General features: G+C 64.0%; 209 protein-coding genes and 2 pseudogenes (2 of these 211 running past the window's edge). 102 read left to right on the plus strand and 109 right to left on the minus strand.

Translation table 11 applies throughout. The features are described from left to right. The 4 genes in view from FAZ95_RS11890 to FAZ95_RS11905 are tightly spaced (at most 54 nt apart) and all read right to left on the minus strand, a layout consistent with a single transcriptional unit that may run on beyond the window. Positions 1-132: the 5' portion of a phage tail protein gene (locus FAZ95_RS11890; protein WP_137332638.1), read on the minus strand. It extends 315 nt beyond the left edge of the window; only the first 132 of its 447 coding nucleotides appear in the window; its start codon is at positions 130-132; its stop codon lies beyond the left edge, outside the window. Between the two features lie 12 nt (positions 133-144). After that, positions 145-1,413 carry a phage tail sheath family protein gene (locus FAZ95_RS11895; protein WP_137332639.1) on the minus strand — a complete coding sequence of 423 codons (1,269 nt, stop codon included), beginning with the start codon at positions 1,411-1,413 and terminating at the stop codon, positions 145-147. Positions 1,414-1,438: 25 nt separating this feature from the next. Next, positions 1,439-3,337, minus strand: a complete 1,899-nt coding sequence (locus FAZ95_RS39750) for a phage tail sheath C-terminal domain-containing protein (protein ID WP_217497393.1) — start codon at positions 3,335-3,337, stop codon at positions 1,439-1,441. Positions 3,338-3,391: 54 nt separating this feature from the next. Then, positions 3,392-3,997: a Pvc16 family protein gene (locus tag FAZ95_RS11905; RefSeq protein WP_137332640.1), complete on the minus strand. Its 606-nt coding sequence runs from the start codon at positions 3,995-3,997 to the stop codon at positions 3,392-3,394. 559 nt (positions 3,998-4,556) lie between these two features. Between FAZ95_RS11905 and FAZ95_RS11910 the strand changes: the two genes are divergently transcribed. The 9 genes from FAZ95_RS11910 to FAZ95_RS11950 are packed head-to-tail and all read left to right on the plus strand — an operon-like array spanning position 4,557 to position 13,286. Then, positions 4,557-6,188 (plus strand): FHA domain-containing protein, encoded by a 1,632-nt coding sequence (locus tag FAZ95_RS11910; protein ID WP_137332641.1) that lies wholly within the window; start codon positions 4,557-4,559, stop codon positions 6,186-6,188. 37 nt (positions 6,189-6,225) lie between these two features. Then, on the plus strand, positions 6,226-7,527 hold the full coding sequence (locus FAZ95_RS11915; RefSeq protein ID WP_175425574.1) for a PP2C family protein-serine/threonine phosphatase: 1,302 nt from the start codon (positions 6,226-6,228) through the stop codon (positions 7,525-7,527). Positions 7,528-7,530: 3 nt separating this feature from the next. Further along, complete coding sequence (locus FAZ95_RS11920; RefSeq protein ID WP_137332643.1) at positions 7,531-8,289, plus strand: FHA domain-containing protein; 759 nt, start codon at positions 7,531-7,533, stop codon at positions 8,287-8,289. Positions 8,290-8,295: 6 nt separating this feature from the next. Continuing rightward, a complete protein-coding gene (locus tag FAZ95_RS11925) occupies positions 8,296-9,240 on the plus strand; it encodes a serine/threonine-protein kinase (protein ID WP_137332644.1) in 945 nt (314 codons plus the stop codon). A gap of 40 nt (positions 9,241-9,280) precedes the next feature. Beyond that, positions 9,281-9,898: a hypothetical protein gene (locus tag FAZ95_RS11930; RefSeq protein ID WP_137332645.1), complete on the plus strand. Its 618-nt coding sequence runs from the start codon at positions 9,281-9,283 to the stop codon at positions 9,896-9,898. Between the two features lie 32 nt (positions 9,899-9,930). After that, the gene (locus FAZ95_RS11935) at positions 9,931-10,383 is read left to right on the plus strand and encodes a hypothetical protein (protein WP_137332646.1); all 453 of its coding nucleotides are present in this window, start codon (positions 9,931-9,933) and stop codon (positions 10,381-10,383) included. Between the two features lie 18 nt (positions 10,384-10,401). Next, positions 10,402-11,532, plus strand: a complete 1,131-nt coding sequence (locus tag FAZ95_RS11940; RefSeq protein WP_137332647.1) for a S41 family peptidase — start codon at positions 10,402-10,404, stop codon at positions 11,530-11,532. A 3-nt stretch (positions 11,533-11,535) separates the two neighbouring features. Then, entirely contained in the window at positions 11,536-12,852 is a 1,317-nt protein-coding gene (locus FAZ95_RS11945) for a serine/threonine protein kinase (RefSeq protein ID WP_137332648.1), read from the plus strand. A 44-nt stretch (positions 12,853-12,896) separates the two neighbouring features. Then, positions 12,897-13,286, plus strand: coding sequence for a DUF4280 domain-containing protein (locus tag FAZ95_RS11950; protein WP_137332649.1), 390 nt, complete (start codon positions 12,897-12,899; stop codon positions 13,284-13,286). Positions 13,287-13,308: 22 nt separating this feature from the next. Here the strand turns inward: FAZ95_RS11950 and FAZ95_RS11955 are convergent, their stop codons facing one another. Beyond that, entirely contained in the window at positions 13,309-13,905 is a 597-nt protein-coding gene (locus tag FAZ95_RS11955; protein ID WP_137332650.1) for a hypothetical protein, read from the minus strand. Next, complete coding sequence (locus FAZ95_RS11960) at positions 13,880-15,094, minus strand: PASTA domain-containing protein (protein ID WP_137332651.1); 1,215 nt, start codon at positions 15,092-15,094, stop codon at positions 13,880-13,882. The genes FAZ95_RS11955 and FAZ95_RS11960 overlap by 26 nt, the downstream gene beginning before the upstream one ends. Before the next feature lie 705 nt (positions 15,095-15,799). On the opposite strand from FAZ95_RS11960, the gene FAZ95_RS11965 reads away from it, so the two are divergent. Then, positions 15,800-17,134: an eCIS core domain-containing protein gene (locus tag FAZ95_RS11965; RefSeq protein WP_217497394.1), complete on the plus strand. Its 1,335-nt coding sequence runs from the start codon at positions 15,800-15,802 to the stop codon at positions 17,132-17,134. A gap of 676 nt (positions 17,135-17,810) precedes the next feature. Here the strand turns inward: FAZ95_RS11965 and FAZ95_RS11970 are convergent. Beyond that, positions 17,811-19,058, minus strand: coding sequence for a type II toxin-antitoxin system HipA family toxin (locus FAZ95_RS11970; RefSeq protein ID WP_137332652.1), 1,248 nt, complete (start codon positions 19,056-19,058; stop codon positions 17,811-17,813). Then, a complete protein-coding gene (locus FAZ95_RS11975) occupies positions 19,051-19,389 on the minus strand; it encodes a helix-turn-helix domain-containing protein (RefSeq protein ID WP_137332653.1) in 339 nt (112 codons plus the stop codon). Before FAZ95_RS11975 ends, FAZ95_RS11970 begins: the two co-directional genes overlap by 8 nt. Before the next feature lie 537 nt (positions 19,390-19,926). Between FAZ95_RS11975 and frmR the strand changes: the two genes are divergently transcribed. Continuing rightward, on the plus strand, positions 19,927-20,202 hold the full coding sequence (gene frmR / locus FAZ95_RS11980) for a formaldehyde-responsive transcriptional repressor FrmR (RefSeq protein WP_137332654.1): 276 nt from the start codon (positions 19,927-19,929) through the stop codon (positions 20,200-20,202). 65 nt (positions 20,203-20,267) lie between these two features. After that, complete coding sequence (locus FAZ95_RS11985; protein WP_137332655.1) at positions 20,268-21,377, plus strand: S-(hydroxymethyl)glutathione dehydrogenase/class III alcohol dehydrogenase; 1,110 nt, start codon at positions 20,268-20,270, stop codon at positions 21,375-21,377. Between the two features lie 44 nt (positions 21,378-21,421). Here the strand turns inward: FAZ95_RS11985 and FAZ95_RS39755 are convergent, their stop codons facing one another. From FAZ95_RS39755 to FAZ95_RS12000, 3 genes are all read right to left on the minus strand, one after another. Further along, positions 21,422-21,601 carry a hypothetical protein gene (locus FAZ95_RS39755; protein ID WP_217497395.1) on the minus strand — a complete coding sequence of 60 codons (180 nt, stop codon included), beginning with the start codon at positions 21,599-21,601 and terminating at the stop codon, positions 21,422-21,424. A gap of 145 nt (positions 21,602-21,746) precedes the next feature. After that, entirely contained in the window at positions 21,747-22,544 is a 798-nt protein-coding gene (locus FAZ95_RS11995; RefSeq protein ID WP_175425577.1) for a FadR/GntR family transcriptional regulator, read from the minus strand. Positions 22,545-22,723: 179 nt separating this feature from the next. Continuing rightward, a complete protein-coding gene (locus FAZ95_RS12000) occupies positions 22,724-23,653 on the minus strand; it encodes a LysR family transcriptional regulator (RefSeq protein WP_137334524.1) in 930 nt (309 codons plus the stop codon). Positions 23,654-23,768: 115 nt separating this feature from the next. On the opposite strand from FAZ95_RS12000, the gene FAZ95_RS12005 reads away from it, so the two are divergent. Both FAZ95_RS12005 and FAZ95_RS12010 read left to right on the plus strand, forming a co-directional pair. Continuing rightward, positions 23,769-24,818, plus strand: a complete 1,050-nt coding sequence (locus tag FAZ95_RS12005; RefSeq protein ID WP_137332657.1) for an aromatic ring-hydroxylating dioxygenase subunit alpha — start codon at positions 23,769-23,771, stop codon at positions 24,816-24,818. A gap of 1 nt (position 24,819) precedes the next feature. Continuing rightward, the gene (locus FAZ95_RS12010) at positions 24,820-25,776 is read left to right on the plus strand and encodes a PDR/VanB family oxidoreductase (RefSeq protein ID WP_137332658.1); all 957 of its coding nucleotides are present in this window, start codon (positions 24,820-24,822) and stop codon (positions 25,774-25,776) included. Between the two features lie 34 nt (positions 25,777-25,810). Here the strand turns inward: FAZ95_RS12010 and FAZ95_RS12015 are convergent, their stop codons facing one another. Then, entirely contained in the window at positions 25,811-26,767 is a 957-nt protein-coding gene (locus tag FAZ95_RS12015; protein WP_137332659.1) for a LysR family transcriptional regulator, read from the minus strand. Positions 26,768-26,943: 176 nt separating this feature from the next. On the opposite strand from FAZ95_RS12015, the gene FAZ95_RS12020 reads away from it, so the two are divergent. The 3 genes from FAZ95_RS12020 to FAZ95_RS12030 all read left to right on the plus strand — a co-directional run bounded on the left by FAZ95_RS12020 (position 26,944) and on the right by FAZ95_RS12030 (position 28,836). Continuing rightward, positions 26,944-27,498, plus strand: coding sequence for a flavodoxin family protein (locus tag FAZ95_RS12020; RefSeq protein ID WP_137332660.1), 555 nt, complete (start codon positions 26,944-26,946; stop codon positions 27,496-27,498). A gap of 113 nt (positions 27,499-27,611) precedes the next feature. After that, complete coding sequence (locus tag FAZ95_RS12025) at positions 27,612-27,911, plus strand: superoxide dismutase (protein WP_137334525.1); 300 nt, start codon at positions 27,612-27,614, stop codon at positions 27,909-27,911. 10 nt (positions 27,912-27,921) lie between these two features. Beyond that, positions 27,922-28,836: an aldo/keto reductase gene (locus FAZ95_RS12030; RefSeq protein WP_137332661.1), complete on the plus strand. Its 915-nt coding sequence runs from the start codon at positions 27,922-27,924 to the stop codon at positions 28,834-28,836. A gap of 23 nt (positions 28,837-28,859) precedes the next feature. Here FAZ95_RS12030 and FAZ95_RS12035 read toward each other — a convergent pair whose 3' ends face one another. Together FAZ95_RS12035 and FAZ95_RS12040 are read right to left on the minus strand one after the other, a co-directional pair. Then, positions 28,860-29,090, minus strand: coding sequence for a tautomerase family protein (locus FAZ95_RS12035; protein WP_137332662.1), 231 nt, complete (start codon positions 29,088-29,090; stop codon positions 28,860-28,862). Positions 29,091-29,136: 46 nt separating this feature from the next. Beyond that, positions 29,137-29,463 (minus strand): carboxymuconolactone decarboxylase family protein, encoded by a 327-nt coding sequence (locus tag FAZ95_RS12040; protein WP_137332663.1) that lies wholly within the window; start codon positions 29,461-29,463, stop codon positions 29,137-29,139. Positions 29,464-29,574: 111 nt separating this feature from the next. Here FAZ95_RS12040 and FAZ95_RS12045 point away from each other — a divergent pair. Beyond that, a pseudogene (locus FAZ95_RS12045) lies at positions 29,575-29,670 on the plus strand (helix-turn-helix domain-containing protein); the annotation flags it as partial. Between the two features lie 42 nt (positions 29,671-29,712). Here FAZ95_RS12045 and FAZ95_RS12050 read toward each other — a convergent pair. The 12 genes from FAZ95_RS12050 to FAZ95_RS12105 form a co-directional block, all read right to left on the minus strand. Beyond that, the gene (locus tag FAZ95_RS12050) at positions 29,713-30,204 is read right to left on the minus strand and encodes an aromatic-ring-hydroxylating dioxygenase subunit beta (protein ID WP_137332664.1); all 492 of its coding nucleotides are present in this window, start codon (positions 30,202-30,204) and stop codon (positions 29,713-29,715) included. A gap of 101 nt (positions 30,205-30,305) precedes the next feature. Then, on the minus strand, positions 30,306-31,295 hold the full coding sequence (locus FAZ95_RS12055; protein WP_137332665.1) for a PDR/VanB family oxidoreductase: 990 nt from the start codon (positions 31,293-31,295) through the stop codon (positions 30,306-30,308). Continuing rightward, positions 31,282-32,664: an aromatic ring-hydroxylating oxygenase subunit alpha gene (locus FAZ95_RS12060; RefSeq protein ID WP_137332666.1), complete on the minus strand. Its 1,383-nt coding sequence runs from the start codon at positions 32,662-32,664 to the stop codon at positions 31,282-31,284. The genes FAZ95_RS12055 and FAZ95_RS12060 overlap by 14 nt, the downstream gene beginning before the upstream one ends. Further along, positions 32,664-33,161 (minus strand): V4R domain-containing protein, encoded by a 498-nt coding sequence (locus FAZ95_RS12065; protein ID WP_137332667.1) that lies wholly within the window; start codon positions 33,159-33,161, stop codon positions 32,664-32,666. Before FAZ95_RS12065 ends, FAZ95_RS12060 begins: the two co-directional genes overlap by 1 nt. Beyond that, positions 33,158-34,492 (minus strand): MFS transporter, encoded by a 1,335-nt coding sequence (locus FAZ95_RS12070; RefSeq protein ID WP_137332668.1) that lies wholly within the window; start codon positions 34,490-34,492, stop codon positions 33,158-33,160. Before FAZ95_RS12070 ends, FAZ95_RS12065 begins: the two co-directional genes overlap by 4 nt. 161 nt (positions 34,493-34,653) lie before the next feature. After that, entirely contained in the window at positions 34,654-35,562 is a 909-nt protein-coding gene (locus FAZ95_RS12075) for a fumarylacetoacetate hydrolase family protein (RefSeq protein ID WP_137332669.1), read from the minus strand. A 66-nt stretch (positions 35,563-35,628) separates the two neighbouring features. After that, entirely contained in the window at positions 35,629-36,729 is a 1,101-nt protein-coding gene (locus tag FAZ95_RS12080; protein ID WP_137332670.1) for a cupin domain-containing protein, read from the minus strand. Positions 36,730-36,746: 17 nt separating this feature from the next. Next, positions 36,747-37,796 (minus strand): carbon-nitrogen hydrolase family protein, encoded by a 1,050-nt coding sequence (locus tag FAZ95_RS12085; protein WP_137332671.1) that lies wholly within the window; start codon positions 37,794-37,796, stop codon positions 36,747-36,749. 103 nt (positions 37,797-37,899) lie between these two features. Further along, positions 37,900-38,196 (minus strand): PhlB family protein, encoded by a 297-nt coding sequence (locus tag FAZ95_RS12090; RefSeq protein WP_137332672.1) that lies wholly within the window; start codon positions 38,194-38,196, stop codon positions 37,900-37,902. Beyond that, positions 38,196-39,353, minus strand: coding sequence for a thiolase family protein (locus FAZ95_RS12095; RefSeq protein WP_137332673.1), 1,158 nt, complete (start codon positions 39,351-39,353; stop codon positions 38,196-38,198). The genes FAZ95_RS12090 and FAZ95_RS12095 overlap by 1 nt, the downstream gene beginning before the upstream one ends. 34 nt (positions 39,354-39,387) lie before the next feature. Further along, positions 39,388-40,908: an ATP-dependent acyl-CoA ligase gene (locus tag FAZ95_RS12100; RefSeq protein ID WP_254699907.1), complete on the minus strand. Its 1,521-nt coding sequence runs from the start codon at positions 40,906-40,908 to the stop codon at positions 39,388-39,390. A gap of 166 nt (positions 40,909-41,074) precedes the next feature. After that, complete coding sequence (locus tag FAZ95_RS12105; protein ID WP_137332675.1) at positions 41,075-42,313, minus strand: dienelactone hydrolase family protein; 1,239 nt, start codon at positions 42,311-42,313, stop codon at positions 41,075-41,077. Between the two features lie 335 nt (positions 42,314-42,648). On the opposite strand from FAZ95_RS12105, the gene FAZ95_RS12110 reads away from it, so the two are divergent. Together FAZ95_RS12110 and FAZ95_RS12115 are read left to right on the plus strand one after the other, a co-directional pair. Then, complete coding sequence (locus tag FAZ95_RS12110; RefSeq protein WP_254699680.1) at positions 42,649-43,335, plus strand: GntR family transcriptional regulator; 687 nt, start codon at positions 42,649-42,651, stop codon at positions 43,333-43,335. Positions 43,336-43,704: 369 nt separating this feature from the next. Then, positions 43,705-44,331 (plus strand): SDR family NAD(P)-dependent oxidoreductase, encoded by a 627-nt coding sequence (locus tag FAZ95_RS12115; RefSeq protein WP_175425578.1) that lies wholly within the window; start codon positions 43,705-43,707, stop codon positions 44,329-44,331. A 148-nt stretch (positions 44,332-44,479) separates the two neighbouring features. On the opposite strand, the gene FAZ95_RS12120 is transcribed toward FAZ95_RS12115, so the two are convergent. Continuing rightward, the gene (locus FAZ95_RS12120; RefSeq protein WP_137332677.1) at positions 44,480-44,965 is read right to left on the minus strand and encodes a LysR family transcriptional regulator; all 486 of its coding nucleotides are present in this window, start codon (positions 44,963-44,965) and stop codon (positions 44,480-44,482) included. A 167-nt stretch (positions 44,966-45,132) separates the two neighbouring features. On the opposite strand from FAZ95_RS12120, the gene FAZ95_RS12125 reads away from it, so the two are divergent. Both FAZ95_RS12125 and FAZ95_RS12130 read left to right on the plus strand, forming a co-directional pair. Then, entirely contained in the window at positions 45,133-46,944 is a 1,812-nt protein-coding gene (locus FAZ95_RS12125; protein ID WP_137332678.1) for an ABC transporter transmembrane domain-containing protein, read from the plus strand. Between the two features lie 117 nt (positions 46,945-47,061). Beyond that, positions 47,062-49,044, plus strand: coding sequence for a sigma-54-dependent Fis family transcriptional regulator (locus FAZ95_RS12130; protein ID WP_137332679.1), 1,983 nt, complete (start codon positions 47,062-47,064; stop codon positions 49,042-49,044). Positions 49,045-49,208: 164 nt separating this feature from the next. On the opposite strand, the gene FAZ95_RS12135 is transcribed toward FAZ95_RS12130, so the two are convergent. From FAZ95_RS12135 to FAZ95_RS40495, 3 genes are all read right to left on the minus strand, one after another. Further along, positions 49,209-51,395: a TonB-dependent receptor gene (locus FAZ95_RS12135; RefSeq protein ID WP_254699681.1), complete on the minus strand. Its 2,187-nt coding sequence runs from the start codon at positions 51,393-51,395 to the stop codon at positions 49,209-49,211. 631 nt (positions 51,396-52,026) lie between these two features. Next, positions 52,027-53,430: a methyl-accepting chemotaxis protein gene (locus tag FAZ95_RS12145; protein WP_137332681.1), complete on the minus strand. Its 1,404-nt coding sequence runs from the start codon at positions 53,428-53,430 to the stop codon at positions 52,027-52,029. Between the two features lie 761 nt (positions 53,431-54,191). Beyond that, positions 54,192-54,320: a hypothetical protein gene (locus FAZ95_RS40495; RefSeq protein ID WP_302674732.1), complete on the minus strand. Its 129-nt coding sequence runs from the start codon at positions 54,318-54,320 to the stop codon at positions 54,192-54,194. Between the two features lie 138 nt (positions 54,321-54,458). On the opposite strand from FAZ95_RS40495, the gene FAZ95_RS40040 reads away from it, so the two are divergent. From FAZ95_RS40040 to pqqE, 7 genes are all read left to right on the plus strand, one after another. After that, positions 54,459-55,214 carry a sigma-70 family RNA polymerase sigma factor gene (locus FAZ95_RS40040; protein ID WP_254699682.1) on the plus strand — a complete coding sequence of 252 codons (756 nt, stop codon included), beginning with the start codon at positions 54,459-54,461 and terminating at the stop codon, positions 55,212-55,214. 202 nt (positions 55,215-55,416) lie between these two features. After that, positions 55,417-57,381 (plus strand): sigma-54-dependent Fis family transcriptional regulator, encoded by a 1,965-nt coding sequence (locus FAZ95_RS12155; RefSeq protein ID WP_137332683.1) that lies wholly within the window; start codon positions 55,417-55,419, stop codon positions 57,379-57,381. Positions 57,382-57,652: 271 nt separating this feature from the next. Further along, on the plus strand, positions 57,653-57,727 hold the full coding sequence (gene pqqA, locus FAZ95_RS12160) for a pyrroloquinoline quinone precursor peptide PqqA (protein WP_136896550.1): 75 nt from the start codon (positions 57,653-57,655) through the stop codon (positions 57,725-57,727). A 66-nt stretch (positions 57,728-57,793) separates the two neighbouring features. Further along, complete coding sequence (pqqB, locus tag FAZ95_RS12165; protein ID WP_137332684.1) at positions 57,794-58,717, plus strand: pyrroloquinoline quinone biosynthesis protein PqqB; 924 nt, start codon at positions 57,794-57,796, stop codon at positions 58,715-58,717. Between the two features lie 2 nt (positions 58,718-58,719). Beyond that, positions 58,720-59,439 (plus strand): pyrroloquinoline-quinone synthase PqqC, encoded by a 720-nt coding sequence (gene pqqC / locus FAZ95_RS12170; protein ID WP_137332685.1) that lies wholly within the window; start codon positions 58,720-58,722, stop codon positions 59,437-59,439. Then, positions 59,436-59,717, plus strand: coding sequence for a pyrroloquinoline quinone biosynthesis peptide chaperone PqqD (gene pqqD, locus FAZ95_RS12175; RefSeq protein ID WP_137332686.1), 282 nt, complete (start codon positions 59,436-59,438; stop codon positions 59,715-59,717). The genes pqqC and pqqD overlap by 4 nt, the downstream gene beginning before the upstream one ends. A gap of 1 nt (position 59,718) precedes the next feature. Then, positions 59,719-60,855 (plus strand): pyrroloquinoline quinone biosynthesis protein PqqE, encoded by a 1,137-nt coding sequence (gene pqqE, locus FAZ95_RS12180; RefSeq protein WP_137332687.1) that lies wholly within the window; start codon positions 59,719-59,721, stop codon positions 60,853-60,855. 102 nt (positions 60,856-60,957) lie between these two features. On the opposite strand, the gene FAZ95_RS12185 is transcribed toward pqqE, so the two are convergent. The 3 genes from FAZ95_RS12185 to FAZ95_RS12195 form a co-directional block, all read right to left on the minus strand. Further along, positions 60,958-61,269 (minus strand): high-potential iron-sulfur protein, encoded by a 312-nt coding sequence (locus tag FAZ95_RS12185; protein WP_137332688.1) that lies wholly within the window; start codon positions 61,267-61,269, stop codon positions 60,958-60,960. A 102-nt stretch (positions 61,270-61,371) separates the two neighbouring features. Further along, positions 61,372-62,604 carry a c-type cytochrome gene (locus FAZ95_RS12190; protein WP_137332689.1) on the minus strand — a complete coding sequence of 411 codons (1,233 nt, stop codon included), beginning with the start codon at positions 62,602-62,604 and terminating at the stop codon, positions 61,372-61,374. A gap of 80 nt (positions 62,605-62,684) precedes the next feature. Then, positions 62,685-64,367 (minus strand): methanol/ethanol family PQQ-dependent dehydrogenase, encoded by a 1,683-nt coding sequence (locus FAZ95_RS12195; RefSeq protein WP_437437740.1) that lies wholly within the window; start codon positions 64,365-64,367, stop codon positions 62,685-62,687. Positions 64,368-64,870: 503 nt separating this feature from the next. Between FAZ95_RS12195 and adh the strand changes: the two genes are divergently transcribed. From adh to FAZ95_RS12215, 4 genes are all read left to right on the plus strand, one after another. Next, positions 64,871-66,391 carry an aldehyde dehydrogenase gene (gene adh, locus FAZ95_RS12200; protein ID WP_137332691.1) on the plus strand — a complete coding sequence of 507 codons (1,521 nt, stop codon included), beginning with the start codon at positions 64,871-64,873 and terminating at the stop codon, positions 66,389-66,391. Between the two features lie 87 nt (positions 66,392-66,478). Then, the gene (locus FAZ95_RS12205) at positions 66,479-67,396 is read left to right on the plus strand and encodes an energy transducer TonB (protein ID WP_137332692.1); all 918 of its coding nucleotides are present in this window, start codon (positions 66,479-66,481) and stop codon (positions 67,394-67,396) included. 10 nt (positions 67,397-67,406) lie between these two features. Further along, positions 67,407-68,144, plus strand: a complete 738-nt coding sequence (locus FAZ95_RS12210; RefSeq protein ID WP_137332693.1) for a MotA/TolQ/ExbB proton channel family protein — start codon at positions 67,407-67,409, stop codon at positions 68,142-68,144. Next, entirely contained in the window at positions 68,141-68,572 is a 432-nt protein-coding gene (locus tag FAZ95_RS12215; protein ID WP_137332694.1) for an ExbD/TolR family protein, read from the plus strand. Before FAZ95_RS12210 ends, FAZ95_RS12215 begins: the two co-directional genes overlap by 4 nt. Positions 68,573-68,620: 48 nt before the next feature. Here FAZ95_RS12215 and FAZ95_RS12220 read toward each other — a convergent pair whose 3' ends face one another. Together FAZ95_RS12220 and FAZ95_RS12225 are read right to left on the minus strand one after the other, a co-directional pair. Continuing rightward, entirely contained in the window at positions 68,621-69,202 is a 582-nt protein-coding gene (locus tag FAZ95_RS12220) for a hemerythrin domain-containing protein (protein WP_137332695.1), read from the minus strand. 143 nt (positions 69,203-69,345) lie between these two features. Further along, positions 69,346-71,253 carry a bifunctional acetate--CoA ligase family protein/GNAT family N-acetyltransferase gene (locus FAZ95_RS12225; RefSeq protein WP_175425579.1) on the minus strand — a complete coding sequence of 636 codons (1,908 nt, stop codon included), beginning with the start codon at positions 71,251-71,253 and terminating at the stop codon, positions 69,346-69,348. A 153-nt stretch (positions 71,254-71,406) separates the two neighbouring features. Between FAZ95_RS12225 and adhP the strand changes: the two genes are divergently transcribed. The 4 genes from adhP (at position 71,407) to FAZ95_RS12245 (ending at position 76,523) form a co-directional block, all read left to right on the plus strand. Beyond that, entirely contained in the window at positions 71,407-72,432 is a 1,026-nt protein-coding gene (gene adhP / locus FAZ95_RS12230; RefSeq protein ID WP_137332697.1) for an alcohol dehydrogenase AdhP, read from the plus strand. Positions 72,433-72,508: 76 nt separating this feature from the next. Continuing rightward, on the plus strand, positions 72,509-73,525 hold the full coding sequence (locus FAZ95_RS12235; RefSeq protein WP_137332698.1) for a CorA family divalent cation transporter: 1,017 nt from the start codon (positions 72,509-72,511) through the stop codon (positions 73,523-73,525). A gap of 63 nt (positions 73,526-73,588) precedes the next feature. After that, the gene (locus FAZ95_RS12240; RefSeq protein WP_137332699.1) at positions 73,589-75,880 is read left to right on the plus strand and encodes a heavy metal translocating P-type ATPase; all 2,292 of its coding nucleotides are present in this window, start codon (positions 73,589-73,591) and stop codon (positions 75,878-75,880) included. A 103-nt stretch (positions 75,881-75,983) separates the two neighbouring features. Next, a complete protein-coding gene (locus FAZ95_RS12245) occupies positions 75,984-76,523 on the plus strand; it encodes a cytochrome b (RefSeq protein ID WP_137332700.1) in 540 nt (179 codons plus the stop codon). Between the two features lie 28 nt (positions 76,524-76,551). On the opposite strand, the gene FAZ95_RS12250 is transcribed toward FAZ95_RS12245, so the two are convergent. Both FAZ95_RS12250 and FAZ95_RS12255 read right to left on the minus strand, forming a co-directional pair. Continuing rightward, entirely contained in the window at positions 76,552-78,027 is a 1,476-nt protein-coding gene (locus FAZ95_RS12250; protein WP_254699683.1) for a DUF2252 domain-containing protein, read from the minus strand. Between the two features lie 22 nt (positions 78,028-78,049). After that, a complete protein-coding gene (locus FAZ95_RS12255; protein WP_137332701.1) occupies positions 78,050-79,777 on the minus strand; it encodes a SulP family inorganic anion transporter in 1,728 nt (575 codons plus the stop codon). Positions 79,778-80,427: 650 nt separating this feature from the next. On the opposite strand from FAZ95_RS12255, the gene ydiK reads away from it, so the two are divergent. The 3 genes from ydiK to FAZ95_RS12270 all read left to right on the plus strand — a co-directional run bounded on the left by ydiK (position 80,428) and on the right by FAZ95_RS12270 (position 83,041). Then, positions 80,428-81,597: an AI-2E family transporter YdiK gene (gene ydiK, locus FAZ95_RS12260; protein WP_254699684.1), complete on the plus strand. Its 1,170-nt coding sequence runs from the start codon at positions 80,428-80,430 to the stop codon at positions 81,595-81,597. 44 nt (positions 81,598-81,641) lie between these two features. Beyond that, positions 81,642-82,463, plus strand: coding sequence for a polyphosphate kinase 2 (gene ppk2, locus FAZ95_RS12265; protein WP_137332703.1), 822 nt, complete (start codon positions 81,642-81,644; stop codon positions 82,461-82,463). Positions 82,464-82,624: 161 nt separating this feature from the next. Beyond that, positions 82,625-83,041: a response regulator gene (locus FAZ95_RS12270; protein WP_137332704.1), complete on the plus strand. Its 417-nt coding sequence runs from the start codon at positions 82,625-82,627 to the stop codon at positions 83,039-83,041. A 71-nt stretch (positions 83,042-83,112) separates the two neighbouring features. Here the strand turns inward: FAZ95_RS12270 and FAZ95_RS12275 are convergent, their stop codons facing one another. Both FAZ95_RS12275 and FAZ95_RS12280 read right to left on the minus strand, forming a co-directional pair. Continuing rightward, positions 83,113-83,802 carry a CBS domain-containing protein gene (locus FAZ95_RS12275; RefSeq protein WP_137332705.1) on the minus strand — a complete coding sequence of 230 codons (690 nt, stop codon included), beginning with the start codon at positions 83,800-83,802 and terminating at the stop codon, positions 83,113-83,115. A 111-nt stretch (positions 83,803-83,913) separates the two neighbouring features. Continuing rightward, the gene (locus FAZ95_RS12280; protein WP_175425580.1) at positions 83,914-84,231 is read right to left on the minus strand and encodes a carboxymuconolactone decarboxylase family protein; all 318 of its coding nucleotides are present in this window, start codon (positions 84,229-84,231) and stop codon (positions 83,914-83,916) included. A 496-nt stretch (positions 84,232-84,727) separates the two neighbouring features. Between FAZ95_RS12280 and phaZ the strand changes: the two genes are divergently transcribed. Then, positions 84,728-85,981, plus strand: a complete 1,254-nt coding sequence (gene phaZ / locus FAZ95_RS12285; RefSeq protein ID WP_137332707.1) for a polyhydroxyalkanoate depolymerase — start codon at positions 84,728-84,730, stop codon at positions 85,979-85,981. 185 nt (positions 85,982-86,166) lie between these two features. Then, complete coding sequence (locus FAZ95_RS12290) at positions 86,167-87,600, plus strand: MBL fold metallo-hydrolase RNA specificity domain-containing protein (protein ID WP_137332708.1); 1,434 nt, start codon at positions 86,167-86,169, stop codon at positions 87,598-87,600. 52 nt (positions 87,601-87,652) lie between these two features. Here FAZ95_RS12290 and FAZ95_RS12295 read toward each other — a convergent pair whose 3' ends face one another. Together FAZ95_RS12295 and FAZ95_RS12300 are read right to left on the minus strand one after the other, a co-directional pair. Next, positions 87,653-87,889: a UDP-glucose 4-epimerase gene (locus tag FAZ95_RS12295; RefSeq protein ID WP_137332709.1), complete on the minus strand. Its 237-nt coding sequence runs from the start codon at positions 87,887-87,889 to the stop codon at positions 87,653-87,655. A gap of 141 nt (positions 87,890-88,030) precedes the next feature. Further along, positions 88,031-88,777 carry a beta-ketoacyl-ACP reductase gene (locus FAZ95_RS12300; RefSeq protein ID WP_137332710.1) on the minus strand — a complete coding sequence of 249 codons (747 nt, stop codon included), beginning with the start codon at positions 88,775-88,777 and terminating at the stop codon, positions 88,031-88,033. Between the two features lie 207 nt (positions 88,778-88,984). Between FAZ95_RS12300 and FAZ95_RS12305 the strand changes: the two genes are divergently transcribed. The 7 genes from FAZ95_RS12305 to fnr all read left to right on the plus strand — a co-directional run bounded on the left by FAZ95_RS12305 (position 88,985) and on the right by fnr (position 96,732). Then, the gene (locus FAZ95_RS12305) at positions 88,985-89,824 is read left to right on the plus strand and encodes a universal stress protein (protein ID WP_137332711.1); all 840 of its coding nucleotides are present in this window, start codon (positions 88,985-88,987) and stop codon (positions 89,822-89,824) included. 53 nt (positions 89,825-89,877) lie between these two features. Next, positions 89,878-90,399: a universal stress protein gene (locus FAZ95_RS12310; protein WP_137332712.1), complete on the plus strand. Its 522-nt coding sequence runs from the start codon at positions 89,878-89,880 to the stop codon at positions 90,397-90,399. After that, positions 90,396-91,223, plus strand: a complete 828-nt coding sequence (locus FAZ95_RS12315; RefSeq protein WP_137332713.1) for a universal stress protein — start codon at positions 90,396-90,398, stop codon at positions 91,221-91,223. Before FAZ95_RS12310 ends, FAZ95_RS12315 begins: the two co-directional genes overlap by 4 nt. A gap of 12 nt (positions 91,224-91,235) precedes the next feature. Next, positions 91,236-92,561 (plus strand): oxygen-independent coproporphyrinogen III oxidase, encoded by a 1,326-nt coding sequence (locus FAZ95_RS12320; RefSeq protein ID WP_137332714.1) that lies wholly within the window; start codon positions 91,236-91,238, stop codon positions 92,559-92,561. A 259-nt stretch (positions 92,562-92,820) separates the two neighbouring features. Beyond that, complete coding sequence (locus FAZ95_RS12325) at positions 92,821-94,905, plus strand: PAS domain S-box protein (protein ID WP_254699685.1); 2,085 nt, start codon at positions 92,821-92,823, stop codon at positions 94,903-94,905. Further along, complete coding sequence (locus tag FAZ95_RS12330) at positions 94,902-95,549, plus strand: response regulator (RefSeq protein ID WP_137332716.1); 648 nt, start codon at positions 94,902-94,904, stop codon at positions 95,547-95,549. The genes FAZ95_RS12325 and FAZ95_RS12330 overlap by 4 nt, the downstream gene beginning before the upstream one ends. A gap of 406 nt (positions 95,550-95,955) precedes the next feature. Beyond that, on the plus strand, positions 95,956-96,732 hold the full coding sequence (gene fnr / locus FAZ95_RS12335) for a fumarate/nitrate reduction transcriptional regulator Fnr (protein ID WP_137332717.1): 777 nt from the start codon (positions 95,956-95,958) through the stop codon (positions 96,730-96,732). A gap of 66 nt (positions 96,733-96,798) precedes the next feature. On the opposite strand, the gene FAZ95_RS12340 is transcribed toward fnr, so the two are convergent. Next, complete coding sequence (locus tag FAZ95_RS12340) at positions 96,799-97,077, minus strand: DUF1488 family protein (RefSeq protein ID WP_137332718.1); 279 nt, start codon at positions 97,075-97,077, stop codon at positions 96,799-96,801. Positions 97,078-97,210: 133 nt separating this feature from the next. On the opposite strand from FAZ95_RS12340, the gene FAZ95_RS12345 reads away from it, so the two are divergent. Beyond that, positions 97,211-97,555 carry a c-type cytochrome gene (locus FAZ95_RS12345; protein ID WP_137332719.1) on the plus strand — a complete coding sequence of 115 codons (345 nt, stop codon included), beginning with the start codon at positions 97,211-97,213 and terminating at the stop codon, positions 97,553-97,555. 52 nt (positions 97,556-97,607) lie between these two features. Beyond that, entirely contained in the window at positions 97,608-97,982 is a 375-nt protein-coding gene (locus FAZ95_RS12350) for a DUF3564 family protein (RefSeq protein ID WP_137332720.1), read from the plus strand. Positions 97,983-98,044: 62 nt separating this feature from the next. Here the strand turns inward: FAZ95_RS12350 and FAZ95_RS12355 are convergent, their stop codons facing one another. The 3 genes from FAZ95_RS12355 to FAZ95_RS12360 all read right to left on the minus strand — a co-directional run bounded on the left by FAZ95_RS12355 (position 98,045) and on the right by FAZ95_RS12360 (position 99,048). Then, positions 98,045-98,353 (minus strand): hypothetical protein, encoded by a 309-nt coding sequence (locus FAZ95_RS12355; protein ID WP_137332721.1) that lies wholly within the window; start codon positions 98,351-98,353, stop codon positions 98,045-98,047. Positions 98,354-98,440: 87 nt separating this feature from the next. Beyond that, on the minus strand, positions 98,441-98,605 hold the full coding sequence (locus FAZ95_RS39280; protein WP_175425581.1) for a hypothetical protein: 165 nt from the start codon (positions 98,603-98,605) through the stop codon (positions 98,441-98,443). Next, positions 98,602-99,048 carry a hypothetical protein gene (locus FAZ95_RS12360; RefSeq protein WP_137332722.1) on the minus strand — a complete coding sequence of 149 codons (447 nt, stop codon included), beginning with the start codon at positions 99,046-99,048 and terminating at the stop codon, positions 98,602-98,604. The genes FAZ95_RS39280 and FAZ95_RS12360 overlap by 4 nt, the downstream gene beginning before the upstream one ends. Before the next feature lie 434 nt (positions 99,049-99,482). On the opposite strand from FAZ95_RS12360, the gene FAZ95_RS12365 reads away from it, so the two are divergent. The 6 genes from FAZ95_RS12365 (at position 99,483) to FAZ95_RS12390 (ending at position 107,598) form a co-directional block, all read left to right on the plus strand. Beyond that, on the plus strand, positions 99,483-101,276 hold the full coding sequence (locus tag FAZ95_RS12365) for a PHA/PHB synthase family protein (RefSeq protein WP_137332723.1): 1,794 nt from the start codon (positions 99,483-99,485) through the stop codon (positions 101,274-101,276). A 7-nt stretch (positions 101,277-101,283) separates the two neighbouring features. After that, positions 101,284-102,687 (plus strand): bifunctional enoyl-CoA hydratase/phosphate acetyltransferase, encoded by a 1,404-nt coding sequence (locus FAZ95_RS12370; protein WP_137332724.1) that lies wholly within the window; start codon positions 101,284-101,286, stop codon positions 102,685-102,687. Next, positions 102,684-103,886, plus strand: a complete 1,203-nt coding sequence (locus FAZ95_RS12375; RefSeq protein ID WP_137332725.1) for an acetate/propionate family kinase — start codon at positions 102,684-102,686, stop codon at positions 103,884-103,886. The genes FAZ95_RS12370 and FAZ95_RS12375 overlap by 4 nt, the downstream gene beginning before the upstream one ends. A gap of 8 nt (positions 103,887-103,894) precedes the next feature. Continuing rightward, positions 103,895-104,656 carry an enoyl-ACP reductase FabI gene (fabI, locus tag FAZ95_RS12380; protein WP_217497443.1) on the plus strand — a complete coding sequence of 254 codons (762 nt, stop codon included), beginning with the start codon at positions 103,895-103,897 and terminating at the stop codon, positions 104,654-104,656. Between the two features lie 171 nt (positions 104,657-104,827). After that, positions 104,828-106,495 carry a hydroxylamine reductase gene (hcp, locus tag FAZ95_RS12385; RefSeq protein ID WP_137332727.1) on the plus strand — a complete coding sequence of 556 codons (1,668 nt, stop codon included), beginning with the start codon at positions 104,828-104,830 and terminating at the stop codon, positions 106,493-106,495. A gap of 62 nt (positions 106,496-106,557) precedes the next feature. After that, complete coding sequence (locus FAZ95_RS12390; protein ID WP_137332728.1) at positions 106,558-107,598, plus strand: 2Fe-2S iron-sulfur cluster-binding protein; 1,041 nt, start codon at positions 106,558-106,560, stop codon at positions 107,596-107,598. A gap of 79 nt (positions 107,599-107,677) precedes the next feature. Here the strand turns inward: FAZ95_RS12390 and FAZ95_RS12395 are convergent, their stop codons facing one another. The 4 genes from FAZ95_RS12395 to FAZ95_RS12410 all read right to left on the minus strand — a co-directional run bounded on the left by FAZ95_RS12395 (position 107,678) and on the right by FAZ95_RS12410 (position 115,074). Then, positions 107,678-109,948 (minus strand): sensor histidine kinase, encoded by a 2,271-nt coding sequence (locus FAZ95_RS12395; RefSeq protein ID WP_254699686.1) that lies wholly within the window; start codon positions 109,946-109,948, stop codon positions 107,678-107,680. A gap of 206 nt (positions 109,949-110,154) precedes the next feature. Beyond that, the gene (locus tag FAZ95_RS12400) at positions 110,155-110,469 is read right to left on the minus strand and encodes a flagellar transcriptional regulator FlhD (RefSeq protein ID WP_137332730.1); all 315 of its coding nucleotides are present in this window, start codon (positions 110,467-110,469) and stop codon (positions 110,155-110,157) included. A 291-nt stretch (positions 110,470-110,760) separates the two neighbouring features. Further along, the gene (locus tag FAZ95_RS12405; RefSeq protein WP_137332731.1) at positions 110,761-112,161 is read right to left on the minus strand and encodes a putative bifunctional diguanylate cyclase/phosphodiesterase; all 1,401 of its coding nucleotides are present in this window, start codon (positions 112,159-112,161) and stop codon (positions 110,761-110,763) included. Positions 112,162-112,443: 282 nt separating this feature from the next. Beyond that, the gene (locus FAZ95_RS12410) at positions 112,444-115,074 is read right to left on the minus strand and encodes an EAL domain-containing protein (protein WP_217497396.1); all 2,631 of its coding nucleotides are present in this window, start codon (positions 115,072-115,074) and stop codon (positions 112,444-112,446) included. 427 nt (positions 115,075-115,501) lie between these two features. On the opposite strand from FAZ95_RS12410, the gene FAZ95_RS12415 reads away from it, so the two are divergent. Continuing rightward, positions 115,502-115,750: an AbrB/MazE/SpoVT family DNA-binding domain-containing protein gene (locus FAZ95_RS12415; RefSeq protein ID WP_137332733.1), complete on the plus strand. Its 249-nt coding sequence runs from the start codon at positions 115,502-115,504 to the stop codon at positions 115,748-115,750. Beyond that, positions 115,744-116,064 (plus strand): type II toxin-antitoxin system PemK/MazF family toxin, encoded by a 321-nt coding sequence (locus tag FAZ95_RS12420; RefSeq protein WP_137332734.1) that lies wholly within the window; start codon positions 115,744-115,746, stop codon positions 116,062-116,064. The genes FAZ95_RS12415 and FAZ95_RS12420 overlap by 7 nt, the downstream gene beginning before the upstream one ends. 24 nt (positions 116,065-116,088) lie before the next feature. On the opposite strand, the gene FAZ95_RS12425 is transcribed toward FAZ95_RS12420, so the two are convergent. Further along, a complete protein-coding gene (locus FAZ95_RS12425) occupies positions 116,089-116,670 on the minus strand; it encodes a phosphatase PAP2 family protein (RefSeq protein WP_254699687.1) in 582 nt (193 codons plus the stop codon). Positions 116,671-116,974: 304 nt separating this feature from the next. Here FAZ95_RS12425 and FAZ95_RS12430 point away from each other — a divergent pair, with 304 nt between their 5' ends. Continuing rightward, positions 116,975-117,796: an AraC family transcriptional regulator gene (locus FAZ95_RS12430; RefSeq protein ID WP_254699688.1), complete on the plus strand. Its 822-nt coding sequence runs from the start codon at positions 116,975-116,977 to the stop codon at positions 117,794-117,796. Positions 117,797-117,877: 81 nt separating this feature from the next. Beyond that, on the plus strand, positions 117,878-118,777 hold the full coding sequence (locus FAZ95_RS12435) for a DMT family transporter (protein WP_137332736.1): 900 nt from the start codon (positions 117,878-117,880) through the stop codon (positions 118,775-118,777). 44 nt (positions 118,778-118,821) lie between these two features. On the opposite strand, the gene FAZ95_RS12440 is transcribed toward FAZ95_RS12435, so the two are convergent. Then, entirely contained in the window at positions 118,822-120,930 is a 2,109-nt protein-coding gene (locus FAZ95_RS12440; protein ID WP_137332737.1) for a serine/threonine-protein kinase, read from the minus strand. Positions 120,931-121,420: 490 nt separating this feature from the next. Here FAZ95_RS12440 and FAZ95_RS12445 point away from each other — a divergent pair, with 490 nt between their 5' ends. From FAZ95_RS12445 to FAZ95_RS12460, 4 genes are all read left to right on the plus strand, one after another. Continuing rightward, positions 121,421-121,696 (plus strand): hypothetical protein, encoded by a 276-nt coding sequence (locus tag FAZ95_RS12445; RefSeq protein WP_254699689.1) that lies wholly within the window; start codon positions 121,421-121,423, stop codon positions 121,694-121,696. A gap of 88 nt (positions 121,697-121,784) precedes the next feature. Continuing rightward, positions 121,785-122,066: a hypothetical protein gene (locus FAZ95_RS12450; RefSeq protein ID WP_137332738.1), complete on the plus strand. Its 282-nt coding sequence runs from the start codon at positions 121,785-121,787 to the stop codon at positions 122,064-122,066. A 285-nt stretch (positions 122,067-122,351) separates the two neighbouring features. Next, complete coding sequence (locus FAZ95_RS12455) at positions 122,352-122,636, plus strand: DUF3303 domain-containing protein (RefSeq protein ID WP_137332739.1); 285 nt, start codon at positions 122,352-122,354, stop codon at positions 122,634-122,636. A 191-nt stretch (positions 122,637-122,827) separates the two neighbouring features. Further along, positions 122,828-124,456, plus strand: a complete 1,629-nt coding sequence (locus FAZ95_RS12460) for an ABC transporter substrate-binding protein (protein WP_137332740.1) — start codon at positions 122,828-122,830, stop codon at positions 124,454-124,456. A 48-nt stretch (positions 124,457-124,504) separates the two neighbouring features. Here the strand turns inward: FAZ95_RS12460 and FAZ95_RS12465 are convergent, their stop codons facing one another. Beyond that, positions 124,505-124,735: a hypothetical protein gene (locus FAZ95_RS12465; RefSeq protein ID WP_254699690.1), complete on the minus strand. Its 231-nt coding sequence runs from the start codon at positions 124,733-124,735 to the stop codon at positions 124,505-124,507. Between the two features lie 391 nt (positions 124,736-125,126). Here FAZ95_RS12465 and FAZ95_RS12470 point away from each other — a divergent pair, with 391 nt between their 5' ends. Next, on the plus strand, positions 125,127-125,360 hold the full coding sequence (locus FAZ95_RS12470) for a hypothetical protein (RefSeq protein WP_137332741.1): 234 nt from the start codon (positions 125,127-125,129) through the stop codon (positions 125,358-125,360). A 56-nt stretch (positions 125,361-125,416) separates the two neighbouring features. Here the strand turns inward: FAZ95_RS12470 and FAZ95_RS12475 are convergent, their stop codons facing one another. Further along, the gene (locus FAZ95_RS12475; protein WP_137332742.1) at positions 125,417-125,680 is read right to left on the minus strand and encodes a hypothetical protein; all 264 of its coding nucleotides are present in this window, start codon (positions 125,678-125,680) and stop codon (positions 125,417-125,419) included. Between the two features lie 34 nt (positions 125,681-125,714). Continuing rightward, positions 125,715-126,236 carry a lecithin retinol acyltransferase family protein gene (locus FAZ95_RS12480; RefSeq protein ID WP_137332743.1) on the minus strand — a complete coding sequence of 174 codons (522 nt, stop codon included), beginning with the start codon at positions 126,234-126,236 and terminating at the stop codon, positions 125,715-125,717. Between the two features lie 521 nt (positions 126,237-126,757). Between FAZ95_RS12480 and FAZ95_RS12485 the strand changes: the two genes are divergently transcribed. Beyond that, a complete protein-coding gene (locus tag FAZ95_RS12485) occupies positions 126,758-127,042 on the plus strand; it encodes a hypothetical protein (protein ID WP_137332744.1) in 285 nt (94 codons plus the stop codon). Positions 127,043-127,085: 43 nt separating this feature from the next. Next, a complete protein-coding gene (locus FAZ95_RS12490) occupies positions 127,086-127,853 on the plus strand; it encodes a PP2C family protein-serine/threonine phosphatase (protein ID WP_137332745.1) in 768 nt (255 codons plus the stop codon). Positions 127,854-127,870: 17 nt separating this feature from the next. Here the strand turns inward: FAZ95_RS12490 and FAZ95_RS12495 are convergent, their stop codons facing one another. The 9 genes from FAZ95_RS12495 to FAZ95_RS12535 all read right to left on the minus strand — a co-directional run bounded on the left by FAZ95_RS12495 (position 127,871) and on the right by FAZ95_RS12535 (position 139,806). Then, positions 127,871-129,199 carry a sigma-54 interaction domain-containing protein gene (locus tag FAZ95_RS12495; RefSeq protein WP_137332746.1) on the minus strand — a complete coding sequence of 443 codons (1,329 nt, stop codon included), beginning with the start codon at positions 129,197-129,199 and terminating at the stop codon, positions 127,871-127,873. Further along, positions 129,196-132,288: a peptidase domain-containing ABC transporter gene (locus FAZ95_RS12500; RefSeq protein WP_137332747.1), complete on the minus strand. Its 3,093-nt coding sequence runs from the start codon at positions 132,286-132,288 to the stop codon at positions 129,196-129,198. The genes FAZ95_RS12495 and FAZ95_RS12500 overlap by 4 nt, the downstream gene beginning before the upstream one ends. 18 nt (positions 132,289-132,306) lie before the next feature. Beyond that, positions 132,307-133,059, minus strand: coding sequence for a peptidylprolyl isomerase (locus tag FAZ95_RS12505; RefSeq protein ID WP_137332748.1), 753 nt, complete (start codon positions 133,057-133,059; stop codon positions 132,307-132,309). A gap of 14 nt (positions 133,060-133,073) precedes the next feature. Next, on the minus strand, positions 133,074-134,468 hold the full coding sequence (locus FAZ95_RS12510; protein WP_137334532.1) for an HlyD family secretion protein: 1,395 nt from the start codon (positions 134,466-134,468) through the stop codon (positions 133,074-133,076). A 16-nt stretch (positions 134,469-134,484) separates the two neighbouring features. Next, positions 134,485-136,476 (minus strand): FHA domain-containing protein, encoded by a 1,992-nt coding sequence (locus FAZ95_RS12515; protein ID WP_137332749.1) that lies wholly within the window; start codon positions 136,474-136,476, stop codon positions 134,485-134,487. Positions 136,477-136,622: 146 nt separating this feature from the next. Next, on the minus strand, positions 136,623-138,095 hold the full coding sequence (locus tag FAZ95_RS12520; protein WP_137332750.1) for an efflux transporter outer membrane subunit: 1,473 nt from the start codon (positions 138,093-138,095) through the stop codon (positions 136,623-136,625). Positions 138,096-138,267: 172 nt separating this feature from the next. Beyond that, complete coding sequence (locus tag FAZ95_RS12525) at positions 138,268-138,543, minus strand: hypothetical protein (RefSeq protein WP_137332751.1); 276 nt, start codon at positions 138,541-138,543, stop codon at positions 138,268-138,270. A 284-nt stretch (positions 138,544-138,827) separates the two neighbouring features. Then, a complete protein-coding gene (locus FAZ95_RS12530; RefSeq protein WP_137332752.1) occupies positions 138,828-139,277 on the minus strand; it encodes a DUF4399 domain-containing protein in 450 nt (149 codons plus the stop codon). A gap of 82 nt (positions 139,278-139,359) precedes the next feature. Further along, on the minus strand, positions 139,360-139,806 hold the full coding sequence (locus FAZ95_RS12535; RefSeq protein WP_137332753.1) for a DUF4399 domain-containing protein: 447 nt from the start codon (positions 139,804-139,806) through the stop codon (positions 139,360-139,362). Positions 139,807-140,064: 258 nt separating this feature from the next. Between FAZ95_RS12535 and FAZ95_RS12540 the strand changes: the two genes are divergently transcribed. Then, complete coding sequence (locus FAZ95_RS12540; protein ID WP_137332754.1) at positions 140,065-141,204, plus strand: formylglycine-generating enzyme family protein; 1,140 nt, start codon at positions 140,065-140,067, stop codon at positions 141,202-141,204. Positions 141,205-141,328: 124 nt separating this feature from the next. Further along, complete coding sequence (locus FAZ95_RS12545) at positions 141,329-141,751, plus strand: HIT family protein (protein WP_137332755.1); 423 nt, start codon at positions 141,329-141,331, stop codon at positions 141,749-141,751. Positions 141,752-141,803: 52 nt separating this feature from the next. On the opposite strand, the gene FAZ95_RS12550 is transcribed toward FAZ95_RS12545, so the two are convergent. The 3 genes from FAZ95_RS12550 to FAZ95_RS12560 form a co-directional block, all read right to left on the minus strand. Further along, a complete protein-coding gene (locus FAZ95_RS12550; protein ID WP_137332756.1) occupies positions 141,804-142,181 on the minus strand; it encodes a DUF190 domain-containing protein in 378 nt (125 codons plus the stop codon). 33 nt (positions 142,182-142,214) lie between these two features. Then, entirely contained in the window at positions 142,215-142,568 is a 354-nt protein-coding gene (locus FAZ95_RS12555) for a hypothetical protein (RefSeq protein WP_137332757.1), read from the minus strand. A 69-nt stretch (positions 142,569-142,637) separates the two neighbouring features. Continuing rightward, positions 142,638-142,955 carry a DUF190 domain-containing protein gene (locus FAZ95_RS12560; RefSeq protein WP_137332758.1) on the minus strand — a complete coding sequence of 106 codons (318 nt, stop codon included), beginning with the start codon at positions 142,953-142,955 and terminating at the stop codon, positions 142,638-142,640. 218 nt (positions 142,956-143,173) lie between these two features. Here FAZ95_RS12560 and crcB point away from each other — a divergent pair, with 218 nt between their 5' ends. Further along, positions 143,174-143,554 (plus strand): fluoride efflux transporter CrcB, encoded by a 381-nt coding sequence (gene crcB, locus FAZ95_RS12565; RefSeq protein WP_137332759.1) that lies wholly within the window; start codon positions 143,174-143,176, stop codon positions 143,552-143,554. On the opposite strand, the gene FAZ95_RS12570 is transcribed toward crcB, so the two are convergent. Continuing rightward, positions 143,551-144,111 carry a GNAT family N-acetyltransferase gene (locus FAZ95_RS12570; protein ID WP_137332760.1) on the minus strand — a complete coding sequence of 187 codons (561 nt, stop codon included), beginning with the start codon at positions 144,109-144,111 and terminating at the stop codon, positions 143,551-143,553. The genes crcB and FAZ95_RS12570 overlap by 4 nt on opposite strands. Positions 144,112-144,463: 352 nt before the next feature. On the opposite strand from FAZ95_RS12570, the gene FAZ95_RS12575 reads away from it, so the two are divergent. From FAZ95_RS12575 to FAZ95_RS12610, 8 genes are all read left to right on the plus strand, one after another. Continuing rightward, positions 144,464-145,684, plus strand: coding sequence for an MFS transporter (locus FAZ95_RS12575; RefSeq protein WP_137332761.1), 1,221 nt, complete (start codon positions 144,464-144,466; stop codon positions 145,682-145,684). A 249-nt stretch (positions 145,685-145,933) separates the two neighbouring features. After that, a complete protein-coding gene (locus FAZ95_RS12580; RefSeq protein WP_137332762.1) occupies positions 145,934-146,830 on the plus strand; it encodes a TetR/AcrR family transcriptional regulator in 897 nt (298 codons plus the stop codon). A gap of 96 nt (positions 146,831-146,926) precedes the next feature. Then, positions 146,927-149,425 carry an acyl-CoA dehydrogenase gene (locus FAZ95_RS12585; RefSeq protein WP_137332763.1) on the plus strand — a complete coding sequence of 833 codons (2,499 nt, stop codon included), beginning with the start codon at positions 146,927-146,929 and terminating at the stop codon, positions 149,423-149,425. A gap of 147 nt (positions 149,426-149,572) precedes the next feature. Then, positions 149,573-150,991: a 3-oxoacyl-ACP reductase gene (locus tag FAZ95_RS12590; protein ID WP_137332764.1), complete on the plus strand. Its 1,419-nt coding sequence runs from the start codon at positions 149,573-149,575 to the stop codon at positions 150,989-150,991. Positions 150,992-151,005: 14 nt separating this feature from the next. After that, a complete protein-coding gene (locus tag FAZ95_RS12595; RefSeq protein WP_137332765.1) occupies positions 151,006-151,929 on the plus strand; it encodes a MaoC family dehydratase in 924 nt (307 codons plus the stop codon). 76 nt (positions 151,930-152,005) lie between these two features. Continuing rightward, complete coding sequence (locus tag FAZ95_RS12600; protein ID WP_137332766.1) at positions 152,006-153,319, plus strand: acetyl-CoA C-acetyltransferase; 1,314 nt, start codon at positions 152,006-152,008, stop codon at positions 153,317-153,319. A 26-nt stretch (positions 153,320-153,345) separates the two neighbouring features. Further along, positions 153,346-155,127 carry an AMP-binding protein gene (locus FAZ95_RS12605; RefSeq protein ID WP_137332767.1) on the plus strand — a complete coding sequence of 594 codons (1,782 nt, stop codon included), beginning with the start codon at positions 153,346-153,348 and terminating at the stop codon, positions 155,125-155,127. A 54-nt stretch (positions 155,128-155,181) separates the two neighbouring features. Next, a complete protein-coding gene (locus tag FAZ95_RS12610; protein WP_137332768.1) occupies positions 155,182-156,204 on the plus strand; it encodes a DUF1571 domain-containing protein in 1,023 nt (340 codons plus the stop codon). 22 nt (positions 156,205-156,226) lie between these two features. Here FAZ95_RS12610 and FAZ95_RS12615 read toward each other — a convergent pair whose 3' ends face one another. Further along, positions 156,227-156,634 (minus strand): hypothetical protein, encoded by a 408-nt coding sequence (locus FAZ95_RS12615; RefSeq protein WP_137332769.1) that lies wholly within the window; start codon positions 156,632-156,634, stop codon positions 156,227-156,229. 298 nt (positions 156,635-156,932) lie between these two features. Between FAZ95_RS12615 and FAZ95_RS12620 the strand changes: the two genes are divergently transcribed. Continuing rightward, positions 156,933-158,888, plus strand: coding sequence for an acyltransferase family protein (locus tag FAZ95_RS12620; protein ID WP_137332770.1), 1,956 nt, complete (start codon positions 156,933-156,935; stop codon positions 158,886-158,888). Between the two features lie 65 nt (positions 158,889-158,953). Here the strand turns inward: FAZ95_RS12620 and FAZ95_RS12625 are convergent, their stop codons facing one another. The 7 genes from FAZ95_RS12625 to FAZ95_RS39285 all read right to left on the minus strand — a co-directional run bounded on the left by FAZ95_RS12625 (position 158,954) and on the right by FAZ95_RS39285 (position 165,160). Further along, complete coding sequence (locus FAZ95_RS12625; RefSeq protein WP_137332771.1) at positions 158,954-159,562, minus strand: DUF2239 family protein; 609 nt, start codon at positions 159,560-159,562, stop codon at positions 158,954-158,956. 144 nt (positions 159,563-159,706) lie between these two features. Then, positions 159,707-161,173, minus strand: coding sequence for a tetratricopeptide repeat protein (locus FAZ95_RS12630; protein ID WP_137332772.1), 1,467 nt, complete (start codon positions 161,171-161,173; stop codon positions 159,707-159,709). Positions 161,174-161,289: 116 nt separating this feature from the next. Next, positions 161,290-162,873 (minus strand): FAD-binding oxidoreductase, encoded by a 1,584-nt coding sequence (locus FAZ95_RS12635; RefSeq protein WP_137332773.1) that lies wholly within the window; start codon positions 162,871-162,873, stop codon positions 161,290-161,292. A gap of 98 nt (positions 162,874-162,971) precedes the next feature. After that, positions 162,972-163,502 (minus strand): hypothetical protein, encoded by a 531-nt coding sequence (locus FAZ95_RS12640; protein WP_137332774.1) that lies wholly within the window; start codon positions 163,500-163,502, stop codon positions 162,972-162,974. A gap of 153 nt (positions 163,503-163,655) precedes the next feature. Further along, positions 163,656-164,471 carry an anti-sigma factor family protein gene (locus FAZ95_RS12645; protein ID WP_137332775.1) on the minus strand — a complete coding sequence of 272 codons (816 nt, stop codon included), beginning with the start codon at positions 164,469-164,471 and terminating at the stop codon, positions 163,656-163,658. Next, positions 164,468-164,989: a sigma-70 family RNA polymerase sigma factor gene (locus tag FAZ95_RS12650; protein ID WP_137332776.1), complete on the minus strand. Its 522-nt coding sequence runs from the start codon at positions 164,987-164,989 to the stop codon at positions 164,468-164,470. The genes FAZ95_RS12645 and FAZ95_RS12650 overlap by 4 nt, the downstream gene beginning before the upstream one ends. A 27-nt stretch (positions 164,990-165,016) precedes the next feature. Continuing rightward, positions 165,017-165,160, minus strand: a complete 144-nt coding sequence (locus FAZ95_RS39285; RefSeq protein ID WP_175425582.1) for a hypothetical protein — start codon at positions 165,158-165,160, stop codon at positions 165,017-165,019. A 361-nt stretch (positions 165,161-165,521) separates the two neighbouring features. On the opposite strand from FAZ95_RS39285, the gene hfq reads away from it, so the two are divergent. Next, positions 165,522-165,998, plus strand: coding sequence for an RNA chaperone Hfq (gene hfq, locus FAZ95_RS12655; protein ID WP_137332777.1), 477 nt, complete (start codon positions 165,522-165,524; stop codon positions 165,996-165,998). A gap of 7 nt (positions 165,999-166,005) precedes the next feature. Here the strand turns inward: hfq and FAZ95_RS12660 are convergent, their stop codons facing one another. Beyond that, positions 166,006-166,185 (minus strand): hypothetical protein, encoded by a 180-nt coding sequence (locus FAZ95_RS12660; RefSeq protein ID WP_367871118.1) that lies wholly within the window; start codon positions 166,183-166,185, stop codon positions 166,006-166,008. 274 nt (positions 166,186-166,459) lie between these two features. Between FAZ95_RS12660 and FAZ95_RS39290 the strand changes: the two genes are divergently transcribed. Further along, complete coding sequence (locus FAZ95_RS39290) at positions 166,460-166,618, plus strand: hypothetical protein (RefSeq protein WP_175425583.1); 159 nt, start codon at positions 166,460-166,462, stop codon at positions 166,616-166,618. 27 nt (positions 166,619-166,645) lie between these two features. Continuing rightward, positions 166,646-167,836 carry a low temperature requirement protein A gene (locus FAZ95_RS12665; RefSeq protein ID WP_137332779.1) on the plus strand — a complete coding sequence of 397 codons (1,191 nt, stop codon included), beginning with the start codon at positions 166,646-166,648 and terminating at the stop codon, positions 167,834-167,836. Between the two features lie 154 nt (positions 167,837-167,990). On the opposite strand, the gene FAZ95_RS12670 is transcribed toward FAZ95_RS12665, so the two are convergent. Both FAZ95_RS12670 and FAZ95_RS40500 read right to left on the minus strand, forming a co-directional pair. Further along, positions 167,991-168,746, minus strand: coding sequence for a DUF2968 domain-containing protein (locus tag FAZ95_RS12670; protein WP_137332780.1), 756 nt, complete (start codon positions 168,744-168,746; stop codon positions 167,991-167,993). Between the two features lie 80 nt (positions 168,747-168,826). Then, positions 168,827-168,958 (minus strand): annotated as a pseudogene (locus FAZ95_RS40500) (helix-turn-helix domain-containing protein); the annotation flags it as partial. Between the two features lie 238 nt (positions 168,959-169,196). Between FAZ95_RS40500 and FAZ95_RS12680 the strand changes: the two are divergent. Continuing rightward, on the plus strand, positions 169,197-169,685 hold the full coding sequence (locus tag FAZ95_RS12680; RefSeq protein WP_137332782.1) for a DUF2147 domain-containing protein: 489 nt from the start codon (positions 169,197-169,199) through the stop codon (positions 169,683-169,685). Between the two features lie 150 nt (positions 169,686-169,835). Here FAZ95_RS12680 and FAZ95_RS12685 read toward each other — a convergent pair whose 3' ends face one another. From FAZ95_RS12685 to typA, 6 genes are all read right to left on the minus strand, one after another. Continuing rightward, entirely contained in the window at positions 169,836-170,288 is a 453-nt protein-coding gene (locus tag FAZ95_RS12685) for a transposase (protein WP_175425584.1), read from the minus strand. Positions 170,289-170,430: 142 nt separating this feature from the next. Then, positions 170,431-171,528, minus strand: coding sequence for a cell division protein ZapE (gene zapE / locus FAZ95_RS12690; protein WP_137332784.1), 1,098 nt, complete (start codon positions 171,526-171,528; stop codon positions 170,431-170,433). A gap of 105 nt (positions 171,529-171,633) precedes the next feature. Then, entirely contained in the window at positions 171,634-173,064 is a 1,431-nt protein-coding gene (gene lpdA / locus FAZ95_RS12695) for a dihydrolipoyl dehydrogenase (protein ID WP_137332785.1), read from the minus strand. A 122-nt stretch (positions 173,065-173,186) separates the two neighbouring features. Next, positions 173,187-174,479 carry a 2-oxoglutarate dehydrogenase complex dihydrolipoyllysine-residue succinyltransferase gene (gene odhB / locus FAZ95_RS12700; RefSeq protein ID WP_137332786.1) on the minus strand — a complete coding sequence of 431 codons (1,293 nt, stop codon included), beginning with the start codon at positions 174,477-174,479 and terminating at the stop codon, positions 173,187-173,189. Between the two features lie 140 nt (positions 174,480-174,619). Further along, entirely contained in the window at positions 174,620-177,481 is a 2,862-nt protein-coding gene (locus FAZ95_RS12705) for a 2-oxoglutarate dehydrogenase E1 component (RefSeq protein WP_137332787.1), read from the minus strand. A gap of 255 nt (positions 177,482-177,736) precedes the next feature. Beyond that, positions 177,737-179,563: a translational GTPase TypA gene (gene typA / locus FAZ95_RS12710; RefSeq protein WP_137332788.1), complete on the minus strand. Its 1,827-nt coding sequence runs from the start codon at positions 179,561-179,563 to the stop codon at positions 177,737-177,739. Positions 179,564-179,912: 349 nt separating this feature from the next. Between typA and FAZ95_RS12715 the strand changes: the two genes are divergently transcribed. The 4 genes from FAZ95_RS12715 to FAZ95_RS12730 all read left to right on the plus strand — a co-directional run bounded on the left by FAZ95_RS12715 (position 179,913) and on the right by FAZ95_RS12730 (position 184,872). Continuing rightward, on the plus strand, positions 179,913-180,389 hold the full coding sequence (locus FAZ95_RS12715) for a MarR family winged helix-turn-helix transcriptional regulator (protein ID WP_137332789.1): 477 nt from the start codon (positions 179,913-179,915) through the stop codon (positions 180,387-180,389). A 101-nt stretch (positions 180,390-180,490) separates the two neighbouring features. Next, complete coding sequence (locus tag FAZ95_RS12720; protein ID WP_137332790.1) at positions 180,491-181,984, plus strand: efflux transporter outer membrane subunit; 1,494 nt, start codon at positions 180,491-180,493, stop codon at positions 181,982-181,984. Between the two features lie 57 nt (positions 181,985-182,041). Continuing rightward, positions 182,042-183,274 (plus strand): HlyD family secretion protein, encoded by a 1,233-nt coding sequence (locus FAZ95_RS12725; RefSeq protein WP_137332791.1) that lies wholly within the window; start codon positions 182,042-182,044, stop codon positions 183,272-183,274. 38 nt (positions 183,275-183,312) lie between these two features. Beyond that, positions 183,313-184,872 carry a DHA2 family efflux MFS transporter permease subunit gene (locus FAZ95_RS12730; protein ID WP_137332792.1) on the plus strand — a complete coding sequence of 520 codons (1,560 nt, stop codon included), beginning with the start codon at positions 183,313-183,315 and terminating at the stop codon, positions 184,870-184,872. Here FAZ95_RS12730 and truB read toward each other — a convergent pair. The 9 genes from truB to FAZ95_RS12775 all read right to left on the minus strand — a co-directional run bounded on the left by truB (position 184,869) and on the right by FAZ95_RS12775 (position 196,995). Further along, entirely contained in the window at positions 184,869-185,804 is a 936-nt protein-coding gene (gene truB, locus FAZ95_RS12735; protein WP_137332793.1) for a tRNA pseudouridine(55) synthase TruB, read from the minus strand. The genes FAZ95_RS12730 and truB overlap by 4 nt on opposite strands. Positions 185,805-185,854: 50 nt before the next feature. Next, positions 185,855-186,223, minus strand: a complete 369-nt coding sequence (gene rbfA / locus FAZ95_RS12740; RefSeq protein WP_137332794.1) for a 30S ribosome-binding factor RbfA — start codon at positions 186,221-186,223, stop codon at positions 185,855-185,857. Between the two features lie 84 nt (positions 186,224-186,307). Next, positions 186,308-189,214, minus strand: coding sequence for a translation initiation factor IF-2 (infB, locus tag FAZ95_RS12745; protein ID WP_137332795.1), 2,907 nt, complete (start codon positions 189,212-189,214; stop codon positions 186,308-186,310). A 131-nt stretch (positions 189,215-189,345) separates the two neighbouring features. Further along, positions 189,346-190,821: a transcription termination factor NusA gene (gene nusA / locus FAZ95_RS12750; RefSeq protein ID WP_137332796.1), complete on the minus strand. Its 1,476-nt coding sequence runs from the start codon at positions 190,819-190,821 to the stop codon at positions 189,346-189,348. Continuing rightward, positions 190,818-191,276 carry a ribosome maturation factor RimP gene (gene rimP / locus FAZ95_RS12755; RefSeq protein WP_137332797.1) on the minus strand — a complete coding sequence of 153 codons (459 nt, stop codon included), beginning with the start codon at positions 191,274-191,276 and terminating at the stop codon, positions 190,818-190,820. Before rimP ends, nusA begins: the two co-directional genes overlap by 4 nt. Before the next feature lie 410 nt (positions 191,277-191,686). Then, the gene (gene rluB / locus FAZ95_RS12760; protein WP_137332798.1) at positions 191,687-193,450 is read right to left on the minus strand and encodes a 23S rRNA pseudouridine(2605) synthase RluB; all 1,764 of its coding nucleotides are present in this window, start codon (positions 193,448-193,450) and stop codon (positions 191,687-191,689) included. A 60-nt stretch (positions 193,451-193,510) separates the two neighbouring features. Next, positions 193,511-194,530, minus strand: a complete 1,020-nt coding sequence (gene scpB, locus FAZ95_RS12765) for an SMC-Scp complex subunit ScpB (RefSeq protein WP_137332799.1) — start codon at positions 194,528-194,530, stop codon at positions 193,511-193,513. Positions 194,531-194,769: 239 nt separating this feature from the next. Then, positions 194,770-195,987 carry a pyridoxal phosphate-dependent aminotransferase gene (locus FAZ95_RS12770; protein ID WP_137332800.1) on the minus strand — a complete coding sequence of 406 codons (1,218 nt, stop codon included), beginning with the start codon at positions 195,985-195,987 and terminating at the stop codon, positions 194,770-194,772. A gap of 105 nt (positions 195,988-196,092) precedes the next feature. Next, a complete protein-coding gene (locus FAZ95_RS12775; protein WP_137332801.1) occupies positions 196,093-196,995 on the minus strand; it encodes a LysR family transcriptional regulator in 903 nt (300 codons plus the stop codon). Between the two features lie 403 nt (positions 196,996-197,398). On the opposite strand from FAZ95_RS12775, the gene FAZ95_RS12780 reads away from it, so the two are divergent. Further along, the gene (locus FAZ95_RS12780) at positions 197,399-197,800 is read left to right on the plus strand and encodes a transposase (RefSeq protein WP_136898231.1); all 402 of its coding nucleotides are present in this window, start codon (positions 197,399-197,401) and stop codon (positions 197,798-197,800) included. A gap of 904 nt (positions 197,801-198,704) precedes the next feature. Here FAZ95_RS12780 and FAZ95_RS12790 read toward each other — a convergent pair. After that, positions 198,705-199,022, minus strand: a complete 318-nt coding sequence (locus FAZ95_RS12790) for a hypothetical protein (RefSeq protein ID WP_137332803.1) — start codon at positions 199,020-199,022, stop codon at positions 198,705-198,707. A gap of 266 nt (positions 199,023-199,288) precedes the next feature. Between FAZ95_RS12790 and FAZ95_RS12795 the strand changes: the two genes are divergently transcribed. The 3 genes from FAZ95_RS12795 (at position 199,289) to FAZ95_RS12805 (ending at position 200,939) form a co-directional block, all read left to right on the plus strand. Then, a complete protein-coding gene (locus FAZ95_RS12795; protein ID WP_137332804.1) occupies positions 199,289-200,008 on the plus strand; it encodes a YdcF family protein in 720 nt (239 codons plus the stop codon). A gap of 302 nt (positions 200,009-200,310) precedes the next feature. Further along, complete coding sequence (locus tag FAZ95_RS12800) at positions 200,311-200,544, plus strand: hypothetical protein (RefSeq protein ID WP_137332805.1); 234 nt, start codon at positions 200,311-200,313, stop codon at positions 200,542-200,544. 137 nt (positions 200,545-200,681) lie between these two features. Further along, positions 200,682-200,939: a DNA-binding protein gene (locus FAZ95_RS12805; protein WP_137332806.1), complete on the plus strand. Its 258-nt coding sequence runs from the start codon at positions 200,682-200,684 to the stop codon at positions 200,937-200,939. Between the two features lie 447 nt (positions 200,940-201,386). Here FAZ95_RS12805 and bamC read toward each other — a convergent pair whose 3' ends face one another. Then, the gene (bamC, locus tag FAZ95_RS12810; RefSeq protein WP_137332807.1) at positions 201,387-202,625 is read right to left on the minus strand and encodes an NlpB/DapX family lipoprotein; all 1,239 of its coding nucleotides are present in this window, start codon (positions 202,623-202,625) and stop codon (positions 201,387-201,389) included. Between the two features lie 349 nt (positions 202,626-202,974). Here bamC and FAZ95_RS12815 point away from each other — a divergent pair, with 349 nt between their 5' ends. After that, entirely contained in the window at positions 202,975-203,436 is a 462-nt protein-coding gene (locus FAZ95_RS12815) for a DUF2844 domain-containing protein (RefSeq protein ID WP_137332808.1), read from the plus strand. Between the two features lie 11 nt (positions 203,437-203,447). Then, a complete protein-coding gene (locus tag FAZ95_RS12820) occupies positions 203,448-204,713 on the plus strand; it encodes a DUF3443 domain-containing protein (RefSeq protein ID WP_137332809.1) in 1,266 nt (421 codons plus the stop codon). A 4-nt stretch (positions 204,714-204,717) separates the two neighbouring features. On the opposite strand, the gene FAZ95_RS12825 is transcribed toward FAZ95_RS12820, so the two are convergent. After that, positions 204,718-205,263 (minus strand): TetR/AcrR family transcriptional regulator, encoded by a 546-nt coding sequence (locus FAZ95_RS12825; protein ID WP_254699691.1) that lies wholly within the window; start codon positions 205,261-205,263, stop codon positions 204,718-204,720. A 121-nt stretch (positions 205,264-205,384) separates the two neighbouring features. On the opposite strand from FAZ95_RS12825, the gene FAZ95_RS12830 reads away from it, so the two are divergent. Continuing rightward, positions 205,385-205,957, plus strand: coding sequence for an isochorismatase family protein (locus FAZ95_RS12830; protein ID WP_137332811.1), 573 nt, complete (start codon positions 205,385-205,387; stop codon positions 205,955-205,957). 38 nt (positions 205,958-205,995) lie between these two features. Here FAZ95_RS12830 and FAZ95_RS12835 read toward each other — a convergent pair whose 3' ends face one another. The 7 genes from FAZ95_RS12835 to FAZ95_RS12865 all read right to left on the minus strand — a co-directional run bounded on the left by FAZ95_RS12835 (position 205,996) and on the right by FAZ95_RS12865 (position 214,245). Then, positions 205,996-206,232, minus strand: coding sequence for a hypothetical protein (locus tag FAZ95_RS12835; protein WP_137332812.1), 237 nt, complete (start codon positions 206,230-206,232; stop codon positions 205,996-205,998). A gap of 134 nt (positions 206,233-206,366) precedes the next feature. Next, complete coding sequence (locus FAZ95_RS12840) at positions 206,367-206,867, minus strand: hypothetical protein (RefSeq protein ID WP_137332813.1); 501 nt, start codon at positions 206,865-206,867, stop codon at positions 206,367-206,369. Between the two features lie 133 nt (positions 206,868-207,000). Further along, a complete protein-coding gene (gene hydA / locus FAZ95_RS12845) occupies positions 207,001-208,452 on the minus strand; it encodes a dihydropyrimidinase (protein ID WP_137332814.1) in 1,452 nt (483 codons plus the stop codon). 61 nt (positions 208,453-208,513) lie between these two features. Beyond that, on the minus strand, positions 208,514-210,025 hold the full coding sequence (locus FAZ95_RS12850) for an NCS1 family nucleobase:cation symporter-1 (protein WP_137332815.1): 1,512 nt from the start codon (positions 210,023-210,025) through the stop codon (positions 208,514-208,516). Positions 210,026-210,052: 27 nt separating this feature from the next. Continuing rightward, positions 210,053-211,351 carry an NAD-dependent dihydropyrimidine dehydrogenase subunit PreA gene (gene preA, locus FAZ95_RS12855; RefSeq protein WP_137332816.1) on the minus strand — a complete coding sequence of 433 codons (1,299 nt, stop codon included), beginning with the start codon at positions 211,349-211,351 and terminating at the stop codon, positions 210,053-210,055. A gap of 89 nt (positions 211,352-211,440) precedes the next feature. Then, the gene (locus tag FAZ95_RS12860; protein WP_137332817.1) at positions 211,441-212,805 is read right to left on the minus strand and encodes an NAD(P)-dependent oxidoreductase; all 1,365 of its coding nucleotides are present in this window, start codon (positions 212,803-212,805) and stop codon (positions 211,441-211,443) included. A gap of 171 nt (positions 212,806-212,976) precedes the next feature. Next, entirely contained in the window at positions 212,977-214,245 is a 1,269-nt protein-coding gene (locus tag FAZ95_RS12865; protein WP_137332818.1) for a Zn-dependent hydrolase, read from the minus strand. 288 nt (positions 214,246-214,533) lie between these two features. On the opposite strand from FAZ95_RS12865, the gene FAZ95_RS12870 reads away from it, so the two are divergent. Then, complete coding sequence (locus FAZ95_RS12870) at positions 214,534-215,262, plus strand: TetR/AcrR family transcriptional regulator (protein ID WP_137332819.1); 729 nt, start codon at positions 214,534-214,536, stop codon at positions 215,260-215,262. Here the strand turns inward: FAZ95_RS12870 and FAZ95_RS12875 are convergent, their stop codons facing one another. Beyond that, a complete protein-coding gene (locus FAZ95_RS12875) occupies positions 215,263-216,153 on the minus strand; it encodes a LysR family transcriptional regulator (protein ID WP_137332820.1) in 891 nt (296 codons plus the stop codon). It abuts the gene before it with no gap. A gap of 143 nt (positions 216,154-216,296) precedes the next feature. Between FAZ95_RS12875 and FAZ95_RS12880 the strand changes: the two genes are divergently transcribed. Then, complete coding sequence (locus FAZ95_RS12880; protein WP_137332821.1) at positions 216,297-217,022, plus strand: pirin family protein; 726 nt, start codon at positions 216,297-216,299, stop codon at positions 217,020-217,022. 76 nt (positions 217,023-217,098) lie between these two features. Next, complete coding sequence (locus tag FAZ95_RS12885) at positions 217,099-217,512, plus strand: DoxX family protein (protein ID WP_137332822.1); 414 nt, start codon at positions 217,099-217,101, stop codon at positions 217,510-217,512. Positions 217,513-217,567: 55 nt separating this feature from the next. Here the strand turns inward: FAZ95_RS12885 and FAZ95_RS12890 are convergent, their stop codons facing one another. The 3 genes from FAZ95_RS12890 to FAZ95_RS12900 form a co-directional block, all read right to left on the minus strand. After that, complete coding sequence (locus FAZ95_RS12890; RefSeq protein WP_254699692.1) at positions 217,568-218,842, minus strand: FUSC family protein; 1,275 nt, start codon at positions 218,840-218,842, stop codon at positions 217,568-217,570. Further along, positions 218,839-220,020 carry a patatin-like phospholipase family protein gene (locus FAZ95_RS12895; RefSeq protein ID WP_137332823.1) on the minus strand — a complete coding sequence of 394 codons (1,182 nt, stop codon included), beginning with the start codon at positions 220,018-220,020 and terminating at the stop codon, positions 218,839-218,841. The genes FAZ95_RS12890 and FAZ95_RS12895 overlap by 4 nt, the downstream gene beginning before the upstream one ends. Before the next feature lie 143 nt (positions 220,021-220,163). Then, on the minus strand, positions 220,164-220,484 hold the full coding sequence (locus FAZ95_RS12900) for a hypothetical protein (RefSeq protein WP_137332824.1): 321 nt from the start codon (positions 220,482-220,484) through the stop codon (positions 220,164-220,166). A gap of 265 nt (positions 220,485-220,749) precedes the next feature. Between FAZ95_RS12900 and phaP the strand changes: the two genes are divergently transcribed. Continuing rightward, entirely contained in the window at positions 220,750-221,175 is a 426-nt protein-coding gene (gene phaP, locus FAZ95_RS12905; RefSeq protein WP_137332825.1) for a TIGR01841 family phasin, read from the plus strand. Positions 221,176-221,690: 515 nt separating this feature from the next. Here phaP and FAZ95_RS12910 read toward each other — a convergent pair. Then, positions 221,691-222,071 carry a phage protein NinX family protein gene (locus tag FAZ95_RS12910; protein WP_137332826.1) on the minus strand — a complete coding sequence of 127 codons (381 nt, stop codon included), beginning with the start codon at positions 222,069-222,071 and terminating at the stop codon, positions 221,691-221,693. A 373-nt stretch (positions 222,072-222,444) separates the two neighbouring features. Between FAZ95_RS12910 and FAZ95_RS12915 the strand changes: the two genes are divergently transcribed. The 3 genes from FAZ95_RS12915 to fusA all read left to right on the plus strand — a co-directional run bounded on the left by FAZ95_RS12915 (position 222,445) and on the right by fusA (position 226,461). After that, positions 222,445-223,737 carry a D-amino acid dehydrogenase gene (locus tag FAZ95_RS12915; RefSeq protein ID WP_137332827.1) on the plus strand — a complete coding sequence of 431 codons (1,293 nt, stop codon included), beginning with the start codon at positions 222,445-222,447 and terminating at the stop codon, positions 223,735-223,737. Between the two features lie 68 nt (positions 223,738-223,805). After that, positions 223,806-224,294, plus strand: a complete 489-nt coding sequence (locus FAZ95_RS12920) for a universal stress protein (RefSeq protein ID WP_137332828.1) — start codon at positions 223,806-223,808, stop codon at positions 224,292-224,294. Positions 224,295-224,409: 115 nt separating this feature from the next. After that, positions 224,410-226,461, plus strand: coding sequence for an elongation factor G (gene fusA / locus FAZ95_RS12925; protein ID WP_137332829.1), 2,052 nt, complete (start codon positions 224,410-224,412; stop codon positions 226,459-226,461). 4 nt (positions 226,462-226,465) lie between these two features. Here the strand turns inward: fusA and FAZ95_RS12930 are convergent, their stop codons facing one another. Beyond that, positions 226,466-227,258: the 3' portion of a glycosyltransferase gene (locus FAZ95_RS12930; protein ID WP_254699693.1), read on the minus strand. 395 nt of this gene lie beyond the right edge of the window; the window shows 793 of its 1,188 coding nt (coding positions 396-1,188); its start codon lies off the right edge, out of view — the gene reads right to left on this strand; its stop codon occupies positions 226,466-226,468.

The raw sequence follows: 227,258 nt of genomic DNA on the forward strand, positions 1-227,258 counted from the left end.
TTCGCGATAGTCGACCGGATCGGTCGACGCATCGAGCCCTGACACTTCACGAAAACCCGCCCGTTGGATGCCGCCGATCGACACCCTGAACTTGAATCCGCGAAACGGGTCTGTGCGTTTTCCGGTTGCCATGATTGCTTCTCCTTATTGCCAGGCTGTCGGTACCGTGATGTTCACGCCGCTGGCGCTCTGTGTGATCCTGACGATGACGAATTCGCTCGGCGCCGCGGGCGCGAGCCCTACCTCGGCCACCACGATGCCGCTGTCGCGGCTGAACTGCGCGTTGGTTTCGGCGTCGCACTTCACGAAGTAGGCGTCGGCCTCGCTGTCGCCCTTCAAGGCGCCGCGCCGGAACAGTTCGCTGCAGTAGCGCTTCAGGCGCTCTGCGGTCAATGTCCAGAGCGGAACGCCGTTCGGTTCGAATACCAGATCGCGCATGTTGTATTCGAGCCAGCGCGTGAGCGCGAGCATCACGCGCGTCACATTCACGTACCGCCATGCGGGTCGGTCGCTCAGCGTGCGCGCGCCCCATACGCGTATGCCCCAGCCGCGCGATTCACGCAGACAGTTGACGCCCGCGTCGTTGAGCAGCGCCTGTTCGCTGTCCCCTATCACGTAGCCGAGGTCGAGCGCGCCCTCCAGCACCTCGTTCGCGGGCGGCTTGTGCACGCCGTCGCGGCGGTCGCTGCGCGCATAGACGCCTGCGACGTGACCGCACGGCGGCACGAGCAGGCCGGACGAAGTACGACTGCTCGCGCGATGATCCACCACGCGGATCCATGGAAAGTAGATCGCGCCGTAGTTGGGCGGCAGCGTCTGCCATTGGCCGATCGAGTCGATGAGCATCGCATCGGCCCCGTGCTCGGTTACGTTGGCCGGGTTGCCCGCGTACGCGTCCAGAATCGCGAAGCGCTCACCCATGCGTGCGCAGTATTCGACCACCCGCGCCTGCAGATCGAACACGCGCGCGGACGACTGCGCGATCTCCGGCCTCATGATGTCGGGCACGCAGACGAGATCGATGTCCTCGAGGTCGTCGAGCATCCCGCGAGGTTCGAACGGCGCGGCGATCGCGTCGGCCAACTTCTGTCCGTCGGGCGTCGCGGGCGCGTCGGCATCCGCCGGCTTCAAGTAGCACAGCCGCCCGCCGTTCTCGAAGAAGCCGCGTACCGCGCACGCCAGCAGGGCGCTCACGCCGTCGGCCGCAAAAGCCTGTTCGAACTGCTGCCAGCGCGTGAAGCGGTAAAGCGCGGGACCCTCCGCCCGCACATTGCCGCCCCCAGTCAGCCCCACGAACAGCGGCACGCCGCTGCTCGCCGCCGGGGGCACCTCTACCTCGCCTGCGCGCCAGTCGAAGTAGAGACCCGGCGTCCGGTAGGCGCCGGTTCCGTGCGGGGGCTGTCGCGTCTTCATCGCTTGCCGGTTCGCTCAGGCACGCTCAAGTGCGCGGGGCCCCGGTGGATTGCGTGATCCGGAAGATCACGAACTCGGCCGGCCGCACGATCGCGACGCCGATCTCCGTGATCACCTGGCCCAGATCGCGCACTTCCGGCGGATTGAGTTCCGCGTCGCATTTCACATAGAACGCCTCTTCCGGCGTCGCGCCGAAGAGCGCGCCGCTGCGCCACACGTTGGTCAGGAACGCGGAAACATTCAGGCGGATCTTGCCCCACAGCGCTTCGTCGTTCGGCTCGAAGACGATCCACTGCGTGCCCTCTTCGATCGACTTCTGCAGAAACAGAAAGAGCCGGCGTACGCTCACATACTTCCACTCGCTGTTCGCGTCGCCGCCGATCGTGCGCGCGCCCCAAACCGTCACCGCGTTGTTCATGATCCGGATCGCGTTGACGCCCTGCGGGTTAAGCAGTTCCTGCACCGGCTTGCTGACGTAGTACTTGACCTCGATCGCGCCGCGTATCACGCAATTGGCCGGCGCCTTGTGCACGCCGCGCTCGGTGTCGGTGCGCGCATAGATGCCGGCGAGGTGTCCGCTCGGCGCCACATAGGTTCGGCCTCGATATTTCGGATTCACCTTGCGCGCCACGTCGCCGTCCTGCAGCAGCTTCGCCGGGTCGATGACCTCGATGTGCGGAAAATAGAATGCCGCGTTCTTGCACGGACGCGGCAGTGCGGCATTCTCGCCGGCGCTCGTGTAGTTCAGCTGCTGCACGTCCAGGTCGTTGTCGTCGCCGTCGTTCACGACCTGCTGGCTGTCGAGTATCGCGAAGCAGTTCTCGCGATTCTCGACGTGCGTCATCAACGCCTCCCAGTTGTCCGCCGACTTCGGCAAACCCGGTATCGCGATGATCGCGAGTTCGTCGATCGACTTGAAGTTCTCGAGAGCGTCTTCGAGCTGTTCCTCTCTGTCGATGCGGCAGACAAAGGCCTTCGTTCCGCCGTTCTTGAAGAAGCCGTTGACCGCGTGCGTCAATGCGTGATGCCCCGGGTGCATTGGGCTGAAGGTCCAGAGGTCGGGATTGTCGTACGGCAAGTCCGGCGTGTCCTTGTATGCGGAGAAGGTGCCGAAGCGCTGCGCGTACTCGGTGAAGTTGGTGCACAGCTTCGTATCGAGGCTCTCCACCTTCAGCGTGAACTCCTGCAGGATGAACGGCCTCAGGATCGAGCGCGCGAGCAGCGTATCGTCTTGCTTGATGTCCTCGTACGTGTCGTCCTCTTGCTCGACGAGCTTGGCCGGCGCGGCGTCCGGCGCAGGGGCGGGTGCGGCGCCGCCGGCCGGCGGCGTCGTTCCGGCGATGCTCGCCCTGAGACTGGTCAGCTCGGCCGCTTTCGCGTTCACCGCGGCGTCGAGCCGATTGAACTTCTGTACCGCCTGCGTCTGCGCCCTCTGCGCCCTTTGCTGCTTGGCGCTTGCATCTTCGAGCGCCTGCTGCAGTTCCGCCCGGTTCGCGTCCGTCGCCGCTTCGAACGCGGTGGTCGCGTTCTGCTCCGCCGTATTCGCTGCATCCAGTGCGCTTTGCGCGGAATTGACCGCCGTCTGCGCTGCGTCAAGCTGCGTCTTCAGATCCGTCAACTCGCGGTTTAGGCTGTCCTCGGTGTTGCGCAAAACCGCGAGGTTGGCCGCCGCCGCTTCCGCGGCGCGCGCCCTCGCTGCGGCATCGCCGGGCTGTCCCGGGCCCGCCGCTCGCAGCTCGGCCAGTTCCGCTGCCGCGCGCGCGGCGACGGGATCGTAGTCCGGATTCGGCACGGGAACATAGATCTTCGGCGGCACGATGCCGATGAACCCGACGACGTTCGTTCCCACTCCCGCGATCGGCTGTTGTGCGGACGGGACTTCTTCCACATACACGCCAGGGGCAAGATAAGTAGCGCTTGACATAGAGACGTCCCCTTTCTGTCATATCCGCTAAAACGGTTGTTCAATCCGACGTTTTCAACCCGCCACACGTCTGCCCAGCACGGACTCGAAATGAAAGATTCTTTCCGTGACGAGCCGCACCTCCTCGGGCACGGCGACATCGACGGAAAGCGTGACGGTGTAGTTGATCGCGGCCTTCGGCTTACCGCCCATCGCCTGCCAGAACTCGCCGAGGCTTTGCAGGCGTCCGGGCTGCAATGCGCTGACGGGCAGCGGCAGATCGCTCGCGACAAGACTGCCGCGCAGCAAGTCCTGCGGAATCGTTCGATACCTCAGCAATGCGCGCATCACTTCACCGAGCAGGCGATGTTCGTCTTCGGCGGGATTCGCGAGCCCTTCGCGCGGCCATGCCGTGATCAGGTACGACGCGTCGACGCGAACCGGCATCCGGCGGCGCTGCGCGGTGCCGTCCGCATGATGGTCGAGCATCACGTCGTTGCTGCGCAGCTCGAGATTTTCGCGAACGTCGTAGAGAAACAGATCGATAGCGGGCGTAGTGACGGACTGAGGAGGAAAGCGATCGTCCGGAGCCTCGAAGCTGACCTGGATCTGCTCGGAAAGGCCTGGCGCCAACTCCCGTCTGAGCAAGGCCGCGAGTGTCTTGTCGAGGTCGTCAATCATGAGCCATGTACCTCGTGGCTTTCCTCGCCACCTCAGTTCCTGCGGACACGGACCGCGCAAGATCGCAAGCGGCCGATTCGATTAACGAATTACCACAGGCTGATTCAGAGGGGAACAAAAGATGTATTAAGGGATTTTTCGCCGTTACGCCGTTAATTTCCGCCGTTAATTTCCGACGTTGAATGCAGACTTCATGGCCTTTTATGGATAGAGCATGCGATCCTCGATGTCAAGGACGCCGATGTATTCCCGGTGCTCGTCCGACTCCCGCAGGTAGGACGCTTGACGCGATATTCGCCCCCAATTTCCATTTGAATTCCAGACACCCATGCGCTCGCATGCGTCATCTCCTCCACGCAGCGCCTATCGAATTCATGTAGTCCGCTTGACAAACACAAAGCCCGTGTCTAAACCTATTTCAGAAATGCGGAATGTGTTTCGTTTTATAGACAATGACGTTACGTAGCACACACTCAATAAACACCTCTGCCGCCGGCACTGAATGCGATGCCGGAGTGCCGGGCGCTCTCCGTTGAGTGGTGACAGGAAAGGGTTGGCAATGTCCGTCGAACCCAATGCACACACCGCATGCGGGGCGGCTGCATGGTTGCGCCACATTCGCGCAGCCGTTGCCGGGGCGCTCTTCGTTGCTGGCTGCAGCGCATTCGCAGCCAGTCTGCAGATCGTGTCGCTGGCTGAGGTGAAACCGGGCTCCGTAATCGCGACGGTTCGCACCGCCGACAATCAGCCGCCCACCACCGCGTTCCATCTTCTGTTCCCGACCGCCGCGCCCGGTGCGCAGGACTTCACCGCGAAGGAAGTCACGCCCGTCACCGACGCGTCCGCGGACCTCGCAACGACCACGATCCTCTGCGTCGACCGCAGCGGCTCGATGAGGCTCGTGGTGCCGTCGATGAAGGCTGCGCTGCGGGACGCGTTTGCCTCGCCGCGGCCCGATCTGCGTGCGTCGCTGCTGTCGTTCGGCACGACGGTATCGAAGCAGTTGCAGCCTCTGTCGAACGACCCGGCGCAAGTGAAGCGTGCGCTTGACGGGATCCAGGCCGAACACGGTCCGGACGGCAAGACGCTGCTTTACGACGCGATCATCCTCGCGATCAACCGGTTGAAGGACGATCCCGGCGTGCACGCGGGAAGCCTGCTCGTCATATCGGACGGCAAGGACGAAGGCAGCTCGATCGCGCTCGACAATCTCGTCAACGATGCGAAAATGCGCGGCTATCCCATTGATTCGATCGGCTACGGCAAGCTGGCTCCGGCGTCGTCGGGTTCGCTCGCAGCGTTGTCGCGCGCGACGGGTGGCAAGTTCGTGCTCGCGCAGACAGACGCGCAACTGTCCGATGCGATCAGAGACGACCTCGGCACGAAGCCGCTGCCGGCCTTCAGATTGCGGTTCGACTATCCGGCGTCGAGCGCCAAGACACCGGCCGGCGCCGCGATGCTGCAATACGCAGTCGCAGGGGCGAGCACAGCAAGCGTGCCGGTGACGGTGCCGCTTGCCGCACCCGAGGCTAACGCAATCCGTCCCGCTAGCACACAGGCCGCAGCTGCGGCACCCGCGGAGAACGAGTCGTGGCTCGACGCATTGAAAAAGCGTCTTGCCGGTTCGTCTGCGCTGATCAGCATCCGCTTCACCACGCTGACGGCCGCACTGCTCGCACTTTTAGCCGCGCTCGCGTGGATCTTCCTGCTTCGCCGGACGAAGAAACCACCGCCCGAGAAGATCGTCGACGAGTCGATCGACGCGCCCCCCGCCAGCACGCGCCCGGTGCGCGCGCAGACGCAGATCAGCCCGGACTTTCCTGCGCCGCGGCAAGGCGAGCCGGCGGCCTGGCTGATCGGCCGCTCGGGTCACTGGCGCGGCAAGCGGTATCCGATCGAGCGCGCCATGATCCACGTCGGCTCCGACGAAAAGTGCGAACTGGCTGTCACCGGCGACGACTACGTGTCGCGCCGGCACGCAACGATCCGCTACGAAGCAGGCGGGCTCTATCTGGCCGACCTGTCGTCGACGAACGGCACGTTCCTGAACGGCACGCGCGTGTCGCAGACCCCGAGCATGCTGGTCGCCGGCGACGACATCCGGTTTGGCCATACCTCATTCGAACTGCGCGATGCGAACGAAGACGCTCCGGCGCCCCGTCGCAACGGCGACAGACACAGGGTGCCGTAGCACGGCACGCACGCGGTCGACACGCAGCGGCGACGGTATGACGGCAACCCGCGGGACGAATCGATGGTCGGTGGGACAGCGCTCGGAGACCGGCTACGTGCGAACCGAAAACCAGGATCGCATGAGCTGGGTGCGCACGCCGGTGGCGGACGTGTTCATCGTGCTCGACGGCATGGGCGGCCACGCCGGTGGCGGTATCGCCGCCGAGCTGGCGGTGCAGGTGCTGCAGCGGCATTTCGAAACGCTCACGTCGCTTGCGTCGGTGGAAGCGGTGCTGAGAAGCGCATTTGCCGACGCGAACGCGGCGGTGTATGCGCGCAGTCACTCGGGAGACCCGGCGACGCGCGGCATGGGCACGACGGCGGTGGTCATGCTCATCGCGGGCTGGCGCTTGATGCTCGCGCATGTGGGCGACAGCCGCGCCTATCTGCTCACCCGTAGCGGCGCATTGCAGCGTTTGACGAAAGATCACAGCCGAATCCAGAGGTTGGTCGATACGGGCTTGCTGACGGACGCACAGGCCGCGACCCATCCGGATGCGGGCATTCTGGAGCGAGCCATCGGGCACGCTCCGCAGGTGGAGGTGGAAGTCGGCCAGTGGTTGCGCGTGCGCGCGGGCGAAACGTGCCTGCTCTGCTCCGACGGCTTGTGCGGCTATATCGGCGATGCGGACATCGCCGCGATCATGCGCAGCGATCGCACGCCGCAGGAGCTTGCCGACGAACTCGTCAGGCTCGCGCTCGAGCGCGGCGGCGCGGACAACGTTACGGTTCAAGTGGTCCGGCGCGACCGCGTCCATGTGCTTGCGCCGTGGCGGCGGTTGCGCGCACGGTTCACGCCGGGCGCCGCTGCGATTGCCGCGCCCGCTGCGCTCGTTGGGGTACTGGGCGCGGGATGGCTAGCGTCGCTGCCGACACAGCTCGAGTCCGAGCGCGAGACCGCGGCGAACACGGTCGCACTCAGAAGCGAAGTGCAGCAAGACCGGAAGGTTGCCGATGAGCGTTACGAATCGACGAAGCAGGAACTCGCGGCTATCCGCACGAGACTCGACCAGCTCGGCGGGAGCGGTTCCCGCGCGAATGCTTCCAGTCCACCGGTGACGCCGCACGCGCAAAAGCCGCCCTCGGCAACCGGCAAGAAGGAAGGCGCCGCGCCGTTGGCAGGGCGTCGCCACGTAGGCGGCCCATCGCATACCGCGCGTGCGCAACGCGAGGCGGCCGTGGCGGACGCCGCATCCGCGGCCGGCACGCAACCGGCATCACAGCCGGCACCGCAGCCTGGACCGGAGTCCGCGCCGCATCCGCCGGTCGCGGACGGTCCCGATCCAGCAGGGAGTTGATTCATGAGCGACAAGTCAATCTGGTCTTCCATCGCGCGGCGCTTCGGCGGCGGACGTCACACCGCGGCCGGAACAAGCGGCAACGGGCACACCTGTCCGAAAGGACACCCGATGGACCCGAGCTGGACCAGCTGCCCGCGCTGCGAGGCCGAAAGCCGTCAGCAGGAACGCAGCGCGGCGGATGCCATGTCGCAGTCCTTCAGTGAAAACATCGAGAGGAGTCCCACCATGCCGCGCGACACCATGATTTCGTCCAACGACGAACCGCGATCCGGCCATCCCGGCACCCGGGTCGACACCGGCGAAGACAGCGAGCCGCCCGTCACGCAGCGCGCCGCGCCGCGCCGCAGGATCACCGGCGTGCTCGTCACGTTCACGTGGAACGGCCAGGGCGATCTTTTCGTGCTCTTCGAGGGCCGCAATGTGATCGGCAAGGGCTATGTCGAAAGCGAGGGCGGCAGACCGTGCGACGTGCTGCTGCATGCGGACAGCACGATGTCCAACGAACACGCGGTGATTCTCTGCCGCGCCGGGCGCTACGAGCTGTTCGACCGGCAGAGCACGAACGGCACGTTCGTCGACGAACGGTTCGTCGAGAGTCACGGCGTCGAGTTGAAGGACGGCGCGAAGATCAGGACCGGTGCGACCATCTGGCTGCTCAGAAAGATCGAAGCGGACGCAAGCGGCGCAGCAGCGGGACCCGCGCGGCACGACGAGCCCTACGACGAGCCGAGCGGACGCGACCCGTCGAGGGTCCGCTAGACACGTATGAGCTTGCGTCCCGGACAGCGCGTCGGGCCGTATGTCGTCGACGATCTGCTTGGCGCCGGCGGCATGGCCAGCGTCTGGCGCGCGCGGGACGACAGGAACGGACAACAGGTCGCGATCAAGGTCATGGTCGAAATGTTCGCCGACGATGAGCAGATCACCGCGCGCTTCATCGACGAGGTGAAGCGCCATGCGCAACTGCGTCACCCGAATATCGTCGCGGTGCGGGATGTGTTCAGCGTGGGCGGCATGCCATGCATGGTGATGGACCTCGTGCCCGGCGGATCGCTCGCGACGGCGCTCGATGCGAGCCCGGGCCGCCGGCTGCCGATGAGCGCCGCGCTGCCGCTCGTCAAGGACGTGCTCGCCGCGCTCGACTATGCACATCGCAAGGGCATCGTGCATCGCGACGTCAAGCCGTCGAACATCCTCCTCGACGAGCGGCATCAGCATGCCTGGCTGTCCGATTTCGGCATCGCGCTCGGCATCGGCGAAAAGCGCCGCACACGCGCGGGCGTGTCGGTCGGCACCAATGCGTACATGAGCCCGGAGCAGATCCGCGCGGAGGCGATCGACTTTCGGTCGGATGTCTACAGCATGGGCTGCGTGCTCTACGAAACGCTGACCGGCCAGCCGCCCTTCGTCGCACCGGAGGCTGGCCCGGACTCGGCGCGCACCGCCGTGCTCGCCGCGCACCTGCGCGACGAGCCGATGCCGCCGCGGCGGCGCGAAGCATCGATTCCCGCTCCGGTGAGCGCGCTCATCATGCAGGCACTGGCGAAAGATCCGGCCCTGCGCGTGGCCGGCTGCGCGGAATTTTCGCGGCTGCTCGACGCCTCGGCCACCGCTGCGAACCGGCCGCGCTCACGGTGGTGGTTGGCCGCGTCGATCGCGCTGATCGCCGCGGTCGCGATTGCGCTGATCGCGCTGATGGCGCTCGGATAGCCCGCGCCGTGACAAGAACTGAGGACGAGGAGAACACGTGATGAACAAATGGCTCATGGTGACGGCGCTGACGCTGCTGACCTCGGCGTGCGCCACCCAGCAACAGACCGCCTCGCTCGAGTGCGGCGCGGCCGGCGCCGGCATCGGGTTCGTCGCCTGCAAGCTCGCGGGCGGCAGCGACGCAACCTGCGCCGCGGTCGGCGGCGTGGCCGCCTTGGGTGGCGGCGTGCTGTGCTATAGCCTGTCCGCGAATCTCGACAAGCGTCGCAAGGAGCTGGCGGGCCACGAAAACGACCTCGACGCGCGGCTTCGCTACATCAAGGGGGTGAATGCGGACGCTGCCGCATACAACGAGGGCATGAAGAAGGATCTCGTGACGATCACCCAGCACACGGACACCGTCGTCACGCAGATCCAGCAGAAGACGATCGACGAACAGGCTCTTGCGAAGGAGCGTTCGGATCTCGACAAGAAGTTGAAGAATGCGCACGACTCGATCACCGCGCAGCAGGATTCGATCGACCTGATGCGCAAGCTCCAGGCACAGAAGAATTTTCAGGATCAGCAGCTCACGCAGGAGCTGCAGCGTCAGCAGGTCCTGCTCGCCGAGACGAAGCAGCAGACCGCCGTGCTTGCAAGCCAGCGTGCGCGGATCTGACGCCGTTCGCCCACTCACTGAAAGGTGCCGCAATGCACAGCCATCCCGTCCCGCGCGCTCTCGTGACCGCTGCCGCGTTATGCGGCGCCGGCTGCACGGTGATCAGCCAGTACCAAGACGTGCAGTCCACGCAGCAGCGAGTGAACGCGAAGGAAGCCGAGCTCGCCGACGAAGAACGGCTGCAGGCGGACCTGCACAACCAGATGAAGCAATTGAGCGCCGACCTTGCGAACCAGAAGATGACGAGCGACGAGCTGGACCGCCGGCTCGCAGCGCTGCAAAAGCGCAACGACCAGCTCGCGGCGACCAATGCGCAGGAGCGGCAGAAGACCGCGCAGGCGCGCGCCGAGCTCGCGCAATACCGCGCGCAACTGGATGCGCTCAAGCGCAACAAGAGTCCCGACGACGATCAAACGCGCGCGCAGATCAACGCGCTGAAGGATGAGATCCGCAAGCGGCTCGACAATCTCGCCAACGCCGAATGAGCGCCGCGTCGCCGCGCAATGAATGACATGAACAAGGCCGTGCTGCTCGCGATGCTCATCACTCCACTCGTCCATTCATCAGCGCCGGCCGAGATGCCGGCGTCGTGTCCGGTCGACTGCGCGAAGGATGGGCAGTGTGACGCGGCGTTGCGACTCTACGCGCAAGCGTTGGCGCAGATCGGCGCGCGCGCCGCCTTCGACACCGGCGACGAGAGCGCGATCGCCGAACAGTCGCTAGCCGCGTATCTGGCCGCCCGCGATCCCTACTCAGGTTTTTTGACGCGCGACGAATACGCGGCCTACCAGGCCGCGCAACAGCCCGCCTATACGGGTGTCGGCGCCGAGCTGGAGCGCCGGCGCGACGGCGGCACCCTGCTCTATCCATTTCCGGACGGGCCCGCCGCGCGCGCCGGCATCAAGGCCGGTGAGCGCCTGGTGTCGATCGGCGGCGTGCCGGTCAGTGGCAGGCCACTCGCCGTGCTCGTCGCCCGTGTCGCAGGGCCGCCCGGCACGCAGGTGATGCTGGAGGTCGCCGGCGAAAACGGCGCCGTGCGCCGCGTCGGCGTTACGCGAGAAGCCGTCGCGCAGCCGCCGCTATCCGAGTCGAGAGCGGGCCGCGCGCGTGTCATCAGTCTGTCGAGCTTCACGGCCTCGACCCGCGGCGCGATCGAATCGATGCTCGCGCGCGGCATTCCGGCGCCTGTCGTGATCGACCTGCGCGGCTGCGGCGGCGGCGACTTCTATGCGGCCATCGACACCGCGATGCTGTTTCTGAGCAAGGGCCAGACTATCGTCACCGTCAGCCGGCGCGACGGCGCGCAACGGTATGCGAGCACCATCGACGGACTGCGGCTCGCTCAGCCCGTTTTCCTGTGGCAGGACGAACACACGGCGAGCGCCGCGGAACTGTTCATCGGCGCGCTGACCGACAACGCGCGCGCGACGTCGATCGGCCGCACGAGCGCCGGCAAAGGCAGCCGCCAGGACATCCTGCCGCTTGCCGACGGCTCCGCGCTGATCTTGACCACGGGCTACCTGAGCACGCCGCGCGGCGTGCGCTTCGACGGGCGCGGCCTCGCGCCGCAACGCCCGGTGGCGGAAGGCGCGGGCACCGCCGTCTATCTGAATGCAAGCGGCCTGAAGGAGTGAGCGATGCGCGACGACGGCCTGATCGGCCAGACCATCCACGGCAACCTGTTGATCAACGCGCTGCTCGGCGAGGGCGCAATGGGGCGCGTGTATCTCGCGACGAACGCCGAAATCCGGGAGAAGCGCTACGCGGTCAAAGTCCTGAAGCGCGGGTTCACGCATGACGCGAGCTTCCGCCAGCACTTCTATGACGAAGCACGGCAGCAGGCCCAGCTCGATCACGCGCATATCGTACAGATGATCGACTACTTCCACATCGACGAAGACTATTTCCTCGTCCTCGAATACGTCGACGGCAAACCGCTCAGCGAGCTGATCGACAAGACCGGCGGGAAGGGACTGCCTGAAAAGCAGGCGTTGCCGATCGTGAAGGGCATGCTGGCCGGACTCGATTGCGCGCACCGCCTCGCGATCCTGCATCGCGACGTCAAGCCGTCCAACGTGCTCGTCGACCGCTCCGGCCGCGCGCGGCTCACCGACTTCGGCATCGCGATGCAGGCGGGCGGCACCGCGTGGGGGCAAGATCGGCACGTCGTCGGCACACCGGCTTACATGAGCCCGGAACAGCTCAGGAACAGCGCGTCCATCGATCACCGCTCCGACGTCTATTCAGCCGGTGTCGTGCTGTTCGAGGCGCTGACCGGCCGCCTGCCGTTCCCGGGCGATTCGTTCGAGACCGTCGAGGCGCAGCAGCTCGCGCGGCCCGCTCCGGATCCGCGCGAGTTCAATCCGAAACTCCGCAAGGGTGTCGCCGACGCCGTGCGACGCGCGCTTCGCGCCGACCCCGCCGAACGCTTTCAGGGTTGCGCACAGTTTCGAAAAACGCTCGACGACCTGGACAGGGACACGTGGAAGTACGTGCTCTTGTCCGCATGCGTGCTGCTCGCGGTGAGCCTCTATCTGATCAAGGCGATGGTCATCGACCAGCAGGCGATTCAGAACCTCGTGATCGGCGCCACCCGCGGCTACAACGTGCTGTGCAAGGAAAACCTGATCCGCAACAAGAACGCGAGCACGCGGGAAGTGGCCGCGCAGGAAGGGTTTTCCGATCAGGTCGACATGTTCGACGCGCGCATTTCGAAGAACGAACGCAACATGGCGACCCTCGCGGCCGACTACGGACAGACGCTTGGCCGGCTCGCGGGATTCAATCAGTGGGCGGTGCGGCAGGTGTTCGCCAAGCCGGACCCCGATCCGCACACCGCCCCGATGCGGCCACAGATGCGCGCGGATTACGAGCGTTATCTGCAGGCCGGCACCACGCCGACACCGCCCGAAATGCGGAGCCGCTGCGACAAGCTCGGCTGGCCCGACCAATGACGCGCACATCGATCGCGCGACGCTAACTGGAGGCAAGGACTGCGATGGCACAACAGGTTACCAGCGGCGCACTGCTCCAATGCAGCTTCGGCGTCGCGCCGGCGACCCTGACGGTTCTGCCGGTCAACCGCGTGATGGCCGAAGGGCCGCCCGCGGCGACGATCCAAGACCATATTCCGCTCGTCAACATCGGCTCGTTCGGCATGTGCACGTCGATTGCCAATCCGGCCGTCGCGTCCGCGACTGCCGCTGCGCTCGGCGTGCTGACGCCGATGCCGTGCGTGCCCGCCACCGTGAGTCCGTGGGTAGCCGGCGCGCCGACCGTGCTGATCGGCGGCATGCCGGCGCTCGACAACCTGTCTCAGTGCCTGTGCATGTGGGCCGGCGTGGTCACCATCTCCAATCCCGCAACCGAGCGCACAGACGTGCCCTAGCCTCTCGCCCGATGCTGCCGCGTCAATGCCGACGCACCGGATCGCGCGCGTACTGGCCTATCGGCATGCCCTCGCCCGCGAAGCGGATATGGCCGGGAAAGCGCGCCGAGCCGAGCTCGTAGCGATGCAGCGTATGGCCGCCCAACGACAGCGTCGCTTCGCCGCGGCATTCGCCGAGCCTGATCTCGCGGATCCGCGCGTTGCGGATGCCGAGTATCGCGCCAGTGATCTTCAGCGCGAGCTTCACTTCGAACACGACATCGAAGCTGCGCAACCCTTCGATGGTGATCTCGAGCTTCGGATGATGCACTGACTCGATCGAGTGCTCGACGAGCGGCACCGAGCGCGTCGTGTCGGGCGGCGTGCGCCGCGGGTCCGCTGCTTCGCGGATCGCGGCGAGGTCGGACCACGAGCGCACGAGGATCGCGCCGAGACTCGTATCGAATCCCGTCGCGACCTGATCCTCGACGGCCTGCGCGAGCTCCCGCCACTGCAGCGTCGGCAGCTTCGCGATGTCGACCGGCGCATGCTGCTTCACCGCATCGATGAGCGCGTTCGCGCCCGCGCTGGACGAGCCGTTCCAAAGCAGCGTATTAAGCGTGACGGGGGCGTCGGACATGATCCCTCTCCCTGTGCGAGGGCCGGGAGGCATCGACGACATGCGCTTCCCATGGTTGCGACGCGAGCCTCACGTCGACCGATGGGAGATGGGCATGCCGGCTCGACATGCGGCACGATTGCTGGCCCACGTCCGCGCGCATGCTGATGCGGCAGACGAGATGCGGCCTGAGCCACCACTTGCGCACCGCGTACGCCGCGGCGCCGGCGAGCGCGAGGAGCGCCGCAACAAGCGTAACGTCCGGCCAGTCGGCGGGTTGGTCAGGTTCGACACCAACCGGGGGTTTGTCAGGAGGCTGGGAAGCAACTTCCGACGACCCTGCACGCCCGGGGCTCACTTCCCGCGACGCAGGCCCGCTGGCTACTGGCAACGCTGGAAGCTCGGGTTGCGCTGTCGGCGGCACGTTCCGTCCTGGCTGCGTTGGACCTTGGGTGTGATGCGCAACGGGCGGCTTGGGCTTGGGCGCCGGCGCAGCACCGAGCGTCACCGTCACCGCGGTGCCGGGCGGCACGTGCTCTCCCGGCATGATGCTCTGCGTGGCGACATGCCTTCCGCTCGCTCCCGGATCCTTATCGTCGACGCCGATGACGAGGCCATTCTGTTCTAGCGCTTTAAGGGCCGCCGAGACAGTCAACCCGAGCAGATTCGGCACGATGCTCAAGCGTTCGGGCGCGCTTGCCGCAATGGGAACCGACGCGACTTCCAACGGCGGAGGTGCCGAGCCCTCGCCTACTGGACTTGTCACAGGACCCGTCGCGCCTGACTGCGACGCCCCATCCGCGCTCGGCGTGCTGGCAGGGTTCGAGCGCGAAATGATCGCCGCTGCGAGGCCGCCAAGCAGCACCGCCCCAGCGGCGATCGCGGCGGCGGTGCCTGCCCCGCTGCCGCCTCCGGAGGACGGATTCGAGTTGTACGAGGGTCCCGTCGAATGCACGCCGCCGGAGGACGGATTCGAGTTGTACGAGGGTCCCGTCGAATGCCCGCCGCCGGCCGTCCCCGACTGTGTGGCGACAGGGGGGCTCGAAGTCTGCGGTGGCGGAGAAGGCTGAGAAGGTGGAGACGGCGAAGAAGGCGCGGACGCCGCGCAACCGGTTCCGGGCTTTCCGCCAGAACACAGGGTAGCCGCGTGAGCGTCGCAACCCATCACGGACATCACGCAGGACATGAACAGGCAGACGGCGCGTCGCATGATGACACCCCTCTCACACCCGGATTGGCAACGGGCCACATGAAATAAGACGAAGCGGGAGCGAACGCTTTGGAAATGACCGAATCGGCGCTTGTGCGTGAATTCATTCTTGATGTTAGGCGATCAACGCTCCAATCGCGAGCCCCGTGGGACGCTTTTACCGCCAATTGGGCCGCACCAAATGCCGCACGTCAAACCCGGGTTCGAGATGGTGCAAGCCGCTATTTCGGACTCACTACGCTCGATAAAAATCGATTCAAAAACCGCGAAGCAGGTGCGCGGAAAACATGCGATTTCATTGCCGCGGTTTCCGCCTCGGACGTCGTGCCAGTCCACTTTTAAATAGTTCTATAAGTTAATTACCGGCCCGAAGGTCTGTGCCGCGTATTTGAGCAGTTCGTCCTGATACACCTCGATCCAATATGACGCCAAGCGGCTCATGCTTACTGTCTTGTGCCAAATGCCATGTCCGCCCTTTCTGATGCACGTCCTTCAAATACCGGCAGGAACGTTAATTAATTGGGGGACGTGCGTCTCATCGCTCAGGATAGGAAAGATTTCAAGGAAGACTGAGTCGGTGTCTATACTGTACTGATCGTAGAGGTCTAATGGGATTTCTATTCCGTCCGGACGCGTGACGCACGAGAGCGGAGTCGCACAGACTACGGCGTCCCGGCGGCGATGGACTCGGAAGGGAGCCAGACGATGAAAGAGCATCAATCGGAAAACATCTCCGCCTCGAAGCCTTTTCAGATTCAGCCGATCACTACCCCGCACGAGAATCAGACGTTGGTTGCCGGAGGTAACCAACTGAACCCGCCTCTCGGCCAGGTTAGAGGCGCGAAGGCTCAGGCCTCGAATGTGAAGCGTATGACAGCTTCGCCCGGACAGGCTTCCCAGACCGGACACTATCTGCTCGCGTTACAGCGGCAGTACGGAAACCGTTATGTGCAGCGGCTGGTGTCTAAGGCCAGTCAGGAGGACGACAAGGGCCATGTCGCTCCGGCGGTGGAAACGGCGATCGAGAACGCACGCGGCGGCGGGCAGCCGATGGAAGCCGGGACTCGCCTTCAGATGGAGTCAGCCATCGGCGCCGATTTCGGCGGTGTTCGCATCCACACGGACAGCCGTGCTCACTCGCTGAATGAGGCGGTGAACGCGGTCGCGTTCACCACTGGCCAGGATATCTTCTTCCGTGATAGCAAGTACGACCCCGGCAGCCGCGAAGGCCGCCGACTTCTGGCACACGAGTTGACTCATGTGGTCCAGCAGAGTGGCGACTCGATCCTTCCTGCCGGGAGAGGCAATGTCCAGCGTATGTGTTCAGAGTGCGAGAAGGAGCGGAAGAAAAGCCTGCAATCCGAACTCGTGATCGGAGGGTCGAACGACCCGTACGAGCAGGAGGCGGACCGGGTGGCGGAGCAGGTAGTGAACGACACGGAAGAAACGGACAGCGTAAGGAAAAGTTCCCAAAGTCAAAGGCCGCTGTCAGGACCATCAGCACTCGACTTGATCCCCGAGCGCCCATTTTCCGAAAGCCGGTCCGATCAGGCTTCCGCCACCCAGCATTCCGGTCTTGAGATTGTCCGAATCAAGGAGGCAGTGATCAGCCGAAACGGGGTTCATCGGCGCATTTCCCTCGCCAATCGCCCCGGCAATTGGATCGCGCGGAAGATGAATTGGTTAGACAGTGCTTGCAAGGCAGCCTGTTGGGCGGCAGGAGGCGCGCTCGCGGTTCTGATCGGTTCGGCCTGCGCAGCCGGTACTGTCTTCACCTTGGGAGGTGTTGCCATTCCTTGCGCGGTCGCGCTCGGCGTCATCGGCGCCGCGGTGGGTGGAGCGGGCGCCTCGATTTGCAGCGACCTTTGCGACAACGCGTATGCCGCTTCCTCAAACGCAAGTGCGCAAACCGGCGGTGAGCCAACATCGGACAACGCCGTGGCCACTGCTGACGGAACTCCGGTTCCCGTCCCCGAGGGGGCGGATGAGAACGCTCCGCTTCCTCCGGGCAGTGAGGAACCCGAAGAGCAGAACGCTTGATCCGGTCACGATTTCAACGAATCGAGTCCTGCGACTGGCTGCTGTATCGCAGTAACCGAGGCGGGTCCGCTGGCGGCTGGCTCACTGGAACTATGCTCGACATCACGAAAACTGTTTCGAGGCAATGAGAGAGGTCCGATGCGCTCTTTGATGGGATTCATCGCACTTCTGATTGTTGTTCTCGCGTTGACGAAACTCCCTCAACACCGGAAGCCCGTCGCTTTCGCGGCATTCGCCGTGCTAGTAGTGGCGATGGGCATAATTGTTTGGTTACTCCGATGAAACGATCTTCGCTTCCCTATTTGATCGCATTTGTGGTCATCGTTGGCGCGGTGCTTGCCCTCCTCCAACTGCCACAGTATCGCAATCCGATCGTATACATTGCGTTAGCCGTGCTGGTCATCAGCGTGAGCGTGGTCGTGTGGACCATACGAATCGCCCGTAAACAACGAAGGAAGTGAGAGGCGGAATCGGGCCGGGCGCATCCGGTGCAGGCGGGCCGAGGCCGACATCCCAAGCCAGTCCACACTCAGTAACGCATTCAGGTCACTTGTAGTTGAATATCCTTGGATTTTTTTACCGCCTACTCCCACTCGGTTGTCAATCCGGTGGCCGGAGCCTTGTAGAGACGGCGCTTCCGCGTGATCATGCGGCGCCGATACCGTCAGCGATACCGTCACAACCGCGATGCTGCACTAAGATCGTCGTGCTCGAAGGCACTTGCCATGCGGGCGATCTCTGCGCGCCTGCAACCGACTTCCTGAGCAACCGCCTGCCATGTCCGGGTCACGTTGGCCACCTCCCTGATCGTGGCCCGAGCCTGTTTCAGCGACAGGCCAAAAAACTCCGCCGCATTTTCAAGGAGGTCAACCGAACACGTTCCCTCGTCGAGATCGATGTTAGTCGTCAGGATGCGCGCCTTGACGTCGGTTGGCGTGGGATTGAGGTCATAGGCCGGTGACAACACCCAGCCATCGCGGCCGGCCCAGAGGAAACCGTGATTGCGCAGATGGTCATCGACGTTGGAGACCAGTACATTGAAGGTCACGCGTCGATACAACTGTGCCGCATCGGCTCGCGCCTTCGCCCCGTGTTGCGTCAGTGCGTCAACCAGTTCGGGATAGCTGCCTCGTTGGCCGTCCCGTGATCCTGTCATCGACATGGCCGAGAGAAAGGGAATGCGAATACTCCCAGCGCGATCGAAGCGACGCGACAACAGCACAGGCTTGCCCGCTACCTGAAGCAGTTCGTGATGCGGGGTGGAAATGCCGGCGCGTTCAGCCAGGCGCAGGGCCACTTCCTCCCACGCCTCGATGCTGTATTCATCGGTCTCCTTCGGAAATTTTGCAATCGACAAATGGCCGTACTGGTCGATGACCGATGCCTTTGGACGCGCACCACCGAGTGACGACCCCGGCGCGAAGATCAGTTGCAGATCTTCATCGGTTTCCTCGTCCCGCAGGATGCGCTCGGTGATTTGAAGCAGCCGCCCCAATTCGATCAGCGCGGGGACACCGGCGGGCACGGGCGCCTGAAATTCATCTTCTCCGTTCCAGCGAAATCGCAACGCGCCCAGGCGCGTTTCATCCGCGACGCCCAGCAGATAATCCAGTTCACCGAGCGTACGGACACGCCGTCCTTCCCGTTCGGCGTGTCGACGCTCCGCGCGCTGCATGAGGCGGCGCCCCCACGTATCGGGCGCTGAATCGCCGATCGAACCGAAGACGGATTGATCTTGCGGCGATGGGAAAACGCCGCGCGTCAATGCCAGCGCCGGCTCAATCGAAAAGCGCTCGTCGTCGGCCAGCCAGGTCTCGTCATATTCGAACGTGACCGTTTCTTCCCGACGCGACGCATGCCGCCTGAGCAGCCCTACCGGGCGCGGCGAGCCGTCGAGATCGATATATACCTCGACATCAACCATGGTCACCCTTCCCTCCGCCGCCGCGGGGCATCCGGACACGCTGAGGCAATGCGGCGGTTGCCAGCGACTGCCCCACTGTATCCCGGGCGGCGTCGGCAACCTCCTGTAGTCCATTCAGAAGCCCAAGCGCCTGTAGCACGGCCGCGTAGATGCCGATGCTCACGCCCGGATCACCGGCTTCGACGCGCTGCAAAGTCGCTCTCGACGTGAAAGCACGTTCGGCAATCACAGCCATGGTCAACCGGCGGCGGCGGCGTGCGTCGTGGATATCGGCGCCCAATTTGCGCAGCGCCCGCCGGACGCCGGCTGAAGGAGCGTGGGGGGTCGGCATTTTGCTATCTTCACAAGTCTTTATACACCGTTAATGTATCACGAAGGTAGCATTTTTCCCAACCCGCCTGAATTGACTGGACAGCTTGACGTCGTACGGACATGGAACGCGCTCACCGCGAGCGAGTTTACGACCATGACCTACGTGCAACGGGCCGCCGGGCCGTAGTTGCCCCGGTCCTCACGAAGCCGCAGGCATGTCCGCCGATGCTTCGTCGGCCGCGTTTGCGCCGCATTACACACCTTGTCACCTGGTTTCTTTGTCACAAAATCATACTGCACCTCGAAGGAAAGCAAGTTGTGGATATCCCTACGAACCGTCGTTGGTTCGATACGCATCTTTGTTTGACTCCCGATGCTTGCCAACGCAGCCGACATCCGCGGACGCTGTGCCTGCCGCTAATGTCTGCCGCTACTTCGGACTAAATGCCAAGACGCGCGTGAGAACAGCGATCTTCAAGATCAGGTGAGCTGCTACGTATACTCCCCACCAGTATGTGGTATATACTCCCACCCAGTTCCCCAACAAATGGATGCCATGCCGCATACGCTCGAGGAAAAGAAGCGCGTTCTGGCGCGTGTACGCCGCGTCAGAGGCCAGATCGATGCGCTTGAGCGCGCCTTGGACGAAGGCGCCGAATGCGGACCTATTCTTCAGCAGATCGCCGCGGTCCGCGGCGCGGTCAACGGCTTGATGGCCGGCGTCCTCGAAAGCCATCTGCGAGAGGAGTTTTCACATGTCGCGGAAGCAACCGAAAGCTCGCAAAAATCGATTGACGAAGTTGTCTCCCTGGTGCGCTCCTACCTCCGTTGAATACCTTGGCGGCGGCCCGATTGGCCGACTGCCGAACCCTCCACTTTCTCGTCTAAAGGATCGATATGAAATCGCGTGCTGCCGTTGCGTTTGCGCCTGGCGAACCCCTGAAAGTTGTCGAGATCGACGTCGAACCTCCCCGCGCCGGTGAGGTGCTGGTGAAAATCACCCACACCGGCGTATGCCACACGGATGCCTTCACGCTCTCGGGCGACGATCCGGAGGGTCTGTTCCCGGTCGTTCTAGGCCACGAAGGCGCCGGCATCGTCGTTGAAGTTGGCGAAGGCGTGACCAGCGTCAAACCGGGCGACCACGTGATTCCGCTCTATACCGCCGAATGTGGCGAATGCCTGTTCTGCAAAAGCGGTAAAACCAATCTGTGCGTGGCCGTACGCGCCACCCAGGGTAAAGGCTTGATGCCAGACGGCACGACCCGCTTCAGCTACGAAGGCAAGCCGATCTACCACTACATGGGTTGCTCGACGTTCAGCGAGTACACCGTCGTGGCCGAGGTATCGCTGGCAAAAATCAATCCGTCGGCGGATCACGAACAGGTCTGCCTGCTTGGTTGCGGCGTGACGACAGGACTCGGCGCGGTAAAAAACACGGCGAAGGTGCAGGAAGGCGACACGGTGGCCGTGTTCGGCCTCGGCGGAATCGGTCTCGCGGTCATCCAGGGCGCGAAACTCGCCAAGGCCAGCCGCATCATCGCGATCGACACGAACCCCGGCAAGTTCGATCTGGCGCGGGCCTTCGGCGCCACCGACTGCGTGAACCCCAAGGATTTCGATAAGCCGATCCAGCAGATCATCGTGGAAATGACGGACTGGGGGGTGGACCACAGCTTCGAATGCATTGGCAATGTCAACGTCATGCGCGCGGCGCTCGAATGTGCTCATCGCGGCTGGGGCCAATCGGTGGTCATCGGCGTCGCCGGTGCCGGCCAGGAAATCTCCACGCGCCCGTTTCAGTTGGTCACCGGGCGGCGCTGGCTCGGCACGGCATTCGGCGGTGTCAAGGGCCGATCGCAGTTGCCAGGCATGGTCGAAGACGCGATGAACGGGAAGATTCAGCTCGCGCCGTTCGTCACCCACACGAAATCGCTTTCGGAGATCAACCAGGCATTCGATCTGATGCACGAGGGCAAGTCGATCAGAACCGTCGTCCACTATTGAAGTGTCGGGAAGGGTCCCGTTCTATATTGGCTCTCCGGCCTGACCTACACTGAGCAGAACTCCCCGGCTACCACCACAACGACTACTTCATCGCCGCTTTCATCGGCGAACATCTCGACCATCACGCGAAGGCACTTCGCGTGATGAACGTTCACGAGTTCGTTGCCATCCGCTCCCTGCTGACGCAATTTCGCCAGGTCGCCACGACGACCCGCGCTGGTCACGGCATTGCCACGCAGTCCCCGGCTCGAGTACTTGGTCGTCTCCGCATCCCCTCTCTGTGTCCAGCCCACATACCACTGTCGACACTCGGGTAAACCGGCACCAGGAATTCCGTGATTCTTCTTGCTACCGGCCAGCCCACCCTCGTTACCTTTGCTGGAGCAGGGATGCCAGGATTGCCAGTTCCCTCGAGGGCTCAAATGCCGCCTCTGCATTGGGCAATGCCAAGATCGTCTTGAGTGCTCGTTCGTGATACGTGCGCGCCGCCGATCGCGCGGCCTCCGGATCGCGCGTAGCAATCGCGTCAACCACGGCCTGCCGATCCTTGGCCAGCTTTCCCGCCGCCTTTCGCAGCGGCGCAAACGAAGTGCCCAACAGTTGTGTGGCAAGGCCGATCTGAACACCGAACAGGAAGCGGCAAAGGGCAGCAACCAACGGATTGCCCGACGCATTTCCCAATGCCTCGACAAACTGCATCAGGCTTACGGATATCTGAGAAGCCTCCTTGGCTTGCGCAATGCTTTCGAGAATTTCCTGCATTGCATTGATGTCTTCCTCGGACGCCTGCTTGGCCGCGAGACCCGCGGCATGCTCGACCAGCGCACCGAGCACGTCGAGCACCTGGCGAATGCCGACGCGCTCCATCTGAATCATCGAGCGCAGCGAAACGGCGATCAACTGATCCACCTCGGCAGTCACATACGCACCGCTACCGTGCCGCACCTCCACAAGGCACGCCGTGGTCAGCCCGCGAATGGCCTCTCTGATGGTCGGACCGCTCACGCCGTACGCCTGGGCGAGCTGCTTTTCGGTCGGAAGCTTGGCGCCGCGCGCCAGTTGGCCGCTAAGAATCTGCTCCCGCAAGTCTTCGAGAATCTGCTCCGCAGCATTCCCTCGATCGAGGCGCTTCGATGGTTGCCATGCGGCGAAGGGAGATTCCGGCATGATGGGGCTTCCAGGTGATAACCCCCCAAATATACTCGAAAAGCAGTCGCTTGGTGACCAGAAACCAGTAACGTTGAACGGGAATCGACCTCGTGGACCGACACGTCCCACCCATTGCTCTAGCCGGCCGGGTACGGCGGCATCGCCCCGAACGCGTCGCTCAACCATCCAACAGTCGCTCACTCGCCTTCCACGACGTCCGGATAGCGCTCGAAGGTCTCCTTGATGAGATGGCGCAGCCATACGCTAGCCGGATCCGCGTTGAAGCGGGCATGCCAGTGCTGACGCAGCGCGAACGGTGGGAGCGCGACAGGCGGCGGCACCATCCTGACGGTGCCGAGCCTCGAAAAGACCGTTCCGAGTTCCAGCGGGACGGTCGCGATCAGGTCGGGCTGCGCGTCGATCAGATGCGGCACCGCGAGAAAGTGCGGCGTGGTGAGATAGATGTTTCGCTTGATTCCGTAAGCGTCGAATGCACTGTCGTAGGCCGCGCTTGCTCGACCTGTCAATGAAACGACGATCTGCGGCATCGTCTCGAATTGCGCACGGGTCAGCGTCTTACCGATCTTCCGATTGCGTGTACTGACCAGCGTAACAAACGAATGCATGAACAATTGCTGCTGGAAGAGCCCTTCGGGTGCCGCATGAATCGACCCGAGTGCGAGATCGGCTTCCCCCGACGACAGCATGCCTTCGATCTGCTCCAGCGGAACCTGCACAGAGCGCAGCGTGCAATGAGGTGCCAGCTTTCGCATTCTCCGAATCAGAGGCGGAAGAAAGACCAGTTCACCCATATCGGTCATGCATAGAACGAAAGTGCGTTGCGCAGTCGATGGATCGAAATGCGCCTCCGCCACGACGTTCTGCCGGATCGCCACCACGATTTCCGAAATCGTTGCGCCCAGTTGCGCGCCCTTCTCGGTCGGCAACATGCCGTTGGACGTCTTCACAAAAAGCGGGTCGTCAAAGAACGCGCGGAGGCGATTGAGCGCATGGCTCATGGCGCCCTGTGTCAGTCCAATGTCCTGGGCAGCGCGGGTCACGCTTCGCTCGCGAAGCAAGGCATCAAAGACCACGAGAAGGTTGAGATCCAAATCACGTATATGCATAAGGTGCATTCCATGTATTAACGCCATTATCTTGACGCATGGATACGACAAACCTATCGTGCAGTCAAGCGCCTCGACGAACACGCGCTCACATGACAATTCAAGGAGACAAACCATGTTCGTGAAGAACACGTGGTATGTGGCCGCCTGGTCGCATGAGGTCGGGCCCGATGCGCTGTTTTCCCGTGTCGTCACGGGCAGCCCCGTGGTGATGTATCGCAAGGAAGACGGGACCATCGTTGCGCTCGAGGATCGCTGCTGCCATCGCGGCGCGCCGCTCTCCGTCGGGCGTCGCGAGGGTGACTGCGTGCGGTGCATGTATCACGGGCTCAAGTTCGACAGCGCGGGGGCGTGCGTCGAAGCCCCGGCGCAACAGCGGATTCCGGAACGGGCAAAGATCAAGCGCTACCCCGTCGTCGAGCGCCATCGGTGGATCTGGATCTGGATGGGCGATCCCGCGCTAGCGAATCCGGACGCGATTCCCGATACGCACTGGCTCGACGACCCGGCCTGGCGCTGTCTGCCAGGCTACATCCACTATCACGTGAACTACCTGCTCATCTGCGACAACCTGCTTGACTTTTCGCATCTACCGTTCGTCCATCCGACTTCGCTCGGCGGCTCTGAGGACTACGCAAAGGTTCAACCCAAGGTCGAGCGCATTGAGAACGGCGTGCGGATCACGCGGTGGGTCCTGAATACCGATGTGCCGCCGTTTGCTGCGGCCGTGAAAGACTGGCCCGGCAAGGTCGACCGATGGAACATCTACGACTTCACGCTGCCCGGCATTCTTCTCATGGACTCCGGTGTCGCACCGGCAGCCAACGGCGCGCGCGAAGGCACGCGAGTGGACGCGGCGGAATTCCGCGGATGTCAGGCCCTGACGCCCGAAACGGAAACCTCGACTCACTACTTTTTCGCCCATCCTCACAACTTCGCGCTCGATCGGCCCGAAGTGACGCGCTCAGTTCATCAGTCCGTCGTCGCTGCATTCGACGAGGATCGAGACATCATCACGGCGCAGCAACGGAATCTCTCACTCGACCCGGATTTCGAGATGATGCCGTTCGGCATCGACTCCGCACTTTCGCAGTTCCGCTGGGTGGTGAATCAACGGCTCGAAGAGGAAAACCAGGCGCGGCAGCCGTCGGCCAAGGAAAGCTGACATGATCGAGGTCAAAGTCGTTACGCTCAGGCTCGAGGCGGAAGGCATCGTCGGCATCGAACTCCGGGCTGCGGACAGCTCGCCGCTCCCACCGTTCGAACCCGGTGCGCACATCGATGTCCATTTGCCCGGCGAGAAAACGCGCCAATACTCGCTGTGCAACGACGCGTCAGATACGTCGCTGTACCGTCTCGGTGTCGGTCGCTCCGCCACTTCTCGTGGCGGGTCGGCCTATATCCACGAGAACCTGCGCTTAGGAGACCGGTTGACGATCAGTGAGCCACGCACGCTGTTCAGGCTGTCACCCGAAGCCGACCGTCATCGATTCATCGCAGGCGGCATCGGCATTACGCCGATTCTAGCCATGATCCGATGGTGCGTTCACCACGAACGCCCTTGGGAACTGCACTACTGTGTTCGATCACGTTCGCATGCAGCCTACGTCGACGAACTTCGTTCGTTCGGAGGATCCGTCCATCTTTATGTGGATGACGAGGAGCAGGCGCGCATTCCGCGCGACGTGGGCATGATGATGCGCAACATGGATGCCGGGGAGCACGTCTACTGTTGCGGTCCTGGCGGCCTGATGGATGCCGTGGCGGCACATGGCGAACAGGCCGGGCTGCCACCTGAGCGAATCCATTTCGAACGATTCGCGGCCCCTCCGGCAGAGACTCGCGTGCATGAGAACGGGTCGTTCTCCATCGTACTCGCGAGGAGCGGGCTGCGCTGCGTCGTCAAACCTGAGGAATCGATCCTCGAATGCCTCGAACGGCATGGCGTGCAAGCGGTCTCGTCATGTCGGGAAGGTTTGTGTCGAAGCTGCGAGGTCGCGCTGCTGTCGGGCGAAGCGGATCATCGCGACTACGTTCTCGGCGCCGACGAACAAGAGGCCAACAAATCGCTGATGATCTGCGTCTCGAGAGCCCGATCGAGCGAACTGGTCATCGACCTGTAGGGACCGATCGGAAAAACGTCCGGATGAACCCACCTCACGCGACATAAGCGTCCAATGCATCTCGCGGCACGTGCAACCTCTTGTCTTCCGAAAACGCTTCCTGAAGATAATCCAGCGTGGCTTGTACCCGTGGCGCCAACAATGCCCTGTGCGGATATTGCATGACCATCTCATAGTTTCCAGGCTGGTGATAGCGATGGAGCACGATTTTCAGTTCTCCGGAACGAAGATGTTCCCAAGCGAGATGAACGCCGACTTGAGCAATGCCCACGCTATCGCATGCGGCGCGAACGACCGCTTCCGGTGCCGACAACGTCAACACAGCAGCTTCCGCCGGATCGAACATGACAATGCTGCCGTCTTCCGCCCCGAAACTCCACGGCGAAATCCGACCATTCAGAAAACGTCGTGCAATGAGCCTGTGTGCTCGCAACTGATGGGGCGCTTGTGGTACGCCGTGGCTCGCCAGATATGCGGGAGACGCGACCAACACCAGGTTCAAGTGAAAGATCGGGCGCGATACCAGGGTGGAATCCGGAATGTTCCCGCCTCTGATCGCGAAATCGTAGCCTTCGCGAACGAGGTCGACGACGCGGTCTTCGAAATCGACTTCAACGGACAACGCCGGATAACGAGACAGCAGCCCGGGCAGTACGGGCATCAATTGCTCGCGTCCGAACGCCCAGCTTGTCGAAATGCGAACTCGTCCGCTGGGTGAGACGCGCTGTGCCGCGATGGTATCGATCGCTGCGTCGAGCGCTTCGAGGGCGACACGGGCCTGCCGGAGAAACGCGCCCCCCTCGTCCGTGAGTTTGAGCGATCTCGTCGTGCGGTTCATAAGCCGTACGCCCAATGCCTTCTCAAGGCTGGCGACGTTCTTGCTGACTGCCGCCGAAGTAATGCCAAGCACACGCCCCGCCGCCGCAAAACTGCCTGCATCCGCCGCCTGGACGAAGGAAAGAATCGCGCGGACGCGCTGCGATGAGTCCAAGCTGTTCTCCATCGATTAGCACCCCGGCATGCGGGCCATCCGCGAGCCGGCGCGAAAAAGCGTCATTATCAACCTTGGGTTGAGAGCGGTTCAACCCGCTCGTCACTTCTGGCTCAAGCCAACGCCGAGCAGAATGCTGCATATCAACCACGACGCAGCACAAAGGACGGAAATCGATGTTGGCAACCATCATCTATGACAGTGGCTACGGCCACACGGAAAAGCAGGCGCGAGCTGTCGCAGAAGGGGTTCGTCGCGTACCGGGGGCCGAAGTGCGCCTGGTCGGGGTGACGGATGGCGAAATCCCTTGGGAGACGCTGGCCGCAAGTGACGCCATCATTTTTGGTTCGCCCACGTACAACGGCACGATTAGTGCCCGTCTGAAGAAGTTCATGGAGGACTCGACGCGTCCGGCGTGGATACCGCAAACCTGGCGCAATAAGATCGCTGCGGGCTTTACCAACTCCGGAGCCCAGCATGGCGACAAACTCAACTCGCTGGTCACCATGGCGTTGTTCGCCGCCCAGCACGGCATGATCTGGGTTGGGCTCGACCTGTTTGCGGGACGTGGAGAGGGCGAGCCCAATCGCATCGGCGGCTGGCTCGGCGCAATGGCCCAATCCGACGACGTATCTCCCGACCTCTCACCCATCGCCAGCGACCTGCAAACCGCCGCTCACCTGGGCCAACGCGTGGCCGAAATAGCGAGCCAATTCAAGGTCGCGGCTTAACGGCACACGCGATTGATATCGCGTTGGATGTCCAATGATCTCGATGGACGGCGCGCTTGGAAACCAAGCGCCGCCGCCGAGATGATCGATGCATTTTCCCCAGGAACTTCATGATGAAACTGCTGTGCCTCGACATCCCCTTGCCTGGTGCAAGCCCGGAGAGTTATCACCCTCATCTGCAGGACGAAGCGCGTCACGGCTGGCAGCTCTACAAGCGGGGCATCGTGCGTGACATTTATTTCCGCCGGGACCGGCCCGGCGTCGCCATCATCGCCGAGTGCGATTCGGTGGAAGCTGCCAGGCAGGCGCTGCGCAAGTTTCCGCTCGCCAAGGTCGGGCTCATTGACTGGGAAATCATTCCACTCGGCCCCTGCCTGAGCTGGGAAATGCTCTTTGCTCCGGGCAACGCCTGAAGGACGCGGCATGACCCCTATTGCGCGAACATTTCCGATCAACGCGGATACGCAAATTCCCGTAGTTGGATTCGGCACTTACTTGATATTACCGGGCGACACAGCCGCAGCAGTCAGTGCCGCAATCGAGAGCGGTTACCGCCATATCGACACGGCGGCTGTCTACGACAACGAAGAAGGTGTCGGCGAGGGCATCCGTGCTGGCTTCGAAGCGACACGACTTGCGCGTGAAGATCTCTTCGTGACCGCCAAGCTATGGCCCGGCAGCCGTGCCTGGGGAGAACAGCCGAAGTCCGAAAGCGAGACAATCGCTGAATTTCATGCGAGCTTGGTTCGATTGGGCCTCGACTATGTCGATCTGTACCTGATCCATTCTCCGCACGGTGGTAACCAGCGCATCGCGCAATGGCAGGCACTTCTGCAACTGAAACAGGCCGGAAAAACCCGCAGCATCGGCGTAAGCAACTTCAATCAGAAGCATTTGGAAGAGCTCAGGCTGGCGGGATTGCCGATGCCGGAAGCCAATCAGATCGAGCTACATCCTTGGTCGCAAAAAACGGAATTGCTCGCCTATATGCGAGAGAACGCTATTGCACCGATCGCATACAGCAGTCTCGCGCCGCTCTCCACTTGGCGAGTCGAAGCCGGGCAAGAAAGCGCCAAAACCGACACGATGAAGGCCGAGAACGGCATTTTCGCGGAAATGGCCGCAAAGTATGGCGTATCGGAAGCTCAGCTTCTCTTGCGCTGGGGTGTCCAAAATGGCTATGCCGTGCTACCGAAGAGCCTGAACCGGGAGCGGATGCGCCAGAACCTAGATGTCTTCGGGTTCTCGATCGATGACGAAGATATGGCCCTGATCAAGACCATGGACCGGGGCGGCGGTATTGCCTGGTCCTTGGGCGATCCCAATTCGATCGACTAAGCAATCGTTCGCCGAGGCACTTCTCAGAACGGATCGTACCCAGGCTTCTTATACAAGCGGGCCATGTTCGGCGCTATCTCGGGCCGATACACGTTCTCCATCCATTCGCCCGGGCTGACCTCCTCGATGGCGACCGAGACCGAGCTTTCGCTCGAATGCAGCGTGTCCACGAAACTCCTGACAATCGCCTCCGCGAGCCGCGCTTTCTGATCCTCGCTGGGACCAGGCCATAACTTTACGACGACGTGGGGCATGACCACCTCTCAGAATTGCTGTTCAGTTCCATTGTGTTCCTCTCGGTCACTTGTTCTCGGCCGCAAACAGCTCCCTAAACTTCGACACGGCCGACATCGCGTTGGGCCACCCCCCGTAGAACGCGAGATGGGTGATGAGCTCGATGAGTTCGTCCTGCGTGACGCCGTTCTCGACCGCACGCGGAAAGTGGAAATTCATCTGCTCGGTCTTGCCCAGCGCGATCAGCGCTGCGCACGTCACTAGACTGCGATCCCGCTTCGACAATTGGGGGCGTTCCCACACGTCGCCGAACAGCACCTCGTCGCTCAACTCGGCCAGCTTCGGTGCCAGGTTGCCAAACGACTGGCGCGCGGCGGTAGGTTTCTTGGACATGCACTTCTCCTTGCTTCGGAATGGCGAATGACACGACGAAAAATTGTGCGGCCGACGGGGGCGAGCGACTAGCCGGTAAATTGCGCTAAGACTCATGAGGGGAGTTCATCAATGCTGCGCGAAAACATCGCTGACTTGCCGGCCTTCATCGCGGTGGCGCGCGAAGGCAGCTTCACTCGCGCCGCGGCCAAGCTCGGAGTCTCGCAGAGAATGTTCAGATCAAGAACTGGAATGCAGATGCGCCACGGCTCACAGAAATAACTGAATGGCAGGCAGAGGAGCGTCACAATTGAGCAGATCGACGCGCTTCATCAGGATCCTGAGGCCCGCGCTTTCCAGAACCAGATCATGATTCGCAACCGCCGCGTATATCGACTGCTCGCTGCCCCGTGTTTCGATGTAGATCATCGGGGTGCGTGCCCGAAAGATGGCTTCGGCGCCCTCGTCCGGAACGGTAACGCAGGGACGCTGCAGGACATGCAGGCACCGGCTCTCCGGTTGCTGTGAATGAACGCGAGGCTGCCTCAGCCGATCGATGCGGAGCCTCAGCATCACCAGGTCCTCATACATGAGCGAGGCGTGGTTCACACCGTCGGCTTGCCCTGGAACCATCGGCATCCAGTACAGACCCGCGTCGGCGAACAGTGCATACCATTCATCAAGGCGCTTCTCATCCAGCAGCCGCGCTTCTTCGTAGATGAATTCGACCGCCGCATCATGCAACGAATCAGTACGTTTCATTGCTCTTTCCCTCTCTAATGCATTGAACCAGCACTTGCGCCCAATACGCGCCTGCACAGCACTGCGCATTTCGTGTGCCGTCGGCGCCGCATCGCGCGACGCTACATGTCAAGTACCAACTTGCCTTTGCGCGCCCTCGAAACACAGATCTGCATGACCCGGCCCGAACGCCTTTCCGCTTCGCTCAGGCAGTAATCCCGATGATCGACCTCGCCCTCGATCACCGCGGTCTGACAGACGCCGCACTCGCCTCGCCTGCAGTCATAGAGAGGATCGAGGCCCGCGTCGAGCAGCGCGTCCAAAATCGTCTGATCGTGCCGAACCTGCATCACCATGCCGGTTTGACGCAGCTCCAGCTCGAATCCCGTGTCGCTCGCACCCGGCCCGGCCTCCGAAAACAGCTCGACATGGATCCGATCGCGCGGCCAGCCACGATCAAGCGCGTGGTTGACGACGGCATCGATCATTCCCTTCGGGCCACAGACATAAAGCGGTTGAGCCGCGCTCACGCTGTCCAATAGTCTGGCGACGTCCAGGCAAGCGTCCGGCTGATCGTCGCAATAGAGCACGAGCCGATTGCCGGCCAATGCCGACAGTTCCTCGATGAAAGACAGGTTCGACCGGCTACGGCCGCTGTAGTGCAGCTGATAGTCCCGCCCCGCTCCGACCAGTTCGGCAACCATCGCCGTGACGGGCGTGATGCCGATTCCCCCTGCGATCAGGACAGCGCCCCCTTCCTTCTCGAGGCCAAACGCATTCACCGGCGGCCGGACGACCAGCCTGTCGCCCGCCCGGACATCCTCATGCATCCATCGGGATCCTCCTCGGCCGCCGTCTTCCCGTTTCACCGCGATGCAATAGCTCGACGGGTTCAGCGTCGCCGCCGGGCCGGTATCGAAGTTCACGAGCGAATAGTGCCGCCACTGTGACGAACCCTCCGGACCGACACGCACCTGGATGTGCGCTCCTGCTACAAAGGGCGGAAGCGTGGTCCGGTCCGGCTTCACCAGGCGATAAGACCTGATCTCCGGCGTCAAGGAAGCCATCTCATCTACAACCAGTTCAAGCGTGGTCTCGTCAGGCGAGTTCATTGCAATGCTCCCGTGCGCGTTCGCTGCTTCCATCAGGCCGTCGCTGCATCAACTCGACCCAGGAGCGAAACAGGTTGCGCATCAGAATCTCGTTGTTGCCGCTCACGTCGACGGGTGCGTCCTGCTTCTCATCGGATCGATGTTCCCGGTGCAGACTGACCCACGGGTTGCCTCGTGCCGCCAACGCCGCTTGCATCGTTTCGAAAACCTGAATGTCGTCGTGCGCCACGACGGACATCGGCGAAAAGACAAGCCGGTTGTACGACAAGGTGCGCTGCAGCATCTCAGCCGGCGCGCCGATCGGCTCCAGCGCAAAGATCTCGACGAGCGTGCGGTTCACTGCGAGCGGGCGGATCACCCGCATGGTCTGGGGTGTGCTCTTGATCGCGAGCGTCGGGAACAACATGGAATTCTGAGGCGCAAATGCGAGAATCTCCGCCGCCCTCGATTCGCCGTGTGCCGCCGCCAGGGCCTCTCGATAGCCTGGCGGCAGGCCCTGCCCAGTATGGATGCTCGATTGCGTGCCGAGGATGCAGTGGCCGTGCGCAAAGACCCGCGCACCCGCCTGCTGGTAGAAGTCGTAGCTGGATCCGAACGGCAGCAATTGCTCCAGCGCCACGGGCTTCGGCTCGTCGTGCTCCCACGTCTGCGACATGTCGCGCGCGGTCTGCCAGGCGGACTCATGCGTCGATATGGGATGCACGGCGTCGACCACGTTTTCGACGTACATCTTCCAGTTGCAGTTCATCACGCTGCGAAACACGCCTCCTGCAACCCGAAGTTCGCCAGCGGGCGATCGATCCGCGAGATTGTCGAGCACCTTCAGCACGTCGCCGAAGTACGCTTCGAACGCCACGCCGTCGCGAGCCAGACGTGCAAATACAAAGCCTCGATACGTCGAAGTGGACACGCTTTCCAGGCCGCGGGAGGATTCGCACGCCTCGAGCCGCGTTCCTTCATAGCCTGCGCGCAATGGGACTGCCAGTGGCTTGCCGTCCGTTCGGTATGTCCATGCGTGATACGGACATCTAAAGAACTTCCCGACGTTTCCGGACGGCGCGGATACCAGCATTGCGCCTTTGTGTGCGCAGCGGTTGAGCAATACGCGGACCGAGCCATCGGCCTGCCTGACCATCACCAGCGGCTGCCCGGCGATCGAGGTGGTGATGAAATCCCCAGATTTGGGAACTTGGCTCTCGTGCCCCACGTAGACCCAACTGCGTGCGAACAGGCGTTCGCATTCAAGCTCGAAGAGCGCCTCGTCGAGATAGACGTCGCGATGCACGCGATCGTCGTCGAACAGAGCTCGGATGGCTCCCGGATCATCACGATAGGGGGACGATGATCTCACTTCAGATTGCTCTCGCATTACGGCACCTCCCGGTACGCTACAAATTTGCAGTCCTGCCCCGAGGACATAGCGCCGCATTCCACTTCCGCAGCCACAGCGGGTGCGCCGAGCCACTCGGTCGCCACCGACCTGAAAATGCCGGCGACAGGCGCGCACACCGGACACGACGAAACGCCGTATCCCCACGCAAAGGGGCTGTTTCGAACCGTCAGCCGGAGCCTGTCTCCTTCGACTTCGAACTGCCACCTTCCCCATCCCAGACCCGCCGATGTCTCGCTCACCACGTCGAGCAGGTCCTGCCCGGTGGCGTCCTTCGCGTAGGCTCGAATACTGTCGCCGCCCTGTTCGCAGGCGGATCCGGCAAAGGCGCTCAATGCCCGTACCCGCGCCGTGTCATCCAAGCGTTGCAACATGCCCATCAATACGTCCGGTCGCATCAGCAGGTAGCGACGGCTTCCGTCCAGGATTTCGCCCCGCTCCTTGTCGTGCACGAGACGCGAAACGATGCCGCTCATGTCCGGACTCCCGTGGCGCGCAAGTGACGAGGCAAGGTTTCCGGCGTGAATCTCAACGCGATGACGATGCTGAGACCCAGCAAGAACAGATACACGGCCACCGGCCACGGGCTCCGATAGTGAACCAGCAGTCCCGTCGACAACATCGGCGCGAGGCCGCCCCCCAGCACCGACGCGATTTCACGCCCCACCCCCAGTCCCGAGTAGCGGACATCGGCCGCAAACAGTTCCGACATGTACGCAGGCTGAGCGCCTTCGAGCGCGCCGATCGCGATACTCGTCGACAGCACATACGCCGCCAGGATCATCCACGGGTTCCCGGACTGCAGCATGAGGAAGAACGGAAACGCGACGGCCATGATGCCGAGCGCCCCCGCGAGATAAATCGGGCGCCGGCCGAACCGGTCCGACAGATGACCGAACCACAGCGAAAACGGAACCATCAGCACCATCGAGACGGTCAACGCGCCCAGCAACAGGCTGCCCGACAGACCGATGAACTTCCCGTAGGCCAACGAAAACGCAAACAGCACGTAAGAAGCGCCGCCTTCGCCGAAGCGCAAGCCGAACACCATCAACAGCTCTTTCGGATGGCGCCGCAACACTTCGAGAACAGGCATCCGGACACGAGCGTTCGAGCTCTCGACCTTGACGAACTCCGCGCTCTCCGGGATGCGCCGGCGAACGTAGTACCCGAGCGCGACAATCACGACACTGCCGAGAAACGGCAAGCGCCAGCCCCACTGCACGAATTCGTCATGCGGCAGCATCTTGGCCAGCAGGAACGCCGCCGACGACATCACGAACCCAGTCGTCGCGCCGCCTGGGCTCCATGCGGAGAGAAAGCCGCGCCGCGAAGCCGGAACGTTCTCGCTGATGATGAGGATGCTCCCGCTCCACTCGCCGCCGGCTGCAAGGCCCTGGACGATGCGCAATGCCAGCAGCAGGACAGGCGCCCAGATGCCGATGCTGTCGAAGGTCGGCAAGAGGCCCATCAGGAACGTCGCCGCGCCCATCATCAGCAGCGTCAGGATCAGAACCCGCTTGCGGCCGATCCTGTCGCCCAGGTGCCCACAGACGATCCCGCCGATCGGCCTCGCCATGAATCCGACGAGGAAGCCGCCGAACGACAGCATCGTGCCGATGAGCGGGTCCTTGCCGACCGGAAAGAAAAACTCTCCGAACACCAGTGCCGACGCGGTGCCATAGAGGAAGAAGTCGTACCACTCCAGCGCCTGTCCGACGACAGACGTGATGACCGTGCGCCGCACGGTTGCTTCGGAGACGCCGGAAGCGCTGCCTGCAACCGAAATGGATGAACTCGTGTTCAAGATTGTCTCCTCGATAAGGAAGACGAGGTGGTTGGGTGCGAGCGTCGATTAGCATACCTACGCATTCGCTTTTCGAAGCACGCTGCGTATTGCCCGCTGCATACCGTCAATAGTCTCCAGACAGGCGTTCACCCGCGCCGGAGACTTTCGTATCGAGCCTCTCAGATCGCAACCACCGGGTTGCGCAACGTGCCGATTCCCTCGACACCCAGCTCCACCACATCGCCAGGCTTCAGCCACTCCTGAGGCGTTCTGCCCGCGCCCACGCCGGACGGGGTTCCCGTCGCAATGATGTCGCCGGGTTCGAGCGTGATGCCGGCACTGATATCCGCGATCAGCGCAGGAATCTTGAACAGCATGTAGCGCGTGTTGGAGCGCTGTTTTTCGACGCCGTTGACGGTCAGCCAGATATCCAGGTTGTGAGGATCGGCGATTTCATCGGCCGTGACGATGCACGGCCCCATCGGCGCATAGGTATCCTGACCTTTCGAGAAGATCCATTGCCCCGCTCGGCGACAGTCCCGCGCGCTGATGTCATTCAGCACGCAGTACCCGAACACGTGGGACATGGCGTCTTTCTCGTCGATGCGCGTCGCGGTCGTGCCGATGACGACGGCCAGCTCCGCCTCCCAGTCGAGCTGGTTGGTCAGCCTGCTGTTGTGCTGGATCGCATCGCCGTCCCCGATGACCGTGGTCGGCGGCTTCGAAAAGACGACCGGCTGTTTCGGCAGGTCGGCCGACGTGTCCAGCGAGCGCGACGACTCCGCGACGTGCTCCACGTAGTTGAGCCCGATCCCGAAGATGTTCTTCCGCGGACGCGGAATGGGCGCCAGCACTTTGACATTCGCCAGCGGCGTCGCCACGCCCACTGGCCACGCGTCGCCGATTTCGGCGATCCATGCGGTGCATTGCTTCAACGCCGCAGGCGAGGCATCGATAAACGCCAGCATCGAGCCCGGTATCGCCAGGCCGTGGGCCTCGCCCAGCTTCGCGAGATCGATGACCAGGTTTCCGACAATCGCCCCGAGACGGGTGTCGAGTTGCCGATTGCGATAGGTGATCAACTTCACAGGTACCTCCAATAGGGGTTGCGTGGCTCGCAGCGAGCCGTGTCTCCGGCCGGCACGCCGGTCCGTTCAGGTCGTGATCTGATGGCCGCCGTTCTCGGTCCATGCCTCTTCGCGATACAGCCCCAGCGAATGCATGACCGGGAAGTCGTTGAACGAAAAGAGACACGCGTCGTCCGAATCCGACGCGTTCGCATGCTCGTGCAACGCCCAGGACGGCACGCAGAAGATGTCGCGCTCCTCCCAATCGAAACGGCGTCCGGCGATGATCGAATAGCCCCGCCCTTTCGCGACCTGATACATCACGCTGCCCGTGTGCCGGTGTGCGAGGGTTCGCTCTCCAGGACGCAACCTCTGCATCGCGGCGCCGATCGTCGGCATCACGTCCTTGCCGGTGACCGGATTCACGAACTGCAGGAGGGTGCCGTCATACGGCGACCCTTCACTGACGCTCGCGTAGCGCTGCAACGCCTCGTAGGTGGCGTCCCATTGGTACTTGAACAGCGGCGAGTAAGGCTTGGTCCACACCGGGTTCACCGGCAGAACGCCCGGTCCGCCATAGGTCTTGACCGAGTCGTCGATGGGTTTCGTCACCGGTTGATAGAGCTGCGGATGGACCTCATAGAAGTTCGCCTCGAGTGCATTGACGAGCGGGATATCGAGCCCGTCCTGCCAGATGCACCACCCGCCGTCCGCCTCCACGCCATGCTGGTGCCACGTGCCGTTCGGCGTCAGCACGAAATCCCGCGCGCCGAGCGGCATCTTGTGGCCGTCGACGACGGTATAGGCGCCGCTGCCTTCCATGATGAAGCGCAGCGCGGAAGCCGAGTGACGGTGCGCGGTCGCCTCCTCTCCCGGGCGCATCACTTGCAGGCCCGAATACAGCCAGCCGACGCATGCGCTCACGTCCTTGCGGTTCGGGTTGGTCAGCATCACGACCCGGCGTCCCGCTTGTTCCGGCGTCACCAGATCCACCGAACGCATCACGAGCTCGCGCAGATCCCGGTAGCGCCACAGCGTCGGCACGGACAACGAGCGCGGCTCCCAGGGCTCGATGTCGTTGGCCACCGTCCACAGCGCGCCGGCGTCGTAGCGCGCCAGCTCCGCGTAGTACGCCTTCAATTCGGGCGTGTCCCGTACGTTCGCCCGACCCAATACGTCGTCTCGCATGAAGGTCTCCCCGACGCTCAAAAGGATTGATCCGCGCGGTTCCAGCCAGCGGCCGCCGCGTCTTCGGTGTTCGGGAGGGGCCGGCCGCCTCGCGCCTCCGGCGACGGCGTTCTGATCTGCAGCGGCGCTTGCGCACCGGTGTTGACGCGCAGATCGAAAATGTCGAAGCGGTTGTAGTGGCCGACGATGTCGTGCATCTGCTTCGGCTGAATGCAGCGCGCCAAGTCCACCTCGGCGTAGACGATGCCCTCCTCGTCGATCAACGGCGCGCCGACGATCCGCCCGTCCGGCCCGATCACCCCGGAAAACGCGCTATTGCGGCGCGTCAGCAACGACCGGGCGTCGTCGCATTCGGCTGCCATCGCCTCGACGATCTCCTCCGACACCGTCGAGCACGCGACGATCGTGAAGACCTTGCCTTCGAAGCTGTGCGCCATCGCCCGGACCTTGATCGCCTCGGCCATGTCGTAGTCCGGCGGCGCAACCGGCAGCGCGATATAGCTCGCCACGTGAATCAACTCGCCTTGGGCCAGCAGGCTGAAACGGGCGAGCGTATTCGTGTTCTCGCCGCAGGCAAGCGAACCGAGCGGCCCGATCTCCGTTTGATGAACCGTCAGACCGCTCGCATCGCCGTTGCCCCACGTCAGCTTCTCGGCCCACGTCGGGACGAGTTTCCGGTGCCGCCCGAGGAGCGTGCCGTCCGAACCGATGGTCAATATCGTGTTGTACAGTGTGCCGACGCTGTGCGACGGCCGCTCGTTGACGCCGATCACGACATACGCGTTCGCTTGCCGCGCCGCCTCGCACAGCCTGTCGACTTCCGGCCCCGGCACCGTAATCGACTGCCGCACCAGCCGCTCGAACCACGCGCTGCCCATCACCGGAGACATCATCCAGCTCCAGTACGGGTAGCCCGGCACGAACACCTCCGGAAAGGCAACGAGGCGCGCACCGTTGGCGGCCGCCTCATGGATGAGTCTGACCGCCTTGTCGATCGTCGCCTGCGTGTTCAGGAACACCGGTGCCGCCTGAACCGCCGCGGCGGTAAATGATGGAGTACTAAGCATGAAACGATCCTCAATAGATTCGAACGATCCACTGCCCCGGCGGCAACGACCGCATTCCGGCTTCGCGATCCGCGCACATTGCCCGGCCTCGCGGATTGGCGGCTCAAGCCCGCGACGCCACCACCTTCCCCTCGCCGACCACCTGCAACCGGACCCGCTGCCCCGGCGTCATTGCCGCTTCCAGCTGCGCGATGACGAATGCCTCAGGTTCGGTACGTATGGTGGCCAGCAAGACCGGCTCGCTGCCCGGCGTCCTGTCGACGAGCCGCGTCAGCTGCTCGACGATGCCGGCGCTCGCTTCAACCTGTCGCCAGTGGCCGCCGCCGCAGCGCGGGCACAAGTAGCGCTCGGGAAACAGCGTCGCTTCGCAACCGGTACATTGAAAAACGTGGAAGGCCATTAGATGCGCTCCATGACCACGGCATTCGCACACATGCCGTAGCGATACTCGACCATGCCATAGCCGCTCACCACGGCCGTCCGCGCGCCTTCGATCTGGCGCCCCGCGGCCTCGCCGCGCAGCTGCCGGATCGCCTCCACCAAACCGTGCATGCCGCCGGCCGCCCCCGCCTGTCCGGCGGAGAGCTGACCACCCGACGTATTCACGGCCAGTTGTCGCGCCGCAATCCGCTCGATCAAGCCGCGTACCTCGCCCGATGGCGCGAATCCGAGGTCTGCCAGCTGGATGAGGACCATCGCCGGGTAGTCGTCGTAGACGGACACGACATCGACTTCGTCCGGCGCCAGGCCGGCCGTCGACCACAGGCGTCCGGCCAGGCGGGCGAGGCCCGTCGCGAGCCCATCCGCCTGCTGATGGTCGGGGTTGTGCCGGGCTTCGAGCGCACGCACACGGATCGTGGCCGACGGGTTTCTCCGGTCGTCCGATGCCGTGACGACTATCGCGTTCGCTCCGGACACCACCGGAACGCAGTCGAACCGGCACAGCGGCTCGGCGACGAGCGGCGCGCCAAGATAGTCGTCGATGGTGAGCGGCGCGCGATACACCGCATCGGGATTCTCCGACGCCCAGGCGCGCTGCGTCACCGCGATCGCACCATAGTCACTGCGCGAAAGGCCGTGCTGCTGCATGTGGCGCGCCGTCAGCATCGCAAAGACCGCGTTGGGGCCTGAGAAATTCAGCGGGCGCAGATGCTGCCGCGTCGTCGCGTTGTAGTTCTCCGCCAGCTTGGCGAAGTCGCCGGGGCCGAAATGGTCGCCCGACACCAGCACGACGACGGAGGCATCGCCACCTTGCACGGCGCGCAGCGCGTGCTGCAGCAGATTGATTCCGCTCGCGCCGCCATGACAGTCGTCCATGGTCCAGCGCGGACTGATGCCCAGGCGCCATGCGAGGTCGATTGCGTGATCGGGCGCCAGCGTGAACGACGCGACGCCGAGCCCATCGACGTCGGATGGCCGAAGGTCGAGCTGCGCCAGCGCCTTGGCGACAGCCTGAGCGAGCAGCCCGCCGGTCGTGACCCCTTCGGCATGCCGCCGATAAGGGACCTCGACGCCCGCCGAGATCACTGCCCCATCGAAGTCTTTCACGTTGCCCATTGCACGCTTCCGACGCCAGCCCGAGCGCACCCGCTCAGGCCCGCTTCAAGTGATAGCCCGCGGCCTCACGGTCCCATGTGCCGCTGACGATCCCGCGCTCGCGCAGCTTGTATTTCTGGATCTTGCCGTTCTCCGTCTTCGGCAAATCGCGCATGAATTCGATGAAGCGCGGGATCGCGAAATACGCAAGACGAGGTTCGCAATACGCGACGAGCGCCGCCGGTGTGAGCGTCGAACCGGCTTTCAATACGACCGCCGCCATCACCTCGTCTTCGGCCAGCTCCGAGCGCACGGCATACACGGCGGCGGTTTCGATATCCGGATGGCTGAGCAAGGTCTGCTCGACCTCGTAGGACGAGATGTTTTCGCCGCGGCGCCGGATCGCGTCCTTCAGGCGATCCACGAACTTGTAGTAGCCGTCGGCATCGCGCACCACCCGGTCACCCGTGTGAAACCAGAGGTTTCGCCACGCCTCGACCGTCTTCTCGGGCATGCCAAAGTAACCGGTCGCGAACGCGAAAGGCTCGGTGGCGCGCAACAGCAGCTCGCCCGTTTGCCCGTCCGGAACCGGCTCATCGTGTTCGTCGACCACGCGCGCTTCGAAGCCCGCTGCGACGCGCCCCATCCATCCCGGACGCTGATCCGAAAAGCCGCGCCCGAGCACGCAGTTGGTCTCGGTGGAGCCGAATCCATCGAGCAGCCGGATTGAGCAGCGCTCGGTAAATGGGTCATGGAACTGCTCGGGCACACCGGGCGCCAATGCGATCCTGACCTGATGGGCACGCTCGGCGTCGGTCGACGGCTTCGACAGCAGGATCGGAACCATCGCACCGAGCAGAAAGGTCACCGTCGCGCGCGTTTCGATCAGCGCGGCGAAGAAGCGGCTCGCCGAGAACCGCGTGTCGACGATCAGCGACGCACCCGAAATCAGCGCCTGAAAAAAGCTGTTCAGCGCGTTGGTGTGGAACAGCGGAAGAACCGTGTACAGAATGTCTTCGCGCGTCATGCCGATATGCGACGCCACGTAGACACCCCACCAGTAAAACTGCGCATGAGGGCAAACGACGCCCTTCGACAGGCCGGACGTCCCCGAGGTGTAAAGAATGGCGAGCGTGTCGCCTGGTCCGACGTTGGACGCATCGACCGCCTCGCCGAGCGGCGGAATGGGTTCGCACGCGAGCGGCAGCGATGCTTCAGCGTTGCCGTCGTCAATGAGCCACACGCGCTCCAAGGCGAGCGTCGACAGTTCCAGGCCGGCAATGGCGCTGGTGAGCGACGACTCGGCGACCAGCAGCCGTGCTCCCGAGTTGGCAAGCATGTGCTGTAGCGGCATGCCGCGCGACGCCGTATTGATCGGCACGACGACGGCGCCGAGCCACCCGCAGCCAAGCACGATTTCCATGAATTCCACGCGGTTCGAGCACATCAGCGCGACGCGATCGCCCGGCGCGATTCCGGCTGCCTTCAACGCGCCTGCTCTGCGCGATGCCGCTGCGAGCGCGTCGGAGCCGGTCCAGCTCGTGCTCCGGTCGGAAAACAGCGGCGCATCGCCCATGGCCGAAGCACGCGCTTTCAGCAACGCAGGCAGGGTGCGCTGCGAAGCCGGCAGCGTGTGTCCGGGGCCGGCGCCCGCGAGGCCAGTCAGTGATAATTCGGTTGGCACTTTCATCTGCATCACTAATTAATCAGATAAATTCAATGTGAATGTGGTCACTGCAAACTTATCGCCCGAGCCGCTCGCTCTCGGACCACCGTTTCATCAACGTATTGCTGGGCAACGTTTCGTCCATCACCTTGCGCGCCGCTTCAATGCCCGCCACGGGAAAACGAGCGGCATCGATCAGCCCGATTTGCACCAGCACGCTCGCCTGATCCCAGTAGATGTGTTCGTGGCAAAGCTTGTCGCCGCGGAACTTCACGATACCCACGAGCGGAATCTCGACGGGGCGGCCTGTCGGCGGGATGCCGGGCAGCAGCCAGTCGATTTCGCTCGTGTGCGTAAAGCAGAAGAGGATCTCATCGACGATCTGCGTCGCGCCGACCGTACGGGAAATCGAAACCTGCCGTGTATCGGGAGGGTTGGCGTGGATGAAGTGATACTGATAGAAACGCCTGAGCGACGCATAGCCAACGCCACCCGTCATGGTCGGAATATGGTTGACATACGGTTCGGCGACCATGGTCTGCATCGTCGCGTCGGCGTCGCGGGTTTCGAACTCGAGTTGCAGATGTCTTTCCCACAGCGCTTCGAGGTCGTAGTGCGGTCCCAGCGCGCGCCGCAACGCACCGATGGTGCGGTCATGCGCGAGCACGCTGGCCGATTTGTCGAAATGGGGGCTGCCGAATCGTGCGAATGCGTGGTCGACGCCGCGATAGACGTACAGGCTGACGCCGTCGCGCTGCCCGAGCGCCGCGAAGATTTTCGCGCGGGCGGGTTCGTCGCAGTGCGCATCGTTCCCGGCGAAATGGAGCACGAGCTTGCTGCGCAAGGTATCCGCGCGATCAACGAGATGCTCGATGCCGACACCGTAGTAGCCGACGCAAACCGCGGCATCCGTGTGCGCCGCAGCCAGGTAGGCGAGCTTGCCGCCGAGGCAATATCCAATGACACCGCAGCCGCCGGTGACTTCGGGCCGTTCACGCAACAGCGCCAAGGCAGCCTGCAGATCCTCGACGGCCTCGTCGTCGCGGAAGGCTTCGAGCAGCGTCAGCGCCGCTTGCATGCCCTGCTCGTCAGGCTCCAGTTCGCAGCCCTGCACCTGCCGCCAGAAGAAGTCGGGGGCCAGCACGACGTAGCCCTCTTCCGCATACCGGTCCGCCACTTCGCGGATGTGCGCATTCACGCCGAAGATCTCCTGACACAGAATCAGACCCGGACCGCTGCCTGCCGGCGGCAGCGCCAGGTACCCGTTGAAGATTCTGTCGCCGCTTCCAGAAATTCGAATCGTCGTACCACCCATCGCTTGCTCCTCCAGGTGCGCCGCTTTTCGACGCCGTGCGCATTGCATTTCAGGGCTGCAGTGCTTGTTCAAAACAGTATATTGTTTTGCGTCAAATGATCAAGAAATTTTCATAAAAAGTATATTTATCGTTATTTTTCATAGACTTAACTATGAAATAAACAGCATACTGTTTGTGGGAAAGCCATGATAGAATCCCCAAACACCGGCCGCCTCCGAAACAACCGGGGCGCCCAGCAACGACCACCGCATCCGTGACCATGGCAACCAGACCTTCCGTCGACTCCGAGAATCAGGAACCCAAACAGAGCATCCGCGAACGCGTCTATCGATATGTGCGCGACAAGATCCGGAAGGGAGAGATCACGTTCGAGCACAAGCTCGTGGACCATGAGATTGCGGCTCAGCTGAACGTGTCCCGCATGCCTGTGCGAGAAGCGCTGCTGCAGCTGAAAAGCGAGGGCGTGCTCGAGGGAACGGCGCGCGGCTTCGTGTTGAGGCGCTTCACACCGACCGACATCGCGAACATATTCGAAACCCGTCTTCTGCTCGAGCCCACGGCCGCCAGCGAAGCCTGCAGGCACACCACGGTCGAAGGGCTCGGCCGGATGCGGTCCGCGATCGCCGCGGCCGAGCACGCGTACGCGGCCGAAGACGCGGCCAGCTTCATCGAAGCGTCGGAGGCGTTTCGCGCCGCGTGGATGAGCATGGTGCCGAACCCGCACCTCGTGCAGACCATCGACAGGCTTCGCGACCACGTCGAAGCCGTCCGGCTGGCGACGCTGCGCGAGCGGGATGTTCAGAGCGCGGCCCTGGGAAGCAACCGCGCGATCCTGGACGCATTCATGCAGGGCGATGCCGATGCGGTGAAAGCGAAAACCACCGTCAGCCTGCGCCTGGCAGCGACGTTCTACTACACCACGCAGGAAGCCATCACCGGCGCAGGTCCAGAGGGCACGCAGGGCCAGCCGCTCGCCCGCTCGAGCGCGACCAGAAAAGACGCGCGTTCGGTAAAGGGCTAGCGGATTGCCGGCCACCTAGGGCCTGTTCACGCTAATAACAGGCTTGCGCTGGCCGCCAGAAGGGCCGAGCGCGAGGATTGCGACGAAGCGAATACTCGACGTATTCGCGAGGAGCATGACGCGGCGATCGGCCCTTCTGGCGGCCAGCCCCTGGAATGCATTTTTTTAAACACGGGAACGTACCTTGCCGGCCGCATTGCGGCGTCGGTCGTCGCTTGTTTAGCGAGGCTAAACGGCGCTCCTCCCTCCTTGCACTGCAGCCGGCAAGGTACGTTCGCAAGCCTGTTATTAGCGTGAACAGGCCCTAGGATCGTCAAAGGACATTCGATGGACTCACGAGATACATATGGCTTCGAAGGCCGAACGGCTTTGGTCACCGGGGCCACCGGCGGACTGGGATCGCGGCTGGTTCGCACGCTCTCCGAGCTCGGCTGCACCGTCTATGCCGCAGCCCGCACGCCGGAACGTCTCCCCGCGGATTGCCGGTCTCCCGCCATCGTCCCGATAGCGATCGATCTCGCCGATCCGGCGAGCATCGACGCGTCGATACCGCAACTGCGGGACGTCAGCATCGTGATCAACAATGCGGGCATCAACCGCGCGGACAGCGTCCTGTTTTGCCGCGACGATCATTCCGCGCGGGAGGAAATGGAAGTCAACTACTTCGGCCCGCTGCGCCTCGCGCGAGCGCTTGCGCCCTTCATGGCGGAACGACGGGACGGCGTGTTCGTCAACATCCTCAGCGTGCTGTCGATCGACCATCTCGTGGCATGCGGCTCCTACTCGGTGTCCAAGGCAGCGGCCCACTCGCTCACGCAGGGCATGCGCGCAGAGCTGAAGACGTCGAACGTCCGGGTGATCGGTGTCTATCCCGGCCCCATGGACACGCCGATGAGCGCGGCGCTTCCCATGGCCAAGATTGCGCCGGACGACGTGGCCGCGATGATCATCGATGCCATCCGGTCCGGCGGCGACGAGATATTTCCGGGGCCGTAGCTGGCCTTTTTCATTTCGGGCCCAGGAAGCAAATCAAGGCCTTATAGACGGCTCACCCTTTTCCAGCGCCTCAAGATGCCTTCTGGCGTCCGTCGCACTCTCGAAGATATGCGGCGCCACGCCACGGTCGAGCAGCGCATTGCCGAGCTTAGCCCGCAAGAATGCGCTCGTCGTGTAGCTCCGGCAGCGGCGTGGAATGTGCGCGCAGACACAAGTCGAAACCCTCCTGGACCGGGTCGACGTGCCGGTTTGCCGCGTGCTGAACGATGCGTACGCGCGGATATTCGGCCATGAATTTGGGGATCAACTCCGCCAGCGCCAGTTGCGCAAAAGCGACCGAGCAGGAGAGCCGGATCGTCCCGCTCGGCTCCGACGTGCGTTGACGAACGACGCTCTCGGCCGCTTCGGCTTCGACCAGCATCGCAACCGCATGCTTATAGAACGCCTCGCCGACATCAGTCACGACAAAGCGCCGCGACGTGCGCTGGATAAGCCGTGCGTCAAGCGCTGCCTCGAGTTCGAGAATGCGCCGGCTCAGGCTCGACTTGGGCAGGTTGAGGACGCGTGCTGCCGCGGTGATGCCTTTGTTTTCCACCACCTGCACAAAGTAGTAGACGTCATTCAGATCGAGCATGATCACCCCTTGTCCACTCGAAGTCCCGCAAGCGGGATGATAGGTCCAAGAGTCGGTGATTGTTTAGCGTTTGTCCCATCGATATCGACATGCCAGACCATGCAGGCAGGCGGCCTTCGAATCACGGGACTGGCACAATCAAAGCATTTCGATCCACGGGAATCCCCATGCCGGATGCCGCACCTCCCTCGACACGTATCGGCCCCCTCTTCGCCCTGCTCCCGTTCCTGCGCCCTTATGCGCGACGCTGGGCGTTCGCGTTCCTGGCGCTCGTGACCTCGGCGGGCGCGACACTGGCGTTGCCGGTGGCGTTCAAATACCTGATTGACCGCGGCTTCGCCGGCGGTGACCGGACGCACATCGACCGCTATTTCCTAATGCTGTTCGTCGTTTCGCTGGTTTTGGCCAGCGCCACCGCGCTTCGCTTCTACCTGGTTTCGTGGCTGGGCGAGCGGGTGACCGCCGATTTGCGGCGTGCGGTCTACGATCACGTGATGCGGATGAGTCCGCAGTTCTTCGAGACCACGCAGACCGGAGAGGTGCTGTCGCGGCTCACCACGGACACCACGTTGATCCAGACAGTGGTAGGCACCAGCCTGTCGCTGGGAATGCGCAATTTCTTCCTGCTGGTCGGCGGCGTGGCGATGCTGGTGGTGACCAGTCCCGTCCTGTCCGGCTACATCATCGCGACGCTGATTGTGGTGGTCGCGCCAATCGTCATCTTCGGACGGCGCGTGCGGCGGCTCTCGCGTGCCAGCCAGGACAAGGTAGCCAACGCGAGCGCGCTGGCGGGCGAGGTGCTCAATGCCATGCCGACCGTGCAGTCGTACAGGCAGGAATCGTTCGAGGCACGACGTTTTGGGGGCGCCGTGGAAGCCGCCTTCGAAACAGCGCTCACGCGAATCCGGGCACGTGCGTGGTTGACCGCCGTGGTCATCGTGCTGGTGTTTTCCGCCATCGTGTTCGTACTCTGGATCGGAGCGCAGGCGGTGCTGGCCGGGCGCATGACGGCTGGCCAGTTGTCCCAGTTCATCCTCTACGCGGTGTTCACTGCAGGCGCCGTGGGGGCGGTTGCCGAGGTGTGGGGCGATCTGCAGCGGGCCGCCGGCGCCACCGAGCGACTCCTGCAACTGCTGGGGGCGCGCTCGCCGGTGGTGGAAGCCGAGACCACCGTGCCGTTGCCGGCTCGCGGCGACGGCGTCCGCTTCGACAACGTCAGCTTCTCCTATCCGTCCCGGCCCGGCATCGACGCGCTCTCCGGCCTCTCGCTCGACGTGCGCGAGGGGGAGCATGTCGCGCTGGTTGGACCTTCCGGTGCCGGCAAGACCACGGTGTTTCAACTGCTACTGCGCTTTTACGACCCGCATGCCGGCAGCATCCTGATCAATGACGTCCCGACGCGGCAGGTGCCACTCGCCGAGTTGCGCAAAGCAATCGGGGTGGTGCTGCAGGAATCCGTGATCTTCTCGGGGAGCGTCCTCGACAACATCCGCTACGGCGCACCCGACGCCACGCTTGCGCAAGTGCAACGCGCCGCCGCGATGGCCGCTGCTGCCGGCTTTATCGAAGACCTGCCGCAAGGCTACGACACGTTTCTGGGCGAGCGCGGCGTACGGCTGTCAGGCGGACAGCGTCAGCGCATCGCGATTGCTCGCGCGATCCTCATGAATCCGCCCATCCTGCTGCTCGACGAGGCCACCAGCTCGCTCGATGCGGCCAGCGAACGGCTGGTACAGACGGCGCTGGACAACGCCGCGCAGAACCGCACCACGCTGGTCATCGCACACCGTCTTGCCACCGTGCAACAGGCCGACCGCATCGTCGTGCTGGAACAAGGCCGCATCGTCGCGCAGGGCCGGCACGCCGACCTTCTGCAGAGTTCACCGCTCTATGCCCAGCTTGCGGCACTGCAGTTCGGCGAGCCGCCAAGGCAGGCAATGGAGCGCGACACTGGGCGCAATCACGTCGACTCCGTGTAATGACGCGATCCACGCTCAGTGAGGCGCTATTGAGCCCAGCTTACATTTGGCCCGGAACTTGCTCTTCCCCCCGACTAGATTCTGGCGATGCGACCAGAACGGTAACTGGAGGAGACGATGCGCGAACCCATCCATCAAAACGCTGCCTCATCGCGATGCCCCGAAGCCGGCTGGCTCGTGCCATCGATTCAAAAGGCGCACGAGCGCTCGCAGACCTTCGGGCTCGACACGTCGATGCGGCCGGATTACGACGTGCTTTCCACCGCGGACCTTGCACTCAAGCTCGAACAAAGCCGCGTGCTGTGCACGCACGCCCTGCCCGTCATGGAAACCCTCCGCGAGCAGATCGTCAACACGCATAGCATGATCGTGCTGACCAACGCCGCGGGGCTGATTCTCCATTCGATCGGCGATGACGACTTCCTGCAGCGGGCCGAGAAAGTCGCGTTGCGTGCCGGTGCGAACTGGGCGGAACAGCAGCAAGGGACGAATGCGATCGGCACGGCGATCGCCGAGCTTAGCCCGACCGTGGTCCATGGCGAGCAGCACTATCTGGCCGCAAATCGGTTTCTGACCTGCTCCAGTGTTCCGATCCTCGATCCGTATGGAGAATTGATCGGGGTGCTGGACGTGACGGGCGACCATCGCAGCTACCATCAGCACACGATGGCGCTCGCGAAAATGTCGGTGCAGATGATCGAGAATCATCTGTTTTCCAACGCGTTTCGCGGCACCCTGCAAATTGCCTTTCATGGCCGGCCTGAATTCCTCGGCACACTGATGGAAGGGATCGCTGCCTTCACCTGTGACGGACGCTTCCTCTCGGCGAACCGCAGCGCCCAATTTCAGTTGGGCATGCCGCTCGCCGCATTGCGCGCTCACACGCTGTCTTCGCTCTTCGGCCTGACCAGCCCGCAGTTGATCGATCGTCTGCGGAGAAACCCCGAGCGGCACCTTTCGCTGGAATTGAGCAACGGCACCGTGGTCTGCGCAAACATCGAATTCAGGCGGCCCGCGTTGGGCGAAGAGGCTTGGCCGCCGGTGACGCGAGCCGAGGACATTCCGGCGCAGCGCAACGACGGCGCGCCGCCTGCACCGGTTGCGAAAGCGATGTCGAGATTGAGCTACCTCGACACCGGCGACCCGCAAGTCGCGGCCGTCATCGGCAAGGTTCGCAAAGTGCTCGGCAAGGACATCCCCATCCTCATCACCGGCGAAACCGGCACCGGCAAAGAATTGCTGGCCCAAGCCATTCACAACGATTCACCGCACCGGTCGGGCCCGTTCGTCGCGGTGAACTGCGCATCGATTCCGGAGACATTGATCGAATCGGAATTGTTCGGTTATGAGGAAGGCGCGTTTACCGGCGCGAAGCGCAAGGGCGCCATCGGCAAGTTGCTGCAGGCAAACGGCGGGACGCTGTTTCTCGATGAGATCGGTGATATGCCCTACCCGCTGCAGGTTCGGCTGCTTCGTGTCCTGCAGGAACGCCAGGTCAACCCGCTTGGATCGACGAAATCGATTCCGATCGACGTCGCGATTATCTGCGCAACTCACCGCGATCTGCGTGACATGATGTCCCAGAACCGCTTCCGCGAAGACTTGTACTACCGGCTGAACGGCCTGGTGGTGAAATTGCCGCCGCTGCGCGAGCGGACCGATCTTGCGGCGGTCGTCCCGAAGCTGCTGCAAAGCGAGTCCGCCGAGCACGGAGCCGGCCAGCGGTTGCGCGTGGCCGACGACGTCATGGCGCTGTTCGAGCGATGCACATGGCCGGGCAACTTCCGCCAGCTCGGCAATCTCTTGCGGACCGCAGCGGCGATGGTCGACTCGGACGGCGAGATACTGCGCGAGCATTTACCCGACGATTTCTTCGACGATTTGCGCGAGCCGGGTGTCGCGCCCATCGCTGTGGCCTCGCTGCCGTCACTTCAAGGCACGCGGCTGCAGGACGTTGCCGCCTCCGCGATCGCCTCTGCGATTGCGCAACACGGCGGCAATGTCTCAGCGGCGGCGCGCGCACTGGGCGTATCGCGCAATACGATCTACCGAAAAATGCAGTGCACGCCTCGCGAAGACACGCTTCAGGAGGGACGCTAGTTGCGGCGAATCGGGTGCTCCACAGGTGTTGCAAAATGCAACACCTGTGTACCTGAATTGAACAGTGAACAGATCATCCGCGCTCTTAGCTGAACACCTCTGGCGTGCAGCTAAAGAGTCCTCAGACGATTGAACTGGGTATCCTAGCCTTCTTCCGCGGACGCTCACCGCCACGCATACCGCATCCCCACCCACACGCCTCTGGGCGCACCCGGCCCGACGAACTGTTCATTGACCGGCGCAAACCCGTCGAACATGTGGTTCGGTCCGTTGAAGAAGTTTTGCCCGAGCACGCCGAAGCTCGCGTAACGCTTGTTCAGCAGATTCGACACGGTCCCGAACACCTGCAATTGCTTCGTGATCTGGTACGTCGTATCGAGATCGATCAGGAAGTAGCCGGCGATCTTGCCGTTCACGTCCTCGTTGTCTTCATCGCCGCGCTCGTAGATGCTGCCGCGGTAGGTCAGGTTCGTGCCGATGTCCCACTTCGGCGTCGCCGCGTAATCGAGCCTGAGTTTGACGGTGTTCGCCGGAATGCCGGGGATGTGGTTGCCCGGTTTGACGGTGATGTTGCCGTTGGCATCCGCGCTTGAATTGCTCGGGCTGCTTTCGACCCAGGTCGAGCGGTACGTGGCGTCGACATAGCTGTAGTTCGCGGTGACGCCGAGCGGGCCGAACTGTGTGTGCCCCGCAAGCTCGATCCCTTGCCGCCGCGTATTGCCGACGTTCTGAAAGAAGCCCTGCGTGGTGGTCGCGGAGCTGATGAACTCGATGTCGTTGTGCAGCGTCGTGCTGTAGACGGCCGCACTCCACGTCGTCGCGCTGCCGATCTTGCCGCGCGCGCCGACTTCGAACGTCTTCGAGACGACCGGCTGGAGCGCCGGGTCGGCCAGGAAATCGTTCGGCAGCGAGCATGGCGCGGCCGGGTCGGCGCAGGTCAATTCGATCGCGGTCGGCGAACGCATGCCCTCGTTGTACGTCGCGTAGGCGGTGAAGCCGGGCGTGGGGTTCCAGTTCAGGCCGATCGCCGGATTGAAGCGCGAGAATACGTGGCTGCCGTTCAGAAGCGGCTGCAGGCCGCTTTCGTCGCCGATGTCGGCCTTCGCCCAGTCGTAGCGACCGGCGAGCGTCAGCGTCCATTGCTTCGTCAGCGACAGCGTGTCTTGCAGATAGAACCCGAGGTTGGCGTCGCGCGTTTTCGCATCGACTTGCTGCGTGAAGTCGCCGATGCCGATCGTCGCGCGCGATGCGGTGAAGGTCGCGTCCTGCGTCGATTGCGTGTAGTGCGAGTTCGCGAAATCGGCGGCCATGCCCGCGACGAACTGATTCTCCATGCCGCCGAGCTTGCCGAGCAGCGTCAGCTGCAGGCTCGCGCCGTAGCTGTCGGTATCGATCGACGATTGGATGTTGGTGCCTTCGAGCATGTCGATCGAACCGTCGGGCAAGACCTGCCCGAAATGGGTGTTGTTGTTGCTGCTGGTGTTCGTGTTGACGAAGCGCCGGAAGTAGACGTTGCCGCTCAATTCGACGTGGTCGTTGAAGGAGTGGTCGCCGGAAAGCGTCACGTAGCCGACGCTATTCTGGTTCTGGTCGGGAAACGTGTACGCCTGCCTGAAGTTGTCGAGGAACGAGCGCGGGATCGTCTGCGTGCCATGCAAGTCGTTGTCGGCGCCGCCTGCGGAGAGCGAGTAAGTCGAGTCGGCGTCGGTGTAGCGCAGCTTGCCGAAGCCCTGGCGCACGCGGCTCGAATTGTGGTCGGCCCAGCCGTCGTCGTTGGCGGCGTCGCCGGTGACGTAGTAGTCGAGGTTCGGGCCGATCGTGCCGCCTTGCTCGAGTTGCGCGGTTTTGCGGCCCCATGAACCGCCCGTGACTTCGGCCTCGCCACCCGGGTCTGCTTTGCCGTTCTTGGTCGAGATCGCGATGGCGCCGCCGAGCGTGTTCAGGCCGAACGTCGGGTTCGAGCCGGGGATCAATTGAATCGTCTCGATCGCTTGCTGCGGGATCAGGTCCCAGTTCACCACGTCGCCGAACGGTTCGTTGATCCGCACGCCGTCCATGAACACCGACAGGCCTTGCGGCGTGCCCACGAGCGGCGAGGCGGTGAAGCCGCGGTAGTTGATGTCGACCTGATACGGATTGCCTTGCGCCTCGTTGATGTCGACGCTTGGGAGGTTCTTTTCGAAGAACTCGGTGAGCGTGCTGCGGTGCTGGTGTTCGAGGTCCTGCGCGTGGACGGTCTGCACGTTCGCGGGCACGAGCGAGAGCGGCGTGCCGATGCCGAGCAGCGGTGTCGTGCCGATCACGATGACGGGGGCGAGCGTCGATGCATTGGCGGACGCGGCCGAAGCCATGCTCGAAGATGACGATGTGGGGGCCGGCCATCCGGCGGCCGGCGATCCGGGGGCCGGCGCTCCGGCAACCGCCGGCTCGGCTTGTGCCCAAGCTGTCACACAGACGCTGCCAAGCACACACCCAAAACACAAGGCGATGCTCACGCCGCGCTGACTTCCGCACCAGCGGCGCAGTCCGAAGGCTGCCGTCACAATTCGTCTCCTCACTTTTTTATAGGGTCCAAGCGTGTCCACTGCACAACTTAGCGAGCGACGGTCCCTATTCTGCCGCTTTCCCGACGCCCATCGAAATGCGTTCACGCTGCTGAGGAAACACATGCCATGTGCCGTCATCGTGCCGGAAGAACAAGATCACGACGGCTCCTTCCGGCCGCAAGACTTCGATTCGAACGTGACGTCTCTGGCCCGAGCCTACGTCGCCGAACCTGCTGATACGCACCGGTGCAGCGTGAATGGGCGCGAGCCACCGTTCCACCAAACTCCGCAAGCGGCTCATAAGCACGTCCTTTAACGTCGTCCAGCCGGGTTTCGCCCGCAACATCGCGCTCTCCAGCAACACACGCCAATCCCGTCAGATATCCCGATGTCTCAAAGCCCCGAGCGATACGCGGCATCTCACGCATGAGGCTCATCAAACTCGGTATCCAATACGAAATCCGCCCCAGTGCCTGCCCTCGACAAAAATCGGCGCGGACGCATCCTTCATCAGCGCAAACTCGCCGCCGCCCATGTCGCGCCGATAGGTCTGCAACAGAAAGCGTTTGACGTTGGTTGCCGCGGCGAGGCCGGTGCGGTCGTCGAATAGCCTTCGGTTCCGGGAATTCGCCGCATTCCAGACCGGGTCGCCGCACTGCGGACGGGAGAACTTCGCGTTGTGCGTCGGCAAATAGCCGCGCGCGTCGACTGCGGCGCAAAACGCAACGCGCGTATCGAGCTCCAGCAAGGGTTCCTGAATAGCCGGCAACACGCGATCGGTAAAGCCCGTAAATCGCGTCATGAACTGGGGAGGATTGCTCCCGGAAACCAGCACATAAGCGTCGTCGAACAATTCATCGAGCTTCAGTTCGCCCCGCGCGAGCGCGGCTTCGAATAGCTTGCCGATCTTGACGGCGGCCAGCTCGGCTGCCTCGATAAACGGCGTATCGGCCGTTTCAGCGCCAGTCGCCGAGGTCAATTCGATCAGCGTCTCGGACACGCGCAGCAAGTTGTTCAAGCGATCCGTCGCTTGCGCGAAATTCTCGCTGGAGTCCTCGACGCCGTTCGCCATCTCGAGAACCTGCGCCTCCAGCCCGATGCATTCGCTCTCGATCTCGCTCGTCAGAACCGCAATTCGGCCGGTGTCGTCGTTGAGCTGCGTGATCGCATCGCCGGTTGTCCGCACCACTTCTCTCAGACTCCGGGTGCCCTCTCCTACTCGATTGGCGCGGGCCGTATTGAATGCGCCTTCGGAGATCAATCGTTCGGTCTGCTCGGTGAGCTGAGCAAGCGTGATTTCGATTTGCCCCGTCGCCTGTGCGGTTTTCGCCGCCAGATTCTTCACTTCCGCGGCCACGACTGCGAAACTCCTTCCCGTTTCCCCCGCGCGTGCCGCCTCGATTGCGGCATTGAGCGCAAGCAATTGCGTCTGCCGCGCGATCTGCGAAATCTCTTCGGAGACACGGCTGACATCCGCGAGCGCCACGCGCACGGTATCGATCTGACTCTCCACCACCGCCACACCTTCGATCAGATCCTGAATATCGGCCAGCGATGCCGCCAATGTGTGCTGCGATTGCTCGACGCCTATCGCGGTTTGTTCGGTGACCGCGCGCATCTGCCGGGCGGCCTCGGCGATCCGGTGATTGCCGTGCATCGTCATCGATGCGGAGCGGCGCAGTGCCTTGCACAACTCCGCCTGGCGCCGGACCCGCTGCGCAACTTCCTCGACATGTCCCGATACGTCGCAGATCTCGATCCCCAGTTCTCCCGCTTGCACGGCTATATCGCCTACCACCGATTGCGAACGGTTGTCGCGACGAAAACTGAAGCGGGTCATGGGCGTCTCCTCGATGGTTTGCGTAGCGAAGTCACTCAGCGGGCGGCAAACCAGCGAGAACCGTGCCACGACTCGGCATGCGCGCCGCTGCGATCCGCGTTCGGGCTCATCACGCCGCGATCCAGGTAACGAAGCCAAAGGGTGCCTGTCGCAACGATTTCGCACCTGTCATCTTTGGCAACACGTCAGGTGGGCACTGTTTCACCCTGCAACAGTGTGCATATGCAATAGCGATCCGGCGCGTTCGACGATCCCTGTCGCGGCAATGGCATGCGACTTGCGTCAGCGGGTGCGCAGTCGACCCAGCGCGACCGCCGGCGGGGTCGCGCCATTCAGTCAATCGGAGACACGGATAAGGACGTGAGCTTGTGAGCGAAATCAGCAGCAGCGGTATCGAAGATCTCCGGGTCGGCATCAATGCATTGACAAGCGCTCAACGTCGCCTGCAAAGCTCGGTCGGCCGAACCGCGGACCCCGTCGCGCTCTATATGCGAGACATGAGCGCAACGCCCTTGCTTACCCGTAGCGAAGAGCTCGCCCTCGCCAGAGAGATCGAAGTTAGACGCGCGGCCTGCATTCAAGAGTTGAGCATTTGCCCTGCCGTGCAGGACGAGCTGGCGCAGTTGATGACCGAAATCATCGATGCCAAGGCACCGGCCAACCTTTACATCCTCGGGTTCGAGCAGGACCCAGCATCGGCCGCCTCGACATCGCTCATTGCCGCGGAAACGACACCGGATCAGGGTGACATCGACTTGCCGCTAGACGAAAGCGCCGTGTCCGAAGTCGGTGACGAACCGTCGTGCGCAGCGCTCGCGCAAGCGCTGGCCCAACGCTTGCGGCAGATAGTCGAGTTGACGTTCTCCGCGCGTGAAGTGTTGCTCGCTCACGGCGATGACTCGGTCAGCTATCGTTCGCGTTGCCGTGACCTCACCGACGCCTTGAGTTCGATCCGGTTTACCGCTCGGGCGGCAGACCGATTGAGCGGCGTCCTCCGCCTTCACGCGACGAATCAAGCGCACGAACGCGTGGCCCGCCTCGAACACGCTCTGCAGAACGCAAAGACGAGGCTGCTCAAGGCGAATCTCCGTCTGGTCGTATCGGTCGCGAAGAAGTATCTCAACCGCGGACCGCAACTGCTCGATTTGATTCAGGAGGGCAACCTCGGCCTCATTAAAGCCGTGGATCGCTACGACTACCGCCGCGGCTTCAAATTCTCGACCTACGCGACCTGGTGGATCCGGCAGTCCATCCTCTACGCCATTGCCGACCAGGGCCGCACCATCCGCGTTCCCGTGCATACCGTCGACGCTTTGAACAAGCTCGCGAGCATCAGGCACGAGTCTGCGCACCGCTCCGGAGACCGGCCCGGCATTGCCGAGCTCGCAGAAAGAATGAGCGTGTCTGAAGAAAGGATTTGCGACCTCCTGTCCATCGTCCAAGAGCCCGTTTCGACGAACGCTCCGGTAACGCAAGATGGCGGCGGCACGCTTGAAGACGCAATCGCAGATCCCGGCGCCCAGCTGCCCGAAGACGCCCTGATCGCATCGCGTATGCGCAGCGCCGTGCTCGCAGCCGTCGATCAACTTCCCGCGCGCGAATCGACAGTCTTGAGACTGCGCTTCGGCATCGGCGTGCCGGACGCATACTCGCTGCGCGAAATCGGCCGGCAGCTCAACTTGTCCGCCGAGCGAGTGCGCCAGATCGAGGCAAAGGCCATTGAGCGCCTGCGGGGCTCGCCGCAGTCCGAGCCATTGCGAACTTTCACGAACGTTCGCCACTGAACATCTAAACGGTCACAGCGGGCCGCGCACAGTACATGCTTAATTATCGCGGCCATTGATCTATATCAACCGCGACTCCGCTCGCCGCGTCACCATGCGTCAAGGCACCCTGAAGCCCCACGCGGCGATTCGGCGGTGCCCCCAATACCGTTTGGCTCGCGAGGCGTCGGCACACTGACCGGACCCGCGGGAGGAGGAGACAATGCGCGACGACCCCGATCGCGGCGACATCGAACCGGCTTGCAACGAGCCGGGGTGGCTCGCGCCATCGATACAGCGATCTCATGAGCGCTCGGAAACCTACGGGCTGAGCACGTCGATGCGCCCGGACTACGACGTTCTTTCCGCAGCCGATCTCGCATTGAAGCGCGAACAGAGCCGCATCCTGTGCGCACACGCGGCCCCCGTCATGGAGACGCTCCGCGAGCAGATTGCCAACACCCAAAGCATGATCGTGTTGACGGATGCCGAGGGCCTCATCCTGCATTCGATCGGCGATGCCGAGTTTCTCAAGCGCGCCGAAAAAGTTGCGTTAAGCCCGGGCGCGAACTGGGCCGAAGCTCGCCAGGGCACCAATGCGATCGGCACCGCCATCGCCGAACTTCGTCCCACGGTGGTTCACGGCGATCAGCACTATCTCGCCGCAAACCGGTTTCTCACCTGCTCCAGCGTGCCGATATTCGATCCGTACGGCGAGTTGAGCGGCGTGCTCGACGTCACCGGCGATCATCACAGCTACCACCAGCACACCATGGCGCTCGCAAAGATGTCTGTTCAACTCATCGAAAACCATCTGTTTGCGACGACTTTTCGGACCACCTTGCAAATCTCGTTTCATGAACGCCCAGAGTTTCTCGGCACGCTGATGGAAGGGATAGCGGCATTCACCTCCGACGGGCGCTTCCTGTCGGCGAATCGCAGCGCCCAATTTCAGCTCGGCCTGACGCTCGCGGGGCTGCGTGCGCATACGCTCTCGTCGCTGTTCGGTCTCACGAGCGCCCAATTGATCGATAACGTGCGCGCGAGCTTGGGGCGGCATCTTTCGCTTTCGCTGCGAAACGGCCATAGCGTCTGCGCCAACGTGGCGTTCAGGCATCCCCCGTCCATGATCAGCGATAGTTCCGTTACGCAGCCGGGCACAACAGTGGCAAGGCCCCGGCCAATCTGCGAGGAACGCGCGGCACGGCCCCGTCTCGGCCATCTCGAGACCGGCGATCCGCAAGTCGCAGCGGTCATCGCCAAAGTCCGCAAAGTCATCGGCAAGGACATCCCCCTTCTCATTACCGGCGAAACCGGTACCGGCAAGGAACGCCTCGCTCAAGCGATCCACAACGACTCGCCGCGCCACGCCGCGCCATTCGTTGCGGTCAACTGTGCGTCGATACCCGAGAGCCTCATCGAGTCCGAGCTGTTCGGCTATGAAGAAGGCGCATTTACCGGCGCCAAGCGCAAAGGGGCAATCGGCAAGATTCTGCAGGCCCATGGCGGCACGCTCTTTCTCGACGAGATCGGCGATATGCCGTCTCCGCTCCAGGTTCGGCTGCTGCGCGTGCTGCAGGAGAGGGTCGTGAATCCGCTCGGATCGGCGAAGTCGATTCCCGTGGACGTCGCGATCATCTGCGCCACCCACCGGGACTTGCGCGACATGATCGCGCAAGGAAGCTTCCGCGAAGACCTCTACTACCGCCTGAACGGACTGGTCGTGAAACTGCCGCCCTTGCGCGACAGAACCGACCTTCGAACAGTCGTCGAGACACTGCTGAGAGAGGAGTCGCTCAGCCGACCAAGCACCCCTGCGCTCTCCGTATCGAGCGACGTGATGGCCCTCTTCGAACGATGCCGGTGGCCCGGCAACTTTCGGCAGCTCGGCAATCTCATGCGCACCGCTGCGGCAATGGTCGACGAAGACGGCGAAATTCGCATCGAGCATCTGCCCGACGACTTTCTCGAGGACGTGCAGGCGGCGGCACCCGCCGCCGGCCCCAATTCGACGCCGCTACCCGGCGCGCGGCTGCAGGAGGTTGCCGCGCTCGCGATCGCCGCAGCGGTGGCCAAGCACGGTGGCAACGTGTCTGCCGCGGCGCGGGCACTGGGGGTCTCTCGCAACACGATCTATCGAAAGATGCTGTCGGCGCCGGATTCGGACGCCAGCGATGGCGACGCGTGATCGACCGCGCGGGTGTCCTCTTTTGCAACAACCGGTGTCCCACCCTGCAACAGCCTGTGCGCGAGCCATGAGCCGCCTCGCAAGGCGCGACCCGGCTCTCTCTGCCGCAACGCACGTCGTACCCAACCTCCACAAGAAGTACCGGCATTTGCCGCGCCGGCCCGGATCGCCAAGCGAGTCATACACGCCTCGGCATGGAGCTTGCGTGATCGACGCGGACCGCCTCTCCAACGCGGTTCTTCACTTAGACGTTCCATTCAAGGAGACAACCATGCAGTGGACTACCCCCGGCTATACCGACCTTCGCTTCGGCTTTGAAATCACGATGTATATCGCCAACCGCTAATGCAACGCTAAAGCCGACCGCGCGCGGCAACGACGGCGGCGCGCGGCGGCGCCAGGACCCACGCTCATGAAGATCAAGATTCTCGGCTCGGGCGCAGGCGGCGGACTGCCGCAATGGAACTGCAACTGCGCGAACTGCACGAGCGCACGCCACGGGGACGGCGACGTCAGACCGCGCACGCAATCGTCGATTGCGGTGAGCGAGAACGGCGTCGACTGGATTCTGATCAACGCCTCCCCCGATCTGCTGGCGCAGCTGCGGGCGAACCCCGAACTGCAGCCGGCCCGTTCGATACGCGACAGCGGCATTGCGGCCGTGCTGTTGATCGACGCGCAAATCGATCACGTCACCGGACTGCTGATGTTGCGGGAGCGCTCGGCACCCTTGCCGCTGTATGCGTGCAGCCCCGTTTTCGACGATCTGTCGAGCGGCTTTCCGATCGTCCCTCTGCTCGGCCACTACTGCGGCGTGGAGCGGCACGAGATCACGCTCGACGAGCCCTTTTCGATTCCCCCGGCAAGCGGTATCCGCTTCACGGCGATGTCCATCGAAAGCAAAGCGCCACCCTATTCCCCGCGCCGCAACGCGTCGGCACCGGGCGACAACATCGGCTTGCTGATCGAGAACATCGCGAGCGGCACGCGCGTGTTCTACGCGCCTGGACTCGGCTCGGCTTCGGCCGCCGTTCGTCAAGCGATGGAATCGGCGCAACTGGTTTTGGTCGACGGCACCTTCTGGCGCTCGACCGAAATGATCGACTTGGGCTTGTCCGACAAGCATGCGGGCGATATGGGCCACCTCGCCCAATGCGGACACAACGGCACGCCGGGCATGGTCCAGCTGCTGGACGCGTTGCCTAGCGCAACCCGCAAGGTGCTGATTCACATCAACAATACGAATCCGATTCTCAACCCTCATTCCGCCGAATACGCCGTCGTGCGCGCACGCGGCATCGAAGTCGCACACGACGGAATGCATTTTCAGGTCTAGCCATGAATGCACCGCTGCCCTCCACGATTCCCGACTCGACGCCCTGGACGGCGGACGAGTTCGAAACACGCTTGCGCGCACTCGGGACGCGCTACCACATTCACCATCCGTTCAATCTGCGCATGAACGCCGGGCAATGCTCCCCCGAGCAGATTCGCGGATGGGTGGCCAATCGCTTCTATTACCAGATCAACATTCCGCTGAAGGACGCGGCCATTCTGTCGAATTGCCCGGACCGCGAGACGCGGCGGATCTGGATCGAGCGTATCCATGACCACGACGGTCACGGCGCCGACGCCGGGGGCATCGAGGCATGGGCACGGCTTGCCGATGCGGTCGGAATCGAGCGCAACGCGCTCTGGTCGCTAGAGCACGTCTTGCCGGGCGTGCGCTTCGCCGTCGACGCCTACGTGAATTTCGCGCGGCGCGCGCCGTGGCAGGAAGCCGTTTGCTCGTCGCTCACGGAGATGTTCGCCCCGCAGATCCACCGCGAACGCCTGGCCGGCTGGCCCACCCTCTATCCGTGGGTCGAGCCGCAAGGGCTGCAGTACTTTCGCAGCCGCATTCCGCTCGCCCAGCGCGACGTCGAACACGGGCTCGCAGTGACCCTCGCGTACTTCACCACGCGCGAAGCGCAACAACGCGCGCTTGCCATTCTGGGATTCAAGCTCGACATCTTGTGGTCGATGCTCGATGCCATCGAAAAGGCGTATCCAATATGAACCTCGCTGAATCCGAAAACCGTGCCTGCCCCTGCCCTCGCCTGAAGAAGATGTTCAGGCTCCAGTGGGAAGAAACGCAAAGCGCCTACGTGCTGCTGTATCCCGAAGGCATGGTCAAGCTCAATCCGAGCGCCGGCGAGATCCTCGCGCGATGCGACGGCACGCGCGAACTCGACGAGATCATCGGTGAGCTGGAGACGCTCTTCAACGCCTCCGATCTCGCCGTCGACGTCTATCGCTTCATCGATCACGCACGGCAGCGCGGCTGGCTCGACTGACATGGACGCGCACTCGACTTCCACCCCCGCGCCGCTTTGGCTGCTTGCTGAGCTGACCTATCGGTGCCCGCTGCATTGCGCGTTTTGCTACAACCCCGTCGACTTCGCGCAACACGACGCCGAACTCGATACCGAGACGTGGCTTCGCGTCATTGGCGAGGCGCGCAAGATGGGGGCCGCGCAGATCGGCTTTTCCGGCGGCGAACCGCTCTTGCGCGACGACCTGGAAACGCTGGTGGCACACGCCCGCGGGCTCGGTTTTTATACGAACCTCATTACTTCCGGCATCGGTTTGAACGAGACGCGCATCGCCGATTTGAAGCGCGCCGGGCTCGACCATATTCAGCTGTCGTTTCAGGATTCGACGCGCGAACTCAACGACTTTCTGACCAGCACTCGAACCTTCGAGCGCAAGCAGCGGGTCGCCAGCCTGATCAAGGCGCACGACTACCCGATGGTGCTCAACTGCGTCCTGCACCGCTACAACCTTCCGCACGTCGCGCAGATCATCGAGATGGCGTTGGAGATGGGCGCCGAGTATCTGGAGCTCGCCAACACCCAGTACTACGGCTGGGCAATGTTGAATCGCGCCCAGTTGATGCCCACGGCCGAGCAGCTCCGTGAGGCCGAAGACATCGTCAACCAATACCGCGCACGCATCGGCGACCGTTGCCGGATTCTGTTCGTGGTTCCCGACTACTTCGAGACACGGCCGAAAGCCTGCATGAATGGATGGGGCTCGGTGTTCCTCGCGGTCTCGCCGGATGGCACCGCATTGCCCTGTCATGCTGCGCGGTCGCTGCCGGGTCTCGCGTTCCCCAACGTGCGCGATACGTCGCTATCGGATATCTGGTATGCCAGCTCCGGTTTCAACGCCTATCGCGGCGACGCCTGGATGCGCGAACCGTGCCGCACCTGCGATGAACGCGAAACCGACCACGGCGGATGCCGATGCCAAGCCTACCTGCTGACCGGCGACGCGGCCGCAGCCGATCCCGTCTGCGCGAAGTCCGCCGATCACGGGAAGATCGAACAGGCGGTGAAGTTTGCGCGCGCATCGGCAAGCAACACGGCAAACAAAACCGAAGAGCAGCCGCTGATCTTCCGAAGCCGAGAGAACTCAGTGCGCTTCGGGTAGCCGCTTCGGGTAGCGTTTGCGGAAACCCGGCGGGAACCCGGACAAGCACAACCACCCGCCGGACCGCAAACGCCCTACCCCAGCCTCACTTCATGCGTGCGCTTACGCGCGCTTTGCGTAAGCATTGCACCAGCCGCTCGCGGCGACATCCTTGGCTCCGAACATCGGGCAGCCGCCGAACGCGTCGCCGGCTTTACCGTGATAGAACTGGCAATTCGAGCAGGTTTCGCCAGGCTGATACTTCGCGAACTTCGCCTTGTCCACTTTCGTCGCATCAGCCCGGTAGCCCAGCGCCTGCGCCGCGGGGTCACTCTCGGACAGATGTGTTGGGTCCGCGTGCGATTCGCGGGTAAAGGCAAGCGCCGCGCACAAGCCAAGCGTGTTGGCGAGAAAGATTCGGCGGGTCGAACTCATGAACTACGCTCCTGAGAAAAAGTGTGCGCGCCTGTCTCACGCCGCCGATCGAGCGGCGCGCGACATGCAACGCACTGGCAAAGTGAAAAGAAGGCGCGAACGTTATTGCGGCGTCTTGCCGTTGAGCGGCGTCTTGGACGCCTTCGCGCTATCCGCCGTCAGCTTGGCCGAACCGGCGGTATAGCCGTTCGAGGACAGCAAGAACGCCATGATGTCGGCATAGTCCTGATCCTTCAGCTTTCCGGGGCGGTCTGCCGGCATGTTGGTCGCCATGTAGCCGAACACGCCGCCGATCGTCAGATGTGAATTCGCCGCCGGCGCAAATGCGGGTCCGCTCAGCGCGGGCGCATTGAGGCCCTTCAGATCCGCGCCGTGACACTTCGCGCATGAGCTCGAGTAGAGGCTCTTGCCATGCTTGACCTGTGACTTGTCGAACGATGGCGCGTCGTCGCCGGTGCTCGCATCGACCTTGATGAAACCGCCTTGAACCTGCGTGCCGGCGCGAGTCAGTTCCGCCGTCGAAACAGCGGCGAGACGAATCGGGCCGTCGCGGTAGGCAAACGTCGCCTTAGGCGGCAGCGCGGCTTGTGCGCCCTCCGGAAGCGACCATTGCCGGGTCAACGCAGTCAAGCGGCCATCCGTCTTCATCTTGATCAGCGCCGCATCGATCCGCCGTTGCAGCACCGCGTCTTTCTGCCCAAAAGCAAAGACCAGGTGCCAGTCGGCGTACGGCGAGGTCGTGCCTGAAATCGCGAAGCGCTGTTGCGGATGCTCGCTCGCATAGGCCACCACAGCCGGATACCAGACGATCGCACGTTGAGCACGTCCCGCCGCCACCGCGGCGATGGTCAGCTCGGGCGTGTTCTCCAGATCCAGCTTGACGTTCTGCTGCTGAACCGCGATCAACTGAGCCGGCGTCGCGTAGGTCGCGGCGACGACGTCCGCCCCTAAGCGCTGCGCGCTCGCATCGCTCGCCGCCACGCTGACGTAGCCGGAACGCAGGTAGCCGCGCGAAAACCGCAGTTTGCTGTCGGACGCATCGGCCACCGACGAACGCGGAAAGCCCGCAATCACGTCGCAGTTTTTGACGAGCGCCCGATGGAGCTCCTTCAACGAGACGCCGTCATCGTCGCTGCCGTCGAAGGCGCCGGCCGTCACCGTAGCGGGGACCCCCGCCGTCCTGAAGGTTTCGAGCGCGACCGCCCGATCGAGCGTCGCTGAGGGGCTGCCTGGAAACGTACACACGCGCACGTGCGCGCTTGCGAGGCTGGGCGAAAGCGCCGCGCCGGCCAACAGCAAGCTGGCGACGGCGAACGAATTGAGTCGAGTCTTCATGATCTTGCTTCCGATAAATGCCATTCGGACACGGCGAATGCGCGAGCTGCGCGCGCATCGCCGCGCCTCTATCGTGAGAGTCAACCGTGGCTGAGTGCGAACACGTAGAGCGTTCCCCCAACCGGCACCTTCTCGGCCGCCTTCGCCATCGGGCCGCCCCAGATCGGGTTCGCGCCGCCGTAGCCCGTCAGGATCGCGACGTACTCCTTGCCGTCGACCTCGAATACCGAAGGCTGCGCGACGATGCCGCTCGCGAGCTTGGGGCTTTGCCAGACGATCTTGCCCGTCGCTTCGTCGAACGCGTACAGATGCCCGTCGAGCCCGCCGCTGAACACGAGGCCGCCTGCCGTCGTCGTGACGCCGCCATTCCACGGCAGCTTGCTCCAATGGCTCCAGACCTTCTTGCCGGTGTTGACGTCGATCGCCTGCAGCTCGCCGTAGCCCTTGCTGCCCGGCTCCGGCTTGATCTCGAAGCCCTCGCCGAGATACGGCAGACCCTCCATGAAGTTGACCGACTTGCCGGTCAAGGACATGCAGGCGTGCAGCGCGGGAACGATCGCCAGATGCGTGTCGGGATCATACGAAAGCGTCCACCAGTTCTTGCCGCCGAGGAAGCTCGGGCACGTCTCGATCGTCGTGCCTGCCTTCGGATATTTCGTCGGGTCCTGAATCGGAGAGCCGTCGGCGTTGTAGCCCGTCACCGACTTCGTCACGACGAACGGCTTCGCGTAGATCAGCTTGCCGGTGGTGCGGTCGATCGCGTGGAAAAAGCCGTTGCGATCCGCGTGGATGATGGCGTCGTAGTCCTTGCCTTCATAGGTGATCTTGGCGAGCACGGCGGCGTTCACGCCGTCATAGTCCCAGGTGTCGTGCTTGGTGTATTGGTAGTGCCATTTGAGGTCGCCGTTCTTCGGGTCGAGCGCGAGCAGCGAATCGGAGTAGAGATTGTCGCCGGGGCGCAAGTCCGCGAGCCACGGTCCCGGATTGCCGGCGCCCCAGTAGAGGGTCTTCGTCGCCGCGTCGTAGGTACCCGTCATCCACGCCGGGGCGCCGCCGTGGTCCTGCATGCCGTCGGGCCAGGTCTTGCCGTCCTTGTCTCCGGCATTCGGAATCGTGAAGCGCTTCCAGAGCACCGAGCCGTCGTCCGCATTCAACGCCGCGATGAAGCCGCGCGCGCCGTATTCGCCGCCCGAGTTGCCGACGATGATCGCTCCATTCAAGGCAAGCGGAGCCAGCGAGAATGCGTAGCCGACGCCGGGATCGAACATCTGCTTCTTCCAGACGACCGCGCCGGATTGCGCATCGAGCGCGACAACCTCGCCGCTCAGCATCGCGATGTAGACGTTCTTGCCGTACAGCGCCACGCCACGGTTGATCACATCGCAACACGCGGTCTTGAACGATTCGGGGCCGAGATTCGGCTCGTATTTCCAGAGCTGCTTGCCTGACACAGCGTCGAAAGCGTAGACGTTGTCCTTTGGCGTGCTCACGAACAGGTAGCGCCCGTTGATGATCGGCGTCGCCTCGAAACCCTGCTTCAACTCGGCGGGGAACTTGTAGCTCCACACCTCTTTGAGACCTTTGACGTTCGAAGCGTCGATCTGCTTGAGCGGCGAATGAGCCTGCCCGTTGTAGGTGCGGTAGTAGGTCAGCCAGCCGGGATCGTCCTGCGCCGAGGTCAATCGTTCCGAGGTCACCGCCGGGTATTCGTCGGCGGTGGCCGCCGACCCCATCCCCATGGCGACGACCGTCGCGACTGCCATCGCCAGCAGTGTGGGCCGCGCCGCGGTTGCGAAGCGAGGTTTCATCCTTGTCTCCTTGAGTGTCGACGCCATGCCATGCGGCCCGCGCCATCATCGGTTGAATGCAGTCTGGCTGCGCGGCGTTTTACGCAAGTCGTATGCCATTCGCTTCAACCTTGGCAGCGGGCCGTCACGTGGGCATGAATCGCATGCCGACACCACGTGTCCATTCGCCGCAAGCGTTGTGGCGCTGTTGCAGCGTGGTACAGCTCACGCACGATGTGTTGCTAAACAGGACAGTTCAAAGCGCACGCAATCGTGTTGGCGCGCCGCTGCATGGATCGTTTTCCAAGGAATACGTATCGCCCTCGCATGAAGCGTTGGCGCTCGGATCGTTGCGCGCCAATGGCATGGTTCTCGCTCACTGCACTTCGCACGATGAAAAAGCATGGACGCCGTGACGACCTTCACGCCATCCCTCTTATCTCCATCGCGGCGGCCCTATCACTTCTGGAGGAGTCAGCATGAATCACGCAGAGATGCAGTTTCTCGACATCGAATTTCCGTACAAAAAGCAGTACGGCAATTTCATCGGCGGCGAATGGGTGCAGCCGGTCGGCAACGAGTACTTCGATAACCTCTCGCCGATCACGGGCGAGCCGTTCACGTCGATCCCGCGCTCGCGCGAAGCCGATGTCGAACTGGCGCTCGACGCCGCCCATCGCGCACGCAAGGCATGGGGCGAAACCGCGCCCGCGACGCGCGCCATGATCCTCAACCGCATCGCAGACCGTCTCGAGCAGAACCTCACGCGCCTCGCGGTCGCCGAGTCGATCGACAACGGCAAGCCGCTGCGCGAAACGATGGCCGCCGACATCCCGCTCGCGATCGACCACTTCCGCTACTTCGCGGGCTGCATCCGCGCGCAGGAAGGCTCGATCGGCGAGATCGACGGCGACACGATCGCCTATCACTTCCACGAACCGCTCGGTGTCGTCGGCCAGATCATCCCTTGGAACTTCCCGATCCTGATGGCCGCGTGGAAAGTGGCACCCGCGCTCGCCGCGGGGAATTGCATTGTGCTCAAGCCCGCTGAACAAACGCCCGCGTCGATTCTCGTGCTGGCGGAACTGATTCAAGACTTGCTGCCGCCGGGCGTATTGAACGTCGTCAACGGGTTCGGTCTCGAAGCGGGCAAGCCGCTCGCGACGAGCAAGCGCATCGCGAAGATCGCGTTCACGGGCGAGACCACGACGGGCCGCCTCATCATGCAGTACGCGAGCCAGAACATCATTCCGGTCACGCTGGAGCTCGGCGGCAAGAGCCCGAACATCTTCTTCGCAGACGTCATGGACGGCGACGACAGTTATTTCGACAAAGCGCTCGAAGGCTTCACGATGTTCGCGCTGAATCAAGGCGAGGTGTGCACGTGCCCGTCGCGCGTGCTCGTCGAGGAGAAAATCTACGACCGCTTCATGGAGCGTGCGCTCAAACGTGTCGCGGCCGTGACGCAAGGTCATCCGCTCGACCCGAAGACGATGATCGGCGCGCAGGCGTCGGAAGAGCAGCTCGAAAAGATCCTGTCCTACGTCGAGCTCGGCAAGCAGGAAGGCGCGCAATGCCTGATCGGCGGCGAGCGCAATTCGCTCGGCGGCGAACTCACGAACGGCTATTACGTGAAGCCGACCGTGTTTCGCGGACACAACAAGATGCGCATCTTCCAGGAAGAGATCTTCGGGCCGGTGGTGTCGGTCACGACGTTCAAGACCGAGGAAGAAGCGCTCGAAATCGCGAACGATACGCTCTACGGTCTCGGCGCAGGCGTGTGGACGCGCGACGGCAATCGCGCCTATCGCTTCGGCCGCAACATCCAGGCGGGCCGCGTGTGGACCAATTGCTATCACGCGTACCCGGCGCATGCGGCGTTCGGCGGCTACAAGCAATCCGGCATCGGCCGCGAGACGCACAAGATGATGCTCGACCACTATCAGCAGACGAAGAACCTGCTCGTCAGCTATAGCGAAAAGCCGTTAGGTTTCTTCTGAGTCGGGCGGCCCATGCGCGAATGACCGTAGCAGTCAGGTGATCGCGCATTGGGCCGTCTCTTGGAGTCTGGATCAGGAACTGAAACCATGATCGCTTCAGCACGGCGCTATTCGAGTTTCGCGCGCTACCGGCTCGCCGCGTCGTGCAGCGTGGCTGCCGTTCCGGCGACTGGTGACGCGGCTTGCCGGATTTCGGCGCCCATAGCGGTTCATCGCGAAGGCATCGAGAGAAAACAGCTTTGCGCAATCGCGCTTGCCGTGCTCGGGCTCCACGGGCTGCTCGCGATCGAAGCATTTCGCGCGTTCGAATCGAAGACAACCGCGAGCGAGCCCTCGGCGCTCGACGTTCGGTTGAACGTCTTGGCGCCTCCGCGTGCTCCCGCGTTGGCCGCGCCGGCGCTTTCTCCGTCGCCTGGCCGGAATGCGTCAAAGGCGACGCAAACACCGCCCTCTCCCTCTACGCCGCCGCATGCTCGTCGCTCGACGGCTGCGCTCATCCGGCCTGCCCCCTCGCCCGCTGCCACGCGGACTTCACAGGCTGCGCACGATCCCGCGAATCCGCCGTCAAGCCTCGCCGCTCCTAGCGGCGCACCGCCGGCGACCCAAACGACGCCCCAAACGACGCCCCAAACAGCGCCCCAGCATGACGCCGGCGCCGCCCCTCCGAGCGCAAAGCCGTCGGCGAGCGGATCGGAGTCGGAAAACGCCGCCGCGCAACCGGCTACCGCGCCGAGCTTCAATGCCGCTTATCTGCACAATCCGCCGCCGGCCTATCCCGCGATGGCGCAGCGGCGCGCGTGGGAAGGCACCGTGTTGCTGAAGGTTCACGTGCTCGCCAACGGCAAGCCGGACCACATCGAAGTCGTGTCGTCGAGCGGCCATCCGCCCCTCGACGAGGCCGCGCAAGAGGCGGTGAACGACTGGCGTTTCATACCGGCCAAGCGCGCAGCGCAGGCCGTCGACGGATGGGTCCAGGTGCCCATCGAATTCAAACTCGGAACCTGAGGTCCCAACCATGTCCGACATCGTCACGCGTTATATCGTCGACTTCGCGCTTGGCCTGCTCGCCACGCTCTCCGCGCTCAGTTGGGTGCTGATATTGAGCAAGGCCATCACGCACTGGCGCGTCGCGGCACACAACCGCCGGTTCACCGAAGCCTTCTGGCGCACCGCCCAGCAAGATCCTGCCCGTGCGTTCGGCACGCCCCCGCAGGCCGGCGCATGTGCCAAGGGACGCCTCGCGCGCATCGCCGCCGACGCGCTAAGCACCGACGCACCCGCCGGGTCCGGCCAGCAGGCGGAGATCGCTCGATGGGACAGGCATGAGGTTCTGGAACGTTCGCTCAACCAGCAGATCCAGCGCGAGCGCAGAACGCTCGAACAAGGCTTGACGCTGCTCGCGTCGATCGCCAACGTCGCGCCGTTCGTCGGGCTCTTCGGGACGGTCTTCGGCATCATCCATGCCTTGCACTCGGTCGCGAGCGGGTCGTCCACCGGCATCGCGGGCATTGCGGAGCCGGTCGGGCAAGCCCTCGTGGCCACGGGCGTCGGGATTGCCGTGGCGATTCCGGCGGTGCTCGCGTACAACCTTTATCTTCGGCGCGTTCGCGTGAGCGCAGCCGATCTCGAAGACTATGCGACCGACCTCGTCAATCTCGCGCAGCGGCTCGGCTTCAGGCTCGGGCATTCGCCAACCGCGACAACCGCCGGCGCGTCGACGCCGGCGCAACACCCGGACGAGGTGCAGGCATGATTTCGCGTTCGACTGAAAAAGACGACGAGCCGCTCGCGGCGATCAACATCACGCCGCTCGTCGACGTGATGCTGGTGCTCCTTGCGATCTTCCTCGTGGTCGCGCCGCTGCTGACCCGCGCGATACGCGTCGATCTTCCGCAAGCCGCGGCCGGCGCGGCCGAGCCGCGCGAGCATGCGGTGACGCTTACGCTCGATGAGCGAGGCAAGGTGTTTATCGACGGACACGAGACAGCCGTCGAGAAGCTCGGGCCCGTGCTTGCTGGTCTTGCGTCGCGGGATTCGCGCTTGAGCGTGAATCTTCAATCGGATCGACGCGAGCCGTTCGGCGAGGTGGCGAAGGTGATGGGCATCGTCGGGCGAGCCGGGATCGTGCACGTGGCGATCGCCACGGCCGATAACGCCGACCTTCGGGGCAAGGCGCCCTGACTCCGCAATCCGCCACCTGGCGACGCGCAAGCGCGTCGCGTGCGCTCGTCATCGCGTCGTGTCCGACACCATATTCAAGATCGATGTGAACAGCCGATCGAGATCTTCCTCCAGCTTGACGCCTTCGAACGGGTCGTGATTTCCGACGAATGCGGCATCGATATCGGCCCAGTCCTCCGAAGTCAGGTAGCGCTGCGCGGCGGGCAAGATGACCTCTTCCTCGAGGCGGCGATGCTTCCTGTAGAACTCGGCGTAGTCGTCGACCAATTTGCGCAGCTCCGGCAAAGCGGATTTGCCGACCAGTTCATACCGTGTCAGCGCGTGCTCCATATTGCGCACTTTCAATTCGCCTTGAGCATGCTGCGACTCGAGCTCGTCGATGACGTCGTCGAGTTCGTCCGTGCGTTTGCGCAATCGAGCGAAGAGATGAAGATCCTCCTTCGGGTGATGGATCTGCTCCGGATACTCGCGGATGTAATAGAGCATGGCCCGGAACACCATCGCCGGCGGAACGTCGCCCCCTGCTTCGAGACGGCGCACGAAGCGCAGCATGCCCGCGATGACCGCCGACAACTGCTGGTGCTCCTTGACGATGACGTGAATCGCATCATGCTGGAAAAGGGTTCGCATATCAGACCTCCCAGGCCGTTGCGCCGGCACAAGCCGCTCGACACGAATAAAACGAGGGACCCGCAACGCCTTCGTCCCTCTTCACTATCCACCCGCGCAACGATGGCTCAGTTGACGTGGATCAGCGATTCGCCGGGCATTCGTCAGGCATGTTCAAGCGTCAGGCGAATCGCCATCACATCCGGATCTTCCGTGGCATCGATCACGAATCCGCAATCTCGCGCCAGCGCCAGCATGCGATCGTTTTCACGCAGCACGTGACCGAATAGCCTGTGTGTGCCACGAGAACGGCAGTAGCGGATGATGCGATCCACTAGCGCGCGCCCGAGGTGCCCGCCTTTCTCGTCGGAGCGGACCGTCACGGCAAACTCGGCAGCTTCGTTATCCGGGTCCGTCAAGGCACGAACGACGCCGTGAACCACAGTGCCGCCTACGCCATCCTTCGTGCATGCGATCAGCGCCATTTCACGCTCATAGTCGATCTGCACATACCGCGCCACTTGCGAATGATTCACCGCGTGCACGAAGTGAAAAAACCGCAGACGAACGTCTTCCGGCGTGAGCGCCACAAAGAACTCGGTGTGCGCCGCCTCGTCTTCGGGCCGGATCGGTCGAATCGTGAGCGTGTGCCCCCGCCATTCCAGCGTTTCCTCGAGTTCGACCGGATACGGACGGATTGCCGGCGCCCGGCGTGTGCCTGCAGCGCCGATGCGAATCGACGTGCGCGCGAAAAATACGCCATGAGGCTCGACGCGTACCTGCGCCTCGAAGGACACAATGCGCGGTATTCCGCACAACATCTGCGACAGCGATGCCAACGCGCCCGCCAGCCGTGCGACGTCAAGCGTCCTCCAGTCGCAGGCCGACGCCAGTTGGCCCAAAGCATCGTGCGCAAGCCCGGCGTGCAGCGGCAACAGCAGGCTGACGACTTCGGTGCCGGCCGCAAGCGTCAAGTGCGGCCCGAACGTTCGATCGTCGCGCATCCGAATCGCGAGACTCGGGCGATCGTCGCTATCGAGCGGCGCATCGTGTGCTTGCGAATCGTCACTGTCCTCGCACGGAAGATCGAAGTACGCAAGCAAACGTTCCGCTTCGGTGGCCGGCATGACGGCGACGGCATTCGCATGAACGCCGCCGAGTGATTCCACATAAGCGCGTGCTTCAGCCAACTCGGCTCGATGCGCGGGTAGCGCCAGTGGAGTCTGCGCAAGCCGCTCGCACGCGGCACGATACGCGGCAATCGGCGCGCTCGACGACACGCTGCCGGATTGCAATGTCGCAAACGCGTCAAGCAGCTCGTCGACGCTGGCGACGCGCACCCATCCCGCTCGTTCGATAGCCGCATCGTAGGCGCGCGGATCTTCATCTGCCGTCGGCTCGCACCAGACGACGACGGGCTTGTTTTTCACGCACGCCTGGGCGGCCGACATGAATTTGCGCGCCTCCTTCACATGATCGATCGCGATCACGACGGCCGATGTATACGCATCGTCAGCGAGGTAGTCGAGCACGTCGGCACAATCGACATCGGCCTCGTCGCCAAGCGCAACCGCAACCGACACGCCGAGCTGCCGCGCCTTGGCAAACCGCAGCATCCGGCAGGCAAGATCGCCCGATTGCGACACCCAAGCGACCCTCCCATGGACGATCGCCCCATTTTCCGGCTTCGCGAATGTGACCGCATCCAAGCATCCGGCCAGCACGCCCGCTCGCGGCACCGCGAGTCCTGCATCGCCCGGGCCCAGCACGCGCAATCCGAATGACCGCGCAACTTCGAGGGTTCCATCGAGCGCCGGCTCGACTGCGCCGCCATCCGCGGCCGCATGCTCCAGCAGCACCGCACGCACGCCAGCCGCACCGGCACGCGCGATAGCCTCATCCCAATCGCCGGGCGGCGTCCGAACGATTCCCAGCGCCGGAAAGGACGTAGTTTGAAGCGCTTGCCCGCCGCCTCGCAGCTCGCCTGACGCGTCCGAAGCACTAGCCGGCGACGCGCCGAGGCGAATCACCGACATCGGTGCGAACAACGCATCGAGATTACGCACTGTCATGCATGCCTCCTTCCACGACAACGTCACGGCCTGAAAAGGCTGCGCTAAGCACATCCTCACCGCCTGCGATCGTCATGGAATTGATGCGCGTCAAATAGTTTTCGTTGCGCGATGCCAATACTGACTGAACCCGTCCTCCACCGGAGAATTCGTATGGTTCAGTTGATGAAAGCGGCCGTGGTCCACGCATTCGGCGAGCCGCTCAAAATCGAGGAAGTCCCGGTTCCCACGCCCGGCCCCGGCCAGATCCTCGTCAATATTAAAGCGTCGGGCGTCTGTCACACCGACCTGCACGCGGCAGACGGCGACTGGCCCGTCAAGCCGAAGCTACCGTTCATTCCCGGCCATGAAGGCGTGGGTTTCGTCGCGGCCGTCGGCGACGGCGTGAAGCACGTCAAGGAAGGCGATCGCGTCGGCGTGCCGTGGCTCTATACCGCGTGCGGACATTGCGAGCATTGCTTGAGCGGCTGGGAAACGCTTTGCCACGAGCAGCAGAACACCGGCTATTCCGTCAACGGCAGCTACGCGGAGTACGTGCTGGCCGACCCGAACTACGTCGGCCATCTTCCGCGAGAGGTCGAATTCGACGAAATCGCGCCGATTCTCTGCGCGGGCGTGACGGTCTACAAGGGCATCCGCATGACCGATACGCGCCCTGGACAATGGATCGCGATCTCCGGCATCGGCGGACTCGGGCACGTCGCCGTGCAGTATGCGGTCGCCATGGGGCTGCACGTGGTTGCCGTCGATGTGACCGAGGACAAGCTCGAGCTTGCCCGGCGGCTTGGCGCCAAGCTGATGGTCAACGCGTTCGAGATGGACCCCGAGCGCGTCATTCAAGAAGCGGTGGGCGGCGTGCATGGCGTGCTCGTCACCGCGGTTTCGCGTACCGCCTTCACTCAAGCGCTCGGCATGGTGCGGCGCGGCGGCACCGTGACGCTCTGCGGGCTCCCGCCGGGCGACTTCCCGATGCCGATTTTCTCGACCGTGCTCAACGGCATTACCGTGCGCGGCTCCATCGTGGGCACCCGGCGCGATTTGCAGGAGTCGCTCGATTTCGCCGCCAATGGCAGCGTGCGCGCGCATATCCATCGGGACCGGCTGGAAAACATCAATTCGGTGTTCTCCAAGCTGAGACACGGAAAGATCGACGGGCGGGTGGTGCTGGAGTTCGATTGATCGGCACGTTCAGCTAAGCGGACGGCCCCTTCTCCGAAATCCGAAATGCTCAGGCAATGAACGGAAGAGACGCCAAATGGCCACGGAACTGCAAGCAGCGCACACAAGCGATCACATTCCGCTGAAGTATGGGTATCTGTTCTCCGAAAACGGCGTCGGCCGGGAAATCGACGCCGCGACCGCGACGGAGTGGCTGAGCCGTCCGAATGCCGCGCGCGGCGAATTCGTCTGGCTGCACTTCCACGACATCCCGAGCATGCTCACGCAGTGGCCGCCGCAGCTCGCCGCCGCACCCGCCGCGTTCGGCGATGCGCTCAGAAAAGGCTACCGCACGTCACGTCTCATGCGAACGCATCAGAACCTCATCGCCGTGCTGAACGACGTCGACTACGACTCCGGGCGCGAACGGTCTCTCGAGATCGCCACGCTTTGGCTGAACGTCGACGCACGTTGTCTGCTGAGCGTGCGCAACCTGCCCTTGCGCTCCGTCGAGCGCCTGCGCCACGACGTGGTGGCGCGGCAGCCGTTTCACAGTCCGATGGCGCTGCTCAACCGTCTGCTGCATGAACAGGCCGATGTACTGTCCGGCATCGCGCGCGATGCCCTCCGCATCACCAACGAGGTGGAGCGCGCGCTTGGCGCAGGCAAGCTGCCGAAGCGCTCGAGCCTCGGCAAGATACGCCGCGACCTGGTGCAATTGCGCCGCCTGCTCGCCCCCGAACCGGCGATGCTTTTCAGGCTCGCCAATCGGGCGCCCGAATGGATGCGGGAGGAAGACGCACAGTCGCTGCTCCAGTGCGCGGAGCAATTCGCGCTCGTGCTGCGCGACACCGCGGCGTTGGAGGAGCGCATCAGGCTTCTGCAGGAAGAGATTGCCAGCAGAGTGGGCGAACACACCAACCGGAGCATCTTGATCCTGACGTCGGCCACCGTGATCGCGCTGCCCATCACGTTGATATCGGGCCTGCTCGGCATGAATATCGGCGGCCTGCCTTTCAAGGAATACGGCGGGGGCTTCTGGGTGGTCCTCGTGATCACCGTGCTCCTTACCGGCCTGGCAGCGTGGCTCACGTCCCGCTTGATGCGGGACTGAAACACGGAATGTCACTGGCACGCGAAGCCATCCTAGTTGACGCAAGTCAAGTCATCGCCCTTCATGCCACGCCTGCTCCGTTTCGTCGATTTCGCCTTGCTGTTCGCCTCGGCCGCAAGCCTGATAACGGGACTTGTGTTTGCCGCGTTGGGCAAAAGCACCGTTTCGCAAGCGCTATGGCTTGCCGGGACGGTGCCGGTCCTGCTCGCCCTGTCAGTGTCCATCATCCAGGCGCTGCGACGGCGCGAAGCCGGCGTCGATGTTCTCGCTCTGCTCGCCATCGCGTTCGCGCTGACACTGGGCGAGTTTCTCACCGCCGCTGTGATTGCCTTGATGCTGGCGAGCGGACGCGCGCTGGAAAACTATGCGCAGGAGCGTGCGCGGCGCGAAATGACGGCGCTCCTGAGCCACGCACCGCGTCACGCCAACCGCTTCGAGGCAGGCGAGTGGCGCCGCGTGGAACTGGACGTCGTCAGCCCCGGCGACCGTCTGCTCGTGCGCAGCGGCGAGTTCGTGCCGGTGGACGGCACCCTTGCCGGTCTCGCCGAGCTCGACGAATCCTCGCTGACCGGCGAGTCGAATCCGCAGCAGCGATCGCCGGGTGCGGCCGTGCGCAGCGGCGTGATCAATGTCGGCGCGGCGTTCGAAATGGTGGCCTCGGCAAGCGCCCATGACAGCACGTTTGCCGGCATCGTCCGGATGGTGCAAGCCGCGCAGCAGGAGCGCAGTCCCGCTGCCCGTCTTGCCGATCGCTATGCGCTGCTTTTCGTGCCCGCCGCGCTGGTTCTTGCGGGCGGAAGCTGGCTCGTCACGGGCGACGCGGTGCGTGCTCTGGCGGTGCTGGTGGTGGCAACGCCGTGTCCCCTGCTCCTTGCTGTTCCGGTGGCCATCGCCTCCGGCATGTCGGTCTGCGCCAAACGCGGCGTGCTGGTCAAAGGGGGTGGCGCGCTGGAACGGCTCGCGCAGGCTACCGCACTATTTTTCGACAAGACCGGAACGCTCACGAGTGGGCAGGCGCGGCTCGTGGAAGTCGAAAGCGCTCCGGGCATGTCATCGGACGCGGTGTTGCAGTTCGCCGGGTCGCTCGCACAAGCCTCGGCTCACGTCATTTCGGAAGGGGTGACCACCGCCGCACGCGAGCGCAATCTTGCGCTTCGCGCACCTTCGCACGTTGTCGAGCAGCCCGGCGCAGGCGTGGCGGGCAACGTGGACGGGCGAGAGGTCGCGATTGGCTCGTTCGCGTACGTGTCCTCCGTGGCAACGCCAGCGCCGTGGACCACGACGTTTCTTCAGCGGGTCGCATACGAGGGCGCCTCGGCCGTATTCGTCAGCGTGGACAGCAAAATGGTGGGCGCGATCCGGATGGCCGACCAAATCCGGCTGGAAACGCCCCGTGCTTTGCGGTTGCTGCGGCAGGAAGGCATCCGCCGGCTCGTCATGCTCACCGGCGACAGGCGTGACGTGGCCGAAACCGTGGGTGCGGCGCTCGGCGTGACGGAAGTGCGGCCCGAGCAGACGCCTGAGGACAAGCTGGCCGCCATTCAGGCGGCGCGCCGTGAAGGCACGGTCATCATGGTCGGCGACGGCGTCAACGACGCGCCTGCGCTCGCGTCAGCCGACGTCGGCGTTGCGATGGGCGCGCGCGGCGCGGCGGCCTCCTCCGAAGCAGCCGATGTCGTGCTGCTGGTCGACCGTCTGGACCGCCTCGTGGAAGCATTGCGGGTAGCCCGCCGCACGCGGCGGATCGCGGTCCAGAGCGTCGTCGCCGGCATGGCGCTTTCGTTCGCGGCAATGGCCGTCGCGGCGTTCGGCTACCTGCCGCCCTTGCTGGGTGCGATGCTGCAGGAGCTCATCGACGTGGCGGCCATCGCGAGTGCGTTAAGGGCATTGCGAATTCGCTCGACTGCCGTCACCGGTGTTCTTGCCCACGGCGACGTCGATCGCCTGAAAGCCGCTCACGTCGAACTCGGTCCTGTCATGGAGCAGATCAGGGGCCTGGCCGATGAACTGCCCCGCTTGCCGAAGGCATCGGTAGCCGGCGCGCTCGCCAGCATGAACGAGTCGCTGGCACGGCAGCTCGTGCCGCACGAACAGCACGACGACACCGAGGTGTATCCCGATCTGGCGCGTCTCGTAGGCGGAGAAGATCCGATGGCGGCGATGAGCGGCATGCACCGCGAGATATTTCGTATCGCCCGCTTGCTCAGGCAGATGACCGCGGACGTGCCGCCCGAGGGGCCTGATGCGCAGAGCGTGCGTGAATTCCAGCGCCTGTTGTACGGGCTCGATGCGATCGTACGATTGCATTGCGCTCAGGAAGATGAATTGTTCCATGCACTCGGGGAAAGCCCATAGGCTCCCCCGCCCCGCGGCCATCGGGGCGAGGTGCCTTTCCCTTAAGCTTCCGATAAGACTGGCGTGGCAACATACCGCCGTTGGCATTCAGGGAGCACACAAGATGGCAGTTTCTCGACAGTCCGACGCGCCGGCCTATGACGGCGTCGCTCGCCTGCTTCATTGGCTCGTGGTCGCTTTGGTCGCCGCTCAGTTCGTGATCGGCTGGACCATGCCGGATATTCATCGCGACACGCAGCCAGTCGGCCTGATTGCATGGCATTTGGGCGTCGGAGCCGCGTTGATTGCAACGATGGCGGCACGGGTCGTGTGGCGATTGGCGCATCGTCCGCCGCCGTCAACGCTATCGCCGGCGCTGAGGGCAGTCTCAGGAGCCACACACTTTCTTCTTTACGCGGTACTGCTTGTTGTCCCGCTATTGGGCTGGGCGAACGCCTCTTCGCGCGGGTGGGCGGTGAAACTGCTGGGGACGCTGAATTTGCCCGCTCTCGCGCCGACCGGATCCAGCGTCGGGCACGCGATGGGCGATATTCACGGGGTACTGGCATGGGTGCTCTTCGCCCTAATCAGTCTCCATGTCGGGGCCGCATTGTTTCATCGTTTCGTCGTCAAGGATCGCGTGCTGCAAAGGATGCTGCCGTAGTGCCGGATATCGGCACCGGAAGCGCCCCTTACTCTCTCATCACTGGAACCCTCCCAGCCTTGACCGCCTTCTTCAACACGTCCCAATCGGCCTCATTGCGCTCCGCATAGGCTTCCGCAAACTTGACGATGGCGTCATCGAATGCCTCGGACTTCCCGACATACCCGTAAATCAACGCGGGGTCTCCCGCTTTTGCCATTGAGTGGGCCAGCGCATGCGCACAAGACACCGCATATTCGCTGAGATCCGCGACATCGAAGGTCGTGAAATCAAATGCCCCCTTCATATCCCGCAACTGACGGACATAAAAATCGCTATTCGTAATGTGGGCCCTGGACCAACCCAGAAACAGATCGCTGGACGATTGCAGCAGCCTCTGCCCGTTCACGACACGCTCTCCATGATTCCCAAACCTGCTGCTCGACACATACTCTTCGAGCACGGAAGCCCGTGCCTCCTTGACCTGCAGGAAAAGCGGACTCTGTCCGTCCGCCATGAACAGCGCTTCGAAGCAACGCGTCCCGACGGACCCCACCCCGACGACGCGCACAGCCATATCGACAAGCTCATACCGATCAAACAGCGCACGTCGATCATCAGGCAACGTCATTCGATACTCGGCGAAGAAATGCCGAACGATCGCATCGAACTGTTTCGCCCGTTGCGGATTGCCTTTGGGAAAGTGATAAACAAGCGGTGGCTGGTCCCTGATCTGCAACTTGCCGTTGACTAACTCTGTGGCGTGGCTCATCACGCTGCGCGACGACTGCCCCCGCGCCTTGCTGATCACGGCCAATTCCTTTTTCCTTTCGAGTTCGGTGTCGGCGAGGGCCAGCATGTTCTCCGCCCCGAAGTGGTAGTACCAGACGTCGAGCGTATCCATCGCGCTGAAGTCGCCAATCAGTTCCCGAAAAGTCGCGCAAAGCCGCCGCACGATGCCGCGCTGGTCGCTCTGTTTGAAGCCGCGCTCACGCGCGGCGATGACGAACGATGCGGCAAGCCTGCGCACATCCCAATCGAAGGGCCCCGGCAACGTTTCATCGAAATCGTTGGGTCCGAACAAAATGCGCCGCTCGGGGCTCGCGAACAGGCCGAAGTTGGCGAGATGCGCGTCGCCGCCCAGTTGCACGATGATATCGGTGCGCGGCAATTTCGAGAGGTCGAAGGCCATCAGCGGCGCCGCTCCGCGATAGAACGCGAACGGATTCGCGACCATCCTCCCATACCGGATCGGTATCAGGTTCGGCAGCCGGCCCACGTTGGACTTTTCGAGCAGCGCAATCGGATCGCGCTCGACGAGTGTGCAGGTTGCGAGTTGCGCGCGGGGCGCGCGTTGGCGGGCAGCCTTCCCGGCCTCGATGCGCGACGAGCGTGAGCCTCGCCCTCCGAACATCTTCGACGTGTCTTCCTGCGCCAGCGAGGCTTGCGCAGCCGCGCTCAGCTCAGGCGCTTCGTCACGCTTGGTTTCCGCAGACTTCGGCAGCATGGCGGCTTCCTCCTGCAATCATGTGGGCATCAACGATCCGTCACGGCGTCGTATCGCCGCGCGCGGCTATCGGCTGCGCCGCGTTGCCCAACGCCTGGATCGCTTCGTCCACGGTCGAAAAGACCTCGTGAGTCGGAGCCTTGGCGCCCAGTACGTGATATCGCCTCATCTCGCGGAGAACGCCCGCCGGCACCGCGACCGACGCCAGGCCCACGCCCCGCCGATCAAGCTCCGCCCGTAACTGAACGAGTGTCTTGCCGGCCGTGTAGTCGATGTTGTTGATCTGAGTCGCGTCGACCACCACCCATTGCAACGGCGGACCTGCCTGCTCGACGAGCCGCAAAATTTCCTCCATGAAGCGCCCCGCGTTGGCGTAAAAGAGGTCGGCCTCGAACCGGTACACGACGATACCGGGCGCCGCGAGGAGATCGGGCGCAACCTCGTGGGGCACCCAATGCCCACTCGCCGCGCGCGTGAGCACGCGCGTGCGCAACTGATAGCTGTACCGCGTGTGGGCGATCAGCGAGAGGAGGACGGCGACGATGATCCCATGCATCACGTCGACGAACACGACGACACCCGCCGTGATCAACGCGACGAGGAATTCGTCGCGTTGCACGCGATAGAGTTCGACCATGCCTTTCACGTCGACCAGCTTCACGCCGATCATGAAGACGATGGAGGACAGCACGGCAGACGGGAGGAAGCTGAGCGGGCGCGTCAAAAAGAGCAGCACGAGCAGCACGATCACGGCGGTCGTGAGGTGCGCGACCTGGGTACGTCCGCCGGCGTCGTCAACCATTTCCGTCTTGGTCGGGCTGCCGTTCACGACGAACGTGCTCGAAAATGCCGCCGCCGCGTTTGCCGCAGCGAGGCCGACGATGTCGAGGTTGTCGTCGGCGCGCTCGTTGTAGCGGTTTGCATAGGCACGCGCGGTGGCCGCGCTCTGCGCAATGATGACGATGAAGCATGAGGCCGCCGTGGCCAGCACGTGGTTCATGTGCGAAAGCCCAAGCGACGGCAGCGCAAACGACGGCAATCCGCCCGGCACCGCGCCGATCACCACGATGCCGTGCCGGGCGAAATCGAACGCCGCGCTCGCGGCAATCGCGCCCACCACGGCGATCAGCGCGCCCGGCGCGCGCGGCGTCAGCCGCTTGCACCCGATGATCACAGCCAGAACGGCCACCGAAAGCGCCGTCGTGCCGACGCTCGCGCCACCGAGCCGCTGGAACACCGACACGATCTGAAACAGCGGCCCATGTCCCTGCTTCTCCAGCCCGATGAGTCCGGCGAGTTCGCCGGCGGCGACCTGAATGCCCACGCCGGTCAGGAAGCCGATCAACGCACTGCGCGACAGGAAGTCGGCGAGGAAGCCGAGCCGGAATACACGCGCGAGCACGAGCATGATCGCGACGACGAGCGCCACGGTACTGGTCAGCGCAACATAGTCGTTGCTGCCGAGGGCGGCCACGGTGACGAGCGTGCTAGCGAGGATGGCGGCGGTGGCGGAGTCCCCTGCAACGACGAGATGGCGCGACGCGCCGAACAGCGCGAACGCAACGAGCGGCAACAGCATCGTGTAAAGGCCCGTGACGGTCGGCGTGCCCGAGATCTTCGTGTACCCCATCACTTCTGGAATGCCGAGGGCGGCGAGCGTGATGCCGGCGACGATGTCGTGCGGCAACTGCGAGCGGTCGAACGGCAACAGCCCGCGCAGCAGGGGCAGACGGTGGACGGCCGCGCTGGCCGGGACAGGTGTCTTCATGGCGTCACCTTCGAGTTGGGCGTGAGCTTGCCGACCATCGCGCCCGCCAGCAGCTCATATCTCTCCCCCGACGGGTCTGTGAGGAAGAACCAACCGAACCGTGAACCTCCTCCTTTCACCAATATGTCACATTCACCGCCGGTGGCAATAGGACTTTGATGCCATGCCGCCCCGGCCGCATAGGATTCGGTGACTGCTGAATTCCACTGGGTGATGCGGATTGCGTCCGTCCGTCGACGCCTCCCCGGATGGCGATCATGTCAGCCTGACCGGTCGTCCGCGGGCTTCCAGGCGCAGTGCAAGTCGCATCAATAATAAGCATTGCAAAACGTTCAACCCTGTTGAGATTGCGTAGCGGTGCGATGCAGCCCGCCAGTTCCGGAGCATGTCGGTATCTTCGGATGTGGGCATAGCGGAGACCTCGCCGCAGCCGAAAGCGTGCGTGACTTGCGACGAGCGCGAAGCCGATCATGGCGGACAGCGATCCGTAACGCGCAATCCGTTTTTCAAACCGCCGCATAGGACCAAAGTCCGATGGTGCAGCGATTTCACCGTGATAGCCTGGAAACGCGGCTCGCCAACGCCCGGCGCTGTTTCGTCATTTTCGTCGTCATTTCGTCATGTCGCCGCAGGCGCACGGAGGCGCGCACGTGAAAGAGAATCGCACAGGCGCGAACGTTTCCCCGCTGGAAAAAGCCGGCGGGCGCCCCACCCTCGACCTTCCCCGCATCGTGCTGGGCACCGGGATGTTGTTGCTGCTTATCGGCGGCAGCCTCTATGTCCTGCGTCCATTCGTGCCGGCGTTCATCTGGGGCACCATGATCGTCGTCGCCACCTGGCCCGCGCTCGTCGGCCTGCAACGCCGCCTGAACGGAAAGCGCGTACCCGCGGTTCTGATCATGCTGCTGGTTCAGATCGTCGTGATCGTGGTGCCGTTTTATGCTGCCGTCTCCACGCTCGTCAGACACACCGACGACATCACGACGTTCATCAAAGGCCTGCCGACCTATGCGCTGCCGTCACCGCCGCGCTGGATCGCCGGCGTGCCGCTGGTAGGCGCTCGCCTCTCCAGCGAATGGCAAACCCTCTCGGATGCCGGGCCCGGTGGCGTGCTGGCCCAAGTTGAACCGTACGCCACCATCGCTGCCAAGTGGCTGCTTGCGCGCGGAAGCCAACTGGGCCTTTTCGTGATTTACCTGCTGCTCATGGTGATTGTGTGCGGTCTGCTGTACGCAAAGGGCGAAGTGGCGGCGCGACTGGCAACACGCTTTGCCGAGCGGGTGGCCCCCGACTACGGCGCCAAGATCGTCCATCTCGCCGCGCAGTCGGTTCGCGCGATTGCGCTCGGCGTGGTCGTGACAGCCCTCGTTCAGGCCTCTCTCGGTGCGCTCGGCATCTGGGTGGCCGGCGTGCCGTTTGCCGGGATTCTGGCCGCCCTGCTGCTGCTCGTCTGCCTCGTTCAAATCGGGCCGCTGCTGCCGTTGCTCGGTTGCGTGGCGTGGCTGTTCTACAGCGGTTCCCGGATCACGGCAATCCTGCTGCTCATCTGGTCCATCGGCGTCGCCATGCTCGACAACATCTTGCGGCCAATACTGATCCGCCGGGCGGTCGAACTGCCCATGGTCCTCATCCTCTTTGGCGTGCTGGGCGGACTGCTTTCCCTGGGTGTCGTCGGGCTCTTCATCGGCCCGGTCCTGCTCGCCGTCACCTATCACCTGCTGCTGGCCTGGATCGAGACTCCCGGACCGTCCACGCCGATAGCCGATGCCGCCGCGAGCAGCAGCGACACCTCGACGGCCAACAGCAAGGCAAACGAATAATTCGCGCTATCGGATCAGGCTCGGCGCGAATCTGGGAGCAAGACATGTCTGAAACACGGAAAGGAAAGAACAGCGGCAAGGCGAAGGCCAACGGCAAGCTCGGCAACAAGGAATATTTGGAAGCGCTGCGTAGGCTGCATGCCGAACTGGTCAAGATGCAAGAATGGGTCGTGCACAGCGGTGCGAAGATCTGTGTCGTGTTCGAGGGGCGAGACGGCGCCGGCAAAGGCGGCACGATCAAGGCGATCACCGAGCGCGTGAGCCCGCGCATCTTCCGGGTGGTCGCACTGCCCGCGCCGACCGAGCGCGAAAAGAGCCAGATGTATATTCAGCGCTATCTTCCGCACATGCCTGCGGCCGGTGAGGTCGTGATTTTCGATCGCAGCTGGTACAACCGAGCCGGTGTGGAGCGCGTGATGGGGTTCTGCACCGAGGGGCAGGCGCAGGAATTCCTGATGGCGGTGCCGCTCGTGGAGCGGGCCGTCATTCATTCGGGCATCGTTCTCATCAAGTACTGGCTCGAGGTGAGCCCCGAGGAGCAGACTCGGCGGCTCGAAAACCGTATCGACGACGAGCGCAAAATCTGGAAGCTCTCGCAGATGGATCTCGAGTCCTATCGTCGCTGGCACGACTACTCGCGTGCACGCGACGAAATGTTCGCGAAGACCGACACCGACTTCGCGCCGTGGTTTGTCGTGCGTTCCGACGACAAGAAGCGCGCGCGTCTGAACGCCATCAGTCATCTGCTCAGCAAGGTGCCGTACGAGAGCGTACCGCGCGCCAAGGTGAAATTGCCGGAGCGGCTGAAGGCCGGCGGCTATCGCGAGCCCGACTATCCATACCAGTTCGTGCCGGAACGATATTGACCCTGATCCGCTCGGGTTTTCTGGACAGGCGGCAACCGATACCCCTCGAGGAGCAAGGAAGTGATTCGTGTAGGACACGCCCTACACACCTTCCCGCTCGCCTACACGAGGATCGCTCGCCGCCGACTTCCTATTTCTGGGGAAAACCCGATACTCGAAGCATGAATGACATCCCTTCCCCCGCAGCGCTGAAAGTGTTCCTGGTCGACGATTCACCGCTGGTCCGCGAGCGCCTCGCGGCACTCATCGCCGCGATTTCCGGCGTCGAAATCGTCGGCGAGGCGGGCGACTCCGACATGGCCGTGAGCGGTCTCGCGACGTGCGACGCCGACGTGGCCGTCGTGGATCTGCAATTGGGCGAAACGAGCGGCATGGACGTGCTCGCCGCGCTGACGCGGCTGGATCGCCGGGTGGTTTCGATCGTGCTCACGAACCATTCGACGAAATCCGTGCGCGACGCCTGCCTCGGCCTAGGGGCCGATTACTTTTTCGACAAGACCGGCGAATTCCATCTGGCGCTCGACGCAATCGAGCAACTCGCCCTCAGCCGCGCTTCCAGCCCTTCGATCAGCCGCTGACGATCTCACGATAAAGCCGCTCGATATCGTCTTTTTTGCAAAGTCCGGTGCCCGCGTGCATGAGCGCCGCATTACATCGTCGGCGTGACGATCGGATACGTGAGGTGGCTCACCACGCCCTTCACGCCCGGCACGCTTTCCGCGGCGACGCGGATGGCCCGGCCCTCTTCGTCCGACTCGATGACGCCCCACAGATGCGCGACGCCTTCCTTGACGAGCACGCTGTGCTTCGGCAGCGCCCAGCGGTGCCCGCTCAGCTCGCGCACGATCGCGTCACGCAGGCTTTCGTCGCCGGCCGACACACCCGCCTCGTCCGGCGCGAGGCTCGCGAGCGCGCGGATCAGGTTCGCGCGGCTCACGATCCCGATCAGCTTGCCGTCCTTCAGCACGGGCACGCGCTTGATCCGGTTGCGTTCGAGAACGTCGGCGACGACTTTGAGCGACATGTCTTCCGTGATGGAAATCACGCGGTCGGTCATCACGTCGCCGACCGTGTGCGCATGCTCCTTGATGTACGTCGCGGCCAGCTTCCGGGTACCCGCCACGAACTCGAGCCACCACGAGCGCCGCTCGACGCCGGTGCCAGTCTCCACGCGGCGCAGCAAATCGCCTTCGCTGAGAATGCCGATGACCTGCCCGCTCGCGTCGACGACCGGCATGCCGCTGATATGGTTGTCCGCGAGCAGTTTCGCCGCGGTGTAAATCGTCATCTCCGGCGAAGCGGTGATGACGGGGAAAGTCATGACATCGAATGCGCGCATGGCGGCTCCTTGGAATGCGCACTGCCGGTCCTCATCGGTCGCACCGGCAGCAAAAAATTTCGGCGTCCGCACCGGCGGCATGCCGCCCGATGCCGAGGCGCCTGAACCTAGTCATCGTCGAACGGCGGCGGCCTCGTGCCACGCCGGTGCCATCGTCTGCGGCACGCCGCCCGTCGTATCGAGCACTTCGAGCGCCTGATTCAAGCGGCGCTCGTAGGCCCACGGCAGCCCGCCGCCGATCGCCAGCGCGACGCTCACCGCGCCGCGCAGCTCGTCGCGTGTCGCGCCCGCCTCCAAGGCGTCCCGCACATGGCCCGCCAGGCAGTCGTCGCCGCGCAGCGAGATCGCGACACCAAGTGCGACCAGCTTCTGCTCCTTCGAGGACGCCGTTCCCGACGAAAACGCCTGTTCCAGACTGTCGATATTCATCTCGCTCGCCCCTGCCAGTTCTCGCCAAGCCGCGTCAAACATGCAGCGGCGCTTGCACACACCCGCTGCTCTCGCGGTTCTGCTCGCAGCGGAAACGCCTCTGCCATCCCAGAATAGAGTCCGCCTGCTCCGCGGCTTTGAGGTACATCAATCAATTGGCGCGCCCTTGCACTTCAGCCGCCGCCACGCGCCGCTTGACCGCGATGAAGCTGATGGAAGTCGACGTCGACGCCGCCTCGCGCGGGCACCGTCACCCAGCGGGCGAGCATGCCGTCGTCCGGCATGGGGAACCTCTTGTAGACTGGACACCTCATGCAGGCAGAGTCGAGGTGCGCTCCGACAGCCGATTGATTGAGATCAATCGAGGGCCGCCGCGGGCCGCTATCGTCAAACTGCACAATGCGGCCGACGTGGGACGCGTCTTCGTCGCATCCGTCGCAGGAACCAGGGTCCGAAATTCGGCCGACAACGACAACCGAGACCGGCAGGAGTCGCCATGTGGTACACGTGGATCGAAGCGCAGCGCAACCTCGTGCGTACTGCAAGGGCGCTGGGCTGGCCCGCGCTTGCGGGCTATGACGGCGCATCGCAACTGCTTCAGCCGCTGCCGCCCGTTCCCGGCTTCGATATTGCGGCGGTGACGATCGGCGGGAATCCAGTGCCGGTCACTGAGGAAATCGTCGACAGCACGCCCTTTTGCGCACTGCGGCGCTTCTCGCGCGAGCGCGACGCGCTGCCGAGCGCGCGCCGCGCCGACCCCGCGATCCTGCTGTGCGCGCCGCTCGCCGGTCACCACGCGGTGATGCTGCGCGACATGGTCGAAACGCTGCTCGAGGACGGCGACGTCTACCTGACCGATTGGACCGATGCGCGCGACGTGCCGCTCGCCGAAGGCGATTTCGGCCTCGACGATTGCGTGCTTGCCGTCGAGCGGTTCATGCACAAGATCGGCGGCGAGCGCATGCACGTGGTTGCCGTGTGCCAGGCCTGCGTGCCCGCGCTGGCCGCCCTCGCGCTCGTCGCGAACTCAGGCGCGGTGCCCGCCGCGTCGCTCGCGTTGATGGGCGGGCCCATCGATACGCGCATCCATCCCAGCTCGCTCGCGCGATTTGCGCAATCGCACAGCGTCGACTGGTTCTGCCGCACGCTGATCGACTCCGTCCCCCAACCCTATGCGGGGGCCGGCCGACGCGTGTATCCGGGCTTCTATCAGCAGATCGCCATGTTCACGTCCTTCCCGCAGCACAAATGGGCGCTCGAGGCCGGCTACTGGTCCTGCCGGCTCGCCGGGAACGAGGCTGGAATCGCCCGCAGCCTGCGGGACCTCGGCGAATACGCAGCGGTGCTCGACATGGACGAGCATTATTTTCTCGACACGATTCGTGTGATCTTTCAGGAACAGCGGCTTGCGCGCGGCACGTGGCGAATCGGCGGGCGGCTCGTGCGCCCGCGCGCGCTGTCGTCGCTCGCGCTGTGCACCGTCGAGGGCGGGCGCGACAACGTCACCGGTGCCGGCCAAACACACGCCGCTCACGCGCTGTGCGGCGCGATTCCCGAGTCCTTCCGGCAGCAGCTGACGATCGCCGGCTGCGACCACTACGGGCTCTTCAGCGGCGAGCGGTGGCGCGACGCCATCCATCCGGCGCTCGTTCGGTTCTGGCGCTCGCTGCCCGCGCGCGTCGCACCGAATTCGGCAACGAACCCGACAGAACGGCAACCGAGCACCGAAGTCTGCGACCGTCCCGGCTAGCCATCTACCTTACGTCACCCCGAAAAAGCGTTTCGATCTCACTCGTCGACGACGGTGTGACTCGTTGACGTGGATCAGCAGACGGCATCGCAGAGACCGCATCATGAAGCGACGCCCGACAGCGTCCGACCCGCACGCCGGACCTTTGCTTCAGGCTCCATGACTTCGCGATCCGGAGGCCACGCATGAAACTGACTTTCCTAGGCGCCACCGAGACCGTTACCGGCTCGAAATACCTCCTCGAAGGCGCGGGTCTGCGCCTCCTGATCGATTGCGGTCTGTTCCAAGGCACCAAAAATCTGCGGCTCCGCAACTGGGCGCCGCTGCCGGTGCCCGTCGATACGCTCGATGCCGTGATCCTCACGCATGCCCACCTCGATCACTCCGGGTACCTGCCCGTGCTCGCGCGCATGGGTTACCGCGGGCCCGTCTACGCCACCTCGGGCACCGTCGACCTGTGCGGCGTGATGCTGAGAGACAGCGCGAAGCTGCAGGAGGAAGAGGCCGACTTCGCGAATCGCCATGGCTTCTCGAAGCATCACCCGGCGCTGCCGCTCTATACGATGGAGGACACCGAACGCGTGCTCAGGCAGCTCGTGCCGTGCGATTTCGACAACCCCGTCATGCTGAAGAACGGCGTGTCGTTTCGCTTGCTTCCGGCCGGTCACATCCTTGGCGCCGCAAGCCTCGTCGTGCACATCGGCGGCAAGCTGATCGCGTTTTCAGGCGATCTGGGCCGCCCCGTCGATCCGATCATGCGCACCCCGATGCCGCTCGCGCACGCCGACTACCTCGTCGTCGAATCGACCTACGGCGACCGCCTCCATCCCGAGAGCGATCCCGCCGCCGAACTCGAGGCGATCTTCGCGCGCACGTTCAAGCACGGCGGCGTCGTCGTGATCCCATCGTTTGCCGTGGGCCGCACGCAGTCGATCCTGCGCTACATCGCGCTGCTGAAGGAAACGGGCCGGATGGCGAACGTGCCCGTCTATCTCGACAGTCCGATGGCCATCAGCGTCACCGAGCTCTACCGGCGCCATCTGCGCGAACACCGGCTCACGACATCGCAAGCGGACTCGATCAGCAAGGCCGCGACGATGGTGCGCACCGTCGACGAATCGAAGGAGGTGACGGGCCGGCGCGGCCCGATGGTCGTGATCGCGGGCAGCGGCATGGCGACCGGCGGCCGCGTGCTGCATCACCTGAAGGCGTTCGCGCCCGATTCGCGCAACACGATCGCGCTCGTCGGCTATCAGGCGGCGGGCACGCGCGGCGCGGCGCTCGAAGCGCACGCGCTCACGCTCAAGATTCATGGCGAGTACGTGCCGGTGCGAGCGGCGATCGAATCGATTTCGTCGCTGTCGGCGCATGCCGACTATCGCGAGACACTCGCGTGGCTTGCGTCGCTGTCGACGCCGCCCGAGCGCACCTTCATCACGCACGGCGAACCGGCGGCAGCCGATGCGCTGAGACGCCGGATCGAGGAAACGCTGCATTGGCGGTGCGAGGTGCCGACCTACCTCGAATCGGTCGACCTGCCGGAGGCGCCGCGCGACGAGCAGGCGCAGGCCAGTTCCATGCCGACGAGCGACGAGCGCACCGGTCATTGCCGCTTCTGAGGCCCTCGAAGGAGATCCCGTATCCAAAACGGCGGACCTGATCCCCGTTTCTCTACAGATGGATCGAGTGCGCCCGTTTCTGCTCGATCCAGACCATCCCTTCGCGCAATCCTTCGAGCACCGCGTCGCGTTCGGTTGCAAATACGGTGTGATGCTTGAACTGATGTTCGAATTTGCCTTTTGGATCGTCGTGATCGACATGGACCGTGCAAACGAACCCGCCCGCAACAGGCTTGACCTCGGCCGAAACGGACCAGTCACCCTCACCGACTTTGCCTGACATCGTCATGATGAATACCTCGACTCGCAAAAATTCCAGCGTGACGCTGCATCGCCTTGCTGATCTTCTCCGCGATTGCGTCAACTCGCCGCCACCTCCGGCCGATGACGCCATCGACGGCCCCGCATCTGTCGAAAAGCCCTTCGCGGCCTATTGCATGTGCATGCCGCCGTTGACCGCGATATCCGCGCCGGTCACAAAAGCCGCATCGTCCGAACAAAGGAACGCAATCAGCGCAGCGACTTCGTCGGGGCGCCCGAGCCGGCCGACCGGAATCTGCGGCAGGATGCGTTTTTGCATGACGTCCTCCGGCACCGAGGCGACCATGGGCGTATCGAGGTAGCCGGGCGACACGGTATTGACCGTCACGCCATGCTTGGCAACTTCGAGGGCCAGCGCCTTCGTGAAGCCGTGCACGCCTGCCTTCGCTGCCGAATAATTCGTCTGCCCGAACGCGCCGCGCGAACCGTTCACCGACCCGATGTTCACCACGCGCCCGAAGCCGCGCTCCACCATCCCGCCGATAATCGGCTTCGTCACGTTGAACAGCGCGTCGAGGTCCGTGCGCATCACCGCGTCCCAATCAAGCTTCGTCATCTTCGCGAACGAGGCGTCGCGCGTGATGCCCGCGTTGTTGATCAGCACGTCGACCGTGCCGTGCTCCTCGAGCACGCGCTTCGCGCATTGCTCGCACGAGTTGAATTCGGCGACATCCATCTCGTACGCATAGAACTTGCGCCCCGCATCGCGCTCGTGCATGAGCCACGTCGACACATGATCGTTGCGCTCCGAATGCGACATCGCCACCGTCATCCCCATGGCGAAAAGACGCCGGCTGATTGCCGCGCCCAGGCCACCCATGCCTCCGGTTACGAAGGCAACGCGTTTAGCGGACATGCTGTTCTCCTGGAGAAAGGAACGCGCTCGGATCCCGGCGCGGTGCATCGGAAAGCGCCGAAAGCGGCGCGGAAAATCCGTCTGGCGAGATCACTTTACGCGGCCCGGCCCGAGTTCGATTGATCTGCATCAATCTGCAAAAAAACGTCCCTCCTAGACTCGGAATCACGCTCAGGCACTTCTTTTCCTTTCTCGGGAGCTACTGCAATGAGTTACAAAAGCATCCTCGTTCACCTCGATACGAGCGAAGCCGTAAACGCACGGTTCGAACTCGCGCTGCGGCTTGCCAAGCAATACGACGCGCATCTGACTGGCCTGTTCTCGGTCTTCGAGCCGGACCCGAAGTCCTTCAACGTGATGGCGGGCACCACCGAGTACTACGCCGGCCACGAAAGAATCCGCGCCGAGCAACGGGGTGCGATCGAACGCCTGTTCCACGCGGAGCTCGCACGCGCGAAAGTCACCGGTGAATGGAAGCTGGCGGCCCGCTACGCCAACCAAGCGGTCCCCGAAGCGGCGCGGCTGGCGGACCTGACCATCGTCGGCCAGGAAAACCCGAACGACCCCGAATCGTTCGTCGCCGACCAGTTCGTCGAGAACCTCGTCTTGACCGCCGGACGCCCAGTGCTCGTCGTGCCGTACGCCGGACAGTTTCCGAAGGTGGGCAGCAACGTGCTCTTCGCGTGGGACGGCAGCCGCGAGGCCACCCGCGCGCTGCACGACGCCCTGCCGTTCCTGGCGCACGCGAAGCGGATCACGGTGTTCACCGTGAACGCGCTGGAAGGCGAGCCGCCCGGGAACCGCATTCCCGGCGTGGACATCGCCGCCATCATCGCGCGCCACGGCGCGAACGTCATGACCGAGGCGACCGAGGGTGTGCGCGGCGTGCCCGTGGGAGAGATGCTGCTGTCGCGCGCCTCCGACCTCGGCGCGGACTTGATCGTGATGGGCTGCTACGGCCACTCGCGCTGGCGCGAGCTGGTGCTCGGCGGCGCCACGCGCTCGATTTTGAAATCGATGACCGTGCCGGTGCTGATGTCGCATTGACGCGGCATCGAGCCAGCAGGGCAATCTTAGTGACTGAACGACGAGGCTTCATCATGTACAAACGCATCCTCGCGCCGATCGACGGCAGCGACACCGCGAAGCGCGCATTCGATATCGCGCTCGAGACCGCGCGCGAAAACCACGCGGAGCTCATCCCCCTCTTTATCGTCGACGTGCCGATGGTGGCCTACCAGGCACCCGGCTGCGACCCCTCGATCGTGCGCGACGCCTTGCTGCAGGAAGGCGAAAACCTCAAGACCGAAGCGCTCGCCGCCATGCAGCGCGAAAACGTCAAGGGCACGCCGCGCGTGGTCGAAGCCGAGGTGCCCGGAAGCGACGTCGCGCAGTGCATCCTGGACGAGGCGCACAAGACGCAAGCGGATCTGGTCGTGATGGGCACGCACGGCCGGCGCGGCGTTCGCCGGCTCATGCTCGGCAGCGTCGCCGAGCGTTTCGCGCGCATGTCCTCCTGTCCGGTGCTGCTGATTCCCGGCAGCGCCGCAAGCGCCTCGCCGGCACACGCGGCAACGGCATCCGCAGCGGCGGCCGCCCAATCCGAAAAGGAACCGTCATGAGCTACCAGACTTTGCTCGTCCATCTCGACGACAGCCGCCGCAGCGACGCGCGCGTGGACTTTGCGCTCGATCTCGCGCGCAGGCACAACGCCCATCTGATCGGCCTTTACGTGGTCTGCCAGGAAATGTTCCGGCCCTTGCTCAAGCGCGACGACAGCTTGAATCTGGGCAAGCTGGAAGCACAGGGCGTCGAGCGCAAGAACCGCGCGCACGAGCGTTTTGTCGCGGCCGCCGAGCGTGCCGGATGCCGCTTCGAATGGCAAGCGCCCGCGGGCCCCGCGCTCGAGGCTGCGGCCTTGTACGCCCGCCACGCCGATCTCGTGATCGTGGGCCAGGAAGACCCCGACGATCAGGCTTCCTATATCGCACGCGATTTCGTCGAGGACCTCGTCATGACGGCTGGGCGGCCCGTGATCGTTCTGCCTTACGCGGGCCGCGTCGCGACGTTCGGCGAAAACGTCGTCGTGGCGTGGGACGACAGCCGCGAAGCCGCGCGTGCGCTCGCCGACGCGCTGCCGATTCTCAAGCGCGCCCGCTTCGTGACGGTGACGACCGTGGAAAAGCATCCCGACCGCGACGAGCCGGCGGGTTTCGACGTCTCCGGCTATCTGGAGCGGCACGGCGTGCGCGCGGGGTTTGCCTCGATTCCGCGCGCGTCCGGCGTGAGCACCGGCGCCACGCTCTTGAATCAACTGAGCGACGTGCACGCCGACCTGCTCGTGATGGGTGCCTATGCACACGCGCGAGCGAGGGAACGGCTGCTGGGCGGCGTCACGCACACCTTGCTCGAGACGATGACGGTCCCCGTGCTGATGTCCCACTGACTACGGAACACCATGCACCCAGGAACCGAGATCCCGTTTGCCGCCACCGGTACGCCGCCCGCTTACTCGACCTACCCCAAGCCCGACTGGTTTGTCGAAGCGTTCGACGCGAGCGTGCTCAATGCATGGCTCGCGGCGCCCCGCGCGCCGCATGCGCACGGGGCGATCGCCATCGAGTTGAGGCTGCCCGCCTCCAGCGCAGACGGTTGTCTTTGCGGCCGCGGCGACTGCGTCAGCGACGACGCCTGCTTCGACCGGCTCGACCACGAGATGGCGCTCTACCGGGCAGCGCTCGGCGACGCCCCCGAGGTGTGCGATCTGCGCTGGTCGAACGGCTGCGCGACGCTGCCGCGCAAAGCCATGCGGCGCCTTTATCGCGCCGTGGCCGGTCACTTCGGCATCCCCTCCGGCGCGGGTTTCGGCGCGCGTCTCGACCCTCACGCCCATCACCGGGATGCGCTGGTCACGCTTCGCAAGCTCGGCGCACATTCGATCCAAATCGGGGCGGAGCCGGTGGACAGGCATATCAAGCCCGATTCGACACGCTCCAGCGAGCGGGCGTCCGCATTGATCGCGTCCGCGCGTGACGGCGGCTTTACCGGTATCGAGGCAGAATACCGGATCGATGCGCCCGAGCGGCTTGGCGCATCGCCCAGAGCCTCCCTCGACACGCTGATCGCCGCCGGTCCCACGCGACTCGTCCTCTCGGATGCAACGCCCCTGAACGGCAGCCTCGTGGCCCACCCGCCCCAACTCGGCGCGCCGGCCGCGTTCGTCAACGCGGCGGCGCGTCTCGCGCACGCGGGCTACGTATGCATCGGAGAAAACCTGTTCGCGCTCGCCTCCGACCCCTACGCCGTCGCTCACCGGCAAGGCCGTCTGATGTGCCGCGCCGGCGGTTTTGCCACGCACCCCGCCGGCACGGTGCTGGGGCTCGGGCCTGGCGCCATTGGCCAGGTGGGTCCGTTCTATTACCAGAATCATCGGGCGCCGGCGCGCTACTTCGCGGCGCTCGATGCCGGCCATCTTCCGATCGAGCGGGGGCTGCATCTGTCGCACGACGACCTCGTCAGACGCTCGGTCATTTCAAGCCTCGCCACGAATTTGTTCGTCGACGTCCCGGCCATCGAGGCCGCGTATGGAATCGATTTCGGACAGGTCTTCGCTACCGAGTGGCGGCAGTTGCGCGCTTACGCGGAGGGGGGTCTGCTGACGATGGACCACAACGGCATCACCCTCACGCAACCGGGCCGCCTCGCGTGCAGCTCGATCTGCCAAGTGTTCGATGCGCACGCGCGCCGGAGAATCGAACGAATGCCGCAGACTTCGCTTTTGTAGCCCTTCGGGGTCGCACCATGTGGGAGGTGAGTCTGCATTGGCAATGAGCAGCCAATCTAGGACAATTTGCCTGATAGACCGGTATCGTCCCCCTACGCCTGGCCACCCGCCAAGCGCCCTTTGCCCCTCGGACCAACGACGCAACGTCGATCAAGGCACCGCTCACATGACCGTCCACGGTACGCCACCCACGCCTGTGGCACCGCGACCGCGCCCGCGCGGCTTTGCATTCCTGCGGCAGCCCGCGGCGGCGGCGCTCATGTCGTTCGTCGCCGTGCTGGCGGTTGCAGCGGCATCGTCGACGCTGGTCCGAGACCATCTGATTCACTCGGCGCAGGCCCGCTTCGACACGCGCGCCGCACACGTCACGGCGGACTTGCGCCGCGACCTGGCGGCCTATTCGCAAGCCGTCTATGCAGCCAATGGATTTCTCGCCGCGGCAATGGCCGGCGGCGCCAAGCCCGAACCGGACGCGTGGCGGCGCTATGTGAGCCGTCTCGATCTTGAAGAGATGCTGCCCGCGATGCGAGCGCTCGGCTACGCGGACGCGCCGGGCATCGAACAGACGACGACCCCCGCGAGCGCGTCCGATGCTGCCCCGCTCCCCCCCGGCACAGCGAGTACGCCGCCCACTGCCCCCTTTGCGCCCGTCGTGCTCGCATGGCCCGACACGGCCGACGCAGGACAAGGCACGCGCGACCTGGGTTCGGACGCGGTCCGACGCGCCGCGTTATTGCGCGCCGCCGACGGCGCACGGATCGTGCTCGACATTCATCCCGCGCCACTCGAAAGCTCAGGCGCAAACCCAGCGAGCGCCGGCCTCTACCTGCCTGCGTACCGCGAGGCGGCGAACGGCGCCCCTGCTTCCCGGCGCGCGGCGTTAGCAGGCTTCGTGTTCGCACAAGTCGATTTGACGTACCTCATCGCGAGCGTCGCCGCGCAGGAGCCTCACATCGACATGCGCATCACGGCCGGCAGCTCGGGCGTCACGCTGTATCCGGCGAACGGAGCCCCCGCCGAACAGGCCGACGAGCCGCCCGTTTTCCGCCATACCGACACCCTGCGAATCGGCGGCGAATCGCTCACGCTCGACTATGCGACGAGCACCCCGTCGCTCGTGGCCGGCGCCAACGACACCGCCAACGCCATCCTCGGCGCCGGCGCACTCGCGGCGCTGATGGCTGCGATCGCCGTCTTCGCGCTGCTGCGCAAGCAAAACGCGAAGACGGCGGACGCCGGGTTCGCGCATTCCCAATCGACGCTCAACGAGGCGCGGATGATGGCGATCATCCGCTCGTCGATGGAGGCGATCATCACGGTCGACGAGGCCCAGCGCATCGTGATCTTCAACCCGATGGCCGAGCGCGTGTTCGGCTGCTCGGCCATGGACGCGATCGGGGCGCCGCTCGAACGCTTCATCCCCGACCGCTTTCGCGCCGCCCACAAGAAGCATGTCGAGCAATTCGGCGTGACCGGCGTGTCGGAGCGGCAAATGGGCCGGCAGCGCGTGCTGTTCGGTCTGCGCGCGAACGGCGAGGAATTCCCGATCGAAGCGTCGATTTCGCAGATACGCGACGCCACCGGCAAGCTCTATACCGTGATGCTGCGCGACGTCACCGAACGCGTGCGGGCCGAAAACGAGCTGAAAACCTCGCGCGAGGAGTTGCGCGAGCTGTCCGCGAACCTGCAGAACGTGCGCGAAGAAGAAAAGACGCGCATCGCCCGCGAACTGCACGACGACCTCGGCCAGCAGCTCACCGCATTGAAGATGGACTTGTCGGCCGTCGAGCAGACGCTCGGCAAAGCGCCGCCTGCGCCGCCCGCGGTCACCACGCGGCTAGCCAGCATGCGCCGCTTGATCGACGCCACCGTCGCCTCGGCGCGGCGCATCGCGGCCGACCTGCGGCCCGTGATGCTCGACGATCTCGGCCTCGTGCCCGCGATCGAGTGGCTCGCCAACGATTTCGCGAACCGCTACGGCATCGAAGTCGAGCGCCGGATCGAACCTGGCGATACCGTCTTCACACGCAATAGCGCGACGACGATTTTCCGCATCGTGCAGGAAGCATTGACCAACGTCGCACGCCATGCGGAGGCGACGCGGGTTTCGATCGCGCTCGCCATCGAAGGGGATCAATGCATGCTGCGCATTGTCGACAATGGGCTCGGAGCCGCCGAGAGCCACGCACGCACCGGCAACAAGTCGTTCGGCCTCTTGGGCATACGCGAACGGGCGCATATGCTTGGCGGAACGGTCGCGGTGGAAACCTCCGAGCGGCACGGGTTCGCGATTACCGTGCTGCTCCCGCTCGCCGCCGTACAACCGGAAGAAACGCAGCCATGACCAAAGTCCTGCTGGCCGACGACCACGCGCTCGTTCGCGACGGTCTTCGCCACATCCTTCAGAACACGAGCGGCTTCGAAGTCGCGGGCGAGGCCGCCGACGGCGCGGCCACCATCGCGCTGGTGCGCTCGACACCCGCCGACGTGCTCGTGCTCGATCTCTCGATGCCGGGGCGCAACGGGGTCGAGCTCGTCAAGCAGATCAAGGATGAAATGCCGGCGCTGCGTATTCTCGTGCTGACGATGCACGCCGAGCAGCAATACGCCGTGCGCGCGTTCAAGGCAGGCGCGTCGGGCTATCTGACGAAGGACAGCGCGAGCGCCGAGCTCGTCGCGGCGGTCACCAAAGTGGCCGGCGGCGGCGTCTATGTGAGCATCACGATGGCCGAACATTTGGCGCAAAGCCTGAATGAACCCGTCGAGGCACTTCCCCACCATCGCCTCTCCGATCGGGAGTTCGACGTCTACCGGCGCATCGCCTCTGGTCAGACGATTACGGAAATCGCACAGGAACTGTGCGTGAGCACGAAGACGGTCAGCACGTACAAGACGCGCATTCTCGAGAAAATGCAGATGCCGCACGAGGCCGCGCTGTTGCGCTATGCGATCCGCCACAAGCTCTTCGACGAAAACGAAGACTTGTGACGCCATCCGGCCGCCGGCTGTGGGCACAGCCGCATGCCATTCCCCTGCCCGTCAGCCATTGACACATGTCAGGAAACGCCTACTTCCTGACTGCAGATCCTACGTGCCTCTCACCGCCCGCTGATTTCGGACAGCGCTTGCGCCGCCCATGCTCAAGCTCGGAGCGCCTGCGTGACAACAGGGGATGCTCGAGACATCTGTAGGAATCGCCCTACACGCCTTCTCCAAAACCTACCGCAACTTCGTACACCGCCGATTTATTTTTGCGATAGGTCAAACGATACTGCAAGCCATGCATACCGCCACTCGTTCATCACGTAAAGTTTTCCTGGCCGAGGGTTCCGCGATTGCGCGCGTTGCTCGCGCACGCACAGCTAGTTTCATTGATTGACCCAAGGAGGTCGTCATGTTTAACGAAGTGGGACATGCCGGCGATGTTGCTGCTGCCGCCCGTCCGCCGCTCACCACGTTCGCCGCCGCCGAGGCGCAGGCAAAACGCGCGTCGGCACGCTGTTCGGGCTGCGCCATGCGGGCCGTGTGCATGCCGACCGATTTGTCCGCACCCGAATTGGCCAAGCTCGACTCCCTGATCTACTCGACGCGATCGGTCAAGCGCGGAGACGCGCTGTATCGCGCCAACGACGACTTCCAAAGCATCTACGCCGTGCGCACAGGGTCGTTCAAGACCGTCGTCATGCATCGCGACGGACGCGAGCAAGTGACCGGCTTTCATTTGATCGGCGAGACGCTCGGCCTCGACGGCGTCTGCAATGAGCGTCACAGCTGCGACGCCATCGCGCTCGAAGACAGCAGCGTGTGCATCATTCCGTTCCGCCAGCTCGAAGGCATGTGCCGCGAGATCCGCACCATGCAGCACCACGTGCACCGGATGATGAGCAGCGAGATCGTGCGCGAATCGGGAATCATGATGCTGCTCGGCACGATGAGCGCCGAGCAACGCCTGGCGGCTTTTCTGCTCAATCTCTCGCAGCGCATGAAGGCGCGCGGCTACTCGGCATCCGAGTTCCACCTGCGGATGACGCGTGAGGAGATGGGCAGCTACCTCGGCATGAAGCTCGAAACCGTGAGCCGCATGTTCTCGAAGTTCCAGAAGGAAGGGATCGTCGATACGCGCGGCAAGCAGATCCGTATCGTGGATTTCGAACGGCTCGCGCAGGTCTGATGCGCGGGAAACGCTTTTAGGCAAACGCTTGTGGGTAGGTCTTGACGGCGCAATCGCGCCGTTTTTTTATCCCTCGCAAAAGCGGAAATAGCCGCTGTGCAGTATCACGGGCTTCATGCCTACCTCGTACAGCAGCCTGCAAGCCGCATGGTGGATCTTATGCCGATGGCACTCGAAAGCGCGCAGCACATCGTCCTCGCGTGACGACTGGGCGCCGAAATGGTCCTCGAGGGCTTCGGCGGTAATCGAACAATTGATGCGCCTGCCGTCGACGAGCGCGGGAAACGTGAGCACGAGGTCCGGTCCACGGTACTGCGGCGCCTCGTCGGGAAACTGGATCTGCATGGCTGTCACCTTCCGCGGATATCGCTTGTACATAGTGTGATTCGTAAGCGAGAACCGTACTTGACGTGCGTCAATTGAAAGCCTCGCTGCGTCTCTACACTCAATCCAAGAGTTCCCCTTCTGGAGAGACGCAATGCATGCGCGGCAAAAACAACTAGCGATCGGCACGGCCTGGCTATTGGCTGCGGGGCTCGCCTCGCCGGCGTTCGCACAACCGCCGGAGCCCACCGACCTCATCGATCAACAGCACTGCATGTTCTGCCACACGATTGACGCGCCATTTCTCGCGCCATCGTTCCGCCAGATCGCGGACCGCTACCGTGAAAAACCGAATGCGAGCGAGATGCTCGAACAGAAGCTGCGTCTTGGCGGAAAGGCGCATTGGGGCGACATGCCGATGCCGCTGCCGGCCGATCGCGGCGGCCCGCTGTCGCCCGAGGACGCGCACACGCTCATCGATTGGGTTCTGACCCAATGACGCCAGGGGCGCCGCCACTGTCCTGCACCATCATCAGTCTTCGGAGGAAGCGATGCGAATCACCGTTCACCTCGATACGTTCGATCGAATCAACCCTTGTGCGTATGCGATTCTCTGGCTCGACGACGCGTCGCTGAAATGGTCGCGCGAGGCCCACCTGGGCCTTGCGCTGCCGGAGTGGGGGCTGTTGCGCATGGAGGCGAATCGCACGCTGGTGTGCGGGCCATTCGGCGGAAAGCCGCTGTGCGTGCTCGAAGGACTGGCGCTTCGCAAGCAGGGCGGTCCGTTCGAGGGCGAAACCGGCCGCGCGCACTGGAGCACCCTCGATGCAGCCAGTGGCGAGCCCGGCCATTGGCATGTGCAATGTATCGACGAGCAAAGTACAAAACCCGAATTCGGCATCTTTGCGGACGACGAAGCGGCATGACCCGCAAATGCGTGGGAAGCGGCGCCACGCTCGATCGATGAGCGGCGTCCCAGCCGCCCTCGTCAGTTTCTCGACCCGGCCGCCCGGCGTTCCATCTCCCGTTCCGCGGCATCGAATACCGCCCGCACCGCGGCTTCCGGATCCTCGCTCATGAAATGCGGCAGCGGAACCAGCTCGCCTGGACGCGTGATCAGATCGAGCCGCGCGTCGTAAGTGACGCCGCCCGCGCCGCGCATCGCTTCGATGGCCAGGTGGCAATCACTGAGGCGCCGGGAAAACCGCTCGAGGCGCACGAGTTGCGCACCGGCCTCGGCTTCGATGCGTGCCGCCCCCGCAAACCCGAGGTATACGATTTGCATGCCCACCCCCATACACCACCTCCACAAACGTATCGTCTCGATGGCGCGAGAACATCGATGGACAGTGTCGACACTTCGCACTGCCCTTCCGTTGCGTGCCTAAGGATGAACATCGCTCGAATCCGAGACTTCATGTTCCTCGGTCGCGCGATTTGGCGTTTGATATGGGTCAATCGAGCGCAAGGCGACGCCGGTGCGCAGCGTGGAGGCCACGCGAATGCGCGGCGTCGAGCACGATTTTTCCGCACCGCCGCCGGACTTCATTGGGCCTCGTCAATGAAGCCGCGAAACTGCATTTCGGCTTCACGAATCTGTTCGGCACACGACGCGTACATCCATCCGGGTCCGCCATCGCTGCTGTACATGCCGCGGCACATGCCTCTCAGATGGATGATCGATACGCCGTCCCCGGCCTCCTTCTCGGCCCGGAAGTAGGCCACGCCGAACGTATGCGGTGCCGCCGCCTCGATGACGCTGTCGTCGGCGCGGCGGATTCCCGTCGCCGAGCGCGCTTCCACGTAGTGTCGCGCGAGCATCCAGACACGCGAGCATTGCGGTTCCGTCGAACACTCGACAAACGCTTGCTGCCGCGCTTCTTGAAGCGCGATTTCGGATTGCCGAAACGCGTCGAGCTGAGCTTGCGTCGCGCAGCCCGCAAGCACTGAGAGCGAAACGAACGCGATCGTCGCTGGCAGGAAGAGCTTCATGTCTTGTCGTGTTCCGGGGACTGCCGAAAGTGCGGCGCCGGAAAGAGGCGCTGCTTATGCACGATGTTGGCAAGCGATGCGCACGACGAATTGACGAGCGTCAATCGTCCGCGCTTTCGTTGCTGGCTCGCGCAGTTTGCTTGCGCATTGGCATGTCGCGCATCGGTCCGACGGGTTCGGCGACGGCAAGCGCAACCGGAAATTTGACGATTTGATGAAACGCCTAGCCATTAATTACCTACCGCAATTGACGCAAATCAGAATCACTGGCTGATGCGTGTGTAGAGTGCTTTCGAGGTCCGGCGCATTGCGAATCAGTCGCGGCGCGACACGCCTGGAGCCCGTCCATGCCGATGCCGCTTCACAGCGAGACGATCCGCATTCGTCGTTAGCGCGGTCATCGATCTAGCCCAATTCGATTCGAAGGAAGTCAGATGGATACTCGCCTGAAACCCGAGCCCGCCGACGATCGTGCGACCGCCGAGCCGATGCCGGGACGCCTGCCCGCCAGTCCGTTCCGTTCGCTCGATCATGCGAAAGAGGCATGGATCGCGCGGGCGACCGGCGGGCTTTCGCCCGCCGCGCTCTCGCTTGCGTTTGCCGATTGGTTCCTTCATTTGCTTGCCGCTCCCGGCAAGCAAATGGAACTCGCGGCGCTTGCCACGCGCAACGCCGGGCAGTTGTTCGAGTACGGGCAAGGTGCGCTGCTTGGCGCCGGCGTGCCGCCGGTCACGCAGGCGCTGCCCGGCGACGACCGTTTCCGCGCGGCTGCCTGGCAAATCGAGCCCTTTCAGTTGTGGCAGCAAGCGTTCCTGCTGACCGAGCAATGGTGGAGTGCCGCGACGCACGGGATGCCGGGCACGACCCGCCATCATGAAGACGTGGTGTCCTTCGGCGCGCGGCAATGGCTCGACGTCTTTGCGCCCACCAACTTCGCGCTGACCAACCCCGAGGTCTTGCAACGCACGGTGGCCACGGCCGGCATCAATCTCGCGCAAGGCGCCCAGCACGCGCTCGAAGACGCCTCGCGCATCGCGGCCGGCAAGCCGCCCGTCGGCACCGAGCGCTTTCGAGTCGGCGTCGACCTCGCCGCCACGCCGGGCAGCGTCGTGTTCCGCAATCACCTGATCGAACTGATCCAATATCGGCCCACGACCGAGAAAGTCGCGGCCGAGCCCGTGCTCATCGTGCCCGCGTGGATCATGAAGTACTACATCCTCGATCTGTCGCCGCACAATTCGCTGATCCGCTATCTGGTCGATCAAGGCCATACCGTCTTTTGCATCTCGTGGCGCAACGTCGACGAAGACGACCGCGATCTCGGCTTCGACGACTATCGCAACCTCGGCGTCATGGCTGCGCTCGATGCGATCTCGCGCATCGTGCCCAACCAGAAGATTCACGCGACCGGTTACTGTCTCGGCGGCACGCTACTCGCCGTGGCCGCGGCCGCGATGGCGAACGCCAAGGACGAGCGGCTCGCCTCGGTGACGCTCTTCGCCGCGCAAACGGATTTCACCGAGCCGGGCGAATTGCAGTTGTTCATCGACGACAGCCAGGTCTATTTTCTCGAGAGCATGATGTGGGAGCGCGGCTATCTCGGCGCGAACCAGATGGCGGGCTCGTTTCAGCTGCTGCAATCGAACGACTTGATCTGGTCTCGCGTCGTGCACGACTACTTGCTCGGCGAACGCTCGCCGATGATCGACCTGATGGCGTGGAACGCCGATCCGACGCGCATGCCCTACCGGATGCACTCGGAGTATCTGCGCAAGCTCTTTCTCGACAACGACCTCGCGTGCGCGCGGTATGAGGTCGACGGCCACCCGATCTCGCTGCGCAATATCCGGGCTCCGATGTTCGTCGTCGGCACGGAACGCGACCACATCGCGCCGTGGCGCTCGGTCTACAAGATCCACTACCTCTCCGATACCGACGTCACCTTCGTGCTGACGAGCGGCGGCCACAACGCGGGCATCGTGAGCGAACCCGGGCATCCGCATCGCCAATTCCGGATCAAGACCACTGCGGCGGCCGACATGAGCATCGGTCCCGACGAGTGGGTCGCGGCCGCCGAGCAGCGGGACGGGTCCTGGTGGCCCGCATGGAGCGAATGGCTCCATGCGCGTGGCGCGGCAAAGCGAGTCGCGCCGCCGCACATCGGCCTGCCCGAGGCGGACACGCCGATCCTCGCCGACGCGCCGGGCACCTATGTCTTCCAAAAGTGACGAAATCATGAACGACACCCTTCTGCACAACCGCCCGTTCGACGAACTGACGATCGGCGAATCGGCTTCGCTCGTGCGCACCGCGGGGCGGGACGACATCGATCTGTTTGCCGCCGTATCCGGCGATGTCAATCCGGCCCACCTCGACGCCGCGTTCGCCGCGCAGGACATGTTCGGGCACATCATCGTGCACGGCATGTGGACCGGCGCGCTGATCTCCGCGGTGCTCGGCACCCAGCTGCCCGGCCCCGGCACGATCTATCTCGATCAGACCCTGGCGTTCCGGCGCCCCGTCGCGCCGGGCGACACGATTACCGCGACCGTAACCGTCAAGGAAAAGCAGCCGCAAAAACGCATCGTGCTGCTCGATACCTGCTGCACGAATCAAAAAGGCGAGACCGTGCTGTGCGGAACCGCAACGGTGATCGCCCCCGCGAGCCCGATCGTCTGGCCGCGCATGCCGAAGCCGGAAGTCGCGGTACGGCATCACGATCGCTACGAGGCGTTCATCCGCGACGCACGCATCCAGCCCGCCCTGCGCACGGCGATCGTGCATCCGTGTTCACCCGAGGCGATCCAGGCTGCCATTGAAGCGCGTGACGAGAACCTCCTCGACCCGCTGCTGATCGGGCCCGAAGCGAAGATTCGCGCGGCTGCCGAAGCCGCCGGAGTCAGCCTCGACGGCATCGCGATCGAAGCGGTCGAACACAGTCATGCGGCTGCCGCACGCGCGGTCGAGCTCGGTGCGGCTGGCAAAGTCGCCGCGCTCATGAAAGGCAGCTTGCATACCGACGAATTGCTCGCCGCCGTGGTCGCTCCGGCATCGGGGTTGCGTACCGCGCGCCGCATCAGCCACGTCTATGCGATGGACATCCCCGCCTATTCGAAGCCGCTCGTCGTCACCGATGCCGCGATCAACATCGCGCCGACGCTCGAACACAAGCGCGACATCTGCCAGAACGCGATCGATTTCCTGCGCGTGATGGGCGTCGACGAACCGCACGTCGCTGCGCTCGCCGCCGTGGAAACCGTCAACGCCAACATGCCGTCGACGCTCGATGCGGCGGCGCTCACCGTGATGGCCGCGCGCGGACAAATCACGGGCGGCCTCGTCGACGGTCCGCTCGCCTTCGACAACGCCGTGAGCCTCGCTGCGGCGAAGACCAAAGGCATCGTCTCGCCGGTCGCGGGCCAGGCGGACATCCTGCTCGTGCCCGATCTCGAAGCGGGCAACATGCTCGCCAAGCAGTTGATGCTCTTCGCGGGCGCAGACGCCGCCGGGCTCGTGCTCGGCGCCCGCCTGCCGATCATTCTGACGAGCCGCGCCGATTCGCTGCGCGTGCGGCTCGCATCCGCCGCGCTCGCGAAGCTGGTCGCCGAACGCACCAGTCAAGGCGCTTTCCGATCATGAGCGATCCGCTGCTGCTGACTCTCAATCCGGGCTCTTCGACGATCAAGTTCGGTTTGTTCCGCGTGACGGGGCAAGAACCTGTGCGCATCGGGACCGGCAAGATCGATTTTCGCCTCAATCCGCTCGCGCTCGACCTTTCCAACGGCGGCGAGACGGTCAGGGTTCCGCTCAACGCGCCCGTCACCGAAGATCTGCACGAGGTGATCGACGAAACCCTCAACTGGTTCGCCGCGCATTTTTCGTTGAAGGACTTCGTATCGGTCGGACATCGCGTGGTGCATGGCGGCGACCGATTCGCGGGGCCCGTCGCCATCGACGATCAAGCCATCGCGGCCATCGATGCGCTCGTTCCGCTAGCCCCGCTGCACCAGCCGCAAAGCCTGCGGCTCATTCGCGCGATTCGCGCGCTGCGGCCACATTTGCTGCAGTCGGCGTCGTTCGATACCGCGTTTCATCGCAGCCAGGCCGATGTCGTCCAGCGCTTCGCGATTCCCAGCCGCTTTTTTGACGAGGGCATCAAGCGCTACGGCTTTCACGGCCTGTCCTATCAGTTCATTGCTTCGCAGCTTGCCCAGCTGTTCCCCACGCTCGCAAAAGGCAAGGCCGTCGTCGCGCACCTCGGCAGCGGCGCGAGCCTGTGCGCGCTCGATGCGGGCGTCAGCCGCGACAGCAGCATGGGGTTCTCGACGCTCGACGGCATCCCCATGGCAACGCGATGCGGCGCGCTCGATGCGGGCGTCGTGCTGCACCTTCTCGAACAGCGAGGACGCAGCCTCTCGGAGGTCGAGGACATCCTGTATCACCAATCCGGTTTGCTGGGCGTCTCGGGCCTCAGCGCGGACAGCCGGGAATTGCTGGCAAGTCCGCTGCCGCAAGCACGCGAAGCGCTCGACCTGTTCGCCTTTCGCATCGCAGGCGAAGTCGCCCGGCTGGCGACGACGCTCGGCGGGCTCGACGCGCTGGTCTTTACGGCCGGCATCGGCGAACACCAGCCTGAAATCCGCGCGGCGGTCTGCGAGCGCCTCGCGTGGCTGGGTATCGAACTCGATGCGCAATCGAACGCCGGCAACGCGCGCGTGATCAGCAGCGCCGCGAGCCGCGCGACCGTTCTCGTCCTTCCCACCGACGAAGAGCAAGTGATCGCGCGCGAGGCCCTCTCCACTTTTCGCACCCTGCATCGCGAGGAACACTCCACATGAACGCAGTCATCGATCTCGCAGGCAAACGCGGCCTGGTCATCGGCATCGCCAATCAGGACAGCATCGCCACCGGTTGCGCACGGCACTTTCGCGACGCCGGCGCCGAGCTTGCCGTCACCTACCTGAACGAGCGCGCGGAACCGTTCGTGCGGCCGGTCGCCGAGGCGCTCGAAGCGCCCATCGTGCTGCCTTGCGACGTCACCCGCCCCGGCGAGCTCGAAGCCGTATTCGCGCGCATCGCTGAAGATTGGGGGCGCCTCGACTTCCTTCTCCACTCGATCGCCTTCGCGCCCCGCGAGGATTTGCATGCGAGTCTCGTCGACTGTTCGGCAGACGGGTTTTCACTGGCGATGAACGTGTCGTGCCATTCGTTCATCCGCATGGCGAAGCTCGCGCTGCCGCTAATGAGCGCGGGCGGCAGCCTGATGACGGTGAGCTTTTACGGGGCCGAGCGCGTCGTGTCGAATTACAACGTGATGGGTCCCGTCAAGGCCGCACTCGAATCGAGCGTGCGATATCTGGCCGCCGATCTCGCCGCACGCAACATTCACGTTCACGCGATCTCGACGGGTCCCGTCAAGACACGCGCGGCCTCGGGCATCGAGCATTTCGACGCGTTGCTCGACGACGTGCGCGAACGCACGCCGGCGCATCACCTCGTCACGATCGATGAGATCGGACGTGTCGCCGCACTGCTTGCCAGCGATGCCGGGCGCACGCTCACCGGCTCGACGGTCTATGCCGACGCGGGATTTCACGCCGTCGCATGACTGTTGATCTAAATCACTGCGCATCGTCGCCACACAGGCATCCTATAAACATTCTCTTCGCATGCATCTTAAAGCCGAAGCGGATGCCATCCACAGCGCCCGTGCACCCCACCCGCCTCATTGGCCGGCATTGGCGCGCCACCAACGACCGTTCGAGAAAGGGAACAATTCGTGTTTTGCTACCAATGTGAACAAACCGATCGGACCGGCGTACAGCCGGGCTGCGCCTCCGCAAAAGGCAATTGCGGCAAGGACGCGACAACGGCCGATCTTCAGGATTTGCTTGTCTATGCACTCAAGGGCGTCGCTCAATACAATCGGCTCGCGCGTGACTTGAATACGGCAAGCCGCGAAGCCGAAAGATTCATTCTCTACGGCATGTTCACGACGCTGACCAATGTGAACTTCAACGCCGGCCGTTTCGTTCCCCTGTTGCAGGAAGCCGCCAACATTCGCGACCAAGTCCGCGAGGCTTGTGAACACGCCTCCGGCGGTCAGGGCAAGGTCGCCTGCGTCTTGGACGGACCCGCGGCATGGCAGCCCGCATCCGACCTCAACGGGCTGCTGGCACAAGCGCGTGAGGTCGGCATCAAGGCGGGCATCGAAAACGTGGGCGAGGACATCATTGGCTTGCGCGCGCTGATCATCTACGGCTTGAAAGGCGTTTGCGCCTACGCCCACCATGCGCGGATGCTGGGCAAAGAGCGCGACGACGTCTATGCCGGTATCGAGCAGGCGTTGGATTTTCTCGCGACGGACCCGGTCGATGTCGAAGCCCTGCTCGCACAGGCACTGAATCTCGGCTCCCTCAATCTCCAAGTCATGGAGATGCTCGACGACGCCAATACCGGCAGATTCGGCGCTCAGCAACCCACACCGGTGCGCGTCAGCCCGGTCAAGGGCAAAGCGATTCTGGTTTCGGGCCACGATCTGGGCGACCTGCAGGCGCTGCTCGAACAAACCGCCGGCACGGGCATCCAGATCTATACGCACGGAGAAATGTTGCCGGCGCATGCTTATCCGGTGCTCAAGGCCTATCCGCACCTCGCCGGCAATTACGGCGGCGCATGGCAGGATCAGCAAACTGACTTTGCGAATTTCCCCGGCCCTATCCTGATGACGTCCAATTGCATCATCGAGCCGAGGCCGCAATATCGCCAACGCATCTTCACGACCGGGCCGGTCGGCTGGCCAGGCGTGCGTCACTTGGAAAACCATGATTTCTCGATCCTGATTCAGGCGGCACAGGCGCTGCCTGGATTCAAGGAAGACGCCCCGGAGAAAACGATCACAATCGGATTCGGCCGCCATGCCGTCCTTGGCGTCGCCGACCAAGTCATCGACGCGGTCAAGTCCGGCGCGATCCGCCATTTCTTCCTGATCGGCGGCTGCGACGGCGCGGCGCCGGGCCGCAACTACTACACCGAATTCGCCGAAAAGGCCCCGCAAGATACGGTGGTCATGACGTTGGGCTGCAACAAGTACCGGTTCAATCAGCATGAATTCGGCGACATCGGCGGCATCCCGCGCCTGCTCGATCTCGGACAATGCAACGACGCGTATTCCGCCATCCGGATCGCCACCGCGCTCGCGCAAGCGTTCGAGTGCGGGGTGAACGACTTGCCGCTTTCCCTCGTGATTTCCTGGTTCGAGCAAAAGGCTGCGGCGGTGCTCCTGACTCTGCTCGCCTTGAATATCAAGAACATCCGCCTGGGTCCGACACTGCCGGCATTCCTGACGCCTAACCTGCTCAACGTGCTCGTCGAGAAATTCGGCATTCAGCCCATCGGTGACGCGCAAGCGGATCTCGACGCGGCGCTGTCGAGAAAGGTCGCCTGACCTGCCTACCTTCAACGCAACGCCGGGAGCCTGTACGGTCCCGGCTTTACAGGCTCGAGGCCATGACCTTTCGTATCCAACTCACCACGCGGGACAGTCAGCATTTGAGCTTCGACTGCGCACCCGATCAAGACCTCCTTACCGCCGCCGCTGAGGCCGACATCACACTCCCCTCGCAATGCCGGCAAGGCAGTTGCGGTGCCTGTCATGCAAGCGTGTCCAGCGGCGACTATACGGTGGGCCGGCACAATCCCGACGCGCTGCCGGCCCACTCGCCCAACGGCATTCTGATGTGCCGGACCACCCCGTGCAGCGACCTCGGCATCGACCTGCCCTACGATCACGCAAAGATCCTTTTTCATCCCGTGCCTCGCCGCGTTGCCGAGATCGTCGCACTCGAACCCCTCGCCGAGAACACCGTCAGACTCGAACTCCGACTGGAAGCCGACGCCGACAACGGTAACGCTGCGGAATTCGAACCGGGCCAATTCATGGAATTGGAAGTGCCCGGCAGCGAGGCGCGCAGAGCCTATTCGTTGGCCAATACAAGCAATTGGGAAGGCAAGCTCGAATTCTTGATTCGTCTCCAGCCGAACGGCGTTTTTTCGACTTTCCTGCGCGAGCGCGCTACGCCGGGCGGCCGGCTCATGGTGCGCGGCGCGATGGGCGGATTCGGCATCCAGGAAGGCAGTTTGCGTCCTCGCTGGTTCGTGGCCGGCGGCACGGGCGTCTCGCCGATGCTGTCGATGCTGCGCCGGATGGCCGAATATCAGGAGTTGCAGGAGGCGCGCCTTTTTTTCGGCGTCAATCGGGAAAGCGAGCTTTTCGCACTGGATGACATCGAGCAAATCAAACGCGAGCTGCCGCAACTGGAGGTCGAGCTGTGCGTTTGGCGGCCGGAAGCGACATGGAACGGGTTCACCGGCACGCCGGCCGATGCTTTGCGTCATGCGTTGGCTGAGGCGCCTGTTCAACCCGATCTCTATGTCTGCGGGCCTCCGATGCTGATTCGAGCCTGCGAAGACGCGGCAACAGAAGCTGGCCTGCCCTCCGAGCAGTTCGTTTCCGAACGGTTTCTTCCTCCGGGCCAAACCGAAACCTGACACGACCGTGGCGAATCGATGTCCATGCTTGGCTTGAACGACACGGCATAAACGCCAAGCGAGATGGCCGCGCCCGCCCTCAAAGCGGCACGGCCACCGGCACCCGCACGTTGATCGCCGTGCCCCGATTCGGCGAACTGACGACCGCGATCTCCCCGCCGAGCATCAGCACCCGCTCCTTCATGCCGGCGAGCCCGAACGACTTTCGATGGGTCGCGTCAGGATCGAAGCCGCGGCCGTCGTCGCGCACTTCGAGGAAGCAGTCGCCGCCTCTGCGTTCGAGCGTGATGCAAACCTCGGTCGCGTCGGCGTGCCTCGCGACGTTGGTCAGCGCCTCTTGCACGATGCGAAAGAGCGCCGTGGCGCGCTCCTCCGAAAGCACGACGCCTGTCTGCGGCGCGCACAAGCGGCACGGCATGCGCGCATTGCGCGAAAACTCCGCGGCGAGCCATTCGAGCGCCGCCCCGATGCCCGCGTCGAGCACGGCGGGACGCAGCGACGCGACCACGTCGCGCACGACCTGCATGGTTTCGTCAGTCAGCGCGAGCATCGTCTGCATATGTTCGGCCAGCGCCGGATTGTCGTGGCCGAACTGCATGCGCACGGCCGACGCTCCCAAGCGCAGCGCGGTCAAATGCTGGCCCAGTTCGTCATGCAGCTCCCGCGCGATGCGCTTTCTCTCCTCCTCACGCGCCGTTTCGCGACGCGACGCCAATTCCCGCAGCAACTCATACGACTCGCGCAGGCGCTGCTCGCCCTCCTTGCGCTCGGTGATATCGCGCCACACGGTCAGCACGCTCTGAATCCCGCCGTCGGCGCCGTACTCGGGAACCGCGTGCACGGACCAGCACTGCGGCTGCCCATCGCGCGCCCAAACGACCTCGAGCTTCGCCGCGACCCCGGTATCGAAAATGTCCCTCACCTGTGCCCGAAAGCCCTCCACCACCACGGCCGGCGCGCCCGGCACCTGGTGACCGGCCTGCTCGCCGAGCAAGTCGCCGGCGCGCATTCCGGTTACGCGCTCGAACTCCGGATTCACGTAGGTGCGCCGGCAGTCGCGGTCGTAGCGAATGATCGGGTCCGGCGCGTTCTCGGCGAGCGTGCGGAACGCGCGCTCGCTGTCGCGCGCCTCCTGCTCGATCGCACGCAAGCGCGTGATGTCGCGCGCGACGCCCAGCACGCTCACGACCTTGCCCTCGGCATCTTGTTCCGGAATATGGCGGATCTCGAAGATGCGCAAGCCGTGCACCGTTTGCCAGCGCGCTTCGTCCTCGTTCCATCGCCCTTCGGCGAACGCGCGCCGGATGCCCGCTTCGAGACGCTCGTTTTGCCCTTGCACGGTCGCCGGCGCGACCTCGCTTGGCCGCTTGCCGACGAACGCCTCCTGCGGCACGCCGAACGCACGAGCGACAGCGGGATTGGCGTAGATGTGCCGGCACTCGCTGTCAAAGCGCGCGATGACGTCCGGGAAGTTCTCCGCGAGCGTGCGAAACAGTTGCTCGCTGCGCTTCAACTCGTCAATGTCGCGGCTGATCGCGAGTATGCCGGCGACGCTGCCGTCCGGCGCGAACTCGGGAACGATCCGCATGTGTCCCCAGCGGATCTGGCCCGACGCATCGCGCAAGCGCACTTCGTCGGTGACTTCTCGACCGGTTTCGGCCACCTGGCGCAGCCACGCGAGGTATTGCTCCGCATCGACGAACGACGACAGCTCCAAAGGCGTGGTGCCGAGCACTTCGCTCGACGGCAACTGCATCAGCGCGAGCAGCGCTGGATTGACGTAGACGCGGCGGAACCCGAGGTCGTAGCGGGCGATGTAGTCGGGGGCATGCTCGACGACCGCGCGAAACGCCTGTTCGCTCGCGTGCAGGCGGTCCTGCGCATCGCGGCGCTCCGTGACGTCGGAGACGAGCGCGAGATCGTATCGCTTGTCGCGGTATTCGAAGTAGTTGGCGCGGATTTCAACGGGAAACGTGCTGCCGTCCTTGCGGCGATGCGTGCTCTCGATGACATGCGGGCCCGGGCCGCGCAGCTCGCGCCAGGATTCGTCCCATCGTTGCTTGTCCCAGCCAGGGTCGATATCCATGACGGTCATCTGCAGCAGCTCGTCGAGGCTGTAGCCGAGCGCGCGGCACGCTTCCTCGTTCACGTAGACGAAGCGCGCGTCCTCGGCGATCAGGTAGACGGCCTCGCGTACCTGGCTGAGCGCGAAGCTCATCAGGCTCAGGTTTTCCGTGCGCTGCGCGACGAGCCGCTGGAGCTGCTCGCGGTCTTCCCGCAGCGCAGCATTCTGGCGCTCCAGCTCGTCCTGGATAGCGTGCGCTATCGATGTCTTCGGGACTTCGTTCATCGGCTGCTCACTCGCGCGCCCGCTCCGCCACCCGCGGCGAACGGCGCGAACCATGCTTCATGAAGCATACGCGCTTAGGACCTCTTCACGCTAAAAACAGGCCCTAAATGCCGCTGCGAGTGAACGCAAAACGGAGAAGGTTACGCCCGCCAATAAAAAGCCGTGTGACACGGGGGAAAACTCGCGGCGGGAAGCTCGATGAAAGGTCAGGATGCGACGGGCAGCGGTACGTTCGCCGCCACTTCCGCTGGCCCGCTGATATCGCGAGCGTTGCGGCCATCATGCGCGAGCATCGCGAGGATCGCGCAACTGCGCTGCCCGAAAGCGCAAAGGATCTGCGACGAAGCCGAGAGCCGCGTGAGCTGGGCCAGCGTCAGCGCGCCGATCACGTCCGCTGCCTCCGGCGATAGCCCGAAGCACGCGATTCCCGCTGCCCTGTCCGCTTGCAGCAGCCGCTGCGCCACCGACAAGTACAAGAAATTGATCTCGCGAATCGAATCAAGCGTATCGCCGAAGTTCATTTAGCGCTCCTTGCCGCCGGGGCGAATTCGAACGAGAAAGCGAGGGGAAAGACGAAAATCGGGAATCGCTGCAAGCGTGCCCGCTTGACGATTGCATCTTAGCCGCGCAATGGGCGCCGCAAAGTCAGGAACGCCGGAAAATGCCCCGGCGCTTGACTGAACCTCGTATCAGGAAACCCTGACATCGCATTCGGATAGCGGGGCGCCGCGACACATACGCTCTCGTCGACGCGCGACAACGCGAAGCCCCGGAGCGACCCGGATGGCCGCAGATGGTTGCGCACGCAACCATCAATGCAGCGCCATCTCCAAGCGCTGATCGAAGCTCGCAGCCGGCATCGGCCGGCCGAACCAGTAGCCTTGCGCCTTGCCGCAACCGAGAGCCGCGAGCGCATCGGCCTGCGCCTTCGTCTCGATCCCTTCCGCGACGACGTCGAGCGACAGCGCCCCCGCCACCGAAATGATCGCCTTGACGAGCGCGAGCATCTTCGCATCGGCTTCGAGATCGCGCACGAATGATCGGTCGATCTTCAGGATGTCGATCGGAAACTTGCCGAGGTAGCTCATCGCCGAATAGCCCGTGCCGAAATCGTCGATCGCGATCGCCACGCCCAAGCGGCTCAAGTCCTCGAGCGTGCGGCGGACCTGGAAGTTGTCTTCGAGCAGCAGGCTTTCGGTAATTTCGACCGTGAGCCACTGCGGCGCGCAGCCGGTCGACGTCAGCGCCACGCGCACCGTCTGCGCGAATTCGTTCATGACGAACTGACGTGCCGACACGTTCACCGACACGCGCAACGCCGCTGTCGAGCGCGCGTTCCAGCGCACCGCATACTCGCATGCCGCTACGAGCACCCACTCGCCGATCTCGACGATGGTGCCGTTCGCCTCGGCCACGCCGATGAACTGATCGGGCGCGAGCCGGCCGCGCGTCGGATGATCCCAGCGCAGCAGCGCCTCCGCGCCGAGCAAGCGCCCATCCGGCAAACCGACAACCGGTTGGAACAAGAGCGCCAGTTCCCCCTGCTCGCGCGCCGCGCGCAGCGCATGGCCCAGTTCCATGCGTTCGGCTGCCGCGCGCGCCGCTTGTACGTCATGAAAGCAGAAGCGATTGCCGCCGCGCTTTTTTGCCGACAGCATCGCCGCGTCGGCAAAGCGCAGCAATTCGGACGCTTCGCGCGCGTCCTTGGGGTAGCGCGCCACGCCGATGCTCGCGGTGACGAAGACCTCTCGCCTGTCGATGACGATCGGCCCCGAGAGCGCGACGAGAAAGCGGCTCGCAACGAACGCCAGGTCGAAGTCCTCGTCCGCGAACGAAACGACGATCGCAAATTCGTCGGCCGCCAGGCGCGCGACCGTGTCGCCCGGCGACATGCCGCGCACGAGGCGCTTCGCCACGACGGCGAGCAGGCGGTCGCCGCACGCGTGGCCAAGCACGTCGTTGACGTCGCGAAAGCCGTCGAGACCGAGCTGGATCAGCCCGACCTGGCGCTCGTCTCGCGCGGCGCTCGCCAAGGCTGCCTCGAGCCGCTCGCGCAGCAGCGTGCGATTAGGCAAGCCGGTCAGCGGATCGAACCGCAGCAGCTCGCTCACTTTCTCGCGGTAGCGGGCCGCGCGTTTCACGTCGCGGCCGATCGCAACGCAGGCACAAAGCGCGAGCGCAACTGCGGGCGTCAAGCTCACGATTTCGGTCATACGCGAAGCGCGTCCTTTATGGTGACTTTGTGGTGGCGGACATCAAACCGGGGCGGGTCAGATGCGCCCGAGAAAAGGCGCGATCGACGTCCCTATGCCTTGTATACGGCACGGCTTCGGCGCTTCAAGAGGGCCCCGAGGGGCCATCGAATCCTGAAAATTTCGTAGGGGATTCCTGATTCGGAAGCGCGCCGCGTGTCGGCGTGCGCCCGTTGGCGCACCGGGGCATTCGCAACCGCAAGCCCGCCAAGCGCTGACGCCCGAACAGCCGCGCACAGCCGATCAGCCTGCCTGATCGAGATCCGTCTGGGCCGCCCAATCGAAGTCGCCAAGGCCGCGGTTGCGGCATGCGGCCTCTCGAGCACGGCTCTGCATCCACGCCGTCAACGCGGCAGCGGGCATCGGTCGCGCAAAGAAATAGCCTTGCGCGACCTGACAGCCTTGCGCTTGGAGAATGCGCCTCTGCTCGTCGTTTTCCACGCCTTCGGCCACGATCGTCAAGCGCAGGCTCGTGCCGATTCCCGTCACCGCACTGGCCAGCGCCCGCGCGCCCTCGTCCGATTCGAGCTCGCGCACGAAGCTCTTGTCGAGCTTCAGTTCGTCGACGGGCAAGCGGTGCAGATAGCTCAAGCTCGAATAGCCGGTGCCGAAGTCGTCGATCGACAGACCGACGCCAAGCTCGTGCACACGCTTGAGCGTCGCGAGCCCGCCCGAGGCGTTGTCGAGTACGACGTTCTCGGTCACCTCGAGCACCAGATCGCGGGGCAACAGCCCGCAAGCCGCGAGCGTCTTGGCGATGAGCGCGGGAAGGCGGCGGTCGCAAAAGGTCGTCGGCGACACGTTGACCGACACGTGCGGGATGACGATGTTTGCAGCGCGCCACTCCGACAATTGGCGGCACGCCTTCTGCAAGATCCCGTGGTCGAGCTCGGTGATGAAGCCGCATTCCTCGGCGAGCGGCACGAAACGGTCGGGCGGCACGACGCCGAACTCCGGGTGATGCCAGCGCGCCAGCGCCTCGACGCCGTAGATGCCGCCGTCGCTCAAGCGCACTTGCGGCTGATAGTGCAGTTGCAATTGATCGGCTTGCAGCGCGGCACGCAGCGCCATCTCGAACTTCAAGCGGTCCTGCGCGACGCGGTTCAGCTCGGGCGTGAAAACCGAAAACCGATGACGCCCCGCCGACTTCGCCTGATACATCGCCATGTCGGCGTGCAGCAGCAGCGTGTTCATGTCATGGCCGTGCTGCGGGAAGATCGCGATGCCGACGCTCGCGGTCGGCCGCAGCGTCGTGCTGCCGACCGTCACCGGCTCCTGCAGCTCGGCCATGATCCGCTCGCACAGCGCGGTCGCCTCTCCCGCATCGCAGGGCGAGAGCACGACGACGAACTCGTCGCCCGACAGGCGCCCGACAAAATCCAGCGCGCGCAGGCAGCCTTTCAGCCGTTGCGCGACTTCGCAGAGCAAGACATCCCCCGCCGTGTGTCCGAGCGAATCGTTGACGTGCTTGAAGCGGTCGAGATCGAGAAACAGCACCGCGAGCGTGTTGTTCGTGCGCGCCGCGTTCGCGAGAAGCGACTCCGTATGCGCGATCAGGAAGCCGCGGTTCGGCAATCCCGTCAAGCTGTCGTAGAACGCGAGGCGCCGGATGTTCTCCTTGCTCGCTTCGCGCTCGAGCGCCAGCGCGCAAAGATTCAAGCTGACGTCGATGAGCCGGCGATGCAGCGTGCCGGGCTCGCGCGTCTCGCGGTAATAGAAGGCGAGCTTGCCGAGCACGCGGCCGTCGCTCGAACGGATCGCGTGCGACCAGGCCTGCGCGAGACCGCAGGCTCGTGCCGGCTCCTTGAATTTCGCCCAGCACGAATCCTCGGGTGCGTCCGCGAACACCATGAGCTTGCCGCCGGAATGGCCGACACCGCACGCTTGCATATCGGGGCCGGCGTCGAGCCCGTCGACGGCCTTCGTGTACTCGGGCGGCAAGCCCGGCGCCGCAAGCGTCCAGAGCCGCCCGTCTTGGTCGACGCTGCAGATCGACGCGATGATCTCCGGCGCGATGCGCTCGACTTCGAGGCAGATCAGCAGCATGACGTTGAGGATCGGCGCCTCACGCGCCATCGCATTCAGCGCTTTCTGCTGCAGGACCTCGTGCATCTTGGTGTTCGTGATGTCGGTCCACACGCCCACCATGTTCCTGCACGTGCCGTACTCGTCGTTCACGATGTTGACGACGGCCTGGATCCACAACGGCTTGCCGCTGCGGTCGTAAATCAGGATCTCGACGCGAAAGCTCTCGCGCGCGGCGAGCCGTTCGCCGATGTACTCGAGCGTTTTCTCGTCGGTGTAGCGCCCGCTCACGACACGGCTCGGAACCTTGCCGTACATGTCGTCGAGCTGATAGCCGAGCATGCGCGTGAAGCCGTCGTTGATGTAGATGGTGCGGCCGTCGGGGCCCACGACGATGATCGCGCTGTCAGTCTCGTTGACCGCAAGCGAGAGGAGCCGACGCTCTTCGCGCCGCTTGACCTCGTTGGTCACGTCGCGGATGAACGCGGTGTAGAGAACGCCCGCCGCCGTAAAGACCTTCGAGATCGACATCGATCCCCACCGCACCGTGCCGTCGATGCGCTCGATCACGACTTCGCGGCTCGTTCCGACGATGCGGTTCGTGCCCGTATCGCGGTTCGCGCCGACGTATTGGTCGTGCTGCGCACGGATGCCGCGCGGCACGAGCATGCTGACGTTGCGTCCGAGCACGTCCGCGCGCGGATAGCCCCATAGCGCTTCGGCGGAAGCGTTGAATAGCGTGACGCAATTGTTCGCGTCGATCACGACGACGGCATCGGCGGCCTGCTCCAAGGTCTGGATCAGGGTCTCGCGCGCCTGGCTTTCGGTGAGCGGGTGATTCGACGGCAAGGTGGATTCGTCTGCCGAATTCTGTGCAGAGAGGCAAGCAGCAACGGCGGCTGAGGGCTGGGTCATGGCGCAAGCATGCGTTCAAAACAGGTCGATGCGTGCGCCGGCAGCGAGCGTGGGAACTCGGCGTGTGCGAAACCGCTGCATCGTGCGTGCGATCGATCATCCCACGCGGTCGGCGTCGGTTGGACAACACGGGTTTAGCGAATGGAAACAAGCACTCGTCACCGGCGCAGACGTACTAACGACTGCGTCAGGAAAATCTGAAGGGTGGCGGCAGTGTTAAGTAATGTCAGATGAATGCGGTGAATTGTCTGCGGAAAGAGAGAGCTCACGAGATTCGGCCGATGACACACGGCAATCAATGTAATAACATTGTGCCTACTCTCGCCACACAGTGGCATAACATTGTACCTACGGTGAAAACATGAAAACGACGATTCGCAGAATGGGAAACTCGCAAGGCGTGCTGATTCCGAAGCCCTTCCTCGCGCAATTGGGATTGGAGGACGAAGTGGAAATGGAAGTCGAAAACGATGCGATCGTATTGCGGCGCCCTCGCCACAAAGCCCGTGAGGGATGGGCGGAAGCGAGCAAGGCGATCGCGGAGAGCGGCGACGACACGTTGGTGATGGGCGAATTCGGAAACGCCGACGATGCGGAGCTCTCATGGTAGTGCGCGGCGAAGTCTGGCTGGTTTCGCTCGACCCGACGTTGGGAAGCGAGATTCAAAAGACGCGGCCCTGCGTCGTGGTGTCTCCACCTGAAATGCACGATCATTTGCGCACGGTCATCGTCGCCCCCATGACCTCGAAGGGCCGTCCCGCGCCGTTTCGAATTCCGGTTACGTTCAAGCGGAAACGAGGTTTGATCCTGCTGGATCAGCTTCGCGCAGTCGACAAACTGCGGCTGATGAAGAAAGAAGGCGCCGTCAGCGATAAAACGTTGCTGGACACGCTGCGGACCCTGCAGGAAGTGTTCGCGGAATAAGCAAGACCGCGAGTGCGCGTCGTTCTAGAAGCGCTTCGAAATCCCCACCGTGAACCCATGCGGCAGGATCTGCACGAAGAGCGGCGTTTGGTACAGCGTGGTCACATACCCGACCGCCGTGCCCAATGCCCAGCCGCCGAGCACGTCGGTCTGCCAGTGCGCCTGGCTTTTCATGCGCGCCACCGAATCGTAGGCAGGCAGAAGTTCGAGCCCCCATATCCAAGGATCGCGCCCCGCGTAGTTGACGATGAACGGCGTGACGAAGCTCGCCTGCAGCGTGACTTCGCCGCTCGGGAAGCTGTGGCCGCCGCTGAACCATTGATTCGGACCTTGCTGGGCGCTCGGACGCTGGCGCCCGAACGCGGCCTGCATTGCGTGCGCGGCAAGCGCGGAAATCGCCGACGAATCGAGCGTCTGCCAGAAGGTGTGACCGAGTTCGTCGTCGTTGCCGAGCCAGAACGCCCCGCCCAACTCGGTCGCAATCACGCTGTACTCCAACGCAAGCTGGACGTTGCGATTCCAGATGCCGCTCTCGTCCTTGCCGATTTCGTGATCGATGCCGAGCGGGCCGCCGCCGGCGTGCGCAACCGCCACGCACGATCCCAAGACGACTCCGGCGCCGCACCGCTTGAGCCGGCGACACAGTCGAGACGTCTTCCGATCCATAGAGACCTCGCCGGACAAGCATTCGGTGGCGATGTCATGCGTCTGCCGCGCGGCAGCCCGCACCTGGCAAACGATCGGGCAATCCACTCCCTCCCCGACCGTCGAGGCGAGTCTACGCCGCGATCCTGAAGAAAAACTGATGCAGCCGGGCGCCGCTTGCGGCGGCGCACGGCGAGCGCAACCTCGGCGCCAGCGGGCTACACTAGGCGGCATTCCGGGCCTGCCCCCGGAGAGGAAAACGTCGATGATCCACTCCATCCAGTATCAGAAGACTTGCCTCGCCGGACTCGACGCGATGCGCGCCGAAAGCGCGCAGAGCTACCCGCGCCACACGCACGATCAATACGGCATCGGCGTCATGGACCGCGGCGTGCACGCGTCGGCGAGCGACGGCAAAGAAGTGAAAGCCGGTCCGGGCAACCTGATCTTCGTGAATCCCGGCGAAGTGCACGACGGACGCGCGAGCGGCGGCACGTCGCGCATGTGGCGCATGCTCTATTTCGATCCGGCGCTGATGCTCGACGCGCAAAGCGACGTGCTCGAAGGCGTGGAGCGCCCGTTCGACTTCCCCGCAGCCGTTGCGATCGATCCTGTTTTGCAGGGCCTGTTCAACGCGCTCTTTGTGCACGCGACCCGTGACAGCGAGGGTGACGGCACGCCGCTCGACGCGATGGCTTGCGAAGCGGTGCTCCTGCAACTCGCCGCTCACCTGCGCCAACGCCTCGTCCCGTCGCAGCGCATCGCGCCTTCTGGTCAATCGATCCGCCGCGCGAAGGAGCGCATCGATACCGATCCGGCCGCTGCTCTCACGCTCGCCGCACTCGCCGACGATGCGGGTGTGAGCCGCTATCAGCTCCATCGCAACTTCATCCGCGAACTGGGCTTCGCGCCGCATGCGTACATCCTGCAGCAGCGCATCGCCCTCGCCCGCCGGCTGATCCGCAGCGGGACGCCGCTGGCCGACGCGGCTCTCGCCGCGGGCTTCTACGACCAGAGTCACCTCAATCGCTGGTTCTTGCGCGTCTTCGGCGTGTCGCCCGGCACGTATGCGCTATCGATGGGTTAAGCGCTCGCACCGCTCGCACATCCGTCCAAGATCGCCGTCACGCCCCTTGGCAGACTGGGCTCCCTTTCATGGAGCCCGGACATGTCACACAGGTATCGCGCCTATCTTTGCCTCGCGCTGGCGATGACCACCGTCGGCAGCACGGTGGTGGCCAGCAAAGTCATCGGCACCGGCTTTTCGCCCTTTGCGGCGACCGCATTGCGCTTCGCCATCGCCTTGCCGGTGTTTGCCGCGTTGATGGTGGCGACGCGCACCGCCTGGCCGAAGCCCGATCGGCACGACCGCCTCTTGCTGCTCGCGCAGGCTGCGGCGGGCAGCGTCGGCTACACGGTGTTTCTGATCGCGGGCACGAAGCTCACCTCCGCCGCCGACGCCGGCATCATGGTCGGCACCCTGCCCGCCGTCGCCGCCATTGCGGCGGCTGTGTTGCTGCGCGAGCCGCTGGCGCCGAAGATGCTGCTGTCGATCGGCCTCGCGACCGCAGGCGTGCTCGTCGTCGCCACCGATCGCGGCGGCCCTGCCGGCGCCCATTCGCTCGCGGGAGACGGTCTGATTCTCATGGCCGTGTTCTGCGAAAGCGTGTTCATCCTGCTCAACAAGCGCCTGCGCGTGCCGCTCTCGCCGCTCGCGCTGTCGACGACGATGGCCGCTCTCGGGCTCGCGACGTCGCTGCCGTTCGCGCTGTGGGATGTCGTGCACGGCCGCGTCGCGCTCGACGCAGCCGCGTTCCTCGGCGTCGCGTACTACGCGCTGGTGCCGACCGTGCTCGGCTTCTGGCTCTGGTATGCAGGCTCCGCGCGCGTATCCGGCGCCGAGGCGTCGCTCTTCACCGCGGTCGCGCCGGTAGCAGCGGTCGTCCTCTCGTCAGCATGGCTCGGCGAGCGCGTGGGCATGCCGGTCGTCGCCGGATTGATGCTCGTGATCGCCGCAGTGGCGCTGACTGCGTTGCCCGAGCTAAGACGGCGCGTGAGCGGACCGTGATGAGCGAATCCCGGCAACGCTGCGCAACAATAGACAAGCGCCGCTCAGTGCTTCCCGGCGTGCGTCGTGATCTGAACGAAATCGACCACGACATGCGCCACGCCGTATTTCGCGCTGAGTTGCTTCAAGCGCTGATCGACCGCCGACAGATAGTCGGCACGCGGCTCGACATCGGGGCGCAGCGTATCGAAGAGCGGCACGGGCGTGACGAGCAGCACGATCATCTCGGTGCCGAACGGCTTGCCGATGACCCAATCGCCCGCGCTGCCGACCGTCGCCGAATAGTTCGGCGGCGCCTGATTGTCCTTTTCGCGGCTGCTCGGCACGAGATGCGCGACGCTGCCGTCGAGCACGTAATAGTCGACGTAGACGTAGGAATCGAAGCTCGGGGTCGTGAGATCGACGACGAGCGCATCGCCTTCGTTCAATTGCCCGTTCGGCGCGCGCGTCCGGATGGTCGCCGCGCTCGCGGACGCGGCGGGCGCGGCGTCTGCCACAGGATGATTGGCGCTCCAGTACGGCGAGAACGCCTTGACGATGCCGCAGTTGTTCGCACCGACAGGCCGCAAGTCGAGATTCAGCGTGGCGAGGCCCGGCACGCCGTTCAACGCATCGCGCACTTGCGCTCGCCCGACGCGCGCCTCGACGAAGCCGTGCACGTTCAGCGTATGGCCGTCGACCGACGCGTTCAGCGCGGAACACGGCAGGCCGTCGAGCACAGGCGTCACAGCGGCGAGCGAGAGCGTTTGAGATTCGGTATTGCCAGGTGCCTGCGCGATCGCGCCCGACGACTGCTGCTGCTGCGGCTGGCCGCTCGTCCCTGCGAATTGCCGATACCCGAACCAAAGCGCCGCGAGCACCACCACCGCCCCGCCGCCGATCGCGAGAGGCTTGCGCGGAATCCGCTGCGGACTCCGCTTCGGCATCGAGGGCGCCGCAGACGCTACCGGCGCCGCATGCTTTTCCGTCCCCATGCCTTCGAGAAAACGCGCGACGCTCGGCGTGCGCGACGCGCGATCGAACGACAGCGCCTCGCTAAGCGTCTTCCATTGCCGCCGGTCGAGGTTCTTGGGACGCTCGGGCTGCCGCTTCTCGCTCCTCGCCTGCGTCGCGGACAGGCGATCGAACGGGTGATGCCCTGTCAGCAGCTCATACGTCACGCACGCGAGCGCATACACGTCGTCGCGCGGATCGGGCTCGCGGTGCTCAAACATCTCGGGGCTCGCGTAAGCGGGCGTGATGCCGCCGAGGCTGGCCGGATCGAAGATCGTGACGTCGGTGTCTTCGTCCGGACGCTGAAACACGCGCGCGATGCCGAAGTCGATCACCTTCACTTCGCCGCCGTCGGTGATGAACACGTTCGCCGGCTTGAAGTCGCAATGCACGAAGCCGCGTTCGTGCGCGTAGGCGAGCGCGCGGCCCATGCCGTTGATGATCGGCGACGCCTTCTCGTAGGGCATGCCGGTGAAATCGGGCGCGCGCAGCGTCTTCGAGAGCGGCTTGCCGGACAGGTACTCCATCGTCAGATAGACCATCGGCCCGTCGCGGTCGAAGTCGTACACGGTGACGATGTTGCGATGCGCGAGCGTCTGCGCCTTGCGCGCTTCGCGCTGCAACGCGATCAGCGAAGTGGGCTGACCGCGGAACTGAACGTTCAGCACCTTGATCGCGATGTAGGGCATGCGGTCCGATGCTTCGAGCTTGCGCAGATCGAGCGCCTTGTAGACGGTGCCCATGCCGCCCACGCCCAGGCACTCTTCGAGCACGAAGCGCCCGTTCAGCGTGTCGCCGATGCCCTTCACCGAGTCGGGATCGGCATTGGGCAAGCTGCTTGGAAAGGTGTGCGCTCCGGCGGACGGCGCACCCGGGCGCGAGTTCAGCGGCGCAGCGGGCGCGACGACCCGCGTTTCATCGCTTGCGCGATCGGCAAGCGCCGCATCGCTTCCGGTCGAGAACTGCTCGATATGGCGCACGACTTCCGCGTAGACCTCGCCGGGCAGCGGTTTTTTCGTCTGCGTCTCGTCGAGCACTTCGCGCAGCCGCACACCGTTCGCGTGGTCGGCCGCAAGCGCGCGATCGATTTCGTCGAAGAACGCGTCGTGCGACAGAGCCCCGCTCTGGAAGGTTTGGATTAGCTGCGCAAGGCTTGTCATTCGAACGCCTTCCACTCAGCCTCAGTTGCGCTTCCGTTGCGCATCCCATGCGCCGATGCGCGACGTACTGGAAACGCGGTTCAGGACGAAAGTAGCCACACTCTCTTAGACGAAACCGGCCGCGTTTCTTTAAGGATCGGTCTACTTTCCGATCGATACTAGTCTGCGCCAACGCCTTGCGCAATCGGTGCCCGAACTACCCGCGCCGTGCCAAGGCAAACCACGCCGCGTGAATGGCGCATGTCGCAAGACGGCCAACACGCCGCCTCGATTGTGTTGGATCGCCAGCGTCATCCGCGGGTTCGAAAACCGGCGTTCAGGGTCGGCCTCGCTCCCCGGGAAGTCACGAAACCCCCTTGTTTCAAGGCTCCGCAACGTTTCTTGGCCGTTTCGCTCACGACTGGCACACCCTATGCAGTATAGGAGCCGAGCCCGCAATACTTGCAGCTCAATCACTCGAAGCCCTACTGACTGCCTTTGGAGAACTGCCATGAAGACCTTGATGATCGAAGACCTCGCCGTCGCTAAAGAACTCGACGCCCGTGAAATGTCCGCCGTGCGCGGCGGCTACCTGCCCGGCCTGTATCCGTTTCCGTCGTACTACCCGTCCGTGCATGTCGACACGACGAACTTCAGCGCCGCGCAATCGATCGGCCAAAGCAACCTCATCGAGAACAACGTCGGCAACGACGCCGCGTTCGTGTCGAACATCAAAGGCACGGTCAACCCGTCGCAGACCGCCAAAAACACGATCGATTTCCACTAATCGCGCGTGGTCGTGCACCTTGAAGGCCGCGAGGCCCTCGAGGTGCACCATGCTCCCGCAACCGATTCGACCTACTCGGAGAAACGTCATGTCATCCCTCGTGATTCACGAACTCGCGCCCGGCCCGGACCTCGACCGCAAGGCCATGGCCTCGATTCGCGGCGGCGTCGCCAACCTGGGCCCCGGTAGCCCCGGCGGCCTGGGCAGCCCGAATATCAACGTCAATGTCGGCGTGTCGCAGAACATCAACCAAGTCCAGAACATCGAAGTCGCGGCGCTGAACAACATCGGCGTGCTCGGCGCCGATCTCGGTCCGATCCGGTTCAACGTCAGTCCCTCGCAAACCGCAAGTACCGGCTTCGGATTCTGAGCGCCGTTCGAACTCAGACCGAACTCAGGCGATCGGGGCCTCGCGGCCTCTATCGCCTGTTTTTGCGCTGGTTTTGTGCTTTTTTGCGTTTAGGGCCAACTTTCTCGTCAAGTGCTTGGTTATGGCCACCAAATACTGCATTTAGATCGGTACCCCATGGGCACTCGCCTATCATGAGTTAGCACGCTCTGTGACTGTGAATGGGTTCTCGCAGATGACGCGAGCCGGTTCTGACAGAGTGGTCGCGCCACCAGCCCTGTAGTCAACTCCAAAGGAGGGTTTCCCATGAAGTTCATCGTTCAATGGAAGGGTCAACCCGGCGTGCAGCAGTCCGCGATCAACCGATTCCTGGAAACAGGTGGCCGTCCGCCTGAAAACGTCACGCTCGTGGGGCGATGGCATGTGGTCGGTGAGTTGGCCGGCGTTGCGATTGTCGAAGCGACCGACACGAGCGGACTCGCGGCGATGATGCTTCAATGGGGTGACTTGTTGTCGTTCACTTCCGCTCCTGCGCTGACCGACGAGGAACTAGGCGCTGCCTTGACCGCCCTCAAGGCGGCCTCGAATTGATTCTGCAGGCCGCGAAGCCGGCTAAATCAGCGCTGGAATGCTTCAGGCACCGTGACATGTAGACGTGTGCATGACGCGTTCGGCGCTCGCTATCCCCGGACACCGCCGCGACTTGGGCTATTCACTCAGTTAGTGTTTCTGAACACAGCAGTCGCGCACCGCTTGAATTCAATATGTGAGGGAGAGCGCCCATGTCACCCGGCCGCAGAGTGCGTCTTTGTTCATTGGGATCGCTGTTGCTCGGTATAGTCGGAACAATATCGAGCGTGGCATTCGCTGCCGCGGAACTGCCTGACACAACCATCGTGTTTTGCTCGGAAGGCAGCCCAGCGGGCTTTGACTCCGCGCAATACACGACCAGCGTCGAATTCTCAGCCGCGTCGTACACCGTCTACAACCGGCTTGTCGAATTCGAGCATGGCGGTACGAAAATCGAGCCGGGTCTTGCCGAGTCGTGGGAAATCTCGCCGGATGGCCTGACGTATACGTTCCACCTGCGCCATGGCGTCAAGTTTCATACGACGTCATTCTTCAAGCCCACACGCGAATTCAATGCTGACGACGTCATGCTGACGTTTCAGCGGATGTTCGACCCGGACAACGCGTTTCGCAAGGCATACCCTGTCCAGTTCCCGTATTTCGCCGACATGGGGCTCGACAAGAGCATCGAGAAAATCGAAAAACTCGATCCCTATACCGTACGCTTTACCTTGAAGACGGTGAACGCGCCTTTCCTCTCGGAGCTGGCGATGCCCTTCGCGTCGATCATCTCGGCGGAATACGCAGATCAGTTGATGAAGACCGGCAAAGCGTCCGACATCAACCTTTTTCCCGTTGGCACCGGTCCGTTTATTTTTCGCAGCTATACGAAGGACGCGACCATTCGATTCGATGGCAACCCTGACTACTGGAAACCAGGTGTTGTTCAGGTCGGCAAGCTCATCTTTTCAATCACCACGGATGCCGCCGTGCGTGAGCAGAAGTTGAAGCAGAACGAATGTCAGGTCATGAGCTATCCGCGTCCGCAAGACATCGCGTCTCTTCAGAGCGATCCGCAGCTCCAGCTACCGCACCAGGTCGGCTTCAATCTGGGCTACCTCGCGTACAACACGACGCACAAGCCGCTCGATCAGGCAGAGGTCCGGCAGGCGCTCGACATGGCGATCAACAAGAAAGCGATTATCGCTTCGGTGTATCAAGGCGCCGGGCAGTTGGCCACGAATCCGATGCCGCCGACTCAATGGTCATACGACAAGGAACTCAAGGATGCGCCCTACGACCCTGGCAAGGCGAAGGACTTGCTCGCAAAAGCCGGGTACCCGAACGGCTTCGACATCACGTTGTGGGCGATGCCTGTGCAACGCCCGTACAACCCAAACGCCCGGCTGATGGCGGAAATGATCCAGGCAGATTGGGAAAAGATCGGTGTGCACGCCAGGATCGTGACCTATGAATGGGGCGAATACATCAAGCGCGGGCATGCTGGCGAACACGACACCATGTTGATCGGCTGGACAGGAGATAACGGCGATCCGGACAATTGGCTGGGCGTGCTGCTGGGTTGTTCAGCAGTGAATGGCAGCAACCTGGCGAAGTGGTGCTATCAGCCGTTCGAGGACTTGATTCAAAAAGGCCGTACAACAACGGACACAGCAAGCCGCACCAAATACTATACGCAGGCGCAGAAGCTCTTTAAGGAGCAGGTGCCATTTACACCCATCGCGCATTCGACCGTTTACCAGCCGTTGCGCAAGAATGTAACGGGCTTCAAGATCGATCCGTTTGGTCCGACACAGTTCTGGGGCGTTGGAATGCAATGACCCGCGCATCATGCAAAAGGGTGAACGCCTATTCACCCTTTTGCCAATTCATTGACCATTGTTGTTCGGTTCTTTCGATACCGATTGACCTGACTGCGAGATTCCATTACCGCTATTACCGTAAGCCGAATCAGATTGCGCCTGCAATGGTTTCGTCTGCGGCGAATCCGCTTGCTTCATCATCTGCTCAGTGAGCGCTCGGTCCTCCGCATCACCCTGCTCGGCATGTGCTACCGGCACCAGTGCAACCATGGCAATCATCAACGCAAGCGCCTTCATGGTGGTTCTCCAATATGTAATTTGGTATTACTAACTTCTTTCTTCTTGGCGTAAGAGTAAGTCCACTATAGTTTGTTGCGTCGGCAACTCAAGACAATCGTTTCGTCGTTTCTTACCCACTGCCTCGATCCGTCACGCGAGACAGTTGTTGGTCCGTATATGACCGTATTTTTCGCTTGCGAATGCAAATAGGCGAACGCTCGCTGCTCGCACGTTGTGAATGTACAAGTGGTAATGACGTGTGCGGCGCCGTTTCGCTCGATAGCTTGGCGTTGCCGCGCGTGGCGAGCGCCTATACTAAATTGAAGCTTCAGCCAACCTTAAGGCGCGCGGCAGCATGCTCGAACGCGATGCCGCTTCCCGATTCCCCTTCCGATTCGCGGAGTCCACCATGGGCACTCTTCTAATCAACGATCTCCCCGAAAGCGTCGATTTGGACAGACAGGCGATGGCCGCCATCACCGGCGGCTCGATGGTGCAGGCGCATCAGACGATGCTGGCGCCGCAGTTGTTCACCGGGCTGCGGATCGCCGCGGGCTTAGGCGAGTTCGCAGGGGAGTTCGCCGGCCGCTCGCCGATTGCGGAAGCGCTCGTGCAACGCACGCGCACTACGCTGCTGCGATAGCGAAAGACGCGGAAAGCGCCGCGACTGTGCCGCATTCCACCGCTTGAACGAAGCGCTTACGAAGCAAGCCGCAACATCGCCGGCCGCTCGGCTGCGGGTGGAAACACGCACCACGACCCGTCGTCGTGTCGAAAGAAGAAGATCGACAGCGTGCCGCTCGAATGCGAGGTCTCGATGCAGACGTAGCGCCGCCGATGCATGGGCATGCGGCTGAAACGGATCACGCGAGCGGGCGCGGCAGGCGTCGGTGCGAGCCACTTGTCGACGAGGCGGCGCAAGGTGGATTGGGTGGTACGGCCGGCTTCGGCTAGGGTGTCCATTTGCGTCTCCTTAAGGCGCTCGGTTGGTGTGCAATCAAGCGGCTTGCAGGACGCAAGCGGCACATTGAACGTATTGGCGGCGCGCGGCGCGGCGAGCAGCGATCAGCGCGTGGCACATTCCGGTCACGGCGCGGGCAGCCGTTGCGGGATGCAGGACGCAGGCGCGGACTTGTTCGCTGCGGCCCTTGCCGCACACGCACCACGTGCAGAAGTGTTCGCAGTTGTTCGTCAGCAGCCGGTAGTCGTTTTCGCCGAGACGGGAGCGCGCGCGTTCGACTGCTTCGACGCCCGAGTAACGCGTTTGACGGTCGTGCACGATGACGATTTGATGGCCTGCCGCGAAACGTTCGAGCGTGACTTCCTCGACCGGACCGCGATGCAGCGACGTGCAAAGACCGGAGTAGTGAATGACCTTGCCGTTGCCTACGTAGATGCCGTGATGGCTGTAGCCGGCGCGCTGCGTGACGAGATGGGCGCCGAGTGCGAGTTCAGCTGGCGCGGCGTGGCGAACCGCTTGGGCGGTGTCGGCATCGGCGAGTTGAAGATCGAGGCTCATGGCGGTGTCCATCTGCGTTTCGGTTGGCAACCCGTACGGCTCGTGGGTTTGCTGGTTGCCAACTACTCTGCATCAGGCATGCCAAAAGGCTTCGGCCTTGGTTTGACAAGGGTTTGCTATGGGATGGGTGAAACACGCGCCGCTTTCTGTTGTTGGCGGCCCAACGATTATCAAAGCGTTGTGTTGGGCCGAACGCGCCATTTGGCGTGCGTGGCGGGCGGCGGCCAAGACCTTCACCGAGTGAGGCGCCGCATCAGGTGCGGTGTTGGATTGCCGCGCACAGCGAATCGCTGCCGTGTTGGCCGGGAAACAACCATCGCGCCGCACGGCAAGCGGCCGATCACTCGCGGCCAACCACGCGGTACGCCGCCGCGCCTTGTGCGGCGCGGCCCGCGGCGAACGGCCAAGCGGCGGCGTTCAATCGCCACGACCCGCGCGTCGCATGGTACGGCACTTGCAAGGTATGGCGGGCACGCGGCTTGGCCGCATCTCGATCGCCACTCGCCATCCGGAGACTCATCATGGCCGCCATCACGATCAACGACCTTCACACGAAGCGCGAACTGGACCGCAAGGCCATGTCGCTGATATGCGGCGCGGGCGCGCCGTGGGTCTTCGGCTGGATTCAACCGTTTACGCCGCCGGTGGCGAGCGTCGGCCCGGTCGTCAACTTCTATCAGACCAACATCTTCGCGAACCAGCTCGTCAATCAGGTCGAGAATATCAACGTCAACAACGCCGCGCCCAATTCGAACGTCGCTGTGAGCGCCGGCGAAAACGGGAAAAACAACAGCCTCCTCACATGAACCGACGCACGAACCGAGTCATGACCCGATCCAGGCGGCAGCCATGCTGACTCAGTTCAATTGGACGTCGGCCTCGCGCACCGATGTGGGCCTCGTGCGCGCGATCAACGAGGACGCCTGCCTCGATCTGCCCGCGCACGGCATCTGGGCCGTCGCCGACGGCATGGGCGGCCATTCGGCCGGCGACGTCGCGAGCCGGATGATCGTCGATGCGCTCGCGGCGATAGTCGTGCCCCCAAACCTCGCGGACTTCGTCGCCTCCGCGCGCGCCGAACTGCAGCGTGTGAACCGCACGCTGCGCGACGAAGCCGCCGCGAGGCGCGTGCGCACGATCGGCAGCACCGTGGCCGCGCTTATAGCCAGCGGCAGTCAGTGCGGGCTGCTGTGGGCCGGAGACAGCCGCATCTACCTCTACCGGCGCGCGCAGTTACGGCAGCTCTCGCGCGATCACAGCCAGGTGGAGGAATTGAAGGCGCAGGGCTATCTGACCGCCGAAGAGGCCGTCGATCATCCGGCGCATCACTTGATCACGCGCGCCGTCGGCGCGGCCGATTGGCTCGAGCTCGACGAGCAGCGCGTCGAAATCAACGACGGCGATATGTTCCTGCTGTGCAGCGATGGTCTTTCGAATGAAGTCGACGAAACCGGCATCGTGAGCGCGCTGGCCGGCGGCGATTGCCGGCAAGCGACGGAAGCGCTCGTCGAGATGGCGCTGCAGGAAGGCGGACGCGACAACATCTCGGCTATCGTGATCCGCGCCGACGATCCGTATGCGGCGGATAAAACACTCGTGAATCCGGCGTTGCCCTGAACCGCGCGACCCCGCGTTTAGCGAGGTTTCCCCGCGGCCTCTTGATGCCGAAAGTCCTTCGAGCGGATGCCGTGCTTCTTCAGCAGCATTTGCAGATGTGAGCGGTTCATCTCGCAGCGCCGCGCGAGCTCCGCGACGGTGCCGCCCGTCTCCTGCAACCCGCGTTCGAGAAACGCGCGTTCGGCTTCGTCGCTCGCCGCGCGCTTCGCTTCAGCCAGCGACGCGGGCGCGAATGCGGGCACTCCCGCGGGCATTGCCGAGCCATCGACACCCACCGCCTCGGCGTGAGTCCCCACCGCGCCGGCAGCCTTGGGCTGAATATCTTCGGGAAGATGCCCGATATCCGCCATGTCGCCCGCGAGGCACGACACGCGATAAATCAAATTGCGCAGCTCGCGGATATTGCCGGGGTACGCGTAGTTGAGCAGGAAGTCGCGCAGCTTGGGCGTCATCTTGATCGGCCGGCGCTTGAGCGCTTCCGCGGCTTCGTCGCCGAAGTAAGCGAACAGCAAGGGGATTTCGTCGCGCCGCTCGCGCAAGGCGGGCAGCGTCAAGTGAATCACGCTCAAGCGATAGAACAAGTCCTCCCGAAAGAGGCCCTCCTCGCTCATCTGCCGCAGGTTACGATTGGTGGCGGCGACGATCCGAGTGTCGACCGCAATCGCCTGGTCCGATCCCACCCGCTGAATCTCGTGCGCTTCGAGCACGCGCAGCAGCTTCACCTGCCCGCTCAACGGCAATTCGCCGATCTCGTCGAGAAAGATCGTACCCGTATGCGCGCTTTCGAATTTGCCTTTGCGATCGTTCGACGCGCCGGTAAACGCCCCCTTCTTATGGCCGAACAACTCCGATTCGAGCAGGTTGTCGGGAATGGCGCCGCAGTTGACCGAGATATACGGCCGATCCGCGCGAGACCCGTTCGCGTGAATGACCTTCGCCATCAGTTCCTTCCCGGTTCCGCTCTCCCCGTCTATCAACACGGGCAGATCGGTCGGCGCCGCTTTTTCCGCGATCTCCAGCGCCGCGAGCAGCTTCGGGTTGTCGCCGAACGTCCCTTCGAAGACGAAGCTGCGATCGAGCAACGCCTGGCGGCGCTGATGCGCGCTCAAGTCCGCCGCGCGCAGCGCTTCGGGCTCGCGTTCGGCCGCTTCCACGAAGCGCTCCTTGCGCGACAGTTGCAAGACTTCGTCGCGCAGCGTGTTCGACTGATTCAGCAGCTTCTCGATCTCGGCGCGTTCGAGCCTTGGCGCCCAGCGCAGCGTCGAGCGCAGGATCTCGATCTTCTCGAGCAGCCCCGCGTAGGAGACCGCCGAGCTGCCCAAGCCATGTGGGTCGAAGAGTTTCATGCGGCGCTCAATTGCTTCTGGACCAATTGGTAATACATGCCCTGGCGCGCGACGAGTTCATCGTGCCGGCCTTGTTCGGCGATCGCGCCTTCGTACAGGACGAGGATCTTGTCCGCACGCATGATCGTGGAGAGCCGGTGCGCAATGATGACCGCCGTGCGTCCCTTGAGAATGTCCTGCATGTTCGCGAGGATGTTGCTCTCCGATTGCGTATCGAGCGACGACGTCGCCTCGTCGAACACGAGCAGCCGCGGGTCGTGATACAGCGCGCGCGCAATGCACAGGCGCTGAATCTGCCCGCCCGAGAGCCCCATGCCGCGCTCGCCGACGACTTGCTCGTAGCCGAGCGGCATCTTCGCGATGAACGCATGGGCGTCGGCCATCTTCGCGACCTCCTCGATGCGCCGGCGGTCCGGGCTGGCATCGCCGCACGCGATGTTTTCAGCGATCGTTCCGGAGAACACGAGGTTCGTCTGCATCACGTAGCCGATTTGCGCGCGATAGAACGCCTGATCGATCACGTTCAGGTCGTAGCCGTCGACGACGATCTTGCCCTCGGTCGGCGTATAGAAGCCGACCAGCAGTTTCGCAAGCGTCGTCTTGCCGGAACCGCTGCGGCCGACGATCGCGATCATCTCGCCCTGCTTGATATCGAGGCTGATGTTTTCGAGCACATAGGGCGTTTCGCCGCCGCCATAGCGAAAATACACGCCATCGAGACTGATGTCGCCCTGCAGATCCGGCAGCAGCACGCGCGAGGCGAAGTCCGACGGCTTCTGTTCCGGCTCGATATCGAGCACGTCGCCGAGGCGCTCCATCGCCACCGCTGCGTCGTTCATCAGGCTCCACAGGCCGACGAGCCCCATCAGCGGTGCGAGCACGCTGCCCATGAACGCGTTGAACGCAATGAGCTGGCCGATGGACATTTCCTGCGCGAGCACGAGACTGGCGCCGACCCACAGGATCACGATGGTCGTCGCCGCGTTCAGCAATTGACTGCCGAGCCCGACGAGGATGTTGAAGGCCTGTGCGCGATACTGGATTTCCAGCGCCTTCGCGTATTTGCGCTCCCACTTGAGCCGCACCGGCCGCTCGATCCCCATGCCCTTCACCGTCTCGATGCCGCCCAGCGTTTCCATCAGCAGCGACTTCGCCTCGGTCGACGCCGAGAACACCTCGCGCGCATAGCGCTTGATGCGAGGCGTCGCGAGCGCGGTGAGCGCCATGATCGGAATCACGAAGGCGATCAGGAGCAGCGTCATCTTCACGTTGTAGAGAAACATGATCGTGAAGTAGATGAAGATCATCAGCAGATTGAGCGCCGTGGTGACGGTCGATTCGGTCAGGAACGCGCGGATGGTCTGGTTCTCCTGGAAGCGCGCGAACACGTCGCCGGTCTTGCGCTTGGCAAAGAACGAGAACGGCAGCGACATCGTGTGCTTGAAGAACTGCGACATCATCGAGAAGTCGAGATTGCGCACCATGAAGTTCGACAGATGCGCGCGAATCGTGATCATGAGCTGCGTGAACAGATTCGAAATCACGAGGCCGAGGATGAGCAGATTCAACAGGCCCACGTTCTGGTGGACCACGACACCGTCGAGGATGTTCTGAATGATGAGCGGCGGCACCACGCCGAGCAGCTGAATCACGAACGTCGCGAGGAAAAGGTGCGCGAGGATCTTCTTGTACGGCGCGAGGTAGCCGATGAAGCGCACCCACGGCGAGCGCGACGCGGCTTGCTCAGTCGTCGTCTCGCTCGCGGTAAATAGCAGGCAGGTGCCGCCCCAGCCGCGCTCGAATTCCTCGACGGAGAGCTTGCGGAAACCGAGCGCCGGGTCCGCCACCCGCACCCAGCGTTTGCTCATGCCGTAGACGATGATGTAGTGGTAGCCCTCCCAGTGCGCGATAAACGGCAGCTCGAAGCCGAGCATCGCATCGAATGTGCATTGCACCCCGCGTGTCGTGAAGCCGAGCGATTCGCCCGTGCGCGCGAGGCTTTCGAGCGTCGCGCCTTGCGTCGTCACGTTGGCGAGCTCGCGCAGCTTGCCGAGCGTCATCGGTATGCCGTAGTGACGGCAGACCATCGCGAGGCACGCGGCGCCGCAATCCATCTCCTCGGCCTGCTCGACGAGCGCGAAGCGCTTGATGACTTTCTCGCCGAATTCAGGCTCCGTCGCGAGATCGAGAATCGCCGGGCGCTTGCGGCGTGCCGCGAGCTTTTTCTGCCGCTGCAGTTCGCGATCCACGAAACGGATGCGCTCCTCGAGCACCTCGCGCAGCTTCGGGTTGCGCTCGAGGATGAAGTGAACCGTCTTCTCGGGAATCACGAGGAGCCGCGTATCGGCGCTGGCGGTCACGCTCGCCTGCTGCTCCTGGCGCAGCACGCAGGCCCGCTCGCCGAAAATCTCCCCTGCGCCGAGCGTGGCGAGCGGATAGTCGACGCCGTCCTCGCTGCGCACGATGCGCACTTCGCCTTGGCGCACGACGTACAGGCGCAGGTCTTCGCGCGAGCCCTGCTTGATGATTTCCTTGCCGGCCGCGACGCGCTTCACGCCGACGCTCGACACATACTCTTCGAGTTCGCTCTTGTTGAGCTTGCCGCGCAGATCGAAGAGCCGAGCGACGAAGCCTCCCGCCGAGCTGATCGCGACATAGCTGGTCACGAACGAAAGCGCCGCCGGATTCTCTGCGATCAGTGGCGCGAACGCGCTACGTGCGATGAACAGCAGTTCGACCTTCGACGACGCCCGCACCGACGCTTCGTGCCAATACTCGCGCAATACAGCGATCTCGGCGAACACCTCGCCCGCTTTGCGCACTCCTAGGCTCGTCTCCTTGCCATGCTCCTCGGTGAAGAGACGCACCGACCCCGTGCGGACGATGAAGAGCCCGTCCGCGCTTTCGCCGCGAAGACAGATCGTGTCGCCGAACGCGAACGTGCGCGTTTGCATCTCGCTCGCGAGACGCTCGAGCTCTTCGCGCGAAAACGGCGACAGCAGCTCGACCGACGAGAGGAAGTCCGCCAGCGATTGAGCGGTTGAGCCGGCAGTCGAGGCTGCGCTCGGGGCCGGTGCTTGTGCGTCCATGGAAATCGATCCTCGCCGTCAACGCGCCTCTATGATGTGTTCCTGCGCCCGCGCGGCGAGCCAGTCCTCGCGCAACAGGCGCCGCACTTCGGAGGCGACGTCCTGATCGAGCGTGGCCGGATACTTGGCCCTGACCGAGAAGATCTCGAAGAACGCGCCGTCCGGCGCCTCGAACGGCCCCAGCAGATCGCCGGCTTGCGCATTGAACACCTTGGCTTCGATGCCGGTCTTCAGCGATCCGCGCAACACTTTGCCGATGACGCCGCCGCGCTCGCGCGTATCGGCGATCGAATGCTCGCGCGCCATCTCTTCGAAGCTGTCCGGGTCGTCGCTGAGGATCGACATCATCTCCTTGGCCTGCCCCTCGGATTCCAGCACGATATGGCTCACTTCGATCGCGTCGAACTTCGGCGAGTTGAGCTTGAAATACGCTTCCACCGCGCCGTCGTTGCACACCTTGTCGAGCATTTTTTCCTGGTACAAGGTGTCGGTGATGAACGTCTCGAACTCGTCGAGGCTGATGCCGAACACGTCGAGATAGCGATTCATGTCGGCGGCGCGATGCAGATTGCGCACGCGGCGGAACTGGTCGGCGCGTTCCTGGATCTCTTCGGGCGTGACGCGAATGCCGAGCTTCTTCGCCGCGTGGACCGTGAGCCGCTCGCGGACCTGCTGCTCGACGAGGCCCTCGAATTGCCCGGTCAGCTTCAGCATGCGAACGAAATCGTCGGTTCCGATCACCTCGTCATCGATGCGCACAATGGCCGTCATGTCACTTCTCCTTCTTATCCTGCGATCTGCCTGAACGGATCGAGCGCGAAATCGATCAGGCGGCGTTCGCGAACCACGATCTCGGCGGTGGCCGTCATCCCGTATCGCAACGGGTACTTCGTGCCGGCGACCGAGTAGTAATCGCGATCGAGCGTGACGCGGCCTTCGTAGACCGGCAGCTTCGTCGCGACGGAAGGCTTCGTCGCCGGCGAAATGTATTCGAGCGTGCCGCTCACGACGCCATAGCGCTGATACGGAAACGCGTTGAACTTCAGCTTGACGGGCAGCCCCTCGTGAAGAAACGCGCGGTCCTGCTCCGAGATCTCCACCTTGACCACCGACCGCGCATTCGCGGGCGCGATGCCGCCGAGCGGCGTATTCGCCTGAATCTTGTCGCCGGGCTGCGTGGTCGTGACGTCGGTGATCACGCCCGAGACGGGGGCCAGCACGAGCAGGAAGTTGTCTTTGTCGATGTTCTCGAAGCGGATGCGCGCGGCCGCGTCGGCGGCAAGGCGCGCGGTCTGCACTTGCAGGCGCAGCTTGTCCTCGGTGTTCGCGATCTCGCGCACCGTCGCGTCATACTCGATGCGCAGGTTCGTGAGCGTCTCGCTGCTGCCTTCGAGCTGCGCCTTCGCCTGTGAAAAATCGTGGCTCTGCTGCGCTTCCAATTGCGCGAGCCGCGCCTGCGCAATCCGCAGGTTGTTCTCGGCTTGGAGAGACGCGCTCTTCTTTTCTTCGACTTGCGTCTGCGACACGCCTCCGCCGCCCGGCGTCGAAAACAAGCGCTGGAATTTGTCCTGCTCCTCTTTCGCCAGATCGCGCGCGTGCTGTGCGTTGTCGATGTTGCTGCGCGCTTCGTCGAGCTGCGCCTTTTGCGATTGCGCGAGCTTGCTCGTGCCCTCGGCGATGCGGTTTTCGTGCAGATGCGTTTCCACGTCGATCTGCTGCTTGAGCGCGTCGGCCTTGCGCTCCATCAGTTGCTTCTTCGCCGGGAACTGCTGCCATTCGCGTTCGGCGTCGTCGAGCTTGAGACGCGCGTCGAGCGCATTGGTCGCCGCTTCGATCGCGCCGCGCGCGTTGATGCGGCCGATCACGTCGTCCTTCTTCACGGGCTGGCCTTCGGCGATATAGATGTCCGCGAGTTCGCCGTCGACGGGCGCATAGATGCGGCGCACTTCCGATTCGGGCGCGAGCGCGCCCGGCGCCGAGACGATCACGTCCGCGCGCCCGATGCACGACCACACGAGCGCCGACAAGACGAGCGCCACCATCACGATGACGGTGGCCTCGATGAGCCGCAGCGGCTGCGAGGTCAGGATCGCGATGCCTTCCGCGCTGTGGTCTTCGAGCGCTTCGCTCAGCGGCTTTAACGGCTTGAGCGGTTTCGGCGGTTTCAGCGGCTTGGGCATCTTGAGATTGAAACGCTTAGGGGGACGGTCTGGCGTCATGGCCGTCTCCTGTCTCATGCGAAGCAGTGTCTGCCGAACTTGACGCTTCGGCGCTAGCTCCGGCCCCATGCGAAGCTGAGGAGCTTGTCGCGAGCTTTTCGAGCTTCGCCACGCGTGCTTGGAACGGCGGCGTCGCGAAACGGAGCTGCTTCAATTCAGCGGCGACGGCCTGCGTATTGCCGGCGCGCGCATCGCTCTCAATTTGCTGGTATTGGCGCAGATCGCTGCGCACGCTATCGAATCCCGTCAGCCGCGGATAGCGTTCGCTGTAATCGTCGAGCAGCGCGGGCAGCGACTCGAGACGATCGTCGCTAAGGGCCTTGTCGATCGCGGTCTTCAACCGCTCGGCCGCCGCCCCATACACCGAGTCGTCGCTTTCCAGCTTGCGCAGATGACTCAGCGTATCGCCGTACGACGCCGCGAATTCGGGCACGAACGAAGCGATCCGATCGAGCGCGTGCTGGTTCGGGTCGGGGTCGTCGTTCCAGCGCTCGACGAGCGAACTGATCACGGGTTCGTCCTTGAAGAGGCGGATCGGCGCTTCGGCCCCGCCGCGGGCGGCCCAATACGCTTCGAGGTCGCCCATCCAGCCGATCTCAGCGACGAGCGGCTGGGCATCGGCGTTGTGCTGCGCGAGCGTTTTCATGCCGGCGACGATCGAGTGCGCGCGGTCGAACTCCTGCGCTTTCACCGCCGCGAGCCACTCGGGCACCATCGCCTTCATCAACGCCTCCGTGCCCGCCGCCTGAAACGCCGCATCGCCGGGATGCCTTGCGAGATAGCGGTCCGCCGTTTCCGTCGCCGAGGCGTAGCGCCCCGCGTCGAGCAGCGCGTGGATATCGCGCTGCGGCGCGTTGCGCACGTACAGCGCCATGACGAGCACGCCGAGCGCCGCGAGCGCCGCGCCGCCCCATCGGCCCCAACGCCGCAAATCGAGTTCGCCGCTGCCGCCAAGCGCCTCGCTCAGCTCGGAGACGAAACGCGTGAAGCGATCGCCCGTCCGGCGATGGCGCGGCTTCGCTTCGTGCTTGAGCGCCTGCGCCTGCGAGGCGTCCGGATTCACTTCGTCTTCCTGCTTCAACGCCGGGTCGACACAGAAGATGTCGAGAAACGAGTGCGCGGTCCCGACGAACGTCGTGCGCTCCGGATCGATCGCGGGCTGTGCGGGCTGCGCGGACGGTTCGGCTTTTGCTTCGGCCGAACGTTCGGTGCTCTCGCCCCCCGCCTTCATCTTCGTCACGGTCGGATCGGCAACGGGTCCGCGACGGACCTCTGCACGATAGACGAAATGGTTGCCGCCAAATGCAAGCGTCTCGCCGTCGCGAAGCGCCAGCGCGCTTTCGTCGAGGCGCTTTCCGCCGACGAATGTGCCGTTCGTGCTGCCGAGATCCTCGACGAAGACGTCGCCGTCGCGCAGAAAGATGTGTGCGTGACGGCGCGACACATAGTTCACTTGATGCGGATACGTGCCCTTGTAGCGCGCGAACGTGTCGTCGGCCTTGCTGATCAGAAACGGAAAGCCGGTGATGACGATCGGCTGCAGGTCGAGGTCGTCGCGCTCGGGCGTCAATGTGACGACGATGGATTGCGGTGCCGGCGGCGCCACGCACGGCATCAGCTCGACGCGATAGGCGAGGACGCTCGCGAAGCGGATCTCGTCGCCGTTGTGCAGCGGATGCGGTTTTTGACGCACCTCGACGCCGTTCACCGTCGTCCCGTTCTTGCTGTCGAGATCCGCGATATAGGCGACGCCGTGCTCAAAGAAAATTCGCGCATGCCGCCTCGACAACTCCGCGACGACCTCGGCGCGCGCCGACGCGAACGGCGTCTCCGCGCGCCCCACCGCGAACAAGTCGCTCTCGATGCGGATTTCGCCGAACTCGGGATGCGATATCGGCCTGAGCACGATATCGACACGCCTCGCGAGCGGCGTCTGCATTTCGGCAATCGGAACGTCGTCAGGAGACATGGCTCGACACAACGATCAGCGTTTATCCGCCAGCCCGCCGTCTCGATCGGACGGGTGGCGCAACGACGGATAAACCACGTTGACACTCAATGCCGGAGCGGCCGTGCGGGGAGTGTTAGAAAAGTGTAGGCGACGCGTCACGGTAGTCAATTGGCGCTGTCGTTGCTGCCGTTGCTCGCGTTCTGCACGACCACGTCGGTCCAGCCGCCACCGATCGCCTTGTAGAGCGTCACGGTGTCGGTGAGGATCTGCTGCTGGTTCTGCAGCAGCGAGAGTTCGGCCGATGCGAGCGTGCGCTCCGACTCGAGCACTTCGAGCTGGGACACGACGCCCTCCTTCAACTGCGCCTCGATCTGCGTCGCGACCACCCGCAGATGCGCGTTCTGCTGCGTCAGCTCGATGCGCTGCTTCTTGTGCGCGTCGAGATTCACTAGCGCGTTCTCGACTTCCTCGAACGCGGCGAACACCGTCTGCCGGTATTGCTGCTCGGCAACCTGGCTCTGCGCCTCGGTTGTCTTGATGTGCGCCTTCACCTCCGGGTCGAGCATCGGCAGATCGATGCTGGGCAGGAAGCTGAACGTGAATGCCTTGAACAGATCGGAGAGCTTGAACGCCGCCGTGCCGCCCCGGCCCGTCAGGCTGATGGTCGGCAACTGGGCGAGCTTGGCGGCGCCGATCTGATCGTACGATTCGAGGATGCGGTACTGCGCGGCGACGACATCGGGCCGCCGCGACAATAATTGCGCGGGCAAGCCCATCGGCACGTCCGGTACCTTGACGCGATCCTGCAGGTGGCCGGCGGGCACCTTGAATTCGCCGGCAGGCACGCCGACGAGCGTCGCAAGCGCGTTCTCGGCGAGATCGCGCGAACGCTGCAGGTCGATCAGCTCGCTCGCGATGCCGTTGACTTCCGCCTTCTGGCGCAGCACTTCGGTCTGCGGCACGACACCGTTCGCGTACATCGTTTGATCGATCGCGAGAATCTGCTGGTTCTTGTCGAGCGTCTTCTTCTCCTGCGCGATCTGGTCGTCGAATTGGAGAAGCAGGAAGTAGGTGCTCGACACGCCGGCGACGAGCGTCAGATAGCCCGCGCGCCAGTCGGCTTCCGACGCGTGATATTCGGCCTTCTGCGCCTGCACGCTTTTTTCGACCTTGCCCCAGATGTCGATGTCCCAATTGACCTGCGAGCCCAGGTTGATCGTCTTCGTGAGCGGCGCGCCCGTGGTTTTTTCGAAGTCGACGCCCGCGCCGAGATCGGCCGAAGGCAGGGCGCCCGCGCGCGCTTCGCCGATTTGCGCCCCGGCTACCTGAATGCGGGCCGCAAGAATCTTGATATCGACGTTGCCGTCGATCGCTTTTTTCACCAGCGCGTCGAGATACGGATCGTTGAATGCCTTCCACCATTCCGGGTTGACCGTATCCGCCGCCGACACCGGGCGCTGCGTATGCGCCCACGAATCCTTGGCGGGCATGTCGGGCCGCTTGTAGTCGGGGATGCTCAGATCCATGCAGCCGCACAACACCGTTGCGCAAACGCCGGCGGCTAGTGCGTGCTTGAGGAACGCATGTGCTAGGCCGATATGGATTTGGGCGCGGGCGGAGGCGGTTGAGGGGTTCATGGTCTGCTCCGGGGGGTGTTGGGGTGCTGCGGGGAGAAGGTGGAAGTGCTAAGAAACTTGCTTGTGTGTCGGCCCCTAGCGAGCCGTTTAGGTTGCGGTGCAACCTAAACGGCTTTGCCCGGGACAGGAGAAAGTGCTAAAGCACTACCTCCTGTCGCGACGCCCGTCGACATTAGTGGAAATCGATCGTGTTTTTAGCGGTCTGCGACGGGTTGACCGTCCCTTTGATGTCCGAGGCGAACGCCACGTCGTTGCCAACGTTGTTCGAGATCAGGTTGCTTTGGCCGATCGATTGCGCGGCGCTGAAGTTCGTCGTGTCGACATGCACGGACGGGTAGTACGACGGAAACGGATACAGGCCGGGCAGGTAGCCGCCGCGCACGGCGGACATTTCACGGGCGTCGAGTTCTTTAGCGACGGCGAGGTCTTCGATCATCAAGGTCTTCATGACAGTTCTCCAAATGTGAGAGAGAGGCTTCGGTGGATTGAGCTGCAAGTGTTGCGGGCTCGAGCCTTATACTGCATAGGGTGTGCCAAGCATGCGCACGCGTTCGCGCGAAAACGCGCAAACGCCCGTCAATGCTGGGCTTGGCAGGCTAGGAGAACGAATCGGAAGGACGGATGTGAACAGCGCGACATCGACGATGTGACAGTGCGGGACCAACATGCAACGCGAGAGGTGTTGCTGTCGCGGCAACACCTCTCGCGCCAATGCACTCGTGTCACTTCATGTCACTTCACGTAGATCGTGATCTTCTTCGAATAGACCGGCGGATTGTGCGGCACGTGGTCGAAGTCGCCCATCAGCAGCTGCAGCGTGTGCTTGCCGGGCGGCAGCTCGAGCGTGGTCTCGGTCTGGCCCGCGCCGAAGTGCAGATGATTTCTGTCGGATGGAATCTGCTGATCCATCGGCGGCAGATCGGTATCGACTAGCAAGTGATGGTGGCCCGTGTTCGGAAACTGCACGCCCACCGGCGCCACCCCCATGTAGCGCAGGCCGAACCAGACACGAAACGGCTTGCCTGCGGGCAGCACCTGCCCGTCGTTGGGCCAGCCGATATAGACGACGGCGTGCGGATCGGCCTTCGTGGGGCCGGCATATGCCAGGTTAGCCACGCTACCTACGTTGGCAACGCTAAGCGAGATCAGCAAGGCGGCGGCGAACGCAATTCCCTTCTTCATGGCGTTGACTCCCGGTTCTTGATTCAAGACGAGTCCGACCCGAGGCCGCGCCCGCTCGGCGCGCCCGGCCAGGCGCCCCCCGCTACTTGACGGTGATCGTGATCTTCTGCGAATACACCGGCGGGTTGTGCGGCACGTGATTGAAGTCCCCCATCAGGAGCTGCAGCGTGTGCTTGCCGGGAGGCAACTCGATGCGCGCCTCGGTCTCGCCGGCGCCGAAATGCAGGTGATTCCGGTCGGATGGAATCGGCTGATCCATCGGCGGCAGATCAGTGTCGATCAGCAAATGGTGATGCCCCGTGTTGGGCCGATCGACGCCCTTCGGACAGATACCCATGTTGCGCAGCCCCATGCGCACCCAGAACTTGCCGCCGGTAATCACCGAGCCGTCATACGGCCAGATGATGTACACCTCGGCGCCGGTCGGCGACGGGGTCGGCCCGGCCAACGCCGGGCGCGGCAGGAGCATCGCGCCGGTGGCCCAGGGAAGCGTGGCGGCGATAGCCACGAGCATCGTTCTTCTGTGCATGACCGTGCCTCCCTTTCCGACTTTTGCTTCGCGTACTTCACTGCTTCGTGCCGCCCCGGGTTTGCCCTCGGGTCGCGATTAATAGCTTAGGACGTAACGCGCGCGAACCCTACCTCGCGATGCTGGCAACAACCCTATTCTCGCTAATACCCATGCATGACGCGCCTTCAAGCGCGGACTATTCGCTCGTCTTTATTCGAAATCTGCTGCTATCGTTGTTGATGGGGATGCGAGATGCCGAATACAAGGAGACTGAATATGTGGCGAAAACTCTTGCCGGTATGCCTGTTCGCATCGCTCCTCGTCGCGTGGCCAGGGAGTCCGCACGCCGGCGTGCTGCCCAAAGACAGCTCGGAACAATACGAAATCACCTTCTGGGATTCGATCAAGAACAGCACGTACCCGGGCGATTACGAGGCGTATCTGAAGGCGTATCCGAACGGCCGCTTCGTGCCGCTCGCGCAAGCGCGCCTCGAACGGTTGCGCGCGGCGGCATCCGCGGCATCCACGGGACAAGCGGCACATCCGCCTGCCGCACAAACTCAAGCGGCACCGCCCGCACCTGCCCCCACACCCGCCCCCGCACCGGCCCCTGTTCCTGCGCCTGCGAAGAATGCGCAAGCGCCCTACGGCACGGCACCCACAGCAGCTGCAACGCCCGCCAAACCCGCCGCCGCCGGCGTGCAGGAAATCAAGGACTGCCCAGCGTGCCCTGCGCTGATCGCGCTCAATCCCGGCGCGTTCACGATGGGCAACAACACCGATGACCCATCGGAAAAGCCCGCGCATCACGTGACGATCGGCCACCCGTTCGCGCTCGCGAAATACGCGGTCACGGTCACGCAATGGAGAGCCTGCGTGAGTGCGGGAGCCTGTCCGCAGCTGTCCAACGAAAACAACTCGGGCCCGAATACGCCGGTACGCGACGTGAGCTGGGACGACGCGCAGCAATATCTGAAGTGGCTGACGAAAATCAGCGGCAAGTCCTATCGCTTGCCGACCGAGGCGGAATGGGAATACGCGGCGCGCGGCGGCACGGCAACGCGCTACTGGTGGGGCGACACGATGAAGAAGGGCAATGCGAACTGCAAGGACTGCGGCGACCCTTGGCATCCGGACGCGCCGGCCGACGTCGGCACCTTCGCGGCCAACCCCTACGGGTTCTACGACATGAACGGCGGCGTGTGGGAATGGGTCAGCGATTGCTGGCACAGCTCGTTCAAAAACGCACCGGCCGACGGCCGCTCATGGGACGAACCGATGTGCGAAGCGCGCGTAATTCGAGGCGGCTCATGGAAGGACGACGCGAGCTACATGCTCTCGTCGACACGCTTTAAATACGACGGCAGCGTGCGCTACTCGGAGAACGGATTTCGCGTGGCGCGGGATATGAAGTGACGCTCGCATGCGGGCGCTGTGTGCGCTGTGTGCGCTGTGTGCGCTGTGTGCGCTGTGTGCGGTACGGGCCCGAGCTGCTCCATAATGTCCCGCACCGCCACTCCTGGTCCGCCCCGCACTCACCATGACCTACGACCCCAACAACCCCTTTGCCAAAATCCTTCGCGGCGACGCCCCTTGCGTGAAGGTCTGCGAAACCGGCGACGTGATGGCCTTCATGGATTTGATGCCGCAATCGGACGGCCACGTGCTGGTCGTGCCGAAGGAACCCGCCGCCACGCTTTTCGATTTGTCGGATGCGGGCGCTGAGGCGAGCATCCGCGTGGTGCGGCGCGTCGCGCTGGCCGTGCGCGCGGCGCTTGCGCCCGATGGCGTCTTCGTCGGGCAGTTCAATGGACGCGCCGCCGGCCAAACCGTGGAGCACGTGCACTTCCATGTGATCCCGCGCTGGGCCGATCAGCCGCTGCGGATGCACGCGCGCGTGGTCGCCGATGCCGCCGAATTGGAAGCGCTGGCCGAGCGCATTCGCGCGCATCTGCGCGACTGAATGCGAGACTGAGTGCACGACCCAGCGCTCGACTCAACGCTCGACTCAGCGCCTACGATCGTCCGATCAGCGAAAACGTTTTGTGCGCTTTGTGCGGCTGCGCTTCGTCGCTGTCGTCATCGCCGATCACGCCGAACTCGATCGGAAAGCGCGTGTAGAAAACGTGCACGTTCTCCGCTCGAACGATGGCCAGCATGCGCTCGGCCTCATCGCCGGTCACAGCGAGGATGATCTGCAGCGGCTGGTCAGCCAGCTTGAGCACGTGCGGCGCGTGATGGGCGCCGGCGTGCCCGACGCCCTCAGCGGCACTGATGACCGTCGCGCCGCGAATACCGAGCCGGCGCGCCTCGTGCAGCAGCCATTCGCAGACGGTCTGATGTCCGTGCTTGCGATTTTGCTCGGTGTAGAACGTCAGTTGATAGCCGTTCACGACCCCCTCCCGCACGCCACGCGTGTTCGGCGGCTAAGCGCCGCTTTGATCGCGCTGCGCAAAGCGAATCGCCTCGGCCAGCACCGGCGCGATCTCGTCGACGCGGTCGCGCTCGATCCGCAGCTCGACCCACTCGTTCATCGCCGAGCGGCCATACGGCTGAAACGCGAACGCGCGGCCGCTTTGCACGAGCGCTGCCGCGCGTTCGGCAGGCAGCTTGATGCCGAGGCCGCTACCGTACACGCAGAACGCGATATGGCGCCCGACGAAGGCCGCCGGACAGCCGAACATCGCCCCCTCGTGCACGGGCGCGTCAATGTCGCGCACTTCGTTGAATGCAGCGTCGAATAGAAACCGGTCATGCAAGAGCCTGGGTGTCGAGTTCATGCTCTTCTCCTTGTCCCATGCAGTGCGGTGCTTGCACGCGCTTGGCGAAATTCGCCTGCGCGACAGCCCCTACGCCCCGAGCACCTCGTATTCGATCGAGTACCGCGTATAGAAGAGGCGGACGCCGCCGTGCCGCAAGATGTCGAGCAGCAAGTCGATCTTGCTGTCTTCGGCCGCGACCGTCACCGCGACCGGCTGATCGGCCAATTCGAAAAAGCGCGCCGCGTGGAGCTTGCCGTGCGTGCCGTATCCTTCGGTCACTTCGATGACCGTTGCGCCCTGAATGCCCGCTTTCGTGGTTTCGTCGAGAATCCAGCCGACCACGGTCTTATGGTTCTTGCGGTGGCTCTGGTTCGCCGCGTACATCGTCAACTGGCTGCCTTTCATGGCGCACTCCGATGGATCGGCGTGAACGAACGCAGCGCGCGATCCTGCAGGCACATTCGCGAGGTGGGGGTCGATCGAGTGTAGCACCCGCTCCTGGCCGCCGCCATTCGCGTATCCGGCAATGCTAGACTCCCGGCCAGCCCGCCCAGGAGCCGCGCCGCGACACGCGACTCGCACGCACCGCGCTCCCGGCTGCTCAACCTTGTCTGGAATCTCACATGTATTGGTCCATCCTCGCCGTCGGCATCGGCGGCGCGCTCGGCTCGCTCGCCCGCTGGGTGCTCGGCCTCCGCCTCAACAGCCTGTTCCCCGCGTTGCCGCTGGGCACGCTCGCTTCGAACCTGATCGCCGGCTACGTGATCGGGGTTGCCGTCGCCTGGTTCGCCAAGCTGCCGAACATTGCGCCCGAGTGGCGGCTCTTCGTAACAACCGGCTTGATGGGCGGGCTCTCCACGTTCTCGACGTTCTCCGCGGAAGTCGTCGCGCAGCTGCAGCAAGGCCGGCTCGGCTGGGCCGGCATGGAAGTCGCGATCCACTTGTGCGGCTCGCTCATCATGACGGCGCTCGGCATCGCAACCGTGGCGCTCATCGTCCGCTAACCCAAATCCTCCCGCACTAAGCGATAGCGCACATAACGCTTGCCGTCGCTATCGACTTCCCCCACGCGCCGCATGCCGAGCTTCTCGGCAACCCGGCGCGAGGCGGCATTCTCCGCCGCGATATCGGCGACGATGCGCGGCAGCCTCACCGTCTCGAACGCGTGCCGCATGAGGGTGCGCGCCGCTTCGCTCGCGATCCCCCTTCCCCACGCATCGCGCACGAGCCGCCAGCCGATCTCGACTTCGGGCCCCGCCCCGTGATCGGGAATCAGGAGCACCCAGCCGATGAAGCGCTCGGGCGTGGCCGCTTCGAAAATCGACCAATAACCGAGCCCGCGCGGGTACGCGCGCGTCATCCGGTACTCGACGAACGCCCTGTGCTTGACGGGGTCGTCCCATGGACCGGCGATATGACGCGTCACCTCCGGATCGCGGTCCATCGCCAGGCAGGCTTCGAGATCCGCCATCGTGCGTGGGCGCAGCCACAGACGGCCGGTGTCGAACACCGGTAAAAGGTCGTCAGCGGGCGTGGCTGACGTTGGCGAAAACGATGTCATTGCATGAATCGGAAAAGAGAACGGTTAAGCGAACCGCTAAAACTCCGTGCGCAAGCGCATAGCTTTGCATTGCGCCAACAGCGCACGCTTGCAATTGGCGCATGCCGTGCTTTAGCCATTAGCAACCTACATGCTTGGCTCGGCTTTAAAAATTACGTTTAGCCAACAACGCTTGCGGCTTTCTTTGTCATTGTGAAACACGGCTAGGGATTATTACTAAGAAATCACTGATGAACCATGCAACCGCTTAAGCAGCGGCGTACACTCGCTCGTGCCCAATTGCGGGGGCGTGCCGGGGGATGGCGCTGCCCCACCCAGCCCGGGCCACATGGAGACTCTGGAGAACAATGATATGAGCTGGACGCGCGAACAAAGAAACGTAACAATCGCGGCCTATCTAGGCTGGACCCTGGACGCCTTCGATTTCTTCCTCATGGTGTTCGTATTCAAGGACATCGCCGCCGAATTCAATACCAAGATCACCGACGTCACGATTGCGCTGACACTCACGCTCGCCGCGCGCCCAATCGGCGCGCTGATCTTCGGACGGCTCGCCGACAAGTTCGGCCGGCGTCCGACATTGATGCTCAACATCGCCTGCTACTCGCTCATTGAATTGCTCTCCGGCTTCTCGCCGAACCTGACGACCTTGCTCGTGCTGCGCTTTCTGTTCGGCATCGCGATGGGCGGCGAATGGGGCGTCGGCTCGGCGCTCACGATGGAAACCGTGCCCACGCATTCGCGCGGTTTCGTCTCCGGTCTGCTGCAAGCGGGCTACCCGAGCGGCTATCTGCTCGCCTCGGTCGTGTACGGCATCCTTTACCAATACATCGGCTGGCGCGGCATGTTCTTCGTCGGCGTCGCGCCGGCGCTGCTCGTGATGTACATCCGCACGAGCGTGCCCGAGTCGCCCGTATGGAAGACGATGGAAAAGCGCGCGCGTCCGGGCCTCGTCGAGACGCTCAAGCAAAACTGGAAGCTGTCCATCTACGCAATCGTGCTGATGACCTGCTTCAACTTCTTCTCGCACGGCACGCAAGACCTCTATCCGACCTTCCTGCAAAAGCAGCATCATTTCGATCCGCACACGGTGTCGCTGATCGCGATCACGCTGAATATCGGCGCGATCGTCGGCGGCCTGTTCTTCGGCTCGCTCTCGGAGAAGATCGGCCGGCGCCGCGCGATTTTCATCGCCGCATTGATCGCGCTGCCGGTGCTGCCGGTCTGGGCCTTCTCGACGACGGCCGTCACGCTTGCGATCGGCGCGTTCCTGATGCAGATCTCGGTGCAAGGCGCATGGGGCGTGATTCCCGTCCACTTGAACGAGATCTCGCCGGATGAAATCCGCGCGACGTTCCCCGGTTTCGTGTATCAGCTCGGCAACCTGCTCGCGTCCGGCAATGCTCCGATGCAGTCCGCGTTCGCCGAGAGTCACGACAACAACTATGCGCTGGCGCTCGCGACCACTTGCGGCATCGTGGCGGTCATCATCGCGGTGCTGATTTTGTTCAGCCGCGAGCGGCGCGGCATCGATATGCAGCTATCGGCAGAGCACGTCAAATCGACAGCTTGACGTGTCGTTTGAAAGCAAAAAGCGCTTTGCCATAGCGCCTTTTGCTATGGCAAGCATGAAGCGATGCGTGCACGTTCGGGCAAGCGGTTTCTTGACTCTTTGCTTGAGCGGTCTAGAGGACTCTGTCGATAAACAAGCCTTGCCGTAATCACGCATCGATCCGTATCTTATAAAAAACAGGTGTTTGAATTAGATCGTTAAACAGTTGAATGCTTGTACGCGGCCGGGCAACCGGCATGGGAGGCGCACATGGCAGTTCGCACACCGAGCCGGCTCGCCGGCGACACGAAGGCGCGCATCTTGGATGCCGCCGAAGATCTCTTCATCGAATGCGGCTACGAGGCGATGTCGCTGCGGCACATCACGTCGCGCGCCGAAGTCAATCTCGCCGCCGTCAACTATCACTTCGGCAGCAAGGAAGCGTTGATCCACGCGATGCTCTCGCGCCGGCTCGACAAGCTGAACGAAGAGCGACTGAAGCTGCTCGACCGCTTCGACACGCTGCTCGGCTCGCACCTGACGTGCGAGCACGTGCTCGGCGCGATGTTCATTCCGGCGCTGCATCTTTCTCGCGAGCCGCGCACGGGCGGACGCGCGTTCCTGCGGCTCTTGGGGCGCGCGTACACCGATCCGTCCTCGTTCATCCGCGACTTTCTGAGCCGGCATTACGCGTCGGTATCGGAGCGCTTCTTCGATGCGTTCCAGCGCGCGTTGCCGCATCTGCCGCGCGGAGAACTCGGCTGGCGGCTGCACTTCGCGATCGGCGCGCTTTCGGGGATGCTCGCGGGCGGCGACACCGACGGCCTCATCGTCGAGTTCTCGCAGGGCAAGTCGATGAACGACCTGCAGTTGATCGCGCGCCTCGCTTCGCTGATCGTCGCGGCGCTCAAGGCGCCTCAGCCCGACGCGGCGCAGTTGGCCGCGTTCGCCGCAGTGCTCGGCGACGCGGGCGATAACGTCGAGAACTGCCTGGCGAGCAACGGCGGCAACGCGAGCGCTTTCGCGCCAAGCGCCGAGACGCCGGGAACGGAAGATGCTGCACCGCAGGCAGAGGCCGCCTCGATGCCCCCATCGCTGCCCCCCAGCGACGAACCGCTTGCGCCGCCGCCCGGCTCGACGATGCCGGCTTCCCGTCCAGCCGCCTGAGTTCGCTTCAGGTCCGAACCCGGGTCCGAGCATCGAGCCTGCGGGGCGCGCGCCAAGCCCGCCCCGCCCGCTTGCTCTTCGCAGGGAGACACGCTCATGGCATGGCTCTTCGCGGCGCTAGCCGTCGCGAGCGCCGCACTCGTCTACTTTCGCGCTCGCGCGACGTGGTGGCTGGCGGCGACGGCCGTGTGGGTCAGCGTCGTCCACCTGAGCGGCGCGGCGGGCCGTGGCGCCGCGCTCGTGCTGGCGGCGGTCTTCGCGCTGCCCGCAGTCGTGCTCGCCGCGAAGCCCCTGCGCCGCGCGTGGCTCTCCGAGCGCGCCCTCAAAGCGTATCGCCGTCTCTTACCTGAGATGTCGGCTACCGAGCGCGACGCGATCGAAGCCGGCACCGTGTGGTGGGACGCCGAGCTTTTCTCCGGCCGCCCGCGTTGGGAAGCCCTGCTCGCGTACGGTCCCGCGACGCTATCCCCGGAAGAACAAGCCTTCATCGACAACGAATGCACGCGTTTGTGCGATCTCGCGAACGACTGGGACAGCACCGCGATCTGGCAAGACCTCTCCCCAGAAGCGTGGCGCTACCTCAAAAGCCAAGGCTTTCTCGGCATGATCATTCCGCAGCGTTATGGCGGCAAAGGATTCTCCGCCTACGCGCACTCGCAGGTCGTCATGAAGCTCGCGTCGCGCTCGTCGGCGGCGGCCGTCTCGGTGATGGTGCCGAACTCGCTCGGTCCCGCCGAACTGCTGATGCACTACGGCACCGAGGAACAGAAGAATCACTACCTGCCGCGACTCGCGCGCGGCGACGAGATCCCCTGCTTCGCGCTGACGAACCCCTACGCGGGCTCGGATGCCGCCGCGATTCCCGATGTCGGCATCGTCTGCCGCGGCACCTTCGAAGGCCGCGAGACACTCGGCTTTCGCATCACCTGGGAGAAGCGCTACATCACGCTCGGACCGATCGCGACGGTGCTCGGGCTCGCGTTTCGCGCGCTCGATCCGGACCATCTGCTCGGCCCCGGCGACGAACCCGGCATCACCTGTGCCCTGATTCCGGCGACGCATCCCGGCGTCGTGATCGGGCGCCGCCATTGGCCGCTCAACGCGGTGTTTCAGAACGGCCCGAACTCGGGCAACGACGTCTTCATTCCGATCGATTGGGTGATCGGAGGACGCGCGCAAGTCGGCAACGGCTTGCGCATGCTCATGGAGTGTCTCGCGGCGGGCCGCGCGATCTCGCTGCCGTCGTCGAACGTCGGCATGGCGAAGCTCGCGGTGCGCGGCACCGGCGCGTACGCCGCCGCGCGCCGGCAGTTCAGGACGCCGATCGGCAAGTTCGAAGGCATCCACGAAGCGCTCGGCCGCATGGGCGGCAATCTGTATCTGATGGACGCCGCGCGGCGCTTGTGCGCGCAAGCGGTCGATCTCGGCGAGAAGCCGTCGGTCCTGTCGGCGATCGCGAAGTACCACATCACCGAGCGCACGCGCCAAGTGATCAACGACGGCATGGACGTGATCGGCGGCAAAGGCATCTGCATGGGGCCGTCGAATTTTCTGGCGCGCCCCTATCAGCAGATGCCGATTTCGATCACCGTCGAAGGCGCGAACATCCTCACACGCAGCCTCATCATCTTTGGGCAGGGGGCGATCCGCTGCCATCCGTATGTGCTCATGGAAATGACCGCGGCGCGCGAGCCTGATCGCGAGAAAGCGCTGCGGGATTTCGACGATGCGCTCTTCGGGCACGCGAATTTTCTTGCGTCGAATGCGTTGCGCGCGTTCGTCTACGGCATCACGGCGGGTATGGCGATCTCGGCGCCCGCCGAGGCATACGCGCCGCTCGCCGCGTATTACCGCTCGGCCACACGGCTTTCGATGGCGTTCGCACTGGTCGCCGATGTCACCATGCTCGCGCTCGGCGCCGATCTCAAACGCCGCGAGCGGATCTCCGCGCGGCTCGGCGACGTGCTCTCGCAACTGTTCCTGATCTCGGCGACGCTCAAACGCTTCGAGGACGAAGGACGCCAGCAAGCCGACTTGCCGCTCGTGCGCTGGGCCGTCGAGGACGCACTGTACGCCGCGCAGCAGGCGCTCGACGGCGTCCTCGCCAACTTTCCGAAACGGCGCCTGGCGATACTGCTGCGCGCCTGCGTGTTTCCGCTCGGCATGCCGTTGCGTCCGCCTCGAGACGCGCTCGCGAGCGAAGTCGCCGAACTCGTGCAGACGCCTTGCGACGCACGCGAGCGGCTGGTCGCCGATTCGTACGTGCCCGACGCCGCCGTCGATCCGCTCGGCTACGGCGAGCGGCTGTTTCATCTGACGCCGCGCGTGGCGGCCATCGAGCACCGCTTGCGCGACGCGGTAAAGCGCCGCCAGCTCGCGCCGATGCCCCAGAGTTTCAAGGAATGGAAGGCATGGGCCGATGCGGCGCAGCAACAGGGACTCATCGACGCCGACGAACGCCAAGCGCTCGACGACTACGCGCGCTACGGCGAACTCGTCGTCAAGGTCGACGATTTCGGCCCGGAATTCGACCTTCTCGAAGCGCTGCAAAAGCGTCACGAAGCGCTTGCGAAGTCGGGCGAGCTGATCGCATGAAACGCTCGCGCACACACGCCGCGATTCCGCCGCGACGCGGTGGACTGGCGCAACCGCAAGCAACTCGCCGACAATAGACGCCGACCTGGCGCCGACCCAACGCCAAGCCGCCACCCGCGCCCCAAAAGAAGACGACACGACGACGCCATGAACGACACCTACCGCAACTTCGTGAACTCGCCGCTCGGCGCACGCGTCGTGCGCTCGCTCGGCCTGCCCCAGCCCGAAGTGCTGCGCCGCTACCGGATCGGGCAGCGCGAAGCGGAATTCGGCGGCATCGCGGCGATCGGCGCGGGGCCGGCGCCGAGTCTGTTCGAGGTGCTGGCCGGCGTGCTCGAGCGCATCGGCATGACGAGCGTGGCGCATGAGCAAGCGCTGGCGTGGCTCGCGATTGCGCAGCGCCGTCAGTCGATGAGCGGGCGCTTTGCCCCGGTCGCGCCCAACGCGAGCGCGCAGGAACGCGTCGCCGCCTTGATCTTCGATGCGACCGGGATCGCCGACAGCCTGCAACTCGACGCCGCGTATGCGTTCTTCCACGACACCCTGCGCTCGCTCGGGGCATGCGGCCGGATCGTCGTGCTCGGCCGGCCGCCCGAGCGCTGCGCCCATCCGCGCCAATGGACCGCGCAGCGCGCGCTCGAAGGCTTCGTGCGCTCGCTCGGCAAGGAAGCGCGGCACGGCATCACGGCGAATCTGATTTACGTCGGCGATGGCGCGGAAGACGGCATCGAAGCGACGCTGCGCTTTTTTCTGTCGCCGCGCTCGGCGTTCGTATCGGGTCAGGCGGTGCGGATCGAAGCCGCCACGATCGACGCCATCGACGACTGGACCCGACCCCTCGCCGGCCGGCGCGCGCTCGTCACGGGCGCGGCGCGCGGCATCGGCGCCGCGATCGCGCAGGCGCTCGCGGATCTTGGCGCGCGCGTCGCCGGCCTCGATATCGAGGCGCTGCACGACACGCTCTCGGTGACGATGCACGGCATCGACGGCGCCGCGATCGATTGCGACATCGCCGCGCCCGAAGCGCCGCAGCAGATCGCGGATGCGCTCGACGCGATGGGCGGCGTCGACATCGTCGTCCACAACGCGGGCATCACGCAGGACAAGACCATCGCGAAGATGACCGCCGACGCTTGGCGGAACGTCATCGCCGTCAACCTCGCCGCGCAGGAGCGCATCGACGAGGAACTGCTCTCGCGCGGCACCTTGCGCGACGGCGGGCGCATCGTCGCCGTCTCGTCGATCGGCGGCATTGCGGGCAACGTCGGGCAGACCAACTACGCGGCGTCGAAAGCGGGCGTGATCGGCCGCGTGCAGTGCCTGGCGGGCGGGCTGCGCGAGCGGCGCATCGCGATCAACGCGGTCGCGCCCGGCTTCATCGAAACGCACATGACCGCGAAGATGCCGTTCGCGCTGCGCGAAGCGGGCCGTCGCATGAATTCGCTGAGCCAAGGCGGCGAGCCCGGCGACGTCGCGCAGACGATCGCGTGGCTCGCGCATCCGGGCGCGGCGGGCATCACGGGCCAGGTCGTGCGCGTATGCGGCCAGAGCCTGTTCGGCGCGTGAGAGGGCCGAGCGACATGAGCGAATGGCTCAAGCCCGCCGGAACCGGTCACCCTGGCGAGGCGCCGCGCCGCGTGAAGACGGTCGTCGTCGAGAAAGCGCCGGCGCCGCACGTGCTGTACGCGCGCGTGATCGCGGGCCTCATCAAGCGCAACCGCGCAGCGCAATTGCCCGCGACGCGCCTCGTGATACCGGCCGCGAAGCTCGACCCCGCGGCGATGGAACGCTATGCGCGCGTCTGCGGCTTCATTCCCGAGCACGGCGTGCCGCTCACCTACCCGCATCTGCTCGCGTTCCCGCTGCATCTGATGCTGCTCACCGAGCCCGCGTTTGCCTGGCCCGCGCTCGGTCTCGTGCATCTCGCCAACAGCGTGCGCCTGCGCCGCCCGCTCGAGCTCGACGACACGCTGCGCGTCGAAGTCGAGTGCGGGCCGCTCATCCAGCACGAGCGCGGCCAGGCGTTCTTGATGTCGGCGCGGATCTACCGGCGCGGCGAAGCGGTATGGGACAGCGACAGCCTCTATCTGAAGCGCAACGTTCCCGCGCAAGGCGCGCGCTTCACGCCGCTCGCGATCGAGCGCGCCGCGCTCGCGCGTGAGACGCGCTGGCAGCTCGCCGCGCAATTGGGGCGCGACTACGCGCAGGTATCGGGCGATTTCAATCCGATCCATCTGAGCCTGCTCTCGGCGAAGGTCTTCGGCTTTTCGCGCGCGATCGCGCACGGCATGTGGACGCTCGCGCGCACCGCCGCCCTGTTCCAGCCGCCCAAACCGCTCGCGTCGGCCGAGCTCGACGGCGAGTTCAAGCGGCCGATGTACCTGCCGGGCGAGGCGTCGTTATGGAGCGCGTCGCGCGGCCCGGGCGAGCGCGAATTCGAAGTGCGCGACGTCGCCGGCGACAAACCGCATCTGTGCGGACGCTTCCGCTGGGAGACTCAATGAAGCACGCGCTGGAATCTAAAGTCGATTCGAATCGTTATGTCGATGTGAGCCCATCCCCACCATGGAGGAGCCCCGCATGCCCCGCCCGCTTCCCGCTGTCAGTCCCGCTGTGAGGCGCGTCGCCATCGTCGGCGGCAACCGGATTCCGTTTGCGCGCTCGAACACGGCGTACGCACGCGCCTCGAACCAGGAGATGCTGACGTTCACGCTGCAAGGGCTCGTCGACCGCTTCGATCTGCACGGCGCGCGGCTCGGCGAAGTCGCGGCGGGCGCCGTCATCAAGCATTCGCGCGACTTCAATCTCACGCGCGAAGCGGTCATGTCGACCACGCTCGCGAAGGAAACCCCCGCCTACGACGTGCAGCAGGCATGCGGAACGAGCCTGGAAGCGGCGATCCTCGTCGCCAACAAGATCGCGCTCGGCCAGATCGACGCGGGCATCGCGGGCGGCGCCGACACGACCTCGGACGCGCCGATCGGCGTCAACGAACAGATGCGCGAGATTCTGCTCGAAGCGAACCGCAGCCGCTCGGCGGGCGAGCGCCTCGGCGCGCTCGCGAAGCTGCGGCCCGGCATGTTCGTGAGCCCGCAACTGCCGCGCAACGTCGAGCCGCGCACGGGGCTCTCGATGGGCGCGCATTGCGAGCTGATGGCCAAGCGCTGGGGCATCGCGCGCGAGGCTCAAGACGCGTTCGCGCTCGAAAGCCACCAGAAGCTCGCTGCCGCCTACGAGCGCGGCTTCATGAACGACCTGATGACGCCCTACAAAGGGCTCACGCGCGACAACACGCTGCGCGCCGACGCCACGCTCGACACCCTCGCGCAATTGAAGCCCGCCTTCGACCGCGACGCGGGCACGCTGACCGCCGGCAACTCGACGCCGCTGACCGACGGCGCCGCCGCCGTGCTGCTCGCGAGCGAAGAGTGGGCCGCGCAGCGCGGGCTGCCGGTGCTCGCCTATCTCTCGGTCTCGGAAACGGCGGCCGTCGATTTCGTCGACAAGAAAGAAGGCTTGCTGATGGCGCCCGCCTACGCGGTGCCGCGCCTGCTCGCGCGCGCCGGACTCACGCTGCAGGACTTCGATCTCTACGAGATTCACGAAGCGTTTGCCGCACAGGTGCTGTGCACGCTCACCGCCTGGCAGGACGACGAATACTGCCGCACGCAGCTGGGCCTGCCCGGCCCGCTCGGCGAGATCGACCGCGCCAAGCTCAACGTCGACGGCGGGTCGCTCGCCACGGGCCATCCGTTCGCGGCCACCGGCGCGCGCATCGTCGCGGGCCTCGCGAAGCGTCTCGCGCAACTCGGCAAGCCCGCGGGCACGGCGCGCGGGTTGATTTCGATCTGCGCGGCGGGCGGCCAGGGCGTGGTCGCCATCGTCGAAAATTGAACACGAGAACCCATCGAGAGACAGAGATGACCGAACCCACCGCCACATCGTCGACACCCGCGTCGACACCCGCATCCGCGTCGTCAGCGAAGGCGCCCAATACCGACGGCATCTGGTACGCCTCGTACCCGCCCGAGGTGCCGCACGAGATCGACGTCAACCGCTATCAATCGGTTGCGCAGTTCTTCGACGATTGCACCGCGCAGTACCGCGAGCGCGTCGCGTTCGTGAGCGTGGGCGAAAACCTCACGTATGGCGAGCTCGCACGCAAGGCCACAGCATTCGCCGCGTATCTGCAGAGCGTGGGCGTCAAGCCAGGCGACCGCGTCGCGATCATGCTGCCGAACACGTTCCAATACCCCGTCACGCTGTTCGGGGCGTTGAAGGCGGGCACGATCGTCGTCAACGTGAATCCGCTCTACACCGTGCGCGAACTCGCCCATCAGCTGAAGGACAGCGGCGCGCAGACCATCGTCGTGTTCGAGAACTTCGCGAAGACGCTCGAAGACGCGCTGCCGGGCACCCAGATCAAGCGCGTCATCGTCACTGCGCTCGGCGACCTGCTCGCCGACGGCTTGAACCTCAAGGGGCGTTTCCTGAACTTCGTGCTCAAGCACGTGAAGAAGCTCGTGCCCGCGTATGGCTTGCCGCAGGCGGTGCGTCTGAAGCAGGCGCTCGCGCTCGGCGCCAAGCGGCCGTTCGCGCCCGTGCGACTCACGCACGCCGATCTCGCGTTCCTGCAATACACAGGCGGCACGACCGGTGTCGCGAAAGGCGCGATGCTCACGCATCGCAACATCATTGCGAACCTGCTGCAAGCGAAGGTGTGGGCCGAGAGCGAACTCTCCGGCGATGTCGAAACGGTGCTCACGCCGCTGCCGCTCTATCACATCTATTCGTTGACCGTGAACGGCCTCATCTTTCTCGGCCTCGGCGGACGCAACATCCTCATCGCGAATCCGCGCGATACCGTGCGCGTGATGAAAATCCTGCGTCACGAGACGTTCACCGGCATCACGGCCGTCAACACGCTCTATAACGCGTTTCTGGAGAACGCGGAGTTCCGCCAACGCGACTTCTCGAAGCTCAAGCTCGCGATGGCGGGCGGCATGGCGATGCAGCGCGCTGTCGCCGAGCGCTTCAAGGCCGTGACGGGCAAGCCGATCGTCGAAGGCTACGGGCTCACCGAATGCTCGCCGATCGTCACGATGACGCCTGTCAGCGTGAAGGCGCAGCGCGAGTTCGACGGCTCGGTCGGGCTGCCCGCGCCGTCCACGCAGGTGCGCTTCAAGAAGGTCGACGGCACCTGGGCCGACATCGGCGAACCGGGCGAGCTGTGCGTGAAGGGGCCGCAAGTCATGAAGGGCTATTGGAACCGCCCCGACGAAACCGCGAAGACGTTCGACGCCGACGGGTGGCTAGCAACCGGCGACATCGGCGTGATGGACGAGCACGGCTACGTGCGCCTGATCGACCGCAAGAAGGACATGATCCTCGTGTCGGGCTTCAACGTGTATCCGAACGAGATCGAAGACGTGCTCGCGATGCACCCGGCCGTGCGCGAAGCGGCGGCGATCGGCATTCCCGACGACGTGCAGGGCGAGCGCATCAAGGTGTTCATCGTCGCGCGCAGCCCGATGACGGCCGACGACGTGATCCAGCACTGCCGCAAGCATCTGACGGGCTATAAGGTGCCGAAGCTCGTCGAGTTTCGCGATTCGCTGCCGCAGACCAACGTCGGCAAGATCCTGCGGCGCACGCTGCGCGACGAGGAGATCGCGAAGCTCGGTCAGGCGCGCGGCGGCTGAGGGTCGATGATGGCGGCGCGGCGCAAGCGCCGATGGACGTAAAGGGAGAGCGTCATGCAACGTTTCAAGTCGGGTCCCGTATTGCGCTTGCCGTGCTCGCTGAGCTTGCGATGCGCGGCACGTGCCGCGCGGGTGGCGGCCATCGGCACGCCGCGAACGCTGGCACTATCCGCCGCGGCCGCCGCACTGCTGTTCTCCGGCTCGCAGGCCGCCTATGCGCAAAGCGGCACGGCGAGCGCAGCCGCTGCGCAAGCGGACCCGGCCGCGCTCGCCGAGGCCGCCGTGAAGCCGCCCACGGTGCCGGCCGCGCAGGCCGGCAAGCTGCCGCTCGGCGCGCAGGTGCTGTGGCTGCGGCGCGCCGCCCAAAGCGGCATGCTGGAGGCGCTCGACGACGACGCGCTCGTCGCCCTCTTCACCTCGCTCGATCCGCGCACGCTGTCGCGCTACATCGCGGCGGGGCCGAACGGCTACCCATCTTACGAATTCACGATGCTGCGCCAGGAGCGCCTTCGCGGCGTGTTTCCCGACAAGCCCGATCACATGCTCGTGCGTCTCACGCGCGATCCGCTGCGCATCTACGTGAAGTGGCTGCCCGACGGCGCGCACGCGGGGCAGGAATTGATCTACGACTCGACGCTGCGCTCCGACGAAATGTACGGGCACTTGGGCGGCATCCTCAGCGTGATGCCGCTGTGGACGTCGCTGAACGGCGCGCTCGCGCGGGCGCAGTCGAATCACAACGTGCGAGAGCTCGGCACCGAATTCATCGCGCAGCAGTTCCTCGCCGACAGCAAGAAGTTCGAGACCGCCGGTGTCGAGCGCTCGCAGAAGATCGAAGTGAAGACGCTCGCGGGTGTGCGCGTCGTCGCGTTTACGTTCGAATCGCCGACGGGCCGGCCCGAGTTCTACGCGAAGAAGGAAACGCTCGGGCTCGATTTGCGGCATCCGTACTTCCGCTCGGTCGAGTCCTACGACAACGACGGCCGGATCTTCGAGCGCATCGTGTTCGACAGCATCACGCCGAAAGCCCTGCCCGACGATACGTTCGATCCGAAGAATCCGGCTTATAAGTTCTGACGGACGGTTCGCGGTTCGTCGTCTAGGCGGGTTTGCGGTCGATGAGGAGTGTGACGGTCGCAGGCAAACGAGGCGCGGCATCGATCGCATCCGGCATGGCGATGTTCCGCACGCGCCAGTTCGCACTTGCCGCGAGTTGCCGCAGCACGAAGCCATCCGATGCGCGCAGCACGCCGATTGCCAACGCGTTCGCTTGCGCGAGATGGGGCGCGAGCGTCGCGTGCCAAAACATCCCTGCGTCGCCGCCGATCTCCATGAACGGCATCGCGCGCCGCGCCGCCGTGGCGGCGGCAAACGCGCGGCTCGCGGGAAGCGAAGTGTCGACGAGCACGATCGTCCCCGCCCGCTCGAGCGCTGCGGCGACGCGCGGCGGCACGCACGCTGCCGCGCTCATCCATGTGCTTGCCTTCACGAAAGTCCGTCGATCCATCGCTCTTCCTTTACGCGCGTCCGGCGCTGTCAGACACCGTTCCGGCAGCCAACGCTACGACCAGCATAGATCGCCGCCAACGCCAATGCGAGCCGACGGCGCGCATCAGCAGCACACGCCGAACTCCCGGCCCGCCCAGCGCCAGTCGCTCATCGACAACAGTCTGTCTCTAATTAATCGAATTCGCATAGAATGGCGCGCGCGGTAAGTTTCAGTAACAAATTATTACAAATCAGCAACAAATTATTACAGCCACGCGCGCCCCATGACCAGGGCAACGCCTGAAACGCCTCGAACCATGCCTGCGGATTTATCTTCATCAGCGACGCCGTCGTCGAACGGCGCGCACGTTGCCTATCGTCCCGATATTGACGGCCTTCGCGCGATCGCCGTCTCGTCCGTGGTGATCTTCCATGCCTTTCCGGCGCTATTGCGAGGCGGCTTTGTCGGCGTCGATGTCTTTTTCATCATCTCCGGCTATTTGATCGGCACGATCATCCTCGGCGGATTGGCTGCGGGAACGTTTCGCTTCTCGACCTTCTACGCGAGACGAGTCAAGCGGATTTTTCCGGCGCTGCTCCTGGTGCTGATCGCGTGCTATGGGTTCGGCTGGTTTGAACTGTTAGCCGAGGAGTTCAAGGAACTCGGCAAGCAGATCGCCGCCGGCGCCGGTTTCGTGTCGAACCTGGCGTTATGGCAAGAAGCCGGCTACTTCGACACCGCGGCGGAAACCAAGCCGCTGTTGCATTTGTGGTCCCTCGGCGTCGAGGAGCAGTTCTATATTTTCTGGCCGATCGCGCTATGGCTCACAAGACGAAATCGACGGGCCCAAGGCTGGCTGATCGTCATCGTCGGCATCGCCTCTTTCGCGCTGAATGTCTTCACCGTAGGCAGCCATTCGGTCGCGGCTTTCTATTCGCCCTTCTCCCGTTTCTGGGAGCTGTTGATGGGCTGCTCATTGGCCTTTCTGACGCTCGAGCGAACCGCGGCGGCAGCCAAGTCCGGCAACTTCATGTCGATAACGGGCGCGTTGCTGATTGCCGCGTCATTTGCCCTGGTGAACAGCAAGCGCGTCTTTCCCGGCTGGTGGGCGCTGCTGCCGACGATCGGGGCCACGCTTCTGATCGCCGCCGGGCCCAACGCATGGGTGAATCGAAATGTGCTTTCGCGCAAACCCTTGGTGTGGATCGGCTTGATCAGTTTCCCGCTCTATCTTTGGCACTGGCCATTGCTGGTGTTTGCTCGACTGATCGAGGGCGAACTTCCGGCATGGCCGATCCGCGCCGAAGCGGTCGCTCTGAGCCTCGTCCTCGCCACGGCCACCTACCTGTTGATCGAGACGCCGATTCGCTTCGGTCAGCGCATCCCTGGACGCGTAGCCGCGCTTTGCATACTGATGCTCGGCGTCGGGTATGCGGGCGTGAACGCCTACCAGCGCGACGGCTTGAGTTTCCGAATCACGTCGATGGCCAGCCGGTTCACGACGACCCGATTCGACACGACGAAAAGCTGGCGCGAGCACGTCTGCTTCCTGGAGTCGAGCGATCGTGCCGAATTTGGCTCGGCATGCGTGGATTCCGGGCACGGTCCGCTGGTGTTCTTGTGGGGGGATTCGTTTGCCGCTGCGATTTCCCCTGGGCTTCGCGACCTGCAGTCCCACTACGATTTCCGGCTCGCGCAATACACCGCTTCCGGGTGCCCCCCGCTTTTGCCGGCCGACGCCCGTGATCCGCGCTGCGCGCGCGTTCACCAGCAGTCGCTGGCAGCGCTGCGCGAGACGCACCCCGATCTGGTGATACTCGACGCAAACTGGATCTCGAGCGATCTCGCGAGCATCAAGGACTCCATCGCGGAAATCCGCGCGGACGGCGTCAAGAACATCGTCCTCGTGGGGCCCGTGCCGCAATGGAACGATGCGCTGCCCAACGTCTACTGGCTTTACTGGCGAAAGAACCATCATCAGATCCTGCCGCCCCGCTCCTCGTTCGGCTTGGTCGCGGGGATTCCCGAGCTCGACGGCGAAGCAAGGAACGCAGCTGCAGCGGCCGGGGTTCGCTATGTGTCGGCGCTCGGAGTCTTGTGCGATTCCGACGGGTGCTTAACGCGCACGGGAGCCGGCAAGGGTGAACTCACCGTGTTCGACCGAGCGCATCTCACGCCTGCTGGCGCGAAGCTGCTCGTCGATTCATCGGTGGATCAATTGCTGATTCCGTCGGTGGCGCCGCCGCGGCAAACGTCTTCCGGTGCAATGTGATGCTTGTTCGCGCCGGCGTTCATACCTAGCGCTTGTCGAGTTGTGGAACGTGAAAGCCGGTGCCGCTAAGCCGTGTTGGCTAGCTGCGCCGCGTAGTCGCGCACATCCACCGGCCACCCGGCGATGAGTTCGTTAAAGCGCAGCTCGTCGTTCGCAAACAACGCACGGGACGCTTCCTCGAAACCCGGAAAATCGCCGGCCATCGCCGACATGAAGTGATACGCGCGCTCCTGCGCTTTTCGCACGCGGTCGCGGTCGCCGTGCGTGCGCCGCGCTTCGTCGACGAGCTTGCGCAACACCACGGACGCCCCGCCCGGCTGCGCCGCGAGCCACTCCCAATGCCTCGGCAGCAGTGTCACTTCGCGCGCGACGACGCCGAGCTTCGGGCGTCCCCGTCCCCGCGGCTCTTCGGGCTGAGCGTCCTCGGAGACGGTTTGCGCTTCGACCTCCGCCTCGGCCTGCGCCGCGAAACGCGCTTCCAACTCGGCGTCCGTGCCTCTCGTATCGATATCGATCGAGCGGCCCGTGCTGTCGTCGAAGATCAGCACGGGGCCGGCCGCACCGTCGTCGAGCGCGCGCCTGACCGCGCGCGCGACCGTCAAAAGCGAACCGCTGGCCACGCGGCTGTGGCCGTCGAAACTGGTGTAGGAATGGGATTGCGATGGGTTGGCCACGGCGGGCTCCGGTCATAGGATTGACCGAATAATACCCGGGTATAAATCAAGTTGCAATATTACCCGGGTAAATCAGATGGGACGCTCAAGTTGCCCGCTTCACTCGGAATTCCGCCGCCGCGATGGGACGGCGGCGGCACCCGCTCATTGAAGCACTCGCTTTCCGTAGATCCATTCGATGCTTCCGTACGGCGCGACTTGATCGAGATCGGCAAGCATCGCTTTGGCGCCCGCGTCATTGCCCTTCACGAACTTCGCGTACGCGCCGCCGTAGAAGAGCGACTCACCGAACGCTTCTTGTTGATCCGCTCCCGACATGGCGCCAATGATCTTCGCGGTTTCCTTCACCGTGTCCTCACCCTGCCACATGCGCAGCAAGGCGCCATAGTGACCCTTGTCGTTCACCGTGTAATAGGCGGCCCTCTTTTCAAGCTCGGAATCGGCCAGCGACGGATCATGCGCTCTCGCCATGATGTAGCGGTAAAGCAAGCTCTTGTACGCCGAGAAGCTCGGCCCCTCGAGCAAGGACTCGGTGTCCGCCAGCGTCTTGATCGCGTTGCCCCATTGCTCCAACTGCATGTAGCAGAAGGTCGCGGTGACGAAACCCTCGGTGTACGTGCTCAGGGCCGACGCGCGCGCATTGGACGCTTGTCCATCAGCAAATTTCCGCGTCGCTTCGAGTTGCGGCGCGAGGATGTCGAGCGCGGCTTGCGGCTGATTTAGATTGAACAAGATGCCAGCTTTGGTCGCGACCACGTCTTTGGACTTCGACGGGTCCAGCATGCGCAATGCCCGATCGACGACAGCGAGCGCTTCATCCGATTGGCCGAGCGAATCGAGCTCGGCCGCCTCGTCCTGCATCGCAAACGCCTTGTCCGATGCCAAAGTGGCGGCGCCTTCCTTTTTCCGCGCTTGCGCGAGGCGCTGCTCGTGGTCCGCCTTCAGGTAGTTGACGTGCACGGTTCCACCGGTCGCGTCCGCGGAGTCGATTCCGCATGCGGGCGCCTGCGGCTCCACGGGAACGGGGTGCGCTGCGTCGGTAATATCCGTCACGTGCTGCGAGCAGCTTTGCATGCCCTGAAAGTCGAACTCGACGAGATACGCGTGGGCTTTCTCCGGGTTGAACGAGGTGACGATCGGCCCGCACGAGTACGTTTGTACCGGCGACATTGATGTCGGCTGATCCACCGACTTGGTCAGCGCTTTCACTTGGACCGGCGTTCCCGGCTCGACATACTGCACGCGCGACGTTTCCACCTTCCGCAGCGGCCTGTTGAGTTTTTCTGTCAAATTCGCGATCCAGGGCAGCAACACGCCCCGGCCGCTATCGAACACCGCGCCGACCGGCTGAAAATCGCCGCATGCCTGCGCCGACGTGCTCTGCCAGAACATGACGCTCATCGGCATGCCCTTCGATCGAAACACCAGCTTGGCCTTGTCGGCCTGGCTGGCGGGAATGGCTTCGTCTGCCAGCATTGTCCGCGGCGCCTTGGCGGCATGGGCAATGGCGCCAGGCTGGCTCGTGCCGTCATGGTGGTGCGCGCAGCCGCCAGTCAGCAAGGCGGTCCCCATCAGGCAAGCCGTAAAGAAGCGAGAACGTTGGTCTGTCATCGAGAATACGTTTTTGTTCGTGGTCGAGTCCTGAATGTCGGCGGCACGAAAACAATCTTTAGTAATTAACCGCTTATATTTGTCACTTGACTTTGCGGCTCGAACATCGCCACGAATTACGTATAACCGCGCTTGCCCCGCCACGCTCGCGGCCAGATCCCCTGCTTGCCCGGCGACAAAATGCCTTCGGGATCGAGCGCATCCTTGATCGTCTCCGACAGCCGCAATAGCGCTCCGCCGTTAAAACCGTATTGCGCGGCGGCGAAGTCCATGTACGCAAGGTGCGCGCGATATTCGCCGTAGCCCGCCGCATGCGCGTCGCTCATCAACGAGCGCAGGGCGTCGCCGGCGGCGTCGGTCTGCCGCGCGTCGTTGCGATCGAAAATCACGGCGGCGATGTGATGCAGATGCCGCTCGCCCGCCGTGAAGCCCCCGTAGTAATCGAAGCCGTATTCGGCCATGCGCGCCTTCGCGAGCGTGTATTGGCGCATGGCGTCGCGCCCCGTGAACGGGCAGATGGGCGAAAAGTCGACGTGCGCGCCCGCGCCGCCGCGCCAGTCGAGCATGCGAAACGCGCTCATCGATGGAATGCCCGCGAGATTGCGATTGGCGCCGCCGCCAGGCTCGGCGTCGCCCGCGTACTTCGCCGCCGTGATCCGCGCGCCGCGAATCCGCGCGAACGCACGCTGAACCATCGCGTAACGCACGTCGAGCAGCTCCGGCGCGCCGTAAAGCGCGAAATGCAGATTCCAGCGGCCGACGCCAAGCTTGTCGAGCATCGCCGCCACCGCGCTTTCGGGCATCGCGCCCGCGCCGTCGTACCACTGCGAGCGCGGCGACACGCTGGCCGCGCGCCGGATTCCCCCTTCGATCACGGCGTGATGGCGAATCGTCTCGTCAAGACGCAGCGGCCGCAGCGTTTCGACGATCGCTTCGAGATCGGCCTCGTCGCGGCATTGAATCTCGCCGAGCAGATACGCGCTCGGCTGCGGCATGAGCCAGATGCCGAGCTTGGTGACGATGCCGAAATTCGACTGCATGAACATCGCGTCGTACGACGGCCCGAATCCCGGCCGGTACACCTGCCACGACGTGCCCGGATCGATGCCGCCCATGCCCGTGCGCAGCACGTCGCCGTTCGCGAGCACGACCTCCATGCCGCACTGCATTGCCGCGTGATCGCCGTAGGGCGTGTAGCCGAAACCGCGCTCGAGCGTGTTGCCGACGATGCTCCCCCAGCCCGCCGCCGGCGCATCGACCCATAGGCGCAGGCCGTGCTCGCGCAGATACGCGTAGAGATCGAAATACGTGACGCCGGGCTCGACGAGCGCAAACGCGAGCGTCTCGTCGACTTCGAGAATGCGGTTCATGCGCTTCAAATCGAGCACGACCGATCCGGCCAGACGCGGCGCGGCGCCGCCGTAAGCGAAGTTGCGGCCCGTCGAGACGGTCCACAGCGGCAGCCGGTAAGCGTTGGCGATGCGCAGGATCTCGCGGATCTCGTCGACGGACGCAGGCAGCACCGCCGCCGACGCGGCGAATGCCTGCGGATTCTCCGGCCCAGGCAAAAACGGATCGGCGTAGGCCGCGAGATCGTCGCCGCTCGCGATGAGGTTCGGCCGGCTGACGACCGAAGCCAGTTCGGCAAGCACCTTGTCGAACGTGGCCTCGGAAAGATTGGGCGGCAGGGTGCGTGTCAATTCGCGTTTCCTTGCTGTTGTTATCGATCGTCGATCCAGCACCGCGAGCGAACTGCCGCTACCGGGCTGCGGCCACTACCGCGCCGCGACAGCACGAATCAGTGGCGATGGAATCCTCCGCTACCCGCGCCCGCGCCGGCCCATCCGTGCGGGCTGCCCCACGCATGCGGGCCGCCCCAGCCGCCGCGCGTTTGCATCATGTTGCCGCGAAACACGCCGTGCATGTGCATGGTATTGCCGTGAAACACGATGTGCATGTGATCGTGATCGAAGTGATGGAAATGGTGGAAATGATCGACGAACACGAACGACGCGCCGACACCGACCACGACTCCCGGCACCCAATACCACGGACTGTAGTAGTACGGACCGTAGTAGTACGCATAGTCGCTTTCCGGGATGACCCAGCTGCCGTCGAGGTTCTGCACGATCTGCCAAGTGCCGTCCGCCTGCAGGCACGCGAGCCCTGAAATCTGCTGCGTGGTGCCGTCGATATCGACTTGTCCCGTCACTGGGCGGCATGTGCCAACAGGAGGCGATGACGTGGTTGCTGCGTCCTGCGCCGCAGCGGGAACGGCGCACAGCACACCGGCGACGAGCGCCGTTCCGAGTCCAAAGGTATTACGCATGATGTCACCCTGCCTGGAGCGAGCGCGGCCGCATCGAACATGGCGGCCCGCGAGGCGCCCCCTTACGTGCAGCGCATCGCCGCACACGTCTCGTTCCCCGCTTGTTGGCCCTCGTTTATTGGTCCCCGCTTTTCTGGTCGTTGATCTGCTTGTTCACTGCCACACGTCGGGCCGCCCCCCAAGCGCGCTGCACACGTCGATCGCAATCGCACGCAACTTATCCTCCGACAACTGCCCGGAGAGCGCATAGCCCATGTGGTCGCTGATCCAGTAGAACGTGCGGCGGTTGCCGTCGCGCAAGAGCCGGAACGCCGTCTCGTCCTTCGGGATCGCGGTGACGTAGAGCGTCAGGCGCGCGCCCGCGTCGTTCTGATACATGAACTGCGCGGCCGGACTCGCCGCATCGCCCGGCAAGAGCCGACCGCCGACGAGCGAATAGCCATATTCCTGCAGCGTCGGCACCGAAAGCGGCCGGTTCAATCGCTTAGACAGCCACGCGATCAAATGCTCCTCCTCGGCCGCCGCCACCTCGACCGGGTGCCGTTTCTCCGGCGCGTAGACCGCGTAGGCGATGTCTGCCCTTTCGGCGAACGACATCGGCTGCGGCTGCCACGCGAGCCGCTGCGAAAACGCTCCCGCCAGCACCGCGACGCTCGCCCCCACCGCCACCCACGAGGCCGCGATCGCAACCCGCTGCCACCACGGCCGATGCACGCGCAGCACGAGATACGGCGGTCCTGCCCTGTCCGCCTCGCCTGCGCCCGACGGCGCCCCGCACAGCGCGCGCAGCGCGGACTGCTGCGCGCGATACGCGGCGACGAGGCTCGCGGCGCGCTCATCCGCGGCAAGCCGGGCGGCTACGTCGAGCCGCTCGGGCTCGGGCAGCTCGCCGTCGGTGAATGCCGAGAACGTGCGCAACTCGGCTTCGGTGAAGCCGGAAGTCGCCGCGGGGTCGTAATCGTCGCTCATCTCGTGTTTCTCACTACTTTCAACGACGCAGCGTGATGCGCCGGACCGTCAGTCAACAGCACGCGCAAGTGCTCGCGTGCGCGGGACAGGCGTGACATCACCGTGCCGATCGGTACGTTCAGCACCGCCGAGGTCTCCTGATAGCTGAGTTCCTCGACGCCTACCAGCAACAGCACCTCGCGCTGCTCGACGGGCAGCAGGTACAGCGCGCGCTGCACGTCGCGCAGGAAGAGCGCATCGACTTCGCCGTGGGGCGCTTCGAGCGTGCGCCACGGCGCGTGCTCATCGTCGACGGCGATTTCGCGCCGTCCGCGCAGCTGGTCGATATAGAGGTGCCGCAATATCGTGAGCAGCCACGCGCGCAGGTTGCTGTCGGGGCGAAACGCGTGCGCGCGGGTGAACGCACGCTCGGCCGTGTCCTGCACCAAGTCGTCGGCCCAGGCAGGATCGCCCGTCAGTGCGCGCGCGTAGCGCCGCAACTGCGGGAGCCACCCGATGACGTCCGCTTCAAAGCTCACGCGGCGACGGCACGCAAGGCCCCGCCGTCAATAGCCGCCGCCGCTGCCGCTGCTGCTCGCGCCGCCGCCGGCGGAGTTCTGATCGCTGCCGTTCGGCGTCTGACAGCCGCTCGCGGCGAGCGCAAGCGCGACAACCACGAAAATGGCGGATAGCTTCCGAATCACGTTCATGTGCCTCTCCAAGTGAGTGCGCCAAAGCACGGCGCGGGACATCGCGCGCCGCTCGCGGCCAATGGCCTCTGAATGGCGTCCACGTAACGATTTAACGGGCCGCGAGGCCGCTTTATTCCGCAAACGCGCACGCTGTTTCTTACCAAAGATTAGGTCTGAATCGGGCCCGTGTCGCCCCCGCCGCGCGGGCGGCGCCGCGCCGCTCGCGCCGCCCGGATACCCCGCATTATTGGCACGCGTTATAGTGCATGCCGGCCATACGAAACACGCGCACCGCGACCCGGGGTAAAATCCCGACGAACGCGCTTGCATCGCCCGCACGCGCGACTAACTTTCTCGCAGCCCCCGCTGCGCCTTCGCAATGCCCAATCCCGCAGAATCGCATCCGCAAAACGACTTCATGAACGCCGCGCGCAAAGAAAGAAAGCGCGTTGAAATCTATCTCGTGAACGGGATTCGTCTCACGGGATGCATCGAGTCGTTCGATCAGTATCTGGTGATGCTGCGCACGCCGGTCGGCCTGCAAGGCATCTACAAGCGCGCCATTTCGACGATCCAGCTCGATACCGGCACGCGGCCCGGTCCGCGCGGCCCGCGCACCGGCGGCAGCGGCCACGGCGAGCGCCATACCTCGCGCGACAGCTTCGGCCCGCGTGAATCGCGCGATTCACGCGAATCACGCGAATCACGCGATACGCACGGCTTGGCACCGGCAGATTCAAGCGCGCCGGTGGAGCGTTCGCCGGACGCACCCGCTTCCGGCTCCGCCCCAGTCGTCGTCACGCGCCGGCGCCGGCCGTACGGCTCGGCACCGGGCGGCAACGAATCCGGCGAGTGACCGGCGCTCAGGGTCGCTCAGGGTCGTCAAGGCGCCGCAGGATCTCCTCGATCCGCTCGCATTGCTTGAGCGTCAGTTCGAACTGACGCTGCACCGCAAGCAGCCGCCGACGCCAATATTCGACATTCAGCATCGGATTGGGCGGCTGCCGCGTCGCCCAATCCAAATGGTTCAGTTCGGCTTCCACCACGTGCTGCGCTTGAACTCTACGGGCGGCGTTCGTTTCTTTCTTTCCCATATCGTGTTCGCGTGTTGAGCGGTTGTCCCGCTACGCATCGGTTGCGCAAAATCGGTGCCGCGCGCGGGTCCCGCACTCAAGACGCGCAAGGCGCGCGCGTTTTGAACGAACGCCTCTCGCTCACGCTTTCCATCCAGCGTCCAGATCGCATCGCCCTCCGTCGAACTGGCGGGCCTGAGCTATGCTGAATGCTGGGTAGTCTGACTGGAACGGGAGCCACATCATGTCCTCTGCAAAGCCCACGCCGAAGCCGCCTGATCCGCACCCTGTCGAATCCGCCGAAGAGCGTCTCGACGAAGCGCTCGACGAGACCTTCCCGGCGAGCGATCCGATCGCCGTCGACCCTGCCGAGCCGCCCGAAGACAAACAAAAACGCCGCTGACGACGCGCGGCCGACCGATGCCCACCCATGCGTGAGATCCAAGACCGCTTTTTGCGCAAACGCGACGGCGAAGAAGCCCGCGTCACCTACACCGAGCTGTTTTTCGACCTGATCTACGCGTTTGCGGTCACGCAGCTTTCGCACCGGCTCATGCACGACCTGAGCGCGACCGGCGTGCTGCAGACGCTGGTCCTCTGGTTCGCGGTGTGGCTCGGCTGGCAGTACACGTGCTGGGTCACGAACTGGTTCGACCCCGAGCGCCCGCCAGTGCGTCTGCTGGTGTTCTTCGTGATGGCCATCGGCATGATCATGGCGGCCTGCCTGCCGCTCGCGTTCGGCTCGCGCGGGCTCGTGTTCGCCGTGAGCTACGTGACGATCCAGGTGGGGCGCAGCCTCGCCGTGCTCGTTTTTCTCGGCGGCAGCCACTCGCTCACGGCGAACTTTCGGCGCATCACGGTGTGGCTCGTCATTTCCGGGGTCTGGTGGATCGCGGGCGGCCTCGCAGACGGCTCGGCGCGCCTGATTTGCTGGGGCATCGCGGTGCTGTGCGAGTACGTGTCGCCGATGTTCGGCTTCGCGCTGCCGCTTCTCGGCCGTTCGCACTCGAGCGACTGGCGCAGCGCCGAAGGCGGCCATCTCGCCGAGCGCTGCCAGGCGTTTGTGATTCTCGCGCTCGGCGAATCGGTGGTCGTCACGGGCGCCACGCTCTCCGACACCGTGTCATGGAACGCCCCCACGGTCATCGCTTTCCTGGTCTGCTTCGCGGGCAGCGTCGCGATGTGGTGGATCTACTTCGACTGGGGGAGCCGCGCCGGCAGCCATGCGATCGCCCGATCGCGCGAGCCGGGCCTGATGGGCGCGTATTTTCACTACGTCCACGTGATCCTGATTGCCGGGATCATCGGCTCGGCCGCCGCCGACGACCTCGTCATCCTCCATCCGGACGCGCGCATCGGCACGCCGACGGCGCTCCTGCTGATCGGCGGCCCCGCGCTCTACGTGATCGGCTGCGGCCTCTACAAGCGCGCGATACACAGCTGGCTGCCGCTGTCGCATTGGGTCGGGCTCGCGCTCTGCGCGCTCATCGGCCCGCTCGCGTTCCATACGGATTTGCTGATGACGGGCACGCTGACCACGCTGATGATGGCCGTCGTTGCCGCCTGGGAGAGCGTATCGCGCCGGCAGTCGGCGCACGCGCGCGGCTTGCGGGCCGAGTGAGTCCCGAGTGAGTTCCGAACGAACGGCCCATGAAAAACCGCCGCCCCGCTCAGCAAGCGCTAAGCGGGGTGGCGGTTTTGTGTAGCGGCAAGCCGGCGATCGGACCGCCAACAGCCAGCAAACGTTGGCGGCGCAGCTCGCGCGACCGGGACGCTCAGTGCGTGCGCGGCAACCCGGCGTCGTTCTCGCGTTGCAAGGCGGCCACGGCGCGCTGCGCTTCACGCAGTTGCGCTTGCGCCTGGACCTTCTGCGCCTGCAGCGCAGCGGCTTCGTCGCGCGTTTCCTTCTGATGGTCGTCGACGAGCTTCTGCTGCGCATGCGCGATACTGAGGTCGGCTTGCAGACGGTTCGCACGGTCCTGCGACAGGGCGATCAAGCGGTCCGTGTAAGCCTTTTGCGCCTCGAGCTTGGTGCGGCGGATTTCGACATCGGCCAACTGCACGCTTTTGCGCGCGAAGTCGCCGTAGATCGCTTCGGCGCGTCCTTCGTCCTGCGTCTTGATCACACGCCAGAAGTTCTTCTGCTCGAACAGCGCGACGTAGTACGTCATTTCCTTGCCGTAGAACAGCAGGCTCGCGCCATAGCTGCCGTTGTAGGCCGTGCGCAGTTCGACCAGGTCGTTGCCGTGGATCATCTGTTGCAGTTCAGCAACGTTGCCCGTGGCGGATTGCTTCGCTTCGTCGGCCGTGAGGGTGGTCGTGGCCGGTACGGCAGCCGCGACCGGTGTTGCCGACGGCAGCGGGTCGTTCGTGCTCGCCTGCGACGCGACGGCCACGTCGGCCGCGCTGCCGGAGGCCGCCGGTATCGCTAAGTTACTGTTCGAATTGACTTGTGCATGAACTCCCTGGATTCCCCCGATCATGACCAGCGCGGCGAGCGCGGTCCCCCGCAAGTGAGATATTTGGATCATGTAGTTTGATTCCTGCGCCGATAGTTCTAATTGTCAAATCAAGCGTCTCATTATTACTCACTTTCACGCGTTTCGGGTTCCTAGTGGACGATTTGGTACGTACACATTTTTCCCCACAAGATTTTGCGGTTGATGCCGAGATATAAGGCGGCATCCTGCCGCCGCCAAGCGTTCGCATCGAGGGCGGCGAGCACGCGGTTGCGCTCGGCGAGATTGCGCAGCCCACGCGTCAACGCAACGTTTTCGTATCGGCTGAACTGACACCAAATACGCTCGGCACTCGCGCCGGCCTGATTAGAAGTTCCACTCGCGCGCAGAAAGCGCAGGTTCGCGCGTATTCTGCTTGCACTCTTAAAAAACGCTGTCCGTAGCCTGCCGTGACGACGCGGCGACGCCGCGACGACTCGGCGCGAAAACAATCGAAAGACTACTCACCCAAGGAGGAAGACAATGCGGCATTTCACGCAACGCGCCCAGGCGCTCGCGCTCAATACGCTCAAGCAGGCCACGCTCGCCGGCGTGCTGCTGGCTAGCGCCGGCTTCGCGCTGGCTCAAGGAACCGATACCCCTGTCGGCACTTGGCAAACGATCGACGACCACACGGGCCAGCCCAAAGCGCTCGTGCAAATCACCGAGGACAGTAACGGCGCCCTGAGCGGCAAAGTCATCAAAGGTCTCAGCCCGAACGACAATCCACAGCGCCGCTGCACCGAATGCACCGACGCGCGTAAGGATCAGCTGATCCTCGGCATGACGATCATCAACGACATGAAGAAATCGGACGGCGGCTGGGACGGCGGCAACATCCTCGATCCGGAGAACGGCAAGGTGTACAAGTGCAAGATGCACGTTGAAGACAACGGGCAGAAGCTCGTCGTGCGCGGCTACATCGGGATTTCGCTGCTGGGCCGCTCGCAGACCTGGAATCGGGTGCAGTGAGCGTCTAAGGAAGCCAACGGCCAGCGACGCGCAACACAGCCCCTAAACGCGGCTCAGCTCGAGCAACAAGAAGAAAGAGTATGCCGGCCGGCGATACGCATCGTCCGGCCGGCTTTGTTTCACGGATACATGGCCGAACGCAGCCATACCTTACGCCGCGCGCTTGAGAGCGACGGCGAACTCCTGCCGCGGAACCGTTGCTGTCGACACGGCAGCAGGCGCTGGCGCAACCGGATTGGCAGGCATGCCGGCCGAAACCGCAGGCGCCGGCTTGATACCCGGCCTCGTGTACGAGCGCATGCGCAGTTCCATGAGGCTGCACAACTCCTCACTGGCAGCGCCGTATAACTGCTGGAGCACTTTCTTCAGCGTGCCGGACTGATGCCACGCTTTGAAACGGCGGTGGCAAGTCTGATACGACGGGAAGCGGCGCGGCATGGCGGACCACGTTGCACCGCTGTACATCACCCACAGCACGCCGTTCAGAACGGCCCGCGTATTGGCAAGGGGACGGCCACGCAGCTCGGCGCGCGGACGCAGTTCCGGCAACAGCGGTGCCACGCGTTGCCATTCTTCATCGGTAATATCGCGATACGGTGTCATGGTCCTCTCCTTTGTCAGATCCATGACACAACAATATCGAGGTACGCATGCACCGAACATCGGATTAATCCGATTCTTGAAATAGCCTGATGGCGGACGTGTTGCCGCTTCTAACGGCGTCCGCTTGCGCCTTCGCTATCCATTAGGTCAACGACGTGTCGACGATCCGTCGCGGCGTTTCCAAATACTCCTTCGATTGCATCTCGACCAAGCGCGACACCGTCCGGCTAAATTCATTGGCCATCGGCCCTTCGACGTACAAGTCCTCGGCCGGCACCGCGGCCGACATCAAGAGCTTCACCTTGTGGTCGTAGAACACGTCGACGAGCCACGTAAAGCGCCGTGCCTCGGACGCCATCCGCGGCGACATCTGCGGCACGTCCGACAGAATCACCGCGTGAAAACGCGTCGCCAGCTCCAGGTAATCGTTCTGCGAACGCGGGCCGCCGCATAGCGTCGCGAAGTCGAACCAGACCACGCCATCGGCCTTGCGCAGCGCCTTCAGCTCGCGCTTTTCGATGCGCAGGATCGGGCTTTCGTCGGGCACCGCGGCGAGCTGCGAATACGCGGCGCGCAACGCCTTGTCAGCGGCGGCGCCGAGCGGCGTGTGATAGACGGACACCTTCGCGAGCGTGCGCTGCCGATAATCGATGCCCGCGTCGACGTTGATCACGTCGAGCTTCGTCTTGATCAGCTCGATCGCCGGCAACACCCGGTCGCGATGCAAGCCGTCGGGATAGAGCGTGTCCGGATCGTAGTTGGACGTCATCACGAACTGCACGCCATTCTCGAACAGCTTGTCGAGCAGCCGATACAGGATCATCGCGTCCGCGATATCGGACACGTGGAATTCGTCGAAACAGATCAAGCGATAGCGCTTCGCGACGCGGCGCGCCAGTTCGTCGAGCGGATCGGCCTGCCCTTTCAGCTCTTCGAGCTCGCGATGCACCTCGCGCATGAACTCGTGGAAGTGCAGCCGCGTCTTGCGCGTGAGCGGCACGATCGCATAGAAGCTGTCCATCAGGAAGCTCTTGCCGCGGCCCACGCCGCCCCACATGTAGATCCCGCGCGGCAGATCCGGACGCATGATCAGCTTCATGAAGGCGTTCGGGCGGCGCGCCTTGTAGGCGACCCACTCTTCGTAGCACCGCTGCAGACGGTCGACGGCCGCGCGCTGCGCCGCATCGGATTGATACCCCCGCGTCTGCAGTTCCTTTTCGTAGTATTCGGTGACGTTCATCGTGTGACGGTAGAAAAAACAAAAGGCGGTGGGATCGCTCCCGCCCGCCTTCGTGGTACTGCAGTTGCGCCCGCTTCACTCAGCCGGCGCGACCTCTTTACCGGATTACATATTGAGCGAGCGTTTGTCGACGGCGAGCGCCGCTTCGCGCATCACTTCGGAAAGCGACGGATGCGGATGGCAGATACGGCCGATGTCTTCCGACGCCGCCTTGAACTCCATCGCCACCACCGCTTCCGCGATCAGGTCCGACGCGTCCGCCGAGATGATGTGCACGCCGAGCAGCTCGTCGGTTTTCGCGTCGGCGATCATCTTCACAAAGCCGTCGGCCTTGTTGATGCCGAGCGCACGGCCGTTCGCCATGAACGGGAACTGTCCCGTCTTGATCTCGCGGCCTTCGGCCTTCAGTTGCTGCTCCGTCTTGCCGACCCACGCGATTTCCGGCTCGGTGTAGATCACCCACGGAATGCAGTTGTAGTCGATGTGCGGTTTCTGGCCGTCGATGACTTCGGCGACCAGCACGCCTTCGTCTTCGGCCTTGTGCGCGAGCATCGGGCCGCGCACCACGTCGCCGATCGCGTAGACGTTCGGCACCGCCGTGCGGCAGTGATCGTCGACGTCGATGAAGCCGCGCTCGTTCGCCTTCAGGCCGATCGCTTCGAGACCGAGGTTGTCGGTATTCGGCACGCGGCCGATCGACACGATCAGGCGATCGGCTTCGAGCGTCTGCGCGTTGCCGTCCTTGTCGGTGTAGGCCATCGTCACGCTGTCTGCGGTCGTCTTCACTTCGCCGATGTTCACGCCGAGGTGGATGTCGAGACCCTGCTTCTTGAATTGCTTCGCCGCTTCCTTCGCGAGCGCTTCGTCACAGGTGCCGAGGAATGCCGGCAGCGCTTCGAGCACGGTCACGTCGGCGCCGAGACGGCGCCACACCGAGCCGAGTTCCAGGCCGATCACGCCCGCGCCGATCACGGCGAGCTTCTTCGGCACGGAGTCGAATGCCAGTGCGCCTTCGTTGTCCGACACGATCTTGTTGTCGACCGGTGCGTTCGGCAGGTGGCGCGCCTTCGAACCCGTCGCGATGATCACGTTCTTGGCCGTGACGACTTCGGTCTCGCCCTCGCCGCTCACTTCGATCGTCACGCCGGCGTCGGTCTTGCCGGTGAACTTGCCGTGACCCTTGAGCCAGGTGATCTTGTTCTTGCGGAACAGGAACTCGATGCCCTTCGTCATCTTCTCGACGATGCCGTCCTTGCGGGACATCATCTTCGAGATGTCGAGCTTCACGTCCGACACGTTGATGCCGTGGTCAACGAGGTGATGCGACGCGTTCTCGAACTCCTCCGACGACGCGAGCAGCGCCTTCGACGGAATGCAGCCCACGTTCAGGCACGTGCCGCCGAGCTTGAGCGCGCCGGCCGGGTTCTTCCATTTTTCGATACATGCGACGGTCTTGCCGAGCTGCGCGGCGCGGATGGCGGCGATATATCCGCCCGGGCCGGCGCCGATCACGACGACGTCAAATTCTTTGGACATGACTATCCTTTCGATGACGCAGCGGCGCGCGGTGGGTCATTCAAACCCGGCCGCGCGGCGCTGCGATTCAGATCAAATGCAATGCGGAAGACTGATGCGAACTACAGGTGTAACCGCAGGGATTACAGATCCAGCAGCAGACGGGCCGGATCTTCGAGCGCGTCCTTCATCGCGACCAGCGACAGCACGGCTTCGCGGCCGTCGATGATGCGGTGGTCGTACGACAGCGCGAGGTAGTTCATCGGACGGATCACGATCTGGCCATTCTCGACCACCGCACGCTCCTTCGTCGCGTGCACGCCGAGAATCGCCGACTGCGGCGGGTTGATGATCGGCGTCGAGAGCATCGAGCCGAACACGCCGCCGTTCGAGATCGAGAACGTGCCGCCCGTCATTTCTTCGATCGACAGCTTGCCGTCCTTCGCCTTCTGGCCGAATTCGGCGATCTTCTTCTCGATGTCGGCGAGGCTCATCTGATCCGCGTTGCGCAGGATCGGCACCACGAGACCGCGCGGCGAACCGACCGCGATACCGATGTCGAAGTAGCCGTGATAGACGATGTCGTTGCCGTCGATCGACGCGTTCACGAGCGGGAATTTCTTCAGCGCGTGAACAGCCGCCTTGACGAAGAACGACATGAAGCCGAGCTTCACGCCATGTTCCTTCTCGAACTTGTCCTTGTACTTGTTGCGCAGGTCCATGACCGGCGCCATGTTCACTTCGTTGAACGTCGTGAGGATGGCGTTGGTCTGCTGCGACTCGAGCAGACGCTCGGCGATACGCGCACGCAGACGCGACATCGGCACGCGCTGTTCCGGACGGTTGTGGAGCCACGTGTCGGCGGATGCCGGGGCCTTCACGTCCTGCAGCGCCGGGCGCGCAGCCTTCGCGGGCGCGGCGGCCGGAGCCTTGGCAGCCGGCGCCGGTGCGGCGGTGCCCGCGGCGAGCACGTCGCCCTTCGTGATGCGGCCGTCGCGGCCCGTGCCTTGCAGTTGATCGGCGGAGAGGTTCTTCTCGGCCATCAGCTTGTTCGCGGCGGGCGAAGCAGCCGTGCTGGCCGAAGCCGCTGCTGCTGCCGGTGCAGCGGCGGGCGCCGGCTGCACTTCGGCCGTGCCTGCGGCTGCAGCGGCTGCGGGAGCCGCGGTGGCGGCGGCGGTCGTCGCGCCCGCCTTCGCTTCCGTGTCGATCTTCGCGATGATTTCGTCAGCGACGACGATATCGCCATCGTGCTTGATGACTTGTGCGAGCACGCCTGCCGACGGGGCCGGTACTTCGAGCACGACCTTGTCGGTTTCGATCTCGATCAAGATTTCGTCTTGCGCGACAGCCTCGCCCGGCTGCTTCTTCCACTGGAGCATGGTGGCTTCCGAGACCGACTCGGACAGCTGGGGAACCTTGACTTCTACGATAGCCATGTGATTTTCCTGAACTCGTATCTGGGTGAGCGCGAACTTGGCCCGGGTTCGTTGGGACGCCGACTCTCGATAACGGCGCAAACGACCTCGTGCTTGAGCGGGAAAGCGCCCAAGCGCTTTCCCGGTTCGCTGCGTTTCGTTTATTTAGCGATCGATGCGCTCTTCAAGCGGCCAAACGCGCCTTCGACCAATGCCTTTTGCTGCTCATAGTGCTTCGCGTAGTAACCGACTGCCGGTGAAGCCGAAGCCGGACGGCCGCTGTACGCGAGCTTCTGTCCTTCCTTCATGCCTTCCTTCAGGTGGTGTTCGACGTAGAACCACGGGCCTTGGTTTTGCGGCTCGTCCTGCACCCAGACCACTTCGGTTGCGTGCTCGTACTTCTTCATTTCCGTTTCGAACTGCTTGTGCGCAAACGGGTACAGCTGCTCGATACGGATGATCGCGACGTCGTTCGACTTCGATTCGCGGCGATGCGCGACGAGGTCGTAGTACACGCGGCCCGAGCAGACGAGCACGCGCTTGACCTTCTTCGTTTCGATCGAGGCATCGACTTCACCGATGATCGGCTGGAACGAGCCCTTCGCGAGTTCGGACAGATCCGACACCGCCTCCTTGTGGCGCAGCAGCGACTTCGGCGTCGCGACGATGAGCGGCTTGCGGAACAGGCGGATCATCTGGCGGCGCAGCAGGTGGAAGATCTGCGCCGGCGTGGTCGGCTGGACCACTTGCATGTTGTGGTCCGCGCACAGCTGCAGGAAACGCTCGATACGCGTCGACGAGTGCTCCGGACCCTGGCCTTCGTAGCCGTGCGGCAGCAGCATCGTGAGACCCGACTGACGGCCCCACTTCACTTCGCCCGACGAGATGAACTGGTCGATCACGACTTGCGCGCCGTTCACGAAGTCGCCGAACTGCGCTTCCCAAGCGACGAACGTGTTCGGCTCAGCCGTGGAGTAGCCGTACTCGAAGCCGAGCACCGCTTCTTCGGACAGCACCGAGTCGATCACCGTGAACTTCGCCTGGCCTTCCGCGATGTTCTGCAGCGGAATGTACGTGCCGTCGTTCCAACGCTCACGGTTCTGGTCGTGCAGCACCGCATGACGGTGCGTGAAGGTGCCGCGGCCCGAGTCCTGGCCGGTCAGGCGCACCGGGTAGCCCGAAGCGACAAGCGACGCGAACGCGAGGTGTTCGCCCATGCCCCAATCGAGCGGCGCATCGCCACGCGCCATCGCGCGGCGGTCGTTGATCACGCGCTCGACGAGCGGGTGGACCTTGAAGTTGTCGGGAACCGTGGTGACGCGCTCGCCGAGGCGCTTCAGTTCCGCGAGCGGCACGGCCGTATCGGCCGAATCGGTCCACTTGCGGTTCAGGAACGGCACCCAGTCCACCGCGTACTTGCTCTTGTAGTTCGAGAGCACCGGATCGATGGTGTGGTGGCCTTCGTCCATCGCGGTGCGGAACGCCTTGACGTAGTTGTCCGGATCTGCCGCGCCGATCACGCCCTGCTGCACGAGCTTCTCGGCGTACAGCGCACGCGTGCCCGGGTGCTTCGCGATGGTCTTGTACATCAGCGGCTGCGTGACCGCCGGCGTGTCCTGCTCGTTGTGGCCGAGCTTGCGGAAGCAGATGATGTCGATCACGACATCCTTGTGGAACTGCATCCGGTAATCGATCGCGATCTGCGTGGCCAGCACGACCGCTTCCGGATCGTCGCCGTTCACGTGCAGCACCGGCGCTTCGATCATCTTGACGACGTCCGAGCAGTACAGCGTCGAGCGCGCATCGCGCGGGTCCGACGTCGTAAAGCCGATCTGGTTGTTGATGACGATGTGCAGCGTGCCGTGCGTGCCGTAGCCGCGCGTCTGCGCGAGGTTCAGCGTTTCCATCACGACGCCCTGGCCCGCGAAGGCCGCGTCGCCGTGGATCTGCACCGGCAGCACTTGCAGGCCGTCTTCGTCGCCGCGGCGGTCCATCCGCGCCTTCGCCGAACCTTCGACCACCGGGTTGACGATTTCGAGGTGCGACGGGTTGAACGCGAGCGACAGGTGCACCGGGCCGCCTTCGGTCGAAACGTCCGACGAGAAGCCCTTGTGGTACTTCACGTCGCCGGCCGGCAGGTCGTCGACGTGCTTGCCTTCGAATTCGGCGAAGAGGTCGGCCGGCATCTTGCCGAGCGTGTTGACGAGCACGTTCAGGCGGCCGCGGTGGGCCATGCCGATGACGATTTCCTGCACGCCCTTCGAGCCCGCGTGGCGGACGACTTCGTCCATCGACGCGATAAAGCTCTCGCCGCCTTCGAGCGAGAAGCGCTTCTGGCCGACGTACTTGGTGTGCAGGTAGCGCTCGAGGCCTTCGGCAGCCGTCAAGCGGTTCAGGATGTGCTTCTTCTTGTCAGCCGAGAAGTTCGGCGTGGCGCGGATCGCTTCGAGCCGCTCCTGCCACCAGCGCTTCTGCTCCGGATCGCTGATGTACATGTACTCGGCGCCGATCGTGCCGCAGTACGTGTCGCGCAGCGCTTTGACGATGTCGCGAAGCGTCGCTTGCTCGAAGCCGAAGTACAGGTTGCTCGCGCTGAACGTCTGGTCCATGTCGGCTTCGGTGAAGTCGTAGAACGCAGGTTCGAGCTCGGGGATCGCGGGACGCTCGCGGCGCTTCAGCGGATCGAGATTGGCCCATTGCGAGCCAAGGAAGCGATAGGCGCTGATGAGGGTCTGGACGTGGACCTGCTTGCGTGCCGTGGCGAGGTTTTCGCCGGCTTCCGCTTCGCGCGGAATGAACGCATTGGCTTTGGCGCGCTGGGCGAACGATTCGACGATCGGGCCATGGGCCACATCATTGGCGGAGGTGCCATCCGACGCGGGCGCGTTCTGAAGCGCGTCGAAATACTCGCGCCAGTTCTCGGGCACTGAAGCCGGATTGTCGAGATATTGCTCGTACAGTTCTTCGACGTACGGAGCGTTGCCGCCGAACAGATACGAGTTCAGCTGGAATTGCTTCATCATGTTTACGCTCACCTTTCTTCGAGTTTCTCGAGAAATAGCGGGTTACTCAACCTTCCGCGACACGGCCTGACCGTTTAGCGGATTGCGCGAATCAAGTCTTGCTTGGAAGGACCTAAAACTAGCAAGCGGAGCATAGCACAGAACGCATATACGGGATTCCGCAAACGCTATGCAAGATGACAAAAAGCCGCTTTGCAGCGGCTTTTTGCTGGTGCTATACGCGCTCGCTTCGAGCGGCGCTTAATCGTGAAGCGCTTAATCGACTGCGGCTTCGCGGCTCGCGCGGCGGCGCTCGTGCTCCTTCAGGTGACGCTTGCGCAGACGAATCGACTGCGGCGTCACTTCGACGAGCTCGTCGTCGTCGATGAATTCGACCGCGTACTCGAGCGACATCTGGATCGGCGGCACGAGGCGCACGGCTTCGTCGGTGCCCGACGCGCGCACGTTCGTCAGCTGCTTGCCCTTGATCGGGTTCACGACGAGGTCGTTGTCGCGGCTGTGGATGCCGATGATCATGCCTTCATAGAGCGCGTCGCCCGGCTTCACGAACATGCGGCCGCGGTCCTGCAGCTTCCACAGCGCGTAAGCCACGGCGGCGCCGTCGTCCTGCGAGATCAGCACGCCGTTGCGGCGCTCGCCGAGCGAGCCTTCCTTGAGCGGCGCGTACTCGTCGAACACGTGACTCATCAAGCCCGTGCCGCGCGTGAGCGTCATGAACTCGCCCTGGAAGCCGATCAGCCCGCGTGCCGGGATGCGGTACTCGAGACGCGTGCGGCCGCGGCCGTCGGACGCCATGTCGAGCATTTCGCCCTTGCGGCGGCCCAGCTCTTCCATCACGCCGCCTTGGTGGCCGTCTTCCACGTCGACCGTCAAGAGCTCGTACGGCTCGTGCTTCACGCCGTCCACTTCGTGCAGCACCACGCGCGGACGCGACACGGCCAGCTCGTAGCCCTCGCGGCGCATGTTTTCGACCAGGATCGTCAGGTGCAGCTCGCCGCGGCCCGACACTTCGAACACCGTTTCGTCGCCGGTATCGCGCACGCGCAGCGCGACGTTGTGGTTCAGCTCTTTCATCAGACGGTCGCGGATCTGGCGGCTCGTGACAAACTTGCCTTCCTTGCCCGCGAGCGGCGACGAGTTCACGAGGAAGTTCATCGTCAGCGTCGGCTCGTCGACGGTGATCATCGGCAGCGCCTCAGGCGTATCGACGGCGCAAATCGTCGCGCCGATGCCGACTTCCTCGATGCCGTTGATGAGCACGATGTCGCCGGCTTGCGCCTCGTCCACCTGCACGCGCTCCAGACCCTTGAACGACAGCACCTGATTGATCTTGCGATTGAGGATCTCGCCTTCCGGGCCGAAGCGCAGCGCCACTTGCTGGCCGGGCTTGATGCGCCCGCGCGCGATGCGGCCGACGCCGATCCGGCCGACGTAAGTCGAGTAGTCGAGCGACGTGATCTGCAGCTGCAGCGGCGCCTCGGGATCGGACGGACGCACCGGCACGTGTTCGAGGATCGCCTCGAACAGCGGGCGCATGTCGCCTTCGCGCGCGCTCGGCTCGAGCGATGCATAGCCGTTCAGGCCCGACGCGTACACCACCGGGAAGTCGAGTTGCTCTTCAGTCGCGCCGAGCTTGTCGAAGAGGTCGAACGTCTGATTGATCACCCAGTCGATGCGGGCGCCCGGGCGGTCGATCTTGTTGACGACGACGATCGGCTTCAAGCCGAGCGCGAGCGCCTTTTTCGTGACGAAGCGCGTTTGCGGCATCGGGCCTTCCACGGCGTCGACGAGCAGCAGCACCGAGTCGACCATCGACAGCACGCGCTCCACTTCACCGCCGAAGTCGGCGTGGCCCGGGGTGTCGACGATATTGATGTGCGTGCCTTCGTATTCGACCGCGCAGTTCTTCGCGAGAATCGTGATGCCGCGCTCTTTTTCGATGTCGTTCGAGTCCATCACGCGCTCGGCGATCTGCTGGTTCTCTCGGAACGTGCCCGACTGGCGAAGCAATTGGTCGACGAGCGTGGTCTTGCCGTGGTCGACGTGGGCAATGATGGCGATATTGCGAAGAGCGCGGGTCATAGGAACCTGGAAACGCAAGGAATTTGCGCGAAATGTGAAACACGTTGAGTGCGCCGAAGCGGCTGGACGGGACAACACCGGCCGAATTTGATTGCACTTGGGACAGCCAAAAATTATAGCACGCGCGCGTGACGCCGAATTAGCACACCTTCCACTTCCCCGCATCGCGCCGAATCGACGCAGCCGCACAAACTCAAAGCGCCGAAACGCAGAACCGGGCCGGCATTCTCCATACTGTCAGTAGGCGCTTAATACAAAAGACTCTTTCCTGGGGTGTAATAACGCTTGCCGCGTCAACTAACCGCACCTATACTCCTGCCTAGTCAATTATTGCAATCGCACGAGAATCATGACGGAACCTACCCCCGCGCTGCCCAAGGAACTCAGCGAATATCAAATGGGCGAAAGCGTCGGCTACCTGATTGCACGCGTGAAATCGGTCATGTCGAACCTGGTCACGCAACGCACGATGGCGGAGTTGGGCATCACGAGCACGCAGGCCAGCATCCTGTTCATGGTCGCGAGCGGCCGATGCCTCGTCGCAGCGGAGCTGGCCCGTGATTACGGGATCGACGCCAGCGCCGTCACGCGCCTGATCGACCGGCTGGAGAAGCGCGGCCTGCTCACGCGCGTACGCAGCAGCGAGGATCGCCGTGTGGTGCGTCTCGCCTTGACGCCGGAGGGCTACGAACTCGCCGCCCGCATGCCGGAAATCTTTACGAGCGTGCTCGACAAACTGCTCGCGGGCTTCACGCCCGAAGAGGTCGGGTTCCTGAAGAGCATGCTGCGGCGCGTCCTCGTCAATAACGGGGATCAGACGAATTGAGCACGCGGCGATCGCACGCGGCAGCAACGCCAATTCGCATCCGAACACACAAAAAAATACTTGCAGGGTCCATGATCACACTCCATTCCACGAGTCGAGCGATGAAATCTCTTTCCCCGTCGGTCCGCGCGCTCTCGTCCCGGGGGGCTGTCGCCGCGGCGGTCGCGGCGCTCGCCCTCGCCGGCTGCGTGAACTACTCCGGCATCAAGAGCGACAAGCACATCGCACCGGCGACGCAATTCGAGTCCGCGCAAAGCCTGCCGGGCCAGGGCGCGCAATGGCCGTCGCTCGACTGGGCCGGGCAGTTCGGCGACCCGCAGCTGCCGAAGCTGATCGCCGAGGCGCTCGAGGGCAACCCGACGATCGCCCAGGCGCAGGCGCGCGTCGCGAAGGCACAGTCATATATCGAAAGCTCGCGCTCGAACCTGTATCCGAAGGTGGACGGCAGCTATTCGTGGAATCGGGAGCTTTTTTCGGGCAACGCGCTCTACCCCCCGCCCTTCGGCGGCACCTGGTATAGCGAGAACAACGTGCTCGCGAGCGCGTCGTGGGATCTCGACTTGTGGGGCAAGAACCGCGAGAAGCTCGGCTCGGCGGTTTCGCAGGCCAAGGCGGCCGACGCCGACATGCAGCGGGCGCGCATCACGCTTGCGTCCTCGGTGGCGCGGACGTATAACCAACTGGCTCAGCTCTACGCGCTGCGCGACATCGCGAAGCGCGAAATCAAGAACCGCCAGGACGTCAGCTCGATCACGAACGGGCGTGTCGCTGCTGGCCTCGACACCAACGTCGAGAAGCAGACGGCTATCGGCAATATCGCGAGCAGCCAGACGACGCTGTCGGACTACGACGGTCAGATCGCGATCACGCGCTATCAGCTGGCCGCCCTGCTCGGCAAGGGCCCCGATCGTGGCCTGCAAATTGCGGAACCGGTACTGGCACCGGGCGGCGCCGTCGCGCTGCCGGACAACCTGCCCGCCGATCTCGTCTCGCGCCGGCCCGATATCGTCGCCGCGCGCTGGCAAGTGGAAGCCGCCATGCACGACGTGAAGGAAGCGAAAGCCGAATTCTTCCCTGACGTGAACCTCGCCGCCGCCGCGGGCTTCGATGCGTTCGGCTGGGGCCGCTTCCTGACGTCGTCGAGCCGTCAGATCCAGTTCGGCCCGGCGGTCCATCTGCCGATCTTCGACGCCGGCGCGCTGCGCTCGCAATTGAAGGGACGCTATGCCGACTTCGACCTCGACGTCGCCAACTACAACCAGACGCTCATCAACGCGCTGTCCGACGTGGCGACGCAAGTGGCGTCGATCCGCTCGGTCGACCAGCAGATGGGCGACGCGCAGCGGGCGCTCGATGCGTCGACCAAGGCTTACGAGCTGGCTGTCATCCGCTACAAGGCCGGTCTCTCGGAGCAGCTGCAGGTGCTGAATGCCGACATCAACCGCCTGTCCGCCGAGCAAACGGTGACGAATCTGAAGATGAGGCGGCGCGACATGCAGTTCGCGCTGATCACGGCACTCGGCGGCGGGTTCGATGCGAACGCCGCGGGCCTGACGGCGCCCACCGAAGCGTCCGCCGCGCACGCGCCCGGCTGAACCCCGCGGACGACAGACGACTAAACGACCAAGATTGAGAGAATACGGAGCTTTGCAATGAGTGAAACCCAACAAGCCGCGACCAGCGTGCAGCAGCCGAAATCGAACGGCAAGCGCAAGCGGATGATGACGCTGCTCGTGATCGTGATTCTGATCGCGGCCGTCGCCTACGGCCTCTACTACTTCCTCGACGCGCGCTTCCACGAGGACACCGACGACGCCTACGTAAACGGCAACGTCGTGCAGATCACGCCGCAAGTCACGGGCACCGTCATCGCGGTCAACGCCGACGACACGCAGACCGTCAAGGAAGGCGCCCCCCTCGTCGTGCTCGACGGCGCCGATGCGCGCATCACGCTGCAGCAGGCCGAGGCGAATCTCGGGCAGACGGTGCGCCAGGTGCGCGGCCTCTTCGTCGACGACAACCAATATGAAGCGCAAGTCGCGCTGCGCCAGTCGGATCTCTCCAAAGCTCAGGACGACCTGCACCGCCGGATGCAGGTCGCGCAGACGGGCGCCGTGTCGCAAGAAGAAATCTCGCACGCGCGCGATGCCGTGAGGGCCGCGCAGGCCTCGCTCGACGCCGCCCAGCAGCAGCTCGCGTCGAACCGCGCGCTGACCGCCAACACGACGATCGCGACGCACCCGAACGTGATGGCCGCAGCCGCGAAGGTCCGCGACGCCTACCTCGCCTACGCCCGCAACACGCTGCCGGCGCCGGTCACGGGCTATGTGGCGAAGCGCTCGGTTCAGGTTGGCCAGCGCGTGTCGCCGGGCACGCCGCTGATGGCGATCGTGCCGCTGAACGCCGTGTGGGTCGACGCGAACTTCAAGGAAGTGCAGTTGAAGCACATGCGGATCGGCCAGCCGGTGGAGATGACCGCTGACGTGTATGGCTCGTCGGTCACGTACCACGGCACGGTGATCGGCTTCTCGGCGGGCACGGGCTCTGCCTTCTCGCTGTTGCCCGCGCAAAACGCGACGGGCAACTGGATCAAGGTCGTGCAGCGCTTGCCGGTGCGCGTCTCGCTCGATCCGCAGGAGCTCGCGAAGCACCCGCTGCGTATCGGTCTCTCGATGAATGTCGACGTGAACATCAAGCAGGACGGCGGCCAGCTCGGCGAAGCGCCGAACACCGTCTATTCGACCGACGTGTTCGCGAAGTACGGCGATCAGGCCGATGCCGAAATCGCGCGCATCATCGCGGCGAACGCCGGTCAGAACGTAGGCTTGCAGCAACAGAAGGCGGGGTCCGCCCATGCGGCGGCAAACGGCGCGTCGCACGGCTAAGCAAGCCACCGCCAAACCGAATCAAGGTCTCAAGCTCAATGGCTCAAGCTCAAGCCCCTCACCCGCCGCTGCAAGGCATGCAGCTGGTGATCGGCACCATCGCCGTGTCGCTCGCGGTGTTCATGAACGTGCTCGACACGTCGATTGCGAACGTCGCGATTCCGACGATCTCCGGCGACCTCGGCGTCTCGGCCGACCAGGGCACCTGGGTCATCACGTCGTTCGCGGTCGCCAACGCGATCTCGGTGCCGCTCACCGGCTGGCTCACCGACCGCATCGGCCAGGTGCGCCTGTTCCTCGCGTCGATCGTGCTGTTCGTGGTGTCGTCGTGGATGTGCGGCCTCGCGCCGACGCTGCCGCTGCTGCTCCTGTCGCGCGTGATTCAAGGCGCGGTCGCCGGGCCGATGATCCCGCTCTCGCAAGCGCTGCTGCTCGGCGCCTATCCGCGCGAGAAAGCGCCGATCGCGCTCTCGATGTGGGCCATGACGACGCTGATCGCGCCGGTCGCCGGACCGATTCTCGGTGGCTGGATCTCCGACAACATCTCGTGGCCGTGGATCTTCTACGTCAACATTCCGGTCGGCATCGCCGCGGCGGCGGCGACCTGGGCGATCTTCCGCAAGCGCGAATCCGTCGTTAAAAAGGCGCCGATCGACGGCGTCGGCCTCGGGCTCCTCATTATCTGGGTCGGCTCGCTGCAGATCATGCTCGACAAAGGCAAGGATCTCGACTGGTTCTCGTCGACGACGATCGTCGTGCTCGCGCTGACCGCAGTCATCGGCTTCGCATTCTTCGTCGTTTGGGAACTGACGGCCGATCACCCGGTGGTCGACCTATCGCTCTTTGCGCGGCGCAACTTTACGGGCGGGACGGTTGCGCTATCGATCGGCTATGGGCTCTACTTCGGCAACCTCGTGCTGCTGCCGCTGTGGCTGCAAACCGATATCGGCTATACGGCCACCGACGCCGGCCTCGTGATGGCGCCCGTCGGCCTGTTCGCCATCTTGCTCTCGCCGGTGACAGGCAAGTTCCTGCCGCGCACCGACCCGCGCTACATCTCGACGGCCTCGTTCTGCACCTTCGCGCTGTGTTTCTGGATGCGCTCGCGCTACACGACGGGCGTCGACACCTGGGCGCTCACGTTGCCGACGCTGATCCAGGGCATCGCGATGGCGGGCTTCTTCATTCCGCTTGTGTCGATCACGCTGTCGGGCCTGCACGGCAGCCGGATTCCGGCCGCGTCGGGTTTGTCGAACTTCGTGCGGATCATGTGCGGCGGCATCGGCACGTCGATCTTCCAGACCGCGTGGGACCATCGCACGATCCTGCATCACGCGCAGCTCACCGAGCAAGCGAACGCGTACAACCCCGTGTTCGCGCAGCAGATGACGGGAATGGGCTCAGTTGGGCTCGATCAGGCGCAAAGCTATGGGCTCTTCAACAACATGGCGACGCAGCAGGCCGCGCAGCTTGGCGTGAACGACTTGTTCTATTTGTCGTCGGCGATCTTTATCGCGCTGATCGCGCTCATCTGGATCACGAAGCCCGAGCGGGCCGGTGGCGCGGATGCGGGAGCGGCGGCGTCGGCGGCGCACTAAGAAGCTTCGGCGGTCACGACAAGCCGCTCCGGCGCAAGCACGCCATCCGCCGCCTTCGCGACACCCAGCAGCCTGCCGCCGTCTCCATAGACGCGCACTCTCGAACCCTGCTGGGCATCGATCGCCGGCAATTCCGCGAGACGCAAACGCTGTCCGTGCAGAAATCGACGTGTCGCCTCGGCGTCGAGTTCGACTGACGGAAACGTCGACAGCAACGCATCAACCGGCTGCAGCCACGCATCGCGCTCGCCTTGCCCGGCATCGGAAAGCGCATCGAGCGTCACCGAGTGCTCGAGCGTCAGCGAGCCGACACCCGTACGGCGCAGCGCTACCAGATGCGCGCCGCAGCCGAGCGCCTCGCCGATATCCTCGGCGAGCGTGCGCACATAGGTGCCCTTGCTGCATGTCACGCGAAACGTCACATCGGGCAGCGTACACGCGAGCAATTCGAGCGCATGAATCGTCACATTGCGCCCTTCCCGCTCGACCGTCTGCCCTGCGCGCGCATATTCATAGAGCGGCTTGCCGTCGCGCTTGAGCGCCGAATACATCGGCGGCACCTGAACGATGTCGCCGCGAAATTGCGCCAACGCGGCCTCGATCGCGGCGAGGTCGCAATTCACGGCGCGCGTTTCGAGCGCTTCGCCTTCCGCATCGCCCGTCGTCGTGCGAATGCCGAGGCGCATCGTCGCCTCGTAGGTCTTGTCGGCGTCGAGCAAATCTTGCGAAAACTTGGTCGCTTCGCCGAAGCACAGCGGCAAAAGGCCCGATGCAAGCGGATCGAGCGTGCCGGTGTGACCGGCCTTCTTCGCGGTATAGAGGCGCTTGGCGCGCATCAGCGCGTCGTTGCTCGACAGGCCAACCGGCTTGTCGAGCAGCAACACGCCGTCGAGCGCGCGGCGCGGCACGCGGGGGCGTTGGGTCTGAGTCATGTAAGAGGCAAGACGATGGAACGATGGCGAATGACGCGCGGCGCGCGAAATCAGTCGTCTTTTGCTCGCGTCGCGTTCGCTTCGTCGATGAGGCGCGACATCTCGACGGCCTTCTCGATCGTCTTGTCGTAGTGGAAATGCAGCGTCGGCACCGTATGGATGTGCAGGCGCTTGAACAGCAGGTTGTGCAAATGGCCGGCCGCATGGTTGAGCGCGGTCTGCGTCGCCTGCGCGTCGCCGGTCAGCGTCGTGAAGTACACCTTCGCATGCGCGTAGTCAGGCGTCAGCTCGACGCTCTGGATCGTGACGAGACCGATGCGCGGGTCTTTGACCTCGCGCATGATGAGTTCGGACAGATCGCGCTGAATCTGATCGGCGATCTGGACGTTGCGGTTCGGGGTACTGCGTTTTTTCGGCATGATGATTCCGTGATTCGGTGCGTCCAATAAAAAAGGCGGAACGGGCCAGCGCCCGCTCCGCCCTTCGAGCCTTCGCGCCGGTGGTTACAGCGTACGCGCGACTTCCGTGACTTCGAACACCTCGAACTGATCGCCTTCGACGATATCGTTGAAGTTCTTGATCGACATACCGCACTCGAAGCCCTGGCGCACTTCCTTGACGTCGTCCTTGAAGCGCTTGAGCGAATCGAGCTCGCCGGTATGGATCACGACGTTGTTGCGCAGCACGCGCACCGACGACGAACGCTTCACGACGCCGTCCGTCACCATACAGCCCGCCACGCTGCCGACCTTCGGCACCTTGAAGACTTGGCGCACCTCGACCATGCCGGTCACGACTTCGCGCTTCTCCGGCGCGAGCATGCCCGACATCGCTGCCTTCACCTCATCCACTGCGTCGTAGATGATGTTGTAGTAGCGGATATCGACGCCGTTCGCTTCCGCGAGCTTGCGGGCCTGCGCATCGGCACGCGTGTTGAAGCCGATGATGACCGCCTTCGAAGCCGTGGCCAGGTTGACGTCGTTTTCGCTGATCCCGCCGACCGCGCCATGCACGACCTGCACGCGCACTTCGTCCGTCGACAGCTTGAGCAGCGACTGCACCAGCGCTTCCTGCGAGCCCTGCACGTCGGCCTTGACGATGAGCGGCAAGGTCTGCACTTCGCCTTCGCCCATCTGCTCGAGCATGCTTTCGAGCTTCGCAGCCTGCTGCTTCGCGAGTTTGACGTCGCGGAACTTGCCTTGACGGAACAGCGCGATTTCGCGCGCCTTGCGCTCGTCCGGCAACACGATGACTTCTTCGCCCGCCGCCGGCACTTCCGACAGACCTTGAATTTCGACCGGAATCGACGGCCCTGCGGACTTCGTCGCCTTGCCGGTTTCGTCGAGCATCGCGCGGACGCGGCCGTAAGCGCTGCCGGCGAGCACGACGTCGCCGCGCGAAAGCGAGCCCGACTGCACGAGGATCGTCGCAACCGGACCCTTGCCCTTGTCGAGCTTCGCTTCGATCACGATACCCTTGGCCGGCGCTTCGACCGGTGCTTTCAGTTCCAGCACTTCGGCTTGCAGCAGGACGTTTTCGAGCAGATCGTCGATGCCCGAGCCCGTTTTCGCCGACACCGGCACGAACGGCGAATCGCCGCCGTACTCTTCCGGCACGACGCCCTCGGCGACGAGTTCCTGCTTCACGCGCTCGGGGTTCGCTTCCGGCTTATCGATCTTGTTGATCGCGACGACGATCGGCACGCCACCCGCCTTCGCGTGGGCGATCGCTTCCTTCGTCTGCGGCATCACGCCGTCGTCGGCTGCGACCACGAGAATCACGATATCGGTCGCCTTCGCACCGCGCGCACGCATGGCCGTGAACGCCTCGTGACCCGGCGTATCGAGGAACGTGATGACGCCGCGCGGCGTGTCGACGTGGTACGCGCCGATGTGCTGCGTAATGCCGCCCGCTTCGCCCGCGGCAACCTTCGCGCGGCGGATGTAGTCGAGCAGCGAGGTCTTGCCGTGGTCGACGTGGCCCATCACCGTGACGACAGGCGGACGCGGCAGTTGCTCAGCGTCGGTCGCTTCGCCTTCGACGAGCAGCGCTTCCGGATCGTCGAGCTTCGCCGCGACGGCATGGTGCCCCAGTTCCTCGACGACGATCATCGCCGTTTCCTGGTCGAGCACCTGGTTGATCGTGACCATTTGGCCGAGCTTCATCATCACCTTGATGACTTCCGAAGCCTTGACCGACATTTTGTGCGCCAGATCGGCGACCGTCACCGTTTCCGGCACGTGCACTTCGCGCACGATCGGCTCGGTCGGAGCCTGGAACGACGTCGCTTCCTGATGCTTGCCGCGTCCCTTCGGGCCGCCGCGCCAACCGCGATCGACGCCGCCGCTCGAGTCGCCGCGCGTCTTGATGCCGCGACGCTTCGCAGCGTCGTCCTGCCAGCCGCCCTTGCCCGCGCCCGGCTTCTTCTTGTCGCCAGCCGCCGGAGCCGACGATGGCGTGGCAGCCGGCGCGGCCGCCGGCGCAGCCTTCTTGGCCGGACGCGAGGCACCCTCACCTGCCGGACGCGCCGGCTTGTGCAGCGTGCCCTTGGCTTCCGCGGCCTTCGCAGCCGCCGGCGCTTCCGCAGCCTTGGCAACCGGTGCGGGCTCAGGCGCCTTGACCTGCGCCTTGCGCGGCGTGTTCATCATTTCGCGAATCGCACGCGCTTCGGCTTCGGCCGCCGCACGGCGCTTGCTGATTTCTTCCTGCTCGGCGCGCGCCGTTTCCGCTGCGACGCGAGCCGCGTCTTCAGCCTTCTTCGCCGCTTCGCGTTGTGCCGCGCGTTCCGCTGCCGCGCGCTCTTCGTCCACGGCAGCCGAGCGTTCCGCTGCGGCCTCGGCCTGTTCGCGCGCTGTCGCTTCGGCAACCGCCGCCGCGCGCTTCTTCGCGGCTTCTTCTTCCTGACGGCGACGCTCGGCTTCCGCCGCCTGCTCGCGGGCCTGGCGCTCGGACTCTTCTAGCGCGAGGCGTTCCTGACGCTCTTTCAGCTCCTGCGCCTGCTTCTCGAGCAGCTCGGCCTCGCGGCGCGCTTCTTCCTCGCGGCGCTGAAGGTCGGCCTCTTCGGCCTCGGCTGCATGATTCGATGCTTCCACGCCCTGTTCCGCGGTTTCGTCGCGCTTGACGAACACGCGCTTCTTGCGCACCTCGACTTGAATGGTGCGAGCCTTGCCCGTCGCGTCGGACTGCTTGATCTCCGACGTGTGCCGTTTGGTCAGCGTGATCTTGCGCTTGTCCGCGTCGGCCGAACCGTGCGACTTGCGCAAGTGGTCAAGCAGACGCGACTTGTCCGTCTCGGACAAGACATCGTCTTCGCTCGCTTTCTGTACGCCGGCCGCCTGGAGCTGCTCGAGCAGCACGCCAGCAGGCATTTTGAGTTCCGCGGCAAATTGGGCTACGTTGTTACTCGCCATTCATTCCTCTTAGTGCAAGGACCGATTCCTTGCGGTTAGCATCGGGTCATGCGGCCAGCGGGCCGCCATCAAATCAGTGCGCCATGGTCGTTTCTCTCAAGAAAAGAAAAGGCCGGGCCGTTCCAAGGTCTTCATTGGAACCAGTGTTCTCGTGCTTTCATGATCAGCGTCTTCGCGGCTTCCTCGTCCATTCCCGTCATCTCGACCAGCTCGTCGACCGCAAGCTCGGCAAGGTCGTCGCGTGTCTGAATCTGGTGCTCGGCCAGCTTGGCGAGCAAGTCGGCATCCATGCCATCCAGGCTCTTCAGATCAAGGGCGACATTTTCGACCTTTTCTTCGTTCGCGATCGCCATCGTGAGCAATGCATCGCGCGCGCGGTTGCGCAGTTCGTGAACGGTGTCTTCGTCGAACGCTTCGATTTCGAGCATCTCGTTGAGCGGCACGTAGGCGATCTCTTCGAGACTCGTAAAGCCTTCGTCGATCAGGATGTCGGCGACTTCTTCGTCGACGTCGAGACGCGCCATGAACAGGTCGCGCAGCTCGCCGCGCTCCTGATTCTGCTTCTGCGCGGACTCGTCCGGCGTCATGATGTTGATCTGCCAGCCGGTGAGTTCGCTGGCAAGACGCACGTTCTGGCCGCTGCGGCCAATCGCGACCGCCAGCTCGTTTTCGTCGACGACGACGTCCATCGAATGCTTTTCTTCATCGACGACGATCGACTGGACGGCTGCCGGCGCGAGCGCGCCGATGACGAACTGGGCGGGATCCTCCGACCATAGCACGATGTCGACGTTTTCGCCACCGAGCTCATTGCGCACAGCCTGCACGCGCGAGCCGCGGATGCCGACGCAAGTGCCGATCGGATCGATGCGCTTGTCATAGGCGATCACGCCGATCTTCGCGCGCACGCCAGGGTCGCGCGCCGCCGCCTTGATCTCGAGCAGGCCCTGCTCGATCTCGGGCACTTCCATTTCGAACAGCTTCATCAGGAACTCGGGCGCCGTGCGCGACAGCTCGATCTGCGGACCGCGTGCGGTGCGATCGACCTTCGCGATATAGGCGCGCACGCGGTCGCCCACGCGCAGGTTTTCCTTCGGAATCAGCTGGTCGCGGCGCAAAAGCGCTTCAACGCGGCCCGATTCGACGACGAAGTTGCCCTTGTCGAGACGCTTGACCGTGCCGGTCATGATCTTTTCGCCGCGCTCGAGGAAGTCGTTCAGGATCTGCTCGCGCTCGGCATCGCGCACCTTCTGCAGGATCACCTGCTTGGCGGCCTGCGCGCCGATGCGGCCGAATTCGATCGACGGCACCGGATCTTCGATGTAGTCGTCGATTTGCGCTTCCGGCTGCTGCTCGCGTGCTTCGAACAGGAGGATTTCCTGATCCGGCTCCTGCAGGCCCGCTTCGTCCGGCACGACGCGCCAGCGGCGATACGTTTCGTGCTCGCCGCTTTCCCGGTCGATATGGACCCGAATATCCACGTCTTCGTCGAAGAGCTTCTTGGTGGCCGAGGCGAGAGCCGCTTCGAGCGCAGCGAACACCACATCCTTATTGACGTTCTTTTCGCGTGCCAGCGCATCCACCAGCATCAACACTTCGCGACTCATTGTTTGCGGCTCCTAAAGTCAACGTGCGGGACGAGGCGCGCCTTATCGATATCCGCGAGCGTGAAATCGAGCATCGCGGCGCCTTCCTTCCCTTCAAATTCCAAACCAATCGCTTCGCCGTTCGGCGCATGCAGAATGCCCCGGTACGATTTACGCCCGTCCAATGGCTTCTTCAATGTAATGACGGCCTCGCTGCCCGCGAAGCGTTCGAAATCCGCGAGTTTCTTCAGCGGACGATCGAGTCCCGGCGACGATACTTCGAGCCGCTCGTAATCGATATTTTCGACTGTCAGAACGTGCTGGAGCTGACGCGTAACTTTTTCGCAGTCTTCAATCGCGATGCCGGACGGCTGGTCAATATAGACGCAGAGCATGCCGCGCCCGGTGCGTTCGAGATCGACCAGCTCGTAGCCCAGACCTACGACCGTGGTTTCTATCAGTTCCGTCAGTTGCACAGTGCCCTCTAAGGTGTACGCGCACAGCCCTCGCCCGTTTGCGTTTCACCTTCGGGCCGCGCGCCAAGCCGGCGCACGGAATTGGTGTGTGCCAACTCGAGATGCCGAACCGTACCAGCAAAAAAAAATGGGCTTCACGCCCATCTTCTTCTAACCGGTGGTCGCACCTGAGCTGCACGTTGATGCCACCCTACTGCTGCCAAGTCAGTGACAAACCGCAGTGACCAAGCCTAATGCCGCACGCCCAGCGACTTCGCGATTGTAGCATTTTTCGGTACGAACGCAAACCGCTTGACGCTGTCGAGCGCGCTTATCGCTTGATTTCGCAGCATGTTTCACTGGAAAAGCGCGCGTTCGTCCGGCCAACGCGCAGGCCGGGACAGCGCCCGGCTGCACGTCGACATTGCCGCTTACCGCCCGCGCGAACGGTTGCGCGCCGCCGGTCGCTGACCGCCGCGATTGCCGCCGCTACCGCCCGCGCCGCCCGTGTTTGCGCCGCCGCCCGCCCGGTTGCCGTTCGCGCCGCGGTTGCCGCCCTGCGCGCGATTGCCGTTGGCGTTGCCGCCCGATGCGCGCTTGCCCGGCCCGGTCGGCGCACGATTGCCGTCGACGTCGCGTCGGCCGCCGCCCGCGTTCTGCCCACGGCTACCGCCACTGCGATTGCCGTAACCGCCGGAACCCGCGCCGCCGCTACCGCTGCCACCGCCGAAGCCACCCTGCCCGCCGCCGAACCCGCCACCCGCGGCGCCGCGCCGGCCGCCGCCACGCTGGGGCTGGTCGAAGCGGCCATGAGCGGTCAGCACCGGCTCGCGGCTGATGAATCCCATCGACGTCTGCATCGGATCCGGCTGACGGCGTTCGGACGCCGCATTGCGCCCGCCCTTCTCTTCGGTCGGCGCCTTCAGCCCCACCGATGCCATCAGACTGCGCACCTGATTGTCCTCGAGCTCTTCCCAGCGGCCGCGCTTCAAGCCGCGCGGCAACAGGATCGGGCCATGACGCGTACGGATCAGACGGCTCACCATCAGGCCGACCGCCTCGAACATGCGCCGCACTTCACGATTGCGCCCTTCGGCAAGCGCAACGTGATACCAGTGATTCGTGCCCTCGCCGCCGCCGTCGCGAATGCGCAGGAAGTTCGCCGGGCCGTCTTCGAGCTCGACGCCGTGCAAGAGCTTCTGCCGCGAGCCTTCGGTCAGCTCGCCGACCACGCGCACCGCGTATTCGCGCTCCACGCTATAGCGCGGATGCATGAAGCGGTTCGCGAGATCGCCCGAAGTCGTCAGCATCAACAGGCCTTCGGTGTTGAAGTCGAGGCGGCCCACCGCCAGCCACTTGGCCGTCTTCATCGGCGGAAGCTTGTCGAACACCGACGGGCGCCCTTCCGGGTCCGCGTGGCTGACGATCTCACCCGTGGGTTTGTGGTACAGCAAGACGCGCGGCGGCTTTGTCTGCAGCTTGCGCTTGACCGGCTTGCCGTTGATGCGGACCTGGTCGGTCGGCATGATGCGCTGGCCGATGTGCGCCGGCTCGCCGTTCACCGACACGCGGCCGGCCACGATCAGCTCTTCCATCTCGCGGCGCGAGCCCATGCCCGCTTCGGCGAGCACCTTGTGCAGTTTCGGCGCGTCGTCGTCCGGAGATAGGATGCGCTTCGGCGCCTCCTGGCGGCCGCGGCGCAGCATCGGCGCGCGCACGCCGCCGGTGCTGCTATTGTCGGCATCGAAAGCCGGCGACGTCACGTAGGAGAACAGGTCGTCCTGGGCGGGGGCGCCCGCTTCGGCCGATGGAGCTTCGGTGCGCTTGCTCTGGCGGCCACCTTCGCGCTTGGCGCCGGCTTGCTTGCGGGGGCCCTTTGCGCCCGCTTCCTTGCGCGGCGCGCGCACCTGGGCGGCGACCTCGCCGTCCGGCGGAGCCTCGGTTACTGCGCCCGCGGGCTGAGCGGGCGCATTTTCCGCGCCCTTCGTTTTTGCCGCCGCGCGGCGGCGCGCGATCAGACTGCGCGGACCGCGTCGCAGACCGCGGCGCGGCCGTTCTTCGTCGCCCGCTTCCGAGCCAGGTGCAGCGCGCTCGGTCTCGCCGGACGACGCCTGGTGCTCTTGCGCGTCGTCGCGGCGCGCAGCCTCGACAGCATGCGCGGATTCGGACGAATCAGTGTCGTGGGTAGTAGTCAAAACAACCTCAAGTGTCAGGTCGCGCGCGCCCATTGCGGGCGCGGCTGGTGTTCGGTTACGTCAAGCGCTGCGCGACGCGGCTTCGTCGTCGGTGAATTCGCTTGCGTCCTGCGCGGCGTCACGCCGATCCTCCGGTTCGCCGGCCGCCGGATCGCCGTGCGTCACACGCGTCGGGTTCGGCTCGAAGGCGTGTTCCGTTTCGTGGAACGCGCTCGAGTCATGAGTCGGTCCTGCTAAATCGGCCGGGCCGCGATCGGCCGGGCCGCGATCGGCGATCGCTCGATTTGCATCGTCTGCCTGCAGCTCGACGCGCGCTGCGGCGCTCTCGGCTTGCAGTTCAACGTTTGCTTCTGCGTCGAGCGGTTCGCGCTCGACGGTGGTTTCGTCACGCTCGCCCGGTGCGGCGGCATTCGTTTCCGTCTCTGGCAAATCGTGCGCCGCTGGCTCGGCATCGCCGTGAGCGGCAGCAGCCGCATCGGTTTCACCCTCGACCTCCGCGGGCGCGCCTGCCTCGCCATCCGGAAACTCGATGGCGTGCTGCGCGAGCAGATTCCCTTCGATCGCAGCGGCCGGATCATCTAGCGCAGGCAACTCGTCGAGCGCCTTCAAACCGAGATCGTCGAGAAACTGCTTGGTCGTCGCGTAGAGCGCCGGACGGCCCGGCACATCGCGGTGCCCGATTACTTCGATCCAGTTGCGATCCTCGAGCTGCTTCACGACTTGCGTATTGACCGTGACGCCGCGAATTTCTTCGATATCGCCGCGCGTCACGGGCTGCCGGTATGCCACGATCGCGAGCGTCTCGAGCACCGCGCGCGAATATTTCGGCGGCTTCTCGGGATGCAGGCGATCCAGATAGGAACGCATCGCAGGCTTGCTTTGAAAGCGCCAGCCGGACGCCAGCCCGACAAGCTCGACGCCGCGCCCCGACCAATCCTGCTTCAGATCTTCGAGCAACGTGCGAACGGTATCTGCCGACACGGCGTCGGCAAAGAGCTTGCGCATGTCGCCGATTTTCAGCGGCTCCTGCGCGCAAATCAAAGCAGTCTCGAGGACGATCTTCGCCTCTTGGGTATTCATGCAGCTAGGCCAGACCCTGTGGTCACTGAACCGGATCAAACAGACGATATGGAACTGAAGACGCGCTCGCCCGATTTTGATCGGTCATATTGATGGGAGCACGGACCGGGGGGTGGCGAATCGTACCGCTATCAAGCCAAACCCAGCCGGACGGAGCAGCGAAATTCCGAGGAGGAACCGCGTGACTGAACGCCATCTTACGCAAAAATATCCGGTGCGTAAAGAACGGCGCCCGCGGTTCACCGCCGCGCGAGGAAGCGGCGCAGCCGCTCGACGCCGAGATCGAGCCGCGCCGGATCGCATGCATAGCACCAGCGCACGAAGCCCTCGCCCTCCGGCCCGAACGCGCTGCCGGGGGCCAATCCCAGGCCGGCCTCGCACACGAGCGACTTGCAAAGATCGAGACTGCGCTCCGCGCCCGGCAACGCGAAAAACAGGTACATCGCGCCGGGCGGCGTTTTCACGTCGACGCCCGGAATCTGCGCGAGCGCGCTCACCAGATGGTCGCGCGACTCACGCAGGCTCGCGGCCAGCTCCTGCGCGAAGCGCTCGCCCTCGCGCACGGCCACGACGCCCGCCTGCTGCACGAACGACGGCGCGCACGACGTGTTGTATTCGACGAGCTTGGACAGGTCGTCCATCAGCGCGCTGGGCGCCACGATCCAGCCAAGCCGCCAGCCGGTCATCAGCCACGCCTTCGAGAACGAATTGACGCAAATCACGCGCTCGTCGCGCGCGGCGAGATCGAGGAACGACGGCGCGCTGCGCGCTGCGCCGGCGTCATCGGCATGCGCGCCGCCATCGCCGTAGTAAAGCCGCTCGTACACGTCGTCCGCGACGATCCAGATGCCATGGCGGCGGCAGTGCTCGAGCACCGCCTGCTGCTCGTCGCGCGTCATGACCCAGCCGGTCGGATTGTTCGGCGAGTTCAGCATCAAAAGCCGCGTATCGGGCGTCAATGCCGCGAGCAGGCGTTCGAGGTCGAGCGTCCAGCCGAGCGGGCCATATTCGAGCGACACGGTTTGAACGCTCGCGCCGAGGATCTTCGGAATCTCGACGAGATTCGGCCACAGCGGCGTCACGGCGACCACGCGGTCACCCGCGCCGACGACCAATTGCGCGGCCAGCATCAAAGCATTCACGCCGGCGCTCGTGACCGCGACCTGATCCGGCGACGTCTGACCGTGCAGCGCGCTCACATAGCCGGCAAGCGCCTCGCGCAGCGGGGCGATGCCGAGGTTGTACGTATAGAACGTAGCGCCGGCCGCGAGCGCCTCGCTGGCCGCATCGCGGATGAACTTGGGCGTCACGCGATCCGATTCGCCGAACCAGAAAGGCAGCACGTCGGCCACGCCGAAACCGGCGTTCGCGACCTCGCGAATCTGAGAAGGGCGCAGCGCGCGCACGGCATCGCGCGCGTTGGGCGCGCCTTGGCGGAACGGGTCTGGTTCGCTCATGGGACGTTCGGGTACGGGGAACATGGATGGGAAAGGCGAAAGTGTAGCGCGTGCCGAACGAACGCAAGCGCTAGCCCACCGAACGTTCGATAGGCCAGGCGCGGCCTATCCGAGATCCTCGGCCCTCGCGGGAAGCTGGCGGATCAGGCCCCACACCGCCTCGGCAGCGGGCGAGAGCGAACGGTCGCGGCGACGCACGAGCTCGACCGTGCGCTCCGCGCGCGGCACGAGCGGCCGTGCGACGAGCGACGTATCGGCCGGCACCGGCAGCGCGAGCCAGGGCAGCACGCTCGCGCCGACTCCCGCCTCGACGAGCCCGAACACGGTCGCCGTGAGCCCAAGCTCCTGCACGATCTGCGCGCTCACCTGATGCTCGGCGAGCACGGCGTCGATCAGCGGCCGGCTGCCCGACGCGTGATCGAGCAACACGAGCCGCGCCCCTTCGAGCGCGCGCCAAGACACCTCGGTGCGCGCGGCAAGCGGATGATCGGCCCGGGCGACGAAGCAGAACGAATCGATCATCACCGGTTCGCTGATCAGATCCTCCGCGCCGTGCGGCCCGATAATGACCCCAAAATCGACCTCCCCCGACTTGACCTTGCGCACCACGTCGCTTTGCACGTCGTCGCGCAGGCCGAGCGTGACAAACGGAAACTGCTTGCCGCACGCCGCGATGATTTGCGGCATCACGCGACACGCGACCGTCGGGCTCGCCGCGACCACCACCCTGCCGCGCCGCTGCTCACCGATCTCGCGAATTTCACGCAGTGCCTCGTCGAGTTCCCTCAACAGACGCGACACGCTCGCAATCAGGTTCGTGCCGACATCGGTCAATTGCACTTCGCGCGTCGTGCGGTCGATCAGCTTGAGGCCAATTTCGCTCTCCAACTCCCGCACGCAGCGGCTCACGGCGGATTGCGTGAGCCCGATTTCATCGCCGGCGCGGCTGAAGCTCTCTTGACGCGCGACCTCGATAAACACGCGCAACTGCCGCAAGGTGACATTCATTTGTCCGCCTCATCAATATGCCCCGTCGATGCGATTCTATTGCCAACTCGCCGGATTGGAGCGTCGGCTGTCGTTTCTTGCGGCGCAACAATCGGGCGCAGACGCACGCCTGACGGGCCAAGTGCACAAGATTGGTGATAGCCCTTATTTTCTGGATGGTCGTTTTAGCGTCTTATACGCCCCTAGCTGACTTCCGTGTGGCCTTCTGCAAAGCGCCTTGGAGGCAGTCGCAAAGCAGATGGCACGCTTCGTGCATTGATGGGCGCACCGGCCGGCGCCGCCCGCGGTTCGATGACTGATCGACCGCCGCGGTCTGCCCCGGCCCCTGGCACCCGGTTGCGGGTGTGTCGAGAGTGCGCGGCGCGGGGCAGCGCACCGGAGTTAGCTTCGCTGAGGTGAGGACATGATGCTGTTCGACGATTTGAGAGATAACGAGTGGGCGCTGGTCGAGGCGTTGTTCTGCGCGGAGCCTGCACGCAGCGAGCGGCGCGGTCGCCCGCGTGTGGAAGCCCGAGCAGTCGTGAATGCGGTGCTTTGGGTATTGTCGACGGGTGAAGGCTGGTCGAAGCTGCCGGGCCGCTATCCGTCGCCGCCGACCTGCCGGCGCCGTTTCGACGAATGGCAAGCCGACGGAACGCTCGCGGAGATCGTGAAGCGTCTTAGCACGAGCGGCCGCCAGATTTCGCTGCGCGGACGCATCGGCGCGACCGCCGTGAAGACGCCGGCGCCGCCGAGCCGCGACCGCCTGCGCGGCGCATTCTGGACCAACCCGGAATCCTGGCGCGCGCCAGTCAAGATGGCTTAAATCGAATTGCAGCCGGGCGCCCATGGGCGCCCGGTTCGCGTCTGAAGGCAGCCGCGACGAGACACCGCGGCAATCTCGCCGAAGCGCGCTCCGACGCACCGGCACCCAACCTGCCTGCTACACCGTTACTCACGCAAGCCCCGCCGCCATCGTGCCGCCCCGCTGTGTGGGCAGCGCTCGTCAAACCATCAGCGTTTGGCGAAACATCTATTTACCATTATTTACAACGTGCTTTCGCTTACGCGCTTACTTTACGAGTATGCGAACGAGCCGCATTGGGCGGTTTGATAGCTTGCACGGGGCTGGAGTGGGCGCGGAAGTGCCTGCTTCGGCCGACCGCTGTGGGCCGGGAGTCAGTGCTGAAGCACTAACTCCGGGCAACCACAGCATGGGGCTGACCTAAGCGCTAAAGCGCTAAGGTCATCCGACACAGGAGCCACCATGAAATCAATGTCACTGCTACTGTGCGGTGTCGTGGTTTCGCTGGCGACTGTTGCCGCCCACGCGCAGCACGCTCCCCGTGACTGGAACCGTCAGTCGAACGGCGCACCGATTCAATCCCTGCCGCAAAACGACCCGCGCGGACCTCAAATCACTCCGACTGTGCCTCGCGGCGATTTGCGCGGCGACATCGCCAGTAACGCCCGCTCGCGCGCCGAACCCGCCCGAGGCGGCGAAAACCGCCGGCAACCGTGACGCGTTGCGAAAATAACGGGAACCACCCGGCATAGTCGAAGTCGGAGTAATTGCCATGAGCACAGCGTGGCAGCAGCAAATATCCGGTAGCCCGTATCCTCGCGATACGGGCTTTTTTTTCGGATGACGCGTGGACCGGCGTCAATGCGAGCTGCCCCGATAAAATCCGTTGCTCGCGCAACGACCTCAAGGGCAGACCGGGTTTGTGCTACGAGCGCGCTTCCAATGCGGCCGCGGCGAAAGCTTCGCCCAGTGCGTAGTCATGCGTGCGCTGCGATTCCCAACTCAGCGCCCGTTCGTCGCGCGCAAGACGCGCAAATTCAGCACGGCCTTTGTCGGTCAGAACAGCGATGTCGACCGGCGCATGGAAACCGGGTGCCGGAGCGACCGTGCGTTGGCGGACGATATCCATCAAGCCGAGATTGCGTAGATATTGGAAGACACTTGGGCGCTTGGCCCATGGAACCTGGCGATATTGCACTCGCCTGAGCGCCTCGAGTACCGCTTCGTTGGAATACGTGGTCATCTCGATTCTTTCTTAAAGTGCAGCCATGACACGGCTTCACACGGCGCAATGCCGCGCGGCCGATGATGCCCGGCTGCGTCGGACAAACCGGGGATCACGAGCCCGGCAAGTTCGGCGCGACCGCCATTCCAATGTACCACCTATAATTTCGAGCCCCCGTTCGAACGCCCGTGGAGCGCTCATTTCATGCCGCCGCGATACGTCTTAAATCGACGTGATGACAGCTCCATGAATTGCCTCGAAACTGATACGTTACCCCAAGTCAATTGATCTTATTCACTTTATTCGCGCTTTTTTTCGCGGTTTTTCTACTATGGCGCCGTGCGCGGCTTGTCGTCGCGATCGCGGGCATCGGGACATTTTGGCTCCTTGCGACGGGCTGGCTCGCGGCACCCCTGCTCGACTGGGCGCAACCTGACGTTCCGCGCGAGCGCCAGGCAATCTTCGCACCGCGCACCGCACTCATCGTGCTAGGCGACGGAACCGAGCACGACGATAACGGCAGCCTCGTTCCCAAGCGCGACGCCATGATTCGCATCGCCAAGGCGGCGGAGCTCTACGCCGAATGCAAACGTCGCGAGGCCGTTTGCACAGTCATCCTCAGCGGCGGCAATCCGCAGCGGCACGAAACCAGCGAGGCCGATAATTACGCTCCTTATTTGTTGCGTCTTCATGTCGCGAAAACTGACGTGTTGCTCGAAAACACCAGCCTCAACACCTATCAAAACGCGCGCAACGTTGCTCGCATACTACGCGGCGAACGTTACGATTCGTTGATGCTCGTGACATCGGCGTATCAGATGCCCCGTGCGTTGCTCGATTTCGCGCGGTTCGGGCTGTCGCCGCATCCGATCGTATCGAACGCGCGGCATATCCGGCGCGGCGTGCTGCCCCGCTACACCAATTTGGTCAACACCGAAGTCGCGCTGCACGAATTGATCGGGATTGCACAATTCCACGTCTATTGCGCGATCGGATGGTTCTGACACCAGCAGGCGTTGGCAATAGGCAAACATGCAGCACCGGCATTTGATTCGGAGTCCAAGTTTTTTCGACGCGGATTCTCGCCTGCATCAACCGCGCGGCAGTCGGGCCCGGAATCTGCTCGCCCTGCTTCCGAGGCACGTCCTTTCGAGCCTCGACGCACTTGTAACCAAATGTAACGATCCGTCACTTTTCTCATACACCCTCGGTTGAAGTGCCGATAGGTCGCTAGAATGCAGTGTCCAGCCGGACAGGCCATACATTTGCGTCCATTACCAATTAACCACCCTGCACGGAGGTATTCATGAAGAAAGTATCCCTGGCTATCTTGGTTTCTTTGTCGGCGTTGGCAGGTGCTGCGCATGCGCAGACCGATAACGGCATCACCGAAAGCACGGACCCGGCAAAGGCCGCGGATATCGAGCAGCGTGCTCAAGCCCTGCAGTCGCAGCAGGAAGCCATGCCCGCCCATCAAGAGATGAAGCAAAAGCCGATGCATCATCACAAGAAGCCGATGGCGAAGAAGGAAGGCGAGTAAGTTCGCACGCCCCAGGCAAGCAGCCGAAGCCGGTTATGCCGGCTTCGGCTTTTTTGTTTGCGGCCGCTTCGCGACGGTATGCTACAGTCGCGCACCGAATTTTCCCAACCCGTGCGCACCCCGGTGCGGAGGACAGAATGAGCAACATCCAGTTGGATATCGAATGGACCGAAGCCGCATCCCGCAAAATTGAAAAGCTGATGCCGCGCGGCTCGCAGGAGGCGTATCTCGCCTTGCCGCCGGTCGAGTGTTTGCCGATGGAAGGCGATGTGCTGTTTCTCGGACCGTCGGGCAAACAACAGCCGTTCATCGTCGCGGAACGGCAATATCACCACGAAGGCGATGCCGACTGGACCATCATTCTGATTCTGGACGTCCCGCAAGCCGCGCATTGAGCGCCGCCTGCAGCACGGTTCCAATACGCTAAGCCGCAAGCGGCGCCCTCGAAGCGAGGGCGCCGTTTTTGTTTGAACCGCCGCCCTACGAGGAAAGGCGACGGGGCCATCCGACCTGCGCGGAGCGCGGATCATCATCGGCCGGGCACGCGGTGAATGAACGGCTCATCGCGTGCCCCTCTCCCTGTTTTTGCCTTCCACTCAGACACAGCAGCTTGCGTGCCAAGCCAACACGCCTCGTTACGCCTTTGATTTTCATGACTTAATTTTTCGCTCGCGCGCGAAAGCACCATTTCCGCCGTGGCGTTACGCCGTAACGTCACGGTACGTCCCACCTTCCCACTGGCGACGGACCCACCCTTCGTTTCGGATCCGCGAATGAAAAAGCCCGCCTCGTTGCCGAGGCGGGCTTGCATCGAACGCTGGATTCAGCGCGCTAAAACAGGATCAGCGCAACTGGTCGATCACGAGCCCCATGATTTCCTTCGCTGGACGCGACGTATCGACCTCGCCCTTGGCGTCAATCACCGCCACGCGCGTCTGATTCGGCGTCACCGCACGAACGTTGAGCAGATATTGCTTCGCTTCCTTTTCCTTCCGGCCGTGGAAGACCTGGCTCCAGAAACCCTGCTCCTCCGAGGACTTGTCATTCGGGTCGACGTAACGAATGAAGTACAGCCCACGGTTGCGATCGCGATCGTCGACGGTGAAGTTGCTGCGGTCGAGCGCAATGCCGACACGCAGCCATGCGCGTTCATACGGCTCGTCGAGCGTGAGTTCCGTCGACGTATATTGACCGCTCGCCGCCGGCGAAGCGGCCGGCGCCGACGTCTTCGCGGCTTGCGCGACGTTTTGCGCGGCAATCGCCGCGACGCCCGTTTGCGCGCCCGCTGCCGCCGGCTTCGCGGCCACTTGCGGCGTCGCGTCGATCGTCGTGCCGCTGGCGGGCTGGTCCACCGACGCGACCGTCATGTCGCCGCTCGAGTTCGCCCGCGCGAGCGACGCCATCAGCCGCTTCAGGTACTCGGTTTCGAGCGCCGGATCATTCGGTTTGGCTTGCCATTGGGTCTGGTCGTTGTTGACGCCTGTCACCGCCTCGTGCAAGCCTTTCTGGCTGATGAACACGTAGGTGCCGCCGTTCGGCGCCGCTTCGAGACGCGTACGGTACTTGTTGCGCTCGGCCGCCACATACGAGTTGCCCATCGCCTTCGTCAAGGTATCGCGGATCAGACCTTCGTTGATCGACGCACGTGTTTCGTTCCAGTCGGTTTCCATCACGTGCTTGTCGCGCTGATCGACGACGAGCAGAAAGCCTTGCTCCTGCCAGAAGCGGCGCACTTGCGGCCAGACGTCGTCCGGCGACTTGTTGTCGACCACGAGCCAGCTTTCGGTGCCGTCGCGCTGGATATGCATGCCGGCGACCGGCGGAATCACGGTATCGGCCTTCGGCGCGGCCTGTTGCGTCTGTTCGAGGCTGGAAAGCGAAGTCGCGCCGCCCTGCGGAGGCAGCGAACGCTGATCGGACGTTTCCTCGAGCATATTGGGCGGAACGGCAAGCGACACTTGTTTCGACTTCGAATCGCTCTTGTAGTCGACCTTGGTAGGCGACGGCGAACTGCAACCGGCAACCAGGCCGCCAGCCAACAGCAGTGCTGCGAACCGCGAGGTAAAACGAAGATCAGTCATGTTCTAGGAATCCTTCGGCTACGCCACGGCGATATTTCCGTGGATCAACCGCGCATTTTACCGGTCCCGGGCGGGCCTGTGCAAAAAGCGGCTTACCCGGGCGGAGCGGGCAGTCGGTTGCCTGTTCGCGAGATTTAACACTCAGCAACCATTTTAGCCATCTCCTCCGTCACCGGAATGACCGATCACTGCCTTGCTGCGTAAGGCATTCAATCGATTCGCGCGCGATTTTTTCGAGACCGCTCTCCGCCCTCTCCAGGCTTAGGGGTCCTGCGAAACCCCGCCGATGCTATCGTCCAAAAGCAATTTTAAAAATCAGACGTATCGAGAAATTGAGGGAAACAGCCTGATGAGAAGCACCACGCCCGCTCGCGCCGCTTGGCTAGCCGCGCTTGCCTTGTCCATGACCTTTTGCACGAGTGCACACGCTCAATTGGGCGGCACGCGAGCCGCACTCGCCGGCATGCCCGCCGCCCGCGCGCTCACCCAATCCAATGGCGCCGAAGGCGCTTTGAGCATCACGACAACGGTCGACGACGGCGGCACGACGATCCGCGAATACGCCACGGCGAACGGCCGGATCGTCGCCTACACCTGGGACGGCCCGACGATGCCCGATCTGCACAAGCTGCTCGGCGCGCGCTTCGAATCGTTCCAATCAGGTGCCGCGACGTCGCTGAACCGGCACGCGGGGCGTGTCCAGCAAGGGGATTTCGTCGTTGAATCGGGCGGGCAAATGCGCAGCTACATCGGCCGGGCGTGGCTGCCCGGCGCATTGCCCGCCGGCGTCTCGATCGACGATCTGCGCTAGGGAGGCATGCGATGCTCACAAGAACGACACGCTGGTTCGCGCTCGGTCTCCTTGTCTGCGGCGCACTGGCGGGATGCGGCGGCGGCGGCAGTAGCGGCGGCGGGAGTGCCGCCTCCGCGGGGAGCGCGTCGCCGCCGAGCCAGAACACGGGGGGCGGCAACACGTCCAATCCGGCTGACACGACCGTCACGCCGTCGACCACGCCCAATGTGCAGCCGATCGTCGTCGCCTCGACGCCGAGCGGCACGCCCAACATGCTGATGACCAGCGTGACCGTGTGCGCGCCGAGCACGTCGCAATGCCAGACGATCGACAACATTCAGGTCGATACCGGATCGTACGGCCTGCGGATTCTCGCTTCCGCGCTGACCTCGAACCTCGCGCTGCCCGCCGTGCCGTCCGGCAGCGGCGCTCCTGCCGCCGAATGCGCGGTGTTCGGCAGCGGCTACACCTGGGGCGCGGTGCGCAGCGCCGATGTCCGGCTCGCGAGCGAGCTCGCCACCGCGATTCCGATCCAGGTGATCGCCGACGCGTCGGTGCCGACGGTCGCCTCCGATTGCGCGCAGACGGGCGCACCAATGCAGGACAGCACGAGCCTGCGCGCGAACGGCATCCTGGGCATCGGCCTCTTCGGCGCCGATTGCGGCAACGGCTGCGCGAACTCGGCGCTGCCGCGCTGGTACTACGCGTGTCCGGCAAACGGCGCGTGCGCCGCGAGCGCGCAGCCGCTTGCGCAGCAAGTCAGCAATCCGGTCAGCCAGTTCGCCACGGACAACAACGGCGTCATCATCGACTTGCCCGCCGTCGCCGACCTCGGCGCGGCCTCGGTCAGCGGCTCGATGATCTTCGGCATCGGCAGTCAGCACAACAATGCGCTCGGCAACGCGACGGTGCTCCAGCCGAACGCCGACACGATCTACGTGACGAGCACCGTGGACGGCGCAACGTTCCCGCAGAGCTTCTTCGATACCGGCTCGAACGGCCTCTTTTTTTCGAACGCGTCGCTGCCGCAATGCAGCGACTGGTATTGCCCCTCGACCGAACAGCGCTTCTCCGCCACGTTCAGCGGCACGAGCGGCGGTACGACGTCGGCGGCATTCTCGGTCGCGAACCAGATCACGCTGTTCGCAACCGGCAATGCGGCGCTCGGCAACCTCGCCGGACCGGCCGCGGGCGTCTTCGACTGGGGATTGCCATTCTTTTACGGACGGCGCATCTTCACCGCGATCGAAGGGCAGCCGACGCCCGCCGGGCTTGGACCGTACTACGCGTTCTAAGGCCTCAATCGAGGCGCGCGCTCAAGTAGGCCGTCACGACGGTCTTGAACTCGGCAACGAGCGCGCGCCGCTCGCGCGGTTTCGCATCGGCGTAAAGGGGGTTCAGGCCCTTGACCACTTGCAGCGTCACGTTGGCGATCCGCTTGGCCTCTTCGGCCGACAGCTCCGGCTTGCGCCGCTGAAACACCTTCGCGAATCGCTCGCGCAAGCGGTCGCGCGCGGCAGGGTCGCGCGAATAGCCGATCGGTGCGCTCAGCAACGGGATGTAGGCGGGCCGCGCCGTCATGAATTCGATCAGCAAATCGAAGATCCGCTCGACGAGCTCGGGCACGGCGAGCGCGTCGCCCTCCGTCTCGAGCGAGCTCCAGCTCGCGTCCATTTCATTGCCGTACTGGACGCGCAACGCGTAAGCGAGCGCCTCTTTGTTCCGGAAATACTGGTAGACCGCGCCGATCGACACCTCGGCGCGCTCGGCGACTTCCGTCATCGTGGCGGCGTCGTAGCCGCGCTCGGCGAACACCGACGCGGCGGCGTCGAGCAGAGACGCCACCCGGCGTTCTCCGTGCGCGCGCTGCGGCACGCGCCGTCTGGTTTGTGAGTTATCTGAGGCCATCCTCACATTTTAGGCGTACAATCCAATGTGAGGCTACCCTCAGATTATGGAGCATCACATGACCCCGATTTCGTTTGATCCGAAAACCACCGCCCTCGTTTTGATAGACCTGCAGCACAGCAACGTGGGACGCCCGCTCGCGCCCTATTCGGGTCCTCAAGTCGTCGAGCGCTGCGCCGCGCTCGCGGCGAAGCTGCGCCAGCTTGGCGGCACGATCGTCTATGTGCGCGTGAATGTGCATGAGTTGCTGCATGTGCCGGCCGATGCGCCCTTGCGTGCGCCGGACGCTCCGCTACCGCCGCCCAGCGCATCCGAACTCGTTGCCGAGGCGGGCTGCCAGCCGTCAGACGTCTTGGTCACCAAGCGTCAATGGGGCGCGTTCTATGGCACGGATCTCGAACAACAACTGCGCCGGCGCGGCATTCGGACCGTGATGCTGGGCGGGATCGCGACAAACTTCGGGGTGGAATCGACCGCGCGCACCGCGTTCGATCAGGGTTACGAGTTGGTATTCGTCGAAGATGCGATGACGAGCATGGCGGAAGACGCACACCGTTTCGTCACCCAGCATATCTTTCCGCGGATGGGGCGCGTGCGCTCGACGGCGGACGTGTTGGCCGCATTGGAGTAACGATTCGGCGCGCGCCGCCCACTCGAGCCAGCGGCGAATCAGTGCTTGCGGTCGCCATGCGACAGGATGCGTACGAGCGCGACCGACTTGGCCGCCTCCTCCGCTTCCTGCGCCGTGTCGAATACGCCGTTCGTTACGTGGACGGCGTGCCAGTCGGGCTCGTCGGTGGCGTCGCAGAAAATCCGGAACCGCGCGGCAAATCCGTGCGGCGCGGTGGGAATCACCTCGATGTCGACGGACGCGCCTTCGATTTGATGCCTTACGAATCCGTCCATATCCGCCTCCGTGTGTCACAGTCGCTGATCGAAAATCGTAGCACTATGGCGGCAAGACGGTGATGGGACGGTCCGGCGCCCCGGCGGCCCCTCTCGGGCCAGCGGACCAGGCAACGGCGGGCGCGACTGCGGATTTACTGGCTGTCGGAATCGGCCGGCGTCACCCAAGCAGAGGGGGCGAGCCAAGTGAACGACGCCAGTTCTTCACCCTTGAAGAGACATTCGGCAGCAGTCGGCGTTTTGACCTTCTTCGGTTTCGCCGATGCCACGGCGGCCGATGCCGCAGCGGTTGCCGACGCCGGCGCAGCGGCAGAAGCGGCCCCAGCCGTCGACGCGGCGCTCGAAGCCGACGCCACCGCAGCGGACGCTTCCGCCGCCGCCTCGTCAGGCGCCGACACCGCCAGCGCCGCCGAAGCCGCCGCCGGCGTGCTCTCGATGGTCCCCTCGACGACAACGCGCGATCCCTTGATCGCCACGCCCGCATGCGAGATGGAGAGCTTGCCGTCCGGGAATTTCTCGCTGGCCATGCTGCGCATTTGCTGTTCGCAGGCGCTGGGGTTCTTGTACAGCACGCAGCCCGCGATCAGGACGGGCGCGACGCTCAGGCACGCGAGCAGCGAAATCCGAATCTTCATTGAGGTTCCGTTTTTTAGGGCGGCGGTCATTGTAGCGTAGCTCTGCATGGGGCCGGAGTAAGTGCTGAAGCACTAACCCCGGTCGACAGCGACGGCCGCCCCAAGCATCGGAAATCGATGCGCGGGCTTCTGCTCAACGCGCGACCGGCTCCACCTCCTTGAGCCGATTGGCGACGCGCACCGCCTCGAAGTAGGCAGGGTTCGGCGGCCGCTTCAGGTAGCGCCCGGCGCCGCGCTGCGCGCGCAGATCGCCGTTCGCCCATGCCAAGTTGCCGCGCGAGATCGTATGCGTCGCGACGCCTTTGACCGTCATGCCTTCGAACACGTTGAAATCGACGTTCTGGTGATGCGTCTTCACCGAGATCGTCTTCGACGCCTCGGGGTCCCAGACGACCAAATCGGCGTCGGCACCCACGGCGACCGCGCCTTTCCTCGGATACAGGTTGAAGATCTGCGCGGCGTTCGTCGAGGTGACGCGCACGAACTCGTTCGGCGTCAGGCGCCCCGTGTTCACGCCGTTGTGCCAGAGCACCGACATGCGGTCTTCGACACCGCCGCAGCCGTTCGGAATCTTCGTGAAGTCCTCGCGGCCCATGGCTTTCTGCGAGGCGCAGAACACGCAGTGATCGGTGGCCGTCGTGTGCAAGTGGCCCGCTTGCAGCCCGTGCCATAGCGCGTCGCGATGCTGTTGCGTGCGAAACGGCGGGCTCATCACGTGGGCGGCGGCGCGCCCCCAGTCGGTATCGCGATACACCGATTCGTCGATCACGAGATGGCCCGCGAGCACTTCGCCGAACACGCGCTGGCCTTCGCTGCGCGCGCGAATGATCGCGTCGAGCGCGTCCTTGGCCGAGACGTGCACGATGTACACCGGCACGCCGAGCACCTGCGCGATGCGGATCGCGCGATTGGCGGCCTCGCCCTCCACTTCCGGCGGACGCGACAGCGGATGCGCCTCGGGACCCGTGAAGCCGCGCGCGAGCAGTTCCCGCTGCAGACGGAACACGAGCTCGCCGTTCTCGGCGTGCACGGTCGGCAGCGCGCCGAGTTCGAGCGAGCGCATGAAGCTGTTCACGAGCACTTCATCGTCGGCCATGATCGCGTTCTTGTAGGCCATGAAGTGCTTGAAGCTCGATACGCCGTGCTCGTGCACGAGCGTACCCATGTCGCGATGCACCGATTCGTCCCACCACGTGACGGCGACGTGAAAGCCATAGTCCGCCGCCGCTTTCTCAGCCCAGCCGCGCCATTCTTCGAATGCGCCCATCAACGGCTGCTTCGGGCTCGGAATCACGAAGTCGATGATGCTCGTCGTGCCGCCCGACAGCCCGGCCGCGGTGCCCGTGTAGAAGTCGTCGCTCGCTCGCGTGCCCATGAAGGGCAGCTCCATGTGAGTATGCGGATCGATGCCGCCCGGCATCACGTATTGCCCGCCGGCATCGATCACCGTCGCGCCCGCCGGCGCGTCGAGATCCGCGCCGATCTGCGCGATGGTGCCGCCCGATGCGCTGTCGTCACACAGCACATCGGCTCGATAGGTTTCGTTGGCGTCGATTACCGTGCCGCCGCGTATCAGGATTGCCATGCTGCTGTCTCCTTCAGTTGATTCTCGATCGGTTAGGGCCTGTTCGCGCTGATAACAGGCCCTACGCGCTCGCCACGCGCGGACTCGCGCGCTTGCCGAGCTTCATCCACACGCCGTAGACGAGCGCCGCGAGCACGAGGCCCACGAACCACGCATAGGTGTAGAGGCTCTTGAACGCGTCGGGCACGTTCGGAAACGCAGCCGGAAACGCGGTATTCAAAAAGCCCGGCAGATTCGGCAGCACGCCAATCAGGAGCGCGACGACCGCCGCGATATTCCAGCCGCCTGTGTACGCGTATTCGCCGTTCTCGTCGAACAGTTCCGCGTGATCGAGCTTCGTGCCGCGCACGAAGAAGTAATCGACCATCATGATCCCCGCCACCGGCCCAAGCAGCGCCGAGTAGCCGACGAGCCACGTGAAGATGTAGCCCTGCGTCGTCGCCAGGATCTTCCACGGCATCATCACGATCGCGATCGTCGCGGTGATGAGGCCACCCGTCTTGTACGAGATGCCCTTCGGCCACAGGCTCGAAAAGTCGTACGCGGGGCCGACGAGGTTCGCCGCCAAGTTGCAGCACATCGTGTCGAGCGTGAGGATGATGAGCGCGATGCCGACGCCGATGCCCGTCATGCGGCTCGTCAGGTCGATCGGGTCCCAGATCGCCTTGCCGAAGATCACGACCGTCGCCGATGTCACGACGACCGAAATCACCGACAGCAAGGCCATCGGCAGCGGCAAGCCGATCGCCTGCCCGACCATCTGATCGCGCTGCGTTTTCGCGAAGCGCGTGAAGTCGGGGATGTTGAGCGCGAGCGTTGCCCAGAAGCCGACCATCGCCGTCAAGCTCGGCCAAAACGTCGCCCAGAACTGGCCCGCCTTCTTGCCGCCTTCAACGAACTGCGACGGCGTCGCGAGCATCGAGCCCACGCCGCCTGCCTTCGACGTCGCCCACCACACGAGCACGACGCACATCACGACCTTGATCGGCGCGGACCAGCTTTCGAGCCAGCGGATCGAATCGGTGCCGTTGACGATGAAGTAGATCTGAATGCCCCAGAAGAACAGAAAACACGCGGCCTGTCCCGCCGAAATGCCGATGACCGCGAGCGGCGCGCCTTGCAGCGCGTTGCCGGTGAGGATGTTCAAGAGCGTATAGATCGCGCTGCCGCCGAGCCACGTCTGAATGCCATACCAGCCGCACGCGACGATCGCGCGCAACAGCGCAGGCAGCTTTGCCCCCTGCGTGCCGAACGACGAACGCACGAGCACCGCGTAGGGAATGCCGTGCTTCGCGCCCGCGTGGCCGATCAGGAGCATCGGCACGAGCACGATCGTGTTGCCGAGCAGCACGGTCAGCACCGCCTGCCACGGCGACATGCCCTGCTCGGTCAAGCCCGCGGCGAGCATGTACGACGCGATGTTCATCACCATGCCGACCCACAGCGCGGCGAAGTGATACCACTTCCAAGTGCGCTGGGCTTGGCCCGTCGGCGCCAGGTCGTCGTTGTACAGCGTGCTGCCCGATACGCCTGCCTGCATCAGCGTGTCGCTGGTTCCCGCGGATTGATTCATTGAAGGTTCTCCAATCGTTGCGATCGTTCAAGCCGCTTTCGCGGCCACGTCGGTCTCGTCTTGTTGCTGCACACGTGAAGGGTTGTTTGGATGCGTCGTCCAGTTCGAATACGCACCACTGTCCACGCGCTCCATCGTGATGCATTGCTCGACCGGGCACACGTGCATGCATAAATTGCACCCGACGCAGTTTTCGTCGATCACTTCGAAGTGGCGCACGCCGTCCTTCTCGCGCGTAATCGCCTGATGCGACGTGTCCTCGCACGCGATATGGCACAAGCCGCATTGGATGCAGCGGTCCTGGTCGATACGCGCCTTGATGTCGTACTGCAGGTTCAAATACTTCCAGTCCGTCACGTTCGGCACGGCGCGGCCGCGGATGTCGTCGAGCGTCGCGTAGCCTTTTTCGTCCATCCAATTCGAGAGACCGTCCGCGAGGTCGGACACGATCCGGAAGCCGTAATGCATCGCCGCCGTGCACACCTGCACGCTGCCGGCGCCGAGCACGATGAACTCGGCGGCGTCGCGCCACGTCGAGATGCCGCCGATGCCGGAGATCGGCAGCCCCGGCGTTTCCACGTCGCGCGCGATTTCGGCCACCATGTTCAGCGCGATCGGCTTCACGGCCGGGCCGCAATAGCCGCCGTGCGTGCCCTTGCCGTCGACGGTCGGCATCGGCGCCATCTGGTCGAGATCGACCGCGACGATCGAGTTGATCGTGTTGATCAGCGAAACGCCATCGGCGCCGCCTTTAAAAGCCGCGCGCGAGCCGAGGCGGATATCGCTGATGTTCGGCGTGAGCTTCACGAGGCACGGCAGGCGCGTGCCTTCCTTCACCCAGCGCGTGACCATCTCGACGTATTCGGGCACCTGGCCCACCGCCGAGCCCATGCCGCGCTCGCTCATCCCGTGCGGACAGCCGAAGTTCAGCTCGACCGCGTCGGCGCCCGTGTCTTCGACGAGCGGCAGAATCCATTTCCAGTCGCGCTCGTTGCACGGCACCATCAACGAGACGATCAGCGCGCGGTCGGGCCAGTCGCGTTTCACTTGCGCGATCTCGCGCAGATTGACGTCGAGCGGGCGATCGGTGATCAGCTCGATGTTGTTCAGGCCCGCGATGCGCTGGCCGTTCCATTGCACCGCGCCGTAGCGCGAGCTGACGTTGACGACGTGCGGATCGAGCCCGAGCGTCTTCCAGACGACGCCGCCCCAGCCCGCTTCGAACGCGCGGTTCACGTTATAGGCTTTGTCGGTGGGCGGCGCGGACGCGAGCCAGAAGGGGTTCGGCGACGTGATGCCGGCAATCGTGCAGCGAAGATCGGCCATGTTCGGCTCCGTGGGGTGTCTGTGTCGTTTGCGTGGCGCGCTGACGACTATCGTTGCGCGCGCATCTATCTCTTTGCCGCTAGATGCACCTAGGCCGCTCGCACTGCCGTGCGCGCGAACACACGATCGATCGACGCCGCCGCGAGCTTGCCGTCCTGCACAGCCTGCACGGTCAGATCGAGGCCGGTCGCCGCGCAGTCGCCGCCCGCCCAGACGTCGCCGAGCGACGTGCGGCACTCGGCGTCGACCGCGATGCGCGCGCCGTCGAGCGTGAGGATCTCGCGATCGACGCCGGCGGCAACGAATGTCTGCCCAATCGCCTTGAGCACCATATCGGCCTCGACCGTGAAGCGCTCGCCCGTGTCGGCGAGCCGCCCTGCTTCGTCTTCACGCGTCCATTCGAATTCGACAGCCGTGACGGTTCGACCATCGCCGAGCACCCTCACCGGACGTGCGTTGAGAATCAGCGAAACGCCCTGCGTTTGCGCGAATTCACGCTCGGCCCACGTCGCGCTCATCGCGTCGACGCCGCGCCGGTACGCCATCGTCACGCTCTGCGCGCCGAGCTTTTTGCTTTGCACGGCGGCATCCACCGCGGTATTGCCGCCGCCGATCACGACCACGCGGCGGCCGACGGGCAGCGTGGCGAGATCCTTGGATTGGCGCAGCCGTGCGATGAAGTCCACTGCGTCGAGCACGCCGTCGAGCGTTTCGCCTTCGACGCCGAGCGCCTTCACACCCGCGAGCCCCACCGCAAGAAACACGGCATCGTGCTGCTGGCGCAAGTCGGCGAGGCTCATGTCCCGGCCCAGCGCGACACCCGAGCGCAATTCGATACCGCCGATCGACAACAGCCACTCCACTTCGCGCTGAGCGAAGTCATCGACGGTCTTGTAAGCCGCGATCCCGTACTCGTTGAGGCCGCCGGCTTTTTCTCGCGCGTCGAAGAGCGTCACGCGATGCCCCGCCAACGCGAGACGATGCGCGCACGCCAGCCCGGCAGGCCCTGCGCCGACCACGGCGACATGGCGCCCGCTATCCGCCGCGCGCTTGAAGAGCGTCTCGCCGCGCGCCATCGCCCAATCGGTTGCATGCCGCTGCAACGCGCCGATCGCGACCGGCTTGCCGTCCTGATGGTTGCGCACGCAAGCGCCTTCGCAGAGGATCTCGGTCGGGCACACGCGGGCGCACATCCCGCCAAGCGGATTCGCCGACAGGATGTCGAGCGCCGCGCCCTTCACGTTGCCGTTGCCGATCTTGCGGATGAAGCTCGGGATATCGATTTGCGTCGGGCAAGCGTTCACGCACGGCGCGTCGTAGCAGTAGTGGCAGCGGCTCGCGGCAACCGCGGCCGCGCCTGCGTCGAGCAGCGGCGCGATATCGGCGAACTCGCACGCGAGTCGATCGGCGCCGAGACGGCCGGTCGCGATATCGCCGGTTTCCTTCGTGGTCATGCGCGCTCCTACACAAAAAAGAGGACGAACGGAGCCCGCCGGCCTCGCTCGCGCGAAGCCGGAATACGGGTTGGGCACACCTTGCTGAATACGCTTAAAAGTAGCGGCTAAATCGATCGATGGACCGTTGGCCGCCGAACCCCGGCGGCGAATCGGCCATCGCCGACAGGGTCATGAAACCGGCTCGCTCGCACGCTCGAGCATCGCGTGCAGCAACACGTTCGCGCCGGCCTCGATCCATTCGGGCGTCGCGTCCTCGATCTCGTTGTGGCTGATGCCGTCGACACACGGCACGAATACCATCGACGTCGGCGCGACCTGCGACAGATAGCAGGCGTCGTGTCCGGCGCCCGAGACGATGTCGCGGTTCGAGTAGCCGAAGCGCTCGGCGGCGCGGCGCACCGAGTTCACACACGCCTTGTCGAATGCGATCGGCGCGTAATAGAAGATCTGATCGAGCTGGGTATCGAGGCCGATGGTGTCGGCGATGCTCGCGACACCCTTGCGCAATTCGGCGTCCATCTGAGCGAGCACGGCATCGTCGGGATGGCGGAAGTCGACCGTGAAGAACACGCGCCCTGGAATCACATTGCGCGAGTTCGGATGTACTTGCATCATGCCGACCGTCGCGCACGCGAACGGCGCGTGATCGAGCCCGATGCGGTTCACCAGATCGACGACGCGCGCCGCGCCGAGCAGCGCATCGCGGCGGCGCGGCATCGGCGTCGGGCCCGCGTGCGCCTCCTGGCCCGTCAGCACGATTTCATACCAGCGCTGGCCTTGCGCGTCGGTGACGACGCCGATCGTCTTATGTTCGGCTTCGAGAATCGGGCCTTGCTCGATGTGCAGCTCGAACGCCGCGTGAATCGGCCGGCCGCCGCATGGCACATCGCCCGCATAGCCGATGCGCCGCAGTTCCTCGCCGATCGTCTTGCCGTCGACGTCCTTGCGCGAGAGCCCGTATTCGAGCGTGAAGACGCCCGCGAACACCCCCGAGGCCACCATCGCCGGCGCAAAGCGCGAACCCTCTTCGTTGGTCCAAATGACGACCTCGACCGGATGCTCGGTTTCGATGCCGTGATCGTTGAGGCTGCGGATGATTTCCAGGCCGCCGAGCACGCCGTAGATGCCGTCGAAGCGGCCGCCCGTCGGCTGCGAATCGGCGTGCGAGCCGGTCATCACCGGTGCCGCTGACGCGTTGCGGCCGGCACGCCGCATGAACACGTTGCCCATTTGATCGACCGTGACCGTGCAGCCGGCCTCCTTGGCCCAGCTCACGATCAGGTCACGCCCTTCGCGATCGAGATCGGTCAGCGCGAGCCGGCAAACGCCACCTTTCTTCGTCGCGCCGATCTTCGCCATCGTCATCAGGCTGTCCCACAAGCGCCGGCCGTTCACCTTGACCAGCGCTTCCAAACCTTGCTCCGTGACTGCGCTCATCTGTGCCTCTCCTTATCGTTTTGGGGCATGTCGCCCTGCGTCGGTGCATCGCTTTGCGGCTCCGGCTAACATCCGATTTCCCGCCTCTCCAATCCTGTCCGATTGGACAGGTTGTAGACCATTAATTTTGATATTTCAATGGGTTCTAACCCAGCGAAAAGCATGCCATTGCACTGCAGCAGACCCGCGCGACGAGACACCAGGCCGCTTGCGACACGCCCCATGCGAACCACGAGATTGCGACTACAATGAGGCGCGACGCGGCAGGCAAGCCGAACGAGGCCGATGATGAAGAGCAACGAAACGCGTGCAGTCGACCACGAACACGAAGAAACATCGAAACCGATGCGGCGCCGCAAGGCGCACATCCGTCACACGAATGAAGCGCACTTGCTCGCGTGCGCGGAAGCGGTCTTCGCCGAACGCGGGCTCGAAGGTGCGAGCACCGCGCTGATCGCGGAGCGCGCGGGCCTGCCGAAAGCCAACCTGCACTACTACTTCCCGACCAAGCTCGATCTCTATCGCCGCGTACTCGACGACGTGTTCGAGGAATGGCATCGCGCCGCCAATACGTTCGAAGGCAGTGACGATCCGGTGCAAGCGATCGGCGGCTACGTGCGCGCGAAGATGGCGCTGTCGCGGCGGCGGCCGCTTGGATCGAAGGTGTGGGCGAGCGAGATCATTCAAGGCGCGGCGCACATGCAAGACATCCTGTCAGAGCGCGTGAAGCCTTGGATGGAAACCCGCGTCATCGTGATCAACGATTGGGTGGCGCGCGGCCTGCTTGCGCCGATCGATGCCCGCACGCTGCTCTACATGATCTGGGCCGTCACCCAGCATTACGCCGATTTCGATGCGCAGATCCAGGCGTTATCGGGCAAGCGCGCGTTGTCGAAAAAGGCGTTCGATGCGGCGACCGAAGAAGTGGTCGCGCTGATCATTCGCGCCTGCGGCGCGACGTCGCCGAACGCTCAGACTCAAGCACCAGCTCATGAGGCGCGCGAGGAGCGAAGCTAGTCAAGCACCCAATGTCTTCGCCAGACGCTCGCGCAAGAACTGCGTAAACGCGCGGATCGTCACCGAGCTTTGACGATGCTGCGGATACACCGCATAGACCGTAAACGACGACCGCGAGAAATCCTCGAGCACTTCAACGAGCTTGCCGCTCGCCAACGCATCCGCGACGATAAATTCCGGCAGCCGCGCGATACCGAGCCCCGCGATCGCCGCATCGCGGATCACCTCGCCATTGTTCGCGCGCAACGGGCCGCGCACATCGAACATCTCGCGCGCGCCATCGACGATGAACTCCCAACCCGAGCGCCCTTCCTCCCCGTACAGCAGACACGCATGGCGCTCCAAATCGGCGGGCGTGGCCGGCGCGCGGCGCCTGCGCTTGTAGCCAGGACTGCAGCACGCGACGAGCCTCACCTCGGCGAGCTTTTGCGCGACCAGCGTCGAATCGGCGAGCGTGCCGATCCGCACCGCCATGTCGAAGCCCTCGCCGACCACGTCGGCGACGCGATCGCTCAATTGCATATCGAAGCGCACGTCCGGATGCGCGCGCAAGAATTCGGCGACGAGCGGCGACAGGTGAATCATGCCGAACGACATCGGCACGCTCACGCGCAACAGGCCGCGCGGCTCGGCGCGCTGCGCGGACATCGCTTGCTCGGCGTCCGACACTTCCGTGAGGATGCGCCGCGCGCGCTCGTGGAACTCGTAACCGAGATCGGTCACGGCAAGCTTGCGCGTGTTGCGCACGAGAAGACGTGCGCCGAGGCTTTCTTCGAGCGCCGCGACCCGCCGGCTCACGAACTGTTTCGATAGCTGCAAACGGTTCGCCGCCGCCGTGAAGCTGCGCGCATCGACCGTCGCAACAAAAATCTTCATGTCTTCGAGCTGCATCCGTGCCTCGCCTGATTGTCAACCTAAATGCGACATTGATTCTCAACCCGACGCGATTATATGCCCATCGATTGACCTAAAATTTCGTCAACGCATCAGGGCAGCGTTGCAACGATGCCCTCAACGAAACAACGGAGATTTAAATGATCGATGTCCGCCACGCCAGCCAACGCGGCCGCGCCGAGCACGGCTGGCTCAGCTCGCGCCACTCGTTTTCGTTCTCCAGCTACTACGATCCGCAGCAACTCGGCTTCTCCGACCTGATCGTCATCAACGACGACCGCGTCGCACCGGGCCAGGGTTTCGGCAAGCATCCGCATCGGGACATGGAGATCTTCTCGTACGTGCTCGAAGGCGCGCTCGAGCACAAGGATTCGATGGGCACGGGTTCCGTCATCGTGCCCGGCGACGTGCAATTGATGAGCGCGGGCACGGGTGTCGCGCACAGCGAATACAACCATTCGCGAAGCGAGCCCGTGCATTTCCTGCAGATCTGGATCGTGCCGTCGGAGAAAGGTGCAACGCCGCGCTATCAGCAGAAGAACTTCGCTGCTGCGGACAAGCGCGGCAAGCTGCGGCTCGTGCTGTCGCCTGACGGCGAAGGCGAGTCGCTTGCCTTGCGGCAGGACGCGCGCGTCTACGCTGGGCTCCTTGACGGCGACGAGAAGGCCAGCCTGCCGTTGCAAGCGGACCGCTACGCGTATGTGCATGTGGCGCGCGGCTCCGTCGTGCTCAATGGCGTGCGCCTGAACGAAGGCGACGGCGCGCGCATTCGCAACGAGGACATGCTGACTTTCGCGGAAGGCCGCGACGCCGAAGTGCTCGCGTTCGATCTGCGCAACCGCGAACTCTCCGACATGTACGCCTGATTCGAACTCGGATCGCTTCTGCTTTTGGACCGAAACCTACGATCTGATTTTTACTGATTACCCGAAAGGAACGAACATGAGATACGACCTTTTTGAGCAACGCAAGGATGCGATCCTGCTGGTTGCCCGTGTGCTGTTGATGGTGCTCTTCGTGATATTCGGCTGGAACAAGCTGACCGGCTTTTCCGGCACCGTCGCCTATATGGCGACGACCGGCGCGCCCGCGCCGGAGTTGTCCGCGATCATTGCGGTCGTGATGGAGTTGGTCGTCGGCCTTGCGCTCATGGTCGGCTTCTATGCCCGTCCGCTTGCGCTCGTGCTCGCCGTCTACACGCTCGGCACCGCGCTCATCGCCCACCACTTCTGGAGCATGACGGGCATGGTCGGCTACGACAACATGATCCACTTCTACAAGAACGTGAGCATCATCGGCGGCCTGCTGTTCCTGGCCGCGGCCGGCCCCGGCAAGTACTCGCTCGATCGCAAGTAAGCTCGGCCAATTAGCTCGAACGCCTCATCGCCCGGTCCGGGCCCATTCGACGGCGCTACGCGTGATGCGTGGCGCCGTCGGCGCGTCTGGCGGTCGCGAGCATCACGCCGCCGATCACGACGACGCCCGTGAGGATGCCCGCGAGCCGCAGCAAGGCAGGCTTCGGGTCCGCGGACCATTGATGATCCTGTACGAAGACCATGATGAACGCGATCGTGAACTGCCGACCGGCATAGCTCGCGCCTTCCTTGCCCGTCTGCAGATGACAGCCGACCCACACGCCCAGCGCGAGGGCGATCATGCAAGGGATCGTTTCACCGCGCAGCACCGGCAGCAACGCGACAGCGATAACGCCTGCCAACAGGCAACCTGCGAGACGCTGCACCATTTTTTCGAGCACGGGGCGTATCGTGTCGTCGACGATCGAAGCGGCGGGCAGCACGACGACCGCGATCGTCGTGACCATCGCCTGCGCGAAGCCCGGCAGGTTCAGCACATACGCGAGCGCAGTGAGAATCGCGATCGACACGCCTGCCTGCATCGCGAGACGCTTGCGCGCGGCTTGAAACGACACGGGCTCGAGCGTGATGACGGGCGCCGGGCCCAATCCCGCGGGCGCCGCGGGCTCGGCGGTTGCGGCGTCGTCCGCGGCGGCTGACGGTTGGGCATTGCCACGCGCCTTTTGCGCGACGCGAGTGAACCAATCGCGATGCGCGGCCCAGACCGAGATGGCCCAGGCCGAAGCTTCCTTTCCTTCGGGCCACGCCATGCCGCGATGCACGACGACGAGTTGAGCCAGCGCCGAGACCAGCACGCACGCCAACGTCCCGACGACCACCTCGATGACGCGCAACACCGCAAACCCCGCGCTCGCTTTCATCGACATGAGCAAGTGGGCCTCGAACGCGACCATCAGCGCGGTAATGGCGCCGAGAATCCACGCGTAGCTCGCCTCCGAACCGATCGCGCGATAGACCGAGACCCCGCCGATCACGCCGAGCACCGGCACGAAGAGCCACGGCAAGCCGCCCAACCACGGTCCGGCGAGCGCGCCGACAATCGCGCCGATCACGGTACCGAGCACGCGATGCAGGCCGCGCTTCGCGGACGCGCCGAGGCTCGTCTGCATCACGGTATAGCCGCTGATCGCGGCCCACCAGGTGTTCGACAAATGCAGCGCGTGCGCGAACAGCACGGCGAGCGCGACCGAAAGCGTCGCCTGCGCCGCGAACCCCATGCGTTCGGGCGACGATCGCCATGCGGCCAGCTCGCGTGCAATCCCATAGGCCGCGTCGCGCGCCGCGTCGGCGACATGCGCGAATGCATTCAACGCTCGACCCCACGCTCCATCCGATGCACCGAGATGCCTTCCATCGGATCGGGGTCCTCGCGCCACGGCGCGCGCCGCAGCATGCGCAGCGTGTCGTCGTAGCCGACGGCCCAGCGCCGCTCGATGCCGCTCGACGAGAAGTCGATGTCCTTGTGCAGCTCGTCGCCGTTGAAACACGGTGCGTCGAGCTCGATCACCCGCATCGTCGTGCCGCAGCCCCACGCGAGCAGTTCTTGAATGGCGGCCGAATCGCGCTCGCCCTCGGGAATGTGCTTGCCCAGCTCGCGAATCACGTGACGCAGCCGGTGGATCTGCCGCTGCCGTTCGAGGTGGCTCTCCGCGCGGCTCGAGTACTGGATGTCGCGCTGACGCCCCATCGCCTGCCAGATCGAAACCGGTTCGGGCCCGTGGGCCGGCCACAGCTGCACCGCGAAAATCACGGAGCTGCGGCGCGGATGATCGTCGAGCACAGCTTCGAGCGGCGTATTCGAGTAGACGCCGCCGTCCCAGTACGTTTCGCCGTCGACGCGCACTGACGGAAACCCGGGCGGAAACGCCGCGGACGCCATCACGTGATCGACGGAAAACGCGGCATCGCGATTCGTGAAGTAGCGCATCCGGCCGTTCGCGACGCCGACCGTGCCGACCGTCAGCCGCGTCGCCTTCTCTTTCGCGTTCAGATAGTCGAAGTCGACGAGCGCGTTGAGCGTCTCGCGCAGCGGCTCGGTCGTATAGAAGGCGGCTTGGTCGACCCCGACCGGCATTTGGAGGCCGAGCCAGGCCCCGGGTCGCGGCGTGAAGAACGGCGAGATGCCCTGCGTCACGATCGCGAGATTGCGCAGCCAGTCGTCCCAGAACGGAAACCAGCCGCCCGTCGCGCTGCCCGGATACGCGACGCGGCGCCAGAACTCCCTGAGCCGCGCGAGTCGCCGCTCGCGCGGATTGCCGGCGATGATCGCGCCATTGATCGCGCCGATCGACGTGCCGATCACCCAGTCGGGCTCGACGCCCGCATCGTGCAGCGCCTCGTAGACGCCGGCCTGGTACGCACCGAGCGCCCCCCCGCCTTGCAGCACGAATACGATCTGTCCGGGAATGTCGGCGCACGCCGACCGGTCCGGCTCCTCCTGCTGCGCAGGCAGCGGACCGCTACGGCCGCTCGGTGCGTCCTGATCCATGAACCCTCCTTCGTGCGTATAACGAAGTCGCGCGGATGCCGCGCGCCGGGCGGCCTAGTGAACTGCCGCATGAAGCGTCGGCGTGCGAGGCATCGCACGCATAGCATAGGCGAGCGGCGCCCGATTGGCGTGTCGATCGGCGTTCAATTCGTCGGCTGCTGCGGACGCACATAAGTTCGCACGCCGGCCAGCGGCGAGCCGTATTCACCGGATTCGACATTGTTCGGCAGGCCGTTGACGAGCTGGGCGCGCGGATCGGCCGGATTCAGATTCAGCTCGCCGGCCTGCTGGTTGCCGTGCGTCGGATACTCGCTGCCGCGCGCGGCGTTCGGCATCAAGCGCGTGCTGTTCTCGGGCGCGTACATGTCGTCTTGAGGGCTCAGACCTTGCGCGTATCCGTGAGCCGCGAGTCCACACGCTGCCGTGCACAATGCCACGCGCAGCACCATCGCCATTCGTTTCATGTTCGCCTCCGAAATCAGGAAAAAGCCGGGGAAAAGGCCGTCGCGGGCCGCGCAGCACGGCAACCGGCGTTTGCGCGGGCCACCGTGAAAATACGCATGGCCGCGGCCGACGGATTCACTGTAGACGCTCCGGGCGCGTCGCACACGGGCACGGATGACGCCCGGGCACGCCCCTACATTACTGGCGCGCGATGCGCGATACCATGTGCGCGCGCCATGCATTACCGCCTTGCCGTCCCCATCCATCCCTTTCGGAGCCGCGATCATGGAAACCACCAATCCCAACAGCCTTTTCGCCGAATACGCCAAGATGATCGAGAAGTTCAAGCTCCCCGGGATCGACGTCTCCGCCGTGTTGGAGTCGCAACGCAAGGACATCGAGGCACTGGCGGCTGCCAACGCCACGGCGATCTCGGGCATGCAGACGCTCGGCCAGAAACAGGCGGAAATCCTGCAATCGACGATGAGCCAGGTGCAATCGCTCGTCACGCAACTGACCACCTCGGGCGCCACGCCGTCCTCCAGCGCGGGCGAACTGGTGCAGCAAGCGCTGCACAAGGCGCTGGCGGACATGCAGGAGCTTGCGGACACGGCCTACAAGACGCAGTCGGACAGCTTCGCCGTGGTCAGCAAGCGCGTGTCGGAGCACGTCGAGGAACTGAAGGCGCTCTTGCAGGCGAAGAAACCCTGAGCATCCGGCGTCGGCCGCGAGGCTCGGTCAACGCCACGCGAAGCGCGAAGGGAGAGCCGCGATGCTTGCCGCCGGCTCCCCGCTGTCGCGTGAACCGCGGCGCCCTTCCCAGCCTCGACAACCGCCGAAACCCACGAAGCGCCGACGACGGTAGGAACGACGCGATGCACCGTCGTTGAAGCTGGCTGCTCTATTTAAATCGATTGTTGGTGCGAAAACGTACGCAGCCAAACGAAATGGCGTATGCCCGATTCCGGTAAATAGACGATGCTTAATGCTCCGATAGTTGGACGTCCGCAAACACTGAATTGCGATTCCGACGGATTATCGACAGCGCTCGAATCGGTACACTAAATCAGCAAAAGAGTCTCGGGGGGCCCTAACATGTTGACCGCTTTTTTCGTTGCCAGCCCGTTCGCGATAGCGGCGTTGTTTGCGTTTGCCAAGTTTGCCGACGCGCGCACCGGCGCAGCCGAACGCGACTTGTAGACGCCGGTGGCGCGAACGACGCGCGCCTAATCGCCTGACATCTCCTCATCCGGGACTTCGTCGCCGAATCGCTCGCCAACGTAGCACCGCATCGCAGCAATCAACGCCGTTGCGCCGGTATGCCGGAAATCCGCTTTCGCGATCTCGCGCCGGTTCCCCACGCTCTTCTCGGCTCCCCAGCAATCGTCGAACTTGACGATGCTGATCCCCTCGCGGTCAATGATCGGCCCACCTTCGTTCCAGTCGGTCGACGGCACAAAAGCCGCGTCCACCGCGCTCTCGGGGTCGCCGTCGCACGGCGGCTCCTCGACCCAGCACAGTCCGTCGTCGACGCGCGGCTTGGGCAGCTCGGCTGCACGAGCGACCCAGTAGTCGAGCCACGCACCTTCCAATTCCGATATCCGCATCGTTGCCCTCCGTATTTGTCTGCAGTGTACGCCTGCCAAGTGTGGCGAATGTGACACGGATTGCGCGTTGCCGCCGCGCGCTGTCCGTCACAGCGGGCGTTCGGCATGCCGTGCGCCACAGCCCTGCTTCGTGGCCGCCTTGGCGGATTATTTCGCAGTACTTTATTATCTGCGGAAAATCTTCCTAGGCTCGAAGGCATCCTCGCCATTCGAGTTCGCCGCGCCTCCCACTGGCTTGCCGGCAATTAAGGTAATACGATAGCAACGGCGACGATCGCGCCAGTCCTTCGCCGGCGATCGATTGCCAAGCGCTTCAGTCAACGCATTTCGAACCATCGAGCGCTATCGACTCACCCACTTTTGCGGAGCAGCCATGCGAGTTGTCGTCTTGGGTAGCGGCGTCGTCGGGGTGACGAGCGCCTATTATCTGGCGCGTGCCGGGCACGAAGTCACCGTGATCGACCGCGAGGCCGGCCCGGCGCTGGAAACCAGCTTTGCCAATGCCGGGCAGATCTCGCCGGGCTACGCCGCGCCGTGGGCCGCGCCGGGCGTGCCGCTCAAGGCTGTCAAATGGATGTTCCAAAAGCACGCGCCGCTCGCGATCCGGCCGGACGACGCCGACAAGCAATTCCAGCTGCAGTGGATGTGGCAGATGCTGCAGAACTGCACCGCCGAGCGCTATGCGATCAACAAGGCCCGCATGGTGCGCCTCGCCGAATACAGCCGCGACTGCCTGCAAGCGCTGCGCGCCAAGACCGGCATCGAGTACGAAGGCCGCACCGGCGGCACGCTGCAGGTGTTCCGCACGCAGCAGCAACTCGACGGCGCGGCGAAAGACATCGCGGTGCTCAAGGAAGCCGGCGTCGCGTATGAACTGCTGATGCCGTCCGAGCTGTCTCGTGCCGAGCCGGCGCTTGCCGCGACCGCGCACAAGCTGACCGGCGGCCTGCGCTTGCCCGGCGACGAAACCGGCGACTGCCAATTGTTCACGACGCGCCTGGTTGCGCTCGCCGAGCAGCTCGGCGTGACCTTCCGCTTCGACACGCTCGTCGACGCGCTCGCGCTGGAAGGCGGCCGCATTGCCGGCGTGCGGCACGGCAGCAAGCTCGTGCACGGGGACGCGTTCGTCGTCGCGTTCGGTTCCTATTCGACAAAATTTCTGTCGGGCATCGTCAAGATTCCGGTGTACCCGCTGAAGGGCTATTCGATCACGGCGCCCATTGCCGACGCCGCCAAGGCTCCCGTGTCGACCGTGCTCGACGAAACCTACAAGATCGCGATCACGCGTTTCGAGGAGCGAATTCGCGTGGGCGGCATGGCCGAGATCGTCGGCTTCGACAAGGAACTGCGCGAGGCGCGCCGCGACACGCTCGAAATGTGCGTGAACGACCTGTTCCCGGGCGGCGGCGATACCGCAAACGCGACGTTCTGGACCGGGCTGCGCCCGATGACGCCGGACGGCACGCCGATTGTCGGCCGCACCGCCGTGCCGAACCTGTTCCTGAACACGGGACACGGCACGCTCGGCTGGACGATGTCTTGCGGCTCCGCACAATTGCTAGCCGACCTCATCTCCGGCAACGAGCCGGCGATCCGCTGCGACGACCTCAACGTGTTCCGCTATTCCGACGAGCCTGCGCCTCCGGCGGATTTCGAGCTTGCCTGACGCCGGCGATCTAAAGGCTATGATGTAAACACTGCTGATGTCACCGCAGCCTTGCATGGGAGGCCATCGTGAACAAGGTCTTGGTCGGTTTTGACGGATCGGAGTCCGCGCATCACGCGGTCGCTTTCGCGGTGGATCTCGCGAAGCGATATGGGGCGAGTCTCTGTGTCCTGCTCGTGGCGCGAACGCCGGATTGGGGCGCGCTCGAGTACGAGCGCGTCGACGTGGTCGAACGCGAGGTGAAGCACTGCGAGGAGATCCTCGCCGAGATCAAAGCGAAGCTCGGCGACCTGACGACGGTGCCGATCCAGTTTGATCTCGTGATCGGCCAGCCCGCCAAGGAGATCGTCCTGTACGCCGAGAAGCACGACATCGATCACCTGGTCGTCGGCCATCGCGGCCACACGATGTTCGACCGCTGGCTGATCGGCTCGGTCGCGCGGCAGGTCATTGCCTACGCGCCGTGCGCCGTCACGATCGTGCGCGACCGGTCCGCCGACAAGTCCATGCGGGCGAAAGCGGAACGCCACGCCGAAACGGAAACGCCGCTGCTTTGAGCGCCCGGCGTCGGCGAGCGCACAGATTCGACACGATGCGCGCGCCCGCGCTATTTGGCAGACGGGCTGTTTTCGCGAATAATGGCCCAACATCCGTTACTGGACGAGGGCAACCATGGATTACAGCCCCGATGCCATCCGTACCATCGCCCTGGTCGGGCATGGCGGCTGCGGCAAGACTTCCATTGCCGAAGCGCTGCTCCACCAGGGCGGCGCGGTGCACGCGCCCGGCAGCGTGGAGCGCGGCACCACGGTCTGCGACTTCGACCCGCTCGAGCGCAAATACCATCACTCCCTGAATTCCGCCGTCACCCACCTGCATTACCGCGACACCCGCATCCACCTCCTCGATACCCCCGGTTATCCCGACTTTTCGGGACTGTCGATCAGCACGCTTTCCGCCGTCGAGACCGCCGCCATCGTCATCAATGCGCAGACCGGCATCGAAATGACCACGCGGCGCATGATGGAATGGGCCGGGAAACGCAAGCTCTGCCGAATGATCATCGTGAACGGCATCGACGGCGAAAAAGTCGATCTTCCCGGTTTGCTCGCGCAAATCCAGGAGGCGTTCGGCAAGTCGTGCCTGCCGATCAACCTGCCGGCGCAGAGCGGACGGCAGGTCGTCGATTGCTTCTTCAACCCTGCCGGCGAGGCCGATTTTTTGTCGGTGGAAACCGCGCACAATCAATTGATCGATCAGGTCATCGAGATCGATCCGCAATTGATGGAGCTCTACCTGGAGCAAGGCGAGGCCATCACTCCCGAGCAATTGCACGAGCCGTTCGAGCGCGCGCTGCGCGAAGGCCATCTGATACCGGTCTGCTTCACGTCCGCGATAAATGGTGCCGGGATTGCGGAATTGCTCGACGTGTTCGTGCGGCTCTTGCCGAATCCATCGGAAGGCAACCCGCCCCTTTTCTATCGCGATGCGGACGGCCGCCAGGAAGTCGTTCACGCCGAACCCGACGCCGGCAAGCATGTGCTCGCCCACGTCTTCAAGATCGTCGTCGATCCGTACATCGGCAAGATGGCCGTGTTTCGCATTCATCAGGGCACGATCAGGCGCGACAGCCAGCTCTACATCGGGCTCGGACGGCAGCCGTTTCGCGTGGCGCACTTGATGATGCTGCAGGGCAAGGACCATGTGGATGTTCCCGAGGCCGGACCCGGCGACATCTGCGCCACGGCCAAGGTCGACGAGATCGGCTTCGATGCCGTGCTGCACGATGCTCCCGAAGACGGCGATATCCACCTGACGCCGCTCGACTTCCCCACCCCGATCTACGGCCTCGCGATCGAACCCGCGCGCCGCGGCAACGAGCAGCGCCTCTGGGAGATTCTGCAGAAACTCGGCGCGGAAGATCCGTGCCTGCGCATCGAACACCCGGTCGGGACGAACGAAACCGTCGTGCGCGGTTTGGGCGAGCTGCATCTGCGCCACATGCTCGAACGGCTCGCCGACCAGTACAAAGTCGACGTCGTGACGCGGCCGCCGAAGATCGCCTATCGCGAGACCATCGGCGGCAAGGCCGAAGGACATCACCGCCACAAGAAGCAAACGGGCGGCGCGGGCCAATTCGGCGAGGTGATGCTGCGCGTCGAGCCGCTGCCGCGCGGCGCCGGCTTCGAGTTCGTCGATGCCGTCAAGGGCGGCGCCATCCCAGGCCAGTTCATTCCGGCAGTCGAAAAAGGCATTCTTCAGGTGATCGAGAGCGGGCCGCTCGCGGGATTTCCGATGCAAGACGTGCGCGTCACCGTGTTCGACGGCAAGAGCCATTCCGTCGATTCCAAGGAGGTGGCGTTCGTCACCGCGGGGCGCAAGGCGTTCATCGATGCGGTGCTGAAGGCACAACCGATCGTGCTCGAACCGATCGTCGACATCGAGGTGATGACGCCGGAAACGGCAATGGGCGACATCATCGGCGATTTGTCGTCAAAGCGCGGGCAGGTTCACGGCACGCGCAACATCGCGGGCAACGCGGTGGTCGTCGCGGGACAGGTGCCGCTGTCGGAACTCAACGATTACCAGTCACGGTTGAACGCCATTGCGGGCGGGCATGGGAACTACAGCATCCAGCTCAGCCACTACGATCCGGTGCCGCCTTCCCAGCAGGAGAGACTGGCGTCGCAACATAAGAAGCAGGGGGATGCTGCAGCGCAATGACCCACTAAGTGGGGTCGACGCCAAACTCAAGCGCTCCTCGGGGCGTCGAATACACATGCCGGTAGGCTGCCCAACAACGCTCGATCGAAAAGCGCGAGACCATACGCGAGCGCGCCTGCGCGCCTAGTTGCTCGAGTCCTTCGCGACTGAGCGAAAGGAGGCTCACCATGCTTGCCGCCAGCGCCTCAGGATCTCCACGCGGAACGACACAACCCGTGTCGCCGATCAACAGCGCGGTATCGCCGACATCGGTCGCGACGCATGGGACGCCGCACGCCATCGCCTCGCCGACGACGGTCGGCAGCCCCTCACTTCGCGACGACAGACAGAAAAGATCCAGCGAGGGGATCACCAGATGCACGTCGCTGCGCGGGCCCATGAGATGACACACGCCTTCGATGCCAGCCCGCCCGATCATCATCGTGAGTTCCCGATTGCCATGATCAAGACCCCGTCCGATCATGACGAAGTGGCACCCAGGCAGCATCGCGGACGCCTTCGCTACCGCGCTGACGAAGTTACCGTAGTCCTTGGCGGGATCGTAGCGGCCGACGATGCCGACAATCTGCGCCGCGGGACCCAGGTCGAGTGCCGGGCGCAACGGGTCGCTGTCGCGCGGACGCGGCTTGAACAGCTCGAGATCGAACCCGTTGAAAATCACATGCATTCGCTTGTGGCAGTAGCCACCGCCGGAGTGCGACGACCGCGCCGCTTCAGCGCAGCACACAATCACATCGGGCAGCCACGACGACAGCCGCGCGCAGCACTTTGCGACGAGCGCCAGCTTGACGCCCGAA

The sequence above is a fragment of the Trinickia violacea genome (genome assembly GCF_005280735.1).
Taxonomy (GTDB): domain Bacteria; phylum Pseudomonadota; class Gammaproteobacteria; order Burkholderiales; family Burkholderiaceae; genus Trinickia_A; species Trinickia_A violacea.

What these genes read in the sequence shown, in the direction of transcription:
- FAZ95_RS12185 (WP_137332688.1), bottom strand. Translation starts at nt 61,269, where the DNA reads ATGAGTTCGACCCGCCGAATCTTTCTCGCCAACACGCTTGGCTTGTGC.
- FAZ95_RS12705 (WP_137332787.1), bottom strand. Translation starts at nt 177,481, where the DNA reads ATGATGAAGCAATTCCAGCTGAACTCGTATCTGTTCGGCGGCAACGCT.
- FAZ95_RS12610 (WP_137332768.1), top strand. Translation starts at nt 155,182, where the DNA reads ATGCAACGTTTCAAGTCGGGTCCCGTATTGCGCTTGCCGTGCTCGCTG.
- FAZ95_RS12545 (WP_137332755.1), top strand. Translation starts at nt 141,329, where the DNA reads ATGACCTACGACCCCAACAACCCCTTTGCCAAAATCCTTCGCGGCGAC.
- FAZ95_RS12605 (WP_137332767.1), top strand. Translation starts at nt 153,346, where the DNA reads ATGACCGAACCCACCGCCACATCGTCGACACCCGCGTCGACACCCGCA.
- FAZ95_RS39290 (WP_175425583.1), top strand. Translation starts at nt 166,460, where the DNA reads ATGTCCTCTGCAAAGCCCACGCCGAAGCCGCCTGATCCGCACCCTGTC.
- FAZ95_RS12630 (WP_137332772.1), bottom strand. Translation starts at nt 161,173, where the DNA reads ATGACAGACCAACGTTCTCGCTTCTTTACGGCTTGCCTGATGGGGACC.
- FAZ95_RS12375 (WP_137332725.1), top strand. Translation starts at nt 102,684, where the DNA reads ATGAGCGATCCGCTGCTGCTGACTCTCAATCCGGGCTCTTCGACGATC.
- FAZ95_RS12910 (WP_137332826.1), bottom strand. Translation starts at nt 222,071, where the DNA reads ATGCGGATATCGGAATTGGAAGGTGCGTGGCTCGACTACTGGGTCGCT.
- FAZ95_RS12475 (WP_137332742.1), bottom strand. Translation starts at nt 125,680, where the DNA reads ATGGACACCCTAGCCGAAGCCGGCCGTACCACCCAATCCACCTTGCGC.
- FAZ95_RS12620 (WP_137332770.1), top strand. Translation starts at nt 156,933, where the DNA reads ATGCCTGCGGATTTATCTTCATCAGCGACGCCGTCGTCGAACGGCGCG.
- FAZ95_RS12100 (WP_254699907.1), bottom strand. Translation starts at nt 40,908, where the DNA reads ATGGGCGATGCGCCGCTGTTTTCCGACCGGAGCACGAGCTGGACCGGC.
- FAZ95_RS12390 (WP_137332728.1), top strand. Translation starts at nt 106,558, where the DNA reads ATGACCTTTCGTATCCAACTCACCACGCGGGACAGTCAGCATTTGAGC.
- FAZ95_RS12515 (WP_137332749.1), bottom strand. Translation starts at nt 136,476, where the DNA reads ATGTCTCCTGACGACGTTCCGATTGCCGAAATGCAGACGCCGCTCGCG.
- FAZ95_RS12020 (WP_137332660.1), top strand. Translation starts at nt 26,944, where the DNA reads ATGTTGGCAACCATCATCTATGACAGTGGCTACGGCCACACGGAAAAG.
- FAZ95_RS12085 (WP_137332671.1), bottom strand. Translation starts at nt 37,796, where the DNA reads ATGCTTAGTACTCCATCATTTACCGCCGCGGCGGTTCAGGCGGCACCG.
- FAZ95_RS12080 (WP_137332670.1), bottom strand. Translation starts at nt 36,729, where the DNA reads ATGCGAGACGACGTATTGGGTCGGGCGAACGTACGGGACACGCCCGAA.
- FAZ95_RS12400 (WP_137332730.1), bottom strand. Translation starts at nt 110,469, where the DNA reads ATGAACTTCGGCGATACGCTTGATTCGATTCGCGAGATCAATTTCTTG.
- FAZ95_RS12530 (WP_137332752.1), bottom strand. Translation starts at nt 139,277, where the DNA reads ATGAAGAAGGGAATTGCGTTCGCCGCCGCCTTGCTGATCTCGCTTAGC.
- FAZ95_RS12520 (WP_137332750.1), bottom strand. Translation starts at nt 138,095, where the DNA reads ATGAACCCCTCAACCGCCTCCGCCCGCGCCCAAATCCATATCGGCCTA.
- FAZ95_RS12885 (WP_137332822.1), top strand. Translation starts at nt 217,099, where the DNA reads ATGAGATACGACCTTTTTGAGCAACGCAAGGATGCGATCCTGCTGGTT.
- FAZ95_RS12060 (WP_137332666.1), bottom strand. Translation starts at nt 32,664, where the DNA reads ATGCGAGAGCAATCTGAAGTGAGATCATCGTCCCCCTATCGTGATGAT.
- FAZ95_RS11930 (WP_137332645.1), top strand. Translation starts at nt 9,281, where the DNA reads ATGAACAAATGGCTCATGGTGACGGCGCTGACGCTGCTGACCTCGGCG.
- fnr (WP_137332717.1), top strand. Translation starts at nt 95,956, where the DNA reads ATGTTTAACGAAGTGGGACATGCCGGCGATGTTGCTGCTGCCGCCCGT.
- FAZ95_RS12095 (WP_137332673.1), bottom strand. Translation starts at nt 39,353, where the DNA reads ATGGGCAACGTGAAAGACTTCGATGGGGCAGTGATCTCGGCGGGCGTC.
- FAZ95_RS11895 (WP_137332639.1), bottom strand. Translation starts at nt 1,413, where the DNA reads ATGAAGACGCGACAGCCCCCGCACGGAACCGGCGCCTACCGGACGCCG.
- FAZ95_RS12820 (WP_137332809.1), top strand. Translation starts at nt 203,448, where the DNA reads ATGCTCACAAGAACGACACGCTGGTTCGCGCTCGGTCTCCTTGTCTGC.
- FAZ95_RS12895 (WP_137332823.1), bottom strand. Translation starts at nt 220,020, where the DNA reads ATGGATCAGGACGCACCGAGCGGCCGTAGCGGTCCGCTGCCTGCGCAG.
- FAZ95_RS39285 (WP_175425582.1), bottom strand. Translation starts at nt 165,160, where the DNA reads ATGAACGTGATTCGGAAGCTATCCGCCATTTTCGTGGTTGTCGCGCTT.
- FAZ95_RS11965 (WP_217497394.1), top strand. Translation starts at nt 15,800, where the DNA reads ATGAAAGAGCATCAATCGGAAAACATCTCCGCCTCGAAGCCTTTTCAG.
- FAZ95_RS12865 (WP_137332818.1), bottom strand. Translation starts at nt 214,245, where the DNA reads ATGAGCGCAGTCACGGAGCAAGGTTTGGAAGCGCTGGTCAAGGTGAAC.
- FAZ95_RS12915 (WP_137332827.1), top strand. Translation starts at nt 222,445, where the DNA reads ATGCGAGTTGTCGTCTTGGGTAGCGGCGTCGTCGGGGTGACGAGCGCC.
- FAZ95_RS12775 (WP_137332801.1), bottom strand. Translation starts at nt 196,995, where the DNA reads ATGAATGTCACCTTGCGGCAGTTGCGCGTGTTTATCGAGGTCGCGCGT.
- FAZ95_RS12575 (WP_137332761.1), top strand. Translation starts at nt 144,464, where the DNA reads ATGAGCTGGACGCGCGAACAAAGAAACGTAACAATCGCGGCCTATCTA.
- FAZ95_RS12725 (WP_137332791.1), top strand. Translation starts at nt 182,042, where the DNA reads ATGAGTGAAACCCAACAAGCCGCGACCAGCGTGCAGCAGCCGAAATCG.
- FAZ95_RS11905 (WP_137332640.1), bottom strand. Translation starts at nt 3,997, where the DNA reads ATGATTGACGACCTCGACAAGACACTCGCGGCCTTGCTCAGACGGGAG.
- FAZ95_RS12680 (WP_137332782.1), top strand. Translation starts at nt 169,197, where the DNA reads ATGCGGCATTTCACGCAACGCGCCCAGGCGCTCGCGCTCAATACGCTC.
- FAZ95_RS12190 (WP_137332689.1), bottom strand. Translation starts at nt 62,604, where the DNA reads ATGAAGACTCGACTCAATTCGTTCGCCGTCGCCAGCTTGCTGTTGGCC.
- FAZ95_RS12155 (WP_137332683.1), top strand. Translation starts at nt 55,417, where the DNA reads ATGCGCGACGACCCCGATCGCGGCGACATCGAACCGGCTTGCAACGAG.
- pqqC (WP_137332685.1), top strand. Translation starts at nt 58,720, where the DNA reads ATGAATGCACCGCTGCCCTCCACGATTCCCGACTCGACGCCCTGGACG.
- FAZ95_RS12495 (WP_137332746.1), bottom strand. Translation starts at nt 129,199, where the DNA reads ATGAAACTCTTCGACCCACATGGCTTGGGCAGCTCGGCGGTCTCCTAC.
- pqqB (WP_137332684.1), top strand. Translation starts at nt 57,794, where the DNA reads ATGAAGATCAAGATTCTCGGCTCGGGCGCAGGCGGCGGACTGCCGCAA.
- FAZ95_RS12350 (WP_137332720.1), top strand. Translation starts at nt 97,608, where the DNA reads ATGCGAATCACCGTTCACCTCGATACGTTCGATCGAATCAACCCTTGT.
- zapE (WP_137332784.1), bottom strand. Translation starts at nt 171,528, where the DNA reads ATGAACGTCACCGAATACTACGAAAAGGAACTGCAGACGCGGGGGTAT.
- FAZ95_RS11925 (WP_137332644.1), top strand. Translation starts at nt 8,296, where the DNA reads ATGAGCTTGCGTCCCGGACAGCGCGTCGGGCCGTATGTCGTCGACGAT.
- FAZ95_RS12365 (WP_137332723.1), top strand. Translation starts at nt 99,483, where the DNA reads ATGGATACTCGCCTGAAACCCGAGCCCGCCGACGATCGTGCGACCGCC.
- fusA (WP_137332829.1), top strand. Translation starts at nt 224,410, where the DNA reads ATGGATTACAGCCCCGATGCCATCCGTACCATCGCCCTGGTCGGGCAT.
- FAZ95_RS12055 (WP_137332665.1), bottom strand. Translation starts at nt 31,295, where the DNA reads ATGAACTCGCCTGACGAGACCACGCTTGAACTGGTTGTAGATGAGATG.
- pqqE (WP_137332687.1), top strand. Translation starts at nt 59,719, where the DNA reads ATGGACGCGCACTCGACTTCCACCCCCGCGCCGCTTTGGCTGCTTGCT.
- FAZ95_RS12510 (WP_137334532.1), bottom strand. Translation starts at nt 134,468, where the DNA reads ATGCCCAAGCCGCTGAAACCGCCGAAACCGCTCAAGCCGTTAAAGCCG.
- FAZ95_RS12645 (WP_137332775.1), bottom strand. Translation starts at nt 164,471, where the DNA reads ATGAGCGACGATTACGACCCCGCGGCGACTTCCGGCTTCACCGAAGCC.
- FAZ95_RS12025 (WP_137334525.1), top strand. Translation starts at nt 27,612, where the DNA reads ATGAAACTGCTGTGCCTCGACATCCCCTTGCCTGGTGCAAGCCCGGAG.
- FAZ95_RS12685 (WP_175425584.1), bottom strand. Translation starts at nt 170,288, where the DNA reads ATGACACCGTATCGCGATATTACCGATGAAGAATGGCAACGCGTGGCA.
- FAZ95_RS12405 (WP_137332731.1), bottom strand. Translation starts at nt 112,161, where the DNA reads ATGACCGAAATCGTGAGCTTGACGCCCGCAGTTGCGCTCGCGCTTTGT.
- FAZ95_RS12815 (WP_137332808.1), top strand. Translation starts at nt 202,975, where the DNA reads ATGAGAAGCACCACGCCCGCTCGCGCCGCTTGGCTAGCCGCGCTTGCC.
- FAZ95_RS12320 (WP_137332714.1), top strand. Translation starts at nt 91,236, where the DNA reads ATGCACCCAGGAACCGAGATCCCGTTTGCCGCCACCGGTACGCCGCCC.
- FAZ95_RS12535 (WP_137332753.1), bottom strand. Translation starts at nt 139,806, where the DNA reads ATGCACAGAAGAACGATGCTCGTGGCTATCGCCGCCACGCTTCCCTGG.
- FAZ95_RS12220 (WP_137332695.1), bottom strand. Translation starts at nt 69,202, where the DNA reads ATGCGAACCCTTTTCCAGCATGATGCGATTCACGTCATCGTCAAGGAG.
- FAZ95_RS12720 (WP_137332790.1), top strand. Translation starts at nt 180,491, where the DNA reads ATGAAATCTCTTTCCCCGTCGGTCCGCGCGCTCTCGTCCCGGGGGGCT.
- FAZ95_RS12490 (WP_137332745.1), top strand. Translation starts at nt 127,086, where the DNA reads ATGCTGACTCAGTTCAATTGGACGTCGGCCTCGCGCACCGATGTGGGC.
- FAZ95_RS12275 (WP_137332705.1), bottom strand. Translation starts at nt 83,802, where the DNA reads ATGCGCGCATTCGATGTCATGACTTTCCCCGTCATCACCGCTTCGCCG.
- FAZ95_RS12500 (WP_137332747.1), bottom strand. Translation starts at nt 132,288, where the DNA reads ATGGACGCACAAGCACCGGCCCCGAGCGCAGCCTCGACTGCCGGCTCA.
- FAZ95_RS12125 (WP_137332678.1), top strand. Translation starts at nt 45,133, where the DNA reads ATGCCGGATGCCGCACCTCCCTCGACACGTATCGGCCCCCTCTTCGCC.
- FAZ95_RS12305 (WP_137332711.1), top strand. Translation starts at nt 88,985, where the DNA reads ATGAGTTACAAAAGCATCCTCGTTCACCTCGATACGAGCGAAGCCGTA.
- FAZ95_RS12395 (WP_254699686.1), bottom strand. Translation starts at nt 109,948, where the DNA reads ATGAACGAAGTCCCGAAGACATCGATAGCGCACGCTATCCAGGACGAG.
- FAZ95_RS12585 (WP_137332763.1), top strand. Translation starts at nt 146,927, where the DNA reads ATGGCATGGCTCTTCGCGGCGCTAGCCGTCGCGAGCGCCGCACTCGTC.
- FAZ95_RS12315 (WP_137332713.1), top strand. Translation starts at nt 90,396, where the DNA reads ATGAGCTACCAGACTTTGCTCGTCCATCTCGACGACAGCCGCCGCAGC.
- phaZ (WP_137332707.1), top strand. Translation starts at nt 84,728, where the DNA reads ATGTGGTACACGTGGATCGAAGCGCAGCGCAACCTCGTGCGTACTGCA.
- FAZ95_RS12460 (WP_137332740.1), top strand. Translation starts at nt 122,828, where the DNA reads ATGTCACCCGGCCGCAGAGTGCGTCTTTGTTCATTGGGATCGCTGTTG.
- FAZ95_RS12480 (WP_137332743.1), bottom strand. Translation starts at nt 126,236, where the DNA reads ATGAGCCTCGATCTTCAACTCGCCGATGCCGACACCGCCCAAGCGGTT.
- FAZ95_RS12840 (WP_137332813.1), bottom strand. Translation starts at nt 206,867, where the DNA reads ATGAAGATTCGGATTTCGCTGCTCGCGTGCCTGAGCGTCGCGCCCGTC.
- FAZ95_RS12860 (WP_137332817.1), bottom strand. Translation starts at nt 212,805, where the DNA reads ATGACCACGAAGGAAACCGGCGATATCGCGACCGGCCGTCTCGGCGCC.
- FAZ95_RS12355 (WP_137332721.1), bottom strand. Translation starts at nt 98,353, where the DNA reads ATGGGGGTGGGCATGCAAATCGTATACCTCGGGTTTGCGGGGGCGGCA.
- FAZ95_RS12540 (WP_137332754.1), top strand. Translation starts at nt 140,065, where the DNA reads ATGTGGCGAAAACTCTTGCCGGTATGCCTGTTCGCATCGCTCCTCGTC.
- FAZ95_RS12555 (WP_137332757.1), bottom strand. Translation starts at nt 142,568, where the DNA reads ATGAACTCGACACCCAGGCTCTTGCATGACCGGTTTCTATTCGACGCT.
- rbfA (WP_137332794.1), bottom strand. Translation starts at nt 186,223, where the DNA reads ATGCCGAAAAAACGCAGTACCCCGAACCGCAACGTCCAGATCGCCGAT.
- FAZ95_RS12065 (WP_137332667.1), bottom strand. Translation starts at nt 33,161, where the DNA reads ATGAGCGGCATCGTTTCGCGTCTCGTGCACGACAAGGAGCGGGGCGAA.
- FAZ95_RS12470 (WP_137332741.1), top strand. Translation starts at nt 125,127, where the DNA reads ATGGGCACTCTTCTAATCAACGATCTCCCCGAAAGCGTCGATTTGGAC.
- FAZ95_RS11960 (WP_137332651.1), bottom strand. Translation starts at nt 15,094, where the DNA reads ATGCGACGCGCCGTCTGCCTGTTCATGTCCTGCGTGATGTCCGTGATG.
- FAZ95_RS11955 (WP_137332650.1), bottom strand. Translation starts at nt 13,905, where the DNA reads ATGTCCGACGCCCCCGTCACGCTTAATACGCTGCTTTGGAACGGCTCG.
- FAZ95_RS12255 (WP_137332701.1), bottom strand. Translation starts at nt 79,777, where the DNA reads ATGAAGACACCTGTCCCGGCCAGCGCGGCCGTCCACCGTCTGCCCCTG.
- FAZ95_RS12830 (WP_137332811.1), top strand. Translation starts at nt 205,385, where the DNA reads ATGACCCCGATTTCGTTTGATCCGAAAACCACCGCCCTCGTTTTGATA.
- FAZ95_RS12325 (WP_254699685.1), top strand. Translation starts at nt 92,821, where the DNA reads ATGTCGTTCGTCGCCGTGCTGGCGGTTGCAGCGGCATCGTCGACGCTG.
- FAZ95_RS11970 (WP_137332652.1), bottom strand. Translation starts at nt 19,058, where the DNA reads ATGGTTGATGTCGAGGTATATATCGATCTCGACGGCTCGCCGCGCCCG.
- FAZ95_RS12145 (WP_137332681.1), bottom strand. Translation starts at nt 53,430, where the DNA reads ATGACCCGCTTCAGTTTTCGTCGCGACAACCGTTCGCAATCGGTGGTA.
- FAZ95_RS12780 (WP_136898231.1), top strand. Translation starts at nt 197,399, where the DNA reads ATGATGCTGTTCGACGATTTGAGAGATAACGAGTGGGCGCTGGTCGAG.
- preA (WP_137332816.1), bottom strand. Translation starts at nt 211,351, where the DNA reads ATGGCCGATCTTCGCTGCACGATTGCCGGCATCACGTCGCCGAACCCC.
- FAZ95_RS11910 (WP_137332641.1), top strand. Translation starts at nt 4,557, where the DNA reads ATGTCCGTCGAACCCAATGCACACACCGCATGCGGGGCGGCTGCATGG.
- FAZ95_RS12035 (WP_137332662.1), bottom strand. Translation starts at nt 29,090, where the DNA reads ATGCCCCACGTCGTCGTAAAGTTATGGCCTGGTCCCAGCGAGGATCAG.
- phaP (WP_137332825.1), top strand. Translation starts at nt 220,750, where the DNA reads ATGGAAACCACCAATCCCAACAGCCTTTTCGCCGAATACGCCAAGATG.
- FAZ95_RS12235 (WP_137332698.1), top strand. Translation starts at nt 72,509, where the DNA reads ATGGCCACGGAACTGCAAGCAGCGCACACAAGCGATCACATTCCGCTG.
- crcB (WP_137332759.1), top strand. Translation starts at nt 143,174, where the DNA reads ATGTATTGGTCCATCCTCGCCGTCGGCATCGGCGGCGCGCTCGGCTCG.
- FAZ95_RS12135 (WP_254699681.1), bottom strand. Translation starts at nt 51,395, where the DNA reads ATGGCTTCGGCCGCGTCCGCCAATGCATCGACGCTCGCCCCCGTCATC.
- ppk2 (WP_137332703.1), top strand. Translation starts at nt 81,642, where the DNA reads ATGTCTGAAACACGGAAAGGAAAGAACAGCGGCAAGGCGAAGGCCAAC.
- FAZ95_RS12870 (WP_137332819.1), top strand. Translation starts at nt 214,534, where the DNA reads ATGAAGAGCAACGAAACGCGTGCAGTCGACCACGAACACGAAGAAACA.
- FAZ95_RS12505 (WP_137332748.1), bottom strand. Translation starts at nt 133,059, where the DNA reads ATGACGGCCATTGTGCGCATCGATGACGAGGTGATCGGAACCGACGAT.
- FAZ95_RS11985 (WP_137332655.1), top strand. Translation starts at nt 20,268, where the DNA reads ATGAAATCGCGTGCTGCCGTTGCGTTTGCGCCTGGCGAACCCCTGAAA.
- scpB (WP_137332799.1), bottom strand. Translation starts at nt 194,530, where the DNA reads ATGAATACCCAAGAGGCGAAGATCGTCCTCGAGACTGCTTTGATTTGC.
- FAZ95_RS12005 (WP_137332657.1), top strand. Translation starts at nt 23,769, where the DNA reads ATGTTCGTGAAGAACACGTGGTATGTGGCCGCCTGGTCGCATGAGGTC.
- FAZ95_RS12835 (WP_137332812.1), bottom strand. Translation starts at nt 206,232, where the DNA reads ATGGACGGATTCGTAAGGCATCAAATCGAAGGCGCGTCCGTCGACATC.
- FAZ95_RS11920 (WP_137332643.1), top strand. Translation starts at nt 7,531, where the DNA reads ATGAGCGACAAGTCAATCTGGTCTTCCATCGCGCGGCGCTTCGGCGGC.
- FAZ95_RS11975 (WP_137332653.1), bottom strand. Translation starts at nt 19,389, where the DNA reads ATGCCGACCCCCCACGCTCCTTCAGCCGGCGTCCGGCGGGCGCTGCGC.
- FAZ95_RS12455 (WP_137332739.1), top strand. Translation starts at nt 122,352, where the DNA reads ATGAAGTTCATCGTTCAATGGAAGGGTCAACCCGGCGTGCAGCAGTCC.
- FAZ95_RS11940 (WP_137332647.1), top strand. Translation starts at nt 10,402, where the DNA reads ATGAATGACATGAACAAGGCCGTGCTGCTCGCGATGCTCATCACTCCA.
- FAZ95_RS12445 (WP_254699689.1), top strand. Translation starts at nt 121,421, where the DNA reads ATGAAGACCTTGATGATCGAAGACCTCGCCGTCGCTAAAGAACTCGAC.
- FAZ95_RS12640 (WP_137332774.1), bottom strand. Translation starts at nt 163,502, where the DNA reads ATGCGTAATACCTTTGGACTCGGAACGGCGCTCGTCGCCGGTGTGCTG.
- nusA (WP_137332796.1), bottom strand. Translation starts at nt 190,821, where the DNA reads ATGAGTCGCGAAGTGTTGATGCTGGTGGATGCGCTGGCACGCGAAAAG.
- FAZ95_RS12090 (WP_137332672.1), bottom strand. Translation starts at nt 38,196, where the DNA reads ATGGCCTTCCACGTTTTTCAATGTACCGGTTGCGAAGCGACGCTGTTT.
- FAZ95_RS12295 (WP_137332709.1), bottom strand. Translation starts at nt 87,889, where the DNA reads ATGACGATGTCAGGCAAAGTCGGTGAGGGTGACTGGTCCGTTTCGGCC.
- bamC (WP_137332807.1), bottom strand. Translation starts at nt 202,625, where the DNA reads ATGACTGATCTTCGTTTTACCTCGCGGTTCGCAGCACTGCTGTTGGCT.
- pqqD (WP_137332686.1), top strand. Translation starts at nt 59,436, where the DNA reads ATGAACCTCGCTGAATCCGAAAACCGTGCCTGCCCCTGCCCTCGCCTG.
- FAZ95_RS12850 (WP_137332815.1), bottom strand. Translation starts at nt 210,025, where the DNA reads ATGAATCAATCCGCGGGAACCAGCGACACGCTGATGCAGGCAGGCGTA.
- FAZ95_RS12790 (WP_137332803.1), bottom strand. Translation starts at nt 199,022, where the DNA reads ATGACCACGTATTCCAACGAAGCGGTACTCGAGGCGCTCAGGCGAGTG.
- FAZ95_RS12525 (WP_137332751.1), bottom strand. Translation starts at nt 138,543, where the DNA reads ATGAAGACCTTGATGATCGAAGACCTCGCCGTCGCTAAAGAACTCGAC.
- FAZ95_RS12800 (WP_137332805.1), top strand. Translation starts at nt 200,311, where the DNA reads ATGAAGAAAGTATCCCTGGCTATCTTGGTTTCTTTGTCGGCGTTGGCA.
- FAZ95_RS11915 (WP_175425574.1), top strand. Translation starts at nt 6,226, where the DNA reads ATGACGGCAACCCGCGGGACGAATCGATGGTCGGTGGGACAGCGCTCG.
- FAZ95_RS12570 (WP_137332760.1), bottom strand. Translation starts at nt 144,111, where the DNA reads ATGACATCGTTTTCGCCAACGTCAGCCACGCCCGCTGACGACCTTTTA.
- typA (WP_137332788.1), bottom strand. Translation starts at nt 179,563, where the DNA reads ATGACCCGCGCTCTTCGCAATATCGCCATCATTGCCCACGTCGACCAC.
- FAZ95_RS12370 (WP_137332724.1), top strand. Translation starts at nt 101,284, where the DNA reads ATGAACGACACCCTTCTGCACAACCGCCCGTTCGACGAACTGACGATC.
- FAZ95_RS12270 (WP_137332704.1), top strand. Translation starts at nt 82,625, where the DNA reads ATGAATGACATCCCTTCCCCCGCAGCGCTGAAAGTGTTCCTGGTCGAC.
- FAZ95_RS12875 (WP_137332820.1), bottom strand. Translation starts at nt 216,153, where the DNA reads ATGCAGCTCGAAGACATGAAGATTTTTGTTGCGACGGTCGATGCGCGC.
- hydA (WP_137332814.1), bottom strand. Translation starts at nt 208,452, where the DNA reads ATGGCAATCCTGATACGCGGCGGCACGGTAATCGACGCCAACGAAACC.
- FAZ95_RS12595 (WP_137332765.1), top strand. Translation starts at nt 151,006, where the DNA reads ATGAGCGAATGGCTCAAGCCCGCCGGAACCGGTCACCCTGGCGAGGCG.
- FAZ95_RS12715 (WP_137332789.1), top strand. Translation starts at nt 179,913, where the DNA reads ATGACGGAACCTACCCCCGCGCTGCCCAAGGAACTCAGCGAATATCAA.
- FAZ95_RS12615 (WP_137332769.1), bottom strand. Translation starts at nt 156,634, where the DNA reads ATGGATCGACGGACTTTCGTGAAGGCAAGCACATGGATGAGCGCGGCA.
- FAZ95_RS12210 (WP_137332693.1), top strand. Translation starts at nt 67,407, where the DNA reads ATGTCCGACATCGTCACGCGTTATATCGTCGACTTCGCGCTTGGCCTG.
- FAZ95_RS12590 (WP_137332764.1), top strand. Translation starts at nt 149,573, where the DNA reads ATGAACGACACCTACCGCAACTTCGTGAACTCGCCGCTCGGCGCACGC.
- FAZ95_RS12290 (WP_137332708.1), top strand. Translation starts at nt 86,167, where the DNA reads ATGAAACTGACTTTCCTAGGCGCCACCGAGACCGTTACCGGCTCGAAA.
- FAZ95_RS12340 (WP_137332718.1), bottom strand. Translation starts at nt 97,077, where the DNA reads ATGCAGATCCAGTTTCCCGACGAGGCGCCGCAGTACCGTGGACCGGAC.
- FAZ95_RS12730 (WP_137332792.1), top strand. Translation starts at nt 183,313, where the DNA reads ATGGCTCAAGCTCAAGCCCCTCACCCGCCGCTGCAAGGCATGCAGCTG.
- FAZ95_RS12485 (WP_137332744.1), top strand. Translation starts at nt 126,758, where the DNA reads ATGGCCGCCATCACGATCAACGACCTTCACACGAAGCGCGAACTGGAC.
- FAZ95_RS12465 (WP_254699690.1), bottom strand. Translation starts at nt 124,735, where the DNA reads ATGAAGGCGCTTGCGTTGATGATTGCCATGGTTGCACTGGTGCCGGTA.
- FAZ95_RS11945 (WP_137332648.1), top strand. Translation starts at nt 11,536, where the DNA reads ATGCGCGACGACGGCCTGATCGGCCAGACCATCCACGGCAACCTGTTG.
- FAZ95_RS12670 (WP_137332780.1), bottom strand. Translation starts at nt 168,746, where the DNA reads ATGATCCAAATATCTCACTTGCGGGGGACCGCGCTCGCCGCGCTGGTC.
- FAZ95_RS11950 (WP_137332649.1), top strand. Translation starts at nt 12,897, where the DNA reads ATGGCACAACAGGTTACCAGCGGCGCACTGCTCCAATGCAGCTTCGGC.
- FAZ95_RS12040 (WP_137332663.1), bottom strand. Translation starts at nt 29,463, where the DNA reads ATGTCCAAGAAACCTACCGCCGCGCGCCAGTCGTTTGGCAACCTGGCA.
- FAZ95_RS12030 (WP_137332661.1), top strand. Translation starts at nt 27,922, where the DNA reads ATGACCCCTATTGCGCGAACATTTCCGATCAACGCGGATACGCAAATT.
- FAZ95_RS39750 (WP_217497393.1), bottom strand. Translation starts at nt 3,337, where the DNA reads ATGTCAAGCGCTACTTATCTTGCCCCTGGCGTGTATGTGGAAGAAGTC.
- FAZ95_RS12435 (WP_137332736.1), top strand. Translation starts at nt 117,878, where the DNA reads ATGTCACACAGGTATCGCGCCTATCTTTGCCTCGCGCTGGCGATGACC.
- FAZ95_RS12205 (WP_137332692.1), top strand. Translation starts at nt 66,479, where the DNA reads ATGATCGCTTCAGCACGGCGCTATTCGAGTTTCGCGCGCTACCGGCTC.
- FAZ95_RS12360 (WP_137332722.1), bottom strand. Translation starts at nt 99,048, where the DNA reads ATGAAGCTCTTCCTGCCAGCGACGATCGCGTTCGTTTCGCTCTCAGTG.
- adhP (WP_137332697.1), top strand. Translation starts at nt 71,407, where the DNA reads ATGGTTCAGTTGATGAAAGCGGCCGTGGTCCACGCATTCGGCGAGCCG.
- FAZ95_RS12120 (WP_137332677.1), bottom strand. Translation starts at nt 44,965, where the DNA reads ATGCTCGATCTGAATGACGTCTACTACTTTGTGCAGGTGGTGGAAAAC.
- truB (WP_137332793.1), bottom strand. Translation starts at nt 185,804, where the DNA reads ATGACTCAGACCCAACGCCCCCGCGTGCCGCGCCGCGCGCTCGACGGC.
- FAZ95_RS12105 (WP_137332675.1), bottom strand. Translation starts at nt 42,313, where the DNA reads ATGGGTGGTACGACGATTCGAATTTCTGGAAGCGGCGACAGAATCTTC.
- odhB (WP_137332786.1), bottom strand. Translation starts at nt 174,479, where the DNA reads ATGGCTATCGTAGAAGTCAAGGTTCCCCAGCTGTCCGAGTCGGTCTCG.
- infB (WP_137332795.1), bottom strand. Translation starts at nt 189,214, where the DNA reads ATGGCGAGTAACAACGTAGCCCAATTTGCCGCGGAACTCAAAATGCCT.
- FAZ95_RS12130 (WP_137332679.1), top strand. Translation starts at nt 47,062, where the DNA reads ATGCGCGAACCCATCCATCAAAACGCTGCCTCATCGCGATGCCCCGAA.
- FAZ95_RS12665 (WP_137332779.1), top strand. Translation starts at nt 166,646, where the DNA reads ATGCGTGAGATCCAAGACCGCTTTTTGCGCAAACGCGACGGCGAAGAA.
- FAZ95_RS12560 (WP_137332758.1), bottom strand. Translation starts at nt 142,955, where the DNA reads ATGAAAGGCAGCCAGTTGACGATGTACGCGGCGAACCAGAGCCACCGC.
- FAZ95_RS11995 (WP_175425577.1), bottom strand. Translation starts at nt 22,544, where the DNA reads ATGCCGGAATCTCCCTTCGCCGCATGGCAACCATCGAAGCGCCTCGAT.
- FAZ95_RS12215 (WP_137332694.1), top strand. Translation starts at nt 68,141, where the DNA reads ATGATTTCGCGTTCGACTGAAAAAGACGACGAGCCGCTCGCGGCGATC.
- frmR (WP_137332654.1), top strand. Translation starts at nt 19,927, where the DNA reads ATGCCGCATACGCTCGAGGAAAAGAAGCGCGTTCTGGCGCGTGTACGC.
- hfq (WP_137332777.1), top strand. Translation starts at nt 165,522, where the DNA reads ATGCCCAATCCCGCAGAATCGCATCCGCAAAACGACTTCATGAACGCC.
- FAZ95_RS12280 (WP_175425580.1), bottom strand. Translation starts at nt 84,231, where the DNA reads ATGAATATCGACAGTCTGGAACAGGCGTTTTCGTCGGGAACGGCGTCC.
- FAZ95_RS12415 (WP_137332733.1), top strand. Translation starts at nt 115,502, where the DNA reads ATGAAAACGACGATTCGCAGAATGGGAAACTCGCAAGGCGTGCTGATT.
- FAZ95_RS12050 (WP_137332664.1), bottom strand. Translation starts at nt 30,204, where the DNA reads ATGAAACGTACTGATTCGTTGCATGATGCGGCGGTCGAATTCATCTAC.
- FAZ95_RS12805 (WP_137332806.1), top strand. Translation starts at nt 200,682, where the DNA reads ATGAGCAACATCCAGTTGGATATCGAATGGACCGAAGCCGCATCCCGC.
- FAZ95_RS12580 (WP_137332762.1), top strand. Translation starts at nt 145,934, where the DNA reads ATGGCAGTTCGCACACCGAGCCGGCTCGCCGGCGACACGAAGGCGCGC.
- FAZ95_RS12195 (WP_437437740.1), bottom strand. Translation starts at nt 64,367, where the DNA reads ATGGCAGTCGCGACGGTCGTCGCCATGGGGATGGGGTCGGCGGCCACC.
- FAZ95_RS12240 (WP_137332699.1), top strand. Translation starts at nt 73,589, where the DNA reads ATGCCACGCCTGCTCCGTTTCGTCGATTTCGCCTTGCTGTTCGCCTCG.
- FAZ95_RS12600 (WP_137332766.1), top strand. Translation starts at nt 152,006, where the DNA reads ATGCCCCGCCCGCTTCCCGCTGTCAGTCCCGCTGTGAGGCGCGTCGCC.
- FAZ95_RS39280 (WP_175425581.1), bottom strand. Translation starts at nt 98,605, where the DNA reads ATGAAGTCCGGCGGCGGTGCGGAAAAATCGTGCTCGACGCCGCGCATT.
- FAZ95_RS12770 (WP_137332800.1), bottom strand. Translation starts at nt 195,987, where the DNA reads ATGAGCGAACCAGACCCGTTCCGCCAAGGCGCGCCCAACGCGCGCGAT.
- FAZ95_RS12440 (WP_137332737.1), bottom strand. Translation starts at nt 120,930, where the DNA reads ATGACAAGCCTTGCGCAGCTAATCCAAACCTTCCAGAGCGGGGCTCTG.
- FAZ95_RS12330 (WP_137332716.1), top strand. Translation starts at nt 94,902, where the DNA reads ATGACCAAAGTCCTGCTGGCCGACGACCACGCGCTCGTTCGCGACGGT.
- FAZ95_RS12880 (WP_137332821.1), top strand. Translation starts at nt 216,297, where the DNA reads ATGATCGATGTCCGCCACGCCAGCCAACGCGGCCGCGCCGAGCACGGC.
- FAZ95_RS12900 (WP_137332824.1), bottom strand. Translation starts at nt 220,484, where the DNA reads ATGAAACGAATGGCGATGGTGCTGCGCGTGGCATTGTGCACGGCAGCG.
- FAZ95_RS12450 (WP_137332738.1), top strand. Translation starts at nt 121,785, where the DNA reads ATGTCATCCCTCGTGATTCACGAACTCGCGCCCGGCCCGGACCTCGAC.
- adh (WP_137332691.1), top strand. Translation starts at nt 64,871, where the DNA reads ATGAATCACGCAGAGATGCAGTTTCTCGACATCGAATTTCCGTACAAA.
- lpdA (WP_137332785.1), bottom strand. Translation starts at nt 173,064, where the DNA reads ATGTCCAAAGAATTTGACGTCGTCGTGATCGGCGCCGGCCCGGGCGGA.
- FAZ95_RS12300 (WP_137332710.1), bottom strand. Translation starts at nt 88,777, where the DNA reads ATGTCCGCTAAACGCGTTGCCTTCGTAACCGGAGGCATGGGTGGCCTG.
- FAZ95_RS12420 (WP_137332734.1), top strand. Translation starts at nt 115,744, where the DNA reads ATGGTAGTGCGCGGCGAAGTCTGGCTGGTTTCGCTCGACCCGACGTTG.
- FAZ95_RS12010 (WP_137332658.1), top strand. Translation starts at nt 24,820, where the DNA reads ATGATCGAGGTCAAAGTCGTTACGCTCAGGCTCGAGGCGGAAGGCATC.
- FAZ95_RS11935 (WP_137332646.1), top strand. Translation starts at nt 9,931, where the DNA reads ATGCACAGCCATCCCGTCCCGCGCGCTCTCGTGACCGCTGCCGCGTTA.
- FAZ95_RS12430 (WP_254699688.1), top strand. Translation starts at nt 116,975, where the DNA reads ATGATCCACTCCATCCAGTATCAGAAGACTTGCCTCGCCGGACTCGAC.
- FAZ95_RS12225 (WP_175425579.1), bottom strand. Translation starts at nt 71,253, where the DNA reads ATGACAGTGCGTAATCTCGATGCGTTGTTCGCACCGATGTCGGTGATT.
- FAZ95_RS12310 (WP_137332712.1), top strand. Translation starts at nt 89,878, where the DNA reads ATGTACAAACGCATCCTCGCGCCGATCGACGGCAGCGACACCGCGAAG.
- FAZ95_RS12345 (WP_137332719.1), top strand. Translation starts at nt 97,211, where the DNA reads ATGCATGCGCGGCAAAAACAACTAGCGATCGGCACGGCCTGGCTATTG.
- FAZ95_RS12245 (WP_137332700.1), top strand. Translation starts at nt 75,984, where the DNA reads ATGGCAGTTTCTCGACAGTCCGACGCGCCGGCCTATGACGGCGTCGCT.
- FAZ95_RS12000 (WP_137334524.1), bottom strand. Translation starts at nt 23,653, where the DNA reads ATGCATATACGTGATTTGGATCTCAACCTTCTCGTGGTCTTTGATGCC.